200 protein-coding genes, 7 tRNA genes and 1 other RNA gene (2 of these 208 cut by a window edge) are annotated in these 230,686 nt (G+C 62.4%); 79 read left to right on the top strand and 129 right to left on the bottom strand.

Annotated elements, in window-relative coordinates:
• The 4 genes in view from hisC to gyrA are tightly spaced (at most 28 nt apart) and all read right to left on the bottom strand, a layout consistent with a single transcriptional unit that may run on beyond the window.
• Positions 1–286, bottom strand: the 5' portion of a protein-coding gene (gene hisC, locus CEW87_RS13325) for a histidinol-phosphate transaminase (protein ID WP_108973690.1). 812 nt of this gene lie to the left of the window's left edge; the window shows 286 of its 1,098 coding nt (coding positions 1–286); the start codon lies at positions 284–286; its stop codon lies beyond the left edge, outside the window.
• 17 nt (positions 287–303) lie between these two features.
• Positions 304–1,368, bottom strand: a complete 1,065-nt coding sequence (pheA, locus tag CEW87_RS13320) for a prephenate dehydratase (RefSeq protein ID WP_108973688.1) — start codon at positions 1,366–1,368, stop codon at positions 304–306.
• Positions 1,369–1,396: 28 nt separating this feature from the next.
• A complete protein-coding gene (gene serC / locus CEW87_RS13315) occupies positions 1,397–2,494 on the bottom strand; it encodes a 3-phosphoserine/phosphohydroxythreonine transaminase (protein ID WP_108973686.1) in 1,098 nt (365 codons plus the stop codon).
• Positions 2,491–5,163, bottom strand: a complete 2,673-nt coding sequence (gene gyrA, locus CEW87_RS13310; RefSeq protein WP_108973684.1) for a DNA gyrase subunit A — start codon at positions 5,161–5,163, stop codon at positions 2,491–2,493. The genes serC and gyrA overlap by 4 nt, the downstream gene beginning before the upstream one ends.
• A gap of 195 nt (positions 5,164–5,358) precedes the next feature.
• On the opposite strand from gyrA, the gene grpE reads away from it, so the two are divergent.
• The 4 genes from grpE (at position 5,359) to CEW87_RS13290 (ending at position 10,577) form a co-directional block, all read left to right on the top strand.
• Positions 5,359–5,931 carry a nucleotide exchange factor GrpE gene (gene grpE, locus CEW87_RS13305; protein ID WP_108973682.1) on the top strand — a complete coding sequence of 191 codons (573 nt, stop codon included), beginning with the start codon at positions 5,359–5,361 and terminating at the stop codon, positions 5,929–5,931.
• 108 nt (positions 5,932–6,039) lie between these two features.
• Positions 6,040–7,968, top strand: coding sequence for a molecular chaperone DnaK (gene dnaK / locus CEW87_RS13300; protein ID WP_199917017.1), 1,929 nt, complete (start codon positions 6,040–6,042; stop codon positions 7,966–7,968).
• Between the two features lie 202 nt (positions 7,969–8,170).
• A complete protein-coding gene (dnaJ, locus tag CEW87_RS13295) occupies positions 8,171–9,295 on the top strand; it encodes a molecular chaperone DnaJ (protein ID WP_108973678.1) in 1,125 nt (374 codons plus the stop codon).
• A gap of 142 nt (positions 9,296–9,437) precedes the next feature.
• Positions 9,438–10,577, top strand: a complete 1,140-nt coding sequence (locus tag CEW87_RS13290; protein WP_108973677.1) for an ABC transporter substrate-binding protein — start codon at positions 9,438–9,440, stop codon at positions 10,575–10,577.
• A 63-nt stretch (positions 10,578–10,640) separates the two neighbouring features.
• On the opposite strand, the gene cysS is transcribed toward CEW87_RS13290, so the two are convergent.
• Positions 10,641–12,023: a cysteine--tRNA ligase gene (gene cysS, locus CEW87_RS13285; protein WP_108973675.1), complete on the bottom strand. Its 1,383-nt coding sequence runs from the start codon at positions 12,021–12,023 to the stop codon at positions 10,641–10,643.
• 313 nt (positions 12,024–12,336) lie between these two features.
• Here cysS and CEW87_RS13280 point away from each other — a divergent pair, with 313 nt between their 5' ends.
• The 4 genes from CEW87_RS13280 (at position 12,337) to CEW87_RS13265 (ending at position 15,592) form a co-directional block, all read left to right on the top strand.
• Complete coding sequence (locus CEW87_RS13280) at positions 12,337–12,915, top strand: peptidylprolyl isomerase (RefSeq protein ID WP_108973673.1); 579 nt, start codon at positions 12,337–12,339, stop codon at positions 12,913–12,915.
• A gap of 17 nt (positions 12,916–12,932) precedes the next feature.
• Entirely contained in the window at positions 12,933–13,427 is a 495-nt protein-coding gene (locus tag CEW87_RS13275) for a peptidylprolyl isomerase (protein WP_108973671.1), read from the top strand.
• 46 nt (positions 13,428–13,473) lie between these two features.
• The gene (locus tag CEW87_RS13270; protein ID WP_108977205.1) at positions 13,474–14,226 is read left to right on the top strand and encodes a UDP-2,3-diacylglucosamine diphosphatase; all 753 of its coding nucleotides are present in this window, start codon (positions 13,474–13,476) and stop codon (positions 14,224–14,226) included.
• 151 nt (positions 14,227–14,377) lie between these two features.
• Positions 14,378–15,592 (top strand): MFS transporter, encoded by a 1,215-nt coding sequence (locus CEW87_RS13265; RefSeq protein WP_108973669.1) that lies wholly within the window; start codon positions 14,378–14,380, stop codon positions 15,590–15,592.
• A gap of 25 nt (positions 15,593–15,617) precedes the next feature.
• On the opposite strand, the gene mgtE is transcribed toward CEW87_RS13265, so the two are convergent.
• From mgtE to fdxA, 25 genes are all read right to left on the bottom strand, one after another.
• Entirely contained in the window at positions 15,618–17,246 is a 1,629-nt protein-coding gene (mgtE, locus tag CEW87_RS13260) for a magnesium transporter (protein WP_199917016.1), read from the bottom strand.
• Positions 17,247–17,473: 227 nt separating this feature from the next.
• Positions 17,474–18,655 carry an O-succinylhomoserine sulfhydrylase gene (locus CEW87_RS13255; RefSeq protein WP_108977201.1) on the bottom strand — a complete coding sequence of 394 codons (1,182 nt, stop codon included), beginning with the start codon at positions 18,653–18,655 and terminating at the stop codon, positions 17,474–17,476.
• Positions 18,656–18,660: 5 nt separating this feature from the next.
• Positions 18,661–20,190: an amidophosphoribosyltransferase gene (gene purF / locus CEW87_RS13250; RefSeq protein WP_108973667.1), complete on the bottom strand. Its 1,530-nt coding sequence runs from the start codon at positions 20,188–20,190 to the stop codon at positions 18,661–18,663.
• Between the two features lie 11 nt (positions 20,191–20,201).
• On the bottom strand, positions 20,202–20,693 hold the full coding sequence (locus CEW87_RS13245; RefSeq protein WP_108973666.1) for a CvpA family protein: 492 nt from the start codon (positions 20,691–20,693) through the stop codon (positions 20,202–20,204).
• A gap of 9 nt (positions 20,694–20,702) precedes the next feature.
• Positions 20,703–21,341: an SPOR domain-containing protein gene (locus CEW87_RS13240; RefSeq protein ID WP_108973664.1), complete on the bottom strand. Its 639-nt coding sequence runs from the start codon at positions 21,339–21,341 to the stop codon at positions 20,703–20,705.
• Positions 21,342–21,353: 12 nt separating this feature from the next.
• The gene (folC, locus tag CEW87_RS13235) at positions 21,354–22,679 is read right to left on the bottom strand and encodes a bifunctional tetrahydrofolate synthase/dihydrofolate synthase (RefSeq protein ID WP_234421533.1); all 1,326 of its coding nucleotides are present in this window, start codon (positions 22,677–22,679) and stop codon (positions 21,354–21,356) included.
• A complete protein-coding gene (gene accD, locus CEW87_RS13230) occupies positions 22,672–23,544 on the bottom strand; it encodes an acetyl-CoA carboxylase, carboxyltransferase subunit beta (protein ID WP_108947583.1) in 873 nt (290 codons plus the stop codon). Before accD ends, folC begins: the two co-directional genes overlap by 8 nt.
• Entirely contained in the window at positions 23,541–24,356 is an 816-nt protein-coding gene (gene trpA, locus CEW87_RS13225; protein WP_108973663.1) for a tryptophan synthase subunit alpha, read from the bottom strand. The genes accD and trpA overlap by 4 nt, the downstream gene beginning before the upstream one ends.
• Before the next feature lie 43 nt (positions 24,357–24,399).
• Positions 24,400–25,614, bottom strand: coding sequence for a tryptophan synthase subunit beta (gene trpB / locus CEW87_RS13220; protein ID WP_108973661.1), 1,215 nt, complete (start codon positions 25,612–25,614; stop codon positions 24,400–24,402).
• Positions 25,601–26,224 carry a phosphoribosylanthranilate isomerase gene (locus CEW87_RS13215; protein WP_108973659.1) on the bottom strand — a complete coding sequence of 208 codons (624 nt, stop codon included), beginning with the start codon at positions 26,222–26,224 and terminating at the stop codon, positions 25,601–25,603. The genes trpB and CEW87_RS13215 overlap by 14 nt, the downstream gene beginning before the upstream one ends.
• A complete protein-coding gene (truA, locus tag CEW87_RS13210; RefSeq protein ID WP_108977197.1) occupies positions 26,225–27,022 on the bottom strand; it encodes a tRNA pseudouridine(38-40) synthase TruA in 798 nt (265 codons plus the stop codon).
• Positions 27,016–27,609 carry a CbiQ family ECF transporter T component gene (locus tag CEW87_RS13205; RefSeq protein WP_108973657.1) on the bottom strand — a complete coding sequence of 198 codons (594 nt, stop codon included), beginning with the start codon at positions 27,607–27,609 and terminating at the stop codon, positions 27,016–27,018. The genes truA and CEW87_RS13205 overlap by 7 nt, the downstream gene beginning before the upstream one ends.
• Positions 27,610–27,667: 58 nt before the next feature.
• A complete protein-coding gene (locus CEW87_RS13200) occupies positions 27,668–30,727 on the bottom strand; it encodes a FimV/HubP family polar landmark protein (protein ID WP_108973655.1) in 3,060 nt (1,019 codons plus the stop codon).
• A 193-nt stretch (positions 30,728–30,920) separates the two neighbouring features.
• Positions 30,921–32,054 (bottom strand): aspartate-semialdehyde dehydrogenase, encoded by a 1,134-nt coding sequence (asd, locus tag CEW87_RS13195; RefSeq protein ID WP_108973653.1) that lies wholly within the window; start codon positions 32,052–32,054, stop codon positions 30,921–30,923.
• Between the two features lie 24 nt (positions 32,055–32,078).
• Positions 32,079–33,143, bottom strand: coding sequence for a 3-isopropylmalate dehydrogenase (gene leuB / locus CEW87_RS13190; protein WP_108973651.1), 1,065 nt, complete (start codon positions 33,141–33,143; stop codon positions 32,079–32,081).
• Between the two features lie 34 nt (positions 33,144–33,177).
• Positions 33,178–33,816 (bottom strand): 3-isopropylmalate dehydratase small subunit, encoded by a 639-nt coding sequence (gene leuD, locus CEW87_RS13185; RefSeq protein WP_108973649.1) that lies wholly within the window; start codon positions 33,814–33,816, stop codon positions 33,178–33,180.
• A 15-nt stretch (positions 33,817–33,831) separates the two neighbouring features.
• A complete protein-coding gene (gene leuC / locus CEW87_RS13180; RefSeq protein WP_108973647.1) occupies positions 33,832–35,241 on the bottom strand; it encodes a 3-isopropylmalate dehydratase large subunit in 1,410 nt (469 codons plus the stop codon).
• Positions 35,242–35,330: 89 nt separating this feature from the next.
• Complete coding sequence (locus tag CEW87_RS13175; protein WP_108973645.1) at positions 35,331–36,149, bottom strand: M48 family metallopeptidase; 819 nt, start codon at positions 36,147–36,149, stop codon at positions 35,331–35,333.
• Between the two features lie 12 nt (positions 36,150–36,161).
• Positions 36,162–37,322 carry an MFS transporter gene (locus tag CEW87_RS13170; RefSeq protein WP_108973643.1) on the bottom strand — a complete coding sequence of 387 codons (1,161 nt, stop codon included), beginning with the start codon at positions 37,320–37,322 and terminating at the stop codon, positions 36,162–36,164.
• A 132-nt stretch (positions 37,323–37,454) separates the two neighbouring features.
• Positions 37,455–38,591 carry a chorismate synthase gene (gene aroC, locus CEW87_RS13165; protein ID WP_108973641.1) on the bottom strand — a complete coding sequence of 379 codons (1,137 nt, stop codon included), beginning with the start codon at positions 38,589–38,591 and terminating at the stop codon, positions 37,455–37,457.
• Positions 38,592–38,666: 75 nt separating this feature from the next.
• Positions 38,667–38,981: an acetolactate synthase small subunit gene (gene ilvN, locus CEW87_RS13160; RefSeq protein ID WP_199915177.1), complete on the bottom strand. Its 315-nt coding sequence runs from the start codon at positions 38,979–38,981 to the stop codon at positions 38,667–38,669.
• Positions 38,981–40,648, bottom strand: coding sequence for an acetolactate synthase large subunit (gene ilvB / locus CEW87_RS13155; protein WP_108973639.1), 1,668 nt, complete (start codon positions 40,646–40,648; stop codon positions 38,981–38,983). Before ilvB ends, ilvN begins: the two co-directional genes overlap by 1 nt.
• Before the next feature lie 277 nt (positions 40,649–40,925).
• A complete protein-coding gene (locus tag CEW87_RS13150; protein ID WP_108977195.1) occupies positions 40,926–42,608 on the bottom strand; it encodes a long-chain-fatty-acid--CoA ligase in 1,683 nt (560 codons plus the stop codon).
• Between the two features lie 191 nt (positions 42,609–42,799).
• The gene (locus CEW87_RS13145; RefSeq protein WP_108973637.1) at positions 42,800–43,249 is read right to left on the bottom strand and encodes a CBS domain-containing protein; all 450 of its coding nucleotides are present in this window, start codon (positions 43,247–43,249) and stop codon (positions 42,800–42,802) included.
• Positions 43,250–43,354: 105 nt separating this feature from the next.
• On the bottom strand, positions 43,355–43,678 hold the full coding sequence (fdxA, locus tag CEW87_RS13140) for a ferredoxin FdxA (protein WP_108947569.1): 324 nt from the start codon (positions 43,676–43,678) through the stop codon (positions 43,355–43,357).
• 277 nt (positions 43,679–43,955) lie between these two features.
• Here fdxA and trxA point away from each other — a divergent pair, with 277 nt between their 5' ends.
• Entirely contained in the window at positions 43,956–44,282 is a 327-nt protein-coding gene (trxA, locus tag CEW87_RS13135) for a thioredoxin TrxA (RefSeq protein ID WP_108947568.1), read from the top strand.
• A gap of 166 nt (positions 44,283–44,448) precedes the next feature.
• Positions 44,449–45,711 (top strand): transcription termination factor Rho, encoded by a 1,263-nt coding sequence (gene rho / locus CEW87_RS13130; RefSeq protein ID WP_108951098.1) that lies wholly within the window; start codon positions 44,449–44,451, stop codon positions 45,709–45,711.
• A gap of 66 nt (positions 45,712–45,777) precedes the next feature.
• On the opposite strand, the gene CEW87_RS13125 is transcribed toward rho, so the two are convergent.
• The 15 genes from CEW87_RS13125 to phaC all read right to left on the bottom strand — a co-directional run bounded on the left by CEW87_RS13125 (position 45,778) and on the right by phaC (position 57,175).
• Positions 45,778–46,632 carry a 3-hydroxybutyryl-CoA dehydrogenase gene (locus CEW87_RS13125; protein WP_108973635.1) on the bottom strand — a complete coding sequence of 285 codons (855 nt, stop codon included), beginning with the start codon at positions 46,630–46,632 and terminating at the stop codon, positions 45,778–45,780.
• 222 nt (positions 46,633–46,854) lie between these two features.
• Entirely contained in the window at positions 46,855–47,868 is a 1,014-nt protein-coding gene (locus CEW87_RS13120) for an NAD(P)/FAD-dependent oxidoreductase (protein WP_108973633.1), read from the bottom strand.
• 353 nt (positions 47,869–48,221) lie between these two features.
• A tRNA-Asp gene (locus CEW87_RS13115) sits at positions 48,222–48,298 on the bottom strand.
• 67 nt (positions 48,299–48,365) lie between these two features.
• Positions 48,366–48,441: transfer RNA gene (locus CEW87_RS13110), tRNA-Glu, on the bottom strand.
• 25 nt (positions 48,442–48,466) lie between these two features.
• Positions 48,467–48,542: transfer RNA gene (locus CEW87_RS13105), tRNA-Ala, on the bottom strand.
• Positions 48,543–48,637: 95 nt separating this feature from the next.
• Positions 48,638–48,714, bottom strand: a tRNA-Asp gene (locus tag CEW87_RS13100).
• A gap of 60 nt (positions 48,715–48,774) precedes the next feature.
• Positions 48,775–48,850 (bottom strand) — tRNA-Glu (locus CEW87_RS13095).
• Positions 48,851–48,876: 26 nt separating this feature from the next.
• Positions 48,877–48,952: transfer RNA gene (locus CEW87_RS13090), tRNA-Ala, on the bottom strand.
• 118 nt (positions 48,953–49,070) lie between these two features.
• The gene (locus CEW87_RS13085) at positions 49,071–50,477 is read right to left on the bottom strand and encodes an FAD-binding oxidoreductase (RefSeq protein ID WP_108973631.1); all 1,407 of its coding nucleotides are present in this window, start codon (positions 50,475–50,477) and stop codon (positions 49,071–49,073) included.
• 11 nt (positions 50,478–50,488) lie between these two features.
• On the bottom strand, positions 50,489–51,439 hold the full coding sequence (gene rssA, locus CEW87_RS13080; RefSeq protein ID WP_234421532.1) for a patatin-like phospholipase RssA: 951 nt from the start codon (positions 51,437–51,439) through the stop codon (positions 50,489–50,491).
• A 77-nt stretch (positions 51,440–51,516) separates the two neighbouring features.
• On the bottom strand, positions 51,517–52,851 hold the full coding sequence (gene rimO / locus CEW87_RS13075) for a 30S ribosomal protein S12 methylthiotransferase RimO (RefSeq protein WP_108973627.1): 1,335 nt from the start codon (positions 52,849–52,851) through the stop codon (positions 51,517–51,519).
• A gap of 50 nt (positions 52,852–52,901) precedes the next feature.
• Entirely contained in the window at positions 52,902–53,510 is a 609-nt protein-coding gene (gene phaR / locus CEW87_RS13070) for a polyhydroxyalkanoate synthesis repressor PhaR (RefSeq protein ID WP_108973625.1), read from the bottom strand.
• 127 nt (positions 53,511–53,637) lie between these two features.
• Positions 53,638–54,378, bottom strand: a complete 741-nt coding sequence (locus tag CEW87_RS13065) for a beta-ketoacyl-ACP reductase (protein WP_108951097.1) — start codon at positions 54,376–54,378, stop codon at positions 53,638–53,640.
• Positions 54,379–54,582: 204 nt separating this feature from the next.
• Positions 54,583–55,323: an acetoacetyl-CoA reductase gene (phbB, locus tag CEW87_RS13060; protein ID WP_108973614.1), complete on the bottom strand. Its 741-nt coding sequence runs from the start codon at positions 55,321–55,323 to the stop codon at positions 54,583–54,585.
• Positions 55,324–55,432: 109 nt separating this feature from the next.
• Positions 55,433–57,175, bottom strand: a complete 1,743-nt coding sequence (gene phaC, locus CEW87_RS13055) for a class I poly(R)-hydroxyalkanoic acid synthase (protein ID WP_108973612.1) — start codon at positions 57,173–57,175, stop codon at positions 55,433–55,435.
• A 106-nt stretch (positions 57,176–57,281) separates the two neighbouring features.
• Here phaC and CEW87_RS13050 point away from each other — a divergent pair, with 106 nt between their 5' ends.
• Complete coding sequence (locus tag CEW87_RS13050; RefSeq protein WP_108947559.1) at positions 57,282–57,500, top strand: hypothetical protein; 219 nt, start codon at positions 57,282–57,284, stop codon at positions 57,498–57,500.
• A 30-nt stretch (positions 57,501–57,530) separates the two neighbouring features.
• Here the strand turns inward: CEW87_RS13050 and pgeF are convergent, their stop codons facing one another.
• Together pgeF and rluD are read right to left on the bottom strand one after the other, a co-directional pair.
• Positions 57,531–58,274, bottom strand: coding sequence for a peptidoglycan editing factor PgeF (gene pgeF, locus CEW87_RS13045; protein ID WP_108973610.1), 744 nt, complete (start codon positions 58,272–58,274; stop codon positions 57,531–57,533).
• On the bottom strand, positions 58,271–59,260 hold the full coding sequence (rluD, locus tag CEW87_RS13040) for a 23S rRNA pseudouridine(1911/1915/1917) synthase RluD (protein WP_108973608.1): 990 nt from the start codon (positions 59,258–59,260) through the stop codon (positions 58,271–58,273). Before rluD ends, pgeF begins: the two co-directional genes overlap by 4 nt.
• On the opposite strand from rluD, the gene CEW87_RS13035 reads away from it, so the two are divergent.
• Positions 59,247–60,056 carry an outer membrane protein assembly factor BamD gene (locus CEW87_RS13035; protein WP_108973606.1) on the top strand — a complete coding sequence of 270 codons (810 nt, stop codon included), beginning with the start codon at positions 59,247–59,249 and terminating at the stop codon, positions 60,054–60,056. The two genes, rluD and CEW87_RS13035, sit on opposite strands and share 14 nt — an antisense overlap.
• 149 nt (positions 60,057–60,205) lie before the next feature.
• Here CEW87_RS13035 and CEW87_RS13030 read toward each other — a convergent pair whose 3' ends face one another.
• From CEW87_RS13030 to CEW87_RS13015, 4 genes are all read right to left on the bottom strand, one after another.
• Entirely contained in the window at positions 60,206–61,363 is a 1,158-nt protein-coding gene (locus tag CEW87_RS13030) for an alpha-hydroxy acid oxidase (RefSeq protein ID WP_108973604.1), read from the bottom strand.
• A gap of 94 nt (positions 61,364–61,457) precedes the next feature.
• The gene (locus tag CEW87_RS13025; protein ID WP_108973602.1) at positions 61,458–62,378 is read right to left on the bottom strand and encodes a LysR substrate-binding domain-containing protein; all 921 of its coding nucleotides are present in this window, start codon (positions 62,376–62,378) and stop codon (positions 61,458–61,460) included.
• A gap of 135 nt (positions 62,379–62,513) precedes the next feature.
• Positions 62,514–64,691 carry a malate synthase G gene (locus tag CEW87_RS13020; RefSeq protein WP_108973600.1) on the bottom strand — a complete coding sequence of 726 codons (2,178 nt, stop codon included), beginning with the start codon at positions 64,689–64,691 and terminating at the stop codon, positions 62,514–62,516.
• Between the two features lie 144 nt (positions 64,692–64,835).
• Positions 64,836–68,438 carry an indolepyruvate ferredoxin oxidoreductase family protein gene (locus tag CEW87_RS13015; protein WP_108973598.1) on the bottom strand — a complete coding sequence of 1,201 codons (3,603 nt, stop codon included), beginning with the start codon at positions 68,436–68,438 and terminating at the stop codon, positions 64,836–64,838.
• Between the two features lie 212 nt (positions 68,439–68,650).
• Here CEW87_RS13015 and CEW87_RS13010 point away from each other — a divergent pair, with 212 nt between their 5' ends.
• A complete protein-coding gene (locus CEW87_RS13010) occupies positions 68,651–69,148 on the top strand; it encodes an Lrp/AsnC family transcriptional regulator (RefSeq protein WP_108973596.1) in 498 nt (165 codons plus the stop codon).
• A gap of 80 nt (positions 69,149–69,228) precedes the next feature.
• Here the strand turns inward: CEW87_RS13010 and CEW87_RS13005 are convergent, their stop codons facing one another.
• From CEW87_RS13005 to CEW87_RS12955, 11 genes are read right to left on the bottom strand one after another with little or no spacing between them, the layout of a single operon-like run.
• Positions 69,229–70,731, bottom strand: a complete 1,503-nt coding sequence (locus tag CEW87_RS13005; protein ID WP_108973594.1) for an aldehyde dehydrogenase family protein — start codon at positions 70,729–70,731, stop codon at positions 69,229–69,231.
• A 53-nt stretch (positions 70,732–70,784) separates the two neighbouring features.
• The gene (locus tag CEW87_RS13000) at positions 70,785–71,267 is read right to left on the bottom strand and encodes a TerB family tellurite resistance protein (RefSeq protein ID WP_108973592.1); all 483 of its coding nucleotides are present in this window, start codon (positions 71,265–71,267) and stop codon (positions 70,785–70,787) included.
• Between the two features lie 15 nt (positions 71,268–71,282).
• The gene (locus tag CEW87_RS12995; protein ID WP_108973590.1) at positions 71,283–72,239 is read right to left on the bottom strand and encodes a WD40/YVTN/BNR-like repeat-containing protein; all 957 of its coding nucleotides are present in this window, start codon (positions 72,237–72,239) and stop codon (positions 71,283–71,285) included.
• An 11-nt stretch (positions 72,240–72,250) separates the two neighbouring features.
• Entirely contained in the window at positions 72,251–74,614 is a 2,364-nt protein-coding gene (locus CEW87_RS12990) for an efflux RND transporter permease subunit (RefSeq protein ID WP_108973588.1), read from the bottom strand.
• Between the two features lie 58 nt (positions 74,615–74,672).
• On the bottom strand, positions 74,673–76,457 hold the full coding sequence (locus tag CEW87_RS12985) for a DUF1302 domain-containing protein (protein ID WP_108973586.1): 1,785 nt from the start codon (positions 76,455–76,457) through the stop codon (positions 74,673–74,675).
• Between the two features lie 27 nt (positions 76,458–76,484).
• Positions 76,485–77,864 (bottom strand): DUF1329 domain-containing protein, encoded by a 1,380-nt coding sequence (locus tag CEW87_RS12980; RefSeq protein ID WP_108973584.1) that lies wholly within the window; start codon positions 77,862–77,864, stop codon positions 76,485–76,487.
• A 49-nt stretch (positions 77,865–77,913) separates the two neighbouring features.
• On the bottom strand, positions 77,914–78,378 hold the full coding sequence (locus tag CEW87_RS12975; RefSeq protein WP_108973582.1) for a c-type cytochrome: 465 nt from the start codon (positions 78,376–78,378) through the stop codon (positions 77,914–77,916).
• Between the two features lie 8 nt (positions 78,379–78,386).
• Entirely contained in the window at positions 78,387–78,923 is a 537-nt protein-coding gene (locus CEW87_RS12970; protein WP_108973580.1) for a methylamine dehydrogenase light chain, read from the bottom strand.
• Positions 78,924–78,948: 25 nt separating this feature from the next.
• Complete coding sequence (gene mauD, locus CEW87_RS12965) at positions 78,949–79,551, bottom strand: methylamine dehydrogenase accessory protein MauD (RefSeq protein WP_108973578.1); 603 nt, start codon at positions 79,549–79,551, stop codon at positions 78,949–78,951.
• Positions 79,548–80,099 carry a MauE/DoxX family redox-associated membrane protein gene (locus tag CEW87_RS12960; RefSeq protein WP_199917014.1) on the bottom strand — a complete coding sequence of 184 codons (552 nt, stop codon included), beginning with the start codon at positions 80,097–80,099 and terminating at the stop codon, positions 79,548–79,550. Before CEW87_RS12960 ends, mauD begins: the two co-directional genes overlap by 4 nt.
• Positions 80,099–81,253, bottom strand: a complete 1,155-nt coding sequence (locus CEW87_RS12955; RefSeq protein WP_108973576.1) for an amine dehydrogenase large subunit — start codon at positions 81,251–81,253, stop codon at positions 80,099–80,101. The genes CEW87_RS12960 and CEW87_RS12955 overlap by 1 nt, the downstream gene beginning before the upstream one ends.
• 392 nt (positions 81,254–81,645) lie before the next feature.
• Between CEW87_RS12955 and CEW87_RS12950 the strand changes: the two genes are divergently transcribed.
• Together CEW87_RS12950 and CEW87_RS12945 are read left to right on the top strand one after the other, a co-directional pair.
• Positions 81,646–81,906 carry a hypothetical protein gene (locus CEW87_RS12950; RefSeq protein WP_108973574.1) on the top strand — a complete coding sequence of 87 codons (261 nt, stop codon included), beginning with the start codon at positions 81,646–81,648 and terminating at the stop codon, positions 81,904–81,906.
• Entirely contained in the window at positions 81,903–82,895 is a 993-nt protein-coding gene (locus CEW87_RS12945) for a helix-turn-helix domain-containing protein (RefSeq protein WP_108973572.1), read from the top strand. The genes CEW87_RS12950 and CEW87_RS12945 overlap by 4 nt, the downstream gene beginning before the upstream one ends.
• Positions 82,896–83,051: 156 nt before the next feature.
• Here CEW87_RS12945 and CEW87_RS12940 read toward each other — a convergent pair whose 3' ends face one another.
• Positions 83,052–83,888 carry an EAL domain-containing protein gene (locus tag CEW87_RS12940; RefSeq protein WP_234421531.1) on the bottom strand — a complete coding sequence of 279 codons (837 nt, stop codon included), beginning with the start codon at positions 83,886–83,888 and terminating at the stop codon, positions 83,052–83,054.
• Positions 83,889–84,222: 334 nt separating this feature from the next.
• On the opposite strand from CEW87_RS12940, the gene CEW87_RS12935 reads away from it, so the two are divergent.
• From CEW87_RS12935 to CEW87_RS12900, 8 genes are all read left to right on the top strand, one after another.
• Positions 84,223–84,900 carry a FadR/GntR family transcriptional regulator gene (locus CEW87_RS12935; protein WP_108973570.1) on the top strand — a complete coding sequence of 226 codons (678 nt, stop codon included), beginning with the start codon at positions 84,223–84,225 and terminating at the stop codon, positions 84,898–84,900.
• 34 nt (positions 84,901–84,934) lie between these two features.
• Positions 84,935–85,741, top strand: a complete 807-nt coding sequence (locus CEW87_RS12930) for a transporter substrate-binding domain-containing protein (RefSeq protein WP_108947548.1) — start codon at positions 84,935–84,937, stop codon at positions 85,739–85,741.
• Positions 85,742–85,816: 75 nt separating this feature from the next.
• A complete protein-coding gene (locus CEW87_RS12925; protein WP_108973568.1) occupies positions 85,817–86,485 on the top strand; it encodes an amino acid ABC transporter permease in 669 nt (222 codons plus the stop codon).
• Positions 86,485–87,138, top strand: coding sequence for an amino acid ABC transporter permease (locus CEW87_RS12920; RefSeq protein WP_108973566.1), 654 nt, complete (start codon positions 86,485–86,487; stop codon positions 87,136–87,138). Before CEW87_RS12925 ends, CEW87_RS12920 begins: the two co-directional genes overlap by 1 nt.
• Positions 87,125–87,859 (top strand): amino acid ABC transporter ATP-binding protein, encoded by a 735-nt coding sequence (locus tag CEW87_RS12915; RefSeq protein WP_108973565.1) that lies wholly within the window; start codon positions 87,125–87,127, stop codon positions 87,857–87,859. Before CEW87_RS12920 ends, CEW87_RS12915 begins: the two co-directional genes overlap by 14 nt.
• A 135-nt stretch (positions 87,860–87,994) precedes the next feature.
• Positions 87,995–88,438: an NfeD family protein gene (locus CEW87_RS12910; protein WP_108973563.1), complete on the top strand. Its 444-nt coding sequence runs from the start codon at positions 87,995–87,997 to the stop codon at positions 88,436–88,438.
• Positions 88,439–88,516: 78 nt separating this feature from the next.
• A complete protein-coding gene (locus CEW87_RS12905; RefSeq protein WP_108973561.1) occupies positions 88,517–89,380 on the top strand; it encodes an SPFH domain-containing protein in 864 nt (287 codons plus the stop codon).
• A gap of 113 nt (positions 89,381–89,493) precedes the next feature.
• Positions 89,494–89,961, top strand: a complete 468-nt coding sequence (locus CEW87_RS12900) for a TerB family tellurite resistance protein (RefSeq protein WP_108973559.1) — start codon at positions 89,494–89,496, stop codon at positions 89,959–89,961.
• 11 nt (positions 89,962–89,972) lie between these two features.
• Here the strand turns inward: CEW87_RS12900 and CEW87_RS12895 are convergent, their stop codons facing one another.
• The 5 genes from CEW87_RS12895 to CEW87_RS12875 all read right to left on the bottom strand — a co-directional run bounded on the left by CEW87_RS12895 (position 89,973) and on the right by CEW87_RS12875 (position 97,708).
• Entirely contained in the window at positions 89,973–91,997 is a 2,025-nt protein-coding gene (locus CEW87_RS12895; protein WP_108973557.1) for a methyl-accepting chemotaxis protein, read from the bottom strand.
• A gap of 126 nt (positions 91,998–92,123) precedes the next feature.
• Complete coding sequence (locus CEW87_RS22430; protein WP_159098161.1) at positions 92,124–92,777, bottom strand: CerR family C-terminal domain-containing protein; 654 nt, start codon at positions 92,775–92,777, stop codon at positions 92,124–92,126.
• Between the two features lie 16 nt (positions 92,778–92,793).
• A complete protein-coding gene (locus CEW87_RS12885) occupies positions 92,794–93,933 on the bottom strand; it encodes an ABC transporter permease (protein ID WP_108973555.1) in 1,140 nt (379 codons plus the stop codon).
• 3 nt (positions 93,934–93,936) lie between these two features.
• Positions 93,937–96,717, bottom strand: coding sequence for a ribosome-associated ATPase/putative transporter RbbA (gene rbbA / locus CEW87_RS12880; RefSeq protein WP_108973553.1), 2,781 nt, complete (start codon positions 96,715–96,717; stop codon positions 93,937–93,939).
• A 4-nt stretch (positions 96,718–96,721) separates the two neighbouring features.
• Positions 96,722–97,708 (bottom strand): HlyD family secretion protein, encoded by a 987-nt coding sequence (locus CEW87_RS12875; protein WP_108973551.1) that lies wholly within the window; start codon positions 97,706–97,708, stop codon positions 96,722–96,724.
• Positions 97,709–97,938: 230 nt separating this feature from the next.
• Between CEW87_RS12875 and xpt the strand changes: the two genes are divergently transcribed.
• Together xpt and CEW87_RS12865 are read left to right on the top strand one after the other, a co-directional pair.
• A complete protein-coding gene (xpt, locus tag CEW87_RS12870; RefSeq protein WP_108973549.1) occupies positions 97,939–98,547 on the top strand; it encodes a xanthine phosphoribosyltransferase in 609 nt (202 codons plus the stop codon).
• 121 nt (positions 98,548–98,668) lie between these two features.
• Positions 98,669–99,529 carry an HDOD domain-containing protein gene (locus tag CEW87_RS12865; protein WP_108977189.1) on the top strand — a complete coding sequence of 287 codons (861 nt, stop codon included), beginning with the start codon at positions 98,669–98,671 and terminating at the stop codon, positions 99,527–99,529.
• On the opposite strand, the gene CEW87_RS12860 is transcribed toward CEW87_RS12865, so the two are convergent.
• Positions 99,530–100,480 carry an alpha/beta hydrolase gene (locus CEW87_RS12860; RefSeq protein WP_108973548.1) on the bottom strand — a complete coding sequence of 317 codons (951 nt, stop codon included), beginning with the start codon at positions 100,478–100,480 and terminating at the stop codon, positions 99,530–99,532. It lies immediately after the preceding gene.
• A 201-nt stretch (positions 100,481–100,681) separates the two neighbouring features.
• Here CEW87_RS12860 and ppk2 point away from each other — a divergent pair, with 201 nt between their 5' ends.
• Positions 100,682–101,848 (top strand): polyphosphate kinase 2, encoded by a 1,167-nt coding sequence (gene ppk2, locus CEW87_RS12855; protein ID WP_108973546.1) that lies wholly within the window; start codon positions 100,682–100,684, stop codon positions 101,846–101,848.
• A gap of 57 nt (positions 101,849–101,905) precedes the next feature.
• On the opposite strand, the gene CEW87_RS12850 is transcribed toward ppk2, so the two are convergent.
• From CEW87_RS12850 to tpiA, 18 genes are all read right to left on the bottom strand, one after another.
• Positions 101,906–102,457, bottom strand: a complete 552-nt coding sequence (locus tag CEW87_RS12850; RefSeq protein WP_108973544.1) for an NUDIX domain-containing protein — start codon at positions 102,455–102,457, stop codon at positions 101,906–101,908.
• Positions 102,458–102,681: 224 nt separating this feature from the next.
• A complete protein-coding gene (gene nuoN / locus CEW87_RS12845; RefSeq protein WP_108973542.1) occupies positions 102,682–104,151 on the bottom strand; it encodes an NADH-quinone oxidoreductase subunit NuoN in 1,470 nt (489 codons plus the stop codon).
• Between the two features lie 37 nt (positions 104,152–104,188).
• Positions 104,189–105,670 carry an NADH-quinone oxidoreductase subunit M gene (locus CEW87_RS12840; RefSeq protein ID WP_108973540.1) on the bottom strand — a complete coding sequence of 494 codons (1,482 nt, stop codon included), beginning with the start codon at positions 105,668–105,670 and terminating at the stop codon, positions 104,189–104,191.
• Between the two features lie 75 nt (positions 105,671–105,745).
• Positions 105,746–107,767, bottom strand: coding sequence for an NADH-quinone oxidoreductase subunit L (gene nuoL, locus CEW87_RS12835; RefSeq protein ID WP_108973538.1), 2,022 nt, complete (start codon positions 107,765–107,767; stop codon positions 105,746–105,748).
• 12 nt (positions 107,768–107,779) lie between these two features.
• The gene (gene nuoK / locus CEW87_RS12830) at positions 107,780–108,085 is read right to left on the bottom strand and encodes an NADH-quinone oxidoreductase subunit NuoK (RefSeq protein WP_108947532.1); all 306 of its coding nucleotides are present in this window, start codon (positions 108,083–108,085) and stop codon (positions 107,780–107,782) included.
• A 56-nt stretch (positions 108,086–108,141) separates the two neighbouring features.
• A complete protein-coding gene (locus CEW87_RS12825) occupies positions 108,142–108,744 on the bottom strand; it encodes an NADH-quinone oxidoreductase subunit J (RefSeq protein WP_108973536.1) in 603 nt (200 codons plus the stop codon).
• A 35-nt stretch (positions 108,745–108,779) separates the two neighbouring features.
• Complete coding sequence (gene nuoI, locus CEW87_RS12820; RefSeq protein ID WP_108947530.1) at positions 108,780–109,265, bottom strand: NADH-quinone oxidoreductase subunit NuoI; 486 nt, start codon at positions 109,263–109,265, stop codon at positions 108,780–108,782.
• A 13-nt stretch (positions 109,266–109,278) separates the two neighbouring features.
• Positions 109,279–110,328 carry an NADH-quinone oxidoreductase subunit NuoH gene (nuoH, locus tag CEW87_RS12815; protein WP_108973534.1) on the bottom strand — a complete coding sequence of 350 codons (1,050 nt, stop codon included), beginning with the start codon at positions 110,326–110,328 and terminating at the stop codon, positions 109,279–109,281.
• Positions 110,328–112,661, bottom strand: a complete 2,334-nt coding sequence (gene nuoG, locus CEW87_RS12810) for an NADH-quinone oxidoreductase subunit NuoG (RefSeq protein WP_108973532.1) — start codon at positions 112,659–112,661, stop codon at positions 110,328–110,330. Before nuoG ends, nuoH begins: the two co-directional genes overlap by 1 nt.
• Positions 112,655–113,974, bottom strand: coding sequence for an NADH-quinone oxidoreductase subunit NuoF (gene nuoF, locus CEW87_RS12805; RefSeq protein WP_199915175.1), 1,320 nt, complete (start codon positions 113,972–113,974; stop codon positions 112,655–112,657). Before nuoF ends, nuoG begins: the two co-directional genes overlap by 7 nt.
• Positions 113,971–114,450: an NADH-quinone oxidoreductase subunit NuoE gene (gene nuoE / locus CEW87_RS12800; RefSeq protein WP_108951091.1), complete on the bottom strand. Its 480-nt coding sequence runs from the start codon at positions 114,448–114,450 to the stop codon at positions 113,971–113,973. Before nuoE ends, nuoF begins: the two co-directional genes overlap by 4 nt.
• A 67-nt stretch (positions 114,451–114,517) precedes the next feature.
• Positions 114,518–115,771, bottom strand: a complete 1,254-nt coding sequence (locus CEW87_RS12795; RefSeq protein ID WP_108973530.1) for an NADH-quinone oxidoreductase subunit D — start codon at positions 115,769–115,771, stop codon at positions 114,518–114,520.
• Positions 115,764–116,369: an NADH-quinone oxidoreductase subunit C gene (locus tag CEW87_RS12790; RefSeq protein ID WP_108973528.1), complete on the bottom strand. Its 606-nt coding sequence runs from the start codon at positions 116,367–116,369 to the stop codon at positions 115,764–115,766. The genes CEW87_RS12795 and CEW87_RS12790 overlap by 8 nt, the downstream gene beginning before the upstream one ends.
• Before the next feature lie 14 nt (positions 116,370–116,383).
• Complete coding sequence (locus CEW87_RS12785; RefSeq protein WP_011765130.1) at positions 116,384–116,860, bottom strand: NuoB/complex I 20 kDa subunit family protein; 477 nt, start codon at positions 116,858–116,860, stop codon at positions 116,384–116,386.
• Positions 116,861–116,863: 3 nt separating this feature from the next.
• The gene (gene ndhC / locus CEW87_RS12780) at positions 116,864–117,238 is read right to left on the bottom strand and encodes an NADH-quinone oxidoreductase subunit A (RefSeq protein ID WP_108947525.1); all 375 of its coding nucleotides are present in this window, start codon (positions 117,236–117,238) and stop codon (positions 116,864–116,866) included.
• 100 nt (positions 117,239–117,338) lie between these two features.
• Positions 117,339–117,423, bottom strand: a tRNA-Leu gene (locus CEW87_RS12775).
• Positions 117,424–117,485: 62 nt separating this feature from the next.
• A complete protein-coding gene (secG, locus tag CEW87_RS12770; RefSeq protein ID WP_108973527.1) occupies positions 117,486–117,848 on the bottom strand; it encodes a preprotein translocase subunit SecG in 363 nt (120 codons plus the stop codon).
• Between the two features lie 27 nt (positions 117,849–117,875).
• A complete protein-coding gene (gene tpiA / locus CEW87_RS12765; RefSeq protein ID WP_108973525.1) occupies positions 117,876–118,619 on the bottom strand; it encodes a triose-phosphate isomerase in 744 nt (247 codons plus the stop codon).
• Between the two features lie 389 nt (positions 118,620–119,008).
• Here tpiA and CEW87_RS12760 point away from each other — a divergent pair, with 389 nt between their 5' ends.
• A complete protein-coding gene (locus CEW87_RS12760) occupies positions 119,009–119,245 on the top strand; it encodes a DUF2789 domain-containing protein (protein WP_108973523.1) in 237 nt (78 codons plus the stop codon).
• A 154-nt stretch (positions 119,246–119,399) separates the two neighbouring features.
• Here the strand turns inward: CEW87_RS12760 and pstB are convergent, their stop codons facing one another.
• From pstB to CEW87_RS12720, 8 genes are all read right to left on the bottom strand, one after another.
• Positions 119,400–120,164, bottom strand: coding sequence for a phosphate ABC transporter ATP-binding protein PstB (pstB, locus tag CEW87_RS12755; protein ID WP_108947521.1), 765 nt, complete (start codon positions 120,162–120,164; stop codon positions 119,400–119,402).
• 28 nt (positions 120,165–120,192) lie between these two features.
• Entirely contained in the window at positions 120,193–121,035 is an 843-nt protein-coding gene (gene pstA, locus CEW87_RS12750; RefSeq protein ID WP_108973521.1) for a phosphate ABC transporter permease PstA, read from the bottom strand.
• Positions 121,036–121,045: 10 nt separating this feature from the next.
• Positions 121,046–122,008, bottom strand: coding sequence for a phosphate ABC transporter permease PstC (gene pstC / locus CEW87_RS12745; protein WP_108977187.1), 963 nt, complete (start codon positions 122,006–122,008; stop codon positions 121,046–121,048).
• A 106-nt stretch (positions 122,009–122,114) separates the two neighbouring features.
• Positions 122,115–123,158 (bottom strand): phosphate ABC transporter substrate-binding protein PstS, encoded by a 1,044-nt coding sequence (gene pstS / locus CEW87_RS12740; RefSeq protein ID WP_108973519.1) that lies wholly within the window; start codon positions 123,156–123,158, stop codon positions 122,115–122,117.
• 171 nt (positions 123,159–123,329) lie between these two features.
• Positions 123,330–124,682 (bottom strand): phosphoglucosamine mutase, encoded by a 1,353-nt coding sequence (gene glmM / locus CEW87_RS12735; protein WP_108973517.1) that lies wholly within the window; start codon positions 124,680–124,682, stop codon positions 123,330–123,332.
• A gap of 30 nt (positions 124,683–124,712) precedes the next feature.
• Positions 124,713–125,534, bottom strand: a complete 822-nt coding sequence (gene folP / locus CEW87_RS12730; protein ID WP_108973515.1) for a dihydropteroate synthase — start codon at positions 125,532–125,534, stop codon at positions 124,713–124,715.
• An 85-nt stretch (positions 125,535–125,619) separates the two neighbouring features.
• A complete protein-coding gene (gene ftsH / locus CEW87_RS12725) occupies positions 125,620–127,512 on the bottom strand; it encodes an ATP-dependent zinc metalloprotease FtsH (protein WP_108977185.1) in 1,893 nt (630 codons plus the stop codon).
• 203 nt (positions 127,513–127,715) lie between these two features.
• Positions 127,716–128,336, bottom strand: coding sequence for an RlmE family RNA methyltransferase (locus tag CEW87_RS12720; RefSeq protein ID WP_108951088.1), 621 nt, complete (start codon positions 128,334–128,336; stop codon positions 127,716–127,718).
• 39 nt (positions 128,337–128,375) lie between these two features.
• On the opposite strand from CEW87_RS12720, the gene CEW87_RS12715 reads away from it, so the two are divergent.
• Entirely contained in the window at positions 128,376–128,849 is a 474-nt protein-coding gene (locus CEW87_RS12715; RefSeq protein WP_108977183.1) for a YhbY family RNA-binding protein, read from the top strand.
• 21 nt (positions 128,850–128,870) lie between these two features.
• Here the strand turns inward: CEW87_RS12715 and CEW87_RS12710 are convergent, their stop codons facing one another.
• The 7 genes from CEW87_RS12710 to CEW87_RS12680 form a co-directional block, all read right to left on the bottom strand.
• The gene (locus tag CEW87_RS12710) at positions 128,871–129,332 is read right to left on the bottom strand and encodes a DUF4149 domain-containing protein (protein ID WP_108973513.1); all 462 of its coding nucleotides are present in this window, start codon (positions 129,330–129,332) and stop codon (positions 128,871–128,873) included.
• A 6-nt stretch (positions 129,333–129,338) separates the two neighbouring features.
• The gene (gene greA, locus CEW87_RS12705; protein ID WP_108951086.1) at positions 129,339–129,815 is read right to left on the bottom strand and encodes a transcription elongation factor GreA; all 477 of its coding nucleotides are present in this window, start codon (positions 129,813–129,815) and stop codon (positions 129,339–129,341) included.
• The gene (carB, locus tag CEW87_RS12700) at positions 129,812–133,039 is read right to left on the bottom strand and encodes a carbamoyl-phosphate synthase large subunit (RefSeq protein ID WP_108973512.1); all 3,228 of its coding nucleotides are present in this window, start codon (positions 133,037–133,039) and stop codon (positions 129,812–129,814) included. Before carB ends, greA begins: the two co-directional genes overlap by 4 nt.
• A gap of 55 nt (positions 133,040–133,094) precedes the next feature.
• Positions 133,095–134,237, bottom strand: a complete 1,143-nt coding sequence (gene carA, locus CEW87_RS12695) for a glutamine-hydrolyzing carbamoyl-phosphate synthase small subunit (protein WP_108973510.1) — start codon at positions 134,235–134,237, stop codon at positions 133,095–133,097.
• Positions 134,238–134,469: 232 nt separating this feature from the next.
• Entirely contained in the window at positions 134,470–136,959 is a 2,490-nt protein-coding gene (locus CEW87_RS12690; protein WP_108973508.1) for a response regulator, read from the bottom strand.
• Positions 136,960–136,968: 9 nt separating this feature from the next.
• Positions 136,969–137,775 carry a 4-hydroxy-tetrahydrodipicolinate reductase gene (dapB, locus tag CEW87_RS12685; RefSeq protein ID WP_108973506.1) on the bottom strand — a complete coding sequence of 269 codons (807 nt, stop codon included), beginning with the start codon at positions 137,773–137,775 and terminating at the stop codon, positions 136,969–136,971.
• A gap of 47 nt (positions 137,776–137,822) precedes the next feature.
• Entirely contained in the window at positions 137,823–138,236 is a 414-nt protein-coding gene (locus CEW87_RS12680; protein WP_108977181.1) for an outer membrane protein assembly factor BamE, read from the bottom strand.
• Between the two features lie 118 nt (positions 138,237–138,354).
• Here CEW87_RS12680 and fur point away from each other — a divergent pair, with 118 nt between their 5' ends.
• Entirely contained in the window at positions 138,355–138,786 is a 432-nt protein-coding gene (fur, locus tag CEW87_RS12675; RefSeq protein WP_108973504.1) for a ferric iron uptake transcriptional regulator, read from the top strand.
• Positions 138,787–138,848: 62 nt separating this feature from the next.
• Here the strand turns inward: fur and recN are convergent, their stop codons facing one another.
• Both recN and CEW87_RS12665 read right to left on the bottom strand, forming a co-directional pair.
• Positions 138,849–140,504, bottom strand: a complete 1,656-nt coding sequence (gene recN, locus CEW87_RS12670) for a DNA repair protein RecN (RefSeq protein WP_108973502.1) — start codon at positions 140,502–140,504, stop codon at positions 138,849–138,851.
• A 59-nt stretch (positions 140,505–140,563) separates the two neighbouring features.
• Positions 140,564–141,448: an NAD kinase gene (locus CEW87_RS12665; RefSeq protein ID WP_108973500.1), complete on the bottom strand. Its 885-nt coding sequence runs from the start codon at positions 141,446–141,448 to the stop codon at positions 140,564–140,566.
• A 111-nt stretch (positions 141,449–141,559) separates the two neighbouring features.
• Here CEW87_RS12665 and hrcA point away from each other — a divergent pair, with 111 nt between their 5' ends.
• The 3 genes from hrcA to CEW87_RS12650 are packed head-to-tail and all read left to right on the top strand — an operon-like array spanning position 141,560 to position 144,134.
• Positions 141,560–142,588, top strand: a complete 1,029-nt coding sequence (gene hrcA / locus CEW87_RS12660) for a heat-inducible transcriptional repressor HrcA (protein WP_108973498.1) — start codon at positions 141,560–141,562, stop codon at positions 142,586–142,588.
• 59 nt (positions 142,589–142,647) lie between these two features.
• Positions 142,648–143,745, top strand: a complete 1,098-nt coding sequence (gene hemH / locus CEW87_RS12655; protein WP_108973496.1) for a ferrochelatase — start codon at positions 142,648–142,650, stop codon at positions 143,743–143,745.
• Complete coding sequence (locus CEW87_RS12650; protein WP_108973494.1) at positions 143,745–144,134, top strand: phage holin family protein; 390 nt, start codon at positions 143,745–143,747, stop codon at positions 144,132–144,134. The genes hemH and CEW87_RS12650 overlap by 1 nt, the downstream gene beginning before the upstream one ends.
• Before the next feature lie 45 nt (positions 144,135–144,179).
• Here the strand turns inward: CEW87_RS12650 and CEW87_RS12645 are convergent, their stop codons facing one another.
• Positions 144,180–145,544, bottom strand: coding sequence for a serine/threonine-protein kinase (locus CEW87_RS12645; RefSeq protein WP_108973492.1), 1,365 nt, complete (start codon positions 145,542–145,544; stop codon positions 144,180–144,182).
• Between the two features lie 535 nt (positions 145,545–146,079).
• On the opposite strand from CEW87_RS12645, the gene CEW87_RS12640 reads away from it, so the two are divergent.
• The 12 genes from CEW87_RS12640 (at position 146,080) to ribD (ending at position 158,899) form a co-directional block, all read left to right on the top strand.
• Complete coding sequence (locus CEW87_RS12640) at positions 146,080–147,399, top strand: TRZ/ATZ family hydrolase (RefSeq protein WP_108973490.1); 1,320 nt, start codon at positions 146,080–146,082, stop codon at positions 147,397–147,399.
• A gap of 103 nt (positions 147,400–147,502) precedes the next feature.
• On the top strand, positions 147,503–148,210 hold the full coding sequence (locus CEW87_RS12635; RefSeq protein ID WP_108973488.1) for an OmpA family protein: 708 nt from the start codon (positions 147,503–147,505) through the stop codon (positions 148,208–148,210).
• Between the two features lie 117 nt (positions 148,211–148,327).
• A complete protein-coding gene (gene ubiG, locus CEW87_RS12630; protein ID WP_108973487.1) occupies positions 148,328–149,032 on the top strand; it encodes a bifunctional 2-polyprenyl-6-hydroxyphenol methylase/3-demethylubiquinol 3-O-methyltransferase UbiG in 705 nt (234 codons plus the stop codon).
• An 86-nt stretch (positions 149,033–149,118) separates the two neighbouring features.
• Positions 149,119–149,495: a transfer-messenger RNA gene (ssrA, locus tag CEW87_RS12625) on the top strand.
• Between the two features lie 353 nt (positions 149,496–149,848).
• Complete coding sequence (locus CEW87_RS12620; protein ID WP_108973485.1) at positions 149,849–151,543, top strand: cation:proton antiporter; 1,695 nt, start codon at positions 149,849–149,851, stop codon at positions 151,541–151,543.
• A 196-nt stretch (positions 151,544–151,739) separates the two neighbouring features.
• Complete coding sequence (locus tag CEW87_RS12615; RefSeq protein ID WP_108973483.1) at positions 151,740–152,822, top strand: TRAP transporter substrate-binding protein; 1,083 nt, start codon at positions 151,740–151,742, stop codon at positions 152,820–152,822.
• Between the two features lie 146 nt (positions 152,823–152,968).
• Complete coding sequence (locus tag CEW87_RS12610; protein WP_108973482.1) at positions 152,969–153,553, top strand: TRAP transporter small permease subunit; 585 nt, start codon at positions 152,969–152,971, stop codon at positions 153,551–153,553.
• The gene (locus CEW87_RS12605) at positions 153,550–155,232 is read left to right on the top strand and encodes a TRAP transporter large permease (RefSeq protein WP_108973480.1); all 1,683 of its coding nucleotides are present in this window, start codon (positions 153,550–153,552) and stop codon (positions 155,230–155,232) included. Before CEW87_RS12610 ends, CEW87_RS12605 begins: the two co-directional genes overlap by 4 nt.
• Before the next feature lie 10 nt (positions 155,233–155,242).
• On the top strand, positions 155,243–155,890 hold the full coding sequence (locus tag CEW87_RS12600) for a histidine phosphatase family protein (protein ID WP_108973478.1): 648 nt from the start codon (positions 155,243–155,245) through the stop codon (positions 155,888–155,890).
• Between the two features lie 101 nt (positions 155,891–155,991).
• Positions 155,992–157,242, top strand: a complete 1,251-nt coding sequence (glyA, locus tag CEW87_RS12595; protein ID WP_108973476.1) for a serine hydroxymethyltransferase — start codon at positions 155,992–155,994, stop codon at positions 157,240–157,242.
• Positions 157,243–157,314: 72 nt separating this feature from the next.
• A complete protein-coding gene (nrdR, locus tag CEW87_RS12590; RefSeq protein ID WP_108973474.1) occupies positions 157,315–157,827 on the top strand; it encodes a transcriptional regulator NrdR in 513 nt (170 codons plus the stop codon).
• Positions 157,808–158,899, top strand: a complete 1,092-nt coding sequence (ribD, locus tag CEW87_RS12585) for a bifunctional diaminohydroxyphosphoribosylaminopyrimidine deaminase/5-amino-6-(5-phosphoribosylamino)uracil reductase RibD (protein WP_108973472.1) — start codon at positions 157,808–157,810, stop codon at positions 158,897–158,899. Before nrdR ends, ribD begins: the two co-directional genes overlap by 20 nt.
• 6 nt (positions 158,900–158,905) lie before the next feature.
• Here the strand turns inward: ribD and CEW87_RS12580 are convergent, their stop codons facing one another.
• From CEW87_RS12580 to gpmA, 5 genes are all read right to left on the bottom strand, one after another.
• Positions 158,906–159,655 (bottom strand): HesA/MoeB/ThiF family protein, encoded by a 750-nt coding sequence (locus CEW87_RS12580; protein ID WP_108973470.1) that lies wholly within the window; start codon positions 159,653–159,655, stop codon positions 158,906–158,908.
• 62 nt (positions 159,656–159,717) lie between these two features.
• A complete protein-coding gene (locus CEW87_RS12575) occupies positions 159,718–160,167 on the bottom strand; it encodes a hypothetical protein (protein ID WP_108973469.1) in 450 nt (149 codons plus the stop codon).
• A gap of 23 nt (positions 160,168–160,190) precedes the next feature.
• Complete coding sequence (locus CEW87_RS12570; RefSeq protein ID WP_108973467.1) at positions 160,191–161,570, bottom strand: S41 family peptidase; 1,380 nt, start codon at positions 161,568–161,570, stop codon at positions 160,191–160,193.
• A 57-nt stretch (positions 161,571–161,627) separates the two neighbouring features.
• On the bottom strand, positions 161,628–162,983 hold the full coding sequence (locus tag CEW87_RS12565) for a murein hydrolase activator EnvC family protein (protein ID WP_332871677.1): 1,356 nt from the start codon (positions 162,981–162,983) through the stop codon (positions 161,628–161,630).
• 10 nt (positions 162,984–162,993) lie between these two features.
• Positions 162,994–163,743: a 2,3-diphosphoglycerate-dependent phosphoglycerate mutase gene (gene gpmA / locus CEW87_RS12560; protein WP_108951063.1), complete on the bottom strand. Its 750-nt coding sequence runs from the start codon at positions 163,741–163,743 to the stop codon at positions 162,994–162,996.
• A gap of 126 nt (positions 163,744–163,869) precedes the next feature.
• On the opposite strand from gpmA, the gene CEW87_RS12555 reads away from it, so the two are divergent.
• The 6 genes from CEW87_RS12555 to CEW87_RS12530 are packed head-to-tail and all read left to right on the top strand — an operon-like array spanning position 163,870 to position 166,853.
• Positions 163,870–164,205: an ArsR/SmtB family transcription factor gene (locus tag CEW87_RS12555; RefSeq protein ID WP_108951062.1), complete on the top strand. Its 336-nt coding sequence runs from the start codon at positions 163,870–163,872 to the stop codon at positions 164,203–164,205.
• A 21-nt stretch (positions 164,206–164,226) separates the two neighbouring features.
• The gene (locus tag CEW87_RS12550; protein WP_108973465.1) at positions 164,227–164,643 is read left to right on the top strand and encodes a rhodanese-like domain-containing protein; all 417 of its coding nucleotides are present in this window, start codon (positions 164,227–164,229) and stop codon (positions 164,641–164,643) included.
• Positions 164,644–164,645: 2 nt separating this feature from the next.
• A complete protein-coding gene (gene grxC, locus CEW87_RS12545) occupies positions 164,646–164,915 on the top strand; it encodes a glutaredoxin 3 (RefSeq protein WP_108973463.1) in 270 nt (89 codons plus the stop codon).
• Positions 164,916–164,948: 33 nt separating this feature from the next.
• On the top strand, positions 164,949–165,407 hold the full coding sequence (gene secB, locus CEW87_RS12540; protein WP_108951059.1) for a protein-export chaperone SecB: 459 nt from the start codon (positions 164,949–164,951) through the stop codon (positions 165,405–165,407).
• Between the two features lie 10 nt (positions 165,408–165,417).
• Positions 165,418–165,864, top strand: a complete 447-nt coding sequence (locus tag CEW87_RS12535) for an SH3 domain-containing protein (RefSeq protein WP_108973461.1) — start codon at positions 165,418–165,420, stop codon at positions 165,862–165,864.
• 5 nt (positions 165,865–165,869) lie between these two features.
• Complete coding sequence (locus CEW87_RS12530; RefSeq protein WP_199917215.1) at positions 165,870–166,853, top strand: NAD(P)H-dependent glycerol-3-phosphate dehydrogenase; 984 nt, start codon at positions 165,870–165,872, stop codon at positions 166,851–166,853.
• 45 nt (positions 166,854–166,898) lie between these two features.
• Here the strand turns inward: CEW87_RS12530 and CEW87_RS12525 are convergent, their stop codons facing one another.
• Positions 166,899–167,363 (bottom strand): tRNA (cytidine(34)-2'-O)-methyltransferase, encoded by a 465-nt coding sequence (locus tag CEW87_RS12525; protein ID WP_108973458.1) that lies wholly within the window; start codon positions 167,361–167,363, stop codon positions 166,899–166,901.
• A 35-nt stretch (positions 167,364–167,398) separates the two neighbouring features.
• Positions 167,399–168,103 (bottom strand): ComF family protein, encoded by a 705-nt coding sequence (locus CEW87_RS12520; protein ID WP_234421530.1) that lies wholly within the window; start codon positions 168,101–168,103, stop codon positions 167,399–167,401.
• A 58-nt stretch (positions 168,104–168,161) separates the two neighbouring features.
• Between CEW87_RS12520 and bioB the strand changes: the two genes are divergently transcribed.
• From bioB to CEW87_RS12505, 3 genes are read left to right on the top strand one after another with little or no spacing between them, the layout of a single operon-like run.
• Positions 168,162–169,151, top strand: a complete 990-nt coding sequence (bioB, locus tag CEW87_RS12515; RefSeq protein ID WP_108973454.1) for a biotin synthase BioB — start codon at positions 168,162–168,164, stop codon at positions 169,149–169,151.
• 7 nt (positions 169,152–169,158) lie between these two features.
• Positions 169,159–170,082 carry a methyltransferase domain-containing protein gene (locus CEW87_RS12510; protein ID WP_108973452.1) on the top strand — a complete coding sequence of 308 codons (924 nt, stop codon included), beginning with the start codon at positions 169,159–169,161 and terminating at the stop codon, positions 170,080–170,082.
• A gap of 20 nt (positions 170,083–170,102) precedes the next feature.
• Positions 170,103–170,750: a pyrimidine 5'-nucleotidase gene (locus CEW87_RS12505; RefSeq protein WP_108973450.1), complete on the top strand. Its 648-nt coding sequence runs from the start codon at positions 170,103–170,105 to the stop codon at positions 170,748–170,750.
• A gap of 18 nt (positions 170,751–170,768) precedes the next feature.
• On the opposite strand, the gene hemB is transcribed toward CEW87_RS12505, so the two are convergent.
• Both hemB and yihA read right to left on the bottom strand, forming a co-directional pair.
• Complete coding sequence (gene hemB / locus CEW87_RS12500) at positions 170,769–171,785, bottom strand: porphobilinogen synthase (RefSeq protein ID WP_199917013.1); 1,017 nt, start codon at positions 171,783–171,785, stop codon at positions 170,769–170,771.
• A 194-nt stretch (positions 171,786–171,979) separates the two neighbouring features.
• Complete coding sequence (gene yihA / locus CEW87_RS12495; RefSeq protein WP_108973448.1) at positions 171,980–172,642, bottom strand: ribosome biogenesis GTP-binding protein YihA/YsxC; 663 nt, start codon at positions 172,640–172,642, stop codon at positions 171,980–171,982.
• A gap of 120 nt (positions 172,643–172,762) precedes the next feature.
• On the opposite strand from yihA, the gene CEW87_RS12490 reads away from it, so the two are divergent.
• A complete protein-coding gene (locus CEW87_RS12490) occupies positions 172,763–173,389 on the top strand; it encodes a c-type cytochrome (protein WP_108973447.1) in 627 nt (208 codons plus the stop codon).
• A gap of 105 nt (positions 173,390–173,494) precedes the next feature.
• Here CEW87_RS12490 and CEW87_RS12485 read toward each other — a convergent pair whose 3' ends face one another.
• Positions 173,495–174,301, bottom strand: a complete 807-nt coding sequence (locus CEW87_RS12485; RefSeq protein WP_108973445.1) for a ferritin-like domain-containing protein — start codon at positions 174,299–174,301, stop codon at positions 173,495–173,497.
• A 133-nt stretch (positions 174,302–174,434) separates the two neighbouring features.
• Between CEW87_RS12485 and glp the strand changes: the two genes are divergently transcribed.
• The 3 genes from glp to phoU are packed head-to-tail and all read left to right on the top strand — an operon-like array spanning position 174,435 to position 177,139.
• Positions 174,435–175,685, top strand: coding sequence for a gephyrin-like molybdotransferase Glp (gene glp, locus CEW87_RS12480; protein WP_108973443.1), 1,251 nt, complete (start codon positions 174,435–174,437; stop codon positions 175,683–175,685).
• 29 nt (positions 175,686–175,714) lie between these two features.
• On the top strand, positions 175,715–176,377 hold the full coding sequence (gene rpiA, locus CEW87_RS12475) for a ribose-5-phosphate isomerase RpiA (protein WP_108973441.1): 663 nt from the start codon (positions 175,715–175,717) through the stop codon (positions 176,375–176,377).
• A gap of 60 nt (positions 176,378–176,437) precedes the next feature.
• On the top strand, positions 176,438–177,139 hold the full coding sequence (phoU, locus tag CEW87_RS12470) for a phosphate signaling complex protein PhoU (RefSeq protein ID WP_108973439.1): 702 nt from the start codon (positions 176,438–176,440) through the stop codon (positions 177,137–177,139).
• Positions 177,140–177,236: 97 nt separating this feature from the next.
• Here phoU and CEW87_RS12465 read toward each other — a convergent pair whose 3' ends face one another.
• From CEW87_RS12465 to CEW87_RS12445, 5 genes are all read right to left on the bottom strand, one after another.
• On the bottom strand, positions 177,237–177,509 hold the full coding sequence (locus CEW87_RS12465; protein ID WP_108951045.1) for an oxidative damage protection protein: 273 nt from the start codon (positions 177,507–177,509) through the stop codon (positions 177,237–177,239).
• 119 nt (positions 177,510–177,628) lie between these two features.
• Positions 177,629–179,026 (bottom strand): sensor domain-containing diguanylate cyclase, encoded by a 1,398-nt coding sequence (locus tag CEW87_RS12460; RefSeq protein WP_108973437.1) that lies wholly within the window; start codon positions 179,024–179,026, stop codon positions 177,629–177,631.
• A gap of 55 nt (positions 179,027–179,081) precedes the next feature.
• Positions 179,082–180,404 (bottom strand): amino-acid N-acetyltransferase, encoded by a 1,323-nt coding sequence (argA, locus tag CEW87_RS12455; RefSeq protein ID WP_108977175.1) that lies wholly within the window; start codon positions 180,402–180,404, stop codon positions 179,082–179,084.
• A 238-nt stretch (positions 180,405–180,642) separates the two neighbouring features.
• Positions 180,643–182,130, bottom strand: a complete 1,488-nt coding sequence (pap, locus tag CEW87_RS12450) for a polyphosphate:AMP phosphotransferase (protein ID WP_108973435.1) — start codon at positions 182,128–182,130, stop codon at positions 180,643–180,645.
• Between the two features lie 54 nt (positions 182,131–182,184).
• Entirely contained in the window at positions 182,185–182,907 is a 723-nt protein-coding gene (locus CEW87_RS12445) for a 16S rRNA (uracil(1498)-N(3))-methyltransferase (protein ID WP_108973433.1), read from the bottom strand.
• A gap of 129 nt (positions 182,908–183,036) precedes the next feature.
• Here CEW87_RS12445 and CEW87_RS12440 point away from each other — a divergent pair, with 129 nt between their 5' ends.
• The 7 genes from CEW87_RS12440 to CEW87_RS12410 all read left to right on the top strand — a co-directional run bounded on the left by CEW87_RS12440 (position 183,037) and on the right by CEW87_RS12410 (position 190,130).
• Complete coding sequence (locus CEW87_RS12440; RefSeq protein WP_108973431.1) at positions 183,037–183,846, top strand: inositol monophosphatase family protein; 810 nt, start codon at positions 183,037–183,039, stop codon at positions 183,844–183,846.
• Positions 183,847–183,954: 108 nt separating this feature from the next.
• Complete coding sequence (locus tag CEW87_RS12435; RefSeq protein WP_234421529.1) at positions 183,955–184,179, top strand: hypothetical protein; 225 nt, start codon at positions 183,955–183,957, stop codon at positions 184,177–184,179.
• Between the two features lie 66 nt (positions 184,180–184,245).
• Complete coding sequence (locus CEW87_RS12430; protein ID WP_108973428.1) at positions 184,246–185,121, top strand: phosphoribulokinase; 876 nt, start codon at positions 184,246–184,248, stop codon at positions 185,119–185,121.
• 161 nt (positions 185,122–185,282) lie between these two features.
• Complete coding sequence (tkt, locus tag CEW87_RS12425; RefSeq protein WP_108973426.1) at positions 185,283–187,304, top strand: transketolase; 2,022 nt, start codon at positions 185,283–185,285, stop codon at positions 187,302–187,304.
• Between the two features lie 93 nt (positions 187,305–187,397).
• Entirely contained in the window at positions 187,398–188,411 is a 1,014-nt protein-coding gene (gene gap / locus CEW87_RS12420) for a type I glyceraldehyde-3-phosphate dehydrogenase (protein ID WP_108951038.1), read from the top strand.
• A gap of 21 nt (positions 188,412–188,432) precedes the next feature.
• Complete coding sequence (locus tag CEW87_RS12415) at positions 188,433–188,885, top strand: hypothetical protein (protein ID WP_108973425.1); 453 nt, start codon at positions 188,433–188,435, stop codon at positions 188,883–188,885.
• 60 nt (positions 188,886–188,945) lie between these two features.
• Positions 188,946–190,130 (top strand): phosphoglycerate kinase, encoded by a 1,185-nt coding sequence (locus CEW87_RS12410; protein WP_108977173.1) that lies wholly within the window; start codon positions 188,946–188,948, stop codon positions 190,128–190,130.
• 240 nt (positions 190,131–190,370) lie between these two features.
• Here the strand turns inward: CEW87_RS12410 and CEW87_RS12405 are convergent, their stop codons facing one another.
• The 6 genes from CEW87_RS12405 to CEW87_RS12380 form a co-directional block, all read right to left on the bottom strand.
• A complete protein-coding gene (locus CEW87_RS12405; RefSeq protein WP_108973423.1) occupies positions 190,371–194,525 on the bottom strand; it encodes an OmpA family protein in 4,155 nt (1,384 codons plus the stop codon).
• 23 nt (positions 194,526–194,548) lie between these two features.
• Positions 194,549–202,219 carry an SdrD B-like domain-containing protein gene (locus CEW87_RS12400; RefSeq protein ID WP_159098160.1) on the bottom strand — a complete coding sequence of 2,557 codons (7,671 nt, stop codon included), beginning with the start codon at positions 202,217–202,219 and terminating at the stop codon, positions 194,549–194,551.
• Positions 202,220–202,717: 498 nt separating this feature from the next.
• On the bottom strand, positions 202,718–203,485 hold the full coding sequence (locus tag CEW87_RS12395; RefSeq protein WP_159098159.1) for a response regulator transcription factor: 768 nt from the start codon (positions 203,483–203,485) through the stop codon (positions 202,718–202,720).
• Between the two features lie 131 nt (positions 203,486–203,616).
• A complete protein-coding gene (locus tag CEW87_RS12390) occupies positions 203,617–205,617 on the bottom strand; it encodes a CHASE2 domain-containing protein (protein WP_108973417.1) in 2,001 nt (666 codons plus the stop codon).
• A gap of 7 nt (positions 205,618–205,624) precedes the next feature.
• Positions 205,625–207,244 carry a FecR domain-containing protein gene (locus CEW87_RS12385; RefSeq protein ID WP_108973415.1) on the bottom strand — a complete coding sequence of 540 codons (1,620 nt, stop codon included), beginning with the start codon at positions 207,242–207,244 and terminating at the stop codon, positions 205,625–205,627.
• A gap of 242 nt (positions 207,245–207,486) precedes the next feature.
• Positions 207,487–207,897 (bottom strand): hypothetical protein, encoded by a 411-nt coding sequence (locus CEW87_RS12380; protein ID WP_108973414.1) that lies wholly within the window; start codon positions 207,895–207,897, stop codon positions 207,487–207,489.
• Between the two features lie 148 nt (positions 207,898–208,045).
• On the opposite strand from CEW87_RS12380, the gene pyk reads away from it, so the two are divergent.
• From pyk to CEW87_RS12365, 3 genes are all read left to right on the top strand, one after another.
• The gene (pyk, locus tag CEW87_RS12375; protein WP_108973412.1) at positions 208,046–209,491 is read left to right on the top strand and encodes a pyruvate kinase; all 1,446 of its coding nucleotides are present in this window, start codon (positions 208,046–208,048) and stop codon (positions 209,489–209,491) included.
• Positions 209,492–209,637: 146 nt separating this feature from the next.
• Positions 209,638–210,702: a class II fructose-bisphosphate aldolase gene (gene fba, locus CEW87_RS12370; RefSeq protein ID WP_108973410.1), complete on the top strand. Its 1,065-nt coding sequence runs from the start codon at positions 209,638–209,640 to the stop codon at positions 210,700–210,702.
• An 85-nt stretch (positions 210,703–210,787) separates the two neighbouring features.
• Complete coding sequence (locus CEW87_RS12365) at positions 210,788–211,213, top strand: gamma-glutamylcyclotransferase family protein (RefSeq protein WP_108973408.1); 426 nt, start codon at positions 210,788–210,790, stop codon at positions 211,211–211,213.
• Positions 211,214–211,378: 165 nt separating this feature from the next.
• On the opposite strand, the gene CEW87_RS12360 is transcribed toward CEW87_RS12365, so the two are convergent.
• Entirely contained in the window at positions 211,379–212,299 is a 921-nt protein-coding gene (locus CEW87_RS12360) for a LysR family transcriptional regulator (protein ID WP_108973406.1), read from the bottom strand.
• A 92-nt stretch (positions 212,300–212,391) separates the two neighbouring features.
• Between CEW87_RS12360 and CEW87_RS12355 the strand changes: the two genes are divergently transcribed.
• The 12 genes from CEW87_RS12355 (at position 212,392) to prpF (ending at position 225,576) form a co-directional block, all read left to right on the top strand.
• Complete coding sequence (locus tag CEW87_RS12355; RefSeq protein ID WP_108973404.1) at positions 212,392–213,858, top strand: form I ribulose bisphosphate carboxylase large subunit; 1,467 nt, start codon at positions 212,392–212,394, stop codon at positions 213,856–213,858.
• Between the two features lie 44 nt (positions 213,859–213,902).
• Complete coding sequence (locus CEW87_RS12350; RefSeq protein ID WP_108973402.1) at positions 213,903–214,328, top strand: ribulose bisphosphate carboxylase small subunit; 426 nt, start codon at positions 213,903–213,905, stop codon at positions 214,326–214,328.
• A gap of 69 nt (positions 214,329–214,397) precedes the next feature.
• A complete protein-coding gene (gene cbbX, locus CEW87_RS12345) occupies positions 214,398–215,390 on the top strand; it encodes a CbbX protein (RefSeq protein WP_108977171.1) in 993 nt (330 codons plus the stop codon).
• Positions 215,391–215,412: 22 nt separating this feature from the next.
• Positions 215,413–216,501: a class 1 fructose-bisphosphatase gene (locus CEW87_RS12340; RefSeq protein ID WP_108973400.1), complete on the top strand. Its 1,089-nt coding sequence runs from the start codon at positions 215,413–215,415 to the stop codon at positions 216,499–216,501.
• Positions 216,502–216,512: 11 nt separating this feature from the next.
• Positions 216,513–217,391 carry a phosphoribulokinase gene (locus CEW87_RS12335; RefSeq protein ID WP_108973398.1) on the top strand — a complete coding sequence of 293 codons (879 nt, stop codon included), beginning with the start codon at positions 216,513–216,515 and terminating at the stop codon, positions 217,389–217,391.
• 517 nt (positions 217,392–217,908) lie between these two features.
• On the top strand, positions 217,909–219,936 hold the full coding sequence (tkt, locus tag CEW87_RS12330; RefSeq protein WP_108973396.1) for a transketolase: 2,028 nt from the start codon (positions 217,909–217,911) through the stop codon (positions 219,934–219,936).
• A 29-nt stretch (positions 219,937–219,965) separates the two neighbouring features.
• On the top strand, positions 219,966–220,976 hold the full coding sequence (gene gap / locus CEW87_RS12325; protein WP_108973394.1) for a type I glyceraldehyde-3-phosphate dehydrogenase: 1,011 nt from the start codon (positions 219,966–219,968) through the stop codon (positions 220,974–220,976).
• 31 nt (positions 220,977–221,007) lie between these two features.
• A complete protein-coding gene (gene fba, locus CEW87_RS12320; protein WP_108973392.1) occupies positions 221,008–222,060 on the top strand; it encodes a class II fructose-bisphosphate aldolase in 1,053 nt (350 codons plus the stop codon).
• Positions 222,061–222,339: 279 nt separating this feature from the next.
• Positions 222,340–222,780 carry an oxidoreductase gene (locus CEW87_RS12315; RefSeq protein WP_108973390.1) on the top strand — a complete coding sequence of 147 codons (441 nt, stop codon included), beginning with the start codon at positions 222,340–222,342 and terminating at the stop codon, positions 222,778–222,780.
• A gap of 180 nt (positions 222,781–222,960) precedes the next feature.
• Positions 222,961–223,266, top strand: coding sequence for a hypothetical protein (locus CEW87_RS12310; RefSeq protein WP_108951023.1), 306 nt, complete (start codon positions 222,961–222,963; stop codon positions 223,264–223,266).
• A 100-nt stretch (positions 223,267–223,366) separates the two neighbouring features.
• Positions 223,367–224,437, top strand: a complete 1,071-nt coding sequence (locus CEW87_RS12305) for an RNA methyltransferase (protein ID WP_108973389.1) — start codon at positions 223,367–223,369, stop codon at positions 224,435–224,437.
• Positions 224,434–225,576 carry a 2-methylaconitate cis-trans isomerase PrpF gene (gene prpF / locus CEW87_RS12300; protein ID WP_108973387.1) on the top strand — a complete coding sequence of 381 codons (1,143 nt, stop codon included), beginning with the start codon at positions 224,434–224,436 and terminating at the stop codon, positions 225,574–225,576. Before CEW87_RS12305 ends, prpF begins: the two co-directional genes overlap by 4 nt.
• Positions 225,577–225,621: 45 nt before the next feature.
• On the opposite strand, the gene CEW87_RS12295 is transcribed toward prpF, so the two are convergent.
• Positions 225,622–228,255, bottom strand: coding sequence for an EAL domain-containing protein (locus CEW87_RS12295; RefSeq protein WP_234421528.1), 2,634 nt, complete (start codon positions 228,253–228,255; stop codon positions 225,622–225,624).
• Between the two features lie 83 nt (positions 228,256–228,338).
• On the bottom strand, positions 228,339–230,686 hold the 3' portion of the coding sequence (locus tag CEW87_RS12290; RefSeq protein WP_108973383.1) for a PAS domain-containing hybrid sensor histidine kinase/response regulator. 175 nt of this gene lie beyond the right edge of the window; the window shows 2,348 of its 2,523 coding nt (coding positions 176–2,523); its start codon lies off the right edge, out of view; its stop codon occupies positions 228,339–228,341.

Below are 230,686 nucleotides of genomic sequence, written 5' to 3'. Positions count from 1 at the left end.
AGCCATTCCCGATCACCAGTTGCTCGGCACGCACGCCAAACTTGCTGCAGATCGCCGCTTTCAACGCAAAGGCATTACCGTCCGGATAGCGGGCGACCTCCGACAGCACGCCGGTGATCGCGCCGCGGGCATGCGCACTCATGCCGAGCGGGTTCTCGTTGGACGCGAGCTTGACGATGCTCCCTTCGGCGATGCCCATCTCCCGGGCCAGCTCGGAAACCGGCTTGCCGGGCAGGTAGGGCATGATTGCGCGGATGTACTCCGGCGCATTTCCAGCAACACTCATGCTTGTCTCCAGCTTGTTCAGATCGCGGCGACGGGGTAGGACCCCAGCACCTTGACGAAGGCGGCACGCTCGCCGAGTTCCTTGAGCGCGACCGCCACATCGGTGTCGGTCTGGTGGCCCTGCAGGTCGACATAGAACACGTATTCCCACAGCCCACCACGGGCGGGCCGGGACTGCAGCTTGGTCATGTCGACGCCATGACGGGCGAGCGGCTCGAGCAGCGCATACATCGCACCGGGCCGGTTCGGCGCCGAGCACACCACCGAGGTCTTGTCCTTGCCCGACGGACCGGCCTCGTGATGCGCGATCACGAGGAAACGGGTCGAATTGTTGGGATCGTCTTCGATGTTGGATGCGAGCTTGTTCAGGCCGTAAAGTTCGGCGGCGGCTTCGCCCGCAATCGCGCACGACTCAGGATCTTCCGCAGCCAGTCGCGCGGCCTCGGCATTGCTCGCCACCGGGATGCGCGGCAGATTGGCCAGATGACGATTGAGCCATTCGTGACACTGGGCGAGCGACTGCGCATGCGAATACAGCCGCTTGGCGCCACCGATACCTTCGGCACGCGACAGCAGATGCTGATGGATGCGCAGCTTGACCTCGCCGCAGACCTTGAGCGGGTTCGCGAGCAACAGATCCAGCGTGCCGCCGACAGCGCCCTCGGTGGAGTTCTCCACCGGCACCACGCCGTAGTCGGCATTGCCCTGCTCGACCGTGCGGAACACGTCGTCGATGGCGGCCATGGGCAGGAAGTTGGGAGCCGAACCGAAGTGCTTGCGGCTGGCGCTCTCGGAGAAGGTGCCGGCGGGGCCCAGATAGGCCACCTTCAGCGGCTGCTCCAGCGCCAGGCAGGCCGACATGATCTCGCGAAAAATCCGCTGAACCGCGCCACCGGGCAAGGGACCGGGGTTGATATCGGCCAGGCGGCGCAGCACCTGGGCTTCACGCTCCGGGCGATAGATGTTGCCATGCTTGATCTCGCCCACACGCTGGGCGCAGGTGGCACGCTCGGAAAGACGGGCGAGGATCTCCTCGTCGAGGCTGTCAATCCGGTTTCTCAGGTTCAGCAGTTCGTCGCTCATGCTCAGCTCTCAAAACGCCCGATCGGGCTCAGGCCCTGCGCGCGGCAAAGTCGCGCATGAAATCCACCAGCGCCTGCACTCCGGCAAGCGGCATCGCGTTGTAGATCGAGGCCCGCATGCCCCCGACCGACTTGTGTCCCTTCAGCTGAAGCAGACCTGCAGCCTTCGATTCGGCCAGGAAGGCTTCATTCAGCGCTTCGTCCTTGAGGAAGAACGGTACGTTCATCCGCGAGCGGCACGCAGGGTCGATACGGTTCTCGTAGAAGTCGCTGGCATCAAGATAGCCGTAGAGCAGTTCGGCCTTGGCGATGTTCTGCGCCTCGATTGCGGCGACCCCGCCCTGGCGCTTGAGCCACTGGAAAACCAGCCCAGCGATGTAGATGCCGTAGGTTGGCGGCGTGTTGTACATCGAGCCGTTGTCGGCAACCGTCTTGTAGTCGAAGGCCGTCGGACAGTGTGCAATCGAGCGCCCGAGCACGTCGTCGCGCACGATCACGATGGTCAGGCCGGCGGGGCCGATGTTCTTCTGCGCACCGCCAAACAGCAGGCCGTATCTGGAGATATCGACCTTGCGCGACAGAATGTGCGATGACACGTCGGCCACCACCGGTACCTCGCCGCGTCCGATCGTGGCCAGATCCGGCTCAAACGGATACTCCACGCCACCGATGGTCTCGTTGGTGCAGGTAAACACATAGGCAGGGTCGGCCGACAGCTTCCACTCTGCCATCGGCGGCACCGACCTGAAGCCGTTCGCCTCGGCGCTCGCTGCGATATTGACCTCGCAGTAGCGCCGCGCTTCCTTCTGCGACTTCTGCGACCACGAACCGGTAACGACATAGTCCGCCACCCGCTTGTCACCAAGCAGGTTCATCGGAATGATCGCGTTTTCGGCAATCGCACCGCCCTGCATGAACAGGATGCGGTAATTCGACGGCACCGCGAGCAGTTCGCGCAGATCGGCTTCGGCCGCCTCGGCGATGGACATGAACTCCTTGCCGCGGTGGCTCATCTCCATCACGCCCATGCCGGCGCCATGCCAGTCGAGCATCTCCTCGGCGGCCTGGCGCAATACCGGCTCAGGCAGTGCTGCCGGACCGGCGCTGAAATTCCACACCCGACTCATGCTTCGCTTCCTTCTTCACCTTCGCCTTCGGCCGGCGCATCTCCGCCAGCGTCTGCGACCGGGCCCTCGCCCGCTTCAACATTGCCCTCATCACCGCCTTCCGGCGCCTCGTCGAGACTGCCAACAAGCTCATCCTCATCCGACTCGGCAACCTTCTCAATACCGGCGAGGTAGGTACCTTCGTCCAGGTTGATCAGGGTCACGCCCTGGGTTGCGCGGCCAAGCTCACGGATATCCTGAACCTTGGTGCGAATCAGCACTGCACCTGTGGAGATGAGCATGACCTCGCCGGTCGGCTCGACCAGCACAGCGCCCACCAGCTTGCCGTTGCGATCGGAAGTCTGGATCGCGATCATGCCCTTGGTGCCGCGGCCATGGCGGGTGTACTCGGCGACCGGCGTGCGCTTGCCGTAACCGTTTTCGGTTGCGGTCAGAACCGACTGCGATTCGTCCTTGGCCACCAGCATTGCGATCACGCGCTGACCATCTTCCAGCGTCATGCCGCGCACACCGCGCGCTTCGCGACCCATCGGGCGCACGTCGCCCTCGGCAAAGCGCACTGCCTTGCCGGCGTCGGAGAACAGCATCACATCGCAGGCGCCATCGGTGATCTCGACGCCGATCAGGTGATCGCCATCGTCCAGGTGCACCGCAATGATGCCGGCCTTGCGCGGGTTGGCGAAGGCGGTCAGCGCGGTCTTCTTGACTGTTCCGGCAGAGGTCGCCATGAACACGAAGTGGTCGTCGTCGAAGGCCTGCACCGGCAACACGGCATTGATCTTCTCCCCTTCCATCAGCGGGAAGAGGTTTACGATCGGCTTGCCACGTGAGTTGCGCGTGCCCTCGGGCACTTCATAGACCTTCAGCCAGTAGGCACGGCCACGGCTGGAGAAGCACAGCACGGTGTCGTGGGTATTGGCCACGAACAGGTGATCGATGAAGTCCTCGTCCTTCATCGAGGTCGCCTGTTTGCCGCGGCCACCACGACGCTGGGCGCGATAATCGGCCAGCGGCTGACGCTTGAAGTAGCCGGTGTGCGACAGCGTCACCACCATGTCTTCAGGCGTGATCAGGTCTTCGATGTTGATCTCTGACGTATTCATCACCAGCTCTGAGCGACGCGGGTCGCCGAACTGGTTACGAATGCCGGTGAGCTCGGCAACGATGATTTCGGTGATACGTTCCGGGCGGGCCAGGATGTCGAGCAGGTCGGTGATGATGTCCATCACTTCGCGGTACTCATTGACGATCTTGTCCTGCTCGAGGCCGGTCAGGCGCTGCAGGCGCAGCTCAAGGATGGCCTGGGCCTGCGCTTCGGACAGGCGATAGCCCTGAGCCGACAGACCGAACTGCGGATCGAGCCCGTCGGGCCGGTAGCTGTCGGCCAGCGCGCGCGACAGCATCTCTTCGACCAGCGGCGAGCGCCAGGTGCGATCCATCAGGCCGCGCTTGGCATCGGCCGGGGACGGTGCCGCCTTGATCAAGGCGATGATCTCGTCAACGTTGGACAGCGCAACCGCCAGACCTTCGAGGATGTGACCACGATCGCGCGCCTTGCGCAGCTCGAAAATGGTGCGGCGGGTGATGACCTCGCGCCGGTGCTCAAGGAAGCACACCAGCATCTGCTTGAGGTTGAGCAGGCGCGGACGACCGTCGACCAGCGCCACCATGTTCATGCCGAAGCTGTCCTGCAGCTGAGTGTGCTTGAACAGCTTGTTCAGCACTACCTCGGGCATCTCGCCGCGCTTGAGCTCGACCACCAGGCGCATGCCCGACTTGTCGGACTCGTCGCGGATCTCGCTGATGCCCTCGATCTTCTTCTCGTTGACCAGCTCGGCCATGCGCTCCTGCAGGGTGCGCTTGTTCACCTGATAGGGCAGCTCGTCGACGATGATCGCCTGACGATCGCTCTTGCCGATCGGCTCGAAGTGGGTGCGCGCACGCATGACCACGCGGCCGCGGCCAGTGCGATAGCCTTCATGAACGCCGGAAAGACCGTAAATCAGCGCAGCGGTCGGGAAGTCAGGCGCCTTGACGATCTCGATCAGCGCATCGATATCGGTTTCGGGCTCTTCGAGCAGCTTCAGGCAGGCATCGATGATCTCGCCGAGGTTGTGCGGCGGGATGTTGGTTGCCATGCCGACCGCAATACCGCTCGATCCGTTGATCAGCAGGTTGGGGATCCGCGCCGGCATGACCAGCGGCTCTTTCTCCGAGCCGTCGTAGTTCGGCCCGAAATCGACGGTTTCCTTGTCGATGTCGGCCAGCAGTTCGTGACCGATCCGCGCCATGCGGATTTCGGTGTATCGCATCGCCGCGGCGTTGTCGCCGTCGACCGAACCGAAGTTGCCCTGGCCGTCGACCAGCATGTAGCGCAGCGAAAAGTCCTGCGCCATACGCACGATGGTGTCGTACACCGCGGTATCGCCGTGTGGATGGTATTTACCGATCACGTCACCGACGATACGGGCGGACTTCTTGTATGCACGGTTCCAGTCATTGGAGAGCTCGTGCATTGCAAACAGCACGCGCCTGTGTACCGGCTTGAGACCGTCGCGCGCATCGGGCAACGCGCGCCCCACGATCACGCTCATGGCGTAATCGAGGTAGGAGTGGCGCATCTCCTCCTCGAGGCTGATCGGGAGTGTTTCCTTGGCGAACTGTGTCATGCTCTGAGGCGGTAAAACCCGCTTGAACCAAAAGCGTGCAATTTTAGCATGCGCAAGGGCTTCACTACCTTGACGACAGAAGACGATTGCAGCAGCACGTCATCTCGCGCGCAAAAAAATCTTTGCCCTGCACTTGAAATCCCTGCACACGCCCCAAGCTGTTGGGCGATTGATGAACACAGGGAGCGATCATCCATGCAGGAACAGAAGCCTACGCCGGAAAATGCAGCGGAACTCGAACAGGCGGCCGCCGCGGACGCCACGACGGAAAACCCGACCGGCGAGCATGCAGCACCGGACGTGATGCCCAGCCTCGAACAGAGCCTGCGTGAAGCCGAACTCAAGGCCTCCGAGCACCACGACGCCTGGCTGCGCGCCAAGGCTGAAACCGAGAACGTTCGCCGCCGCGCGCAGGACGACATCGCCAAGGCCTCCAAGTTTGCAGCCGAGAAGTTCGCCACTGCGATGCTGCCGGTCAAGGACAGCCTCGAAGCCGCACTCGGCACCGAGAACCAGACCCTGGAAAAGCTGCGCGAAGGCGTCGAGCTGACGCTCAAGCAGCTGGTCTCTGCATTCGAGGGCGCCAGCCTCACCGAAGAAGACCCGGCCGGCCAGAAGTTCGACCCCAACAAGCATCAGGCCATCGGCGCACTCGAGTCGGACGCCGAGCCGAACACGGTGATCAACGTACTGCAGAAGGGTTACCTGCTGAACGACCGCGTGATCCGTCCCGCCATGGTGATGGTCTCGAAGGCAGAATCAGCGTAATTCGGCGCGCCGGTGGCTTGAAACACGGCCACCCCGCCCCATATTCGAATCAAGGCTGAGCCGGCAAGCACGGCTCTCATACAAATTCAGGAACTAAAGGACACAATCATGGGCAAGATCATCGGCATCGACCTCGGCACGACCAACAGCTGCGTCTCCGTCATGGAAGGCGGCAAGCCCAAGGTCATCGAAAACTCCGAAGGCGGCCGCACCACTCCGTCCGTCGTCGCCTACGCGGAAGACGGCGAGATTCTGTGCGGTGCGCCGGCCAAGCGCCAGGCCGTTACCAACGCCAAGAACACCCTGTTCGCCATCAAGCGCCTGATCGGCCGCCGCTTCGAAGAGAAGGAAGTGCAGAAGGACATCGCCATGATGCCCTACACGATCGCAAAGGCCGACAACGGCGACGCCTGGGTTGAAGTGCGCGGCAAGAAGATTGCCCCGCCGCAGGTTTCTGCCGAAGTGCTGCGCAAGATGAAGAAGACCGCCGAAGACTACCTCGGCGAAGAAGTCACCGAAGCGGTCATCACCGTGCCCGCCTACTTCAACGACAGCCAGCGTCAGGCCACCAAGGACGCAGGCAAGATCGCCGGTCTGGAAGTGAAGCGCATCATCAACGAGCCGACCGCAGCTGCCCTCGCCTTCGGCATGGACAAGAAGCCGGGCGACTCCAAGATCGCCGTGTATGACCTCGGCGGCGGCACCTTCGACATCTCGATCATCGAGATCGCCGACATCGACGGCGAGCACCAGTTCGAAGTGCTGGCCACCAACGGCGACACCTTCCTTGGCGGCGAAGACTTCGACCAGCGCATCATCGACTACATCGTCACCGAGTTCAAAAAGGAACAGGGCGTCGATCTCAAGAACGACGTGCTCGCTCTTCAGCGCCTGAAGGAAGCTGCCGAGAAGGCCAAGATCGAACTGTCCTCGGGCAGCCAGACCGAAGTGAACCTGCCCTACATCACGGCAGACGCCTCCGGCCCGAAGCACCTTGCAGTCAAGATCACCCGCGCCAAGTTCGAATCGCTGGTCGAAGAGCTCATCACGCGCTCGATCGAGCCCTGCCGCGTTGCGATCAAGGACGCCGGCCTCAAGGTTTCCGACATCGACGACGTCATCCTGGTGGGCGGTCAGACCCGCATGCCCAAGGTGCAGGAAAAGGTTAAGGAATTCTTCGGCAAGGAGCCGCGCAAGGACGTCAACCCGGACGAGGCCGTTGCAGTTGGCGCCTCCATCCAGGGCGGCGTGCTGCAAGGCGAAGTCAAGGACGTGTTGCTGCTCGACGTGACCCCGCTGTCGCTCGGTATCGAGACCATGGGTGGCGTGATGACCAAGCTCATCCAGAAGAACACCACGATCCCGACCAAGGCGAGCCAGGTATTCTCCACCGCCGATGACAACCAGAGCGCCGTGACCATTCACGTGCTGCAGGGCGAGCGCGAAATGGCTGCCGGCAACAAGAGCCTGGGCCAGTTCAACCTGTCCGAGATTCCGCCGGCACCGCGCGGCATGCCGCAGATCGAGGTCACCTTCGACATCGACGCCAACGGCATCCTGCACGTATCGGCCAAGGACAAGGCAACCGGCAAGGAAAACAAGATCAAGATCCAGGCCAACTCCGGTCTGTCCGACGCTGAAGTCGAGCGCATGGTCCAGGACGCTGCCTCGCACGCCGACGAAGACAAGAAGGCCCGCGAGATGGTCGACGCACGCAACCAGTGCGACACCCTGATCCACACGACCAAGAAGGCACTGGGCGAGCACGGCGACAAGGTCGGCGAAGAGGACAAGGCCAAGATCGAAGCTGCGATCAAGGAAGCCGAAGAAGCCATCCAGAGCGGTGACAAGGACAGCATCGAAGCCAAGACCCAGGCCCTTGCCATGGCCAGCCAGAAGCTCGGCGAAGCCATGTACGGTCAGCAGGGTGGCGCTGAGGCGGGCGAGCAGCCTGCGGGCTCGGCAGGCGGCAGCAACAAGGCCGACGACGCCGACGTGGTCGATGCCGAATTCACCGAAGTGAAGGACAAGAAGTAAGCGTCTCGCCCGACGGCAGACTTAACGGCCGAGCCCCCGCCGGAGCACCTGCTCCGGCTGGCTCGGCCTTTGCACGAAATAGGGACTTCTCGGACCGCAGCAATGAGCAAGCACGACGTGCATGGCAGGCCCCGGCCCCACAACGCCGGTGCACACAGCCACGCTGCCTTGCCGAGCCCCCAAAAAGCCTGAGCGAAACATCATGTCCAAACGGGATTACTACGAAGTGCTCGGCGTCAACCGTGACGCCAGCGACGATGAGATCAAGAAGGCCTACCGCAAGCTGGCCATGAAACACCACCCGGACCGCAATCCGGACAGCAAGGACGCAGAGGAAAAGTTCAAGGAGGCCAAGGAGGCCTACGAGATCCTCTCCGAACCGCAGAAGAAAGCCGCCTATGACCGCTACGGTCATGCGGGCGTCGATCAGTCGATGGGCGGTGGCGGCGGCCAGGGCTTTGAAGGCTTTGGCGATGCCTTCTCCGACATCTTCGGTGACATCTTCGGCGGCGCAGGCGGGCGCGGCGGCCGCTCCAACGTCTATCGCGGCGCCGACCTGCGCTACAACCTCGAGATCTCGCTCGAGGAAGCCGCGCGCGGCGCAGAAAAGACGATCCGCATTCCGACCGTTGAAGAATGCGGTTCCTGCCACGGCAGCGGCGCCAAGCCGGGCACCCAGCCCAAGACCTGCCCCACCTGTGGCGGCGCGGGCCAGGTACGTATCCAGCAGGGCTTCTTCTCGATCCAGCAGACCTGCCCGAAGTGTCATGGCAGCGGCCGCATCATCCCCGACCCCTGCCGCGATTGCGGTGGCGCAGGCCGGGTGAAGAAGCAGAAGACGCTCGAAGTGAAGATTCCGGCGGGCATCGACGAGGGCATGCGCCTTCGTCACGGCGGTCACGGCGAGCCGGGCGTCAATGGCGGTCCTGCCGGCGACCTCTACGTCGAAATCCACATTCGCAAGCACTCTGTGTTCGAGCGCGACCACGACGACCTGCACTGCGAGATGCCGATCAGCATCACCACCGCTGCACTGGGTGGCGAGATCGAGATTCCGACCCTGGAAGGCATGGCACGCCTGAAGATTCCGGCCGAGACCCAGAGCGGCAAGGTCTTCCGTCTGCGTGGCAAGGGGATCAAGAACGTGCGCTCGCACACCCATGGCGACCTGATGTGCCATGTGCTGGTCGAAACGCCGGTCAAGCTCACCGAGCGCCAGCGCGAACTGCTGGAGGAGTTCGAATCCATCTCCAGCGGCAACGTCGACCGACATAATCCGAAAGCCAAAGGCTGGATGGACAAGGTACGCGAGTTCTTCGGCACCTGACCGACGACTGCGGCAAGACCACCGCCGACGCACGCGCGACAGCCCATCAAGGCGTCGCGCCTGCGTCGGCGTTTTTCGTCCACAAACCGGACGCTGCGGGATATGATGAACGGGTCCGCGAAGAGACCTTGATGGAGACACTATGAAAGTAATACGTCCGCTACTGGCCGCGGTGCTCGTGGCCCTTGCGCCACTGCTTCCGGTCGCTGCTGCACACGCCCAGCAGGGCGTCGACAACGACAGCATCACGCTTGGACACTCCGGGGCCCTCACCGGGCCGCTTGCCGAGCTCAACAAGGAATACCTCTCCGGTGCGATGCTTCACTTCGACCAGCTCAATGCCCGCGGTGGCGTGAATGGTCGCAGGATCGAGCTCATCACCGAAGACGATGCCTACAATCCCGATCGCGCAGCGGCAAACGTACGCAAGCTGATCGAAAAGGATCAGGTACTGGCACTGTTCGCCTGCTTTGGCACCGGCCCCAGCCTGAAGGCCATTCCGGTTGCCACCGCTGCCAAGGTGCCCTTTTTCGCCCCCTATACAGGAGCCGATGCGGTCCGCACCCCAGGCAACCCGCTCGTCTTTCACCTGCGCGCCTCGTATTCGCAGGAAATCGAAAAGATGGTCGACCATCTCGCCAATATCGGAGTGAAATCGATCGCAGTGGTGCACCATGCCGACCCCTTCGGACAGGCCGGGCTTGACGCCGCAACTGCAGCCCTCACCCGTCGTGGCCTGCCCGCGCCGATTGTTGCGCCAATCGCATCTGACGGCAGCAACGCAGCCGAAGCCGTCAGCAAGGTCGTCGCGGGCAACACCGCTGCGGTCATTCTGGTGACCGCGGGCAACAGCTCCCCGGCCTTCATGCGGGCGCTGCTGGAGACCGACTATCGACCGATGCTTTACGGCCTGTCGGTGATCAGCAGCCGCCAGTTGATTCGGGAGCTCGGAGAGAAAGCCCGCGGCATGGTGATCGCCCAGGTCATGCCCTCGCCTTTTCGCATCGACTACCCGATGGTGCGCGAATACCGGCAGGCTGCCGACAAGGCCGGGCAAAGCTACTCATACACCGCCCTTGAGGGCTATCTTGCCGCACGCAGCTTCAGCGAGGGCCTGCGCCGTGCCGGGCGTGAGCTCAGCCGCGAACGTCTGGTCAGCGCACTGGAGAGCCTCGGCGACTGGGATGCCGGCGGTCTGCGCCTGGCCTTCTCGTCTCGCAGCAGGAGCGGCTTGAACTTCGTGGATCTCACGGTGATCGGCAAGGGCAGCTTCGGGCACTGAGCACTGCAACGGACAAAAAAGGGGCTGCACCCGTCAGGGTGCAGCCCCTTTTCTGCTTCAGGATCAGGCGCGACGCCAGGTCGTGCCCTGAGCACTGTCCTCCAGCACGATCCCGGCTTCGAGCAAGGCCGCACGAAGGCGGTCGGCTTCGGCGAAATCGCGCCCCTTCTTCGCGCTGACCCGGGCTTCGATCATGCGCTCGATCTCGGCGACGTCCAGCCCGCCCTCCGTCTGCACCCCGCCCTGCAGGAAGGCTGTTGCGTCGCGTTCGAGCAAACCGAGCACCTTGCCCAGCGCGCGCAGCTGCTGCGCAAGCTCAGGGGCTGCGCCACGATTGACCTCGTTGGCAAGCTCGAACAGCACGGCAAGCGCTTCCGCGGTGTTGAAATCGTCGTCCATCGCAGCCTGAAAACGCTGCGCCCATGGCGTGCTCCAGTCAGGCTCGGCGTCCGTGACCGGCACGGCCTTGAGCGCTGTATACAGCCGCGTCAGCGCCTGACGCGCATCGTCGAGATGGGCGTCCGAGTAGTTCAGCGGACTGCGGTAATGGGCACGCAGGATGAAAAAGCGCACGACCTCGGGGTCGTACTGCTTCAGCACCTCACGGATGGTGAAGAAATTGCCCAGGGATTTCGACATCTTTTCGTCGTCGACCCGGACAAAACCGTTGTGCATCCAGTAGTTAACGAAAGCGTGACCATGCGCACCTTCCGACTGCGCAATCTCGTTCTCGTGATGCGGAAACTGCAGATCCTGCCCGCCACCGTGAATGTCGAAATGCTCGCCGAGCAGATCGGCACTCATCGCCGAGCACTCGATATGCCAGCCCGGACGACCACTTCCCCACGGCGAGGCCCACTTCGCCTCTTCCGGCTCTTCCGCCTTGGCATGCTTCCACAGCACGAAATCGAGCGGATCGTTCTTGTCGCCGACCACATCAACACGCTCGCCGGCCCGCAGCTCGTCGATCGACTTGCCCGACAGCTTGCCGTAACCGTCGAACTTGCGCACCGCAAAGCACACGTCACGGTTGGCAGCGACATAGGCCAGCCCCTTGGCCTCGAGGCGGCCGATCAGGCTCTGCATGCCGGCTACGTAATCCATTGCCCGCGGCTCGTGGTCAGGGCGCAACACACCGAGGGCGTCCGCATCCTCATGCATCGCCGCAATGAAGCGATCGGTCAGCGCACGGATGCTTTCGCCGTTTTCCTGCGCCCGCCGGATGATCTTGTCGTCAATATCGGTGATGTTGCGCACATAGGTCACATCAAGCCCGCTCGCGCGCAACCAGCGCGTCACCATGTCGAACACCACCATCACCCGCGCGTGGCCGAGGTGACAGTAGTCGTACACCGTCATGCCGCAGACATACATGCGGACCTTGCCGGCATCGATGGGTTGAAAGTGTTCCTTCTTGCGGGTGAGCGAGTTGTAGATGGTGAGCATGCAGATAACCGAAAAGCGCTCGCGGCGACAGCCGCGAAACAGTGTGATTCGTCAGTCGCGGCAGCAAAAAAGCGGGCTCCGACCGGACCCGCTCCGTTGTGTTACCGCTGTCAGCGTCGCGACACAGGAAACTATGAGTGCTTGCCGCTTGTTGGTAGAATCCGGGGCTGGTTAGCAGCCCGGATTACCCGCCAAAAGTATAGCACGGCGCATAATTGCGAACTTTTGCCGACCCTCCATGCGCCCTGGCGCCAAGAGGGACTGCTCGCACCTCATCCGGCAACCCTGCCGTTACCCATCTCCCGGAGACCGCATGAAGAAGCAGGCTCTTGCACTGATCGCTTTCATCAGCTGCAGCATTCAGGCTTTCGCAGCCAACCCCATGGTTGAGCTCAAGACGAACCACGGCGACATCGTGATCGAACTCAATGCCGAGAAGGCACCAAAGTCGTCCGCGAACTTCGTCCAGTACGTCAAGGACGGCCACTACGACAACACCGTGTTCCACCGCGTCATCGATGGCTTCATGGTCCAGGGCGGCGGTTTCGACGCAAAGATGACGCAGAAGCCGACTCGTGCCCCGATCGAGAACGAGGCGAAGAACGGCCTCAAGAACCTGCCCGGCACACTGGCCATGGCACGCACGGCTGACCCGCATTCGGCCTCGGCACAGTTCTTCATCAACCTCGTGCCCAACACCTTTCTCGACTATCCGTCACGCGACGGCTGGGGCTATGCGGTATTCGGCAAGGTTGTCCGCGGCATGGATGTGGTCGAGAAGATCGCCAAGGTAAAAACGGGCAACGCCGGCATGCATCAGAACGTGCCGCTCGAACCGGTCACCATCGAGTCGGCACGCGTCCTCGACGCTGCAACGACCCCCAGCAAATAAGCCCACAGGAGAACAGCATGGCAGTCAAACTGCACACCAACCACGGCGTGATCACCCTCGAACTCGATGCAGAGAAGGCGCCCGTCACGGTCGAGAACTTCCTTGCGTACGTCGAAGCCGGCCACTACGACAACACCGTGTTCCACCGCGTCATCGACGGCTTCATGATCCAGGGTGGTGGTTTCGAGCCCGGCATGAAGCAGAAGGCCACGCGCGACACGATCAAGAACGAAGCCGACAACGGCCTCAAGAACAACCGCGGCACCGTTGCCATGGCCCGCACCCAGGCACCGCACTCCGCGTCTGCCCAGTTCTTCATCAACCTCTCCGACAACGACTTCCTCAACTACCGTTCGCCCGACCTTCAGGGCTGGGGTTACTGCGTGTTCGGCCAGGTCAGCGATGGCATGGATGTTGTCGACAAGATCCGTGCGGTCAAGACCGGCTCCAGCGGCTTCCACCAGGACGTGCCGAAAGAAGACGTGATCATCGAGCGCGCCGAAGTTGTCTGATTCGGGCGCAGCCATGTCCGCCGGCAGCGACGGGCGTGGCGCCGCAATGCCGGAAGCCCTTCATGCGGCGCTTCCGGCATTGTTCATTTCCGACCTGCATCTTTCCGAGGACCACCCGGAGACGGTCGCAGCCTTTCTCGGATTTATCGAAGGCCCGGCACGTGAGGCCGGCAGCCTGTTCATCCTCGGCGACCTGTTCGAATACTGGGCCGGCGACGACGATATCGACGCCCCCTTCAATCGTGACATGTGCGCCGCGCTGCGCGCGCTGTCCGATAGCGGCGTCCAGCTTTTCTACATGACGGGCAACCGCGACCTGCTGGCAGGCGACGACTTTGCCCGTATCACGGGCATGCAACTGCTGCCCGACCCGTCCCTGCTTGCATTGGGCTCGCAGCACATCCTGCTCAGCCACGGCGATGCCTTGTGCACCGACGACCTTTCCTATCAGGCCTATCGCAGCCAGGTCCGCGATCCCGCCTGGCAGACCGGGTTCCTGTCCCAGCCGCTCGCCGCCCGCAAGGCCTTCATCGAAAGCCTGCGCAAGCAGAGCGAAGCCGCGAAGCAGGACAAGGCAATGACCATCATGGACGTCAATGCCGAGGCGGTGGAAGCCATCCTGCGCCAGTACGGCCATCCTGCCCTGATTCACGGCCACACTCACCGTCCTGCACGTCACCTGCATCATGTAGATGGCCATGAATGCGTACGCTGGGTTCTGTCCGACTGGCACGACCATGCCACCTGGCTGTCGTTTGACGGCAGGCAATTCAAGACCGCCGACCAGACTCAGGCCTAAGGGCGCGCGCGCAGCGACCGTGGCGAGGCGAGGCTCGGCCATCACCGGGCACAACCGCCCTGCGCCAAACCGATTTGTTTGACATGCAGCCGTCAGGCTATTCTGACGCCTCACCTCTCACCTATTTCACCTTGCGTTAGACAGGCCCACCATGTTCCGTACCTTAAGACGGCCCGATGCCTTTGCCGTCACCCTGGCCGCAGCAGGCATTCTTGCGATCACAATGGGCATCCGCCAGTCGCAGGGACTGTTCATCAGCCCGATGAACACTTCCACAGGACTCGGCATTGCCACCATCAGCTTTGCGCTGGCCATCGGACAATTCACCTGGGGTGCGATCCAGCCCATCGCCGGTGCGGCCGCCGATCGCTACGGCCCCCGAGCCGTGCTCATCGCCGGCGTGCTTGCATTGTCGCTGGGGAGTGCTGTCACCCCCTTCATCGAGTCCAGCTTCGGCCTCACCGTTTCGCTTGGCCTGCTGTTCGCAATGGGGTCGGGTGCGGCCAGCTTCTCGGTGCTGATCGGCGCCGCCGCACAGCGCCTTCCTCTGGAGAGCCGCGGCACTGCCTCGGGCGTGATCAATGCAGGAGGGTCTTTCGGCCAGTTCGTCTTTGCGCCCGTCCTGCAGAAACTGATACAGCTCACGGGATGGATGGGTGCAATGTGGGCGATGGCCGCCATGACACTGCTTGCACTGCCTTTGATCAACAAGCTCACCGGCACGCAACAGCCGCCCGTCCAGCACCACGAAGAGGATACCGGTGCCTTGCGTGCAATTCGCAATGCATTCAAGGACCGCAGCTACATCCTGCTCCATGCAGGCTTCTTCACTTGCGGCTTCCATATCGCCTTCCTGGTCACGCACCTGCCGGGAGAGGTCGACCTGTGCGGCCTGCCGCCGTCGGTCGCAAGCTGGTCGCTCGCGATCATCGGCCTGGCGAATATCTTCGGCAGCCTGTATGCCGGATCCTGTGTATCGCGTTATCGCAGCAAATATGTTCTGGCGGGGATGTACGGCTCGCGCGTGCTGCTGATCGCGCTTTACCTGCTGCTGCCAAAGACCGAGTGGACCTTTTATGCATTTGCAGCCGGGCTCGGCTTCACCTGGCTGGCCACCGTACCGCCAACGGCCACCATTGTTGGCAAACTCTTCGGCGTGCGCTACCTGGCGACCCTGTTCGGCATGACCCTGCTCTCGCACCAGATCGGCGGCTTTCTGGGGGCATGGCTGGGCGGCCTGAGCCTGACCATGCTCGGCGACTACTCATGGATGTGGTACGCCGACATGGCCTTGGCCGCCTTCGCTGCGCTCGTGAACCTGCCGATCAAGGAAGCGCCGATCAAGCCCGCCACCGCAGCCGCCTGAACGCGATCCCGTCTGCAGACCGGGACTACAGCACGATTGAGGCGAGTCCGAGAAAGGCAAAGAAACCGATGACGTCGGTCACGGTCGTCAGAATCACCCCGCCCGCCAGCGCGGGGTCGATTCCCATGCGGTCGAGAACCATCGGTACCACCAGACCGGCGAGTGCAGCAAACAGCAGATTGATCAGAATCGCCGCGCCGATGACACCGCCGATCTGCCAGTCTCCGAACCAGGCGACGGCCAGCAATGCCACGACCACCGCCCACAGCAAACCGTTCAGCAGCGCGATGCCGATTTCCTTGCCGAGCAGTGCCCGCGCATTGCTGCCCCCGACCTGACCGAGCGCCATGCCGCGAATCACCAGCGTCAGCGTCTGGCTGCCCGCAATGCCCCCCATGCTGGCAACGATTGGCATCAGCACGGCGAGCGCAACCACGCGCTCGAGCGTGGTCTGGAACAGCCCGATCACCCAGGCGGCAAGGAAGGCGGTCACGAGGTTGATGCCGAGCCAGACCGCCCGTCGCCGGGAACTGGTGAGCACCGGGGCGAACATGTCGGCCTCTTCGTCCAGACCGGCCATGTGCATCATGGCGCGATCCGAGCTTTCGCGGATCAGATCGACCACGTCATCGACGGTAATCCGCCCGAGCAGCAAGCCGTTCTCGTCCACCACCGGGGCAGACAGCAGGTCGTGATCCTGAAACAGGCGCGCGACCTCATCGGAGGACGTGGTCACCGCGATGACCGGGAGCTCGGTCTCCATCACTTCGGCCACCTTGAACTCCGGCTTGGCCGTCACCAGCGCACTGAGCCTGAGCACGCCCTGATAGATACCCTTGCGGTCGACCACCATCAGCATGTCGGTCTGCACCGGCAGCGATTTGATCAGGCGCAGATAGCCGAGCACGGTTGCCAGACGCACATCGGGCCGCACCACGATCTGATCCGCGTTCATCAGGCCGCCCGCTGAATCCTCGGGATAGGACAGCATCGACTCGAGCTTCTCGCGGCGCCGGCCGTAGGTGGCGCGCATCAGCTGCTGCCCGTTCTCGTCGGGCAAGGCCTGAATAAGGTCGACGAGATCATCGAGATCGAGCCTTTCAGCCGCGATCACCAGATCCTCGTGATCCATTTCGAGCGCCAGCGCAGCGCAACTCTCGCCATGCAGATAGGTCAGGACCTTGCCAGCGCGATCGGCCTCGACCATCCCCCAGGCGGCGATACGCTCTTTTGGCGGGAGTGACTCCAGCAATCCGGCTGCTTTGGCCGGGTGCATGTCCCGCAGAATCTTGCCCACGCGTTTGAGCTTGCCCTGCGCCAGCGCGCCCCGAACTTCGCGGATCTGCGTTGCCGCGGACGACTCCTCGCTTTCCGCTTCCTCTTCCTGATGACTGGCATGGTCGCCCGACTCGCTGACCAGATGGCGCCCGAGTGCGGGATTGAGGTGAGCGAGAATGCGCGCCTCATGCCCAGAATCGACCTGTTGCCACACGGCAAGGCGCTGCTCCGGATCGAGCACCTCGAGCAGCCCCGCGATCTTGGCATGATGCATCTGATGCAGCATCTTTCGAACACGCTTGTACTTCCCGTGTTCGAGTGCCGCGATGATCTGTTCAATCTCGGTATGTACGCTGCCCGTTGTGTGATCCGTCATTCATGTCGCCCATGTTGTCAGGTGCCGAAGGCGCAGATCGCATACGCCCTGTCACCGTCAGTCTACGCAAATCGCCCGTGAGGCGCACCGCATTCGCAATGCAGAGCCGTCTGTATCCATTCTTCGACAGTCACCGCTGCACCGTAGCGACGGAACGATACGGCAATAAAAAAGCGCCGGTCATGCAACCAGCGCTTTTCAGGGTACGGCACGCTTGCAGCAGGAAATCAGCCTGCCAGTCCTCGAGCCAGATCGGCCTTGAGGTCGTCAATCGACTCCAGCCCCACGGCGATGCGCAACAGTCCGTCGCCAATGCCCGCTGCGGCGCGCGCTTCGGGCGAGATGCGCCCGTGTGTCGTGGTGGCAGGATGCGTAATCGTGGTCTTGGTGTCGCCAAGATTGGCGGTGATCGAAATCATCCTGGTGGAATCGACCACCTTCCATGCCGCCTCGCGCCCACCCTTGACTTCGAAGCTCAGAATGGCGCCGCCACTCTTCTGCTGCCTCATTGCCAGCTCATGCTGCGGGTGCGAGGGCAGTCCGGGGTAGAAGACGCGGGCGACGCCCGGCTGAGCCTCAAGCCAGCGTGCCAGTTCAAGCGCGCTGGCGGACTGCGCATCCATGCGGATGCGCAGTGTTTCGAGGCCCTTGAGGATGACCCAGGCATTGAACGGTGACAGCGTCGGCCCCGCAGTGCGCAAGAACTTGAACACCTCGTCGGTAATGACTTTCGGGCCCACAACAGCGCCACCGAGCACCCGTCCCTGCCCATCCAGATACTTGGTCGCCGAATGCACGACCACGTCAGCGCCGAGTTCGAGCGGACGCTGCAACACCGGGGAACAGAAGCAGTTATCGACCGCAAGAATGGCCCCTGCTTCATGCGCGATCCCGGCAACTGCTGCGATATCGACAACCTCGGTCAGCGGATTGGACGGCGTCTCGATGAAGAACAGCTTGGTGGAAGCACGCACGGCGTCGCGGTAGGCGCCAAGATCGGTCGCCGGAACGAAGGTCGTCTCGATGCCGAACTTGCTCAGGACATTGCCAAAGAGCTGCTGGGTCGATCCGAACAGCCCCAGCGACGCCACCACATGATCGCCCGACTGCAGCACCGACATTGCCAGCGACAGGATCGCGGACATGCCGGACGCCGTCGCGATGCAGGCCTCGCCGCCTTCGAGCGCGGCAAGACGCGTCTGCATCGCCGTCACCGTCGGGTTCGAGAAACGGGCATAGACGTTGCCCTCTTCCGCACCCGAAAACCGCGCAGCCGCCTGGGCTGCGTTGTCGAACACGAAGCTCGAGGTCAGGTACATCGCCTCGCTGTGCTCGTTGAACTGACTGCGGTCGATGCCGGCACGCACCGCAAGCGTGTCCAGATCGTAGTTGTCTTTGCTATCCGCCATCGATGTCATTGGTCCGGATGCGTGATGAGGTTCAGGTCCATCTGGTCGCTGTCGCTGTCCTCGCGCGAGGCCGGCTTGACCTCACAACGCTGGCTCTCGACCCCGCTGAGGTACTCGGCCGTGATGTCACCCGTCACGTAGCAGCCGTCGAAACACGACGTTTCGAAGAACTTGATCGACGGGTTCAGTGCGCGCATCGATGCCTTGAGGTCATCGAGGTCCTGATAGATCAGGCCATCGGCACCGATCTGCCGACAGATTTCGGCTTCATCGCGATCGCTGGCGATCAGCTCGCCGCGGGTCGGCATGTCGATGCCGTACACGTTCGCGTAACGAACGGGCGGCGCCGCAGAAGCCAGATAGACCTTGCTCGCACCGGCCTCGCGGGCCATGTTAACGATTTCCTTGCTGGTCGTGCCGCGCACGATCGAATCATCCACCAGCAGCACGCTCTTGCCCTTGAACTCCTGATGAATGGTGTTGAGCTTCTGACGCACCGACTTCCGCCGCGTCGCCTGCCCCGGCATGATGAAGGTGCGGCCGATGTAGCGGTTCTTGACGAAGCCTTCGCGATAGGGAAGGTTCAGCCGGTGGGCCATTTCCATTGCCGACGGCCGGCTCGAATCCGGAATCGGGATGACCACGTCGATGTGGACGTTCGGCAGCGTGCGCTTCATCTTCTCGGCGAGGAACTCGCCCATCTTGACCCGCGACTCATACACCGACACACCGTCAATGATCGAGTCCGGACGCGCGAGGTAGACGAATTCGAACATGCACGGCGCTTCGACCGTCTTCTCTGCACACTGACGGCTGCGGAAATTGCCATCGATGTCGACCAGAACAGCCTCACCGGGCGCGACGTCGCGCAGCAACTTGAAGCCGAGCACATCGAGTGCAACCGACTCGGAGGCCACCATCCACTCCGTTCCCGCGTCGACGTCGTTGCGTCCGATCACCAGCGGACGGATGCCGAACGGGTCGCGGAAGGCGAGCAGACCAAAGCCTGCAATCATCACGACGGCAGCGTAGGCACCACGACAGCGGCGGTGTACGCCTGCCACCGCGCGGAAGACCGCGTCTTCGTCGAGTTTGAGGCCGTTGGCAGCCGCCTGCAGTTCGTGCGCCAGCACGTTGAGCAACACTTCCGAGTCGGAGTTGGTGTTGATGTGACGCAGATCGGCGAGAAACATCTCGCGCTTGAGTTCTTCCGAATTCGTCAGGTTGCCGTTGTGTGCCAGCAGCAGCCCGAACGGCGAATTGACGTAGAAGGGCTGGGCTTCGGCCGCGTTGTACGCCGACCCTGCCGTGGGGTAACGCACATGGCCGATACCCCAGTTACCTTCAAGGTTACGCATGTTGCGCGTGCGGAACACGTCCCGCACCAGGCCGGAACCCTTGTGCATGTGAAAACGACCGCCCTCGGCCGTGGCAATGCCTGCCGCGTCCTGGCCCCGGTGCTGAAGCACCTGAAGACCGTCATAGAGCAACTGATTAACCGGGGAAGTCGCGACGACCCCAAGAATTCCGCACATGGAAACCCTGCCTATCTGAAACGAACTCTGTCGGCTACCGCATCCGGCAGCCACGGTTTGGCAGCAATTACTGCCGTCTCCAGCGGCGGTGAAAACATCGCATTTGCCCACCACGGCTCACGCGACACCCCCACCAGACCACCAATCAACACTACTGCGAACGTGATCGCCAGGCCGCGGGCCAGGCCGAACAGTGCGCCAAAAAAACGGTCGGTTGCCCCCAGGCCTGCGGCCTTGAGCAACTCTCTCAACAGGAAGCGCAGAAACGCCGCCAACAACAGCACGACGATGACGATCGCGGCAAAACCCGCAATCTGGCGCCATGCGGGGTCGCTGATGATGCCGCTCAGCAAGCCCGCAGCCTCGCCCGAATAACGCCAGGCTGCGAGCAGTGCTGCCAGCCACGCCACCAAGGCCATGACTTCGCTCACAAGCCCGCGCCACAGTCCAACGGCTGCCGACAGGCCGAGCACGGCCAGAAAAACGTAGTCGAAAACCGTCATTGCAACCAATCAGCGCGCCGCGAGCACCGCGTTGTGTCCCTGCGAACGCAGTTTCGCTGCAAGCTTCTCGGCATCGCTCCGCGCCGGCACCGGGCCGACACGAACGCGCGTAACCTTGCCTGCCTTCTCAGTGTAGGCGGCGAAGCCCTTCTTTTTCAGGTCGGCTGCCAGCGCCGACGCCTTGGCTTCGTCACTGAAGGCACCAATCTGAATGACGAAGGATTCGGATGAGGCCGCCGCTGCGGGAACCGCGGCACCGCTCAGCAAGGCCTTCACCCTGGCAGCTTCGTCTTCTTCGCGCGAAGGTGACGCGGCAGGTTTCGGAGGTGAGGCCGGCGCTTCTGCGGCAGGCGCAGGGGACGTTGTGGCAACGGCAGGCGGCGGTGAATTGACGGGGGGCTGTTCTATTGGTGCGGGCGCCACGTCAGGCTCGCTAGCCACCACTGGCTGGCTGGGCGCAATTGGCCGTGCCTGGCTGGCGGTCGCTTCGCGGTCGGGAATCGAGATCTGGATATCCTGGGAGGACAGCTGAGGCTCCTGGTCCATTGCCATCGGCAGCACGATCGCAGCCAGCAGCGCGAGCGCGGCAGCACCCACCAGGCGCCTGCGAGCCCGCTTCTTGATCTCGAGGTTGTCTGTGTCACTCACCGGAAAACCTCTTCAGTGCCGCTCAGCACGAATCGTTGCCAGGACATCGGCCACTGTCAGGAATGAACCAAAGACTACGATTCTATCACCCTCCTCAACACTTTTCCGCGCTGCGGAAAATGCCTCGGCAGGCGTTTTGAAACATTGAATGTCGCCCTTCGCCTCTGCCGCGCGCACACGCAGCGCAAGCTCGTCCGCAGACAGTCCACGCGGGCCCGGCAGATCGGCCAGAAACCAGTGGTCCACGCGGTCTCGCAGTCGTGCAACGACGCCTTCGACATCCTTGTCGCCGAACATGCCCAGCACTGCAGCCGTTTCTGGGTGGAAGCTCATGCCCGCAAGATTCTCGGACAGTACGCCGGCCGCCTGCGGATTGTGCGCAACGTCGAGGACGACCGTGGGCCGCCCGGCAAGCACCTGGAAGCGGCCCGGCACTTCGACCAGCATCAACCCTTCGCGAACGGCCTGCATCGACACCGGGATACGATCACGCAGGGTGTCGAGTGCGGTCATGACCGCTGCAGCGTTGAGCAGCTGATTGGCGCCGCGCAGGGACGGATAGGCCAGCCCGCCGCGCTTGGTCAGCGCACCGCTGGCCTGTGGCGCTGCATAGCGCCAGTAACCCCACTGCTGACGATCACCGCCGAACCCGAAATCGCGCCCGCTGATCCACAACTGCGTACCGATCGCTGCCGCGTGATCAAGCAGCGACTGCGGCGGCTGCGGATCGCCGAACACGGCCGGCCGTCCGGCGCGAAAGATGCCCGCCTTCTCAAAGCCGATCGCTTCACGGGTGTCACCCAGGTAATCCATGTGATCCATGGCCACCCCGGTAACGATCGCGCAGTCTGAGTCGAACACGTTGACCGCGTCCAGGCGGCCACCGAGCCCGACTTCTAGAATGACGACGTCGAGCCCTTGCGTGCGGAACACTTCCCACGCGGCCAGCGTGCCATGCTCGAAATAGGTCAGCGGGGTGTTGCCCCGCGCGTGCTCCACGGCATCGAAGGCCGCGACCAGCGCGGCATCTTCGACATCCTTGCCATCAATGCGCACCCGCTCGTTGTAGCGCAACAGGTGGGGCGAGGTGTAGCAGCCGACCCGATAGCCTTCGGCGAGCAGAATGGACTCGAGCATCGCGCATGTCGAGCCCTTGCCATTGGTACCGCCGACCGTGATCACCACGAGGCCCTCGGGGTCCGGGCCGAGCGCCGCACGCACCGCGCCCACCCGCTCGAGTCCGAGCTGGATGGTCTGGGTGTGACGTGATTCGAGCAGCGCGAGCCACTTGTCGACCGTATTCGGCATCGCGCCGCTCACTTCCTGCAGATCAGGCATGGACGGCGGGCTGTCGGCTGAGCAGCGCAAGAATTTCGGCAATGCGCTGACGCAGTTCGCGACGATCGACAATCATGTCGATCGCACCCTTCTCAAGCAGAAACTCGGAGCGCTGGAAGCCGTCCGGCAGGGTCTCGCGCACGGTCTGCTCAATGACGCGTGGGCCTGCAAAGCCAATCAGCGCACCGGGCTCGGCGATCACCACATCGCCCATGAAGGCAAAGCTCGCCGAGACGCCGCCCATGGTCGGATCGGTCAGCAGGGAGATGAAGGGCAGCTTGCGTTGCGCCAGCTGGGTAATGACGGCCGTCGTCTTCGCCATCTGCATCAGCGAGAACAGCCCTTCCTGCATGCGCGCGCCGCCGGTTGCGGTAATGCAGATGAACGGGATGCGCTGCTCGAGTGCAGCCTTTGCACCGCGCACGAAACGCTCCCCGACCACCGATCCCATCGAACCGCCGAGAAATTCGAACTCGAAGCAGGCAACGACCACAGGCACGGTAAGAATCGCACCCTGCATCACCACCATTGCGTCAGCTTCGCCGGTATCGGCCGCGGCGGTAGACAGGCGCTCGGGGTACTTGCGGGAGTCCTTGAACTTGAGCGGATCGACCGGAATCACTTCGGCACCGATCTCGTGCCGGCCTTCCGGATCAAGCAACTGGTCGAGACGCGTGCGCGCACGGACACGCTGATGGTGGCCGCACTTGGGACAGACGCTCATGTTGCTTTCGAGATCGGAGCGATAGAGCACCGCCTCACAGGCCGGGCACTTGCTCCACAGCCCTTCCGGAATCGATTTGTTTCGTGCGCCCGGATCATTGCGTTTGATCTTGGGCGGCAGCAGTTTCTGCAACCAGCTCATTGTTTGGCTCCTGCAATCTCATCCAGTGCGGCACGAATGCCGCGGATGAAGGCGGATACATTGGACACCACCGCGTCGCGGGGACTGCGTTCGATCTCTTCGATGATGCGACTGCCGATCACCACCGCATCGGCCACTTCACCAATGCGTTTTGCGCTCTCGGCATCACGGATGCCAAAACCGACACCAACAGGCATGCCCACTGCGGCGCGGATCTGCGGAATGCGCCGTGCCACCTCGTCGAAGTCGAGGTTCCCCGACCCCGTCACGCCCTTAAGCGACACGTAGTAGATATAGCCACTGCCGGCTTCGGCGACATCGCGGAAGCGCTGCTCCGACGACGTCGGTGCCAGCAGGAAGATCGGATCGAGCCCGGCGGCCTTGGACAGCGCAGCAAAGCGGGTGCATTCTTCGGGCGGATAGTCCACCACCAGCACGCCATCGACCCCGGCTTCGCTGGCGACTGCGATGAAGGTATCCTCGCCCATCGCCTCGATCGGATTGGCATAACCCATCAGCACGACCGGCGTCGTCTGATCCTCTGCGCGGAAGGCACGCACGATCGCAAGCACCTTGCGCAGGGTCATGCCTGCTGCCAGCGCACGTTCGGAAGCGCGCTGAATGGTCGGACCGTCGGCCATCGGGTCGGAGAACGGGACGCCAAGCTCGATGATGTCGGCGCCGCCGGCAACCATCGCATGCATCAGCGGAACAGTGAGTTCGCCGTCCGGGTCGCCCGCAGTGATGAAAGGAATCAACGCCTTGCGGCCCTCGGCCTGCAAACGCTGAAAGGTGGTCTGGATTTTCGACATGATTAAGTCCGGCAATGCGGACCGCAGGGCGGTCCGCAGCGGGTTAGAACTGGATTCCCGAACGCTCGGCAACCGTGTGCATGTCCTTGTCGCCACGTCCGGAAAGGTTCACGAGCAGAACCTTGTCCCTGGGCAAGGTCGCTGCGAGCTTTGCCGCATGCGCAAGGGCATGCGAGGACTCGAGCGCCGGGATGATGCCTTCGAAGCGGCACAGATCGTGGAAGGCCTGAAGCGCCTCGCTGTCCGTCACCGCGACATACTCGGCACGTGAAGAATCCTTCAGCCACGCATGTTCTGGGCCGACGCCGGGGTAGTCGAGACCGGCGGAAATCGAATGCGTCTCGGTGATCTGGCCGTCCTCATCCTGCATCAGATAGGTGCGGTTGCCGTGCAGCACGCCAGGCTTGACGTTGGCGGTCAGCGGTGCGGCGTGACGCCCGGTCTCGATCCCATCGCCTGCCGCTTCGACGCCGATCAGGCGCACGCCCTCGACACCAATGTAGGGATGGAAGATGCCCATGGCGTTGGAGCCGCCACCGACGCAGGCAATCACGTAATCAGGCTGGCGCCCGGCCGCTTCCGGCATCTGCACCAGGCATTCCTTGCCGATGACGGTCTGGAAGTCCCGCACCATCATCGGATAGGGATGCGGCCCCGCAACCGTACCAATGATGTAGAAGGTGTTGGCGATGTTGGTCACCCAGTCGCGCATGGCCTCGTTCAGCGCATCCTTGAGCGTCTTGGAGCCCGACTCGACGGGAACCACGGTCGCACCGAGGAGCTTCATGCGATAGACGTTGGCCGCCTGGCGCTTGACGTCTTCCGAGCCCATGTAGACCACGCACTCCATGCCGTAGCGCGCCGCAACCGTTGCCGTTGCCACGCCGTGCTGTCCGGCACCGGTTTCTGCGATCACGCGCGGCTTGCCCATGCGCCGGGCCACCATCGCCTGGCCGATGCAGTTGTTCACCTTGTGGGCACCGGTGTGATTGAGGTCTTCGCGCTTCAGGTAGATCTGCGCGCCGCCGAGCAGGTCCGACCAGCGCTTGGCATGGTAAATCGGGCTTGGGCGCCCGACGTAGTGCTTCAGATCGTGCTCGAACTCGGCGATGAAAGCCGGATCGGCCATACATTCGGCGTACGCCAGACGCAACTCTTCGAGCGCGGGCATGAGCGTCTCTGCGACAAAGACGCCGCCGTACGGACCGAAGTGGCCCTTCTCATCCGGAAACTGGTACTGCATGTCAGCCATCTGCATCTCGAACTCCGGCAATGAACGCAGCCATCATGGCTGCGTCCTTGATTCCCTTGGCCACTTCAACACCACTGGACACATCCACCGCCCAGGGGCGCACACGACGAACCGCCTCACGCACGTTTTCCGGATCGAGTCCGCCGGAAAGGATGAGAGGCCTGTCGAGTCCCGCGGGGATGAGGGACCAATCGAAAGTCTTGCCTCCCCCGCCATAACCCTCGACAAATGCGTCGAGCAAAATACCGCGGGCGCCGGGGTGGCAAGCTGCGAATTCTAACAGATCGACCCCCGCCCGCACTCTCGCAGCCCGGATCCATGGACGGCCATAGCGGGCACAGTCCGCCTCGGCTTCGTCGCCGTGGAACTGTAGCAGCTGCAAGGGCACGCGGCGCAGGGCCTCATCGACGAATCCGGGATCGGGATTGACGAACAGGCCGACGGCCGTGACAAAGGGCGGCAGCAAGGCCGCGAGCTCGGCCGCCTGATCGAAGCTGACATGGCGCGGGCTGGGCGGATAGAACACGAAGCCGATGGCGTCGGCACCGGCATCAACCGCCGCGCGGACATCCTGCGGCCGGGTCAGGCCGCAGATCTTGATTCGGGTACGTGACATTCAGAGGAGGGGAAGCTGAGGCTGAGAGATGATACGCCCATCCCCTGGCAGCGGCCAGTCTGGAGGGTACGCCACACCGCAAAGGTAGAGCCCGGCGGCCTCGAATGTGGGCGCAGCAATCGAACGGTCGCCACGCTCCAGCACCTCACCAAGCCATTCCGGCGGGTAGTGTCCCTTGCCAATGTAGACCAGCGCACCGACCAGGTTCCGAACCATGTGATGGAGGAAACCATTGGCCCGGAAATCGAGGGCCAGATAATCACCCGCACGCGTAACGCGCGCATCGTACATCACCCGTACTGGCGTCTTCGACTGGCAGCAGGACGCCCGGAAGGCCGAGAAATCATGCTTGCCCACCAGCAGGCTGGCGGCTTCGATCATGCGCGACTCATCCAGCGGCGGATGAAACCAGCCCACTTTCCCCGCCATCACCGCCGGCCGCGACGGCGAGTTGTAGAGAATGTAGCGGTAGGCGCGTTCGTAGGCGAGAAACCGTGCATGAAAGCGGTCGTCGACCTCGACTGCCCACTTCACCACGACCGTCCTCGGCAAATGGGTATTGACCCCGCGCACCCAGGCCGTGACCGGACGTCGCGCGGTGGTGTCGAAATGGGCGACTTGCGCAGTCGCATGCACGCCCGTATCGGTGCGCCCTGCCACCTGAAGACGCACGAACTCACCCGCAATTCGCTCGATTGCAGCTTCAAGAACATCCTGCACGGTCCGACCATGACGCTGGCTCTGCCAGCCTTCGAATGCATCGCCCGCGTACTCGATACAGAGCGCAATCCTTACCACATCCACCATCCCAACAATCCACCCACCAGAACAAGGACGACAAGGTCTGCCGACCCAAAACGCTCACGTACGAGATGGACGGGTGACACCGGCTCGTCAGTCGCCAACAGCCACTGCTTCCATTCATGACGTCCACCGCGCGCATCATCGACATAACGCAGGACCAGCAGAAGCCTCAGCGCAACCCGCTGCGCCGACAGGCCGAGCACTGCTCCCGGTCTGCACAAGGCATATAACCCGCTCACCAGCCGGTCAGGTGACAGGCGCTCGAGGAGCAAGGCCACGCAGCATACAACCACAAGCAAGCGCCCTGCATGAACCAGTGCAAGCGTCAGCCCTTCCCGCGTCGGGCTGAGCACCGGGAAAGCACTCACGAGCGCCTCCCCCGGCGTAAACCATGCAAACAGAACGAATATGGCCAGCAGCAGCACTCGTACGCGACGAATCAGCCGAACGCCGCGCATGCGGGCAAACACGATCACCAGCAACAGCGTGCCGGCCACCAGCGCTGCCAGCAGCGCACCACTCGCGAGCTGCACCGATGCAACCCCCGCGACCCACAGCAACAGGATCAGCCCCGCGTGCATGCTCAAAAGAAAACGCCGCCGCGAGGCCTGCGCCCCACGGCGGCGACATTGACGGGAATCACCCCAGTTTTTCGATCAGGGTCCGCGCCGCCGCCTGCTGCGCGGGGCCACCCTCGGTGAGCACCTCGTTGAGCAACTCGAGCGCGCCTTCCTTGTCACCCATCTCGTCGTATGCGCGGGCGAGTTCGAGCTTGGTCTCAACCTCGTGATTGATCTCACCCTCGGGCTCGACGGGAGCTGCCGGCGCCGCCGGGGCCTCATCCTCCTTCGCAGCCGCGGGTGCCGCGTCGGATCCGGCGGCAGTCTCGGGCACGCCCCCTTCATCTTCCGACGGCTCGAGGTCCAGATCGATGCTGGTCAGGTCCATGCCTGCAGGCTCTGCCGGCGCAGCGTCGCCACCAACCGGCGTCTCGAGATCAAAATCGAAGTCCAGCAAATCGGCATCGAAGCTGGTCTTCTCGAGATCCATCACGGTATCGTCGGCATCCGGATCGACATCGTCGGACTGGACCACCGTTGCGCTCATGTCGAATGCGGCCTGCTTGTCATCAGCCGATTTGCCCAGTTCAGGCAGATCGAATTCAAGCGCGGGCTCATCGGCTGCAGCGAGCGCAACATCATCGCCCACAACCGTTGCCGTATTCGATGCGGGCACCGGCGCCTCCGCTGCAGGCTCACCGCCACCGACCTCGAGCGTGAACTCGTCGCCATCCAGCTCCAGATCCATCTCCGAATCCGGCGCTGTATCGGTGTCCGGTGCGCTATCAGCGAGAACAGCATCGATCTCGGGCAGGGACGTGTCTTCCGCTTCTGCGGCAGGCTCATCCACATCGCCGCCCAGATCGAAATCGATGGCATCGACATCGATCGACAGCGGCTCGTCCTGCTCAGCCCCGGCATCGGACGTCTGCTCAGGCGCTTCGGCATCGCCACTGGCGATCTGCCCAAGGTCGCCCGGCATGGTCCACGTAGCCTTGAGCTGCGAAGGACTCGGTTCCACCGGAACCGAGGTAGTGAAGTCGAGGCTGGACAAGGTCTGACCGAGTTCGTCAGCCGCATCTTCGGTGTCGGCTTCCGCTTCCGGAAGCCTCGCCGCGCTGGCAGCACCTGCAGCCGTCGCCGTCGCCGTTGCAGCGGCAGCAGTCACAGCAGCTGCGGCAGAAACCGGAATGCCCCCCGCAGGCAGCTCGGTCGCTGGCGGCACGGTACGCTCGCCCTCTGCCGGGCCTGCACTGTATAGCGGGTTATCTGGATCGAGCTTGCGCCCCATCTGCGCAGCCTTCTCCCAATCCGGGCCTTGGCCACCGGTGCGGGAGTAAAGCTCGCTTGCCGTGGTTTCAAACTGCTTCGGACTCTGACGCTGGGCGAAAACCTCAAGCAACTTGAGATAGATCGCCGTACGGTTCGGATCCGCCTTGAGTGCATCCTCGAGAATTTCCTCGGCCTGGGCATCACGACCATAGGCCATGTAGACGTCTGCTTCAGCCACCGGATCAACACCTTCATCCGCATCGATCGATGACAGACCAGACTGACTGAAGTCGGTCTGCAGGATGCTGCTGTTGCCGGTATCGACGCTCTGACCGCCCGTCGCACCGAATACGGCGCTGCTGTCAGGCGGAAACTCGCTCATCAGCGCCGAGCTGTCCAGCGCCTCCATCGCCTGCTTGCGCTGACGGGAACGGTAGGCGGCAAAACCGAGCAGGAGCGCAAGTACGCCACCACCGGCCGCGAGCATGGCGGGATCGGCAAGCAACGACTGCATGAAGTCGGGTTCAGGTTCGGCCTCAGGGGCTGCTGCCACCGGTGCCGGCGGCACGGGAGCGGGCGCGGGTGCAGGCTCAGCTTGTGGCGGGGAAACCGGCTCGGCGGGCGGCTCGACCGCGGCGGCTTCCACCGCCGGAGCTGCCGGCGTCGCTTCTGCGGGCGCCGTCACTGCGGGTGCGGCAGGCTCCGCAGCCGCCTCAGGCGCTGCGGTCGCAGCAGCGCCAGCGACTGCAGCAGCACCTGCCGTTGCAGCACCGGGTGTTGCAGCGTCAGGCTGCAGCTGCGCCAGCGTGCCGCTCTTCAGTTCAAGCAATTTCTGCAGGTCGCGGATGCTCTGCTCAAGCTGAGCAAGGCGTGCGTTGGCCTCTTCGAGGCCCTTTTCACGTGCAACAAGTTCTTCTTCGAGCGCATGCAGGCGGGCAACCGCTGCCTTGTCCATCCCGGCTTCGCCGTCCTGGGTTTTCGAGATCTGCAGCTTGTCACCCGCAACAGCGGGTGTGCGTGCATCCTCGACCTTGGGCACGATACGGCCAGCGCTTGCCTGCTCGGCAGGAGCCGGAGCCGCCTCGCGCACGACCGCCGTACCCGCCAGGCGCTGGCGATAAGCCTCAAAGTCGGCCGCCTGGGCCACGACCTCACGGCGAGCCTCAGCAGGACTGGCTCCCAGGACCGCGTCAGCGGACGGCATCGTCATGATGGCGCCGGCGCGCAAACGGTTGATGTTGTCACCGTCAAACGCCGATGGGTTGGCACGGAACAGGGCCAGCAGCATCTGGTCGAGATTGGCACCGTCGGGGCGGTTCGCCTCCGCGATGCGGCGCAGCGTGTCGCCACGCTGCACGGTGTAGCGATCCACAGCGGCGGGCCGGGGTGCAGGCGGCGCAGCCATGGGAGCCGGACGCGGAGCGGTCGCTGGGGCCGGTGCGGCAATGCGCGCAGCCACAGGTTTGGGCGCGGCGATATCGACCGGATCGAGAAGGAAGGTGTATTCGCGCGACAAGCGGCCCGAGGCCCAGTCGAGGTCGATCAGCAGCCCGACAAAGGGCTCGTTGATCGGGCGGTCGCTGCTGAGCTTGACCACCTGGCGCTGACCGCTGCGTTCAACCGACACCCGGATACCGGACAGGAATCCCGGATAAGGAATGCCGGCCTGCCTGAAGGCATCGGGCGAAGCCACCTTTGCAGTGACAGAGCTCAACTCCTGAGGTGTCGCGCTGATCTGGATTTCGGCCCGCAAGGGCTGACCCAAGCCACTGAAAACATTGATCTGACCAAGCCCGGCAGCAAAGCCACCGAGTGGAAACGAGGCGATCGCAGCTGCGATCAGGGATGCCTTAATCGACGTTTTCATAGTTATCCTCAAACCACGCTCCCCTTCACCAAGCCGGCAAAGGGCAATACATCATGGACTTGGGCTAGCAATCTAGCATTTTTATTAAGGACCTGCACCAACTGATTATGTCTAAAGGGGAAAGCAACTTTCCACCCGAACGGGCGGCCCGGCTCGGCCTGATGCAGGCAATTCGGACCGCCACAGTTCATCCTCAGTCTTCAAGCAGAATGCGAAGCATGCGACGCAGCGGCTCGGCCGCCCCCCAGAGAAGCTGGTCACCGACCGTAAACGCGCCAAGATACTCCGGCCCCATTGCCATCTTGTGCAAACGCCCGACCGGGACGGACAAGGTGCCGGTCACCGCTGCCGGCGTGAGGTCGCGCTCGGAGAGCTCACGCTCGTTCGGCACCACCTTCACCCACTCGTTGGCCCCGGCGATGATCCCGCTGATCTCATCGAGCGGCACATCCTTCTTCAGCTTGATGGTCAGCGCCTGCGAGTGACAACGCATTGCACCGATACGCACGCACAGTCCGTCGATCGGGATGCTGCCATCGGTGCGGAATGCGGGGTTGCCGAGAATCTTGTTGCACTCGGCACCGCCCTTCCACTCCTCTTTCGACTGGCCGTGCTCGACCGGTACATCGATCCACGGAATCAGGCTGCCAGCCAGCGGCGTGTTGCGGAAATTCTTCTTCGGGAAAGCATCGGAACGAATCGTCTCCGCAACCTTGCGATCGATATCGAGGATTGCCGAGCCCGGGTCGGCGAGCAGGTCCGCCACCGATGCATGGATGGTGCCCATCTGCGCGATCAGCTCACGCATGTTCTGCGCACCCGCACCCGAGGCGGCCTGGTAGGTCATCGCGGACACCCACTCGACCAGATCGTTGCGGAACAGGCCACCGAGGCCCATCAGCATCAGCGAGACCGTGCAGTTGCCGCCAATCCAGTTGCGGCCGCCCTTGGCAAGGGCGTCCTTGATCACATGCATGTTCACCGGATCGAGGATGATCACGGCATCGTCGGCCATGCGCAGCGCGCTGGCGGCATCGATCCAGTGGCCGCTCCAGCCGGACGCACGCAGTTTCGGGAACACCTCCTTGGTGTAATCCCCGCCCTGGCAGGTAATGATGATGTCGCAGGCCTTGAGCGCATCGACGCTCATCGCGTCCTGCAGCGGCAGTGCCGCTTCCTTGCCGCCGAAAACGGGTGCCTTGCCCCCGGCCGCAGAGGTGGAAAAATACACGGGTTCGATATGGGCGAAATCACCCTCGTCCACCATGCGCTGCATCAGCACGGAACCGACCATGCCACGCCAGCCAACCAGACCTACTCGCTTCATCACATCACCTCGAATCGAAAAACCTTAAAGCGTCGCGAGAACCGCGTCACCCATCTCCCTGGTGCCGACCTTCTTCGTGCCCGGCTCGAAAATATCGCCGGTACGGAAGCCCTGCGCAAGCACTTGCTTGACGGCAGCCTCGATACGCTGAGCCTGCGCTTCAAGACCGAAGGTATAGCGCAGCATCATTGCAGCCGACAGGATCGTCGCCAGCGGATTGGCCACACCCTTGCCTGCGATGTCCGGCGCCGAACCGTGAGAGGGTTCGTACAAGCCCTTGTTGTTCGCATCCAGCGAAGCCGAGGGCAGCATGCCGATCGAGCCGGTGAGCATCGAAGCTTCGTCCGAGAGGATGTCGCCGAACATGTTGCCGGTCACCATCACGTCAAACTGCTTGGGCGCCCGCACGAGCTGCATCGCTGCATTGTCGACCAGCATGTGCGACAGCTCCACGTCCGGATAGTCCTTGGCCACTTCTTCGGCAATATCGCGCCAAAGTTGAGTGCACTCAAGCACATTCATCTTGTCGACCGAGCACAGACGCTTGCCACGCTTCTGCGCAGCCTCGAATGCCACCTTCAGAATGCGGCGGATCTCATACTCGGCGTAGATCATGGTGTTCCAGCCTACCCGCTGCTGTTCGCCATTGACCTCGCGCACCTCGATACCGCGCGGCTGACCGAAGTAGATATCGCCGGTGAGTTCGCGCACGATGAGGATGTCCAGTCCGGCCACGACTTCGGGCTTGAGCGAAGATGCGTTGGCAAGCTCCGGGTACAGGATCGCCGGACGCAGGTTGGCGAACAGGTTGAGATCCTTGCGGATACCCAGCAGGCCGCGCTCGGGGCGCTGCTCACGCGGCCGGTTGTCCCATTTCGGCCCGCCCACAGCACCCAGCAACACCGCATCCGCTTCACGGGCAAGTTTCTGGGTTGCCTCGGGGTAAGGCGTGCCAGTGGCATCGACTGCACAACCGCCAAGCAGGCCTTCTTCAAGTTCGAACTTGAGGTCGAGCGCCTTGAGCACACGCACGGCTTCCGCCATGATCTCGGGACCAATGCCGTCACCCGGCAGCACACAAATCTTCATCCGGTTTCTCCACGCAAACCTGGGCCGCAAGGGCTCAGGCGAAATAATAGGGGTGCTTGGCGCGACGCGCGTCTTCGAACGCACGAATCTTGTCGGCGTGACGCAGCGTCAGACCGATGTCGTCCCAGCCGTTGAGCATGCATTCCTTGCGGAAGGCATCGACGTCGAAGGCAATCACCTTGCCATCGGGACGGGTGACCGTCTGTGCAGCAAGGTCCACCTTGAGCTGATAGCCTTCGCTGGCCTCGCACTGACTGAACAGCTCATCGACCTCTTCTGCCGCAAGCACGATCGGCAAGACGCCGTTCTTGAAGCAGTTATTGAAGAAGATATCGGCAAAGCTGGTGCCGATAATGGCGCGAAAGCCATAGTCCTCCAGCGCCCAGGGCGCGTGCTCGCGCGAGCTGCCACAGCCGAAGTTGTCACGGGTGAGCAGTACCTGTGCCCCCTGGTAACGCGGCTGATTGAGCACGAACTCCTTGTTCAGCGGGCGCTGGCTGTTGTCCTGGCCCGGCTGACCGACATCCAGATAGCGCCACTCGTCGAACAGGTTGGGGCCGAAGCCGCTGCGCTTGATCGACTTGAGGAACTGCTTGGGAATGATCGCATCAGTATCGACGTTGGCACGATCGAGCGGCGCCACCAGCGCATCGAGAACGGTAAACGGTTTCATCTTCTGCTGATCCTTTTATTGCAACTCGCGCACATCGGCAAAATGCCCGGCCACCGCAGCAGCTGCGGCCATGGCGGGGCTCACCAGATGCGTGCGGCCACCGGCGCCCTGCCGGCCTTCGAAATTGCGGTTGGAGGTCGAGGCACAGCGCTCGCCCGGCTCCAGGCGGTCGGCGTTCATCGCCAGACACATCGAACAGCCCGGCTCGCGCCATTCGAATCCGGCCTCGATGAATACCTTGTCCAGCCCTTCGGCCTCGGCCTGGCGCTTGACCAGCCCGGACCCCGGCACCACCAGCACGCGGCGCACATTGGCCGCCTTGGTCCGCCCCTTGGCGACCGCAGCCGCCTCACGCAGGTCTTCGATGCGCGAATTGGTGCACGAACCGATGAAGACCTGATCTACGGCGATCTCGTTGATCGGCGTATTGGCCGTCAGCCCCATGTACTTGAGCGCGCGCTCGATGCCCTCGCGGCGCACCGGGTCGGTGATGCCTGCGGGATCGGGCACCCGACCGGCGATTGTGGTGACCATCTCGGGCGACGTACCCCAGGTGACCTGCGGCAGGATGTCGGCCGCGTTGAGTTCGACGACCTTGTCGAACTTCGCGCCGTCATCCGACGTCAGCGTGCGCCAGTAGGCAACCGCCGCATCCCACTGCTCACCCTTCGGTGCGAACGGCTTGTCCTTGAGATAGGCAATGGTGGTTTCATCGACGGCAACCAGGCCGGCGCGCGCACCCGCCTCGATGGCCATGTTGCACACCGTCATCCGCCCTTCCATCGACAGCGACCGAATGGCGCTGCCGCCGAACTCGATGGCATAGCCGTTGCCGCCCGCGGTGCCGATGCGACCGATGATCGCGAGCACGACATCCTTGGCCGACACGCCACGTCCCAGCTCGCCTTCGACCTTGACCAGCAGGGTTTTCGACTTCTTCTGCAGCAGGCACTGCGTCGCCATCACGTGCTCGACCTCGGAGGTACCGATGCCGTGCGCCAGACAGGCAAACGCACCATGGGTCGAGGTGTGCGAGTCGCCGCACACTACCGTCATGCCCGGCAGGGTTGCACCGTTCTCGGGGCCGATGACATGCACGATGCCCTGCTTGGCGTCGCGAAACGGAAAGTAGGCCAGCGCACCGACTTCGCGGATGTTGCTGTCGAGCGTTTCGACCTGCTGACGCGAGACCGGGTCGAGAATGCCCTGATCCCAGTGGTCGGTCGGTGTGTTGTGGTCCGCCGTGGCAACAATGGACGAGATCCGCCAAGGCTTGCGCCCGGCGAGCTTCAGGCCTTCGAAGGCCTGCGGGCTGGTGACTTCGTGCACAAGGTGGCGATCGATATAGATCAGCGCAGTGCCGTCGGCTTCCTGATGAACGACATGACTCGACCAGAGTTTTTCGTACAGCGTTTGGGCTTCCATCCAGTGTATTCCGCGGAAAGAAAAGGTTTCGATTATTTCACAGGGGCGTGCGCGTGGGTAGCAGCGCCCGCCCCGTGCTCCGTTTAGCGCTATCTGCGCCGTGCTTGCTCGTAGATCGGCATCACCCGCGCAGCGTACTCGGCCAGATCCTTCTGCCGCGAGTCATGCGAAGGGTGGGTGGACAGCCACTGCGGTGGCGCGCCCGACGACTGTGAGGCCATTTTGGTCCACAGCGTCACCGCCGCCCGCGGATCGTAGCCACCGCGCGCAGCCAGTTCGACACCGATGCGGTCGGCCTCGGTTTCGTGCAGACGCGAGTTGGGCAACTCGAAGGTCACTTTCGCCACCGACCCCATCAGGTCCTGCCCCACCTCACCAACCCCCAGCAGGGCACCAGCGACCGAGATGCCGAGGCCGGTGGCCATGCTCTTCGACACGCGCTCGCGAGCATGCTCGCGCAGCGCGTGCGCAATCTCGTGCCCCATCACCGCAGCGATCTCGTCATCACTCAGGCCGAGGCGGTCGATCAAGCCCGAATAGAAGGCGATCTTGCCCCCGGCCATGCACCATGCGTTGAGCTCATCGGACTTGAGCACGTTGATTTCCCACTTCCAGCCTGGCGCATCACGACGGAAATTTCCGGTCTGGGGAATCAGCCGCGAGGCGACCTGCCGCACGCGCTGCACCTGCCGGGCGTCACGGTTGAGCAGGTTCTTGCTCCGCGCCTCGGAAATGATCTCCTGGTATTGCTGCGACGATGCCTGCTCGATATCGCTCGCGGGGATCATCATCATCTGCCCCCGGTCCACCCCGACCGCGCCTCCGCCGGTGGTTTGCACCGTCTGGCATCCCACGCTCAGCAGCGCGGCAAGCAGCACCGGAAACAGGCTTTTCTTGAATATCAGCATTCAGCACTCCTCTCAAATCGTGCGTTCGGGGCCGTGCTCCCGCCAGCTCAACGCCAGCCACACAAGCCCCGCAAGCGCAAAAACCGACCCCAGCGTGAAGGTCCATGCAGATCCGATAGTGTCCCAGGTGTAACCGCTGATCAAGCCGCCCAGCATGCCGCCGGCACCAAAGGACACACTTCCGTAGAGCGCCTGCCCGCTCGACTGGAGACGCCCGGGAAACCACTTGTTCACCGCCGCGATCGCCGCCGCATGGTAGGCGCCGAAGGTCGCGCCGTGAAGCAGTTGCGCAAGGATCAGTACCAGCATGCTGCCCACGCCCCAGCCGATGGTTGCAAAGCGCAGCACGGCGCAGGCAAACGCCACCAGCAGGATGGTGCGCAGCGAATAGCGGCGCATCACGCGCGGCATGACCAGAAACACCCCGATCTCAGCCAGCACGCCGAGCGACCACAGCGACCCGACCACAACCTTGTCATAACCGTGATCCACCAGCAGGATCGAATAGAAGACATACAGTGCGCCGTGTGCGGCGGACATGAGAAAGCAGGCACCGAACAGCGCGAGCACTTCCGGGCGACGCAGTGTGGCACCAAAGCTGGCGGTCACGTGCGAACTCACGCTCGGCTTCGCCTCAGGCACCAGGATCCCGCACACAAGAATGCCGAGCAGGATCGACGCGGTCACCCACAGGACAACATCGATTGCGAAATGATCGAGCAGGAGCCCGAGCCCGAGTACGGCCACGATGAAACCCACACTCCCCCACACGCGGATGCTGCCGTAACGATGCCCCTGCGCGCCGAGATGAACGAAGGTCACGCTCTCGACCAGCGGCAACGCGGCGCTCCAGAAAAAGGCCATCAGCGCCATGCCGACGAAAATGCCGGAGAACGCCTGCGTCATGAAGAAGATCGAGAAGCCCGCGAGGCTCATCGCAGCCGACAGGCGGACAATCGGCAGGCGCATGCCCAGGTGCTCGGAAAGCCAGCTCCAGAGGTTTGGCGACAGCACACGCATGAGCTGCATCAGCGACATCAGGATGGCAATGTCGGTTGCAGGGTATTGCAGCGACTGAAGGTAGAGCGTGAAATACGGCGAAAATGCGCCGACGAAGGCGAAATAGAAGAAGTAGTAGAACGAAAGTCGCCAGTACGGCAGCGTCGTCCCCATCTCAGCGCCCCATGGCAAGGGGGCGGCGGCACCCGTCAGGACACCGCACCCGGATGCCGACAGACATTCGGGCGCGAATCAGCCCACCTCCGGCTCCGCAAGCCTTGCGCGGGAAAGCGCGTGACGCGCGCCTCAACGCCGCACGGGAGAGGGGACCGGCTGATGCCCTGCCGGCGCCAGTCCGGCAATGCGCGGCGTGGTGGTCACGACATCACCACACTGCGCCCGGTGCCTCAATGCGTGGTCGATCAGCACCAGCGCAAGCATGGACTCGGCAATCGGTGTGGCGCGAATGCCGACACAGGGGTCGTGTCTGCCGTGGGTATTGACCACGACAGGCTCACCTTGACGATTGATCGACGCGCGGTCGAGCCGGATGCTGGAAGTCGGCTTGATTGCCATGCTCACCAGAATGTCCTGCCCGGAGGACAGGCCACCAAGCACACCACCTGCATTGTTGGAGAGGAAGCCCTCGGGCGTCATCTCGTCACCATGCTGCGTGCCAAGCTGGGACACGGCGTCGAAACCGGCACCGATCTCGACGCCTTTCACCGCATTGATGCTCATCATCGCGTAGGCGATCTCGGCATCGAGCCGGTCGAACACCGGCTCGCCCCAGCCTACGGGCACACCAGTGGCCACCACGTTGATGCGGGCGCCGACCGAGTCGCCCGATTTGCGCAGTTCGTCCATGTACTGCTCGAGTTCGGGCACAAGGGACGCATTGGGTGCAAAGAAGGGGTTGCGATCGACCTCGTCCCAGGATTCGAAGGGAATCGAGAGCGGGCCGAGCTGGGCCATGTAGCCCCGGATCACGATACCGAACTTCTCGTCCAGCCATTTCTTTGCGATTGCGCCGGCGGCCACGCGCACGGCGGTTTCACGTGCGGATGAACGACCGCCGCCGCGGTAATCGCGGATACCGTATTTTTGCCAGTAGGGGTAATCGGCATGGCCGGGACGGAAGGTGTCGGCAATATTGCCGTAGTCCTTGCTGCGCTGATCCTGATTGCGGATCAGCAGCGCAATCGGCGTACCCGTGGTCACACCCTCGAATACACCGGACAGAATCTCCACCTCGTCCGGCTCGCGCCGCTGCGTCACATGACGGGACGTACCCGGCTTGCGACGATCGAGCTCCAGCTGTATCTCGGCCGCGCTGATCGCGAGCCCGGGAGGGCAGCCGTCGACAATGCAGCCGATGGCCGGGCCGTGAGATTCACCGAAAGACGTGACGCAGAAAAGCGTGCCGATGGAATTGCCGGACATGGGAGACTCGTAGCGTTCTGGCGGGGAGGCCGGCGAGTTTAGCACAGGCCGCCAGCCACCCCGCTCTCACCAGACTCAGAGGAAGAACTCCTCCATGCGCACGAATACCTCGTGCTCCGCGCCATGACGATTTACGGCCAGCACGTCCTCAAGCTTCTCCAGCTGGCGGATCATCTGCTCAAGGCGCTGATCCTCGAACACCAGCAACCAGATGCGACTCCGGTTGCCGTTGGGGATGGGCATGCACATGATGCCCTCCATGTTGAAAGCACGCCGGGCGAAGAGATTGCAGATGTGGCTCATCACGCCTGCATGGTTGTTCACTTCGAGCTCGAGCACGACCTTGGCAAAACCCGACTGCTGCAGCGGTTCGGCAACTTGTTCCATCATCAACCTCCGATCATCTCGGTATTGGCCGCACCCGGCGGCACCATGGGGTAAACAAATTCCTCGCGATCGATCGAGGCATGAATCAGGCACGGTCCCGGGGTCTGCAAGGCCTGTGCGAGCGAAGCGCGCGGGTTGGCCGCGAGATCGAGATCGACCGCAGGAATGCCGAAGCCCTCCGCGATCTTCATGAAGTCCGGCGCGCCGGCATAGCGCGACGCAAACGTGCGCTTGCCATAGAACAGGCTCTGCTGCTGGTACACCAGACCGAGCGCGTTGTTGTTCATCAGCACGATCTTGACGTTGAGCCCCTGCTCAGCCAGCGTCGCCAACTCCTGGATGTTCATCATGATGCTGCCATCACCGCTGAAGCACACCACGGTGCGCTCGGGCGCAGCCAGCGCGGCACCGAGCGCAACCGGCATGCCGAAGCCCATGGTGCCGAGGCCACCCGATGTAAGCCATTGCCGCGGACGGCGGAAGGGATAGGCCTGGGCCACCCACATCTGGTGCTGACCCACGTCGGTCGTGATGATGGCCTCGTCGTCGAGGGCAGCGGCGACGGCATTGATCAGCCCGTAGTGGCTGCGCGGATTCTCCAGCGCGTCGAACTGCATCGGAAAGCGCGTCTTGAGGCTATCGACATGCGACAGCCAGCGCTTGCGCAACTGCACCTTCACGCGCGGAATCAGCGCATCGAGCACCTCGGCGACATCACCATTGATGGCGACGTGGGCGTTCTTGATCTTGTCCAGCTCGGACGGGTCGACATCGATATGAACGATCTTCGCGCGCGGGCAGAATTGCGCCGCCTTGCCGATGGCACGATCGTCGAACCGCGCACCCACGCAGATCAGCAGATCCGCCTCTTCCAGCACGAAGTTGGTATAGCGCGCACCATGCATGCCCAGCATGCCGATCGAGAGCGGATGATCCATCGGCATCGCCCCGAGCGCCATCAGGGTCATCGTCGTCGGTAGCCCGGCCTGCTCGGCCAGGGTCACCGCCTGTTGCGCAGCGCCGGAATGAACCACCCCGCCACCAAGATAGAGCACCGGCTGTTCCGCTTCGTTGATCATGCGCGCGGCTTCTTCGATGAGCTCGATCGGCGCCTGGGGCGCTGCGTCACGCACCGCGACGGGCGGGAACTCGTCGAAGGTGACGAGCTGGCACTGCACATCCTTGGGCACATCCACCAGCACCGGACCGGGACGGCCCGACATCGCAATCCGGAAGGCCTCGGGAATGACCTCAAGCAACTCCTCAGCCGAGCGCACGAGGAAGTTGTGCTTGGTGATCGGCACCGTCATGCCGTAGATATCGACCTCCTGGAAGGCATCGGTACCAATCATCGACAGCGGCACCTGGCCGGTGATCGCCACCAGCGGGATCGAGTCGAGCATTGCGTCGGCGATCGCGGTCACGAGGTTGGTTGCGCCCGGACCGCTGGAGGCAAAGCACACCTCGGGCTTGCCCGACACCCGCGCCATGCCCTGAGCCATGAACCCGGCGCCCTGCTCGTGACGCGCAAGCACATGGTGAATGCCGTCACTGCCCGACAGCGCGTCGTAAAGCGGCAGGATGGCGCCGCCGGGAATGCCCGCTGCAGTGCGCACACCCTGGCGTTCAAGCAGGCGCAATATCAGCTGGGCGCCGGTCATTTGATTCATTTTGATCTCCTTCAGGTCATGTTGCGGCGTTTCTGACCGGCGGCATAAAACAAAAACCCCCGCCGGGCTTTCGCGCCGGCGGGGGTTCTGGATTCTGTACTGCCTGTCCTGATCCGCTACGACGCGCGCGTCCCTACGCCTACTACTACGCGTACTACGGATACAGAGAGGGACTGGAAACGACGGTTCATGTTTGGATCAGACAAGTTGTGGCGCAAGTGTAATCATAAACGCGGTCCGGAAACAAGCGTTTTCCAGACCGCGCGTCGGACTCAGACTACGCCTGGTCCGCCTTTTCATCCCCGTCACGCAACACGCGACGGAGGATCTTGCCGACATTGGTCTTGGGCAGCTCATCCCTGAACTCGATCATGTGCGGCACCTTGTACCCGGTCAGATTCTGCCGGCAGTGAGCAATCAGATCGGCCTTGGTCAGTGCGGGATCCTTGCGCACCACGAACACCTTCACTGCCTCGCCGCTGTGTTCGCTCGGCACACCGATGGCCGCAACCTCGAGCACGCCCGGATGGCTGGCGACGACATCCTCCACCTCATTCGGATAGACGTTGAAGCCCGACACCAGAATCATGTCCTTCTTGCGATCGACGATGCGAATGAAACCCTCTTCGTCCATCACCGCAACATCGCCGGTGCGGAAGAAACCGTCGGCAGTAAACGCACGTGCCGTATCCTCCGGCCGGTTCCAGTAACCGCGCGTCACCTGAGGCCCCCGCACGCACAGCTCGCCACGCTGGCCGATCGCCTGCTCGGTGCCGTCGTCGTCGCGAATGCTCACATCGGTTGAGGAAACCGGCAGCCCGATCGCATGATTGAATGTCGCCAGATCAAGCGGGTTGATCGTCACTGCGGGCGAAGTCTCCGTCAGCCCGTAGGCCTCGATCAGCGGCAACCCTGTCACTTCCTTCCACTTCTCGGCGACAGCCTGCTGCACGGCCATCCCGCCCCCGAGCGAAATCCGCAGCGAGGAGAAATCGAGCCGGGCAAACTCGGCGTTGTGCAGCAAGGCATTGAACAGGGTGTTCACCCCGGTAATCGCCGTAAATTGATACTTTGCCAGTTCCTTGACGAACCCGGGGATGTCCCGCGGATTCGTAATCAGCACGTTGGTCGCACCGATCTTGAAGAAGGTGAGGCAGTTCGCCGTGAGAGAGAAGATGTGATAAAGCGGAAGCGCAGTGATGATCACCTCTTCGCCCTCATGCAGGAAGGGCTTGATCCAGGCATGCGCCTGCTGGAGGTTGGCCACGATGTTGCCGTGCGTGAGCACTGCGCCCTTGGCCACCCCGGTCGTGCCACCGGTATATTGCAGGAAGGCGATATCGTCCGCACCGACCTCGACCGGCTTGAGCGCATGACGCGCGCCCTTGCGCACAGCCGCCCCGAAATCGGCACTGCCCCGCAGCGTCCAGGGCGGCACCATCTTCTTCACCCGCCTGATCACGAAATTGACGATCGACCCTTTCGGAAAGCCGAGCATCGCACCAATGCTGGTCACCAGCACATGTTTGAGCGGGAGCCGCTCTCTCACCTGCTCCAGGGTATGGGCGAAGTTTTCGAGAATGACGATCACTTCCGCACCGGCGTCGCGCAACTGATGCTCGAGCTCACGCGCCGTGTATAGCGGATTGACGTTGACCACCGTGTAACCAGCACGCAGCGCCCCGAACATTGCCACCGGGTATTGCAGCAGATTGGGCATCATGAGCGCGATACGCGTGCCACGCGGCAAGCCGAGCTCGGTCTGCAGGTACGCACCGAAATTCGCAGAAAGCCGGTCCAGTTCCTTGTAGGTGATGCGCTTGTCCATGCAGACGAAGGCCGTCCGGTCCGCGAACTTGCGAACGCCCTGCTCGAACAGATCGCCGAGCGAAGCGAATTCGTGCACATCCACCTCGGCGGGTACGCCGGACGGGTAATTCTTGAGCCAGATCTTCTCCACGTTGTCTCCTCGTATCGCTGGAAAAAGCTTGAACGCGACCAGCAGGTCGCACAAGCCCGCCCTCCCGAGGCGTCAAGGCAGCAAGCTACCCTGTCCCAACCAGAAGCGCCCCGTCTGACGCGGGTTGCGCTTCATTTACTCGACGCAGATGCGACTCCGGCAGGTCGCCTGCAATACGATCAAACGCGAAATCAGCTGTCGGCGCCTTCGCCCGGCCAGTTACGGATGTAGTTCTTGAGCATCCGGTTCTCGAAGCTCTGCTCTTCGAGCACCGCTTTTGCCACATCATGAAAGCTCACCACACCGAGCAAGGTCGTGCCATCCATTACCGGCAGGTAGCGTTGATGGTGATCAACCATCAGACGACGCAACTCGTCCATTTCCATGTTGGGTGCAGCAACCATCGGTACGGCCAGCATGGCCTGCTCGATCAGCATTTCCGCCCAGGCGGCACCGCCTTTCTGAACGGCCTGAAGCACCTCGCGGAAAGTCAGCATGCCGGCCATCTGGCCCTTGGAGAAGACCACCAGCGAGCCGACGTCCTGCTCGGTCATGATCGTCACCGCTTCGGCCAGACTCTTGTTTGGCGAAATGGTGTAAAGCACCTTCCCCTTGATCGCGAGAATCTCGCTTACCAGCATGATAGTTTTCCTCGGATATATTTTGTTTAGTTTGAGGCTGTGCGCCATCTTAGTGCATTGGGGAACTCCCTGAAAGCCGCCCCTGGACGGGCCTTCAGGGCACGGTCACCGCTTCAACTCACCGAGCTTGTCCTTCACCTTCGCCCACTCGTCCGCATCGGGGAGCGGATCCTTGCGCTCGACAATCGGTTTCCACTGGCTTGCCAGCTCCGCATTGAGCGCGATGAAGGATTCCTGGCCGGCGGGTACGTCATCCTCGGCGAAAATGGCCTCGACCGGACATTCGGCGACACAAAGCGTACAGTCAATACACTCCTCCGGATCGATGACAAGAAAATTCGGCCCTTCGCGAAAACAGTCGACGGGGCAGACATCCACGCAATCGGTATATTTGCAGCGCACACAGGCTTCGGTCACAACATAGGTCATTGCTTTGCTCTCACGGGTAACGACACCTGCCACTGGATAGGCATTCGTGCTCACAGGCGACAATATAGTCCAGCGTTTTGCTTTTTCGCCACGACAATGCACTTTTTCAGGACTTCGGACCGATAACACCTTGACGTGACCGACGTCATCGCATAACTTTCGGGAAACCTTCTTCCCGGCACCCTTCCCAGTGCCTGGCCGAACGGGTCCTCAGCGACCCTTCATCTCTCTAGTATCAAGTATTACGCAACACATCTCCCCCCTGATGCGAGGAATCATGAGCGAGCATATTCAATACGTGACCGACAGCAACTTCGAGTCCGAAGTGCTGCAGTCCCAGACGCCGGTACTCGTCGACTACTGGGCTGAATGGTGCGGTCCCTGCAAGATGATCGCGCCGATCCTGGACGAAGTCGCAAAAGACTACGCTGGCAAGCTCAAGGTCGCGAAGCTCAACATCGACGAAAACCAGGAAACGCCGGCAAAGTACGGCATCCGTGGCATTCCCACCCTGATGCTTTTCAAGGGCGGGAACATCGAGGCGACGAAAGTCGGCGCCCTTTCAAAATCTCAACTGACAGCCTTCATTGACAGCAACATCTAAGCCGGAAACCGCTCCGGCCCGTTCTCGCGGTGCGACGCGCGCCCGCCGCCGGGGCCCCCGGCACCGCGACGGTAATCCTCCCGAAAACATTCCGTCCGATGACGACCTGCTCGACGCAGAATCGTCTGGAGAGACGGGTACGCCCACCGATCCGGCCATCCCTGCCCTGCACCTGTCCGAGCTCAAAGCACTGCACGTCAGTGAATTGCTCGAGATGGCAGTCGCAAATGATGTCGAAGGCGCCAATCGCCTGCGCAAACAGGAGCTCGTCTTTGCGCTGCTGAAGAATCGTGCACGCAAGGGCCAGCCCATCAGCGGCGACGGCGCACTTGAAGTCCTTCCCGACGGGTTTGGCTTCCTGCGCTCGCCCGACACGTCCTATCTTGCGGGTACCGACGACATCTACGTGTCGCCGTCGCAGATCCGGCGTTTCAACATGCGCACCGGCGACACCATCGAGGGTGAGATTCGCACCCCGAAGGATGGCGAGCGCTATTTCGCACTGGTCAAGCTGGACAAGATCAACGGCCGCCCTCCCGAGGAGTGCAAGCACAAGATCCTGTTCGAGAACCTGACGCCCCTGCACCCGCAGGAGTGCCTGAAGCTTGAGCGCGAAATCCGTGGCGAGGAAAACGTCACCAGCCGCATCATCGACATGATCGCGCCAATCGGCAAAGGTCAGCGTGGTCTGCTCGTCGCCCCGCCAAAGAGCGGTAAAACGGTGATGCTGCAGCATATCGCCCATGCGATCACGTCCAACCACCCCGATGTCGTGGTGATCGTGCTGCTGATCGACGAACGCCCGGAAGAAGTGACCGAAATGCAGCGCTCGGTGAAGGGCGAGGTCGTGGCCTCCACCTTCGACGAACCCGCATCCCGTCACGTTCAGGTTGCCGAGATGGTGATCGAGAAGGCCAAGCGCCTGACCGAACACAAGAAGGATGTCGTCATCCTGCTCGACTCGCTGACGCGACTGGCGCGTGCGTACAACACGGTCGTACCGGCTTCGGGCAAGGTCCTGACCGGCGGCGTCGATGCCAACGCGCTGCAGAAGCCCAAGCGCTTCTTTGGCGCCGCGCGGAACATCGAGGAAGGCGGTTCGCTGACCATCATCGCCACCGCGCTGATCGACACCGGCAGCCGTATGGACGACGTGATCTACGAGGAGTTCAAGGGCACCGGCAACATGGAGCTCCACCTCGACCGCCGCATGGCAGAAAAGCGCGTGTATCCGGCCATCAACGTCAATCGCTCGGGCACCCGACGCGAAGAGCTGCTGATGAAGCCGGACATCCTCCAGAAAGCCTGGATTCTGCGCAAGCTGTTGTACGGCATGGACGACATCGACGCGATGGAGTTCCTGCTGGACAAGGTCAAGGCCACCAAGAGCAACGCCGAGTTCTTCGACGCAATGCGTTCGGGACGCTGAGAAATCAAGCGCCCCACATGAGAAAGCCACCTTCGCAGGTGGCTTTTTTTCGTCTGTGAGCAGCGATTACTTGCCGTACTCAAAGAAGCCCTTACCCGTCTTGCGACCGAGATAGCCGGCTTCCACCATCTCCACCAGCAAGGGTGCCGGACGGTACTTCGGATCCTTGAAACCTTCGAACAGCACCTGCATCACGGCCAGTTCGACATCCAGACCGATCATGTCACACAGTGCGAGCGGTCCAATCGGGTGGTTGCACCCCAGCTTCATTGCTTCGTCGATTTCCGCTGCAGTGGCCAGGCCCTCGCCCAGCGCGAAAACTGCCTCGTTGATCATCGGGCACAGCATGCGGTTAACCACGAACCCCGGGCTGTTGCGCACCTGCACCGGCGTCTTGCCGATGGCCTTCGCCACTTCATCAACCGCAGCATAGGTCTCGTCCGAGGTCTGCAGACCACGAATCAGTTCCACCAGCGCCATCATTGGCACCGGGTTGAAGAAGTGCATGCCGATCATGCGATCCGCGCGCTTGGTCGAGGCCGCGAGCTTGGTAATCGAAATCGAAGAGGTGTTGCTGGCCAGCAGCGCCTCAGGCTTGGCGACGGCATCGAGCTGCGCGAAGATCTTGAGCTTGAGATCGAGATTCTCGGTCGCTGCCTCGATGATGAGGTCGCAGTCGGACAAGGCGCTCAAATCGGTCGACACCGAGATTTTGGCCATCGCTTCGTCTTTCTGGCCGGTGCTCATCTTCTCTTTCTTGATCAGACGATCCAGGCTGCCGGAAACCGTAGCCAACCCGCGCTGCAGGGCAGCGTCGGCGATGTCGGTCATTACCACCGGATAACCTGCGACGGCGAAGGCCTGAACGATTCCGTTACCCATCGTGCCTGCGCCGACGACTCCAATCTTGCTGATGCTCATACCTGTTGTCTCCTGTTAGCGGTCACGCCCCGGTCGTTCAACTCCATACCGTTGCGTATGGAGTAAATGTAACGCAAGCAGACCAGTGACGCCAGCCCCGGATCTGAACCCGCGTACGCAGATCGACAACAGACACGGCGAACATTCAGACCCTCGCCGGTGAGCACAGCCCCTCTTTTCACCCTCTGCACGGACACCCAGCCTGCAGCGTGGCCGGCAGAATCAGGCAGCGACACACCCGCCGTCGAGAATCCGCTGCGCGAGCGCCCTGCCGCTCAGCCACGCCCCCTCGACCTTGCCACCGTTGAGCCAGTCCCCGCACACTCCGAGGCAGGCATCTTCATCCCACGCGCACACCGTGTCGCCCGCGGACTCGGTGTCGGCATAACGCCAACGGTGGGCAGTCCAGGCTAGCGGCGCCGGGCCACCCAGATCATGGAAGGCTTGCAGCATGGCTGCAGCAACGTCTTCCGCCTCAGCCTCGAAATGCGCCTCGCTCCATTGCGCATTCGCATGCAGCAACCAGGTCTCAACGCCATCACGCCCCGGCTTGCTGCTATCGCGCGCAATCCAGCGCAGCGGCCCGTCGTTGACGAAGGCACCATCAAGGGGCAGTGCGACGGGCTCCGAGAAGCGCACCATCAAAGCCCAACTGCCACGCATTACTGCCGCATCGGCCAGCGCCAGCAAGCCTGACGCAGCAGCCCCAGGCAAAGACGACTGGCGCAGGAGCGCAGCAGCCTGAGGCGCGGGCTGAGCGAGGACGACCGCATCAAAGTACTCATCAACCCATCCTCGCTCGACTGCCAAGAGACGCCAGCCCTCTGCCCCGCGTTCAAGCTTCTGAATCCTGGTGCCAGAATAAAGCTCAAGTCGATCTGCAAGAAGGCGGGCTGGCGCAGTCATCCTGGGCGTACCGACAAAGCGCTCCAGGCCCGAATCGGCATCATGCCTGGACTCATCACCCAGAACCTGCAGGCGCGGCGCCCACAGGGCAGCTACACCCGCCTGAAGCCAGCGCTCGACCTCGGCGCGAAAATCAGGATCACGGGCCGTGAAGTACTGAGCGCCATGATCACATTGCCACCCCTCGCCACGACGCGTACTCATGCGACCTCCGGGCCCACGGCTCTTGTCGAACACGACGGGTCTCAGCCCAGCCTGTGCCAGAAGACTGGCACACGACAGCCCTGCGAGGCCAGCGCCCACCACGGCAACCTGCGAACTTCTTTTCATTCGATGCACACCCCTCAATTGACACGCCGACCAGGGATTCCCATCGCAAGGGAGGACATAACCGCAGCACACTCAGCGACACAGAAGGCAAACCAATGCCACAAATGGGCGGGCCATCACACCTTGGCAGGGGAAAGTCTTTTTGTCCTGGACAAACAAGACCGAATCATAAAGGACAAGCCGGCAGAGACAAAGACAATGCGAAGGCGGCCCATGACACCCGTTCCGTACGCGAGACTCGCCGAAAACGCCAAGGCAAGGCCAACAGGCGCCGCAGACTCACCCTGTTACTGACGAGGTGGACGGCAAAAAGCAGAAAGGGAAGCCGAGGCTTCCCTTTCTGCTTGATTTGTTGGCGGAGTGGACGGGACTCGAACCCGCGACCCCCGGCGTGACAGGCCGGTATTCTAACCAACTGAACTACCACTCCGCGCTTGACTGTATCGGCAGTTATTGCTGCCGAAGCTAACTGATCGCGCTGATCAATCCGCCTTTACTGGCGTCCCCACGGGGATTCGAACCCCGGTACCTACCGTGAAAGGGTAGTGTCCTAGGCCTCTAGACGATGGGGACCTATGTACCGTAAAACAAATTCTTTTGGTGGAGGTAAGCGGGATCGAACCGCTGACCTCTTGCATGCCATGCAAGCGCTCTCCCAGCTGAGCTATACCCCCACAACAAGCCGGCGATTATAACCCCTGAATCAAGCTCACCGCAATAGTTTCGTAAAACTTTCGAAACCTGCAAAACCGAAGTCTTGCTATGTAGCTGGCGGAGTGGACGGGACTCGAACCCGCGACCCCCGGCGTGACAGGCCGGTATTCTAACCAACTGAACTACCACTCCAAAACCCTGCCCGGCATCTCTGCCGGTTTTGCATGCCCGCCTTGGCCAGCATGCCGAATCTGGCGTCCCCACGGGGATTCGAACCCCGGTACCTACCGTGAAAGGGTAGTGTCCTAGGCCTCTAGACGATGGGGACCTAAGTACTGCAATACAACTTTTCGATGGTGGAGGTAAGCGGGATCGAACCGCTGACCTCTTGCATGCCATGCAAGCGCTCTCCCAGCTGAGCTATACCCCCTTCGAAAGAGCGCGCATTATAGGCAGCGGTTTCGACCTTGTAAAGCACCTTCTGACAATTATCTGCTCGCCCACACAAAAAACCCTGAAACCACGCCTTGCCGGGCCCTCCCCTGTGCTCAGAGAAGCTTGCCGGGGTTCATCAATCCCGCGGGATCCAGCGCCGATTTGATCTTGCGCATGAGCGCCAGTTCGAGCTCACTCTTGTAGCGGCGAATTTCTTCGCGCTTGAGCTGGCCGAGCCCATGTTCGGCCGAAATCGAGCCCCCAAGCTCAGCCACGAGATCATGCACCACCCGGTTCGCCTCCTCCGTTCTGGCGATGAAGGCATCGTTCTCTTCAGCAGCGGCCTTGGACAGGTTGTAGTGCAGATTACCGTCGCCGATATGACCAAACGCGACGATGCGCACATCGGGCCAGATTGCCTGCAGGCGACTCCCCGCGGCGCTCAGGAAGTCAGGGATGCGGCTGACAGGCACAGCGATGTCGTGCTTGATGCTGACCCCTTCGATGCGCTGCGCTTCGGAGATATTCTCGCGTAAGGCCCACAGCGCCTCGGCCTGCGCCAGACTGCCTGCGATCGCAGCATCGAGCACCAGACCGCTCTCGATGGCAGCGCCGAGCTCGCGCTCGAACATGTCTTCGAGCGCAGCATCGGGCAGCGTATCCGAGAGCTCGACCAGCACCGCCCATGGTGCCGGCTCGGAGAGTGGATCACGCGCACCCTCGATGTGCTGGAGGACGAGATCCAGTGCCGGGCGCCCGACGATTTCAAATGCGGTGATGCGATCACCACAGCCCGCACGCATGCGTGCAAGCAAGGCCACGGCCGCCGCAGGATCGGGCACTGCCACCCAGGCCGTCGCACGCGCCTGCGGCGCAGGAAACAGCTTCAGCGTCGCCGCGGTGATCACCCCCAGGGTTCCCTCTGCCCCTACGAACAGATGCTTGAGGTCGTAGCCGGTATTGTCTTTGCGCAGGCTGCGCAAGCCATTCCACACCTGGCCATCGGGCAGCACTACCTCGAGTCCAAGCACGAGATCGCGCGTATTGCCATAACGCAACACCTGAACCCCGCCCGCATTGGTCGAGAGATTGCCGCCGATCTCGCAACTGCCCTCCGAGGCAAGCGAGAGCGGGAAGAAGCGCCCGGCCTCCTGCGCTGCAGCCTGAACTGCGGCGAGCTTGCACCCCGCTTCCACGCATAAGGTATTGTTGTCCGGGTCCAGCGCGCGAACGCGATTGAGCCGCGACAGACTGAGCAGCACCGAGCGACCATCGGGTAGCGGGGTCGCGCCGCCGCACAAGCCGGTATTGCCCCCCTGCGGTACAACCGGCACAGCAGCTGCATGACAGGCTGCCAGCACGGCGGCGACCTGAGCGGTGTCGGCCGGCCGCACAACCGCGCGCGCAGCCCCACGATAGCGGCCGCGCCAGTCGCTCAGATAGGGGGCAGTCTCAGCAGCGTCGACAAGCAGGTAGTCACGACCGACGATAGCAGTCAGCGTGTGCAGAAATTCATCCATCGGGAACTCCCTCAGGCGCCAGCGTCGTCCGCGCGCCCCAAAACATATCGCAGTAAGGGCCGGACACGGGTCACGGCAGCCTCGCCCTCTGCAATCGCCTCCTCGGCGCGGTGATAGTCCATCAAACCGAGTTGACCGACGCGAGGCGAGATCAGCACATCGGCAGGCTCGCCGGCCAGACGGCTGCGCGAAATTCGGACCTGCATGATGTTGATACTCGCATTGAGCACGCTGACCAGCGACGGCAGACTCTCTTCGGGCGCCGGTTCGCCGTGGCCATTGCCTGCCAGCCCGGTACCACCCAAGCCGAGCCTGGACAGCAGGCGGTCACTCCAGCTCGCTTCGGTTTCTTCTTCAGGCGCAGGCTCGGCGGAGGTATGCCGCCATGCCCGCCCGATCATGTCCGATCCAAGATCGACGGCAATGACGATATCCGCACCCATCGCACGGCATAGCGAAACCGGCACCGGGTTCACCAGCCCGCCATCCACCAGCAAGCGGCCTTCCCGCGCGACGGGCGTCATCAGGCCAGGCAGTGCGATCGAGGCACGTACGGCCTCGGACACACTGCCGCTATGCAGCCAGATCTCCCGTCCGGAGGAAAGCTCGGTGGCGACACAGGCGAAGCGCACCGGCAGATCGGTGAAATCACGGTCAGTGAAATTACGCTCGAAATACTGGATCAGCTTCTCGCCCTTGATCAGCCCACTGCGCAAACTGACATCGAGCAGGCCGATCACATCTTTCCACTTGAGCGAATCCGCCCATGCCCTGAGCTTGTCGAGCTCCCCCGCAGCGGCGGCGGCTCCGACGAAAGCGCCGATCGAACAGCCGCAGATCACCTGCGGTTCAATACCCTCTTCGGCCAGAGCTCGAAGGACACCGAGGTGCGCCCAGCCTCGCGCCGCACCACTACCCAGCGCCAGCCCGATAACGGGCTGACGTCCACTGCGAGAGACCATCGGAAACGCCGTCATGCAAGCGCGCGCCGAAGTAAGCGAAGGACGAGCGCGAAGCCTGCGGACTCAAGCATGCGGCCTCAGCCCTCGATACGCTCTGCGTAAAGGTCGTGAACGTCGCAATCGGTAATCCGCACCCGAACGAAATCGCCCGGCGCAAGATCGTCGCCGTCGGGAATGACCACCATGCCGTCGATCTCCGGCGCATCGCCCGGCGAGCGGGCAAGCGCTCCCTCTTCGTCAATGTCGTCGACCAGCACGGTCATTTCACGACCGATCTTGGCCTCGAGCCGCTGGGTGGAAATATCCTCCTGGAAATCCATCAGGCGCGCCCGGCGCTCCTCGCGCACTTCATCGGGCACGGGGTCTGCCAGTTCGTTGGCCGTGGCACCTTCCACCGGCGAATAGGCGAACGCACCGACGCGATCGAGCTGAGCCTGGTCGAGAAACTGCAGCAACTGCTCGAAGTCTTCCTCGGTCTCGCCGGGAAAGCCGGTGATGAAGGTCGAGCGGATGGTCAGGTCCGGACAGATGCTGCGCCACTTCTGTACGCGCTCGAGGACATTCTCGGCATTTGCAGGACGCTTCATTGCCTTCAGGATGCGCGGACTGGCGTGCTGGAAAGGCACGTCGAGATAGGGAAGAATCTTGCCCTCGGCCATCAGCGGAATGAGGTCATCCACGCTCGGATACGGATAGACGTAGTGCATCCGGATCCAGATGCCGAGCTCGCCGAGTGCGTTGGCCAGGTCGTACAGCTTGGTCTTGAGCGGCTTGCCGTTCCAGAAACCCGTGCGGTACTTGACGTCCACACCGTAGGCCGACGTGTCCTGAGAGATCACCAGGATCTCCTTGACGCCGGACTCGGCCAGCGTTTCGGCCTCGCGCATGATTTCGTGAATGGGACGGCTGACGAGATCACCGCGCATCGACGGGATGATGCAGAAGGTGCAGCGGTGATTGCAGCCTTCGGAAATCTTCAGGTAAGCGTAGTGCTGCGGCGTCAGGCGGATGCCCTGAGCCGGCACGAGATCGATGAACGGGTCGTGCGGCTTGGGCAGGTGCTTGTGCACGGCATGCATCACCTCTTCGGTCGCATGCGGACCGGTAACGGCAAGCACCTGCGGATGAGCAGACATGACCACCCCGTCCTTGGCGCCAAGACAGCCGGTCACGATCACCTTGCCATTCTCGGCCAGGGCTTCGCCGATGGCGTCGAGCGATTCCTCGACGGCAGCATCGATGAAGCCACAGGTATTCACCACCACCACGTCTGCGTCTTCGTAGCTACCGGAAATCTGATAGCCCTCGGCGCGCAGCCGGGTAAGGATGTGTTCGGAGTCGACTGTCGCTTTCGGGCAGCCAAGGCTGACGAAACCGACACGCGGCACGTCAGTTTTTTTGAGGGAGGTCATGCTGGGTACGGCCTGTTGGGAAAAACGCCCCCTCACGGGGGCGCAGCACCTTATTTTTCGGTGCGGGTCTTGACGTCGGGCGCGGCGTTTTCAGCCTTTTCGGCCTTTTCATCCGCCGTCGGGGGCGTATAGGTGGGGAACTGGAAGCCGGTAAACATGTTGCGCGTCTGGTTCTCGACCTGATCCTGCATCTGCTGGAACATCTTCTTCGATTGCTCGACGTAGGTGCCCATCATGCTCTGCAGCGCCGGCCCCTGAAAGTTCAGGAACTGGGCCCAGAGATCCTGGCTGATCGGGCTGTTTTCACCATAGATGCCGCGTGCCTGCTCCTGGAGCTTGCCCTGCATGTCGGTAAAGGCCTTGATGTTGTTCTCAAGGTACTTGCCCATCATGCCCTGCATTGCGTTGCCGTAGAAGCGGATCATGTGGGAGAGCAGATCGCTGGTGAACATCGGCGCACCGCCGGCCTCTTCCTCGAGGATGATCTGCAGCAGGATGCTGCGCGTCAGGTCATCACCTGTCTTGGCATCCACCACCTGAAAATCTTCATTGCCGAGCACGAGCTCCTTCACATCCGACAGGGTGATGTAGGAACTGGTCCGGGTGTCGTAAAGACGACGGTTCGGGTATTTCTTGATCAGGCGCGATTTGTCGGCCATGGTGAAGTCCTCCTCGGCGGCGGTGGATTCCGCTCTAACTTGTCTTAAGAATTATACCGCGCTGCGAAAAGAAAAACCCCGCCACAGGACGGGGTTACGCAAATCCGCAGTGTCCACGGATGCGGCATCAGCACATGTGCAGGCCACCGTTGATATTGATCGTCGCGCCAGTGATGTAACCAGCCAGCTCGGACGACAGGTAGGCACACAGCCCGCCGATCTCTTCCGGCTTGCCCAGACGCTTCATCGGCACGGTGTCGATGATGCCCTGACGGATGTCGTCGCGGATCGCCATCACCATGTCGGTGCCGATGTAACCCGGGGCAATCGCGTTGACCGTCACGCCCTTGGTTGCGAGCTCGGAGGCCAGCGCCTTGGTGAAGCCCAGCACCCCGGCCTTGGCCGTGGAGTAGTTGGCCTGACCAGCCTGACCCTTGACGCCGTTAACCGACGAGATGTTGATGATGCGGCCCCAGCCACGTTCGGCCATCTTCGGCGAGATGTGATGGGTCACGTTGAACAGGCTGTTGAGGTTGGTGTTGATCACCGCATCCCACTGACCCTTCTCCATCTTCGGGAAGAACTTGTCGCGGGTGATGCCGGCGTTGTTCACGAGGACGTCGATCGGACCCACTTCAGCCTCGATCTTTGCAACCATGGCCTTGCACGACTCATAGTCGGAGACATCGCCTTCAGCTGCCACGAAATCGAAGCCCAGCTCCTTCTGCTGCATCAGCCACTCATCTTTCTGGGGGAAAGCAGGCAGGCAGTTGGCGACAACCTTCATCCCACCATTTGCGAGGGATTGGCAAATTGCGGTACCGAGGCCGCCCATAGCGCCCGTAACGAGTGCAATTTTCTGAGACATCATCGAATCCTTCTGCATCGAGTTATCGTTTTCGGACAGCGCAGCCTGAAGCCGCCTCTGCCCACACCTGTCTTGCGGCAGCGCGTCAGCCACATAACACCAACAGTATAAACGCACTCTTGCAGAAATGCTGCGTTGCAATAGTTCAAGAAAAAACGGCCTGCCCCTCTCGGGACAGGCCGTCCATACTGCGGCAAAGACCGCTCAGAACATGTGCTGACCGCCGTTGATCGAGATATTGGCCCCCGTCACGAATGCCGCTTCCTCGGACGAAAGGTAGGCAACCAGACCGGCGATCTCTTCCGGCTTGCCCAGACGGGCCACCGGAATCTGGGGCAGAATCTTGGAGTCGAGAATCTCCTGCGGAATCGCCATCACCATCTTGGTGCCGATATAGCCCGGCGAAATGGTGTTGACCGTCACGCCGCTGCGCGCAACTTCAAGCGCCAGCGCCTTGGTGAAGCCGTGCATGCCGGCCTTGGCGGCCGAATAGTTGGTCTGGCCGAACGCGCCTTTCTGACCATTTACCGAAGACACGTTGATCACACGTCCCCACTTGCGTTCGAGCATGCCTTCCATGACCTGCTTGGTCATGTTGAACACGGAGTCGAGGTTGGTGCTGATCACCGCATCCCAGTCAGCCTTGTTCATTTTCTTGAAGGTCATGTCGCGCGTGATGCCGGCGTTGTTCACCAGAACATCGACGGGGCCCACTTCCTTGGTGACCTGCTCCACACACGCCTTGCAGGAATCGAAATCTGCAACGTCGCATGCAAAGGCCCTGAAACCGTAGCCCATCTTGTTCATCCCTGCGAGCCACTCGTCAGCCTTGGTGTTACCCGGCGAATGAGTCGTCACCACCTTGTAGCCCAGCGCAGCCAGCTTGATGCAGACCGCTTCGCCGAGACCACCCATACCCCCGGTAACCAGTGCAACTCTAGACATATTGTTCCTCCTCTCCCAATCGGATGTGCCGGGGGGGTTCAATTTGTGCTGCAAGCGGCCCCGCCCGATCCGCCAGCAACCGTTGACTCAAACTACACCGTAGTCTGTATCAGGATTTTTCTTTTACGTAACGTCCCGGTGCCGGTTCGATCGGTTCGAACTTCGTATTGCCGAGGCGGCCGCGCGCCGCAACCTGCTTGCCACTGTAGCCCTTGAGCCATTGCGCCCAATGCAGCCACCAGCTCCCCTTATGTTCTTCCGCCGCGCCGAGCCACTCTTCGGGATCCGCTGCCGGCGATGCGCTCGTCCAGTAGCTGCGACGGTTCTTGCTGGCCGGATTGATGGCGCCTGCGATGTGCCCGCTCGCACCGAGCACAAAGGTCGTATCGCCGCCAAGGAGATTGCGCCCGAGGTAGGCACTCGCCCACGGCACGATGTGATCCTCACGCGCCGCCATCAGGTAGGCGGGCACATCCACCTTGCCAAGATCGACCTTCTGCCCAAGCATCTTGAGTTTGCCCGGCACTCGCAGGTTATTCTCAAGGTACATGTTGCGCAGGTACCAGGTCAGGAACGGCCCCGGCAGGTTGGTCGAGTCCGAGTTCCAGTAGAGCAGATCGAAGGCCTGGGGCTTCTTGCCCTTGAGGTAGTTGCCGACCACGTACTGCCACACAAGGTCGTTCGCCCGCAGGAAAGAAAACACGTTCGCCAGCTCCTGCCCCTTGAGCAGGCCACCCTTACCGATCGCAGCTTCGCGCGCAGTCACGCTCGCCTCGTCCACCAGGCAGCCCAGTTCGCCCGCATCGGAGAAATCAAGCAGCGTGGTCATCAGCGTGAGGCTGGAAACCGGGTCTTCGCCACGCCCCTTCAGCACTGCAATCGCCGAGGTGAGAATCGTGCCGCCGACGCAAAATCCGAGAACGTTCGGTTTCTTCACACGGGTGATCGAACGCACGACATCGAGTGCTGCAATCGGCCCCATCTCCAGGTAGTCGTCCCAGTTGCGCTTGGACTGAGCCGCACCAGCGTTCTTCCATGACACCAGGAATACCGTGACGCCCTGCTCCACGATAAAGCGCACCAGGGAGTTTTCCGGCTGGAGATCCATGATGTAGAACTTGTTGATGCAGGGTGGCACGATCAGCAAGGGCACCTGCCCGACTTTCTCGGTGAGCGGTGCGTACTGGATCAGCTGCATGAGGTCGTTCTCGAAGACGACCGCCCCCGGTGACACAGCGAGGTTGCGCCCGACCTCGAAAGCCCCGTCATCAGTCATCGAAATCCGGCCCTTCTCGAGGTCGTCGATGAGATTGCGGATGCCCTGGGTGATGCTGTCGCCCTTGCTTTCGACCGCGGCCTTGATGAACTCGGGGTTGGTCGCCGCAAAATTGCTCGGCGCCAGCGCATCGATGTACTGCCTGGTGAGAAACTGAATGCGGGACTTTGCTCGACCGTCCGAGATCGGCATCTCGTCGGCAACCTGCTTCAGAAAGCCGGCATTGACCAGATAGGCCTGACGCACATAGTCGAAGATCGGGCTTTCCGTCCATTCCGGCGCGTTGAAACGGCGATCTCCGGGCTCGGGCTGTGCAACCTGCTCCCGGGCCTCGCCCGGCTTGCTCCCGAGCAGCGAGGACCACAGCGCGACGTGCTTGGACGCAAACTCCTCCTGCATTCGCTTGAGGGCGTCGGACTCCGGCAGTGGCAACTGCGGCGCAGCCACACCCGACGAGTCCTGCATCGCAGCATGCTGTTTGGCGACCATGTCGAAAAAAGTCGTTGCCATGGTCTGCCCCGCCAGCAACATTGCCTGCATGGCGGCAGGCGCCTGCTTGTCATTCGAGTCGGACATTAGCCCCTCCTTAGGCTTCGGCAGGCACTGCGTTGCCGCGAGAGCCCACCGTCAGATCCAGCACCAGTTTAACGACTGCAGCCGAGCACGCGGGTAGAATCCCGCCATGTACCTGATCGCAATCGCCTGGTTTTACGTCGCACTTCTCGCCGCCATTTCCGATGACACGGTAGTTGGCGGCGTGCTGACATTCGTATTTTACGGACTCGCTCCAATGGCGCTTTTCGTGTGGCTGTTCGGCACACCTGCCCGACGTCGGCGCCAACGGGAGCGCGAGGCCGCTGAGGACCTCAACGATAGAGATGATTCGAGCGCCGAGCAATAGCCAATATGCGTGATACGACGCTGCAGCGCGTCATCTGCCCCCGTCTCCAAGCCAGATCATGGATGCGAAGCGACCGGTAACGCCATCACGGCGATAGGAATAGAAGCGCTCACGATCGGTCCAGGTACATAAGCCCCCGCCATAAATCCGGGCAACACCGGCTCGCACCAGACGTCGTCGCGCAAGCATGTAGAGGTCGGCCAGCCACTTCCCGGGCTGGCCATTATTGATGAAAGCCTCTGCTGCGCCGCGATCGCGCGCCAGAAACGCTTCCCGGACCTCGTCACCGACCTCGAAGGCATCCGGCCCGATCGCCGGACCCAGCCAGGCCAGCACACAGTCGGACCGCACCGCCATGCTGGCGACGGTCGCCTCCAGCACACCCGACACCAGCCCGCGCCAGCCTGCATGTGCGGCTGCAACAACCGTACCCGCATCGTCGCAGAACAGCACCGGCAGACAGTCCGCCGTCATCACTGCGCAAACCCGTCTCTCAAGCCGCGTCAGCGCCGCATCGCCCTTCGGTTCGGGCGGCAGATTGTCGAGGTCGATGACACGCGTGCCGTGCACCTGCTCCAGCCATGTTGGCTCCGAAGGCAGCAGGCGCTTCAGCCGCGCGCGGTTCTCGGCCACCGCCTGCGCATCGTCGCCAACATGGGCGCCGAGATTAAGGCTGTCATAGGGTGCAGCACTGACGCCGCCCGCACGCGTCGTTACCAGTGCCTTCACATTCCCCGGCGCAGGCCAGTCGGGCACGATCAAGGAACGGGTCATGGTTTGAAACTCCCTCCAAGGCTGTGCAACAGCACAGAAAAATCATCAGGAAGCGGCGCGAACCATGCCATCTCATCCCCTGACGCAGGATGCACCAAGCCCAGCCGGAATGCATGCAGGGCCTGGCGCGAAAAAGCGTCGAGCAATGGATCGGCACTGCGTTTGAGGCCATAGACCGGGTCGCCGACCAACGGATGCCCGATGTGCGCCATGTGCACCCGAATCTGATGTGTGCGCCCGGTTTCTAGCCTGCACTCGACCAGCGTCGTGTGCGCCAGACGCTCACGCACGACGTAGCGGGTCAGCGCCTGACGTCCACCGCCCACAACAGCCATTCTGGTGCGCTGGGTCGGATGGCGCGCAATTGGCGCATCCACCTCTCCCGGCCCCTTCACTCCGCCATGAACCAGCGCAAGATAGTGGCGTTTCACCGTGCGCGCCTGCAACTGGCGAATCAGGTCGGTCTGCGCCTCGAGTGTTTTGGCGACCACCAGCAGACCGCTAGTGTCCTTGTCCAGCCGATGCACGATGCCCGCCCGCGGGATGCCCGCCAGCGCAGGCGCATGATGCAGCAGCGCATTGAGCAGGGTGCCGCTCCAGTTTCCGCTGCCAGGATGGACGACGAGTCCGGCCGGCTTGTCGATCACCAGCAAGGCCTCGTCTTCGAAGACGATATGCAGGGGGATGTCCTCGGCGGCTTCGGCACTCGCCTGCGGCTCGGGCGCAGCCTCGACCACCAGCCGCTCTCCCCCCCACACCTTGTGCTTTGCATCGGGCGAACCGCCATCAACGAGGATGCGTCCATCCCGCAACCACGCCTGCAGGCGGCTGCGCGAGTGCTCGGGAAACAGCCTGGCGAGGGCCTGATCGATCCTCATACCGGCAAAATCCCGAGGAATCATCACTTCGGTGCGCGAGTCGGCGGCTTCCGCTAGGCTATAATCTTTCAGTTCATTCACGCGAGTGTTATCGATGTCCAGGTTCACCTTCGGAAGTTTAGCGGGAAATGCTGCCCTGATCGGCGCCTTGCTGCTTGGCGGCTGCGGTCTGCTGCCGGAGCAGATCGACGAAACGGCAGGCTGGAGTGCACAAAAGCTGTATTCCGAAGCCAAGGCTTCAATGTCTGAGGGCGGCTACGACCAGGCCATCAAGATGTTCGAGAAGCTTGAGGCTCGTTATCCCTACGGTCGCTTTGCCCAGCAGGCGCAGATCGAGTCTGCCTACGCCTATTACAAGTCCAACGAATCGGCGCTGGCCCTTGCTGCGGCCGACCGTTTCATCAAGCTGCACCCCAACCACCCCAACGTCGATTACGTCTATTACCTGAAGGGCCTGGTCAACTTCAACGAAGATCTCGGGATCTTCGCCGGCTTCTCCAACCAGGACATGTCCGAACGTGACCCACGTGGTGCACGCGAAGCTTTCGACACCTTCAACGACCTCATTACCCGCTTCCCGGAAAGCCGCTACGCGGAAGACGCCCGTCAGCGCATGCAGTATCTGGTAAACGCGCTGGCGTCCCATGAAGTGCACGTCGCGCGCTACTACTACAACCGTGGCGCCTATATCGCTGCAGCCAACCGCGCCCAGGCCGCCATCACGACCTATCCGCGCGCACCTGCGAACGAAGAGGCACTGTTCCTGATGGTCAAGAGCTACGACGCCCTGGGCATGACCGACCTGCGCGATGACGCCAACCGCGTGATGCGCAAGAACTTTCCCAACAGCGTGTATTACTCAGGCGGCCCGGCAGATGACCGGCCGTGGTGGCAGCTCTGGTAATTACGGCTGCTCCAGATTGAAAGAGGGCGCCCCGTCGGGGCGCCCTCTTTTTTATGTCGCGTTGTGTGTCACAAACATCTGGCCCGGACTGCCAGGCCGACGACCGTTCGCGCATGCCGCACCGGTTCGACAGCGGAGCACCGGTGCCGTCACGTTCCCTGCGGATACGTCCCCGGAATCAGCACATCACGCCCGACATTGCGAATGTCGGTGTGGCCGCAGAATGCCATGGTGATGTCCATCTCGTTGGCAATGAGTTCCAGGCACTTGCTTACGCCCGCCTCGCCCATGGCACCCAACCCGTAAAGGAAGGGACGACCGATCAGCGTGCCCTTCGCGCCGAGCGCAACGGCTTTCAGTACGTCCTGCCCGCTGCGGATGCCACCGTCCATCCACACCTCGATGCGGTCACCCACGGCCTCGACGATGCCCGGCAGGGCATGAATCGACGACGGCGCACCGTCGAGCTGACGGCCGCCGTGGTTGGAGACGATCAGCGCATCCGCGCCGCTGTCGGCGGCGAGGCGCGCGTCTTCTTCGTCCATGATCCCTTTCAGGATCAGCTTGCCACCCCACTGCTTCTTGACCCACTCGACGTCGGCCCAGCTCAGCGCCGGGTCGAACTGCTCGGCGGTCCAGCTCGACAGCGAGGACATGTCGCCCACGCCCTTGGCATGACCGACGATGTTGCCGAAACTGCGACGCTTCGTGCCGAGCATGCCGAGACACCAGCGCGGCTTGGTCGCGAGGTTGATCATGTTCGCGATGGTCGGACGCGGCGGTGCTGAAAGACCGTTCTTGAGGTCCTTGTGACGCTGGCCGAGGATCTGCAGGTCAAGTGTGAGCATCAGGGCTGAGCACTTTGCCGCACGTGCGCGCTCGATGAGGCGGACGATGAAATCGCGGTCGCGCATCATGTACACCTGAAACCAGAATGGTGAAGTCGTGTGCGCAGCGATGTCCTCGATCGAGCAGATGCTCATCGTCGACAGGGTGAAGGGCACGCCGAACTTCTCTGCGGCACGCGCCGCCAGGATCTCGCCGTCGGCATGCTGCATGCCCGTCAGCCCGGTGGGGGCGATCGCCACCGGCATGGCGACGTCCTGCCCGACCATCTTCGTGCGCAGACTGCGACCTTCCATGTTGACCGCCACACGCTGGCGCAACTTGATCGGCTGAAAATCGGATTCGTTGGCGCGGTAGGTGCTCTCGGTCCATGAGCCGGAGTCGGCGTAATCGTAGAACATGCGTGGCACGCGCTTTTCGGCAAGGCGTCGCAGGTCTTCGATGCAGGTGATCACGGGCATATGAGGTCTCCGGGTGTTCTTTTTGGATTGGATGGACTGAAACTGTCAGGCCTTGATCGTCGCCCGGAAACGCTCGCGGCGGTCGGAAGGATTTTCAGCTGCGACGGGAAAGAAGTTCCGCTCCTTCCTGCGCCGCTGCGGCACACACCTCGCGCAGCCAGTCTGCAAAAACCGAAGCCGGCCCCTGCGGCGACGCGGTGGCGATGTAGTACTGGGTGCGCGCCTCGGCCTGAATCCCGAACAAGGGCTGCAGCGCGCCACTGCGCAACCATTGCCGCGCCAGCGACGGCCGGCCCGGCGCCACGCCCTGCCCGCTCGCCGCGGCCTCGAGCAGCAAGCCGAGATCGACCAGTCGCGGGCCGGTTGCAGGCTCTTCCAGAGACCAGAGCCCCGCTGCCTCGAACAGCGGCGCCCAGGGTTCGAGTGGCGTGCGCAACAGGGGCAAACCGGCGAGGTCGGCCGCGGCGCTCAGCGGTCCAAGCGTGCTCAGCAGCGACGGCGATGCCAGCGGCACGACCCTGTCCTGCATCAGCACATCGCCGCCATGGGCCGCAAGGTCGCCATGGCGCACCTCGATCTGGGCATCGTCTGCGCCCTGGTCAAGGTAGGGCACGCTGAGCACGATTTCGAGTTCGATCTGCGGATGTGCGCCGGTGAAGGACGCGAGCGCGGGCACCAGAATCTGTCGCGCAAACGTCGGCGGCGCACACACGCGCAAACGCTCGACACGCTGCGAGGCGCGCCGGTGCAAGGGCACTGCAGCGAGCAGGCCAAGCGCCGCCCGCACCTGTTCCAGATACTCCTTGCCCAGCGCACTGAGCCCGAGCACCTTGCCGCCACGGACCAGCAGGCTCGCGCCGAGCAGATCTTCGACAGTAGACACGCGTTTGCTCACCGCGCTCGCTGTCACGTTGAGCTCGTCGGCCGCGCGCTCGAAGCTGCCCAGCCGCGCCGCCGCCTCGAAGGCGCGCAATCCGTCGATGGAAGGGAAGCGAACGTCGGCAGGCAGGGTCATTTTCTGGCGAATCTGGCATTCTGGCGTGGGTTCAAGGCTATCACGCCCGGCCCGGATGGCGCCGGATCGTCCACGGCAAGGCGTAAAAAAGCCGGCCACACGGGCCGGCTTTGCCGTCTTCCGGCTCAGGGCCGCTTAGTGCGTGGCCTTGAACACCTGACGGTAGTGATGCAGCAGCGGCTCGGTGTAACCGCTTGGCTGCACGCAACCTTCAAAGATCAGGTCGCGTGCGGCACGGAATGCAACCGAGGCCGCAAAATCCGGCGCCATCGGGCGATAGGCGGGATCGCCGGCATTCTGGCCGTCCACCACCGCAGCCATCCGGCGCAGGGTTTCCTCGACTTCCGCCGGCTGCACCACGCCATGACGCAGCCAGTTGGCGATGTGCTGGCTGGAGATGCGCAGCGTCGCACGGTCTTCCATCAGGCCGACGTTGTTGATATCCGGCACCTTGGAGCAGCCCACGCCCTGCTCCACCCAGCGCACCACATAACCCAGGATGCCCTGACAGTTGTTGTCGAGTTCCTGCTGGCGCTCTTCCGCCGACCACTTTGCTTCCGCAACCACCGGTACGGTCAGCAGACCGTCCAGCAGGCTGTCGTACTCGGCATCAAGATCGATCTTTTCGAGTTCCTGCTGCACGGCCTGAACATTGACCTGGTGGTAGTGCAGCGCATGCAGCACGGCGGCGGTCGGCGACGGCACCCAGGCGGTGTTGGCACCGGCCTTCGGATGGCCGATCTTCTGTTCGAGCATCGCGGCCATCAGGTCGGGCATCGCCCACATGCCCTTACCGATCTGGGCCTTGCCGCGCAGGCCGCAGGCCAGACCGACCAGCACGTTGCTGCGCTCATACGCCTGAATCCAGGCCGAGGACTTCATGTCGCCCTTGCGCATCATCGGGCCCGCTTCCATCGCGGTGTGCATCTCGTCGCCAGTGCGGTCGAGGAAGCCGGTGTTGATGAAGGCCACGCGATGGCTGGCCGCTGCGATACAGGCCTTGAGGTTGATACTGGTGCGACGCTCCTCATCCATGATGCCCATCTTCATGGTGTAGCGCGGCAGCCCGAGCAGGTCCTCGACACGTCCGAACAACTCGTCGGCAAACGCGACTTCGAGCGGTCCGTGCATCTTGGGTTTGACGATGTACATGCTGCCGGTGCGCGAGTTGCCCTTGCGCTCACGGTCGTGCAGCGAAATCAGGGTGGTGACGACGCCATCCAGAATGCCTTCCGGAATCTCGTGGCCTTCGCCGTCGATGATGGCCGGGTTGGTCATCAGATGACCGACGTTGCGGATGAACAGCAGCGCACGGCCATGCAGACGCAGCGCGCCGCCGTCTGCAGCGGTGTATTCGCGATCGGCGTTGAGACGGCGGACGATGGTCTTGTCGCCCTTGGCCACTTCTTCGGTCAGCGTACCCTGCATCAGGCCCAGCCAGTTGCGATACACCACCACCTTGTCTTCAGCGTCGACCGCAGCGATCGAGTCTTCGCAGTCCATGATGGTCGACAGTGCAGCTTCCATCAGCAGGTCGTTGATGCCGGCCGCATCGGTCTTGCCGATCATGCCTTCGCGATCGATCTGGACTTCGATATGCATGCCGTTGTTCTTGAGCAGCACGGCCGTGGGGGCAGTGGCCTCACCGACGAAACCGACGAACTTCTCGGCTTGCTGCAGGCCGACGGTACTGCCGTTCGCGAGCCTGACCGCGAGCTTGCCATCGACGACGGCGTAAGCGGCAGCGTCGGCATGCGAAGCACCGGCCAGCGGCGCGGCCTGATCGAGCACCTGACGCGCAAAAGCGATGACCTTGGCGCCGCGAACCGGGTTGTAGCCCTTGGTGATCTCTGCGCCGTCGGTCTGGGCGATGGCATCGGTGCCGTAGAGGGCGTCGTACAGCGAACCCCAGCGTGCGTTTGCGGCATTGAGCGCATAGCGCGCGTTCATCACCGGCACCACCAGTTGCGGGCCGGCCTGCGAGGTGATCTCGCTGTCCACGTTGGCGGTATCAACGCTGACCTCAGCCGGGGGCGGCAGCAGATAGCCGATCGACGTCAGGAAGGCACGATACCCCCCCATGTCTTCGATCGGACCCGGATGTTCGCGATGCCAGTTGTCCAGTTCAGTCTGCAAACGGTCGCGCTCAGCGAGCAGCGCACGATTTTTCGGCGCAAGATCATGCACCAGCGCATCAAATCCGGCCCAGAAGGCGGCTACATCGACGCCGGTACCCGGCAGGGCTTCGGTTTCGATGAATGTCTTGAGCTTGGCAGCCACCTGCAGGCGCCCGCAGTTCACGCGTTCGGTCATGTCTCTCGTTCTCTCGTTGTCGTTGATCAACAGGCTTGCAGCAGCGCCACGGCCCTGCGCACCCGCAGCAGATCACCCCGGACACACCGGTCTGATCGCCACGCCAGCACAGAAGGATAAACGCTCGCCGCCTTCGCGGGTAGATCAAGGTGCCTTTACGACCGAAATCTCTTGCAGTGCAGCACGCCCGCGGACCGGCTCGCACAGGTGCAGAACCGTCGGACCGGCCACGAAATCGAGACCCAGCGCATGCACGAGCGTGCGCTCCTGCTGCTTGATGCGGCGCAGGTTCGCAAGCTTCACCGGGCCAAAGCCTCTGATACCGTCGGCCAGACCTGCCAGCTCGACTGCCTGTGAAATGTTCGCGCTCGTGAGGCGCGGCAGCAGCGCCCGGATGGTCCGGGCGTAGTCCGCAGCCAGTTCGCGTTCCATGCGACGCTCCTCGCTGCGCCCGAAGATATCGAACATCGTGCCACGCACGACCTTGGCCCGTGCCAGCAACCGGAGGAGCGGCATCAGACGCGGCCCGAAGGTGAGCTTGCGCGGACGCCCGCTGGGGCCGGGACGCGACAGCAGCGGCGGCGCCATGTGAAACTGCAGACTGAATTCATCCTCGAACTGCTCGTTCAGCGCTGCATCGAACTGCCCGTCGGTAAACAGCCGCGCAACTTCGTACTCATCCTTTATCGCCAGCAAGCGGGCATGGACACGCGCCACCACCGGGCTCAAGCGCAGGACGCCAAGCTCGCCCACGAGCTTGCGCTCGGCCCGTTCGACCTCGTCCACCAGCGCCCGGTACTGACTGGCATAGGCGGCACTCTGATAGGCGGTGAGCATCGCGACCCGTGCATCGACCAGTGCCGCCAGGGATTCGCCCTGCCCCTCGTCGGGCTGCACAGCGGAATCGGGCGTCGTGCCGGCAAGCGCCGCCAGCCCTTGCGGATCGCCCGCGGCGAGGCGCCCGAGGCTGAACGCGGTGAGATTGGTGGCCACCGCCACCCCGTTGAGCTCGATCGCGCGCGCCAGCGCCTCGAGCGAAACCGGCACCAGCCCCTGCTGCCAGGCGAATCCGAGCAGCAGGATGTTCGCGCCGATGGTGTCGCCGAGCATGCGCACCGACAGCGCCTGTGCATCACAGGTACTGAGCTGTGCCGCGCCTGCGGCATAGCGGATCTTTTCCAGCAGCGCCTCAACATGAAGGTCGGCCTCGGGATCGAGCACGAACTTCGCGGTCTGAATCTCGTGCAGATTGGCAACGACACGGGTGCGCCCATGCTTGATCGTCTGCAGCGCATCGTTGCTCGCGCCCACCACCAGATCGCAGGCAATCACCGCATCGGCCTGCTGGGTGTCGATCCGCACCTGATTGAGCGCGCCGGAATCGGTCGCCATGCGCACGAAGGACAGCACCTGCCCGCCCTTCTGCGCGAAGCCCATGAAGTCGAGCACAGACGCAGACTTGCCCTCCAGGTGCGCCGCCATGGTGACGAGCGCACCCACGGTCACGACGCCGGTGCCACCGACACCCGTCACCAGCAGATCGTAGGGGCCGCTCCATTCGTGCTTCGCCGGCAGCGCAAGCGCCGCCACCCGCGCCTGCAGCCTGTCCTCGTCGAAGCTGGCACCGACCGCCTTGCGCACCTTGCCACCGATCACCGACACGAAGCTGGGGCAGAAGCCCTCGACACAGGAATAGTCCTTGTTGCACGAGGACTGGTCGATCATGCGCTTGCGCCCCAGCGGCGTATCCAGCGGCACGATGGACAGGCAGTTGGACTGCTTGCCGCAATCGCCACAGCCTTCGCACACCGCTGCGTTGATGAACAGCCTGCGGTCGGGGTCGGGGTAAGCCTTCTTCTTGCGCCGGCGCCGCTTCTCAGCCGCGCAGGTCTGATCGTAGATCAGCACACTGACGCCCTTCACCTCGCGCAGTTCGCGCTGCACGGTGTCGAGTTCGCTGCGGTGATGAAAGCTCGTGCCACGCGGAAACTGGCCTTCGTGGCCCTTGAACTTCTCCGGCTCGTCGCTGACCACCACCACCCTGCGTGCGCCTTCGGCCTCGACCTGACGCGCGATGGCGTCGACCGTCACCGTGCCGTCTACCGGCTGGCCGCCCGTCATCGCCACCGCGTCGTTGTAGAGAATCTTGTAGGTGACGTTGGTCCGTGCCGCAATTGCCTGGCGGATGGCGAGAAAGCCGGAGTGAAAATAGGTGCCGTCACCCAGGTTCTGGAACACGTGCGGAGTGCGGGTAAAGCCCGAGTGCGCCACCCAGTCGACACCTTCCCCACCCATCTGAATGAGGCCGGTGGTCTCGCGGTCGGGCATCCACGAGGCCATGAAGTGGCAGCCGATGCCGGCCTGCGCATGCGAGCCCTCGGGCACACGGGTCGAGGTGTTGTGCGGACAGCCGGAGCAGAAGTACGGCACCCGGCGCACGCCGTCGGCCACATTCGACAGCAGCGTCGGCGCGGTGAAATCCTCGACATGCTCGCGGCGATCCAGCACCGGACGATGGCGCGCCAGCCAGTCGGCCAGCACCGGCATCACCCGCGACGGCCGCAACTCACCCAGCGCGGACAGCAAGGGCGCACCGCACTGCGCGGTCTTGCCAAACACTTGCGGTCGGCGCGCAGGGTCGTCGTTATAGAACAGGTTCTTGATCTGCTGCTCGACAAAAGGCCCCTTCTCCTCGACCACCAGGATTTCCTTCAGGCCAGTGGCAAAAGCACGCATGCGCCCCGGCTCGAGCGGAAAGCTCTGCCCCACCTTGTACAGGCGGATGCCATTGGCTTCCAGATCGTCCATGCCAAGCCCGAGTCGGCGCAGCGCTTCGAGCAGGTCGAGGTGCGCCTTGCCACAGGTGACGATGCCGACGTCGGCCGACGTCGCCGGACACAGCAGGCGGTCGATCGAGTTGTGGCGCGCGAAATGACGCGCAGCGTCGAGCTTGGCGGCGAGGCGCTGCTCAATCACCAGGCTTGGCAGATCGGGCCAGCGATAGTGCAGCCCGCCTTCTGGCGGCGTGTAGTCCGCTGGCGCCTCGAAGCGGGCCCGGATCGCATCCAGATCCACCGTAGAGCCGCTCTCGACCATCTCCGAGATCGCCTTCAAGCCTACCCAGCAACCGGAAAAGCGCGACAGTGCCCAGCCATACAGACCAAACTCGATCATCTCCGCCACCGAGGCCGGATTGAGCACCGGCAGGCTCCACGCCTGCAGGGTGAAGTCGCTCTGGTGCGGCATCGACGACGACACGCAGCCATGATCGTCACCGATCACCGCAAGCACGCCGCCATGCGGCGAAGCACCATAGGCATTGCCGTGGCGCAGTGCGTCGCCGGCCCGATCGACGCCCGGCCCCTTGCCGTACCAGATCGCAAACACGCCATCGACAGTGCGCTCGGCATCGCGCTCAACCTGCTGAGAACCCAGCACGGCAGTCGCGCCGAGTTCTTCATTGACGGCAGGCAGAAAGCGGATGCGGTTGGCATCGAGCAGTGGCTTCACTTTCCACAGCTGCTGGTCGTAGGCGCCGAGCGGCGACCCGCGGTAACCGCTGATGAAGCCGCCGGTGTTGAGCCCTGCAGCATGATCGAGCGCAGCCTGCATCAGCGGCAGGCGCACCAGCGCCTGGGTACCGGTCAGGAAGACCTGGCCGCGGACGGCCTCGAGATTGTCGGCGAGACGGTAATCGCGATTCACCATCGTCACCGACGTGGTCGCAGCCACGGTGAGCGTGTTCATGGGCGTGTCTCCTGTTGTGGTCCGGCACACTGCCCACAGCGCACCGGCCTGCTTTTATCAGCTTTGATTCGTATTGCCGGATTTGGCTCCCGGCGATACGAGCAACAGGGTTATCGTAGGCCCATGCGCGCCCACGGTGCGTGCATTGTTTGCACCAAAACACGGGATCGACGAAGATTTCGTGCATCAAATCCAAACAAGATGCACGAACCATGATCGATCTCGACAAATACGACCTGCAACTGCTGTCCGAACTGCAAACCGACGGCCAGGCGTCCAATGCGGTGCTCGCCGAACGCATCCATCTGTCACCCTCACAGGTCAGTCGTCGGGTGCAACGACTGGAGCAGTCCGGATTCATCGAGCGCTACGTCGCGCTACTGCGCCCGGCCGCCATCGGTCTCGGAGTGACCGCGTTCGTCAATGTTTCGCTGGAACGTCATGGCGAGGTCCACACCGATGCCTTCACCGACGCAATTCGCGACATGGAAGAAGTGCTCGAATGCTTCGCCATCAGTGGCGAGGCAGACTACCTGCTGCGGGTCATGACCCCGAGCCTGCCCGCACTGTCGGATTTCATGCTGCACCGCCTGATGCGGATCGGCGGGGTGCGCAGCGTCAAATCGAATATCGCGCTGACCGAACTCAAGCGCAGCACGAGACTGCCGCTTGATCACCTCGGCAATGCGCCGAAGGCAAAAGCCACCTGAAAACAGCACCAGGAAAAAATTGCAGCCGGCCATCGAAAACTGCGCGTCGACAGCCGGCTGCAACACCATGACCTGTTTGCTCAGAGCGCCATGATCACCGACTTGGATTCGGTGTACATGTCGAGCACGGCACGCCCCATCTCGCGCCCGATGCCGGACTGCTTGTAACCGCCGAAGGGCATCGCGTTGTCCAGGATGTTGTGACAGTTCACCCAGACCGTGCCCGCCTTGATTCTGGGGATCAGGCGATGAACGCGTGACAGGTCGTTGGACCAGATGCTGGCGGCAAGGCCGTAAGGCGTATCGTTGGCGCGACGCGCGACTTCGTCCAGGTCGTCATACGGCATCGCCACCACCACCGGGCCGAAGATCTCCTCGCGCACCACCTTCATGTCGTCGCGCGTATCGACCAGCACCGTGGGTTTGACGAAGTAGCCCTCGCCGCCACCGGCTGCGCCGCCGACGGCCGCCCGTGCGCCCTCGTCGTATCCGCTCTGGATGTAGCCGAGCACGCGCTGCTGCTGAATGGCCGAGACCAGCGGCCCGACCTGGGTCGAGGGATCGATACCCGGCCCGAGCTTCATGGCCGACGCGATGCCCGACAGCCCTTCGACCACCTCGTCAAAACGGCTCTTGTGGATGAACAGGCGCGAACCCGCTGTACACACCTGGCCCTGGTTGAAGAAGATGGCCTGCGCGGCACCTGCGGCCGCTTTCGCCGGATCGGCGTCATCGAGCACGATCACCGGGCTCTTGCCACCAAGCTCAAGCGAAACCCGGGTCATGTTGTCCAGCGCCGCCTTGCCGACCAGTTTTCCAATCTCGGTCGATCCGGTAAAGGCGACCTTCTCGATGCCCTTGTGTCCGGCCAGCGCCGCACCGGCGGTATGGCCATGACCAGTCACCACGTTGAGCACACCGGGGGGATAGCCCGCTTCGAGCGCCAGTTCCGCAAAACGCAGCGCGGTCAGCGGCGTTTCCTCGGCCGGCTTGAGCACCATGGTGCAGCCGCAGGTCAGCGCCGGGGCCACCTTCCATGCAGCCATCAGCAGGGGGAAATTCCACGGAATGATCGCACCGACCACGCCGACAGCCTCGCGCCGGGTAAAGCCGAACAGCTCACGCTCGCGCATCAGCGGCACCGAGAGATCCATGGTCGAGCCTTCGATCTTGGTCGCCCAGCCTGCCATGTAGCGCAGGAAGTCGACTGCAAGGGCCACATCCACGTGGCGCGCCATCACCACCGGCTTGCCGTTGTCGAGCGCCTCGATTTCGGCGAGCTCCTGCGCGTTGGCCTCGACCAGATCGGCAAATTTCAGCAGCAGGCGCTCACGGTCGACCGGACGCATCTTCGACCACTCGCCAGACTCGAAGGCCTGACGGGCAGCCGCCACCGCGCGGTCGATATCCGCTGCCGCACCGGCCGGCACCGCCGTAAAGGGCTGGCCGCTGGCCGGGTCAATCACCTCGAGCGTCTCACCACTCTGGGCATCGAGCCATTCGGCGCCAATCAGCATGCGCTTCGGTCGCGCCAGAAACTGGCGGGTAGCCTCACTGATGAACTGCCCTTGATATCGTTCCATTCACATGTCTCCTGGTGTTGTTTTTGATGATGTTGCGGTTAAACGGATATAACTCAGTCGTCCTCGGGCCCTGTGCGAATCAGGCCACCACGCGCCGCAGCAGTCGCACGCGCCTGCTCGATGGCCGGCAGGCCGAGATCGAGCTGACGTGCCAGTCGGTTCAGCAGGCGGCGCTCCATCCCCGCAAGCACGCCATCGGCATACGCGACCTCCCACAGCAGGGTCAGAATTTCCTGGCGTTCGGCCGGATTGAAACCCGTCCGCACGGCCTCGCCAAACTCCCAGTCGTCGAGCACCTCGGCGAAACGCTCGTCGGCGACCCTGACCAGTTGCTCCGCCGTAGCGCCACGCAGGTGGAAGTGGTCCCGCAGCAGGCGGGTAACGGCGGCATGCTCGTCTGCGCTTGCCTTGTGGTCGACGTACATGGCTTCGAGCAGCAGCGCCGCAACGGCGATGTGACGCCGCTCGAAGGGGCCGGCCTCGGTCGCCTCTGCTTCGAGATCCCCACGCAGCAGGGCAATTAATCGGTTCAACATCTGCACCTCTCCTTGTCAGTTCCCGCCGCCAACGCGCTCTACACCGAGTTGTCCGGCCACAATCAGGCCACCGTCCGCCGCGAGCGCCACCGCAGCGAGGTTCTGGCGATCGGCACGAATTTCGGTCGCGAAACGCTCGCGCCCGCGCAGCACCAGCCCACCTGAACCGACCACGATCAGGCCGCCATTGGCATCGACGACCGCAGCACTCAGCGACTGCCCGCTGTCGTGCTCGAACACCTGAAAGCTGTCGCCCCCATTGGCGCTGACCAGCACCCTGCCACTCATGCCGAGCAGCACGATTTCTCCGTTCGCACCTTCCAGCCCGTTCCACAGCGAACCCGAGACGCCGGTCGTGAGCGGATGCCAGGAGTCGCCACCGTCGGCAGAGCGAAACGCGAGCCCGAACTCGGCCGTCGCAAAGAGCACGCCGTTCCTGGTGGCAAAGATATGGTTGAGGTGCATGTCGGTATCGCGACCGCTGCCGACCACCATCGGCGACCAGTTGCGACCGCCATCGACTGTGCGCCATGCGCTGCCGTAGGCCCCGACGGCAAAGCCCTTTTCCGCAGAGACGAAATGCACCGACAACAGCACCGGCTTGTCTGCAAGCTGCTGTTGCAGGGTCCACTTGACGCCGCCATCGGTGGTGGCCAGCACCACGCCGCCATGCCCCACCGCCCAGCCGCGCTCGGCATCGACGAAATGCAGCGCAGTGAGCAGCGTGCTCACCGGCACCTCGGCCTGCTGCCAGGTCTGGCCATTGTCGGTGGAACGCACCACGGTGCCATACGCACCGGTTGCCACCAGCGCATCGCCGGCCCGTACCAGGCCGGTCAGCGCGACCTTTGCTGCCAGCCGGGCCTTCATGGCCGGCACCGGGGCTGGATCTGCGGCCTGCACGCCTGCGCCGGGCGCCGCGATCACCAGCAGCGCGCAGATCAGACGCATCAATGGAAAACACTTCTTCATCGTGAATCTCCTCAATGCGCCATCAGCGGGGCGCGCACCGGCCCCCGGCGCGGAATCAGCATGTCGATCGTGACCGCGAGCGCTGGCAGCAGCGTGATGGCCATGATCATGTTCATCATGAACATGAAGGTCAGCAGCATGCCCATGTCGGCCTGGAACTTGAGCGCGGAGAAGGACCAGGTGGCGACCCCGATCGACAGCGTCACAGCGGTGAATACGGTGGCGACGCCGATCTCGCGCAAGGCCTGCTTGAAGGCGGTGACGATGTCCTCGCCATGGGCCATGTGCATCTGCAGCCGGTTATAGATGTAGAAGGCGTAATCGACGCCGATCCCCACCGCCAGCACCATCACCGGTAAGGTCGCCACGGTCAGGCCGATGTCGAGCTCCTTCATGAACCAGTAGCCGAGGAAGGTGGCCAGGGTGAGCGGTACGCAACAGGCGATCATGGCCCGCCAATCGCGATACACCAGGAACACCAGCACCAGGATCGTCGCGTATACGTAGAGCATCATCGGCAACTCGGAATGCTCGACGATCTCGTTGGTTGCCGCCTGCACCCCGGCGTTGCCGCTGGCGAGCCTGACGGTGACGCCGTCGAAGGGCTGGGTGTCGCGGAAGTGCTTTACGGCGGCGACCACGCCTTCGATTGTCGATGCCTTGTGGTCCGAAAGGTAGAGATTCACCGGCAGCACGGTGCAGTCGGCATTGAACAGCCGCAGCCCCTCGGGCACCTGACGCACCGCTTCGCCCATCGTCAGTTCGTCCAGCGGCAACGCCGCCCACTTCGGGTTACCCTCATTCACACCCGAGGCCGCAAGTTTGGCCAGCGTCGGCAGCGACTGCGCCGAGAGCACGCCGGGCACATTGGCCAGCTGCCAGGTCAGGCGGTCCACATGGCTCATGATGTCGTGGCGGTAGCAGCCGTCAGTCGGTGTCTCCACCACCACCGTCAGCAGATCGAGGCCCAGGCTGTAGTGATCGACGACGGCTTCCACATCCTGGTTGTAGCGCGAATCGTCATGCAGCTCGGGCGCACCTGGCAGCACATGCCCAACGTGACGGCCCTGGCTCTGCCACACCGCCACGCCCATCAGCAGCGCACACACGAGGGTGCCGATGGCGGCATTGCGTGGGCTGGCAATATGCACGCCGAGCGAAGCCATCATGCGGTTGCGCAGGTGTTCGACCTTGCCCGCACGCAGCACGAAGGCATCGTCGAAGCGGAAATAGCTTGCCAGCACTGGCAGCATGATCAGGTTGGTGACGATCTTGTACGCCACCCCTACCGAGGCCGTGATCGCCAGCTCGCGGATCATCGGGATCGGCACCAGCACCAGGGTGGCGAAGCCGACGAAGGCCGTGATCAGTGCCAGCGTGCCCGGCACCAGCAAGCCGGTGAAACTGCGGCTGGCCGCGGTATAGCCGTCGGCGCCGTTGATCACCTCCTTGGCGATGTAGTTCACCTGCTGGATGCCGTGAGACACACCAATGGCGAACACCAGGAAGGGCACGAGAATGGCCAGCGGGTCGAGCCCGAAGCCCAGCAGCGTGATTGTGCCGAACTGCCACACCACGGACACCAGTGAGCACGACAAGGGCAGAAAGGTGAGCAGCCACGAGCGCGTATACCAGTAGACGGCGGCGGTGGTGAGGAGGAAGGCGAGCGCAAAGAACTCGATCACGCTGGTAGCGCCTTCGGAGATGTCGCCCATCTGCTTGGCGAATCCGATGATGCGGATACGGATATCGTCATCCGAGAAGGCAGTGCGCAACTCCTTTTCCAGACGCTGGCTGAACTCGAAATAGTCGAGGCGTTCGCCGGTCTGGGGGTCGGGGTCGGCCAGTTCGGCCACCACCATCGCCGATGACGAATCGTTGGCCACCAGACTGCCGACAAAGCCACCGATGATGGTGCGCTCGCGGATCGCGGAGATGTTCTCCGGCGTCAGCGCCTTCACCGTGACATCGCCGCCGATCACGTCTTCGGCCTTCATCCCTTCTTCGGTGATCTGTACCGCCCGGGTGTTCGGCGTCCACAGCGAACTCACCGTACGCCGATCAACCCCCTTCATGAAGAACAGGGCCTGGGTAACGTCGTACAGTCTGGTCAGCGCCTTCTCGTTCCAGATGTCGCCGCTCTTCGCCTCGACCGTGACGATGATGCGGTTGGCCCCGAACAGCACCTCACGGTACTGGTTGAAGGTCTGAATGTATTCGTGGTCCTGCGGCAGCTGCTTGTCGAAGCCGGCGCTCATGTGAAGCCGCGCGGCGAAGGTCGCCATCACCGCGGTAAACACCAGCAGCGCAAGCAGGATCGGCAAACGGAACCTGAAGCAGAAACGCTGCAGGGCCAGGACTGATTTCTCGATCATGTTGGGGAGTCCATTGGTCCGGGGCCGGACCGGATACAACCGGCCCCGGCACTGCGCATCAGAACGAGTAGGAAATGCTCGCGGAAATGAAGTCGCGATCACGCATCAGGTTGTTGGCACCGCCTCCATGGAAGTTCACCCACTGGATGGCCCCCTTCCACGCATCGCGGTAGTTCGCGAACAAGGAAAGCGTGAGCGCCTTGCGCCCCTCGACAAAGGGAATCGCGTTCGGGCTGGTGCCCGAGACGTCGTGATACCAGTCGATCTGCGGCGTCAGCGTCACCCCGCTGCCAAAGGCGTTGGGGTAGTTCAGGCCCATCTCGAACACGTAGCCCCACGACGTCTTGTCCGGCAGCGAGTAGTCAGGCAGGAAGTAAGGCGTGCGTCCGCTGCGGTCGAGGCCCGGGTAATGGGTGACGGCCGCTTCGGTGAGAATGAAGCCATCGCTGGCGCCGACGGCCTTGGCCAGACCACCCAGGGGGTCGTTGTGCGAGAAGGTGTAGAAGCCGGTCAGGTGGAACTGATACTTCTCTTCTTCCACAAAGCCCGGATGGCTGCCCACGTCGTACACGCTGTTCTTGTCGTAGCTGCCGCCGAAGATCGAGCCGAAGGGTACGGTCGGGTCGATACCGACGCTGTCGCGCGGACGGTAGGACAGCTCCGCGCCCACCGCCACGTTCAGCAGCTTGGTGTTGGCCGAGATCGCGTAGAGATCCTTGTCCTCGCCGTAGGCGACGTAATAGCCGGTCACCGCGCCACTGCGATTGCCGGTGAAACCGAGGAAGGGCAGCTTGTCGTGGTAGCGCTGATAGGTGAAGGCAAACTCGGTATCAATCTCTTCCGCGTTGTAGCGGAAGTTCACCCCGTACTGGCCGCTGTCACGCGGCTTCTCGGTGCCGACATAGGGGACTGCCGTGCCGTTGGCGAGCATCTGCGCGTCGGTCAGGCCGGAACTGTCGCCACAGGGCCCCGGAATACCGAAATCGTTACAGATCGACGTCGGCAGGTAGGCGACGCGCCGCCCCTTGCCCAGCACGTCGGCCGCAGAGAAGAAGGTACCGGAGGGGTCGAACTTGAAGCTGTTCCAGCCGAACTGGTAGTAGGCCTCCATGCCCAGCGACTCGGTGATGCCGAAGGAACCGGACAGCATCGGCGCCGGGATGAAGATCTCCTTCAACTGCGTGCCCGGAACATGGAACTTCTGCAGGTCGATCGCGTTGATCTGGTTCACACCACCGAGGATGAAGATGTCCTCTCCCCAGGAGATCACCTGGTTGCCGAGCTTGACCTTGCCGTACTGATCACCGATGGAAAAGCTCTTCGCCACCCAGGCGTCGAGCAGGGTCACGTCACCGGACGCTTCGCCAGCGACGTCGGTGCGGCGGGTATCGTCGGCCTTGAAGTCATTGAACCAGGTAAAGCGGGCCAGCGCGCTCCAGCCGCCGGGGTACTTCAGGGCGAGATCGTGCGTGCCCTTCAGCGCAGCCGAGAACACATCGCCCTTCTTGTAGTTCAGATTACCGTCATCGAAGTTGGTAAAGTTGAAGTCTGCATTGGCGTAGCCGGTACCCTTGGCCAGGCTGTAGACGTTCGACAGGTCGTTGTTGGTGCCGTTGTTGCACCCCCCGCTGTCGTTGCCCAGCGTGGAGCAGCCGGCAGACGAAGTGCGGGCGCTCACACCGAAGGACACCGTACTGTCAAAAGCGCCCGACAGGCCTTCCTCCGAGCCGAAACGAAAGGCATGACTGCTTGGTGCCCACAATGTCGCGGCCACCGCGAGCGCAAGGGTTGAGGGAGCGAGGGCGAACGCCGCCCGACGATGTGAAATCGTCTGTGTCTTCATGGAAGTCTCCTTGGGTCTGGGGTCGGGTCAGCGCTCGCCGCGGCGACGCATCTGGTCGGGGCTGAAGGTGGCCTGGTTGATACGCCCCTCCTTCGCCGCGGTCAGGTCGATGACTTCGCCTTCGGCCGTCCAGTTGTCCACCACGTAGCGTCGGGCGACGAGGTCATACATCTGGGTTTCATAGGTGATGCAGGCACCGACATCGGGTGCCGCCCACAGGCTGCCCTCCTGTACCCGCCACAGATTGCCCTTGGCGTCGTACATGTCGACCTGCAGCAGTGCCCAGGAGTCCTCATCGAAGTGGAACACGCGCTTGGCGAAGGAGTGGCGCTTGTCGGCTTTCACCGTGGCCTCGACCACCCATACGCGGTGCGGCTCGTAGCGCATGAAGTCACGATTGACGTAGTCCGGGCCGACCATATCCTTGAACTTGTTCTTCTTGTCGATCAGCTTGTAGGAGTTGTACGGAACGAACATCTCCTTCTTGCCGACGAGCTTGTAGTCGTAGCGGTCGAGCGCGCCGGTGAAGACGTTGATCTGGTCCACGAAATACAGGTTGTCGAAACCCGCAATCGGGTTGTCGTAAGCAAAGGTTGGCGAGCGGCGCACGCGACGCTGACCGGGGAAGTAGATCCAGGCGTCTTGCGGCTTGTCGAGGTAGGCATGAATCAGATAGCCCTCACCCGCACGCGATGCGGGGGACAGGACTTCGTACAGCAGCATCGATTCGACCCCTTCGACATCGGCCGGCCCGGTGACCGCAGGATCGTTGAACGGATAGAGCTCGAAGGCCCACTGCTTGTTCTCGGAGTAGCCGCCATCCTTGTCCGGCAACAGGGCCGAGATCTGCGCCCTGCGCCCCATTCCGGTATAGCGCAGCTTGTAGTTCCACATCGCCTCGGCCCCGGTCTTGGGGATGGCAAACGGGATGCCGCCGCCGAGCACCTGCTCGAGCTGCCAGCCATCGGCACCGAGTTTCGCCGCGCTCGCGTTCTTCTTTGTCTGCTGGGCGACCACATCCGGCACCGGACAACTGCGCCGGCTAGGGTAGATGTCCATGCGGTAGCCCTTGTAGGCCTTGATCAGTGCGAGCTGGCCGGGCGACAACTTGTCCGCATGCTTGTCCACGTTCGAAGCGTCGATTGAAAACAGCGGCTTGTCGTCCTTGTACGGATCAACACTGCCCGCCTTCCAGCCCGCCGGAACCTGCGTCATGCCCCCGGTCCAGGCGGGAATGCTGCCATCTGCATTCTTGCCCGCCTCGGCACCAATCGGGGTCAGCGTCTTTCCCAGACTGGCCACTTCGGCGTCGGTTGGGGCCGCATGGCTCAGGCCACTGCCCAGCAAACCTGCAATCAACAGCGCCAGAACTGCAGGGCGCATCGGATTTCTTGTCGTTTTGTCCATGTTGCTCGGTCCTTACAAGGTAGAAAGAAGAATCGATCTGCACCGGCCCCTACTCGATGCGAACCCCACGCTCTGCCAGCTTGCTGACGATGGCGCGCCGGGCGGCGCTGACGTCACTCAGCGGCTGACTGCGCAAACGGGAAACTTCGGCTTCGGTGTATGGCGCCAGATCGGCAGGCAGCGTTTCTGCGGAAAATGCCTGCAGCATCCAGTTCAACATGCGGGCGATATCGGCATTGTTTAATGCCGAGTTCGAAGTGCCGGGCACCTTCACCAGAAAGTCGCGCCCCTCCGGAATGCCGGCAAAGTGCCCGATCTGCCCGCGCATGGTCGGAACACCGCCTGACTTCGCGCCACTGCCGTCGGCCTGATGGCAACCCGCACAATTCAGGATGTACTGGTAGCGCGCCTTACCCGCTTCGGACGCGTGCGCTGCGCCTGCTGTCAGGGAAGCACCCAGCAGTGCGGCCCAAACCAGTACGCCTGTCCGACCCGCCGCAAGCAGCCTGTTCATGTCCGCCCTCAGCTCTTGACGTCTGCCAGGCCGACCACCGTGGCCATCGTGCAGTGGAACATCGTCGAGTCGTTGGCCATGCACCAGTTGATGTCGTTATGCAGGCCCATGCGGTAGCCCGGCATCTCGCGTTCGTTGGTGTTGCAGAAGCAACGCCCGCAGGAGGTCTTGCCGCAGCAATCGTTGTAGCTGATGAGGTAGTCCTTGCCGTCCTCGGGGTTATGACAGGTGCCGATCCACGACACCTTCGACGCCTCGGTACCCGGCGGGCAGCTCGACGCGGTGCCGCCGCAACAGTTGCACAGGTAGCCGTCCTGTGCGCAGTAGCGCCAGTATTCGCAGTCCTGATCGGTCGGCAACTTGCCCGCCGTCTTCTTGGACGCGGTGGCGCCTGCAGCCTGGGCCGTGCGATCGAAAGGCAGCACCGGCAGCACGAAGGCCGAACCGACAAGCAGCTTGCCGATGCCGATCAATGCGCTGCGCCGTGAGGCGCTTTGCGCAACCTTGCGCGTCTTGCGTTCGAAGAATTCATCCAGCCATTTCATTTGCGTTCTCCTTGTCTCTTCGGAATCAGGCCTTGCCCGGCTGATCGAGGTAGGCCTGTACCGAGGCCACACCCATTTCCTTGGCGGTGAAAAGGCTTTCGAGCTGCTCGCGGGAGTTGACCAGCCCCTTGGCGGCGATCCGGCCCTGCTCGTTGATCAGCACCGCATACGGGAGCTTTGCCACTCGATAGGCAATGCCGAGCTCGCGCGAGAGCGCATAGGGGAAGTCCTGCAGCCCGGCCTTGTCGTAGAAGGCGAGGTGTTCCGGCTGCTCGCCATCCGAGGTGAGCACCACCCGCATCCAGCTGCGCTCGGTCTGATTGGCCGAGCGCAGGATCGGCAGCAGCTTCTTGCACACCGGGCAGGTCGGCGACAGGAAGAACAGCAGCGTGCTCTTGTCACCGGGCAGGCCGAGCGAGATGCGATCGCGGCTATTGGTGAGGTGCGGGAGATCGAACACCGGTGCGGCCTCACCCACCTGCGGGCCGGTATCGAGCATCAGCGCGCCCATCGGTGCAACACGCTCGTAGAGCACACCAATCTGCCGCGCCAGGGCAAACAGTCCGACCAGTGCGGCAAGCACCGCAATCCACAACAGGACGTTCGAAATCATCAGGGCTTCATTCATGATCCGCTCCTCATTTGGGCGAGATGGGGTTGGTTTGCGAGCAGCTGGTTGGCTGCCGCGTAAAGGGTGAGCAGCATCAGGGTGCCGCCGGCAACGGAGAGGTAGTCGATCCACACCAGGCCGCGATCGGTGCCGAGTTGTGCGCCGACCACAAGCAGGCCCAGAAGCACCGCATTGCGCGCCACGAGCAGCCAGGACAGGCGCGTGTGGCCTTCGGCACCGCCGCAACCGCAGTCGATCTCGGTGTGACCGCGGGCAACATTGATTGCGACGCCGGCCGTTGCGCTGCCGAGCACGAGCACGCCGAGTACAAGGCCCAGCGGACGTGACGCATCGAACAGCAGCGCGACGCCGGCCATCGCTTCAAGCACCGGAAACAGACGGGCAAACAGCGGCACGAGCGATTCGGGCAGCAGCCGGTACAGCTCGACCGAAGCCTCGAACACCACCAGGTCGCGCAGCTTCTGCCACGCCCCCACGATCAGGATGACCGCCAGTGCGGCGCCACAGGCACGCGCCAGCACCGGGTCGATGGCAAGGGCGTCCATCAGTGCAGCTCCATCATGGTCGGTGTCACGCCGACGCCTTCCATGCGACCAATCAGCTTCAGCGCTGCGCTGGCATCGTAGGCGGCCATTGCGCCGGTGACGCCGTCATAGGCAAAGAGCCGGGGCTTGTCGCCTTTGCTCACCGCCAGTGCGATCGCGTTGCTGCCCGGCGCCCGCGTCACACGCTTCTGCGTCTTCAGATCGAAGCCCCAGATCTCCTTGGCCGGGTACTTGTGGCTGCCTGCCTTGGCGCCGTCATGCATGCCGACGAATACGCGCCCGCTGGCGTTGTGCTGGGCCAGCAACTGGTAGCCGCCAGGGCGCCAGCCCGCCTTGCGTTCGGCGGCCGTGAGCAGCGACCACTTGGGGTCGAAGGTGGCGACCGCAGCGCCAAGGTGTGCCGTGTAGATATCGCCGCCGTAGGACACGAAGCGATAGGTATCGCCGTCCTGCTCACCGTGGATGAAGATGGGATCGATGTCGGGATCGAAGAACTTGGCGCTGCGCTGCTGATCGACCGCCTGCCCCTTGTCGTCGAGACTTACGGTGAGCATGGTGCCGTCGCCGCAAATGGTGGAGAAGCGGTTGGAAACCGACTCGGCAGGCAGCAGGATCCAGCACCCGGGCAGATCAATCTGCGACATCACGCTGCGCGCTTTCAGATCGATGACCGTCACCGATATCGCTGGGGTGGCATTGAGCACGTACAGCCAGCGCCCATCGGCGGAGGTGCGGATGGTGCCCTTGTAATGCAGGGATTGCGCATGAATGGGCGGAATCACGATCTCGCCGGTCTTCACCAGCGTCTGCGCATCATGGATGTCCACCGTATCGGTGCGCTCGCCTGACGACAGCCGCGAGTAGTAGGTGGTCGCGACATAGACCTCGCTGCGGTCTGCCGACAACACAGCCTGCCCGGCATAGCCGGCAGCGATCACGCCGAGGTACTTCATGTTCTTGCCGTCGAGCACATGCAGACGTCCATCGACGATGTGGTTGATCGCGATATCGGACAGGTAAATGCGGTAGGGATCGGGTGGCGCAAGCTTCTCCACCGAGGGAATTTCCACGGCCAGCTCGGCGTTTGCGGATGCACCCGACAGGGCAATCAGCAATGCGGCCGCGCAGGTCTTCAGGGCGCGATATCGAACCACGACTGAGCTCCTTGCAACCCGGCACACCTGGTCTCGCGAACGGACCCTGGTGATCGCCGGCGTTTCTCGTATTGCCCGACCGGTTTTTGCAACCAGCCGGACCCGCTTCTCATCACCGTCAGATTTGATCCAGATCAAAATGACGGGGTGAGCGGATTCTGGGACGAGACAGGAACAGCCCGGTAACCGAAAACGGCAAAGCCCGATTCGGCTGAAGACGAGGGGGCGACGCCCCCAAAGTGATAGTGCAGCGCACCATCATGGCGCGCCCCGAGAAAACTTCGGGCGCGAACAGAAAGTGGTTTTCAAGCGCGAAAATTCGGTTTAGTCTTAAAACACATTGCTTTATATAACGATAAATATTCCTGATTCACGGGGAAGAGAGACTGACCATGGAGCATCCTGCACTCGCCGTCCGCGCAGACGGCGAGCTCATCGTGCGCGACCCGTCCACCCGCAGCTCACGTCGCACGGACTGGCGCCTCGGCAACAAGACCCGGCCCACCTTGACCGCCTTGCGGCAAAGCCCTTACCTCAAGGCGCCATCCAGCCTTCAGGACTGCATGCAGTTGGCCGATGCCTTGCCATTGGCATGGCACAAATGGTGCTTCGAGAGCAGATCCTTTCGCCCGAGCGGAGTACCGAACGCATGACATCCTCCGCCTCCACGGGTGCAGAAGAAGCCTTCAGTGCGCAGCGCCGCACAACGCACGATGCGGACGATCATGCGTCCTGCCTCAGGAACTGGAAACAGCAGTACGACCAGCTCACTGCAGGCGCTTTTTCAGGGCATTTCGAAGAATACTGTTTCGAGAGTCTGCAGATCTTCCGCGAGCGGACCAACCAGTCCGTGCATGAAGTTGGCCAGAGCTGGAAGGGGTCGCGCACCTTCGGCGTACCGGTGGAGATCGACGGCAATGGCTGGTACTGCGGAGAAATACTCGACATCAATTCGTTCGTGACGCTCAAAGGCGGCGAAGAGATGGATTTCCGTACGCCGAAACTGCAGGAGATTCTCGGGGTAACGGCCGATGCCAAGGCACTGAACAACTACGCGTTGCAGGTCGAGCATCGCGACCTCGAAGCCGAACTCGAGGGCAAGCGGGTTCTGCCGACTTCACCCGAGCAGGCCGCTGCGCTGCGGGATTTCCTCGGAACCGTGATTTCGAGCCTGCGCGCCACGCCCGAGATGCTCAAGCATGCAGCAATGCGCAAAGCGCTTGAGCAGGCCGTCTACGGGAGCCTGCTATCCACCATCAAGCCAGCGCTCGAGAATCGCTCCACCCCGTCATGCCGTGCCCGGCAACTCGTTGTTGAGCGCACCCGCGAATACATGCAGGCGCACATCGAGGAGCCCTTCACCATCGCCGACCTGTGCGCCGAACTCCGGGTTTCGCGCCGCACCCTGCAGTACAGTTTTCAGGACGTACTCAACCTCAACCCGGTGAGCTTCCTGCGGGCGCTGCGCCTGAATGGCGTGCGCAGAGCGCTCAAGGCGGCCCCTGCGGTGTCGACTTCGGTCGCAGACGTGGCTGCAAAATGGGGATTCTGGCACCTGTCCCACTTCGCCTCGGACTACAAGGCGATGTTTGGCGAACTACCGTCGGAAACGCTGCGAAACACGACGCTCCGGCTCGGCTGACGCAAAAATCACGGGTGCTGATGCACCATACGGATTCGCGCAACGCAGCATGAGCACCAGCCGCGTGCATGACCGACACCGCTTGGCAAGGGCCGCCACACGAAACCCGCCCAGACCTTCAGCGAGTAGCCCAAATCGGCAATCGGCAGGGGCGGATCACTTGCCGATATCCGTCCCAAGACCTGCGGATGTCAGCGCGCGCAGTCCGATTACGTCCGGAAAGGCACCGAGGAGTTCAGCCAGCACGGCCGGATCCGGCCTTGGAATCGCTTCGAAAGCAGGACGCGCATACAGATAGCCCTGGTGCAGCGTGATACCGAGATCAAGCAGGCAGCGCGCCTCTTCCAGCGTTTCCACGCCCTCGGCGATCAGGGTGCATGGCAGCTCGCGCGCAAGGGACACCATGTGGGCAACGATGATCCGGCGCACGCGATCCTTGTCGATATTGCGGATCAGGTCCATGTCGAGCTTGAGCACATCGGGCTGCAGGCGGATAAGCAGGTTGAGGCCCGCATAGCCCGCACCGAAGTCATCCACTGCCGTGCCCATGCCCATCGCGCGATACTCGTCGACGATGCGCCGCAGATGCCCATCAGCGCGCACCTCCTCAACCTCCGTAATCTCGAACTGCAGACGCTCGAGCGGAAAGCCGACCCGCGCAGCGGCCTCGACCGTCGCGCGGATGCAGGCCTTCGGCTCATACACCGCATTGGGCAGAAAGTTGATGCTCAGACGTCCGGGCATGCCGAGGCTGTGGGCAAGCTCGATTGCGCGGATGCGGCACTGTTGATCGAAGGCGTAGCGATTTTCGTCGGTCACCTTGGACAGAACCGAAAATGCCCCTTCCCCATTGACCCCTCGAACAAGCGCTTCCCAGCCCCAGACATCAGCGGCGGCAAAGTCGTAGATCGGCTGAAATGCCATCGAGAAGGAGAAGTCGAGCGCTGCGATATCACGGCAGCGATTGCACCCAGGAGCAGGGCCACTGTTCATGCTTGTCATCCGTAGGTTTGTCAGCGCCAAGAATAGCAGGATCGGATCATGGCGCTTGTGTAGTTGTCCCTGAATCAGCCGCAACGCAAACGTCTCGATCGACTTGGCCGCTTCTTCCGGTCTGACGCCACCGCTCCGGATTGCGCCCCATGGTGGTTCATCCAGGGTCACAACAGTCCCCATGTCGGGGCGGAAGCGGCTCAAAAGAAACGCCTCGTAACGGTCTCACCCGCAGAAATCAGCGCAAAAAGGGGCAGTTCGGGACCTGGCACGGCTCCTGCTAAGACTGGCCTAACTGGTCTGACCAGTCAGGCCATCACACTCAGAGACCCCGATGCCAAGCATTGCCAACCTCGCAGCCCAGGCGCTTCAGCGCCGCATCATCGACCGGGAGTTCCCTAACGGCAGCGCCCTGCCCTCGCAGCGCGAGCTTGCCGAGCAGCTGTCGATCAGCCGTGCATCGCTGCGCGAAGCGATCTCCACGCTCGAAGCGCTGGGTCTGGTGCGCACACAACCGGGAAAAGGTGTTTTCGTCACCGCCGGCAGCCGCCGCGACCCTGCGCACCCGCCGCGTGGCATCGCGAACATGACGCCTCAGGCGCTGATCGAGTTCCGTGCCGTGCTCGAACCGGCCTGGGCCAGCCTGGCCGCACGCCATATCGACGCCGAAGGGCTGGCGCAGCTCGAGGCGATACAAACCGGCATGGAACATGCACTCAAAGCCTGCGACCTGGTGATGGCCGCCGACTGGGACCTGCAGTTTCACCTGCTGCTTGCCGAGCTGTGCGGCAACCCTGGCCTGGCGAGCATTGCAAACCAGTTCAGCGAACAGATCGGCCACTCCCTGCGCCTGCCCTTTTCCGATCCTGCCGGGGTCTGGGAGCCGGCCGACGAACACCGCCGCATCATCGCTGCAATCTCGGCGGGCGATACAGCCGCGGCCGGTGCAGCAATGCGCGCACACCTTAGCGCCGCCGCACGTCGCGTCGGCATCGATTCACCCGAGTTCTGACCCTTTCCTCACATCAACCCCAAGGAGTTATCACATGAAGTCCAGCCGCCGCCCCTTCCTTCGCAGCCTGTGTGGCCTCGTTGCCGGTGTTGCCGTTGCCAGCGTGATCGGCACCACTGATGCGCAGGCCGATGTACTCGCAGGCATTCAGCAAGCCGGCACATTGCGCGTCGCCGTACCGCAGGATTTCCCGCCCTTCGGCAGCGTGGGTACGGATCTCCAGCCCCGTGGCTACGATATCGACATGGCCAAGCTGATCGGCAAGGAACTCGGCGTCAAGGTCGAGCTGATTCCGGTCACCAGCACCAACCGCATCCCCTATCTGACTACCGGCAAGGCCGATCTGGTGATCTCCAGCCTGGGCAAGAACCCCGACCGCGAGAAGGTGATCGACTTCAGCGACGCCTACGCCCCCTTCTTCAATGGCGTGTTCGGCCCGGAAGACGTCAAGCTGACCAAGGCTGAAGAGCTGGCCGGCAAGACGATCGGCGTGACCCGCGGCTCGGTGGAAGACCTCGAACTGACCAAGATTGCACCGGCCTCGCTGACGATCAAGCGCTTCGAGGATAACAACTCGACCATCTCGGCCTACCTCACCGGCCAGGTGCAGTTCATCGCCACGGGCAACGTGGTGGCCGCAGCGGTCAATGACATGACCAAGCTGCGCCGCCTCAGCGCCAAGTTCCTGATCAAGAACTCGCCGTGCTACGTCGGCGTTGCCAAGGGTGAAACCGCGCTGACGGCCAAGGTGAACGCAATCATCGCCAAGGCCAAGCAGGATGGCGCACTCAACGAGATCTCCCAGCGCTGGCTCAACGCCGCGCTGCCCAAGGATCTGTAAGCAGCCTGAGCTGCTCCGGGGCGGTGTGACAGCCGTCCCGGATGCCCTTCTGACCCGCTGCTTCCGGAACCCGCGATGGCATATCAATTCGATTTCACCCCGGTATTCGACAACGCAGACCTGCTGCTGACAGGCGCAGGCTTCACCCTCGCCCTTACGGCCGTGGGCGCCATTCTCGGCATCGGCCTCGGCGTCGTTGGCGCGGTCTGTCGCGCATGGAAACTCGCTCCGTTCGACCGACTCTTCGGCCTCTACGTCGAAGTGATCCGCAACACGCCTTTTCTGGTCCAGCTGTTCTTCATTTTCTTCGGCCTGCCCGCGCTCGGCATCAAGATGACCGAGTGGCAGGCCGCTGTGCTCGCCATGGTGATCAACCTCGGCGCCTATTCCACCGAGATCATCCGTGCCGGCATCCAGGCCACCCCCCGCGGCCAGATCGAAGCGGCAGAATCGCTGGCGATGACACGTGCTCAGACCTTCAAGCATGTGGTGTTGCGCCCGGCCCTGGCCAAGGTCTGGCCGGCGCTGACGAGCCAGGTGATCATCGTCATGCTCGGCTCGGCCGTGTGTTCGCAGATCGCCACCGAAGAGCTGACCTTCGCCGCCAACTTCATCCAGTCGCGCAGCTTCCGCGCGTTCGAAACCTACTTCGTGACCACGGCCATCTACTTCGTTATGGCCCTGCTGATCCGCCAGCTGCTGATGCAACTGGGACAACGCTTCGTCGTCGGGAGGGCACGCTGATGTTCGTCCAGTTCTCCACCTGGGACATTGTCCGCAATCTGCTCGAAGGCGGGAAATGGACCCTCGGTCTGTCCCTGATCGCCTTCATCCTCGGCGGCGGCGTCGGCCTTGTGGTCCTGTTTGCCCGCATCGCCCACAACCGACTGCTGCAATCCCTCGCCAAGGCCTATATAGAAATCTTCCAGGGCACGCCGCTGCTGATGCAGCTCTTCATCGTGTTCTTCGGGTTGTCGCTTGTGGGCGTGGATATCTCGCCCTGGTTTGCCGCCGCGACCGGACTCACGCTGTTTACCAGCGCCTATCTTGCGGAGATCTGGCGCGGTTGCGTGGAGTCCGTGCCCAAGGGGCAGTGGGAAGCCTCGACCAGCCTGGCCCTGTCCTACCCGCAGCAGATGCGTTACATCGTGCTGCCGCAGGCATTGCGCATCGCCATCGCGCCGACGGTGGGTTTCTCGGTTCAGGTCGTGAAGGGAACAGCGGTCACCTCCATCATCGGTTTTACCGAGCTGACCAAGACCGGCTCGATGCTCGCCAACGCCACCTTCCAGCCCTTCCTCGTGTTCGGTCTGGTCGCGGTGGGCTACTTCATCCTCTGTTATCCGCTCTCGCTGTACGCAAAAAGCCTGGAGAAAAAATTCCATGTCGCTCGTTAAGATCACCGGCCTGCACAAACACTTCGGCAGCAACCATGTCCTCAAGGGCATCGACCTTGAGGTTGCCCAGGGGGACGTCATCGCCCTGATCGGTCGCAGCGGTTCGGGCAAGAGTACCCTGCTGCGCACCATCAACGGGCTGGAGACCATCGACAAGGGCGAGCTGATGGTGGACGGCACCGCGCTCCACGACGGCAAGGGCGACTTGCGCGCGCTGCGGCAGAAGGTCGGCATGGTCTTCCAGCAGTTCAACCTCTTCCCGCATCTGACCGCCGGTCAGAACGTGATGCTTGCACCCACCGTGGTCAAGGGCATGGCAAAGAAGGAGGTGGAAGACATCGCGCGGGAAATGATGCTCAAGGTCGGGCTCTCAGACAAGTTCGACAGTTTCCCGGATCAGCTCTCCGGTGGTCAGCAGCAGCGCGTGGCGATTGCGCGTGCGCTGGCGATGCAGCCCAAGGTGCTGCTGTGCGACGAGATCACCTCGGCACTCGACCCGGAACTGGTCAGCGAAGTGCTTGCCGTCGTGCGCCAGCTCGCCACCGAAGGCATGACACTGATCATGGTTACCCACGAGATGCGCTTCGCCCGCGATGTGGGCAACAAGCTGATCTTCATGCACCACGGCCGCATCCACGAGAGCGGCGACCCGAAGGCCATCTTCGCCGCGCCGCAGACACCGGAGCTGGCAAACTTCGTGGGCTCGGTGCTGAGCGTCTGAGAAGCACTCGCAGAGCCCCGCCTGTCCGGGCCCGGCTCGCACAGGCGGGGGCCCGCCGTTTTCCGGCCCGCGCGGCGGTATTGCGCACGGTTGGGCGTCATGAGGTCGCGCTACAATGCGCGCACGGAGGACTTCATGACTATTGAATGGTGGCACTGGACCGTCGGCGGCATCGCCCTCGTCCTGCTTGAACTGGCCATCCCGGCCTTCTTTGTAATCTGGTTCGGCTTTGGCGCGCTGCTGGTGAGCCTGCTGATGCTCGCCGTCCCTTCCATGCCGATCACCGCCCAGATCCTGCTGTGGCTGGCGGCATCCATTGCGATGATGATCCTGTGGTTCCGGGTATTCAAACGCAACGCACACAAGACGCTGGTCGGCACGGCCGCGGGCGATGTGATCGGCGAGGCCGGACTGCTCGTCAACGCCGTCGCGCCATACCAGCGCGGCAAGGTGCGCTTCCAGCGCCCTATCCTCGGCGCAGAAGAATGGGCGTGCACGGCAGAGTCGGACATTGCGGCGGGCGAGCGCGTCAAGGTCGTCAGCATCGAGGGCAGTTTCGTCAAGGTGGCGAAGGCCTGATCGACGGCGGACGCCTCCATCGCATTGGCGAACCCGGCGCGTCCGCCTCTGAACACACAACACACGGAGAAAGCATTCATGACATCGGGTCTGGCAATCGCGCTGGCACTACTGGTTTTTGTCGTCATCACCATCGCCAAGGGCGTCCGCCTTGTGCCGCAAGGCGAAGAATGGGTCGTCGAGCGTCTGGGCAAGTACTACGGCACCCTGCGTCCCGGCCTCAACATCCTGATTCCCTACCTGGATAACGTCGCCTACAAGTTGATCACCAAGGATCTCATCCTCGACGTGCAGGAGCAGGAGGTGATTACCCGCGATAACGCGGTGATCCGTACGAACGCCATTGCCTTCGTCAAGATCACCGACCCGGTGAAGGCAGTCTATGGCGTCACTGATTTCTCCGAGGCCATCCGTAACCTGATCATGACCACGCTGCGCTCGATCGTCGGTGAAATGGAGCTCGACGAGGCGCTGTCATCGCGCGACAAGATCAAGGCGCGCCTGCGCGAGAGCATCGCCGACGAAGCGGTGGATTGGGGCCTGACGGTGAAGTCTGTCGAGATCCAGGACATCAACCCGTCCGAATCGATGCAGCGCGCCATGGAAATGCAGGCCGCGGCAGAACGCGAGCGAAAGGCTGCGGTCACGAAGGCCGAGGGCGCCAAGCAGGCAGCAATTCTCGAGGCAGAGGCCCGCCTTGAAGCAGCCAAGCGCGATGCCAGCGCTCAGGTGATGCTGGCCGAAGCGTCGGCAGAGTCCATCCGCCGCGTGAGCAACTCGATCGGCGACCAGACCACGCCAATGCTCTATCTGCTTGGCGAGAAGTACATTGCGGCCATGGAGAGCCTCAGCGAATCCAGCAATGCAAAGGTCGTCGTACTCCCTGCGGACCTGCAGGAAACCCTGCGCGGACTCGTCGGCAAGGTTGGCATGCGCAGCTGATATAAGCGCCGCAGGGCGGCTGGCGTCTGGTTCCCAATGGAAAGAACGCCAGCCTCAGGAACCTCTGCGGGCACAATGGGCTCTGCCTACCAGTACTCCAAACGGACAAGACGATGTTTCACACGCTGAAAGACCTCTTCAACGCCTTCGTGCCGGCCAGCGAGGGCGCGGTCGGCGGTCACGACGAACATACGCTGCAACTGGCCACGGCGGTGCTGCTGGTGGAAGTGATGCGCAGCGATGCCGAAGTGGGTGAGAGCGAACGCGCTGCAATTCTTGCCGCACTCGGCAAGCGCTTCGGACTGGGCAGCGACGAGCGCGCACGCCTGCTCGAACTCGCCGAAACCGCATCGAGTGAAGCGGTGGATTTTCACCGCTTTACGTCACGCATCAACAGTGGATTCGACGCCGGAGAGAAGACCCGCGTGATCGAACTGATGTGGGAGGTTGCCTATGCGGACGGCCACCTCAGCAATCACGAGAACCACTTGATGCGCAAGATTGCCGACCTGCTGTATGTTTCTCATGCCGACTACATTGGCGCCAAGCAAAGAGCGCGCGCGACAACGAACGCTTCCTGACACACTGCTGATCAGACCCTGAAGCGCACAACTTTCTGTTCGAGGTCAGTCGCCAGCGTGCGCAGGGACGATGCAGTGTCTGCGGTGTCGCTTACCGCTGCACTGTTTTCCTCGGCCCGTTGGGCAATCCGCTCCACATTGCGGGCAATCTCGGCACTGGCACTGCTTTGTTCGCGCAAGGCAAACGATATATCGCTTACTGCGCGCAACACTTCGCGGGCGCCATCATTGATCTGCGCCATCGATTGTCCCGCGCGGGTCGTCAGTTCCGCTCCGTCGCGCACCCGGGCCACACCGGCCTGCATGGAATCCACCGCGTGTTCGGTGCCCTGCCCGATCGACGATGCCATCTCCGTGATCTCTTCGGTTGCCGCGGCAGTTCGCTCGGCCAGCTTGCGCACTTCGTCGGCCACAACCGCAAAGCCGCGCCCGCTCTCGCCCGCACGTGCAGCTTCGATCGCTGCGTTGAGCGCGAGCAGATTGGTCTGATCCGCGATCTGCTTGATGACGACGACCATCGAACCGATCTGGCGCGCCTTTTCGCCCAGCTCACCGATTGCCGCCGCTGACGAATGGACGGCTTCGGCAATCCGCTCCATCTCGCTCACGGTCTGCTGCATGACCTCCCCGCCCTCGTTGGAGAGCCGGTCGGACGTCTCCGCAAGACCTTGTGCAGTTGCTGCATGACGCGAGATCTCGTCGATCCCGACCGTCATTTCCTCGATTGCCGCAGCCATTCCGGCGGCCGCTTCACTCTGCGACGAGGAACCGGCTGCGACATTCCTGGCTGCATCCGACATATCCGTGGCGGCTCGCACGAGGCGCTGCCCACCGTGCTGAATTTCGCCGATCAGATCCCCGACATCCGTTGCAATCGCATTGAATCCGTCGGCCACTTCAAGCAGCTCATCCCGCGCGGTGAAGGACACCCGCGTACGGTAATCCCCCCCCGCGAGCTGCTTCGCGCCCGAGGCGAGCTCGCGCACCGAGCGCAGAATCGAAAAATAGATCCCGCAGAAGAGATAGCCGGCGATCAGCAGCGCGACTGCTGCAACCGCTGCCTCGAAGTAGAGCTTGCTCCAGAGCCTGTCGAGGCGCTCGAGCAGCAAACGCTCCGCCTCGGGACGCAGGGATTCGCGGTAGTGCTTGAGCACAACATCTATTGCGCCGGTTCCAATGCCGAAGAACGCCGATGCCGTCACGCCAAATCCCTGATCCAGGACCTCGGTTCGCGCGGCATCGCGAAAGCGTCCGACACCGACATCGACGTCGTCGAGTGCCGCACCCAGCGCGCCCTTCAGGGAGGCGTTGTCACGTATCGCGCGGCCCAGGCGGTCGCGGAACTGGGCCTCGGTCATCGCAAGCTCGGCCAGCTGGGCCACAACATGACGTTCGTCCGCAGGCTCCAGCACGCCACGGGCAATGATCCCGGTCGCCCGTCCACGTAAACGTCCGAGACGCTCTGTGAGGTCGGGCGCGGAACGCAGCATCGGATCAATCAGGTTGTAAGTGGCGCTTTCCGGGTCGAGGGAGAGGTTGGAGGCATCGCCAATATCGCCGATCCAGGCGAGCATGGCCTCGATGGCCTGTGAATGTGCACGGAAGTTGTCAGGTGCCGGGAGTGTCAGGCCATCGGCGGTCAACGCCTGCAGTTCCTTGCGGATCGCGCGCCACCGCACCTGCAGCACATCCCACTCGGGTCTGCTGCCGAGTTCGGCATCGACGGCTGCCATGGCCTCCTGCAGCCCAAGCGCCTTCTGCGCCACTTGTGGCCTCAGGTCCTCGCTTCCACCCAGCAAGCCGGCCGACAATCCACGGTGCTGCTGGCTCAGCACAAGTACCGAGAACGCCTTGTCGAGCACACCGAGGCCGACCACTTCGCGCTCGGTAAAGGCAATATTCTGACGCAGCCCAACATAGACCTGTGACAGCAGGACCGCAGTGCCCAGCGCACAGACGAAGGCGATGATCGCGAACTTCCATGGATAACGAAATCGATCAAGCAGCCCCATCACGGGACGAAACAGTGTATCCATTGCGCGCACTCCTGCAGTCGACGCACCACGTCGCGATTTGCGCGTGGCGGCAGTGTGCCCAGAATAGCAGCCCAAAACGGGGCGCCATCTGTCGATCTGACACGTAAGTTCCGTTGATTTCGGCGCTTAAAGCCCGCGAGCGGCGGCAATCGTAAAATTGCGAACTGTGCCGAGAACGGCACCGAGATCAAGCGCGTCGGCCTTCAGGCGGCGCTGGATCAGCAGCCTCCCGGTGACGAAGCCCGACACCTGTGCGAGAAAAGCCTGTGCGAGCAAGATGGTTTCCTCCGCGTCCGACGCTGCGCCCTTGAGGTGAGCGACGAGATCGCATACCAGTTGATGAACCGGAAGCAGCATCTGATCGAAGATGATGTCGAAGGCGGCCGAAGGCGACAGTTGCTCACGCACGAAGAACGCATAGTGAAGCAGCCCCTGCTCGCTGCCTGCAACGATATCGACACAGGAAACGATGAAGTCGGCCAACAGCGCACCGACGTCCGCGCCGGGGTCCTCGAGCCCCGAACGCGCAGTGAAGACGGCCTCCCTGATCTTGCCACCATTGGCGTCGCACAGATACTGGGCCACCGCCAGGTAGACGCCCTGCTTGCCGCCGAAGTGATAAGGGATTGCAGCCTGATTCACCCCGGCGCGCGCTGCCAGCGAACGCGTGGTGACTGCGTCGTAACCCCCGCTGCCAAAGAGTTCAAGCCCGGCCGCAACCAGCCGCGCACGGGTGGCTTCGCCGGGAACCTCCGGCAATGCCCGGTCATTCGAGGTCATGATCTGTCCTCCCCATTCAGCCCTGCGTCACCGATTTGCGGAAGCGATGCTGCGCGGCCGCAAAGAACACCGCGCCAATCACGCCGATGGCAAGAAACTGTGGCCACACCGCCTCAAATCCCGCGCCACGGTAGAGCACCCCTTGAGCAAGCTTGATGAAATGCGGTGTTGGCGCGACCGTCATCACCTGCTGCACCAGCACCGGCATGCTCTCCTGCGGCGTCACCCCGCCCGACAGCAGTTGCAGCGGGATGATCACCAGGATGATCAGCAGGCCGAACTGCGGCATCGAGCGCGCCAGGGTGCCGAGAAAGATGCCGATCGAAGCGGTGGAAAACAGATAGAGCGCCGCGGCCAGCAGGAACAGTGGAACCGAACCCGCGATCGGCACTTCAAGCAGACGGTGCACGACCACGAGCAGGCCGACGCTTGCTGCCAGTAATACAACCAGCCCGTTGGCCCAGACCTTGGCCGCCATGATCTCGAATGCACTCAGGGGCATCACCAGCAGGTGCTCAAGCGTGCCGTGCTCGCGCTCACGGATGAATGCGGCTCCGACCAGAATGATGGACAGCATGGTGATGTTGTTGATGACCTCCATCATGCCGCCGAACCACATCCCGTTCAGATTGGGATTGAAGCGGACCCGCGGCAAAAGTTTCACAGGCGAGACCGCACTCACGTCCGCACCGTGACCGACAAAGTTGATCACTTCACCGGCGATGATGCTCTGGATGTAGCCCGAACCGATGAAGGACTGCGACATGATGGTGGCGTCGATGTTGAGCTGTACCACCGGCTGCCTGCCGGCCACCAGATCGCGCTGAAAGTGGGCAGGAATAACGATGGCGAACGAGTACTCGCCGCGATCGAGCCCCTCATCCATCCGGCTCGCGTCGATCAATTGCGGCACCCGGAAGTACGGCGGATAGAGCGCATCGACAATCTGCGCCGACAGCTGCGAACCATCCTCATCGACGACCGCGACCGGCGCGTTGTGCAGCTCGCGCGACATGCCGGTTGCCGCAACGTAAAGGCCAACCGTGAAGGCCCACACGATGACGATGAGCAAGATGCGATCGGCCGCAAGGCTGCGCAACTCCTTGACACCAAGGCGCCCGATGTTTGCAAGTCGACCACGACGGATTTCAGCCATGACTCAATCCTCCTGCTTGCGGAGCAAGAGCACGCACAGCCCGATCAGAACCGGCACGAACAGCACCAGCATGCCGATCGGCCCCTGCAGGCTGGCGAGCCCCAGATCCTTGGTGAAGATGCCGCGGCTGATCAGCAGAAAATAGGTTGCCGGCCACAGCTCACCCACCACCCGGCCGAAGCCGTCGAGCGAGGACACCGGATCGGTCAGGCCGGCAAACTGGATGGTCGGCAGCATGGTCAGGATCGCGGTGGCGGCGAGCGCAGCGATCTGGGTACGGGTGAAACTCGAAACCAGCAGTCCGATTCCGGTGGTCGCGGTGACATAGATCAGCGCTGCGCCGGAGAGCAGCAGCACGCTGCCCTTGACCGGCACCTGGAACACCAGCACCGCCAGCAGCACGAGGCCGAAGTAGCTGACCATCGACAGCCCGACATAGGGCAGTTGCTTGCCGAGCAGGAACTCGAGCCGGGTAACGGGGGTGACGTAAAGGTTGGTGATGGAGCCCAGCTCTTTCTCGCGCACCACCGACAAGGCGGTGAGGATGGCGGGAATGAACACCAGCAGCAACGGGATCACTGCCGGCACCATCGCATTCAGGCTCTTGAAGTCCTGGTTGTAGCGGTAGCGGGTTTCGATGCTCACCGGCAAGGACACCGGCAGGCGTCCAGTGCGGCTGGCAACAAGCTCCGCCATGGTCTGCGCGTGCAGGCCAAGCACATAGCCGCGCAAGGTCTCGCCACGGAATGGCATGGCACCATCGATCCACGCCGCCAGGCTGGGCACGTCGCCCCGACGCAGGTCACGTCCGAAGCCGGCCGGGATCTCCAGCGCGAGCGCAAGCTCCCCGCTTTGCATGCGGCGGTCGAGCTCGGCCGAATCCCGGATCGGCGGCTGTTCGATGAAATAGCGGCTGCCGCCGATGTTCTCGATCACCATCCGGCTTTCCGGGCTGTCGTCGCGGTCGAGCACGGCGAAGCGCAGGTTCTCGACGTCGAGCGTGATGCCGAAACCGAGAATCAGCATCAGCAACACCGAGCCCAGCAGCGCGAAGGTGAGACGGATCGGATCGCGGCGCAGCTCCAGCATCTCGCGGTAGGCATAGCCAAGCAGCCGTCTCAGGCTGAACGCCGCGGGCCGGGCGTCCGCTGCGGAAACCGTGGCTGCAACGGGTGGGGTCAGTACCTCGTTCGCTGTGGCAGCGACCTGCGGCGAAGGGGCCTCGGCCTTGCTGCTGTCGGGGCCGATCGCCTCCTCCAGCACTTCGATGAAGGCCGTCTCCAGCACGTCGGTTGCGTGCGCGGCCTTGAGGGCTGCCGGTGTGTCGCTGGCCAGCACCCGGCCAGCGTGCATCAGGCTGATGCGGTCGCAGCGCTCGGCTTCGTTCATGAAGTGGGTGGAGATGAAGATGGTCACTCGCTGCTCGCGCGACAGCTCGATCAGCAGCGCCCAGAATGCATCGCGTGCCACGGGATCGACCCCGGATGTGGGTTCATCCAGGATCAGGAGCCGGGGTTCGTGCACCACCGCGACGGCGAGCGACAGACGCTGACGGATGCCAAGTGGCAGATTCCCGGAAACCGAGTCGGCGTGCTCTTCCAGCCCAAAGCGCTGCAGCAGCGATTCGACCCGGGGCACAATCCGCTCACGCGGCAGATGGAAGAGATGCGCATGCAGATCGAGGTTCTGACGTACCGTCAGCTCGCCGTACAGCGAGAATGCCTGTGACATGTAGCCGACCTGACGCCGCGTTTCGAGCGAGTGTGCGTCGATGACTTTCCCGAACAGTCGGGCACTGCCTTCGCTCGGCGGCAGCAAGCCGGTGAGCATCTTCATCGTCGTGGTCTTGCCACAACCGTTGGAGCCGAGAAAGCCAAAGATCTCGCCCTCGCCGATGCGGAAGCTCACATGATCGACGGCGGTGAAGTCGCCGAAGCGCTGGGTCAGGCCTTCGGCCTCGATCACCCAGTTATCGTCATTCCCGGGTCGTGGCGGAATCGTCAACGCATGGTGCGCGCCGCGCCGGGCTTCGGGCAGCAAGGCGATGAACACCTCTTCCAGCGTGTCCTTACCGGTCATGGCGCGCAGTGCGTCAGGGCTGCCCGAGCCGAGCACCTTGCCGTCGTCCATCGCCGCCAGCCAGTCGAAGCGCGCAGCCTCTTCCATATAGGCCGTCGCCACCAGCACGCTCATGCCCGGACGACCGCTGCGGATACGGTCGATCAACTCCCAGAACTGGCGGCGTGACAAGGGATCGACGCCGGTGGTCGGCTCGTCGAGGATCAACAGGTCGGGATCGTGGATCAGCGCACAGCACAGCCCGAGCTTCTGCTTCATGCCGCCAGAAAGCTTGGCCGCAGGACGATCACGGAAGGGCGACAGGCCGGTCGCCGCAAGCAGTTCGGTGATGCGACGCTCGCGCTCCTGTGCGCCTTGGCCAAACAGGCGGCCGAAGAAGTCGACGTTCTCGAACACGGACAGGGTGGGGTAAAGATTGCGCCCCAGACCTTGCGGCATGTAGGCAATACGCGGCTGCACCCGACTGCGGAAATGGCGGTCGCCCATGTCACCGCCGAGCACCTCCACCTCACCCGTCTGGATCTTTCGCGCGCCGGCGAGCAGGGCCAGCAGTGATGACTTGCCAACGCCATCCGGCCCGATGAAGCCCGCCATGCACCCTCCGGGAACCTCGAGATCGATGTCCTCGATCGCGGCCAAGGCACGATAACGCAGCGTGACGCCACTCAGGCGGGCAACGGGAGGATGGTCGAGTGCGGCAGACATGGCATTACCTCGCGGGCAGGCTGTCTGGCCAGGGCAGCGTGGCATCGAGGCGCAACCAGCCCACTGCCGGCATCCCCGGCTTGATCACATCGGGATGGGCGGCAAGCCAGTCGGCATCGAGCTGGAGCTTGACCCTGAACATGAGCTTCTCGCGCTCATTTCGGGTTTCGACCTCGCGCGGCGTGAATTGCGCACGCTCGGCTACGAAGCTGACCCGAGCAGGCACCGCTTCCGCTCCAAGCGCATCGACCTGCAGGCGCGCCTCGGCACCCAACTGCACCTGACCTGCCGTCTCCGCAGGCACGAATACGGTCATGAAGACATCAGACGGATCGAGCACGGTCAGCACCCGCGCACCGGACGCCAGCACTTCGCCGGGTTCGGCAAGCCGGTACAGCACCCGACCGCTTACCGGCGCCACGAGCCGGGCGTCGTCCAGGTTGCTGCGGATGCGGGTCACATTGGCCTCGGCGGCAAGCACAGCAGCATCTGCAGCCTCCACCCGCAGGCGGCTCGCAGCCAGCGCAGCATCGGCCTGTTGCACCGCATTGCGGTCCTGGTCAAGCCGCTGCGGTGACAGGAACTTGCGTGCCACCAGTTCCTGCGTGCGCTTCAGTGTGGTCGCCGCGAGGGCACGTTCGCTCTGGTAGCGGAACACGGTCGCACGCGCCTCCGCAGCGGTCTGACGGGCCTGCTGAACCAGCGCCTCAGACTGCAGTAATTGCGCCTGTATATCGCGGGCGTCGATCAGGGCAAGCTCATCACCCTGTTTAACGAGATCGCCCTCCTTTGGACCGAGCGCTATCAGACGCCCCGACAGTCGGGTTGCGACATCGTAGGAGGTCGACTCGAGGCGGCCGTTGCCAGACACGAGATTGGGCTGCGACTCGGACGCCGCCATGCCCTGCCAGACAGCGACGGCACCGGCAAGCGCGATGACTAGAACGAGCACCAGCCAGGCTGACTTGTGCGAAGAAGCGTGGGAAACCATGATGCATCCCCTTGAATGGGTGGCGCGTGGTGCCGGTCGCAAAGCATTGCGTTCCGACCGGCATCTGTTGCCATTCATTTGAATGAATTATTCAAAACCTTGCATTGATGCTCATCAAACATTGCGCAGACAACGGCTTTGCCGCTGCAGGTCGGCAGGCTCCTCCCCGTGCGCTAGAATGCGCCGTCCGGCCCCGAGTCTCGGGGCATTTCCGTTCACGAGCCTGCTACATGACCAATTACACCGAACTCAACGCCCCCTATGGCCCGCTGGTATCCCGGATCGAGAGCGAAGCAACGATCATTGGTGACCAGATTCTGAAGATCGATCATTTTCTGAATCACCGTATCGAGCCCGCATTCATCATGGAGCTGGGCCGCGAGCTTGCCCGCCGTCTCTCCGCCTACCAGCCTTCGGTGATCCTGACCGCAGAAGCCAGCGGTATCGCCCCGGGACTGGTCGTGGCACAGGCCCTGAACGTCCCCCTCGTGTATGCAAAAAAATACGCACCGCAGGTCGAATCGCCTTTCATCTCCCGTGTCATCCCGTCGCCGACCAAGGGCGGCGAAACCAAGCTCGTGCTGTCCCAACGCTACATCCAGCCGGGCGCGCGTGTCGTAATCGTTGACGACTTCCTCTCCAATGGCCGTACCGCAGTTGCGCTGGTCGAGATGGCCCGCGAGGCAGGAGCGGTGGTGCTCGGCGCAGGCTTTGTGGTCGAAAAGCGTTTCAAGCTTGGACATGAGTCCATCGCCGCGCTCGAAGTACCCGTCGCCACGCTGGCCCAGGTCGAACGGCTGGAAAACGGCAAGGCCATCCTCCATCAACCGGCACGCTGAGCCCGGGGCCGACGCAGGCAGCGCAAACTGCAGCAAAGGGCGGGGGAATTTCGCCTCGATACTCCCTCGTTCCTGCCACCCGCGCTAAACTGCAGCAACCTCATGCTGGATGGAAAGCAAGATGCAAGACTTTGACGCGCAGGCACAGGCCTTCTCTGAGCAGATCGAAGCCGAGCTCGAAGACGGACGACTGAACTTTCCGACCTCGCTCGACGTGTCATTGAGAGTCAAGCGCCTCGCCGACGACCCCGACTCATCGCTCGACGCAATTGCCTCGGTGGTCAAGGCCGAGCCTGTCCTCAGTGCAAAGGCCGTCCGCATGGCCAATGCCGTCCTGCTCAATCCCTACGGCTCGCGCATCGCAGACGTCAATACCGCCGTCAAGCGCATCGGGTTGGCATCACTGCGCTGCCTCGCCTTCGCCGTCGCAGCAGAGCAACTCTCGCAAGACCATCGCTCCAAACACATGCGCCTGATCGCGAGCGGGCTGTGGATGCATTCAGTCGATGTGGCGTCGTGGTCCTATGCCCTCGCACGCCACCTGCGCACCGTGAATCCGGATACCGCCATGCTTGCTGGCATGATGGTCGATATCGGACAGTTCTTCCTGCTCGCTCGCGCTTCGGCCTACCCTGCTCTGGAAGAAAACCTCGAACGTTTCGCCGAATTCGTTTCGGTCTGGAACGAACCGGTTGGTCGTGCAATTCTCGAAGTCTTCGAGTTGCCTGAAGACGTGCTCGACGCGTTCGAGTATGAAAATCCTTATGGTGGCTCCTGGCCCCCGGAAAACCTCGCCGATCTCGTTTTCGTGGCCTCGCTTGCAGCCGAAACGCCGAACCCCTTCGACTCGGCACTTGGCATTCAGCGCCGCCCAGAGCTGTTCGACTCCTGCATCGCCGGCATCGAGAAGGACAAGCTTGACGCCCTGCTCGACGCTGCACGTGCCGGAAAGATGGAAATGCTTGCTGCCGTTTGCGGCTGATCAGGCCGGCCCGTACATACGGCTGCGCAGACTTGCCGCGGCATGCGCCACGGCGAGATTTGCCTCGGGGAAGAACTTGCCCAGGGTGATGAAGCCGTGAACCATGCCTTCGGCCCGAAACTGTTCGATTTCTCCCCCCTCTTCTGACACTCGCGCGGCAAAAGCTGCGCAGTCGTCGACCAGCGGATCGCACTCAGCAGAGATCAGCAACATTGGGGGCAGGCCCGCAAGGGAGCTTGCACGCATCGGCGAAGCACGCCAGTCCTCAGTGTTGCCGTCAGGCAAATAGCGGATGAAAAACCACTCCAGACTTTCCTTGTCCAGAAAGAACCCGTCACTGTAGCGCTGTCGCGACGGGCGTTCGCTCAGGATCTCGGTACTCGGATAGATGAGGAGCACGAATGCCGGCGTCACCCCGCCCGCATCCCGCAGGGCCAGCGCGGTGACCACCGAAAGATTTCCGCCCGCGCTGTCGCCGCCAAACGCGATTCTCGCCGGGTCGATGGCGAGCAGCTCGGCCTGATCGACAGTCCAGTCGAACGCGAGGCGTGCATCATTGACTGCAGCTGGAAAAGGGTGCTCAGGTGCCAGACGGTAATCGACCGACAACACGGCGCAACCGCTGCCATTCGCAAGCTCGCGGCAGAGCACATCATAGCTTTCGACATCGCCGACGCACCAGCCACCGCCGTGGTAATAGATCAGCAGCGGGAGCACCGTGGCGGGACTTGCCTGCAACGGGCGGTAGTATCGCGCCAGCAGTGCGCTGCCATCGGGACGCGCGATAGGAACCTCGGTTACGGATGCGACGGCCGGCGCTTCCGGACGAAAAGCGAACTGCAGCTTCTGGAATGAATGACGTGCCTGAAGGTGCGTAAGCTCATGAAAACGAGGGGCGCCGACCCGATACACCATATCGAGAAGAGACTGAGCCTGGGGCGAAAGTGGCATGGTTAATACATACCCGGCGTCACCCGCCGGGCATCATGGGATTGGTTGCAGATGGCCGAATTGTAACCACCGGCACACAAAATGACCTCTGATAATGTGCGGTACGCCGCAAGGCCGGCGCCATTGTTGCGGCCGCCCGGGGCCACAAAGTCATAGAATGAAAGTCAGAAAAGGATCAGCGCACACCATAAAGGAGACTCAATGAGTGCAAACCCGTCGAAGCCGGCCACAAAGAAATCGGGCAACCGCATCACCCCTCCTGGAAAAAGCCGCAAACCTAGACCAGTCAGTGAAGGGGACACCTCGCCGAAGCTGGACGCGCTCTCACTGGAACAGTTCGAGATCGAACAGGCTGTCGAGGGCGCGCGTGGAAGCACTGAAATGGCTGTCGGCGATATCCTTTCAAAGGCTGCAGGCGCCAGCGTGAGCGATGTGACAAAGTCGCTGGAGGCCATTCTCGCCGGTGCATCCCCCGACGATGCACAGTTGCTGCGCAAGACCCTGCTAGCCGTTGGTGGAAGTCCCGCGCCGGCATCCACCCGTCCGGATGACGAACTCGCAGTCGACTGGCGCATCGGCGCCTACCCGTACAAGAACCTCATGTCCCGACGCAATTACGAAAAACAGAAGTACCGCCTTCAGGTCGAACTGCTGAAACTTCAGGCCTGGGTCAAGGAAACCGGCCAGCGCGTCGTGATTCTTTTCGAGGGACGCGATGCGGCCGGCAAGGGTGGCACCATCAAGCGTTACATGGAACATCTCAACCCGCGCGGTGCGCGCGTGGTCGCGCTGGAAAAACCTTCGGAACTGGAACGCGGCCAGTGGTATTTCCAGCGTTACATCCAGCACCTGCCCACGGCAGGCGAAATCGTGCTGTTCGATCGCTCCTGGTACAACCGTGCAGGCGTCGAACGAGTCATGGACTTCTGCACCAACGATGAATACGGCGAGTTCATGCGTCAGGTGCCCGAATTCGAACGAAATCTGGTGCGCAGCGGAATCCACCTGATCAAGTTCTGGTTCTCGGTCAGCCGTGAAGAGCAGCGCCGCCGCTTCAAGGAACGCGAATCTCATCCGCTCAAGCAGTGGAAACTTTCACCGATCGACCTTGCCTCCCTCGACAAGTGGGACGACTACACCAAGGCCAAGGAAGCGATGTTCTTCTATACCGACACCGCAGACGCGCCGTGGACGGTCGTGAAGTCCGACTGCAAGAAACGCGCGCGCCTGAACGCAATGCGCTACGTCCTCCACAAACTGCCCTACTCCAACAAGGACCTCGACCGAATCGGCCCACTCGATCCGCTGCTGGTCGGCCGTGCCAACGTGGTGTACGAACGCGGCGAAAAGGACACGCCGATTCTCTAGCATCGTGGCGTGGCGCACGGTGGGAGCCGTGTGCCACGAGCAAGGCACCGGCTGGACTCAGCTAAGATGGGGCGCCGCGAGGAAAAGTGCCGTGACCGTCTTGCTGTCGGTAATCCGGCCGTCGAGTACCGCGGCAGTGGCTTCGGTTGGCGAGAACGCCATGATTTCGAGGAACTCACCTTCGTCCCACTGATGCCCTACATGCGTGAGCCCGGCGGCGAGGAAGACCTCGATGCGCTCGTCCGAATAGCCAATGCAGGGATACATGACGCCGAGGTGCTGCCAATTGTCGGCGACATATCCAGTCTCTTCCCTGAGCTCACGCTTCGCACAGTCGAGGATGTCCTCCCCTGCGTCAATCTTGCCTGCAGGAAGTTCGAGGAAGCTGCGATTGAGCGGATAGCGGAACTGCCGCTCGAAGATCAGCGCGCCATCGGGCATCACCGCGACGATGACGACGGCCCCTGGATGGCGGATGTATTCGCGAACCGACTCTCCGCCATCAGGCAGACGCACTCTGTCGCGCGAAACCTTCAACAGCACGCCATCGAAAACCCGCTCGGTTGAGAGCGGTGTCTCCGCAAGTGGGTCCTGATCATGCTTGTTCATGTTCTTGCCGCCTCATTTCACAGGCGCCCGTCCGCCACAGCACAGTCGGATGAGCGCACCTTCACACAGCACGCACGGCCCTTCCTGCTGCAAGCTGCTCGAGGCAGATGTTCGAACAGAAAGCACCGGTCAAAAAAACAGAAAGGGCGAACACCATTCACGGTCGTTCGCCCTTTCGAAGCTCAGTCAGCAGTTACCACCGCCCTTTCACCACCCGTCAAGCGTCAGAGCGATGCAAGCAACGCGTAGGCACAGATCGACATCAAGGCCTGCGGAGCAATCCCGAGCGCCGCAACGGCAATCCCGTTGGCCGAGAGCATGACGCGCAGTTCAGCAGGCGCATGGATCGGCGCCGTATCGAGCGGTTCGTCGAAGTACATCACCTTGACCACGCGCAGGTAGTAGAAGGCACCAATGACCGACATCACCACCGCGACCGCAGCAATCCAGAAGTAGCCTGCGGCAACCACCGCCTGCAGAACCGAAAGCTTGGCGAAGAAGCCGATGAAGAACGGAACACCGGCCATCGAGAACATGACGAACATCATGACCGCCGCAAACCACGGGCTGCGCTTGTTGAGACCCTTGAAATCGTCGATGCGCTCGGCTTCGAAACCGGCGCGCGACAGCAGGATGACCATGCCGAACGATGCCAGGCTCATGATCACGTAGGCCACCGCGTAGAACATCGCAGAGCTGTAGGCGTTCAGTGCGAAATGGCGCTCGCCTTCGACTACGCCCGACAACAGGCCGAGCAGCATGAAGCCCATGTGCGAGATGCCGGAATACGCCAGCATGCGCTTGATGTTCGTCTGCGAAATCGCAGCAAGGTTACCGAGAATGATCGATGCCACGGCAACGAACATCAGCATCGTCTGCCACTGCTCGGCGATGTCGAACAGGCCCCAGATCAGCAGGCGCACGGCCATTGCAAAGGCTGCCAGCTTGGGCGCCGTCGCAATGATCAGGGTCACGGCCGTCGTCGCGCCCTGATACACATCGGGCACCCACATGTGGAAGGGAACCACGCCGAGCTTGAACGAGATACCGGCAACCAGGAAAACCAGACCGAAGAGCAGTACCGACTTGTTCGCCGCCTGGTTGTACACCGACTGGGCAACACCGGAGAACTCAAGCGTGCCGGTCGCACCGTACACCATGGACATGCCGTAGAGCAGCAGACCCGAGGCCAGCGCACCGAGCACGAAATACTTCATGCCCGCTTCGGTCGAGCGTGCCGAGTCACGGTCGAAGGCAACCAGGGCGTACAGCGCCAGCGACATCATTTCGAGACCGATGTACATCGTCAGCATGTGGTTGGACGTCACCATGACCATCATGCCGAGGGTCATCAGAATCGCCAGCAGGTAGTACTCGGGCTTGTCGATGTTGCGGTCTGCAAGGTAGCTGCGACCGTACAGGAGCGCGATGGCCATCGAAAAGTAGATCAGCACCTTCAGAAAGTCGCCCATCAAATCGCTGATGAACATGTTGCTGAAGGTATAGCTCACCTGACCATCCATGGTGGCGATGGTGATGAACGCCGCCGCAATCAGTGTGAACTGACTCAGGAAGTAGCCGAGTGAGCGTGCAATGCTGCGCGCAAAGGTCGTGGTCAGCATGATCACGAGCGCCATCACGGCGACGAAGATCTCGGCCGCTGCGGGGTAGAAGTCGGGGACAACAAAGTTCATCTTCTGACCAGTCCGGTTAAGTGTCTCGCCTGCTCGCTCAGAGCTTGCTCACGGCAACATGCCGCAGGAGTTCATCCACCGAAGCATGCATCACTTCGGTAAAGGGGAAGGGGTAGAGGCCCATCGCCAGCACGAACAGCGCCAGGATGCCAAGGAAGGCAAACTCGCGACCGTTGATGTCATCGAGTTTGGCGACATGGTCGTTCGCGACCGGTCCGAACACGACGCGCTTGTACATCCACAAGGTGTAGGCAGCACCCACGATCAGCGTGGTGGCGGCGAGGAAGGCCACCCAGAAATTGAACTGGACCGCACCCAGCACGACCATGAATTCACCAACGAAACCGCTGGTAGCCGGCAGGCCGGCGTTGGCCATCGCAAACAGCATGAAGAACGCGGCGAACTTCGGCATGCGATGCACGACGCCACCGTAATCGGCGATCTGACGGGAGTGCATCCGGTCGTAGAGCACGCCGATACAAAGGAACATCGCGGCGGATACGAAACCGTGCGAAATCATCTGTACGAGCGCACCTTCCATCGCCAGCGGGTTGAACATGAAGAAGCCAAGGGTCACAAAACCCATGTGCGAGATCGAAGAATAGGCCACCAGTTTCTTCATGTCGGCCTGCGCCAGCGCAACGAAGCCGATATACACGACTGCGATCAGCGACAGGGTGATCACCAGTGGCGCCAGCTGCATCGCCGCATCCGGCACGATCGGCAGCGAGAAGCGCAGAAAACCGTAGGCACCGAGCTTCAGTGCAATCGCAGCCAGCACCACCGAGCCACCCGTAGGCGCCTCGACGTGGGCATCAGGCAACCACGTATGCACCGGCCACATCGGCACCTTCACGCCAAACGCCACCAGGAAGGCAAAGAAGATCAGCGTCTGCGCATCGATCCCGAGGGGCAACTGGTGCCAGTCGAGGATGTTGAAGCTGCCACCCGATTCCATGAAGAGGTAGAGCAGCGCGATCAGCATCAGCAGCGAACCGGCCAGCGTGTAAAGGAAGAACTTGATGGCGGCATAAACCCGGTTCGGGCCACCCCAGATACCGATCACCAGATACAGCGGAATCAGCGACGCTTCGAAGAAGACATAGAACAGCACGCCATCGAGCGCGGAGAAGATCCCGTTCATCAGGCCCGACATGATCAGGAAGGCTGCCATGTACTGGGCGACCTTCTGCTCGATGACCTGCCACCCCGCAACCACCACGATCACGGTGATGAAGGCATTGAGGATCACGAACAGTACCGAAATCCCGTCGACCCCGAGGTGGTAGTTGATGTTGAATCGCGGCACCCAGGGCATGAGTTCAACGAACTGCATCGCACTCGTGCCGGTGTCGAAGCCGGTGTATAGAGGGAGCGTCACGACGAGGCCGACAATCGCCACCAGCAGTGCAAGCGCACGTGCCATCGGGGCGTTGCGGTCGGAGCCGGTGGCGAGCACAAGCAGCCCGCCAATAATTGGCACCCAAACCGCCAGACTGAGGAGGGGAATGTCCGTCATCGTTGCTTTCCGTTCTGTGCGCCGCAAGCGGCGCGTTCGACCTTGTTGTTGTGTCCCTGCGAGTTGCGTTCTTGCTTAAGCACGATTGAGCCAGAATGTCAGCAGAACGAACACGCCAATGATCATGGTGAAGGCATACTGATACAGATGCCCGGTCTGGAACAGGCTGGAAATCCTCGACACCCAGCCCACCAGCTTCGCAGTGCCATTTACGACCACACCGTCGATCAGGCCCTGATCTCCACCCTTCCACAATGCCTTGCCAAGCAGGCGAGCACCGCCCGCAAAGACAATCTCGTTGAAACGGTCAAAGTAGTACTTGTTCTCGAGCAGCGTATGCAAGGGCTTGAAGGTGCGTTGAATCGCAGCAGGAATCCCGGGCTTGACCATGTAGAAGTACCAGGCCACTGCAACACCACTCATTGCCAGCCAGAACGGTGCGGTCTGCAGCCCGTGCAAGGCCATGGCGACAGGCCCATGGAAGTGCTCGGCGAGTTCGCTCAGTCCGACGTGGTTTTCACCGAAGAAGATGACGCCCTTGAACCACTCGCCGAACAGCATCGGTTCAATGGTGAAGAAACCGATCAGAACCGACGGAATTGCCAGCAGAATCAGCGGCAGCGTCACGACCAGCGGCGACTCGTGCGGTTTCTGTCCTGGTGCCAGCCCGTGATGATGATCGGACGCAGGCTCCTCGTCGTCGTGGTCACCATGGTGATCGTGATGTCCGTGGGCCTGGCCGAAGCGTTCCTTGCCGTGGAAGACCAGGAAGTACATGCGGAAGGAGTAGAAGGCCGTGACGAACACGCCCAGCAAAACGCAGAACAGCGCGTAGCCAGCACCGGGGATCGTCGACGCATGGACCGCCTCGATGATCGAATCCTTGGAATAGAAGCCGGAGAAGAACGGGAAGCCAATCAGCGCCAGCGAACCCAGCAACGACGTAAACCAGGTGATGGGCATGTATTTCCACAAGCCGCCCATGTTGCGCATGTCCTGATCGTGATGCATCCCGATGATGACCGAACCCGCTCCGAGGAACAGCAAGGCCTTGAAGAAGGCGTGCGTCATCAGATGGAACACGGCGGCAGAGTAAGCAGAAACGCCGAGCGCCACGGTCATGTAGCCGAGCTGCGACAGCGTCGAGTACGCCACCACCCGCTTGATGTCGTTCTGGATGATGCCGAGGAAGCCCATGAACAGCGCCGTCGTGGCACCGATGATGAGAACGAAGGACAGCGCGGTATCCGACAGCTCGAACAGCGGAGACATGCGCGCAACCATGAAAATACCGGCGGTCACCATGGTCGCTGCGTGGATCAGCGCAGAGATCGGCGTCGGACCTTCCATCGAGTCAGGCAGCCAGACATGCAGCGGCACCTGGGCCGACTTGCCCATCGCGCCGATGAAGAGACAGATGCAGATTGCAGTCAGCAGCGGCCACCCGGTGACGTCCATCGTCATGCCGGAAAGCACGTTTGCCTTGGCGAACACTTCCGCATAATTGAGGCTGCCGGTGTAGGCAACGATCAGGCCGATACCGAGCAGAAAGCCGAAATCACCCACGCGGTTGACCAGGAAGGCTTTCAGGTTGGCGTAGATCGCAGTCGGACGCTCGTACCAGAAGCCGATCAGCAGGTAGGACACCAGACCCACCGCCTCCCAGCCGAAGAACAGCTGAAGGAAGTTGTTCGACATCACCAGCATCAGCATGGAGAAGGTGAACAGCGAGATGTAGCTGAAGAAACGCTGGTAGCCAGGGTCTTCCGACATGTAGCCGATGGTGTAGATGTGCACCATCAGCGAGACGAAGGTCACGACCAGCATCATCATTACGGTCAGTGCGTCGATCTGGAAGCCGACTTCGAAGTCGATCCCCCCAGCCTGCATCCAGGTGTAGATCGTTCCATTGAACGTGTTGCCCGCCTGAACGTCCTGGTAAATAACCACCGACGCCGCCAGTGCGACCGCCACACCAAGAATGGTGACGATGTGCGCCCCGGCGCGGCCGATCGCCTTGCCAAAGAGACCTGCCATGATCGCGCCGAAAAGCGGCGCGAGCGGCACAAGGAGGTAAAGCTTCTGCATGTCCGTCATCGTGACGCTTCCTTAACCCTTGAGGCTGTCCAGATCATCCACGTGGATCGTGCGCAGGTTGCGGAACAGCACAACCAGGATCGCCAGACCGATTGCCGATTCGGCAGCCGCCACCGTGAGGATGAAGAAAACAAAAACCTGACCAGCGATATCGCCCATGTAGTGCGAGAACGCGATGAAGTTCAGATTGACCGCGAGCAACATCAGCTCGATGGCCATGAGCAGGACAATGAGGTTCTTCCGGTTGAGGAAGATCCCGACCACACTGATCGCGAACAGGATCGCGCCCAGGATGAGGTAATGGGAAAGCGAAAGCATCTATGACTCCCTGATCACGCCGACCGCAACCGGCGTGGTTCTTGTTCGCGCCTGAATCACTCTTTCTCGGCTTGCATCTTCACCAGTTCCACGCGTCCTTCGCGCTTCACCGAGACCTGCAGTGCCGGATCAATGTATTTGGTGTTCTTGCGCTTGCGCAGCGTGAGCGAGACCGCCGCAACCATTGCAACCAGCAGCACCAGCGAGGCCAGTTCGAACGGATAGACGTAGTCGGTGTAGAGCACACGACCCAGCTCGCGCGTATTGCTGAAACCGGCCTGGGGCTCAGGCGGAACGGGCATTGCATCGAGGCCGAAATACTGACCGCCGAGCACCATCGCCATCTCGATCACCAGTAGCACGCCGATCAGCGCACCGACCGGGAGGTAACTCCAGAACCCCTGTCTGAGGCGCTCGAGGTTGATGTCGAGCATCATCACCACAAACAGGAACAGGACCATGACCGCCCCGACGTAGACCATCACCAGCGTGATGGCGAGAAACTCGGCGTGCAGCAGCAGCCAGATGCCGCCGGCGTTGAAGAAGGCGAGTACGAGATAGAGCGCGGCGTGCACCGGGTTTCTCGCGGTAATCACTTTCAGGGCGGCGAATACGAGTATCGCCGCGAGAAAGTAGAAAACGAAGGTCTTGAATTCCATAGTTCCGTTTCACAGTGCCCGCAGGCACCCTCCCCTTATCTGTACTTCGCTTCCTGCTCGCGATCGGCCGCAATCTGAGCCTCATGCCGGTCACCCACTGCAAGCAGCATCTGCTTGGTGTAGTAGAGATCGCCACGCTTCTCACCGTGATACTCGAACACCCGTGTTTCGACGATCGCGTCAACCGGGCAGGCCTCTTCGCAGAAGCCGCAGAAAATGCATTTGGTCAGATCGATGTCGTAACGCGTGGTCCGGCGGGAGCCGTCATCGCGCTGATCGGAATCGATCGTGATCGCCATCGCCGGACAGACCGCTTCGCACAGCTTGCATGCGATACAGCGCTCTTCTCCGTTGGGATAGCGACGCAGCGCATGCAGACCTCGGAAACGCGCGCTTTGCGGCGTTTTTTCCTCGGGGAACTGAACCGTGATCTTGCGCTGGAAAAAATGCCTGCCGGTCAGGGCAAGGCCCTTGACCAGTTCCTTCAGGAACAGGCTTCCGATGTATTCGTTGGCACCCATGATCTTCAGTACCTCACTTCCAGATCGACAGCGGAGACATCATCCACACCGCCACCACGACCACCCAGACCAGGGTGACCGGAATGAAAACTTTCCAGCCCAGACGCATGATGTGGTCGTAACGGAACCGGGGAAAGGTTGCTCGTGCCCACAGAAACAGGAACAGGATGCATGCCGTCTTGAGCGCCAGCCAGGGGAAACCGTCGGGCAGGAAACCCACCGGCGACAGCCAGCCACCAAGGAACAGGATCGAGGTCAGAATCGAAACCAGGATCATGTTTGCGTATTCGGCGAGGAAGAACAGTGCAAACGCCATGCCCGAATACTCAACCATGTGACCGGCCACGACTTCGGCTTCGCCTTCAACGACGTCGAACGGAGCGCGGTTGGTCTCGGCGATACCCGAGATCACGTACACCACGAACATCGGAAACAGGGGCAGCCAGTTCCAGGACAGGAAGGACAGCCCCATGTCGTGGAAACGACCCTCGCCCTGGGAGGTCACGATATCGGTCAGGTTCAGGCTGGCTGAAATCAGCAGCACACAGATCAGCGCGAAACCCATCGACACTTCGTAGGAAACCATCTGCGCGGCAGCGCGCATCGATCCAAGGAAGGGATACTTCGAGTTCGACGCCCAGCCTGCGACGATCACCCCATAGACTTCCATCGAAGTGATGGCGAGCAGGAACAGCAGACCTGCGTTGACGTTAGCGAGCACCATTCCGTCGCTGAACGGAACCACTGACCAGGCAGCCAGCGAAGGAGCGATCGCGAGGATCGGTCCAAGAATGAACAGGCCTTTGTTCGCACCGCTCGGGACGATGATTTCCTTGAGCAGCAGCTTGATGCCGTCGGCGATCGGCTGCAGCAGACCGAAGGGACCGACGCGGTTGGGGCCGATCCGGACCTGCATGAAGCCGATGACCTTGCGCTCGGCGAGCGTCAGGTAAGCCACGCAGCCAAGCAGCGGCGCAATGATCGCGACGATCTTTAGCAGCGTCCAGACGGCGGGCCAGGTGGGGCCGAAGAGGTCGGCAACCGGTTGCAGCATCGCTTCCATCAGACTCGCTCCACGCTCAATTCACCGCACATCGGGCCCAGCGCCACGGTCGAAACGTGCGCGGCAGCAATGCGTACGCAACCGTCAGCCACCGTATCGTCTGCCACCGCAGTCAGTTCGACGCTGCCACTTCCCCTGACACGTACGGGGTCACCCGCATTCACGCTCAGACCAGCAAGGGTCGAATTGGACAAGCGCGCCACGGGTGCCGCAGCGTCTTTGGTCTTTTGCAAGGACGGCGCACGACGTACCAGGGGATCTGCGAAATAGATCGGCACATCGGCAACACGCTGCAAGCCTGCGATGGCACTCGAGCCGGCGATGTCGACGCCAGAGACCGAGTTACCAAGAGACGCGGGCGTGATCGCACCAAGCACTTCGGCGCGCACGGCTTCGGAGTCACCCTGATCGAAACCGTCGAACTGCAACAGGTTTCCGAGGACGCGCAGCACCTTCCAGCCCGGCCGCGTATCACCCAACTGCTTGGCAACTGCGTTGAAACTCTGCGCAGTGCCCTCACAGTTGACGAAAGTCCCCGACGTTTCCGAGAAGGGCGCAATCGGCAGCAGCACGTCGGCCGTCTCGCGCAGCGAGTCCGACCCGAAGGCGGACAGCGCCACCACCAACTGTGCCGATGCAAGCGCTGACGTGGCCAGTGCGCCATCAGCGAAATCGAGCGCCGGCTCAGCCCCCATTACGATGTATGCCTTGCGCGGCTCTTCGAGCATTGCGCGGGCGTTGAGTCCGGTTCCCGAAGGAACGGCCCCGGCGAGATAAGCCCCCACGCTGTTGGCCGCTTCACCGATGAAGCCGAAGACGCCATCCGACAGTCGGGCAATCTCCTGCGCAAGAACCTGAAGCTCGGCAGCACGCGGGTGCTGGACAGCCAGGTTTCCTAGCCACACGGCGACCTTGCGGCCGCTCGCAAGACTCTGCGCGATTCCGGTTTCCGCTTCCGACGCGCTTGCAGGCAACTGGGCACTGAGGCCTTCGCTGACAGCAACGCCCTTCTCGGCAGCAAGCGCGACCACGATCCCGGCAAGGCTTGCAACCATTGCATCGGGCGCGACCAGTGCGCGCTGCCGCACCGGAATGAGCCATTCTTCTGCGGTGGGTCCGACGGCACTGACGTGCAGCCCGCGCTTGGCGGCCTGACGGACACGCTGGGCCAGAAGCGGCGCGTCCTTGCGCAGGAAACTGCCGACGACCAACAGGCGGTTAAGATCCGGTACGCCCGCCACCGGCATGCCCAGCCACGGTGCAGCGCTGCGCGATGCATCGGCACGGAAATCGGTCTGACGGAGGCGGAAGTCGATGTTGTCCGAGCCAAGGCCGCGAACCAGCTTCTGCAGCAGGTGGAGTTCTTCCACCGTTGAGTGCGGGGAGGCCAGTGCGCCGACCGAGGCGGGACCGTAATCCTTGACGATTCCCTTGAGGCCGGTCGCAACGAATTCGAGCGCGGTCTGCCAGTCGGTGGCCTTCCATTCGCCACCCTGCTTGATCATGGGCTGCGTAAGGCGGTCTTCGCTGGACAGGCCTTCGTACGAGAAGCGATCCTTGTCCGACAGCCAGCACTCGTTGAGCGCTTCGTTCTCATGCGGTAGCACACGTTTGACCACTTCGTGCTTGGTTTGCACGATGAGGTTGGCGCCAAGGGCGTCATGCGGGCTCACCGACTTGCGACGCGAGAGCTCCCACGTGCGTGCAGCAAAACGGAAGGGCTTGGAGGTCAGCGCACCCACCGGACACAGGTCGATGATGTTGCCGGAGAGTTCGGAATCGACCGTCTTCTCGACAAAGGTCATGATCTCCGCGTGCTCGCCGCGGAAGGCCTGGCCCAACTCCATTTCGCCGGCAATCTCGGTCGTGAATCGTACGCAGCGCGTGCAGTTGATGCATCGCGTCATGTCGGTCGACACGAGGGAGCCGAGGTTCTTGTTGAACACGACCCGCTTTTCTTCCTGATAGCGGGACTGGCTGCCACCGTAGCCCACGGCCAGATCCTGCAATTGGCATTCACCACCCTGGTCACAGATCGGACAGTCCAGCGGATGGTTGATGAGCAGGAACTCCATCACGCCCTTCTGCGCCTTGACCGCAAGTTCGGACTGGGTCCAGACCTTCATGCCGTTGGTCACGGGCGTCGCACAGGCGGGCAAGGGCTTGGGCGCCTTTTCCACCTGCACCAGGCACATGCGGCAGTTGGCCGCAATGGAGAGTTTCTTGTGATAGCAGAAATGGGGGATGTAGGAGCCTGTCATGGACGCGGCATCCATGACGGTGCTGCCATCCGGCACCTGAACCTGCTTTCCGTCGATTTCGATCTCTAGCATGAGGGGCTCACGTAGATTTGGCTGCCGGCACGCTGCACTTCCGGCGGAACCAGACATTTCTTGTTTTCGATGTGATACGCGAATTCATCGCCGAAGTGCTTGATGAAGCTCTGCACCGGCATCGAGGCCGCATCACCGAGCGCACAGATGGTGCGTCCCATGATGTTGGTGGTCACCGAGTTCAGCAGATCAAGGTCGTCCGGACGGCCAAGACCGTTTTCGATCCGGTGCACAACCCGGTACAGCCAGCCGGTGCCTTCGCGACACGGCGTACATTGACCACAGGACTCTTCGAAGTAGAAGTAGGACAGGCGCTCGAGCGCCTTCACCATGCAGGTGGTCTCGTCCATCACGATCACCGCCCCCGAACCCAGCATCGAGCCGGCTTTGGAGATCGAGTCGTAGTCCATCGTACAGTCCATCATCACCGCGCCGGGAATGACCGGCGACGAAGAGCCGCCCGGAATCACGCCCTTCAGCTGACGCCCGCCACGCATGCCACCGGCCATCTCGAGAAGCTCGGAGAACGGCGTACCGAGATTGATCTCGTAGTTGCCCGGACGATTGACATGACCGGAAATCGAAAACAGCTTGGTGCCGCCGTTATTAGGCTTGCCAAGGTTCAGGAAGCCCTCGCCGCCCATATTCATGATGAACGGGACCGACGCAAAGGTTTCAGTGTTGTTGATGGTGGTCGGCTTGCCGTACAGACCGTAGCTTGCCGGGAACGGCGGCTTGAATCGCGGCTGCCCCTTCTTGCCTTCGATCGACTCCAGCAGCGCGGTTTCTTCGCCGCAGATGTAGGCGCCGTAACCGTGGTGGGCAAACAGTTCGAAGGAGAAGTCCGACCCGAGGATGTTCTGACCGAGAAGTCCGGCAGCACGAGCCTCGTCGAGCGCCTCTTCGAAGCGGGTGTAGATCTCGAAGATCTCACCGTGGATGTAGTTGTACCCGCGGGCACAGCCCATCGCATAGGCCGCAATGATCATGCCTTCGATGACGGTATGCGGGTTGTAGCGCAGGATGTCGCGATCCTTGAACGTTCCCGGCTCGCCTTCATCGGAGTTGCATGCAAGATACTTGTCGCCCGGGAAGGAGCGCGGCATGAAGCTCCACTTCAATCCCGTCGGAAAGCCTGCACCGCCACGCCCTCGCAGCACTGACGCCTTGAGTTCGGCAATGATGGTCTCGGGTGGCGTCTTTTCCGCAATGATCTTGCGCAACGCTGCGTATCCGCCGCGGGCCACATAATCCTGGAGCCGCCAGGTGCGGTCGCCATCGACTCCGGCGAGAATCAGTCCGTGCGCGCTCATTTGTCTTCCAGATCGGCCAGCATTTGGTCGATTTTCTCGGTCGTCATCCAGCTGCACATCTTGTGATTGTTGTGCAGCAGCACCGGGGCATCTCCACAGGCACCCATGCACTCACCCTCTTTGAGAGTGAACTTGCCGTCAGGGGTGGTTTCGTTGAAGTCGATGCCCAGCTTGCTCTTCAGGTAGTCGGCCGCATGCACACCGCCGGACAGCGCACAGGGCAGATTGGTACATACCGTGATCTTGTGGCGTCCGACCGGATTGAGGTCGTACATGTTGTAGAAGCTCGCAACCTCGTAAGCGGCAATGGCCGGCATGTCGAGATAGCTCGCGACGTACTCGATGACATCCTTGGGCAACCAGCCCTTCTCGACCTGTGCAATGCGCAGCGCAGCCATGACAGCCGACTGCTTCTGGTCTGACGGATATTTTGCGATCTCGCGATCGATCTGTTGCAGCGTTTCCTGGCTCAGCATGTCGTACTCTTTTTCCGGATAGCCTGCCGTCTGTTCGTTGGGGCGCACACCTTCAGCCTGTGAGCGCTCATCTGTCGATTTCGCCGAACACGACGTCCATCGTGCCGATGATTGCAACAACGTCGGCAATCATGTGCCCGCGGGTCAGTTCGTCCATGGCTGCGAGGTGAGCAAAGCCCGGCGCACGCAGCTTCAGGCGATAAGGCTTGTTTGCACCGTCCGACACGGCGTAGACGCCAAATTCGCCCTTCGGATGCTCTACCGCGGCATAAACCTCGCCCTTCGGGACGTGCATGCCTTCAGTGAAGAGCTTGAAGTGGTGAATCAGCTCTTCCATGTTGGCCTTCATGTTCTCGCGAGCAGGAGGCGCAACCTTGTGATTATCGGTAATCACGGGACCCGGATTCTTGCGCAGCCAGTCGATGCACTGACGAATGATCCGGTTCGACTGGCGCATCTCTTCCATGCGGCACAGGTAGCGGTCGTAACAGTCACCGTTCTTGCCCACCGGAATATCGAAGTCGACCTTGTCGTACACCTCGTAGGGCTGCTTCTTGCGCAAATCCCACGCGATGCCCGAACCACGCAGCATCGGACCGGTAAAGCCCCATCCCAGCGCCTGCTCGGGCGAAACCACGCCAATCCCGACCGTGCGCTGCTTCCAGATACGGTTATCGGTCAGCAGGGTCTCGTATTCGTCGCAATAGCGCGGAAAACGATCGGTGAAATCTTCAAGAAAATCGAGCAGCGAGCCCTGACGGTTCGCATTGAGATCCTTGATTGCCTTTGCGTTCTTGAACTTGTTTGCCTGGTACTGCGGCATACGATCGGGAAGGTCGCGATAAACACCACCCGGCCGGTAATAGGCGGCATGCATGCGCGCTCCCGACACTGCCTCGTAGGCGTCCATCAGGTCTTCGCGCTCGCGGAAGGTGTAGAGCACCATCGTCATTGCGCCGATATCCAGCGCATGCGTTCCGATGTTCAGCAGGTGATTCAGGACGCGGGTAATTTCGTCGAACATTACCCGGATGTACTGAGCACGCAGGGGCACTTCGACGCCGAGCAGCCGCTCGATTGCCATGCAGTACGCATGCTCGTTGCACATCATCGACACGTAGTCGAGACGGTCCATGTAGGGCACAGACTGCACCCAGGTGCGAGTCTCAGCCAGCTTTTCGGTGCCGCGATGCAGCAGGCCGATATGCGGATCGGCGCGCTCAACCACCTCGCCATCCAGTTCGAGCACGAGGCGCAAAACGCCGTGTGCCGAAGGATGCTGCGGGCCAAAGTTGATCGTGTAGTTGCGGATCTCAGCCATGACCAACGTCCCCGTAGCTTTCCTCACGCACGATGCGCGGTGTGTTTTCACGCGGCTCGATACTGACCGGCTGATAGACGACCCTGCCCTGCTCCGGGTCGTAGCGCATCTCGACGTAGCCGGAAATAGGGAAATCCTTGCGGAAGGGGTGACCGACAAAACCGTAGTCGGTCAGGATGCGGCGGAGGTCCGGATGACCGGCATACATGATGCCGTACAGATCGAAGGACTCACGCTCGAACCAGTTTGCACTCGGCCACAGCTCGCACAGGGAATCAAGCACCGGAAAGGCATCGTCTTCGGCAAAAACACGAAGACGCACGCGCCAGTTATGACGAATCGACATCAGGTGGGCGACAGACGCAAAACGCTTGCCTGCCCAGCCACCATTTCCATAAGCGGAATAATCAAGCCCGGACACATCGAGCAATTGCTCAAAATGCAGACTTTCATGATCACGCAACGTAATCGCCACGTGAAGATAATCGGCAGCGGACACCTCGATGGTGACCTCTCCGCGATCAAGAACCAGCGACTGCAGTTTCTCGCCAAACACTTCCTGCAGAGACTGGCTCAGACGTTCAAGCTTGGAACTCATGATCTGGAGCCTCGTCAGCGCGCAATCGTATTGGTGCGCTTGATCTTGTTCTGAAGCTGGATGATGCCGTAGAGCAGCGCCTCGGCCGTCGGAGGACAGCCCGGCACATAGACATCCACGGGAACGATGCGGTCACAGCCGCGCACGACCGAATAGGAGTAGTGATAGTAGCCACCACCATTCGCGCAGGAACCCATCGAGATCACCCAGCGCGGCTCGGCCATCTGGTCGTACACCTTGCGCAGTGCAGGCGCCATCTTGTTGCACAGCGTACCCGCAACAATCATCAGATCAGACTGCCGCGGACTGGGGCGGAAAACCACACCAAAGCGGTCCAGGTCATAGCGCGAACAACCCGCATGAATCATCTCGACCGCACAACAGGCCAAACCGAAAGTCATGGGCCACAGCGAGCCCGTGCGCGTCCAGTTGATGACCGCATCAAGCGAAGTGGTAACAAACCCTTCGCGAAAGACGCCCTCTATGCTCATGCCTTACTCCCAGTCGAGTGCGCCGTTTTTCCACTCGACGATGTAGCCGATAACCAGGATAGCCAGAAAGACCATCACCGACCCGAAGACGAACCAGGCCACCTCACCAGCAGCGATGAACTCCTGGAAGACAGTCGCCCACGGAAACAGGAAGGCGATTTCAAGGTCGAACAGAATGAAGAGAATGGCGATGAGATAGTAGCGGACGTCGAACTTCATACGGGCGTCTTCAAACGCCTCGAAGCCGCACTCATACGGGGACAGCTTTTCGCTGTCGGGACGATAGGGTGCAATGATGCGACCCAGCAGGACGGGAACAACCCCGAAACCCAGACCTACAAGGATGAACAGCAGAACGGGAAAATAGCTTTCCAACATGACTCAATGACCCCTATTGAGTTTGGCAACTTATTGCTGCCATTATTGTTTTAGCTGCCCTTCATGGAAACGCCCGCTGTTGCGGGCGCTCTCTATATTCTGGTGCCGACGGTGAGACTCGAACTCACACGACCGAAGCCACTACCCCCTCAAGATAGCGTGTCTACCAATTTCACCACGTCGGCTTACTTCGTACAGCGCGAGAATTATACGACGTTTTCCGCACTGCGCAAAGTGATACTTATACCTACTTCGGGATGGCCTGAGCCTTGGAGTCATCCACCGGAGCGGCCGGTACTGCGTCAACTGCAGCCTCGGCGGGCGCGCTCTGCACCGCACCATCCATCACACTGGAAGGCGCTGCAGGCTTGTTGCTTGCGAGATAGCTCAGACTCAGGCTGGTGATAAAAAACACCGTCGCCATCGCTGCCGTCGTACGGCTCAGAAAGTTGGCTGAACCCGAAGAACCGAACAGACTGCCTGACGATCCGCCGCCAAAAGCCGCACCCGCGTCAGCACCTTTACCGTGCTGCACAAGAACCAGACCGATCACACCAAGACCGACCAGCACATGCACCGTCAGCACCAGGGAAAAAACGACATCACTCATCACAACAGACCTTGAAAGAAACCTGCATCAGTTTTGTTTAACCACCGCCGAACGGCAAATGGCCATGAAATCTTCAGCCACCAGCGAGGCGCCGCCAATCAACCCACCATCGACATCGTTCACCGCAAACAATTCAGCGGCATTGTCAGGCTTGACACTGCCGCCATAGAGGATGCGCACACCGTCAGCATCAACGCCCTGCGCGCGCAGCCATGAACGCACACCGCCATGCACCTCACCGACCTGGTCCGCAGTTGCCGACAGCCCCGTCCCGATCGCCCACACCGGCTCATAAGCGATCACCATTCGTGCCATTGCATCGGCACCCGCAAGCTCAAGTACCGCTGCAAGCTGGCGCCCGACGACATCCATCACCTGCCCGGCCTCGCGCTCTGCGATTGTTTCGCCTACGCAAACAATCGGCACCAGACCCGCTGCCTGCGCTGCAAGGGCCTTACGCCCCACAACTGCATCGCTCTCTGCGAAAAGTGCGCGCCGTTCCGAATGTCCAACGATTGCGTAGCGGCAACCGAACTCTGCAAGCATTGCAGCGCTGACTTCACCGGTAAACGCACCCGAAGCATATTCGCTGACATCCTGCGCGCCGAGCGAGACACCCTGCAAGGCCGATGCAGCCTGCGCAAGATACGGATACGGAACACAGACAGCCATCTCGACACCGGGCAGCGCAGCGAGTGCTGAAAGCAGGCGCTCATTCGCACCGAGACTGCCATTCAGTTTCCAGTTGCCGGCAACCAGTTTCTTCGACATGCGGAAAGCCGTCCGATAAATCGGAGGATTATATGCCGCCACGGGCAATGCAGCAAAGCCGCATGTTGCAGACGAGGAAGTCGGTACTGGGGCAGATCGCGCTGACTACGCATACAGAGCGCATGCCAGCGATCGATCACTGCCCGTACAAGCCCCCCCCTGCTCGAAAGCCAGGCGGCACCTGAGACAGCGACTCAGCCATGGGAGCGGACCTTCATCCTGACGCCACTCGCACCAGCTTGCGGGCATTCGGATCGGCAAGGGGTTATGGTCCGGACTACGATTCAGATTGGACATCACGCAGCAGGTCGCCAAAATGAAGAAAGGTTCCACAATCTTTTTCGCGTAGAGTGGCCTCACGGACTCAGGCACACAACAAGGAGACGGAGATGGAAAACCCGATTCACGAATTCAAGGACTTGTTCGAACAACTGGGACTTCCGGGCGACAAGGCTTCGATCACATCCTTTATCGACAGCCACCGGCCGCTGTCTCACGACGTCAAGCTCGCCGAAGCGCCTTTCTGGAGTGATTCACAGGCAAGCTTCCTGCGCGAAGAGCTGCTGGAAGACGCCGACTGGGCGGAAATCGTGGATCGGCTCGACGTCGCACTCAGGGCTAGCTGAGCGCTGCGCCATCTCTTTCTGGCGCGACGATGGCGAAGCATCGGAGTGCTGCGACCTGAAAGGGCAAAGGCACTGAAACGCGAGGCGGCAGGAATTCCTCGACGCCCCCAAGCGGGCGAGAAAACGGAGCCATCAGGCTCCGTTTTTTGCTCATTCAGCCAAAACGGCCGGTGATGTAGTCCTCCGTTTCCTTCTTCTTCGGCTTCAGGAAGAGCTCGTCCGTCACGCCGAATTCAACCATCTCGCCCAGATACATGTAGGCGGTGTAATCGGAGATCCGTGCTGCCTGCTGCATGTTGTGGGTCACGATGACGATAGTGAACTCTTCCTTCAGTTCACCGATCAGTTCTTCGATACGCGACGTCGAGATCGGATCGAGCGCCGAAGTCGGCTCGTCCAACAGGATCACCTGGGGCTTGACCGCAATCCCGCGCGCAATGCACAGACGCTGCTGCTGCCCACCCGACAGGCTCATGCCGCTCTGGTGCAACTTGGTCTTGACCTCATCCCACAGAGCGGCTTTGCGCAGCGCCCACTCCACCCGGTCGTCCATGTCGGACACCGACAGTTTCTCGTGCAGCTTCACACCGAACGCAATGTTGTCGTAGATCGACATCGGAAACGGGGTCGGCTTCTGGAACACCATGCCGATCTTGGCGCGAAGCACGCTGACATCGATACCGGAATCGAGCAGGTTCTTGCCATCGAAGATCAGCCCGCCCTCTGCCCGCTGCTCCGGATAAAGGTCGTACATCCTGTTGATCGTGCGCAGCAATGTCGACTTTCCACACCCCGATGGGCCGATGAAGGCCGTGACTTTGTGGCGCGCCATCTTGAAGTTGATGTTCTTCAGGGCGTGGAACTTGCCGTAGTAAAAGTTGAAATCCTTGAACTCGATCTGTGCGTCGGTGATTTCCATAGTCATCTCGATAGGCCCGCAAGGAGGCTTAGTTGATCTTTTCCACCCGCAGGAACACGCGGGCAACAATGTTCAGCACCAGCACACCCAGCGTAATCAGGAATACGCCGGCCCACGCCAGATCCTGCCAGTTGGAGAACGGACTCATGGCGAACTTGTAGATCGTGACCGGGAGGTTGGCGACCGGACCGTTCATGTCCATCGACCAGAACTGGTTTGACAAGGCTGTAAACAACAGCGGTGCGGTTTCACCGGCGATTCGTGCAACTGCGAGCAACACCCCGGTCATCACACCAGCACGCGCCGCACGCAAGGTGACCTTCGAGATCACCACGCTTTTCGGCGCGCCGAGTGCAAAGGCCGCTTCGCGCAGCGTGTCCGGAATCAGTTGCAGCATGTTTTCCGTCGTGCGCACGACCACAGGCAGCACGATCAGGGCCAGCGCGATCACGCCCGACCACCCCGAAAACTTACCGGTCTGGGCCACCACGACCGCATACACGAAAAGACCGATCACGATGGACGGCGCAGACAGCAACAGGTCGTTAATGAACCGGGTTGCCTTGCCGAGCGCAGTGAAACGCCCATACTCGGCCAGGTACACGCCCGCCAGGATACCGATCGGCGTACCCAGCAGTGTTGCCAGGCCAACCATCATCAGGCTGCCCACAATTGCGTTCAGCAGACCACCGACATCATCGCCGGGAGGCGGTGTCATTTCGGTAAAGAGCGTGAGCGACAGGCCTGAGATACCGAGTTTGAACACGGTAAGCAGAATCCAGATCAGCCACACCAACCCGAACATCATCGCCATCAGCGACAGTGTGAGCGCGACGGCGTTGACCAGCTTGCGTCGTTTCAGCAGATTCATGATTTGCCTATCAACTCTTTGCGCCCTCGCCCTTGGCGAGACGGAGCAGCAACAGTTTTGAGATCACCAGCACGATCATCGTGATCACGAACAGAATCAGACCCAGTTCCATCAGCGCAGCGGTGTGCAGGCCGGGATCCGCCTCGGCGAACTCGTTTGCAAGCGCGGAAGTAATACTGTTGCCCGGATCGAACAGCGACGGCGAGTTGAGGAAGTTTGTATTACCGATGACAAAGGTGACGGCCATCGTCTCGCCCAGCGCGCGCCCGAGACCAAGCATCACACCGCCAATCACGCCGGTCTTGGTGTAAGGCAGCACAACACCCCACATTACTTCCCAGGTCGTACAACCAAGGCCGTAGGCGGACTCCTTGAGCATCGGCGGAGTCACATCAAACACATCACGCATGACTGATGCGATATACGGGATGATCATGATCGCAAGGATGATCCCTGCGGACAGCAAGCCAATGCCGATCGGCGGCCCCGAGAAGAGCGCACCGATGACAGGAACATTCCCGAGTGTTGCACCGAGAAACGGTTGCACGTACTTGGCAAAGATGGGTGCAAAAACCAGCAGACCCCACATGCCGTAAACAATGCTGGGAATGGCGGCCAGCAACTCGATGGCTGTCCCCAGCGGGCGGCGCAGCCACAGCGGGGAGAGCTCGGTCAGAAACAGGGCGATTCCGAAGCTCACCGGCACCGCAATCAGAAGTGCGATTGCGGATGTGACCAGGGTGCCGTACACCGGGATCAGCGCCCCGAACTTCTCCATCGGCGGATCCCAGTCCGTCGAGAACACGAAGCCAATGCCGAACTCGCGAATGCTTGGCCAGGATTCATAGATCAACGAAAGGATGATCCCGGCGAGCAGAATCAGGGTCAGGATGGCGAAAGAGCGCGCCGCCAGTGCAAACATGCGGTCGCCAATTTTCTTCCAGGCTGACGTTTTGAATTCTTTCGTGGACATACGGACACCCGAAAGGGCGGAGGCATCGCCGCCGCCCGCGGAAACAAGACCAAAGGCCTCCTCGGCCTTTGGTTGCTCATTGGAGCGAAGCACGTGACTGCTCCGATTACTTACCGGAATACAGGGTCTTGCCCGACGTATCCTTGATCATGCCCCAGGACGTCTTGATGAGCTTGATGGTCTCAGCCGGCAGCGGAACATAATCGAGCTCGGAAGCCATTGAGGCGCCGTTCGCGAAGGCCCACTCAAAAAACTTCAGCGCTTCAACAGCCTGAGCGGGCTTCTCTTGAGCCTTGTGCATCAGGATGAAGGTAGCACCGGTGATCGGCCACGAAGCCTTGCCCGGCTCGTTGGTCAGGATCTCATAGAACTCGGCCTTGCTCCAGTCTGCGCTCGCCGCCGCTGCCGCGAAAGCTTCTTCCGTAGGACCAACAACCGAACCGTCCTTGTTCTGCAGGAGGGTGTGAGCCAGCTTGTTCTGTTTTGCGTACGAATACTCGACGTATCCGATAGAACCCGGGAGGCGCTGAACAAAGGCCGACACACCTTCGTTACCCTTGCCACCCAGACCAACCGGCCACTGAACAGCCGAACCCTCGCCGATCTTTTCTTTCCAGTCCGACGAAACCTTGGACAGGTAGTTGGTGAAGATGAAGGTCGTACCCGAACCGTCAGCGCGGCGAACCACACCGATATCCTGCTCCGGCAGTTTGAGCTTGGGGTTCAGCGCAGCAATCGCCTTGTCGTTCCACTTGGTGATCTTGCCCTGATAGATATCGGCAAGCACCTGACCGGTCAGGGTCATGTCGCCCGGCTTGATGCCTTCGACGTTAATGACGGGCACTACGCCACCGATCACCGTCGGGAACTGCTGCAGACCACCCTTGGCCAGTTCTTCCGGCGTCAGGGGCTTGTCGGACGCACCGAAGTCGACCGTCTTGGCGTTGATCTGGCGAACACCGCCGCTGGAACCGATCGACTGGTAGTTAACCTTGTTGCCCGTTGCTTTCTGGTAGGCATCGGCCCACTTTGCATACACCGGCGCGGGGAAGGAAGCACCGGCGCCGGTGATTTCGGCAGCCTGCACGCCCATCGAGAAAAGGGCTGCAGTGCTTGCAACAACAACTAGCTTGGTCGATACGCGGATCATGACTACCTCGTGTTTGGTAACTGAGCCACTAAAGTAACAAGCGACTGTTACAAACACATTTCATGTCTTAAAAAATAAGACGTATGACACACAAACGAAAGCATCAATCCTTATAAAACAAACACCTGCAGTTCAATCCAAATATTACAGCCAGCGCATCCCACCTATCATTCAGGCGACCGCCCGCTCCACCGCCGCTGCAATCTGACGCGCGAGCCGTTCGACCATCTCGCCATCCCGGCCTTCCACCATCACCCGAAGCAAAGGCTCTGTTCCCGACGGGCGCAACAGGACACGGCCGGCATCGCCAAGCTCACGCTCCGCGGCCTCCCGCGCCGCATCGATCCCCTGGTCCGCTTTCCAGTCAAAGCCTGAAGGCAACCGCACATTGATCAGGCGTTGCGGGTAGAAAACCAGGTCTGCGCAACTCTCTGCCAGCGTCTGCCCGCGCTGCTTGAGCGCCGCCAGCACCTGCAGGGCAGACACGATGGCATCGCCCGTTGAATGACAGTCGAGGCAGATGATATGTCCGGAATTCTCCCCCCCAAGCTGCCAGCCTTTCTCGTGCAGCAACTCAAGCACATAGCGATCGCCGACCTTGGCCCGCGCGAACGGCACCCCGAGTCGGCCAACAGCGTGTTCGAAGCCGAGATTGCTCATCAGGGTGCCAACCACCCCATCAAGCCGCCCCGCCGCCCTGCGCGCCGCAGCAATCACGTAGATCAGCTTGTCGCCATCGTAGATCTCGCCCTGACGATCGACCATGATCAGGCGATCGCCATCACCGTCAAGGGCGATTCCGATGTCCGCCGCCTGGGCAAGAACGGTCTTTCGCAGGTTCTCGGGTCGGGTTGCGCCAACCCCGTCGTTGATGTTCAGGCCGTTTGGCTCGACGCCGACCGAGACCACGTCGGCACCAAGCTCATGAAACACGCTGGGGGCAATGTTGTAGGCGGCGCCATTGGCACAGTCGAGCGCAATCCGCAGCCCGCGCAGGTCGAGCTCATTTGGGAATGTGCTCTTGCAAAACTCGATGTAGCGCCCTGCCGCATCATTGATCCTGCGTGCCCGGCCGAGCCGTGCCGAATCGACACACCCCATGGGCTCATCGAGGTGAGCCTCGATCTCTGCCTCCATCGCGTCGGGAAGCTTGGTCCCGCCCGCAGAGAAAAACTTGATGCCGTTGTCGTAGAACGGATTGTGCGAGGCGGAAAGCACAACTCCGGCCTGCAACCTGAGTGCCCGCGTCAGGTAGGCGACTGCAGGCGTTGGAATGGGCCCGGCAAGCATCACGTCCACGCCCGCGGCTGCAAAACCCGCTTCCAGGGCGGCCTCGAGCATGTAACCGGAGATCCGGGTGTCCTTGCCAATCAGAATGGCGGGACGCTCGCCCGCAGGCAGGTGCTCACGTGCAACAAGGGAAACACCGGCTGCATAGCCGATACGCATCACGAACTCCGGCGTGATCGGAAACTCGCCTACACAGCCCCGCACACCGTCCGTGCCGAAATACTTGCGTCCCATGCTGACCTCACCCGTGCGGCAAAAGACGGATTATGACACCGCCAGCCACACTGTGAGCGCATCCCGCGTCGGTGCGACGTCGTGAACGCGCACAATCGCTGCACCCCGTTGCACTGCGATCAGTGCCGCAGCCACACTGGCGCTCACGCGCTGCTCAACCGGTCGCCCGGTCAGAGCACCCAGCATGGACTTGCGCGACAGACCGGCAAGCACCGGCAGCCCACCCTCTCGGAAACGCGTCATCTCACGCAGCATCGCGCAGTTGTGCTCAACTGTCTTCCCAAAACCGAAGCCGGGATCAAGCACGATACGCTCGCGCGCCACACCCGCCGCTGCGAGCACACCGACCCTCTCGTCGAGGAACGCAGCGACTTCGGATACCACATCCTGATAGACGGGATTGTTCTGCATGGTGCGTGGCTCGCCCTGCATATGCATGACACACAGCCCGGCTCGTCCGTCCGCCACCGCCTCGACTGCACCAGGCGAACGAAATCCATTCACATCATTGACCATGTCGGCACCGGCACGGATCGCCGCACGCATGACAGCCGGCTTGAGCGTATCCACGGATATCGGAACCCCAAAGCCAACTAGCGCTTCAATTGCCGGAACCAGCAAGTCGATCTCCTGCTGCTCGCTCACCGGAGCAGCGCCCGGACGAGTGGACTCCGCCCCGATATCGAGGATGTCGGCACCATCGATCAGAGCAGACTCGGCCCGCCGGATCGCCGCCGAAACATCATCATGCAGTCCGTCACCCGAGAACGAATCGGCCGTCAGGTTTACGATTGCCATGATCCGGGGAACCGAAAGATCCAGATCAAAGCGTCCACAGATCAGATTGGGCATTGAACCCCCCTCCTGCACGCCGGGCATGGCGCACAAAAAAACGGGCCGGATAACCGGCCCGTCTGTTGTTACGGTAACGACTGAATCAGGCAGCCGGCGCAGCAGCCGATGGCGCGGCTCCAGGCGTATCGTCCGAGGAACGCGGCTTGGGCGCCGGCGTCGGCTTGGGCGGACGCGGCGGACGCCCTTCCATGATGTCGTTGATCTGCTCAGCGTCGATCGTCTCCAGTTCGAGCAGGGCGGCGGTCATTCCCTCGACCTTGTCCCTGTTCTCTTCCAGCAGGCGACGCGCCAGCGCGTACTGCTGATCGACAATGCGGCGAATTTCAGCGTCGACCTTCTGCATCGTGGCTTCCGACACGTTACGGTGCGTCGTCACCTGACGTCCGAGGAAGATCTCACCCTCTTCTTCGCCGTAGACCATGGGCCCGAGCGTATCCGACATGCCCCACTGGGTAACCATGCGACGCGCGAGATCGGTTGCACGCTGGAAGTCGTTCGACGCACCCGTCGTCATCTGCTTCATGAAGATCTCTTCCGCAATCCGTCCGCCGAACAGCACGGTGATGGTTTGCAGCAGGCGCTCACGATCCTGACTGTAGCGGTCTTCGGTCGGCAACTGCATCGTCACACCAAGCGCACGACCGCGCGGGATGATCGTGACCTTGTGCACCGGATCGGTCTTGTCCAGCAAGCGGGCAACGACGGCGTGTCCGGACTCATGGTAAGCCGTGTTGCGGCGTTCCTCTTCCGGCATCACCACCGAGCGGCGCTCGGCACCCATCATGATCTTGTCCTTGGCGCGCTCGAAGTCATCCATATCGACCAGACGCTTGTTGCCACGCGCAGCGAACAGAGCAGCCTCGTTGACCAGGTTAGCCAGGTCCGCACCCGCGAAACCGGGGGTACCACGTGCCAGCACCTGCGGTTCGACGTCGGGTGCAATAGGCACCTTGCGCATGTGAACCTTGAGAATCTGTTCGCGACCACGAATATCGGGCAGGGAAACCACGACCTGACGGTCGAAACGACCCGGGCGCAGCAGCGCAGGATCGAGCACGTCGGGACGGTTGGTTGCCGCAACGACGATCACACCGGCTTGGCCTTCGAAGCCGTCCATCTCAACCAGCAACTGGTTCAGGGTCTGCTCGCGCTCGTCGTTACCACCACCCATGCCTGCGCCACGCTGGCGACCAACCGCATCGATTTCGTCGATGAAGATGATGCACGGCGCGTGCTTCTTCGCCTGTTCGAACATGTCACGGACGCGGGCAGCACCCACACCGACAAACATCTCTACGAAGTCCGAGCCGGAGATCGAGAAGAACGGCACCTTGGCCTCGCCGGCAATTGCCTTTGCCAGCAAGGTCTTGCCGGTACCCGGCGAACCGACCATCAGCACACCCTTGGGGATACGGCCACCGAGCTTCTGGAACTTGGACGGATCACGCAGGAACTCGACCAGCTCGAACACTTCTTCCTTGGCCTCGTCGCAACCGGCAACATCGGCAAAGGTAATCGAGTTGGCTGACTCGTCCAGCATGCGCGCCTTGCTCTTGCCGAACGAAAAGGCTCCGCCCTTTCCGCCACCCTGCATCTGCCGCATGAAGAAGATCCACACGCCGATCAGAAGCAACATCGGGAACCAGGATACGAAGATGCTCGACAGGAAGGACTGCTCTTCCTCGGGCTTGGATGCGGTCACTGCCACGCCGTAGCGCATCAGATCGGAAACCATCCAGATATCCTGAACGCCGGGAGTGTACACCGTGATCGACCGGCCTTCCTGGGTCGTCGCGCGCAGCATGCGACCGTCCACGGTTGCCTTGGCGATGCGCCCGGACTTCGCCTCCTCCATGAACTGGGAATACTCCATGGTGTTGGGCGCGGCCTGCCGCGTATTGAACTGGTTGAACACAGTCATCAGCACAACACCGATAACCATCCAGATCGCGAGATTCTTGAAGAGATTGTTCAACGTCTTACCCCGAAAGCCCATCATGGGCGTGCACACTAAGGACTCATTCTAGTGGCGAACGTTCCCGCCAGCAAACCAATGAGCGGCATTGATACCCGCTATCGTCGCCCCCTGACCGCCGGGTGCCGGGTATGGCATCCTCAACGGCCGGAATGCGGCGTTTCCACAACACCCAATCATGCGTAACAGCGCCGAATCAAAAATCAGGACCGCAGCTTGCTCCCCAGCAGATAGACCTCGGCACTCCGGTCTCTGGATGCCTTCGGTTTGCGAACCTGGACAGAGGCAAACTGTCGCTCCATTTCCTTGCGGAACTCCATGAAGCCTTCGCCCTGAAACACCTTCACCAGAAAATGCCCATGGGTGTTGAGGTGATTGACCGCAAATTCGAGCGCCAATTCGCACAACATGATCGAACGAGCCTGGTCGACCGTCGCCACCCCTGAAAGGTTCGGCGCCATGTCGGACAGAACGATATCTACATGGGCACCATCCAGGCGTTTTTCAAGCTCGGCCAGCACGCTGTCCTCGGTGAAATCGCCTTGCAGGAAGTCCACGCCATGAATGTGCTCGATTGGCAGAATGTCGAGCGCGAACACGCGGCCGGTCGGCCCGCAGCGCTGCACCGCGATCTGACTCCAGGAGCCCGGGGCCACCCCGAGGTCGACCACCACGTTGCCGCGCTTGAGCAGGCGGTCACGGTCGTCGATCTCCATCAGCTTGTACGCTGCGCGTGCGCGGTAGCCTTCGGCGTTTGCGCGCAACACATAAGGGTCGTTGAGGTGCTCGTGCAGCCACGCTTTGCTGGTCTTGTTTCGCTTCATCAGAGTAAAATCCGGGGCCTACAGAGGTAATAAATGTCAATGATCGAGCTTACACCTGCACAGCGTCGCGACTTTCGCGCCCGTGCGCACCACCTGAGTCCTGTCGTCACCGTCGCCGGTAACGGCCTGACCCCCACTGTCGTCGCCGAGATCGACCGTTCGCTCCAGGCCCATGAACTGATCAAGGTTCGTGTGCAGGGTGCTGAACGAGAGCAGCGTGACGTGCTGATGGGCGAATTGTGCGCCAGTCTTGGTGCTGCCGCCGTCCAGCACATCGGAAACATTCTGATCGTCTGGCGCCCGCGCCGGGAAGAAGAAAAGAAGGCTGCACAGCCCGCTGCCGCGAAGCGTGCCGGCGGTGCTGCCACGGCCAAGTCGGCTGCGGCCTTTGCCGCTGCCGCACGCCGCGCAGCGCTGGCCAAAGCCTCGGCCGAAAAGCGTCGCACTGCATCACGGACCTCGCCGGCCCGTGGGCGCAATGCAGGCACGCCCGGCTCCGGCCGCGGCCGCTGAACCGCTACGCGACCCTGCGCATCAGCGCAGGGTGCGCCGCAACCCGAGCACCAGCGCGATTCCCAGCAGGCTCTGCAACAGGTAGAGCACGCTGGAAACGCCGTGCCAGGTCGAAAACCGATCGCGCATCACGCTATTCATGACTTCTCGCGGCCAGGCGCTCGCCTTGAGTTCAGCCATCAACGGCTGAATGCCATACTGCCCCGCGATCGTGCACAACAGCAACACGAGCACCAGCCAGAACAAGCCGTTACGGAAAGCCTGCCAGCCCAGACGCATGGCCAGGAACATCAGCAGATAAGCCGCCGATCCAATGCCAATCCAGGCCACCAAGGTGAACAGGCGCCCTGCGACATTCCCCGCCAAGCTGCGATCCGACAGCATCGAGAACAGCGTCGGCGCAACCATGTAACCGATCACCCACATTGCGCCGATCCACAGAGTGACCAGAAGCACAGCGAGATGATCGGCGACGCGGCTCATTGATCTTCAGATGTAGCTGACTTCAATGATTTCAAGCTCACGGACACCGCCCGGGGCCTGGACCTCCGCGACATCGCCTGCGTACTTGCCGATCAGGGCGCGAGCGATCGGCGAACTGACCGAAATCTTGTTCAGCTTGATGTCGGCTTCGTCCTCACCCACGATCTGGTAGCTGATCGTCTTGCCGGAGTCCATGTCCTCAAGGGTCACGGTAGCGCCAAAAACGCAGCGCCCGTCAGCATCGAGCAGCTTGGGGTCGATAACCTGAGCATTCGACAGCTTGCCCTCGACCTCCATGATGCGCCCCTCGACAAACCCTTGCCGTTCCTTGGCTGCGTCGTACTCTGCGTTCTCAGACAGGTCGCCGTGCGAACGCGCCTCTGCGATCGCAGCGATGACATTGGGTCGCTCCACCGTCTTCAGACGGTGGAGCTCGGCGCGGAGCGCTTCTGCCCCCGCAATGGTCAGTGGTGTCTTGTTCATTTGCTCTGGTTCAGTTCCGCATGCAGTTCCTGCACTGCGTAGACTTCGAGGCCGGCCAGATGGCGCAGTCCCATGCAGGCAGCACGCGCGCCCTCGATGGTGGTAAACACGCTCGCCTTGGCAGCCAGCGCGCTGGTGCGAATGGAGCGCGAGTCGGTAATCGCCTGACGCTTTTCCTCAACCGTGTTGATCACAAGCACGACTTCCTCGTTCTTGATCATGTCGACGATATGCGGACGCCCCTCATTCACCTTGTTGACCAGGGCCACCGGAATGCCCGCAGCTTCGAGCACGCCGCCAGTACCCCGGGTCGCGACGAGCGAGAAGCCCAGTTCGTGCAACTCGCGGGCAACCTCGACCGCGGCGCCACGATCGGTCGGCTTAACGCTGATGAAGGCAGTACCCGCCGTCGGCAGACGCACGCCAGCACCGAGTTGACTCTTGATGAAAGCTTCGGCAAAGCTGCGCCCGACACCCATCACCTCGCCGGTCGACTTCATCTCTGGCCCGAGAATCGTATCCACGCCTGGGAACTTGACGAAGGGGAACACCGCCTCCTTCACCGAGTAATAGGGCGGCACGATCTCGCCGGTCACGCCCTGGCTAGCCAGGCTCTGTCCCGCCATGCAGCGTGCAGCAATCTTGGCCAGCGGCAGCGAGCAGGCCTTCGATACGAAGGGCACGGTACGCGACGCGCGCGGGTTGACTTCGAGCACATAGACGACGGCGTTGTCACCCTCGCCCTGAATCGCGAACTGCACGTTCATCAGACCGACGACGTTCAGCGCGCGGGCCATGGCCTCGGTCTGACGACGAAGCTCGTCCTGCAGCTTTGCCGACAGCGTGTAAGGCGGCAGCGAACAAGCCGAGTCGCCCGAATGCACGCCGGCCTGCTCGATGTGCTCCATGATGCCGCCGATGATCACCTGATGACCGTCGGACAGCGCATCGACGTCGACTTCGGTCGCGTCGTTGAGGAAGCGGTCGAGCAGCACCGGCGATTCGTTCGACACCTTGACCGCTTCACGCATGTAGCGCTCGAGGTCCTTCTGTTCGTGCACGATTTCCATTGCACGGCCGCCCAGCACATAGGACGGACGCACCACGAGCGGGTAGCCGATTTCAGCTGCCAGACGTACCGCAGCTTCAGGCGTACGCGCAGTGCGGTTAGGCGGCTGCTTTAGACCGAGGTCGACCAGCAGCTTCTGGAAGCGCTCGCGGTCTTCCGCAGCATCGATCATGTCCGGGCTGGTGCCGATGATCGGCACACCGTTGGCTTCGAGCGCACGCGCCCTCTTCAGCGGCGTCTGGCCACCGAACTGGACGATCACGCCCACCGGCTTTTCGATATGCACGATCTCGAGGATGTCCTCGAGCGTGATCGGCTCGAAATACAGACGGTCGGAGGTGTCGTAGTCGGTCGATACGGTTTCCGGGTTGCAGTTGACCATGATGGTCTCATACCCGTCTTCGCGCAGCGCCAGCGCAGCATGCACGCAGCAGTAGTCGAACTCGATACCCTGGCCGATGCGGTTCGGACCGCCGCCAAGCACCATGATCTTTTTCTTGTCGGTCGGCTGTGCCTCGCACTCATCCTCGTACGTGGAGTACATGTAGGCGGTCGACGTGGCGAATTCAGCAGCGCAGGTATCCACGCGCTTGTAGACCGGACGCACACCGAGGGTGTGACGGTGCAGGCGCACCGCGGTTTCGTCGGTAGCAAGCAGCTTGGCAACGCGACGGTCGGAGAAGCCCTTGCGCTTAAGATCGCGCATCTCGACTGCCTGAATGGCCTTGAGCGAACGCCCTACCAGCGCCTTCTCGGTCAGTACGAGGTCTTCGATCTGAGCCAGGAACCACGGGTCGATCTTGGTCAGGTTGAACACCTGCTCCTGCGTCATCCCTTCGCGGAAGGCCTGACCGACGTACCAGATACGCTCGGGGCCAGGGCTGGCGAGCTCACGTTCGAGATCCTCGCTATCGGCCTCAACCTCATCGAGGCCGTATACGCCGACTTCAAGCCCGCGCAGCGCCTTCTGGAAGGATTCCTGGAAGGTGCGGCCCATGGCCATCACCTCACCCACCGACTTCATCTGCGTGGTCAGGCGGTCATTGGCCTGCGGGAACTTCTCGAAGGCGAAGCGCGGAATCTTGGTGACGACGTAATCGATCGACGGCTCGAAGGCCGCAGGCGTCGCGCCGCCGGTGATGTCGTTGCGCAGTTCGTCCAGCGTGAAGCCAACCGCAAGCTTGGCTGCCACCTTGGCAATCGGAAAACCGGTTGCCTTCGAGGCGAGCGCGGACGAGCGCGACACCCGCGGGTTCATCTCGATCACGATCATGCGGCCGTCGACCGGGTTGATCGCGAACTGCACGTTCGAGCCACCGGTATCCACGCCGATTTCGCGCAGCACGGCGATCGAGGCGTTACGCAGGATCTGGTATTCCTTGTCGGTCAGCGTCTGCGCCGGCGCGACCGTGATCGAGTCGCCGGTATGAACGCCCATCGGATCAAGGTTTTCGATGGAGCATACGATGATGCAGTTGTCGGCGCGGTCGCGCACGACTTCCATCTCGTATTCCTTCCATCCCAGCAGCGACTCTTCGATCAGCAGTTCGTTGGTCGGGCTGGCCTCGAGACCGCGCTTGCAGATCTCGTGGAACTCTTCCATGTTGTAGGCGATACCACCGCCCGTACCACCGAGCGTGAAGCTGGGACGGATGATGGCAGGGAAGCCGATCCCGCCCTGCACCTGGAGCGCCTCTTCCATGCTGTGAGCGATGCCGGAACGCGCCGAGCCAAGACCGATCTTGGTCATCGCGTCCTTGAACTTGAGGCGGTCTTCGGCCTTGTCGATGGCCTCTTCGGCCGCACCGATGAGCTCGACGCCGTACTTCTCGAGCACGCCATGGCGGGCGAGGTCGAGCGCGCAGTTCAGTGCGGTCTGCCCACCCATTGTCGGCAGCAGCGCGTCGGGACGCTCTTTTTCGATGATGCGCTCAACGACCTGCCAGGTCACGGGCTCGATATAGGTCACATCGGCCGTGCCAGGGTCGGTCATGATCGTGGCCGGGTTGGAGTTCACCAGCACGACCTTGTAGCCTTCCTCGCGCAGGGCCTTGCAGGCCTGGGCGCCGGAATAGTCGAATTCACACGCCTGCCCGATGATGATCGGACCAGCACCGATGATCAGGATGGTCTGGATGTCTGTACGTTTGGGCATTGCGTTGCCTCTGAAATTCTTGGGCGGCGGGCGGCGCCCGCCGGGGAGTGCTGTATTACTTGCCGGCTTCGATCAACTTGATGAAGCGGTCGAAGAGGTAGCCGACATCGTGCGGACCCGGGCTCGCTTCGGGGTGCCCCTGGAAGGAGAACGCCGGCACATCAGTGCGTGCAATACCCTGATTGGAACCGTCGAACAGCGAAACGTGCGTTACCCGCAGCGTTTCGGGCATGTTTTCCGGGTCAATCGCGAAGCCATGGTTCTGACTGGTGATCAGCACCTGACCGGTATCGACGTCCTTGACCGGATGGTTCGCGCCATGATGCCCGAACTTCATCTTCATGGTCTTCGCACCCGATGCCAGCGCGAGCAACTGATGCCCCAGACAGATGCCGAAGGTCGGCACGCCTGCGGCCAGGATCTCGCGAATGGCTTCGATGGCGTAGTCACAGGGCTCCGGGTCACCCGGGCCGTTGGACAGGAACACGCCGTCAGGCTTGAGCGCCAGCACGTCTTTCGCCGGCGTCTGCGCGGGCACTACGGTCAGGCGGCAGCCACGCGAGGCGAGCATGCGCAGGATGTTGCGCTTGACGCCAAAATCGTAGGCCACGACGTGGAAACGTGCATCGGCCTGCGACACATAGCCGCTGCCCAGCGCCCACTCGCCTTCGGTCCATTCGATTGTTTCCGCAGCGCTGACAACCTTTGCCAGATCCATGCCGGCGAGACCGGGAAATCCATTCGCCTGAGCGATGGCCGCTTCCGGGTTCAAGGTCTCGCCGGGTGCAGCGGTGACGATGCAGCCTGCCTGCGCACCCTTCTCGCGAAGCACACGGGTCAGCTTGCGGGTATCGAGCCCGGCAATCGCCACCACATTGGCATCGGCAAGATAGGCGTCGAGACGCTGGCTCATGCGGAAGTTGGAGGGAAGAATGGGAAGATCACGAATCACAAGGCCGGCGGCATGCACTCGACCAGACTCGACGTCCTCGAGGTTGACACCGGTATTGCCAATGTGAGGGTAGGTCAGCGTCACGATCTGGCGGCAGTAACTCGGATCAGTCAGAATTTCCTGATAACCCGACATCGAGGTATTGAACACTACCTCGCCGACCGTACTGCCAACCGCACCGATACCCTTGCCGTAGAAAACCGTTCCGTCGGCAAGCGCAAGAAGGGCGGGCGGGAAAGCAGTCACGAAAAACTCCTGGATTCAGCCGAAAAGACCGGAGCAAGCCCGATTCGGGCCACTCCATATGCGAAAAAACGGGACGAGCCTATTGGCCAATCCCGCCATCAAATCGGCGGAATTCTAACGTTTTTCGAGCGTTGAAGCAACGCACTCCGGCCATCGGCCCGTCTGCCACCCCTCCCGAACAGCACCGGCAAGGCGATCGTCATGCGAAATAATGTCAGACCACTTTACGCAGCTAAGACCGAAGTGAGGGGCGCAAAGCACTGGCGAGCGCGTTCATCTCGCGCAACAGGGTCTCAAGCAGCGCGCCTGATGCCGCGGGATCGGCATTGCGTGCAGCCGACTCGACCGCCTTCGAAGCCTCGGTTGCACGCTGCGCACCGAACAGGCCGACCGAGCCCTTGATCGAATGCGCCAGCTCGCCGAGCCGCACGAGATCCCCCCGGGCGCCGGCGCCGCGCAACTCCGACAGCGTACCGCCAAGATCGCGAAAGAACACAACGAGAAGCTGCTGCACGATTTCTTCGTCGCCATCGAACAATGCGCGCGCCTCGCCGAGGTCGGCAATTCCGCTTCCGACGCCACCCTCGGGCTCGAGCAGACTCTTGTCGCCGTCTACGCCGGCATCGGACACCGGTTCGCACATCCGGCCAATCGCAGCAACGAGGTCGGCCGGTCTGATCGGCTTGCTCACGTAATCGTCCATGCCCGCTTCGAGACAACGCTCGCGGTCGCCCGCCATGGCATGGGCAGTCATGGCGACGATCGGAATGGGGCGCCAGTCGCCCTGGATCGCCCAGCTTCTCCGCGCCTCGCGCGCACGTATTGCCTGGGTCGCCTCCAGCCCGCCCATCACGGGCATCTGCAAGTCCATCAGGATCAGGTCGAAACGTCCGCCGTCGAATGCTTCGACAGCCTCTTCGCCGTTGTTTGCAACCGTCACCAAGTGCCCGATTTTCTCCAGCATCCGGGTGGCAACCGTCTGGTTCACCGGATTGTCCTCCACCAGCAGGATCTCCAGCTTGCGCTGCGGCGCATCCATTTCGCACAGTATCTCGGTCAGCGACTTCTCGGGATCGAAGGCACCGATCATCTCGTCGCCGGCCTGATCCCCGCAATGCGCTACCTGCAGCGCCTCGATCAGATCGTCCCGGGAGAAAGGCTTGGAGATACGGGACTTGAGCCCGAGCTGGTGGCAGCGAGCGAGGTCGTTACGCTGGGAATGACTGGACAGCATCATCACGATCCGGTCCAGCCAGGGCGCTGCCTCGTGAAAACGGCGGGCGAGATCGAACCCACCCGGATCGGGCATGGCCGCGTCCATCAGGACAAATGCAAACGGATCGTTGCGCTCATGTGCGGCGGCAAGCGCCTCGAGCGCAGCCTCGCCCGACTGGACGCGACGCGAAGCCAGGCCACAGGCCCTGAGCATGGCGCAGATCGACCGTCCGAACCCCTCGTTGACTGCCGCCACAAGGATACGGCCGCCACGCAAGGGGCCCAGCACTGGCGGCTTCGCATCGGCCACCACGTCGAGGCGGACATTGAACGAGAAACAGCTGCCGACCCCGGGTTCGCTGCTGACCTGAATCGCTCCGTCCATGAGGTCCACCAGATGGCGACAGATCGCCAGCCCCAGACCAGTGCCGCCGTATTTACGCGTCGTCGAACTGTCTGCCTGCGAAAACGCACCGAACACGGCTTCCTGCTTGTCAGGCGCAATCCCGATTCCGGTGTCGCGCACGGAGAAGGCGAGACTGAGCTTGCTGCCCTCTCTCGCCCCTATGGCGACGCGAACCTCAACCTCGCCCTGGTCGGTAAACTTGATGGCATTGCCGATCAGGTTGGTCAGCACCTGTCGCAAACGCACCGGATCGCCCCGCAGCACCGCAGGCACCTCAGGATCGATGACCGAATACAGCTCAACCCCTTTCTGGTGCGAGCGCAATGCGAGAACACGGATCGTCTCGGAAATCACCGATGCAATCGAGAAGTCGATGCTCTCGAGCGTCATCCGCCCTGCTTCGATGCGGGAGAAATCGAGAATGTCGTTGATGATCGTCAGCAGCGCCTCCGCCGACGACTTGACTGTCAGCAGGTACTCGCGCTGCTCCGGAGCCAGCGCAGAATCGAGCAACAGCTCGGTCATGCCGAGAATGCCGTTCATCGGCGTGCGGATCTCGTGACTCATGTTGGCGAGAAAATCGCCTTTCGCACGACTGGCCGCCTCGGCCTGCTCCTTTGCCTGCAACAACTCCATTTCCCGGGTCCGCTCGCGCGTCACATCGGTGTAAATCCCGATCACCCGCTGCCAGCGCCCATCGGCCAGGCGGTCACGCACCTGCCCGCGCGCACTGAGCCAACGCGACTGACCGTCCGCCGCACGAATCCTGAACTGAACCTCGAAGAGGGGAAGCTCCCCGCGCAGATGAGCAAGCAGGCACTCGTTCATCCGCTCCCGGTCTTCTTCGTGGACGAGTGGCAGCCAGTTGTCAAAAGGCGCCTCCTCGGTGCCTTCCTCGTACCCAAGCCAGCTACGCCAACGTGAATCGACCACCAGGGACTGGGTCGACGTATCCCACTCCCAGAGCCCGGTATGCGCACCGAGCTTGACCAGCTCCAGACGGTCGTTGGCCCGATTGAGCTCGATCTGCACTGCGTCGAGCTCCGCGCGCAACTGCTCGACAGTGACAGTCTCGCCAGACACCGCCGGGCGCTCGCTCATGAAGCGGGCTCAGCGCAGGCCGAGCACATCCTGCATGTCGAACAGACCACTGCTGCGGCCGGCGAGGAAGCGCGCTGCACGCATCGACCCGAGCGCATACGGCATGCGGCTGCCCGACTTGTGCGTGATCTCGATGCGCTCTCCGATACCGGCAAACAGCACGGTGTGGTCGCCGACCACGTCGCCACCGCGAATTGTCGAGAACCCGATGGTTTCGGCCTTGCGCTCACCGGTCACGCCTTCGCGGCCGTAAATGGCGCAGTCCTCAAGATCACGGTCGAGCGCTTTCGCCACGACCTCGCCCATACGCAAGGCGGTGCCCGAGGGGGCATCGACCTTGAAGCGATGGTGCGCTTCGATGACCTCGACGTCATAGCCCTCGTTAAGGATCTGCGCCGCCACCTCGAGCAGACGGAAGACGGCGTTCACCCCCACCGCCATGTTGGGTGCAAAAACGACAGGCACCGACTGCGCTGCCGCAGCGATTGCGGCCTTGCCGGCGGCATCGAAACCGGTGGTGCCGATCACCATCGCCTTGCCAAGACCTTGCGCAATCGCCAGATGCTCGAGCGTACCCTCAGGCCGGGTGAAATCGATCACGCAGTCTGCTGCTGCAATGGCGGCCGACGCATCGTCACCGATTGCAACGCCACTGACGATGCCGAGCATCTCCCCTGCGTCCCTTCCGATAAAAGGCGTGCCGGGGCGATCGAATGCCGCTGCCAGCACGATGTCCTCGTCCTTGTGGGCAGCCTCGATCAACATGCGGCCCATGCGGCCGGACGCGCCGGCAATCGCAACGCGGATAGGCGTCATCTTCAAAATCCTGTCAGTCATCTGGCCCGTCAGCGGGCATTCAAAAATCAGTCCTTGGGTGCGGCAGGCACTTCGACGACCCGGGTGCGGGTGGCCTGCTGCGAGTCGACCGCCGACTTGGCGTCACCGCCAGTCACATCACCGTCGATATGGTCGAGGCGGTCATCAGCAAAGAATACGGAAATCACCCGCTGCTCGACCTCGCCCAGCCCGGGACGAAAGCGATAGACGTAGTCCCAGCGGTCGGTGCGAAAAACATCGGTGACGAGCGGAGACCCGAGCACGAAACGCACCTGATCGCGTGTCATGCCGCGCTTGAGCTGCGCGACCATTGACTGGTCGACGTAATTGCCCTGGCGGATATCGATGCGATAAGGCGTGATGCGGTCGGTGATGGAATCGAACGAGCAGCCCGCAAGCAGGCTGGCGGCGGCAAGCGCCGAAATAAGCGATAAACGCATGGACAGGGTCACTTTAACGCGCACGGAACTGCGCATGGTTCTCAGTAAAGGTCAAAAAATATAACATAGCGACGCAACACAACGTTGTCTTGCTCCTCAGCCACACCGACAGGCGACCATGTCCGAGAACTCGCAGAACCTAAAAAACATCGGTCTCAAGGCCACCTACCCGCGCCTCAAGATCCTCGACCTGTTCCAGACCACGGAACAACGCCACCTTACCGCGGAAGACGTTTACCGACTGCTGATGAACGAAGGCATGGATATCGGGCTGGCAACAGTCTATCGCGTACTGACGCAGTTCGAGCAGGCCGGCCTGCTTGAACGGCATTACTTCGAATCCGGCAAAGCCGTCTTCGAGCTTAACAAGGGCGGACACCACGACCATCTCGTCTGCCTGCAATGCGGGAAGGTCGAAGAATTCTTCGACCCGGAAATCGAGCGCCGCCAGAACGTCGTAGCCGAGGAGCGCGGCTTTGCGGTGAAGGAACATGCGCTCTATCTCTATGCCGACTGTCTGCGCAAGGACTGCCCGAACCGCAACGACTGACCGGCCCAACCCCCACCACCAACCGCCCGCACGCCGCGCTCAAGTCGCAGCCCGGCGTGCCCTCACGCCTGCCCCAGCATCTCGGCTGCATGCCTTCGTGTCGTCTCGGTGATGCTTACGCCGCCAAGCATGCGGGCAATCTCCTCGACCCGCTGCCCGGCGTCGAGCGCCGTCACCGCACTCAATGTCTCGCCACCCCGCTCGGCCTTGGCGATCTGCCACTGCCAGTCGGCACAGGCGGCTACCTGCGGCAAATGGGTGACGCACAGAACCTGCCGGTCGCGTCCGAGACGATGGAGCAGCTTGCCTACGATCTCGGCCACACGCCCGCCGATCCCGACATCGACCTCGTCGAAAATGAGGGTCGGCGTCGCCGAGTCGCGGCTGGTCATGACCTGAATCGCCAGCCCGATGCGCGAGAGCTCGCCCCCGGACGCAACCTTGGCCAGGCCGCGCAGGCTCTGCCCCTGATTGGCAGCCACCAGGAATTCGACACTCTCGGCGCCATGAAGCGTGGGCTCACATGGCGCCAGCGACACTTCAAAGCGCCCTCCTTCCATCGCCAGTGACTGCATCGCCTCGGTGATTTCTGCCGAGAGCTTGACTGCCGCAGGCGCCCGCGCCGCCGACAGGCGACTCGCAGCCTCGTCGTAGGCCACGCGCGCCGCCGCTTCGGCGGCCTCGAGACGGGCCGGATCCGCGCTTGCCTCGAGCTCGGTGAGGCGAAGACACCAGCTTGCCTCCAGCTCGGGGAGTGCTTCGGGCGCGACGCGGTACTTGCGCGCGACATCCATCACCGCGGTGATCCTGCGTTCGATCTCGCCCAGACGCTGAGGGTCGAGATCGAGCCGCTCACGATAACGGCGTAGCGCATGCAGCGCCTCGTCCGCCTGAATCGCAGCCGAGGCGAGCAAGTCGCGGACTTCATTCAGCGAGGCGTCGATGGCACTCATCTCGTCGAGCCTGGCATCCAGCCGGCCAAGCACGACGGACACCGCGTAATCGCCCTCGCCCAGCGCTTCAAGAGTTTCGTCCGCACCTTCCATCAGCCCCGCCGCGTGGGCGAGTCGGCCATGCTCGGCGTTGAGTTCGACCCATTCTTCGGCGTTGAAGGCAAGGTCCTTCAGCTCCTTGAGCTGCCAGGTGAGGAGTTCGCGCTCGCGGGCGGAGGCGGCGGAATCGAGCTCTGCATTGCGTCGCAGCTCGCTGATGCGCTGCCATTCGCGCCAGCAGGTGGCGACAGCGGCACCAAGTGGCGCGGCACCGGCATGCGTGTCCAGCAGTTGCCGCTGGGCGTCTGCGCGCAACAGGGCATGATGAGCATGCTGCCCGTGGATATCCGCGAGCCAGTCCCCGGCCGTCCGCAACTGTGCCAGCGTCACCGGAACACCGTTGATCCAGGCCTTGCCGCGTCCATTCGCGTCGACCACCCGGCGCAGGATCACCGCATCATCGTCGGGCGGCAGCTCCTGCTCATCAAGCCAGTCGGCAAGCCCCCCACCGGACGGCAGACCGAACTCGGCAACGATATCCGCCTTGGCCTGGCCCACGCGCACCACGCCGCTGTCGGCGCGACTGCCGAGCGCAAGCCCGAGTGCATCGAGCAGGATGGATTTGCCCGCACCGGTCTCGCCGGTCAGGGCGCCAAAGCCCGCACCGAACTCGAGTTCGAGACGATCGACAATGACGAAATCACGAATAGTCAGGCGGCGCAGCATGGTCTCGCGTTCAGGTTGGTCGAACTGTCCCGCGCAGGACAGCTCATCAGTCGGACGGGTCAGTTGTGCCGCGGCGCCGCACTCCAGTGCAGCTTCTCGCGCAGCATCGCAAAATAGCTGTAGCTCTTCGGATGCAGCAGGCGCACGGCAAGCGGCGAGCGGGTCAGGCGAACGCGGTCGCCCGCACGCGCATCAAAGCGCGCCTGACCATCGAAGTGCACCCGCGCGTCATGCGGTGGCAGCAACTCGATTTCGATGCAGCACGAATCCGGCAAGGTGACCGGACGTGCCGTCAGCGCATGCGGACACAAAGGCACGAGCGCAATGCCGCCCACGCTCGGATGCAGGATAGGGCCGTTGGCCGACAAGGCATAGGCCGTCGAGCCGGTGGGTGTCGATATGATCATGCCGTCGGAGCGCTGGGTATAGACAAACTCGCCGTCGATCGACAGATCGAACTCGATCATGCGCCCCAGGTCGCCCTTGTTCACCACGACATCGTTGAGCGCCAGGGTATGAAACACGCGCTGGCCGCCGCGCAACACCTCGGCATCGAGCATGAAGCGGGATTCTTCGCGGAAGCTGCCATCAAGGATTTCGCCCAGCCTCAGCAAGGCATCCTTGCGGGCAATATCGGTCAGAAAGCCCAGCCGCCCGAGGTTGACGCCGACAAGCGGCACCGAACGCTCGGCGAGACGGCGAGCCGTCGTGAGCATGGTACCGTCCCCGCCAACGACCACTGCAAGATCGCACTTCGCCGCAATCTCTTCATAGGCGGCAACCGGGAAACCTTCGGCCTGACCGATGGAACTCGCAGTGCCCTGCTCGATCCACACCTCAAGACCCCGTTCGCGCAGATAGCGAGCGATCAGCAGCACCGACTCCGCCACATCCGGGCTCTGGTACTTTCCGATCAGGGCAACATTGGTAAAGCGCATAGTCATGGCTGCGGATTAAACCACATTCGGATTCCGTCATGCGCGACCTTGCGGTCGATTGCCGCTTGGCAGCAAGGCACGCAGTTCCATAGAATCGGGCTATATTCCAGGCCAATCATGAAACCGCTCGATACCCGCTCCCAGATCCTGCTCAAAACGCTGATCGAACGCTACATCGCCGAGGGCCAGCCCGTCGGCTCGCGAGCGCTTTCGCGTTTTTCCGGACTTGAACTCTCACCCGCCACCGTGCGCAACGTGATGAGCGACCTTGAGGAAATGGGCTTCATCTCCAGCCCGCACACCTCGGCGGGGAGAATCCCCACCTCGCTCGGCTACCGTTTCTTCGTAGATGCGCTGCTCACGGTGCAGCCGATGGAAAGCAATCGGGTTCAGGCACTGAAGGGTCAGTTCCAGCCGGATCAGCCCGGGCGCCTGATCAGCTCAGCATCGCACATGCTGTCCAACCTGACCCAGTTCGCCGGAGTCGTCGTGACGCCACGCAAGGATGCGGTCCGCATCCGGCAGATCGAGTTCATCAGCCTGTCGGAAAACCGCATTCTGCTGATCATCGTCACCACCGCAGGCGACGTGCAGAACCGCATCCTCATCACCCGGCGCAGCTACAACGCTTCGGAACTCGGCGCAGCGGCGAGCTACCTGAACGAACATTTTGCCGGCCTCGCATTCGAGGACATTCGCAAGCGCATCCGCGAAGAGCTCCAGCAGTTGCGCAGCGACATGAGCGAACTGATGACGGCCACTGTCGAAGCCGGTTCCGAAGCCGCCGAGGAGTCCGCGCTCAATTACGTCATTTCGGGCGAGACCAACCTGCTCGATGTCGAAGACCTCTCGTCCAACATGTCGCGCCTGCGCGAGCTATTCAAACTCTTCGAGCAGCGCACCGGCCTCATGCAGTTGCTGGACCTGTCCAACCGCGCGCAGGGCGTGCAGATCTTCATCGGCGACGAATCCGGCCTGGCCCAGCTCGACGGCTGCAGCGTGATCACGGCCCCCTACGAAGTCGATGGCCAACTGGTCGGTTCGGTCGGCGTGATCGGACCGACACGCATGGCCTACGACAGAGTGATCCCGATCGTGGACATCACCGCCCGCCTGCTGTCGAACGCGCTCTCGTCCAATTCCTGACCCTTCGCTGCGGACCTTCGCGGCGGAAGCTTGCTGCCTCACCTGACTGAAGGAAGATCATGGCCCGCTACTGGCCCGAGCCCGACTACAAACACGGCACCCCCGCACGCACAGGCGTGCTGCTGGTCAATCTCGGCACGCCCGAAGCGCCGACCGCGCAAGCCCTGCGTCCCTACCTGAAGCAGTTCCTGTCCGACCCCCGCGTGGTGGAAATCCCGCGTGCGCTGTGGTGGATCATCCTCAACGGCATCATCCTCAACACGCGCCCGGCCAAGTCGGCGGTCAAGTATGCCAGCGTGTGGATGGACGCCGGCTCGCCACTCAAGGTCCATACCGAACGCCAGGCCAAGCTGCTCGACGGCTACCTGAACGCGGCCACGGGAGGCGACGTCGAGGTGGCGTGGGCAATGCGCTACGGCGCCCCGTCAATTCCGGACGCGCTGCAGGCCCTGCGCGCGCGCAATTGCACCCGCATTCTCGTCGTACCGCTGTATCCGCAGTTTGCCGGCAGCACCACCGCCAGTGTAATGGACGAGGTCGCCCGCTGCATGCTGCATTGGCGCAACCTGCCCGAAATCCGCTATGTGCGCAGCTTCCAGGACGATCCGGGCTACATCGCCGCCATCGCCCAGAGCGTGCGCGAAAACTGGGTCAAGCACGGTGAGCCCGATCGGCTGCTGATGAGTTTTCACGGCGTTCCCCGGCGCACGCTCGACCTCGGCGATCCGTATCACTGCGAATGTCACAAGACCGCGCGCCTGGTGGCCGAATCTCTCGACTTCCCGGCGGAGCGGATTCTGGTCACCTTCCAGTCGCGATTCGGCAAGGCCGAGTGGCTCAAGCCCTACACGCAGCCGACGCTCGAGAAGCTCGCGCGCGAAGGGGTCAAGCGGGTGGACGTCATCTGCCCCGGCTTCGTTTCCGACTGCCTGGAAACGCTCGAGGAAATCGCCATCGAGTGCAAGGAGGCCTTTCTCACGCACGGCGGCAGCACCTTCCACTACATCCCCTGCCTCAATGAGCGCCACGACTGGATTACGGCACTCACCGACCTCACCCGCTGCCATCTTGGCAACTGGCTCGACACCACCACGGACACGCCGGATTCACTTGCCGCCGCGCGCCAGCATGCGCTTGACCTGGGAGCAAAACAGTAATGACGCCAGGTCTGCGCCTGCTGCTGCGCTGGGCCCTGAACGCCGTGGCCCTGCTGATCATCCCCGAGATCGTCTCGGGGATCGCGGTCGAGAGCTACGTCTCGGCGCTGGCTGCGGCCCTGCTGCTCGGGCTGATCAATGCCCTGATCCGCCCCATTCTGATCCTGATCACCCTGCCCATCACCCTGCTCACGCTGGGTCTGTTCACGCTGGTGATCAACGCACTCCTGTTCTGGGGCGTCTCGGGGCTGGTCGGCGGCCTGCAGGTGAGCGACTTTGGAAACGCCTTCTGGGGTGCGCTGCTCTACAGCGTGCTGACCTGGCTCGTCAATCTTGCGGTTGGCGACCCCGAACGCAAGGTGCGCGTCGTCATCAATCGCCAGCGCTGAGATCACTCGTTGGTGCTGCAGGCACTCACGCACGGCGGGGAAAGATCAGTCCTCGACCAGCTGGAGATCAAGCCCGCCGGTGGCGGTGTAATCACCACGGATAGCAGGCTCGCCTTGCTGCGCCGCGACCCGGGCGATATCCGCGAGGCGCCTGACCACAACCGTCGACACCTGGCGCCTGAACAGCTCCTGCACCTCATCTGTCGCCAGTGCCAGCGCGGGCGGATTGATTTCGAGATAGGTCGACGGCTCAAGCGAGACGGACGTCATCATGTGGCGATGCTCGAGATGATCCAGCCATGCCTGCTCACCGAAAACCTCGCCCGGCCCGAGCGTCAGCACCCGTCGTCCGTCGATCGACACCTCGACCTGGCCCGACAGCACGATGGCGAAACGCTGATCTGCATCGCCCTCCCGCATCAGGGTCACATGCTCATCGACCTTGCGCCATGAACAGATGCGCAAGACCTCCCACAGCTCGATATCGTCAAACTCGGTAAAGAAGGCCAGCTTGCGCAGCATCGTAAACCGGCTCGTATCGGGCGGCACACACTTGTCGTCTACGATCTTGTAGCGAACAGCGGCGAGATCCTTGGCAAACTCTGCCCCGTTCTTGTAGCGGGAATAGAGGTCCTTCTCGAGCGCCTTGCGAATGACCGCATCCATTTGCTCCGGAATCTCGGGATTGAGCTGCGAAACCGAGGGCTGGTCGGCATTGATGATCTTGTAGATCAGCTGTGCCGGGTTCGCTGCGCGGAACGGCAAGCGGCCTGTGAGCAGATGGAACAGCACCACGCCGAGCGAATACAGATCGGTCTTCTGGTTGAGCGGATAGCTCTTGATCTGCTCCGGACTCATGTAGGCCGGCGAGCCGACCCCCATGATGAAGGTCGAGTCGGTCTCGATCTTCTTGCTGATGTTCAGCGCCAGTCCGAAGTCGGTGATCTTCACATTGTCGTTGTCGTCGACCAGGATATTGGCGGGCTTGATGTCACGATGGACGATCCCCTGCCGATAGGCATGATCGAGCGCCATGCAGCACTTGAAGATGATGCCGATCACGCGGTGGATGGGGAGCAGCTTCTCGAAACTGCAATAGCGCTCCAGGGTGTAGCCGGGGAAATACTCCATCACGACATAGGCCTGGTCGGCCTCGACCACCGCCTCGAAGATGCGGATGATATTGGGGTGATCCAGCCGCTTGGATACCGCCCCCTCGGCCTTCAGCAGCTTGAGCATACGACGGTTCCACTTCGCCACGTCGCGAGCTTTATCATCGAACTTGACGTGCTTGAGCGCGATTTGCTCGGGGTAATGCGGGTTCTCGGCAAGGTAGACAATAGCCGTCGCACCGCGACCCAGCTCGCGCAAGATTCGGTACTTCCCGATTCTTTCGGGCATTGTTCCCATGGCATCCGTGCGGCGCTCAGGGCGCCCCGTACATGTCTGTTTCGATATGTTGATTGTGTCACGATACCCGGCTGCAGAGAATCACCCTTGCGCACACACAATCGCTTGGCGTGGGCACAAGTGGATATTGTTTGAGACTTTCCGGGTGTGATTAAATCGTCCGGCGGAATGATGCACCCGCCATCAAGTAACATCTGCCTTGTGGCCAGACGAGGATTCGTGAAGGCGTTCAACACACAGGCGCGTCCCCGCCTGACCGAAAACGCACTTTACGGAGGGCTTCGAGTGAAGATCGTCGGCAACGATCTTGCAGGCAAAACATCACCGCGAGCAGAATTGAAACCATGTGTTGCAGCAGGATGCACACAGCAGCCCGCACAAGGCGCCACAACGACGTCCGATACGCCAGCCACACCGAACTTCACGAGCCCCGCCGTTACCTTGCCTTCCAGATCAGCACGGCTGCCGGGCTGTCCGCCTGCGTCGCACACCCGAACCCCGTAAACTGCGGGCCTTGCCTTACCGGAGTATCACTTTGAGCGAACCCGTCGACCAACTCATCCACGCACGCTGGGTGATCCCGGTATCACCGGCAGACACCGTCTTCGAGCACTACAGCGTGGCTATCCGTGCAGGCGCCATCGTCGATGTGCTACCGCAATCCGAAGCACGGTCGCGCTACCGCCCGGCCGAGGAAGTCGAACTGGGCGAACACGCCCTGATTCCCGGCCTGGTCAATCTCCACGCCCACGCCGCCATGAACCTGATGCGTGGAATGGGCGATGACCTGCCCCTGATGCGCTGGCTGCAGGAAACGATCTGGCCAGCCGAAAGCAAGCATGTCTCGCCCGGCTTCGTGCACGACGGCACGCTGCTGGCCGCAAGAGAGATGCTGCGCGGGGGCATCACCACCTGCAACGACATGTACTTCTACCCTGAAGCGGCGGCGAAGGCTTTCGACGAAGCCGGCATGCGGGCAGTGGTCGGCATCATCATGCTCGACTTTCCGACCCCCTACGCGAGCGACCCAGACGACTACCTGCGCAAGGGACTGCGTACCAGAGATCAATGGCGCGACGCCCCCCTGCTCGGGTTTTCGGTTGCACCGCACGCTCCCTACACGGTTTCCGACACGAGCTTCGAACGCGTCGCCAGCCTTGCCGCCGAACTCGATCTGCCGGTCCACATCCACGTACACGAAACCGCAACCGAGATCAGCGACGGGATGGCGGCCCACGGCGTGCGCCCATTGGCCCGCCTCGAGCGACTTGGCCTGCTGGGCCCCAACCTGATTGCGGTTCATGCGGTGCACCTCGACGACACCGACCTCGCCCGCCTCGCGCATCACGGCTGCAGCGTGGCCCACTGCCCCACCTCGAACATGAAACTCGGCAGCGGCATCGCGCCGTTATCGAGCCTCGTGAAACGCGGCATCAACGTCGGACTCGGCTCCGACGGCGCAGCCAGCAACAACCGCCTCGACATTTTTCAGGAGATGCGTCACGCGGCACTGCTCGCCAAGGCGGTCAATTGCGACGCCAGCGTCATCCCCGCGCACCTCGCACTGCACATGGCCACACTTGGTGGCGCCCGCGCACTCGGCATGGAAAGCGAGATCGGATCCATCACCCCGGGCAAGCGCGCAGACCTCTGCGCAGTCTCGCTCTCGGGCCCGCTGATGCAACCTTGCTTTGACCCGGTTTCACACCTCGTTTATGTTTGTGGACGCGATCAGGTATCGCATGTATGGGTCGATGGAACGCTTCGTGTGAAAGACGGCACGACACTGTTGCGAATTAGCGACAAAGAATTGCTCGAAATCACAACGGTATGGCAAACTAAACTCGTTAATTGAACAAAATAACGATTCAGTTCAATCCAACGCAAGACGGCAAAGCGACCGTTTTCGCTCAGTTGCAGCGGCTCGAATAGTCTCTCGCCCTTCTCAAGAGGAAACCATGATCAAACAAACCAAGAATCAGATGCTCATGCTGGCCGCCATCGCTTCGATCGGCCTGTCCGCAACCAGCGCTTTCGCAGCGGATGTCGTTGTCGATGGCAAGGGCGAAACCCCCTACGTGATCGACGGCCGCAATGTCGTTGCCCGCAGTGGTTACGACCTGTGCTGGCGTACCGGCTACTGGACCCCGGCCGCTGCCAGCACCGCAATGGCTGGCGAGTTCCCCGCCGGTTGTGCATGTGATAGCGACATCGTGCCGAAAGACAAGTGCGTGAAGATGGCTGCCGCTCCGATGGCCAAGCCCGCTGCACCGATGCCGAAGCCGACCGCTGAGAAGATCAAGCTGTCCGCTGACGCGCTGTTCGACTTCGACAAGGCTGTTCTGAAGAGCGACGGCATGTCCAAGCTCGACGAACTGGCTTCCAAGTCGAAGGACGTCAAGCTGGAAGTGATCCTGGCTGTCGGTCACACCGACCGCCTTGGCTCCGACACCTACAACCAGAAGCTGTCCGAGCGTCGCGCTGCCGCCGTCAAGACCTACCTGGTTTCGAAGGGCGTTGAAGCCAACCGTGTATACACCGAAGGCAAGGGCGAGAAGCAGCCCGTGACCGGCGACAAGTGCAACACCGTGAAGAACCGCAAGGCTCTGATCGAGTGCCTGCAGCCGGATCGTCGCGTTGAAGTCGAAGTGATCGGCTCCAAGTAATTCGACAGTTGCTGTCCAAAAAGCCCTGCCTCGGCGGGGCTTTTTCTTTTTATGGACACAACGAACGCTTTTCGGCAACGTCGGTCTCTACTGCCGTGCACGTTTAAGGCCCTCACCATGACCACGCTCAACGCAGATCCAGCAGAACTGCAAAAATTCAGCGACCTCGCCCACCGATGGTGGGACCCCGCATCCGAATTCAAACCCTTGCATGAAATCAATCCGCTTCGCCTGAGCTGGATTGACGACATTGCCAGCCTTTCAGGCAAGGACGTCCTTGACGTTGGCTGCGGTGGCGGCATCCTGTCCGAAGGGATGGCTTCTATTGGCGCCACGGTGACCGGCATCGACCTCTCCGAGAAGGCACTTGGCGTTGCCCGCCTTCATCTGTTCGAGAGCGGCCAGAAAGTCGATTACAGACTGGTCAGCGCCGAAGCGTTCGCCGACGAAAACCCGGCACGGTTCGACGTGGTGACCTGCATGGAAATGCTGGAGCATGTTCCCGATCCGGCAAGCACGATTGCGGCCTGTGCAAAGCTGGTCAAACCCGGTGGTCACGTTTTTTTCTCCACCCTCAACCGCAACCTGAAGGCCTACACATTCGCCATTATCGGTGCGGAGTATCTGCTCAAGCTTTTGCCGCGCGGCACACACGAGTACGCAAAGTTCATCAAGCCCTCCGAGCTGAGCCGCTACAGCCGGAATGCCGGACTCAACCCGCAAACACTGATGGGCATGAGTTACAACCCCCTGACCAAGGTCTATTCGCTGGGACGGGACACGGATGTGAATTACCTGCTCCACACCCGGCGCGAGAGCTGATCACGCTGGTAAAGCAGGCCCGTGCTACACTGGACACTTGAAATTCCACCAAGACGCCCCATCTTGGTATTGCTTCACCGATTTCTGGGGCCGACCTGGCTTCGACGTGGGTCGCGAAGCAGCGCAGTGCATACCGAGGACCAGTCACCTCGTAAATCCATCTGGGAAACTATAAACGCCAACGACGAGCGTTTCGCTCTAGCCGCTTAATCCCGGTTAGCGCTGCACCGACAGGTCTCTGGGTCGGGTGGTAAGGTGAAAGCCGAGCCGCTGCAGTGTCATTTACAGAGAATCGCGAGTTGCGCCGGGTTACTTGGTTCGACAGCTAAAGGTAAGGTAACTCGCCTCTGACCGGCCTGCCGACCGGCTAAGTCAGGGGTTAAATCCAAATAGGGCGGATAAGTATGTAGATCTGTCTGTAGAGGACTTGCGGACGGGGGTTCGATTCCCCCCGGCTCCACCAAAATTGAAGCCCCGACTGGTATCAGTCGGGGCTTTTTCTTTTCCGCGTGCATCGCCCCCCTCTTGCGGAGAACTCACGTGCGCAGATGGATACATGCTGCCCCTTTTCCGCACGCAATCCGGGCGGGATCTCATTGACGGGGGCGACCCTGCGTGGCACAAAGATGGCAGTGCGTGCCGTTGCGACCATCTCGGATGGCCGCGGCGCGCCGGACTCAACGCATCATGGACGGCAGGCGTGATCACGGTTGCCATCGCGCAGTCCGCTGGCATCGAAAAGGAGACCCGTCTCAACGCCAGCGACAAGGCTCTCAACACTCAGAATTCAACACTAGCGAATGGCGGGACTGAGGCATGTATACCGTTTTCTCGGAATTCGCACTGCTTCTGATGATGTCCGCCGCGGCAGGCGCGTTTGCGCTCTGGCTGCGCCAGCCGGTGCTCATCGCCTACATCGTCATCGGCATCGTCGTCGGCCCCGCCGTCCTTGGGCTTGTCACCGCACACGACCAGATCGACCTGCTGGCGCAGATCGGCGTCGCCATGCTGCTCTTCGTCGTCGGCCTGAAGCTCGACCTTAAGCATATCCGCCATATCGGCCCGGTTGCGCTCGCCACCGGCCTCGGGCAACTCGCCTTCACCATCGTGATTGGCTTCATCATCGTCCTGATGATGGGCAAGGGCTGGATCGAAGCGCTGTATATCGCTGTCGCGCTGACCTTCTCCAGCACCATCATCATCGTCAAGCTTCTGTCCGACAAGCACGAGATCGACTCCCTGCACGGACGCATCGCAGTCGGATTCCTGATTGTGCAGGACCTCGCCGTCGTGATCGCGATGATGGTGATGAGTGCCCTGCGTGGCGACGCCGGCGAAGGCTCACTGCTAGCCTTGGCCGGTTCGCTCGGCTTGCGGATCGGCGCTGCGGTCGCGGGCCTGTATCTGCTGATGCGCTACGTCTTGCCCAGGGTCGTAGACCGCATGGCGCAATCGCAGGAGCTGCTGCTGATCTTTGCCGTTGCGTGGGGCACGGGGCTTGCGGCACTCGGCGAATGGGCTGGCTTCTCCAAGGAAGCGGGCGCCTTCCTCGCCGGCTTCTCGCTCGCCTCGACGCACTACCGCGATGCCATCAACGCACGACTGACCGGCATCCGCGACTTCCTGCTGCTGTTCTTCTTCATCGACCTTGGCTCGAAGCTCGATTTCTCCACCCTCGGCAGCGAACTCTCGCCAGCTCTTGTACTGTCCCTGTTCGTGCTGGTCGGCAACCCCCTGATCGTCATGGCCATCATGGGCTACATGGGCTACCGGAAGCGTACCGGCTTCCTGTGCGGGCTGACCGTTGCGCAGATCAGTGAGTTCTCGATCATCTTCGTTGCCATGGGCATCTCGCTCGGGCATCTCGACAACAGTGCGCTTGGATTGACCACACTCGTTGGCCTGATCACCATTGCCCTGTCGACTTACGCAATTCTCTACTCCCACCCGCTCTACGAGAAGCTTGCGCCCTGGCTCGAAGTATTCGAACGCAAGCGTCCCTTCCGTGAACTCGCTGTCGCGACGGAGCGGCACGATCTCGAGATCGCCGACGTGATCGTGATCGGCCTTGGGCGCTACGGCAGCCGGCTGGCACTCTGCCTGACGGAGGTCGAACTCAAGGTGCTCGGCGTCGAATACGACCCCGAGGTAGTGCGCAAACTCCGGCGAAAAGGCCTGCCGGTGCGATACGGCGACTGCACCACCAGCGAGTTCATTGAAAGCCTGCCCATCAGGGACACTCGCTGGATTGTCAGCACACTACCCGACATGACCTCAAACCACGATCTGCTGAACGGCCTGCGGGCCCACCATTTCACCGGCGGAGTGGCCATCGTTGCACGTGACGACTTCGACGACGGTGCGCTGAAAGACTTCGGCGCGACGACGATCCTCTATCCGATGCGTAACGCCGTCGACTATGCAGTTGACGCGTTGACGGCCCTCATCCACCCGAATGACAGGGCCACACCGGAAGTCGAGAGCACAGCCTCGAGGTCGCAGACTGATTGACCTGCCACACAAGGCTTCGCCAATCGAGCAAGGAAGCGCCGCCGACACTGCAAGTTTTCACTAAAACAATGACTTCAGCAGCATAAATACTACGAAAGTGGCACTCCGGTTAGGGTTTTCCGCGGTTTTCCGGCGCGCGCCAATCCATATAATCAGCGCAGCAATTGCTAAAACAGAAAGATACAAAGGAGATAACGTGGAACGTCGTAAATTCCTGAAGGGTGCAGGTCTCGCTGGCGTACTTGCGGCTGGCACCGCACCGGCGATCGTAAACGCACAACAACAGATCCGCTGGCGTCTTGCGTCAAGCTTCCCGAAGTCGCTCGATACGATTTACGGCGCCGCTGAGACGTTCTCCAAGAACGTTGCGGAAGCAACGGGTGGAAAGTTCCAGATCTCGATTCACGCCGCCGGCGAGCTCGTCCCGGCCTTCGGTGTGGTCGACGCAATTCAGCAGGGCGCCATCGATGCCGCCCACACTGCTCCGTATTATTTCTTCGGCAAGAACGAAGCGTTTGCGTTCGACTGCGCGATTCCGTTCGGCATGAACTCGCGCCAGCAGACGGCGTGGATGTACGAAGGCAACGGCATGAAGCTGTTGCGTGAGTTCTACGCGCAGTTCAGCGTCGTCAACTTCCCGATGGGCAACACCGGTGCGCAGATGGGTGGCTGGTATCGCAAGCCCATCAAGTCGCCCGCCGACCTCAATGGCCTCAAGATGCGGATCGGCGGCTTCGGCGGTCGCGTGCTCGCCAAGATGGGCGGCCTGTCACAGAACATCCCTGCTGGCGAAATCTACCAGTCACTCGAGAAAGGCACCATCGATGCAACCGAGTGGATCGGACCGTATGACGACCTGAAGCTCGGCTTTCACAAGGTTGCTCCCTACTACTACTACCCGGGCTGGTGGGAGGGTGGCGCTCAGCTGTCCCTGTACATCAACGACAAGCAGTGGGGCGCACTGTCGAACGAGTACAAGGCCATTGTTCGCCAGGCTGCGTCCGATGCTCACGTTGTCATGCAGGCCCGCTACGATGCGCGCAACCCGAACGCCCTGAAGCAGCTGATTGCGGAAGGCGCAAAACTCGACCGCTTCCCGAAGTCGGTCATGGACGCTGGGTTCAAGGCCCGCAACGAGGTATACAAGGAACTGAACGACACCAACCCGGACTGGAAGAAGATTTACGGCGACTACGCGAAATTCCTCGCCGATTCCTACCAGTGGGCGCCGATCGCCGATGGTAGCTACGACCAGTACATGTCGGCACAGAAACTGTAACAGCTGTTCACGCACGGCCGGAGCCTGCCGGACGTGCAAACGTGCTGGCAGGACATCGCCAGCACAATCTTTCCAGCCGCCCTTCTGAGCAGAGCACAGGAGTACACCGGCTCAATCAGCACCTTCGGGGCAAAGCCGACTTTCTCATGGGTATCCTTCTAAAACTCTCCGGCCTGATAGACGGCCTGGCCCGACTGGTCGGGAAATCCATCATCTGGCTGATCCTCGCTGCAGCCGTCATCAGCGCCCTGAATGCCATTGCACGCAAGGCCTTCAACGTTGGTTCGAACTCGTTTCTCGAAATTCAGTGGTATCTGTTCGCAGCCGTTTTCATGTTCGGCGCCGGATACACCTTCCTGCAGAACGCACACGTGCGCATCGACGCGGTTGCCAACAACTTCTCCAAGCGCACCCGCACATTCATCGACATTGGCGGCATCCTGATTTTCCTGCTGCCGCTGTGCTACTTCATGATCGATTTTTCCTGGCCCATCGTTGAGGCCGCCTACACCTCGGGTGAGATGTCCTCGAACTCCGGCGGCCTGATTCGCTGGCCGGTGTACATCATGGTACCGATCGGTTTCGGGCTGCTTGCGCTGCAGGCAGTCTCCGAGCTCATCAAGCGGTTTGGCTACCTCGCGGGCAAGGCCCCGGATCCGACCCTGCATGGCGGACATGGTGACGCCCCGACGGAACAACACGAAACCGACGCAGCAAAGGCCACGCAATGATCGAGTTCTTTTCCGCCAATGCCGCGCCAGTGATGTTCGGCGCGGTCATTTTCTTCCTGCTGTCGGGTTTCCCGGTCGCATTTGCGCTTGCAGCCTGCGGCCTGTTCTTCGGCTTTGTCGGCATTGAAGCGGGCTTGCTGCCCTCGTCACTGTTTCAGGCGCTTCCGCTGCGTGTGTTCGGCATCATGCAGAACGACACGCTGCTGGCAATTCCCTTCTTTACCCTGATGGGGTTGATCCTCGAACGAAGTGGCATGGCCGAGGACCTGCTCGACACTGTCGGGCAGGTGTTCGGCCCGGTACGCGGCGGCCTCGCGCTGGCCGTGATCTTCGTTGGTGCCCTGCTTGCAGCCACCACGGGCGTGGTGGCTGCTTCGGTCATCTCGATGGGCCTGATCTCCTTGCCGATCATGCTGCGCTACGGTTACAGCCGTGAAATCGCCTGCGGCGCGATCACCGCCTCCGGCACCCTGGCCCAGGCAATTCCGCCCTCTCTCGTGCTCATCGTGATGGCCGACCAGCTCGGACGCAGCGTCGGCGACATGTACAAGGGCGCCTTCCTGCCAGCCTTCCTGCTTGTTGCGCTTTACGCGATTTTCATTATCGGCCTTGCAATCTTCAAGCCGAAACTGGTGCCGGCCCTGCCGCCTGAAGCGCTGACTCACCGTGAACCCGACGGCACGTCCGGCCTGCGCTCGCTACTCGTCTTTGCGGTTGTCACCACGGCCATTTCGACCGTGTTCGGCATGAACTACGCCAACATCCTGAGCGCCATGAACGGCACCGAAGCAAAGCCTGCGCTCGACGAGATCATCGTCATGGCAATGTCCGTCGGCACCATTTTCGCGCTGGTCGCTGCAAGCGTCAGCCGTGCGCTGAAGCTCGGGCTGCTGTCGCGCATCTGCCAGCGTGTCGTGTTCGTCCTGATTCCGCCGCTTGCACTGATCTTCCTGGTGCTTGGTACGATCTTCCTCGGTGTTGCAACACCCACGGAAGGTGGCGCAATGGGTGCGGTCGGCGCCATCCTGCTCGCCGCCGTGCGCAAGCGCCTGGACCTGAAGACGCTCACGCAGGCACTCGAGTCCACGACCCGTCTGTCGTGCTTCGTGCTCTTCATCCTGATTGGCTCGACGATTTTCAGCTTCACGTTTACGGCAGTCGATGGCCAGCACTGGGTGGAGCACCTGTTTGACAAGCTGCCGGGCGGGCAGATCGGCTTCCTGATCTTTGTGAACGTGGTCATCTTCGCCCTGGGCTTCTTCCTCGACTTCTTCGAGATCGCCTTCATCCTGCTTCCGCTTCTCGCACCGGTTGCCGACAAGCTTGGCATCGACCTGATCTGGTTTGGCGTGATGATCGCGATCAACATGCAGACGTCGTTCCTGACGCCACCGTTCGGTTTCGCACTGTTCTATCTGCGCAGCGTCGCACCGGTCAGCGCCTTCCTCGACCGGGTGACGGGCAAGCGGATCGAACCGGTCAAGACCACCCAGATCTATCGTGGTTCGGTGCCGTTTGTTCTGATCCAGATCTTCGTTCTGGCCTTGATCATCATCTTCCCGGAACTTGTTACCGGAAGCCTGGATGCCGAAGTTAAGGTGGATCTGGACACCATCGAGATCGAAGCACCGACATCAGGCGGCGGCTGGGGGGCGCCGGCGGAATCTGGCGGATGGTAAGATCGGGCGGATGGCAAATCCACTTACCCGACTCTGCATTGTCCGTCACGGAGAAACCACCTGGAACGCCGAAAGGCGTCTCCAGGGGCATCTCGACATTGAACTGAACGAAAACGGCATCGCCCAGGCACACGCCACGGGCCGTGCCCTTTCGGACCAGCGCTTCGCGGCCGCCTACAGCAGCGACTTGCAGCGCGCCCGACGCACTGCGGCGTGCATCTGGCCCGGCCCCGAAGACCGTATCAACACCCACCCGGGACTGCGCGAACGCCACTACGGACATTTCCAGGGCCTGACTTACGAGCAAGCCCAAACCCGTTTCCCGGCTGACTACGCCCGCTTCCTGAGCCGCGACGCCCGCTTTGCCTTCGAGGATGGAGGCGAAAGCCTGACCGCCTTCGCTGCGCGCATTGCCGCAGCCCTGCTCGAAATCGTCGAGCGCCACCCCGGCGAACAGATTCTGATCGTGACGCATGGCGGCGTGCTCGACATCATTCACCGCCTGAGCACGGGAAAGTCGCTCGACTCGCCGCGCGATTTCACCATCCCGAATGCCGCGCTGAACTGGATCACCCACCACGACGGCCGCTGGCAACTGGTCAGCTGGGGCGACCAGTCCCACCTTGGCAGCGCACTCGACGAGCTCTCCAACGCCTGAGTCTGTGCGAAACAAACATGTTGCGGCGCACGCGGCTCGACATACGCCCTCGCCTCGCGTGTTAATATCCGCCTTTATCACAACCCTGCCGAGTCCGTTCCATGTTTTCTTCCCAAGATACCCTCGCCAAGGTCGATCCCGAGCTGTGGGCCGCCGTGCAGGCGGAAAACCGCCGCCAGGAAGACCACATCGAATTGATTGCCTCCGAGAACTACGTCTCATACCCGGTCATGGAAGCCCAGGGCTCCCAGCTGACCAACAAGTATGCTGAAGGTTATCCGGGCAAGCGTTACTACGGCGGTTGCGAGCACGTGGACGTGGCAGAGCAACTCGCCATCGAACGTGTAAAGAAACTCTTTGGTGCCGAAGCCGCCAACGTGCAGCCCAACTCGGGCTCGCAGGCAAACCAGGCCGTGCTGCTGGCCTTTGCCAAGCCGGGCGACACCATCATGGGCATGAGCCTGTCCGAAGGCGGCCACCTCACCCACGGCATGCCGCTGAACATGTCGGGCAAGTGGTTCAACGTCGTGGCCTACGGCCTGAACGAAAAAGAAGAAATCGACTACGACAAGATGGAAGCGCTGGCACGCGAGCACAAGCCGCGCATCCTCATCGCCGGCGCCTCAGCCTACTCGCTGCGCATCGATTTTGAGCGCTTCGCCAAGGTTGCAAAAGAAATCGGCGCGATCTTCTGGGTCGACATGGCGCACTACGCCGGCCTGATCGCCGCGGGTTACTACCCGAACCCGGTGCCCCACGCCGACGTCGTCACCTCGACCACGCACAAGACGCTGCGCGGCCCGCGCGGCGGCATCATCCTGATGAAGGCCGAGCACGAGAAGGCAATCAACTCCGCCATTTTCCCCGGTCTGCAAGGCGGCCCGCTGATGCACGTTATCGCTGGCAAGGCAGTCGCCTTCAAGGAAGCCGCATCGCCCAAGTTCCGGAATTACCAGGAACAGGTGATTGCCAATGCCCGCGTGATGGCGCGCGTGCTCGGGGAAGAGCGCGGACTGCGCATTGTCTCCGGCCGCACCGAGAGCCATGTCTTCCTGGTCGACCTGCGCTCGATGAAGATCACCGGAAAGGCCGCCGAAGCTGTACTCGGCAGTGCTCACATCACGGTCAACAAGAACTCGATCCCGAATGACCCGGAGAAGCCCTTCGTGACCTCCGGCATCCGTATCGGCTCGCCGGCGATGACCACCCGTGGCTTCACCGAGATCGAAGCCGAGCAGATCGCCCACCTGATCGCAGACGTACTCGCAGCGCCGGAAGACGCCGCGGTGATCGAAGGCGTGCGCAGCAAGGTGTCGGCGCTGTGTGCGAAGTTCCCGGTCTACGGCAAGTAAGCAACTGATGCGCGTGCGGCCCGGGGGATGCTTCCATACGGGCCGCCGTAGCAAAGTGCCAGCGCTCAAGCAATGAAATGCCCCTTCTGCGGCGACCCTAATACGCAGGTCACAGACACGCGTGAGAACGACGACGGCGACGTCGTGCGCCGCCGTAGACGCTGCATGCACTGCGACAAGCGCTTTACGACCTATGAGCGCATCGACCTCAAGATGCCGCACATCGTCAAACGCAACGGCAGTCGCACCGATTTCGATCACGCGAAACTCTCTGGCAGCATGAAGCTCTCGCTGCGCAAGCGTCCGGTCACCACAGAGGCGCTCGAAGCCGCAGTTGATCGAATCGAGGCAAGACTGCTGTCGATGGGCGAGAACGAGGTAGCGAGCGAAAAGATCGGTGAACTCGTGATGAAGGAGCTCAAGAAGCTCGACAAGGTCGCCTATATCCGCTTCGCGTCCGTATATCGCAACTTTGCCGACGTGGATGAATTTTCCGAAGTGATTCGCGAAGTACAGCCGCGTTCCAAGCGCGCGCGGGGCAGTGCAACGCCTGCGGACCCCGAGAATGACCTTTTCGGCAACTGACCATGCCGCGATGGCCCGGGCCATCGCCCTGGCCGCCAATGGCCTTGAAAGCACGACGCCAAACCCGCGCGTCGGCTGCGTCATCGTTCGCGATGGCGTAACCGTAGGCGAAGGCTGGCACCGCCGTGCAGGCGAACCGCACGCCGAGGCCATCGCCTTGCAGCAGGCCGGCGATGCGGCGCGCGGCGCCATCGCCTACGTCACCCTTGAACCCTGCTCCCACTTTGGTCGCACGCCCCCATGTGCCGACGCACTGATCGCTGCGGGCGTCTCCCGCGTGGTCGCTGCAATGGAAGACCCGAACCCGCTGGTTGGCGGTCGCGGCCTGGAACGGCTGCGGGCCAGCGGCATACAGACCGCTCACGGCCTGCTCGAAACCGAAGCCCGGGAACTCAACATCGGCTTCATCTCGCGCATGACCCGCGGCCGCCCGTGGTTGCGCCTCAAGGCAGCCAGCAGCCTCGACGGCAAGACCGCACTCAACAATGGCGTCAGCCAGTGGATCACCGGTGCCGCAGCCCGCGCCGACGGTCACCGCTGGCGCGCTCGGGCGTGCGCGATCCTGACCGGAATCGGCACGGTCAAGGCAGATGATCCCCAGCTGACCGTGCGAGCCGTGCCCTGCGAACGCCAGCCCTTGCGGGTGCTGATCGACGCCCGGCTCGACGTCTCGCCCGCAGCACGCATCCTGCAGGGCGATCCGATCGTGATTGCCACTGCCAGCGAAGACCGCGACAAGCACGCCTGCCTGGCCGACGCCGGACACCGCCTGCTGGTGCTGCCGAACGCGGGTGGAAAGGTTGATTTGCCCGCACTGATGACCGCGCTCGGCCAACTCGGCCTGAACGAAGTCCACGCAGAGGCCGGCCTGAAACTCAACGGCTCGCTGTTACGCGAAGGCTGCGTCGATGAACTCCTGCTCTATCTGGCGCCGATTCTGGTTGGCGACGCGGCGCAGGGCCTGTTCAATCTCGCTGCGCTGACCCGGCTGGATGAGGCGGTAAGCCTCGATATCCGCGACCTCCGCCAGATTGGCGACGACCTGAGATTGATCGCTCGCCCCCGCAACTGAGCGCGGCTAGGGCGTCCCGCACACCGCACAACCGGGGTCCCGCCCAAGCGACACGCTGCGCCACTCCATTCCGAGCCCGTCCAGCAGCAACAGACGGCCATCGAGCGAAGTTCCACAGCCTGCGATCAGCTTGAGCGCCTCGGCCGCCTGCGTGGAGCCGATAATGCCCACCAGCGGCGCAAACACGCCCATCACGGCACAGCGGACCTCTTCGAGCGATTCGCCTTCCGGGAACAGGCAGTGATAGCAGGCACTCTCGGCATTGCGCAGATCGAACACCGACACCTGGCCGTCAAAGCGGATTGCCGCCCCGGACACCAGGGGCTTGCGATGCTTGACGCAGGCCCGATTAACCGCATGGCGCGTTGCGAAGTTATCGCAACAGTCGAGAACGACATCGGCCGCGGCAACTTGTGCGTCGAGCGCATCGCCCTCCAGGCGGACCGGCAGGATCTCTACCTGTGCGAGGGGGTTGAGCCGGTGCAGCGCATCGCGTCCGGACTCGACCTTGAGCCGCCCCACGCCTTCTGCGCTATGCAGGATCTGGCGCTGCAGGTTGGTCAGATCCACTGTATCCCCATCCGCGAGCACCAGTGTGCCGACACCGGCTGCAGCAAGATACATGGCCGCAGGCGACCCCAGGCCGCCCGCTCCGATCACGAGAACACGCGCGGCCAGAATGGCCTCCTGACCTTCGACACCGATTTCAGGCAACAGGATGTGCCGGCTGTAGCGCAGTAGCTGATCGTCATTCATGGCTGAGCACACAAGAAAAAGGGCCGCACATGGCAGCCCGCACGATGGATCGGAAAATGCCCCTACTTGTATTCGCGCAAGTCGGGGGGCGTTTCGTCGTGATCACCATGTGCATGGTGATCCCAGGCCTGGATGTAGACCTCGTTGGACTTCTTCAGCAGACGCTCGGGTGACACCAGATTGTGGCGCTGGGTTTCCTCACAGAAATAGACCAGCGCACGTACGAGTTTCGAGTACAGCGTGTTGTCCAGCGCGAAGCCGGCGTCACGCAATGCTTCTTCAAGCGATTCGAGGCTGTAGTCGAGCACTGAATAACGCACAACCAGTGCGTATTCGCCAACCCCCGCCTCGACCTCCAGCCCCTTCAGCATGCTCAGCGCCCGGAGTGCCTGCTCTACCTGGCCTGGCGGCATTTTCTTGAAGCGCAGCTCACGGTGCTTCTCCATCCCCGAACCGGCAACGGGATGGTCGTGACGCCTGCCGGCAAGCTTGTAGGCGGTTTCACGTCGCATCACAACCCTCCCTGTCTCATGGATTATTTTTTATTCTGGACGATCTGGAGGCCCTTGAGAAGATTGATCGCCTGCCCAAGCTGATAGTCGTCCTTGCCGGCCTGCTCGAAACGCGCCGCCTGAGCAGCCTCGTCCTCGGCAGCGCCCTGCGCATCCTGAGCCTCTCGTGCCTTGCGCTCGGCCTCCGGATCACGATCGTTGCCAAGATGGCCATCGAGATCCGCTTCGCGAATCCGCTTGGCCGAGCCGTTGGTGGATTCCTCGACCACGATATCGGGCTCGATACCCTTGGCCTGGATGGATCGGCCACTCGGCGTGTAATAGCGCGCCGTGGTGAGCTTGATCGCCGTCGTGTTGTTGAGGGGAAGAATGGTCTGCACGGACCCCTTGCCGAAGCTCTGGGTTCCCATGATCACTGCACGCTTGTGGTCCTGCAGCGCACCGGCAACGATCTCCGACGCCGAGGCCGAGCCACCGTTGACCAGCACCACCATGGGCACATCGCGCGCCCACTTCGGCAGCGCGCGCAGGAAGTCGTCCCGCGAGCCGCGAAGGTAGTCGTCGCTCGATGCACGGAACTCACGCTTGGCGTCCTCTGTACGTCCATCGGTCGATACCACCAGGGTATTGACTGGCAGGAAGGCCGCCGCCACACCGACCGCACCGTGCAGCAGGCCGCCCGGATCGTTGCGCAGATCGAGCACCAGCCCCTTGAGTTCGCCATCCTTGGCCAGCTTCTGCAGGTGGGTCACGACCGAGCTTGCGGTGTTCTCCTGGAATTGCGCGACGCGCAGGTAACCGTAGCCCGGCTCGACGACCTTCGACTTGACGCTCTGAACCTTGATCACTTCGCGCGTGAGCGTGACGATAACCGGCCTGACCTCGCCCTTGCGCATGATGGTCAGCGTGATGTCGGTCTTGGGCTTGCCGCGCATGCGCTTGACCGCATCGTTGAGGCTCATGCCCTTCACCGGGGTATCGTCGAGCTTGACGATCAGGTCGCCCGCCTTCACGCCTGCGCGGAAGGCCGGCGTATCCTCGATCGGCGACACCACCTTGACGAAGCCGTCTTCCATGCCGACCTCGATACCCAGGCCACCAAACTCGCCCTGAGTACCCACCTGCAGATCCTTGAACGCCTCTGCATCGAGGTAGGCCGAATGCGGATCGAGCCCGCTCAGCATTCCGCTGATCGCATGCGTGACCAGTTTCTTGTCATCGACCGGCTCGACATAGCCCTGCTTGATGGCATTGAAGACATCGGCGAACGCACGCAGCTCCTCGACGGGAAGCGGCGCCAGCGCGGTCTTATCGGCATTGGCGGAGAAGTTCAGGCTGATCATCACACCGGCGACGACGCCGGTCATTACGAGCCCGAATTGTTTCAACTTGCTGCTGGGCATGAGCACTCCATCGGGGAATATGCCAGCGCGGCCCCTCGGCCGCGCCTGAATCTGAATCTAGTTAAGCCGCACCCACTGCAGGGGGTCGAGTGCCCGTCCCTGGTGACGGACTTCGAAGTATAAACCCGATTCCGGGCCGCCTCCGCTCACCCCCACACTGGCAATCGCATCGCCGCCAGCCACGTTGTCACCGACGACTTTGAGCAATGCATCGTTGTTGCCATACACGGAAAGATAGTCTCCACCGTGGTCAAGAATCAGCAGATTGCCGTAGCCACGCAACCAGTCGGAAAACACCACCTCGCCGGCCGCAACTGCGCGCACTTCAGCACCACTGGATGCCCGGATGAAAACCCCCTTCCAGGTCGTTCCACCCTCAGCCCTTTGAGCACCGAAGCGTCCGATGAGTTCGCCACGAACAGGAAAACGCAGTTGTCCGCGCAACTGCCCGAAACTGACGCCGGTCGGGGTCGGCCCCGCTGACTTGCGCACCTCGCCGACGACCGGCTCGGAATGGCGTGAAGAGGACGTTGTCGGGCGCGACGGACGCCGCTCGGATGAGGATGAAGATGCGGCCTGTTGTTGCTGCTCCGCCGCGGCCGCAGCGGCAGCCGCCCTGCGGGCCTCGGCCGCGCGCGCTGCGGCCTGACGCGCTGCCGCTTCGCGGGCCCGTTGCGCCAGGGTTTCGATCAGGCGCGACAGCCGCTGCTCGTCTGCCTTGAGCGCACTGACCTCCTTGCGCTGCGACGTAAGCTGGCTTGCAATCTCGGCGAGCGCTTCACTGCGCTTGGCATGCACCGCCTTGAGCGAAGCCTGTTGTGCACGCTGCTCGGCTTCGAGCTGTGTCAGGCGGTCGCGACGGGACGCGATCTCGACAGCACGCTCAGCCTTGTTTCTCAGGTCACTGCGCAAGCCATCGATCAGTTCGAGGCGCGCCCGCCCAAGATACTCGAGGTAATGCGCATCGCGCGCCAGCTGATTGGGGTCGCGCGCGGACAGCAGCGGCGCGACCCCATCGGCCGCACCGAACATGTAGTGCCGCCGCAGCCACTCTGCAAGCTCACCCTGACGCGCACCGATACGGTCTTCAACCTCGCGCTGCTCGGCCTCGAGCAGCGCGAGCTTCTTTTCGGAGGAAGTGCGCTCCGCTGCAAGCCGACGGACATCTCGCTCCGCCTTCGACACGGCCCGCTCGGCTTCGGCCAGTGCTGTGGCCGCGCCCGAGCGGGTGGCCTCGGTCTGAGCCATGTCTTTCTGCAGATCGCGGATCCGCTGCTTGAGGTCATCCAGATCGGAACGCTTCTCCTTGATCTCGACCGTCGCCTGCGCAAGCGCGCTCCCGGGCAGGAGCATGCCTGCCAGCATCAGCACCAGAACACCCCGCAGGGCGGCACGACCACAAGCGTTTGTCACGAGAGAAGTTTCAGACCTTTGCCTTGCCCTGACCTGCAACCGCAGCCTGAGCAGCGCGGATGGTGTCCTCGTCGGCAAGGTAGTAGCTCTTGACCGGCTTCAGATTGACGTCGAGCTCGTACACCAGCGGCTGCGCCGTCGGGATGTTGAGGCCAACGATGTCAGCATCGGAGATGTTGTCGAGATACTTGATCAGGGCGCGCAGGCTGTTACCGTGCGCAGCGACCAGGATGCGGCGTCCGGCGAGAATCTGCGGCACGATCACGGTTTCCCAGTACGGCACCACGCGGGCCACGGTGTCCTGCAGACACTCGGTGCGCGGAAAGCGCGCACGCGGCAGCGACGCATAACGGGGGTCATCGTAATTCAGGCGCGCATCGCCCTCTTCCAGCGGTGCCGGCGGCGTATCGTAGGAACGGCGCCATACCAGCACCTGCTCGTCGCCGTACTGGGCTGCTGTCTCAGCCTTGTTCAGCCCCTGCAGTGCGCCATAGTGGCGCTCGTTCAGCCGCCATGAATGCTCGACCGGCAGCCACAGCGAATCGAGCTCTTCGAGCACGATGTTGAGCGTCTTGTTCGCGCGCTTGAGCACGGAGGTGAATGCGAGATCGAAAGCGTATCCCTCATCCTTCAGCAGCTGGCCCGCAACGCGTGCTTCTCCCACCCCTTGCTCGGTGAGATCGACATCGGTCCACCCGGTAAAGCGGTTTTCCTTGTTCCAGGTTGATTCACCATGTCGAAGCAGAACGATTTTGTACATAGAAAGTCGGTGTCCGGTAAGGGTTGAAAACTGCAATACAGATACACTGCTGGCGCGACACAGAGATGGCGCGCTAGACAACAACGCGTTATTTTATACTATTGGTTTTGCCCATCCGGCCCTCAAGTGATTAATCAAGACATCTTCGAGCTGATCGACAAGCATGAACACATCGAAACGGCTGCGCGAGCGCTGAAAGCGATCGCACATCCGTTGCGGCTCAAGATTCTGTGCATCCTCGGCAGCGAAGAGGTGTGCGTGCAGGATATTGTCGAAGCCGTGGGCACTTCCCAGAGCAACATTTCGCAGCACCTCGCCATCCTGCGTGACAAGGGCGTCCTGCAAACCCGCAAGGACGCCAATCGCGTCTATTACCGCGTGGGCGACCAGCGCACACTGCAGTTGATCGTGCTCATGCGCGAAGTCTTCTGCGGTGTCGCCCCCACGCAATCCAACAAGTAACAACTCCGGAGCAACGATTTCGTGGAATTCCTGCAACAAAATCTGGCCTGGGCCGCACTTGCAGCCGTCTCGGGCGGCTGGCTACTGTTCGACTTCGTTCGCAACCAGGGCAACAAGACCCTGGTCAGCCCGACCGAAGCCACGATGCTGATCAACCGCGAAGACGCCATCGTCGTGGACGTTCGCGATCAGGGCGAGTACGGCAAGGGTCACATCCCCAATGCACGTCACCTCCCCATGGCGGAATTCGCCCGTCGCGCCACCGAACTCGACAAGTTCAAGAACCGCCCGATCATCCTGTGCTGCGCCACTGGCGCACGTTCGGGCTCGGCCCTGGCGACGCTGAAGAAAGCCGGCTTCGAAAAACTGTACAACCTGCGCGGCGGCCTCATCGAATGGGAAAAGGCCGGGCAGCCCGTGAGCAAGAAGAGGAAGTGAGCATGCAGCCCGAAGTCCGCATCTATACAAGCAGCTATTGCCCCTTCTGCGCCCGCGCCGAACAGTTGCTGCTCGCACGCGGCGTGACCGACATGATCAGGTTCAACGTCGATGGCGACCCTGCCAAACGTGCCGAGATGATGGAGATCACCGGGCGACGCACGGTTCCGCAAATCTTCATTGGCGACTACCATGTCGGCGGCTGTGACGATCTCTACGCGCTGGATCAGGCGGGATCGCTGGTATCCATGCTCGACGGCAGCACAAGCTGACCCATTAAATTCCAACCGAATCAGGCAACTTACATGACCGAAAACGCGCAACCCGTCTTCTCCATCGAAAAAGTCTACGTCAAGGACCTCTCCCTCGAGGTGCCCAACGCACCGCAGATCTTCCTTGAGCGCGACACGCCCCAGATCAACGTTCAACTTCGCACCGATGGCAATGCAGTCGATGAAGGCCTGTACGAAGTCGTTCTGACCGTGACCGTTGCTGCAAAGATCGGTGAAGACCGTTCGGTATTCCTGGTCGAGGTTGCTCAGGCCGGCGTATTCCAGATCCGCAATATCCCGGAAGGCGATCTCGAGCCCGTCATGATGATCGGCTGCCCGAACATCCTCTTCCCGTACGCCCGCGAAGCCGTCTCCGACGCTGTCACCCGTGCAGGCTTCCAGCCCGTGCTGCTGGCACCGGTCAACTTCGAAGCACTGTACCAGTCCCGTCAGCAGCAACAGGCTCCGGCTGGCGAAGTGCCGGTTCAGTAAGTCGTCGCAAATGCGCTCCCGCCCCCTCAAACTCGCGCTCGCCCTTGCCCTGACGCTGGCGAGCACCGCCAGCCTCGCCATCGAGTTCCGTTCGGTCGCAGCACCGTCGATTCTGTACGACACGCCGTCGGACAAGGGCAGGAAACTCGCGATCATTCTCGCCGGTACACCGGTCGAAATGGTCGTGTCGCTCGACAAGTGGGTCAAGGTGCGCGATCCGGCGGGCGGTCTGTCGTGGATAGATCGCCGCGCGCTTGCCGACAAACGGACCGTCATCGTGAATGTGGCGCAGACTTCCGTTCGTCAGCAAGCCAATGACACAGCCCCCGCGGCCTTCATCACCGTCAAGGATGCAGTCCTTGAACTCACCGAAGCCCCTGTGGCCGGCTGGATCAAGGTGCGCCATGCGGACGGCGCCAGCGGATACCTCCGTGTAAACGAAGTCTGGGGGCTTTGAATCAGATGCAAATTTCGGTATTCGGCGCCGGTGCCTGGGGAACGGCACTCGCGCAAGCCTTTGCAGATACCCATCAGGTCACCCTGTGGGCCCGCGACGCTGCCCATATCGAAGCCCTGCGCGCGGACCGCGAAAACCGCCGCTATCTGCCCGGACTTCCGCTTCATCCGGAATTGCAGCTGACGAGCGATTTCGACGCGGCGGCACGCAGTGCGGACCTGCACCTGGTCGTCACCCCGTTGTCAGGCCTGCGCAGCACCACGCGCGCCCTGCACCGCCTCAAGCCCGACACGCCGCTGATCTGGGCATGTAAGGGGCTGGAAGCGGGCAGCGCCAGGCTCCCGCACGAAATCGTATTCGAAGAGCTCGGGGCCGATGCACCCTGCGGCGTGCTGACCGGCCCGAGCTTCGCCGCCGAGGTTGCACGCGGACTGCCTGCAGCAGTGACCATCGCCTCTGCCGACCCGGAATTCGCCAGCCACTGGGTAAACAGCCTTCACCAACCCCTGCTGCGCCTTTACGCCAACACCGACGTCATTGGCTGCGAGATCGGCGGCGCCATCAAGAACGTGATGGCCATTGCGTCCGGTGTATCCGACGGCATGGGTTTCGGCCTGAATGCACGAGCAGCCCTGATTACCCGCGGTCTCGCGGAGATCGCACGCCTCGCCGAAGCGCTTGGTGGCAAACCGGAAACCCTGATGGGGCTGGCCGGCATGGGCGACCTCATTCTCACATGTACCGGCGACCTCTCACGCAATCGCCGGGTTGGCCTTGCGCTGGCCGAAGGCAAGACGCTGGATGACATTCTGCGCGATCTGGGCCACGTCGCAGAAGGCGTGTCCACCGCGCGCGAAGTGACGGCCATGGCAGAACGCGTCGGCGTTGACATGCCGATCTGCTCGGCCGTAAATGCCCTCCTGCACGAGGGCCATGTGGCGCGCGAAGTGGTCGAACAACTCCTCGCCCGCGATCCAAAGCACGAATAAGCCCGGCAACGGCGGGCACCTGGTGCGCACCGTGCGCTGCAGCGCTCAGACTGCGCCCTCGAAGCCGAGCTGGCGCCACCCTTCGTAGACCACCACCGCCACCGCGTTCGACAGGTTGATGCTCCGGTTTGCCGGACGCATCGGAATTCGCAGGCGCTGCCCGGCCGGCACGGAATGCAGCACCTGCTCGGGCAGGCCGCGACTTTCCGGCCCGAACACAACCACATCTCCCGGCGCATACCCGATGTGATCGTGTCGCACCGTTCCGCGTGTGCTCAGCGCAAAGATCCGCCGCCCGGCAAAGGTCGCCATGCATGAATCCCAGTCCGGATGAACCGTGACATGCGCGAGATCGTGGTAATCCAGCCCCGCACGCGCAAGCTGCTTGTCGCTCAGATCGAAGCCCAGCGGCTCGACCAGATGCAGCCGGGCGCCCGTGTTTGCGGTGAGGCGGATGATATTGCCCGTATTCGGAGGGATCTCGGGCTCGAACAGGACGATGTCGAACATTGCTCAGTCAGAAGTGGCAAAGCGCGCACTCTAGCTCAGAGCGGTGCCGGTGTGCGGGCGACCACCAGATTTTCGACCCGCGCCGCGCCACAGGCCTTGAGGCACCTCGCGACCTCATCCAGCGATGCGCCGGTGGTCATGACGTCATCGACCACCACCACGGCCTTCCCGTCGAGGCGCAGGGAGCACTCGAAGGCCCCCCGCATGTTGGCGACCCTTTCGGCACGGCCGAGACTCGCCTGAGCCGGCGTGTTGCGCACTCGCGCCAGACCGGCGAAGGCCATCGGCAACCCTGTGGCGCCAGCCAGCGGGCGTGCGATCTCTACCGCCTGATTGAAGCCGCGTTCGGCAAGCCGCATGGGATGCAGTGGCATCGGCACGATCAGATCAACCTCCCGGGGCAGCCCGAGTGCGTCGGCAAAGTAGCCCGCCAGCGCAAGCTTGTGCCGGTACTTCAGCGCCTGCACCAGCACATCGAGGGGAAACACATAGTCGAAGGCCACACGCGTGGCGTCGAACGCGGGAGGCGTGCGCAGGCAATGACCGCACACCTCGCCCTCCGTCGTCGGCAGCGCACACACCGGACACGACGCCGCGCGATGAAACGGCAGCCCCGCATGGCACTCGGGGCACACGGGCTGCCCGTCCGAACGCGCACCGCACAGGTAACAATCCTGCGGCATCACCACATCAAGTACATGGTTGAGAAGTTGCTGCAGACTTCGATGGGTATTTGACAAGTTTTCGCGCCGTGAACGAAGATGCCGGGTTACCGGATTACAGCGTGGACCAAGAGGCATGACAAGTACATCGACCATCCAGTTCGCCCGCAAGCCTGCTCCAGCCCTGCCCTCTGACGAGAGATGGAGCGTTGCCGACGTGCAGGCGCTGTTCGACATGCCGTTCATGGACCTTATGTACCGTGCGCAACAGGTCCACCGCGAACACTTTACCGCGGGACAGGTTCAGCGTTCCACCCTGCTGTCGATCAAGACCGGCGGTTGCTCCGAAGACTGTGGATACTGTTCGCAGTCCGCCCGCTACGACACCGGCCTCGAACGCGAACGCCTGATGCCGGTCGAGGAAGTCCTCGAACATGCCCGCGCGGCGAAAGCCAAGGGCTCCTCGCGTTTCTGCATGGGTGCAGCCTGGCGCGGCCCCAAGGACAAGGATCTTGTCCCGGTGCTGGAAATGGTGCGCGAGGTGAAAAAGCTCGGACTCGAAACCTGCGTCACCCTGGGCATGCTCGGCGAAGGCCAGGCAGCGCAACTCGCGGAGGCCGGGCTCGACTACTACAACCACAACGTGGACACCGCACCCGAGTTCTACGCCGAGGTCATCACCACCCACACGCTTCAGGACCGGCTCGACACCCTGGACAAGGTACGCGGCGCGGGCATCAATGTCTGCTCGGGCGGCATCATCGGCCTCGGAGAGACACAGACCGGTCGCGCAGGACTGATTGCCCAGCTGGCAAACATGAATCCGCCGCCGGAGTCGGTCCCCATCAACAATCTCGTGCAGATTCCGGGCACCCCGCTGGCCGATGGCAGCAAGCTCGACCCCTTCGAGTTCGTCCGCACTGTCGCCGCCGCACGCATTACCATGCCCACCAGCTTCGTGCGCCTGTCCGCTGGCCGCCAGGAAATGAACGACGAGCTTCAGGCCCTGTGCTTCATGGCTGGAGCCAACTCGATCTTCTACGGCGAACGCCTGCTGACCACCGACAACCCCGGCGCCGATCACGACGAACAGCTCTTCGTTCGCCTCGGTCTGCAGGCGATCTGAAGCACCAGTGGCGCAGGATCAGGACTTCCAGCTCGACCGTCGACTGCTCAGGCAGCGCTTCGACCGCGCGGCTGCACGCTATGACAGCGCCGACGTTCTCGCACGCGAGATCGCCCGACGCATGGACGAGCGCCTCGACTACATCCGGATCTCGCCCAAGCGCATCGTCGACCTTGGCTGCGGCACCGGCAGCGACCTGCTGAAACTGGCTGCGCGATTCCCCGAAGCCGCGCTCATCGGGCTCGACTTCTCGCTCCCGATGCTCGAGCAATGCCGCCGCCGCACCACGCCGCAAAGCGGCACGGCGCGGCGCCTGCTGGGGCGCCTGATCGGCTCTTCACCGCATGGCACGCCGGTGGTCGCGGCAGACGCGAACGCCCTTCCACTGCCGCGTGCGAGCGTCTCACTGGCGTGGTCCAACCTGATGCTGCCGGGGCTGCACGACCCCCTGCCTGCGCTGCAGGAAGCGCACCGGGTTCTTGAAGTGGGTGGCCTGCTGATGTTCTCCAGTCTCGGCCCCGACACGCTGCGCGAGCTGCGCGAAGCGCTGCCCGATCAGGCCGGCGAAAGGGTGCACCGCTTCATCGACATGCATGACATCGGTGACGTGCTGGTCAAGGCCGGTTTTTCGGACCCGGTCATGGACATGGAGATGCTGACCCTGACCTACAACGATGTCGACGGCCTGCTCAGCGATCTGCGCGCCAGCGGCGGAAACAACGCTGCCAGCTCACGCCCGCGAGGCCTCAGCGGCCGCGACGGCTGGGCGGCTGCACGGGCGCACTACGAAAAACTCCGTACCGAAGGTCGCCTGCCGGCCACCTTCGAGGTCATCCAGGGGCACGCATGGAAAGCCCCTGCAAAAACCACCGAGGACGGCAGGGCTGTGATCCAGTTCCGTCCGCGGCAGACCGACAGTTCGTCGAGCTGATCACCAAGGACGATGCTCCGATGACCTCCGCCCCAGTCTGGCTGTTCGACCTCGACAACACGCTGCACAACGCCAGCCCGCACATCTTCCCGCACATCAACCGCAGCATGACGGCCTATCTCGAGCGCCACCTCGCGCTGAGTGCGGACGAGGCCAACGCACTGCGAACCCGTTACTGGCATCAGTACGGTGCAACGCTGCTCGGGCTCATGCGCCATCACGCGACCGACCCCCACCACTTCTTGAGCGAGACCCACAGCTTCGATCGCCTGCACGAAATGATGGTGTTCGACCGCGCCCTGAAAGGCATGCTGAAGAAACTGCCGGGGCGGAAAATCGTGTTCTCGAACGCCCCGCGCAGATATGCCGAGAACGTGCTCGGCATCATGGGCATCCGCAACATATTCGACGACGTGGTCGCCATCGAATCACTGAACATGCAGCCCAAGCCGGGCATGGCTGCGTACCGGCAGATCATCCGCCGTTACCGCCTCGACCCCCGTCGCTGCATCATGGTCGAAGACACCGCGGCCAATCTGCGTACCGCGCGCCAGCTGGGCATGCGCACCGTCCTCGTGGGTGGCGGCAGCCGTCACCCCGCCTATGTTGACGTGAAGATCCGTTCCATCCTCAAACTGAGACGTGCTGCGGGCAGCCTGCTCGGCTGAACCCGCAGACAGAGGCGATCAGTCGCCGGCGCGCAGCCAGCGTGCAGCATCGAGCGCGAAGTAGGTCAGGATGCCGTCGGCACCCGCGCGCTTGAAGGCCACCAGCGCCTCCATTGCACACGCCTTCTCATCCAGCCAGCCGTTGGCCGCAGCGGCCTTGAGCATGGCGTATTCGCCACTCACCTGATACACGTAGGTCGGCACCTGCAGTTCGGTCTTCACCCGACGCACGATGTCGAGATAAGGCATGCCTGGCTTGACCATGTACATGTCGGCACCCTCGGCGATATCGAGGGCAACCTCGCGGATGGCCTCATCGCTGTTCGCGGGATCCATCTGGTACGTGTACTTGTTGCCCTTGCCGAGGTTGCCGGCCGAGCCCACTGCGTCCCGGAAAGGACCGTAGAAACTGGATGCGTACTTCGCCGAATAGGCAAGGATACGGGTGTAGATGCGCTGATCTTCGTCGAGCTTTGCCCGAATGCGCGCCACCCGGCCATCCATCATGTCGGATGGTGCAACGACGTCGGCCCCGGCCTGGGCATGGCACAGCGCCTGTTTGGCGAGCGCTTCGAGCGTCTCGTCGTTGAGGACATAGCCCCGCGGATCCGCGGGATCGATCAGCCCGTCCTGGCCGTGACTGGTGTAGGGGTCGAGCGCGACGTCGGTGATCACGCCGAGATCCGGGAAGTTCGCCTTCAGCGCCTGCACTACCCGCGGCACCAGGCCGTCAGGGTTCCAGGCTTCTTCGGCGCCCTCGCTCTTCTTGTCGGCGCCAACCACCGGGAACAGTGCCAGCGCCGGCACGCCCAGGTTCTGTGCCTCTTCGGCCAGTCGCAGCAGACCGTCGAGCGACACCCGCGACACGCCGGGCATGGACGATACCGGCTCGACCGTGGCTTCGCCCTCGAGGACAAATACGGGATAAATGAGGTCGTTCGCCGTCAGCACATTCTCGCGCATCAGCCGGCGCGAGAAGTCGTCACGGCGCATACGCCGCATGCGGGTGGATGGAAAGTTCGGATTGGCTTGCATATCGAGTCCGTCAGAAGTCATGAAAAAGCGATCGACGCAATCGATCGGACTAAACACATACGGTAACGTTTTCGGCGGGGAACTTCACGCATTGGGGGCTATCTCACACCGCAGATGGTGATGAACCATCTCCCGCTTCACCTCCCTGAGCGGGGCCTCGACCCTATCGAGGCTTTTCACCCCCGGCCTCCCCCTTAGCCGGGGGTTTTTGTTTTTGTACCCGCGACATCGCCTGCAGGCTCGGCAGCATCCGGCGCCAGTTCGTTCATCCCCAGCCAGCCGGTAACGATGCGCTCGCACTCCTCGACGCCGGTTTTCTTCAGGCTGGAGAACAGCTGTGCGGTAACTTGCGGGCCATAGGCAGCGAGGTCCTTGCGCACCGCGAGCAGGGTCGCATTGGCCGGGCCACGCGAAAGCTTGTCGCTCTTGGTCAGCAGCACATGGATTGGCCTGCCTGACGGCGCGAACCAGCCGATCATCTGGCGGTCGAGCTCAGTCATCGGACGGCGCGAATCCATCATCAGCACCAGTCCGATCAGGTTCTCGCGCTCCTTCAGATACGTCTCGATCAACCCGCCCCATTCGCGGCGGATCTTCTCGGGTACTGCGGCATAGCCATAGCCCGGCAGGTCGACCAGACAGGCGCCGCAATTGAGACGGAAAAAGTTAAGCAGCTGCGTCCGCCCGGGCGTCTTGGAGACGTAAGCCAGACGAACATGACCCGCGAGCGTGTTGATCGCACTCGATTTTCCAGCGTTGGAGCGGCCGGCAAAAGCGATCTCCGATCCGTTGGGCGGGGGAAGCCCCGAGGGCTTGGCGATCGAAATTTCGAATTGTGCGTTGCGGAAGATGGGCATCGAAGAAGGGCTCAAAGGCCGTTGGGCTGGGTAAAAACCCTCTTCGCGTCGCGCAACGAGGGTTTCGTGATATAGAATACCGCGTTTTAGGGCATTCACTCACGGCTTTCCGAGGACATCATGATCAAGCGTTCCCTGCTGCTCTCGCTGCTGCTGGTCGCAGGCAGCCTCCAAGCTCAGGATCAGGCACCCGACCTGGCCAAGGCAAAACAGACCGCAGAAACGATCTGTGCAGGCTGTCACATGGCGGACGGCAACAGCCAGCTTCCGGCAAACCCGAAGCTCGCTGGCCAGCACTCCGAGTACCTGTTCAAGCAACTGCAAGGATTCAAGAGCTGGGACGGCAAGCCGCCTGCGCGTGAAAACGCAGTGATGGGCGCCATGGTCGCCGGTCTCGAAGTGGCCGACATGAAGGCACTGGCGGAGTACTTCTCTTCGCAGACACTCAAGCCCGAAGCCGCCAAGAACCTTGACACCCTCAATGCCGGTCAGCAGATCTGGCGCGCAGGCATCGCCTCCAAGGGCGTTCCCGCCTGTGCAGCCTGTCACGGCCCTGCCGGTGCCGGCATGCCTGCCCAGTACCCTGCGCTCGCGGGTCAGTTCGCCGACTACACCGAAGCCCAGCTGAAGGCCTTCCGTGAAGGCGTCCGTGTCAACGACCCCAACTCGATGATGCGCACGATCGCACTGAAGATGACGGACAAGGAAATGAAGGCCGTGGCCGACTACGCTGCCGGCCTGCGCTAAGCGCAGCTCGCATCAAGAGAAAGGGTGGCTTGGCCACCCTTTTTTGTATCTGCCCTTTCATCCCGCCCACCTGCCCGCACCCCGTGCCCGCAGGTATTTCCGCATTCAGTGCCGACCTCGCGCCAGGCGATCCAGTTCAGAGGCGCTGAAACCAGCCGCCAATCTCGCCTCCCGGTGCAAGGGCGGTTGCGGCCACGGAGCATCGAAGCGGGCGATCAGATCAAGATAGCAGGCCTCGGCATCCAGCCCCCTGTCCTCACAGCACTTGCGGAACCAGCAGTCGCCAATCGCCACATGCCCCACTTCGTCACGCAGGATGATGTCGAGCACCGCAACACTCTCCCGGTCACCGATACTGCGCAACTTGTCCGCAATCGGCGGGGTGGCATCGAGCCCGCGCGCTTCGAGCACCCGGGGCACCAGAGCCATGCGGGACAGCACATCGTCCGCGGTGCGACAGGCCATCTCCCACAGCCCGTTGTGCGCGGGAAAATCCCCGTAGCGATGTCCCAGGGCGGTCAGCCGTGCCTGCACCAGGCCGAAGTGATAGGCCTCCTCTGCCGCCACCTTCACCCAATCATCGTGGAAGCTGCGCGGCATGCTGCGAAAACGATGCACGCAATCGAGCGCGAGATTGATGGCATTGAATTCAATGTGCGCAATCGCGTGCAACATCGCCGCATGCCCTTCGCGCGTGCCCACCCGGCGGCTCGAGAGCAGGTGCGGCGGAACAAGCTGCGGACGTTGCGGGCGCCCGGGCACCAACACTGCGTGCGGGTCGTCCGCACCCGGCACAAGGTCAAGGGCGCCAGCGCACCAATCCGAACGCAATTGCATCGTGGCCACACACTTGGCGTCGGGATCGTCGAGCATCATGGCCGCCAGGGCGGCTTCGTGAAGATTCTGGGTCATGCTGCAAATTTTAACGGCAGACATGCGCGACAGGTTGGCAAGCCAACATTGCGTAATACGCCAGTTGTGTCTGCATTGTGGTAAAAATGGACGTCCGCGACATCATTCGTCACCGCACTTCCGGATCCAGCAGATGACTCAGCCACCCACCCCCGAAACGACGCCCCGCAACTTCCTGGGCGCCGACGAAGCAAGAGCAACCATCCTCGACGCGGTCAGCACAATCGTTGGCTGGGAGCGTGTTGCCGTGCGCGCAGCGCTTGGGCGTGTGCTCGCCCTCGATGTCATTGCCCCGTGCAACGTCCCCGCGCACGACAACTCCGCCATGGACGGCTATGCGGTGCGGGCGACCGACCTTGCAGCCGCCGGTGATACAGCCCTGACCGTGGTTGGCACGGCCTACGCCGGGCGTCCCTTTTCAGGCATCGTCGGCGCCGGCCAGGCGATCAGGATCATGACCGGCGCGGCCATTCCCGAAGGCGCCGACACCATCGTAGTGCAGGAAGTCACGCGCCGCGAAGACAACCAGGTATTCATTCCGGCAGGCCAGCGTCGCGGACAGAACCTGCGCCGTGCCGGCGAAGATCTCGCCCTGGGCAGTGCAGCCCTGAGCGCCGGGAGGCGCTGCGGACCGGCCGAGCTTGGTCTGATTGCATCGCTGGGCATCGCCGAGATCACCGTCTGCCGCCGATTGCGGGTCGCGTTCTTTTCCACCGGGGACGAGATCGCATCCATCGGCCGTCCGCTGGCACCGGGCGAAGTGTACGACAGCAATCGCTACACCCTGTTCGGCGCCCTCACCCGCCTCGGTTGCGATCTGATCGACATGGGCGTGATCGCGGACAATCCCGCCGCGCTCGAGGCCGCATTCAGCGAAGCCTCACAGGCCGCCGACGTCATCATCACCAGTGGCGGCGTATCGGTTGGCGAAGCGGACTTCATCCGTAACATGATGACGCGAATGGGCGAGGTTTCATTCTGGAAACTCGCCATCAAGCCCGGTCGTCCGATGGCCTTCGGGCGCATCGGCAATGCGATGCTGTTCGGCCTGCCGGGCAATCCGGTTGCAGTGCTTGTCACCTTCTATCAGTTCGTGCAGGACGCCCTGCTCAAGCTGATGGGGGTCAATCCGCTGCCGCCGGCCGGCCTGTTCGAAGCAATCTGCACCGACGCCATCCGCAAGCAACCCGGACGCTGCGAGTACATCCGCGGACGACTGTCGCGCTCGAATGCCCAGATCAGCGTCGCACAGGCAGGCGCTCAAGGCTCAGGCATCCTGCGCTCGATGTCCGAAGCAGACTGCTTCATCGTGCTGCCCGAAGACTGTGCGGGCGTAACGCCCGGTGACCGGGTGCGGGTCCAGCCCTTCGACGGCCTCGTCTGACACACACAAACCCAACATACGGATTTTTCATGAATCAGGACGCACTCAAGAAAGCCGCTGCCCTCGCAGCGCTCAAGGAAGTCGAGGATGGCAGCATCGTCGGCGTCGGCACCGGCTCTACGGTCAACCACTTCATCGACGGACTCGCCGGCATGCGCGACCGCATCCGTGGCGCCATCTCCAGTTCGGAAGCAAGCTCGAAGCGCCTCGCCGCCCACGGCATCAAGCTTTTCAGCCTCGATGAAATCGAAGAGATCCCGGTCTATGTCGATGGCGCAGATGAAATCGACGGCCAGTTCTGCATGATCAAGGGTGGCGGTGGCGCACTGACGCGCGAAAAGATCGTCGCCGCTGTGGCCCGTCGCTTCGTGTGCATTTGCGACGCGAGCAAGAAGGTCGCGACGCTCGGCAAGTTCCCGCTGCCGGTCGAGGTGATCCCGATGGCTGCAGCCCAGGTATCGCGCGAACTCGTCCGCCTTGGCGGCTCACCGCGTCTGCGCGAAGGCTTCGTCACCGACAACGGCAACCTGATCCTCGACGTGCACGGACTGTCGATCGCGGATCCGGTGGCCATGGAAACCACCCTTAATCAGATCGTCGGCGTCGTCACCAATGGACTGTTCGCCCGCCGTGGCGCCGACGTGCTTTTGCTTGCAGGTGCCGACGGCGTAGAGCGTCAGCTTCGTGACTGAAACAAAACTTTCATTTTGACCTGCTAGCCTGTCGCCTTCCTGGATTAAGCCATGCCTAAAATGACCGAACACACCCACAAGCAGTTCGACACCGAACTGGAAAAGATCCGTACCGGCGTACTGCAGATGGGCGGCCTGGTCGAAACCCAGGTCGCGAATGCGCTCGAGGGCCTGAAAACCGGAAATACCGCGCTGCTCGAACGCGTCATCGAGGGCGACCACCGGATCAACCTGCTCGAAGTCGAGATCGACGAGGAGTGCAACCAGATCATCGCCAAGCGCCAGCCGGCAGCGGTTGACCTGCGTCTGGTGATGACCGTGATCAAGGCCATCGCCGATCTCGAACGCATCGGCGACGAGGCCAAGAAGATCGCCAAGGCTGGAAAGCGCCTGCACTCCGGCGATCATACGTTCTCGATGCGCATCGACCTGAGTCACGCCACCGGTCTGGTGCTCGACATGCTGCGCAGCGCGCTCGACAGCTTTGCCCGTGCCGATATTACGAACTGGACGGCGATCACCAAGCAGGATGAGGACGTGGATGCCAACTTCAAGGGCACCATGCGTCAGCTGATCACCTTCATGATGGAGGATCCACGCACGATCTCCAGCAGTCTCGAAGTGCTCTTCATCGCCAAGGCCATCGAGCGCATCGGCGATCATGCCAAGAACGTCGCCGAATACGTCGTGTTCCTCGTTCAGGGGCGTGATGTACGCTATGCCAAGTCCGTGGCAGCCGAAGCAGGCAACTCGAAGACCTGATTCCGGCCTTCAGCTCGCAAAAAAAGGGATGGTCACTGACCATCCCTTTTTCATTTCGGCACCAGCCGGCCACGACGCCGGCCGGAAGAATCCTGGCTCAGGCTGCCGGCGGTACGTATCCACCGATCTGGTCTGCACCACCTTCAAAGAAGTGCTTCTCCATCTGCTCGGCGAGATACTTGCGCGCGCGCGCGTCCATCAGATTGAGGCGGTTCTCGTTGATCAGCATGGTCTGGTACTTGACCCACTGCTGCCAGGCTTCCTTGGAAACGCTGGCGTAAATACGCTTGCCCAGTTCGCCCGGAACCGGCGGCAGGTCAAGACCTTCAGCCTCCCGACCCAGCTTCACGCAATTGACCATACGGGCCATTATTCATTCCTCTTTGCAATTGGGGTTAGTCGAACACTCAGGTGTCCATTCTATCAGCCTGCCGGACACGGGCAATTGCACTGAGCACAGCGCATGAGTGAAGCCGGCAAGGTCCGTGCTCACTGCCCGGCCAGACGCCAGCAATTGCGCCCGGCGTCCTTGGAGCGGTACATGGCCCGGTCGGCCGCAGCCATCAGGGTCTCGACATCCTTTCCGTGTTCCGGATAACAGGCTGCTCCAATGCTGGCGGTAACACCTGCCTCGTGCCCGGCGAAATTGAAACGCAAGGACGCAACGCCTTCGAGCAGCCGGCTTGCAAGCTCCGACAGCGCCTCCGTGTCAGCGTCGGGCACCAGCACGGCAAACTCGTCGCCGCCAAGACGGAAGAACATCTCGTTACGCCTCACGATACGGCGCAGCCCATCGGCCAGCCCGACGAGCACCTCGTCGCCTGCAGGATGTCCGTACTGATCGTTGATCGGCTTGAATCCGTCGAGATCGAAGGACAGCAAGCCGACACCGGTCCCCCGGCGCTCCGCATCTGCCAGCAGGCGATCGAGTTCTTCATGGAAGCGTCGCCGGTTGAACAGATTGGTCAGCGGGTCACGCTCCGCGAGCGCCACCAGCTGTTCCGCCACCTGGCGCCGCTCGGTGACGTCCTCGTAAATCCACACGCGCCCGATACCACGACCATCGAGCCCGCCTTCAACGACCGCAGAGATGTCGGTGACGACGCGGCCATCCTTGAACTTGAACTCATGCGACTCGCTCACTTGTGGCGAGCGAACGACGGTCGCGATATGCGCGAAATACGCGGACGGATCCACCAGCAAGGGCGCAATCGTGCTTTGCAGCACCACATCCCTCACCCCAATCAGATTCTCGTCCGGCGGGTAGCCCCACAGCTTGAGCATCGCGCTGTTGAAATAGAGCACCCGGTGGTCCCGATCAATGAACAGGATTCCGAGCCGGATTACGTTGAGCAGGGCTGAAAGACGATGCCGCTCATCGTTGCTGCGCGTGAGATAGTGTTCGCGCAAGGCCTGTGCCCGTCGCAGTTCGGCCACGGTTTCGAGCAGCGTGTACTCGGTTTCCTTGCGCGCCTGAATGTCTTCTGCCGACAGCCGGACACCCTCGATGCCTCCCTGCTCGTCGCGCAGGGCGCGCCAGTGGCAAGCCGCCCAGTTGAACCTGCCGTCGTCGCGCTGCAGGCGAAGCTCAAAATCGCGCGCCTCGCCCGTCGCCAGCACTTCACTCATGACCCGGCGGCAATAGGCCAAATCGGAAGTGTGCACCAGCAATGCCAGCGCATCGTCGGCACCAAGGTAGCGCGCGGGCAGACGCGCAGTGAGCCGTTCGACCGAAGGACTGATCCAGAGCAGCCTGCCTTCGGCGCTGAACATCGCCTCGACACCATGAATGCCCTTTGCCACACTGCGCAACAAGGCCAGCTCGGCGGCATCGTCCGCCTTACGGGAGGGGGCCGAACGGCGCCAGATGGACGGAATCTTCAGCATTCGCCGCCAGCCCCCGGTGGCGATATCGTGCGCGAGAGCATGGCGGCAGCGCGGTTCATAGCGCTTTTACAAACACCTTGGAGCGGCGCTGCAGGTTGTACAGATCGCGCTTGCGCTGAGGCAGCGTCTCGGGTCCGATTTCACTGAAACCGCGCTCGCGGAACCAGTGTGCGGTGCGCGTGGTGAGAACGAACAGGCGCTCCAGGCGCTGCATCCTCGCCCGACGCTCGATACGCTTCAGCAATTGATCCCCAAGCCCCGCTCGACGGTACTCGGGCACGACGGCGAGGCAGGCAAGCTCGGCCGCGTTGTCTTCGGTAAACGGGTACAGCGCTGCACACCCGACGAGCATGCCGTCATGTTCGACCACCGTGAAGCGTTCGACCTCCTGCTCGAGCAACTCCCTGCCCCGCCGCACCAGGGTACCGTCGGCTTCCATCGGCGAAATCAGCGAAACCAGCGCCGCGACATCATCGATACCCGCCTCGCGCAGACGAAACAGTGCATCACGCGACACCACCGTACCTACGCCTGCGTGAGTGAAGAACTCGAGCAGCAGGCCGCCGTCCTCATCACGGTCGATCAGGTGACTGCGCGCAACCCCCTTGCGGACCGCGCGGATCGCGCATGGCAGGTACAGATGCAGATCCTCGGTCAGCCCCTCGCCCGCGTCGAAATGACGCTGTGCCTCATCGGCCGTGACGGACTCGATCAGTTCGCCGTCGCTGTCGAGCAGGCCCGGCGCATCGCAAAGGTAGATCAGCTTCTCGGCCTTCACCGCGATCGCAACGGCTTCTGCCACCTCTTCCATGCACAGATTGAAGATCTCGCCGGCGGGAGACACCCCCAGCGGCGTGATCAGCACAACGTTCTGCTGATCAAGGTCGGCATTGATTTCGTCGGCAATGATCTTTCGCACCGCGCCGGTGAACTGGTAATCGACACCATCGACCACCCCGACCGGTCGCGCCGTGATGAAGTTGCCGCCGGTCACGCGCATGTAGCTGCCAGCCATCGGCGTATTGGGCAAGCCCTGGGAAAGCAGGGCCTCGACCTCGAAGCGGGTCACCGCCATGGCCGACTTGACGCATTCGAGCGCCGCCGGGTCGGTTACCCTGAGACCATTGTGAAACCGGGACTCGAGCCCCCGGCGCTCGATCTCCGCATCGATCTGCGGCCTAGCCCCGTGCACCAGCACCAGCCGGATACCCAGCGCGGCAAGCAGGTTGCAATCGTAGGCAAGCTTTTGCGCGAGCTCGCCACCAGCCACCTCGCCACCAAAGCCGACGACGAAGGTCTTGCCACGAAAGGCATGAATATAGGGGGCTGCACCGCGCACCCAGGCCACGAACTGGGCCGTCGAGTCGAAACCCGTCACCGCCGGCTTGTTTGCACCGGTATCGGCAGTGGTTTCAGGGGAAGAATCATCGCTCAAGAATTCACCGCTTGGTTTAAGCAGACGGCTGCCGCCGTTGGCGTGCGCCGCCCCACGTTGTTGTCATGCTTCAATTCTAACGGACACAACTGCAGTTTGATGTTGCATTGCAAAAAACGTGTAAGCCTGCTTTGTAAAAGACATCTTCATTGCCCCTGCAGACGCTGGCTCAGGCAGGCACTCACTTTGCCATTGCAGCCTCAAGCGCTTCGCACACCGTGCGCAGAATCTTGATCCGGGCAAAGAGCTTATTGTCCGCTTCGACCAGCGTCCACGGTGCGATCTCCGTGCTGGTACGGTCTGCCATGTCACATACTGCACGTGCGTAATCGTCCCAGCGCTCGCGATTGCGCCAGTCCTCCTCGGTGATCTTGAAGCGCTTGTGCGGCTCAGCTTCACGTGCCTTGAACCGCACCAGCTGTTCATCCTTGCTGATCGCAAGCCAGAACTTCACGACGACCGTACCGGCCTGAACGAGCTGATCCTCGAAATCGTTGATCTCGCCATACGCCCGCATCCAGTCCGCCTCGGAGCAGAAGCCTTCGACGCGCTCGACCAGCACCCGGCCATACCAGGAGCGGTCGAAGATCACGACCTTGCCCCGGCCCGGCAGGTGGCGCCAGAAGCGCCACAGGTATGGCTGGGCACGCTCCTCCTCGCCTGGCGCAGCAATCGGGATGATGCGGTACTGACGCACGTCGAGCGCGGCCGTGATGCGCCGGATCGCGCCCCCCTTGCCCGCGGCGTCGCCCCCCTCGAAGACCAGCACCAGCCCGTGCTTGCGGAAGGCGGGATCGCGGGTCAGCAGCGCCAGCCGACCCTGGTAACGTTCCAGCAGGTCCTCGTACTCCTTCTTGCTCATGTCCTGCTTGAGTTGCAGGCTGTTGAGCAGATTGAGCGAATCGATCGCAGGCGGCAGGGGCGCCGCAGTCTTGCGCGGCATCCAGTGCCGCTGTGCGGTGTCGAGGCGCTTGCGCAAGCCGTCGAGCAGCACACGACCAACAAACAGCGCGCGAAAGCGTGCATCGCTGCCATCGACGATCGTCCACGGGCACTCACCGGTGCTGGTCAGACGCAGCGCGCGTCCGGCGACGTCCCGGTAGCGCTCATAGCGTTCAAAGTAATGCCAGTCCCGATCGGTGACGCGCCAGCGCGTCTTCGGATCCTTTTCGAGTTCCTTCAGACGCTTCTTCTGACCATCCTTGGAGAGGTGAAACCAGAGTTTGATCAGCAACACGCCCTCGTGGGCCAGCATCTCCTCGAAGCGACGAATCTCGTCGATCTGCTGGTCAAAGTCGGCTTTCTTGCTGCTACGCTCCACCCGCTCGCGGATCGGGTCGGTGTACCAGTTGTTGAACAGAACGCCGATCTTGCCTTTCGGCGGCAGTGCACGCCAGAACGGCCACATGAAGGGTCGGACCGACGCCTCCTCGGTCGGCGCATCGAAAGCCCAGGCCTCGATATGACGCGGGTCCATCCATTCATTGAGGAGGTTGACGGTCTCCCCCTTGCCCGCACCATCAATACCATTGATCAGAACCACCACCGCGAACTGCTTCGAATCGAGCAACTCGAACTGCGCGTCGAGCAAGGCCGCACGCAATACCGGTACAGCCTCGTCGTAGGTTTCCTTGTCGGCGCTGTGACCCAACTCGGCGGATTCAAACATCAGGCGTCCTCTCGTGATTGCATCAGCGCGTGGGGCGAAGGCTGGCTTCGGGCTTCAGAGATCGCCCCAGCGCGCCTGCATGGCCGCGATGGCGGCCAGTCCCGCAGTTTCAGTACGTAGTATCCGCGGTCCGAGGCCAAGCGCAATGGCGCCAGCTGCACGGCATGCATTCAATTCCACATCACTCCATCCGCCCTCGGGGCCGATCATCAGATGCAGTGCCGCCTCGGGCCGTGGCAATTCGGCCAGCGGCCGTTCGCCACCGGGGGCAAGCACCAGTCTGTGCGCACCTGTGCTCGCTTCAAGATAGGCGGAAAGCGGTTGTATGGGTGCGACCTCGGGAACGACATTGCGACCGCATTGCTCGCAGGCGGAAATCGCCACCTGCTGCCAGTGGGCCTGGCGTTTTTGCGCCCGCTCCCCTGAGAGCCGCAACACCGAGCGCTCTGCCTGCACCGGAATGACCCGGGCCGCGCCAAGCTCGACCGCCTTCTGCACGATCCAGTCCATCTTGTCCCCGCTCGCAAGGGCCTGCACCAGAATCAGTTCGAGCGGAGACTCCCGATTGTTCTCATGCCGCTCACCGAGCAAGACAAAACCCTGTTTTCCCCGCACCACAAGGCGGGCATCAACCTCGATACCGGAGCCGTCGAACAGCACCAAAGGCTCGCCGTCCGCCAGGCGCAATACGCGCAAGGCATGGTGAGAAACGGCATCGGGCAGGGGGACCTCGCCGTCCGGCGGGAGGACACCATCAAAATGAAAGCGTGAAATCATCGTAAGATTATAGGCATGCACCTTCCCTCGCGGCACCTCGCCATCGACATCCTCCCTGCGTGCAGGGCGTGCCGGATGCTGGCGACACCGCGATATTCGTAGCCCACACACCCCGACGGAGTGCCTGAGATGCCTACCGCAGCACAACGCCTGGCCCGAGCCCGAGCCCTCGAATCCCTCGTTCGGGAGATCGCGCGTGACGAGATCCTGCCCCGCTACCTGAAGTCCTCACGCAACAGCAAGGCGGACGGCAGCTTCTTCACCGAGGCAGACGTCGCATCCCAGCAGCGCTTCACCGAAGCCCTGCCCAAACTGTTGCCCGGACCGGTACTCGGCGAGGAGATGAGCGCCGAAGAACAAGCCCGGCTGTGGAGCCAGGGTCGTCGTGGCATGTGGTGCATCGACCCGATTGACGGCACGACGAATTTCGCCAACGGAATTCCCTTCTTTGCAGTTTCAATCGCCTATCTCGTCGACTACGAACCCCGGTTTGGTGTGGTCTACAACCCGATCACGGACGAGAGCTTCTATGCGGCGAAAGGGGCCGGAGCCTTTCTCAACGGCACCGAACTACCCTTGCGCAAGGGCTCGAAACTTCTCGGAGAAGCCGTCGCGGGCGTTGACTTCAAGCGCATCAGCCACCACCTCGCAGACGAACTTGCGGTACGTCCGCCGTACTATTCGCAACGGAATTTCGGCTCAAGCGCGCTGGAGTGGTGTTTCGTGGCGGCCGGGCGTCTCGACGTCTATCTGCATGGCGGCCAAATGCTCTGGGACTATGCAGCCGGCCAGTTGATTCTCGCGGAATCGGGCGGACAGGCAATGGCGCTGGATGGCGGCACCCTGATGGCCGGCCCAGCGGTCAAGCGCGGCGTCATTGCAGCCACCAGCCCCTCACTGTTCGACGAATGGCGTGCCTGGCTGCAGTCGCACTCCTGAGCCTGCCATGGATCGTCGCAACATACTGCACCGCACCATCTCGCGCTATGATTTGGGCAAACAGTCATGCCGAGCAGTAAAATGAACTCACCCGCAGCAGCCCATTCCATGCAAGAAGAAACTGCCGAACAACGCCGATATCACCGCGTACGGGAGATCTTCGACGAAGCGAGCGTGCTGATCGCGCCTTTTTTTGCGCGGGAGAGCCGCTGGGCAAACAGTACGCTCGACCACCTTGCCTATCGCGTTGTCCGCGATCGCTACCCCGAGCTTTCTGCCGCAGAAGTCCATGTACTGGTGGTGGCATGTGCACGCCTGTATGCAGATACCTGAGTCGCTAGCCGAACGCCCGACCCTGCCCCTGCCCCCCATTTCCGTCCATCGCTTCCGGATCAGATCATGTCCCTGAAACATCCCATCATCGCGGTGACCGGCTCCTCGGGTGCAGGCACGACGACGGTCAAACACACTTTCGAGGCGATCTTTCATCGCGAAAACGTCAATGCAGCGATCGTCGAGGGCGACAGTTTTCATCGCTTCACCCGCGCAGAAATGAAAGCCCGGATCGAGGAGGCCGAGCGTGCGGGAGAGCGCGGCGTCAGCCACTTCGGCCCCGAGGCCAATCTCCTGGAAGACCTGGAAAACCTGTTCCGTGCCTATGGCGAATCCGCCACCGGCCGCCGCCGCTACTACATCCACAACGAAGCCCAGTCCATGCGCTGGAACCTCCCCATGGGGAGCTTCACGGACTGGGAAGACCTCCCGGTCGGCACCGACTGCCTGTTCTATGAAGGACTTCACGGCGCCGTTGTTTCCGAACCAGTGGACGTTTCGCGTCACGTCGACTTGCTGATCGGCGTCGTGCCCACGATCAACCTCGAATGGATACAGAAAATCCACCGCGACACGCGGGTGCGCGGCTACTCCCCGGAGGCGGTGCAGGACACAATCCTGCGGCGGATGCACGATTACGTGCACTACATCGTGCCGCAGTTCTCACGCAGCCACATCAATTTCCAGCGCGTGCCGGTGGTCGACACATCGAACCCTTTCATCGCGCGCGATGTACCCACACAGGATGAATCCATGGTGGTCATCCGCTTCAAGGATCCGCGCGGCGTCGACTTTCCCTACCTGCTGCGAATGATCCACGATGCCTTCATGAGCAGGGCCAACACCATCGTGATCCCGGGCGGCAAGCTTGACCTCGCCATGCAGCTGATCCTGACGCCGCTCATCTGGAAGCTCATGGAAAGACGCCGGCAGTGGGTCTGAGCCCTTCGCCAGCGCGCCTGCCCGATCGGCCATTCATGCCGATGTGCTTTGAATGAGCAGGCCGGCCACTGTTGCAAAAGGGCTCGCCACTACCAAACACCCCCTCTTTTCGGCGATAATTCGCGTTTTTTCCAGCCGCCCCTCCCGGCTTTGAGGAAACCATGTCGCAGTCCAGAAACGTCAAGCCCCCGGTTTTCAACCCCATCACAGGCGCAATCCGCGCACTGGCAATGGATGCAGTACAGAAGGCCAACTCCGGCCATCCGGGCGCTCCGATGGGTATGGCTGAAATTGCCGAAGTCCTCTGGCGCCATCACCTCAAGCACAACCCGGCCAATCCGCAGTGGGCAGACCGTGACCGCTTCGTGCTCAGCAACGGCCACGGCTCGATGCTGATCTACGCCCTGCTCCACCTCACCGGCTACGATCTGCCGATCGAGGAGCTCAAGCGTTTCCGCCAGTTGCACAGCAAGACACCGGGCCATCCGGAATACGGCTACACCCCCGGCGTTGAAACCACCACTGGCCCGCTGGGCCAGGGCATCACCAACGCAGTGGGCATGGCGCTGGCCGAAAAGGTTCTCGCGGCCGAATTCAACCGCCCCGGTCACGACATCGTCGATCACCACACCTATACCTTCCTCGGCGATGGCTGCCTGATGGAAGGCATCAGCCACGAAGCCTGCTCGCTGGCCGGCACCTGGGGCCTGGGCAAGCTGATTGCCTTCTACGACGACAACAACATCTCGATCGACGGCCATGTGGACGGCTGGTTCACCGACGATACGCCGAAGCGCTTCGAAGCCTACGGCTGGCAGGTGATCCGCGATGTGCAAGGCCACGATCCTGTCGAGATCGACGCTGCAATCAAGGCCGCTCAGGCGAACACGACGCAGCCGACCCTCATCTGCTGCAAGACCGTGATCGGCGCCGGCTCGCCCAACAAGCAGGGCAGCCACGACGTACACGGAGCCCCGCTGGGCGCTGCAGAGATCGAAGCTGCGCGCGCGCTGATCGGCTGGAACCATGCTCCGTTTGAAGTGCCGGCCGACGTCTACGCAGCCTGGGACGCCCGTTCGGCGGGTGCTGCCGCAGAATCCAGCTGGAACGACAAGCTTGCTGCCTACGCCGCAGCCTTCCCCGAGCAGGCCGCCGAGTTCCGCCGTCGTGTCATCGACAAGGAACTGCCGGCCGACTGGTCCTCGCACGTCGAAGCCGTGATCGCAAAGATCACCGACAAGGCCGAGACCATCGCCACCCGCAAGGCGAGCCAGAACAGCATCGAAGCGTTTGCGCCCAAGCTGCCCGAACTGATCGGCGGCTCGGCCGACCTTGCCGGCTCCAACCTCACGCTGTGGTCCGGCGCCAAAGGCGTCAGCCGTGAAACCGGTGGCAACTACGTGTACTACGGTGTGCGCGAATTCGGCATGGCTGCGATCGCCAACGGCCTCAGCCTGCACGGCGGTTTGATTCCCTACACCGCCACCTTCCTGATGTTCAGCGAGTACGCCCGCAATGCACTGCGCATGGCAGCGCTGATGAAGCTGCGTCAGGTGTTCGTATTCACCCACGATTCGATCGGCCTCGGCGAAGACGGCCCGACCCACCAGCCGGTGGAACAGACCGCCACCCTGCGCCTGATCCCGAACATGGATGTATGGCGTCCTTGCGACACCACCGAATCCGCTGTCGCCTGGGCTTGCGCGATCGAGCGCAAGACCGGCCCCTCGTCGCTGTGCTTCTCGCGCCAGAACCTGCCCTTCCAGGCCCGCTCCGGCGAACAGATCGCCGAGATCCGTCGCGGTGGCTACATCCTGTCAGAAGCCGCAGGCGGCAAGGCGCAGGCAGTCATCATCGCCACCGGCTCCGAAGTCGCGCTTGCCATCGCAGCGCAAAAGGCGCTGCTGGACGACGGCATCACGGTTCGTGTGGTGTCGATGCCTTCGACCAATGTGTTCGACCGTCAGGATGTCGCCTACAAGGCTTCGGTGCTGCCGGCAGGCCTGCCGCGTGTTGCGGTGGAAGCGGGCGTCACCGACGGCTGGCGCAAGTATGTTGGCCTCGAAGGTGACGTCATCGGTATCGACAGCTTCGGCGAATCAGCACCGGCCGGCGAGCTTTTCAAGCATTTCGGCATCACCACCGAACACGTGATTCAGTCCGTAAAACAACGCATCAGCTAAGCAAGCCGTCGCTCCCGGACCGGCGCGAGAGGTGCCGGCGCCGGGGGCGTCGGTACTCGATTTTTCAGCCATTCAAGTCAGGGAGATTATTCGATGACCATCAAGATCGCCATCAACGGCTACGGCCGCATCGGCCGCTGCACCGTCCGCGCCCTCTACGAACTCGGTCTGCGCGACCAGTTCGAAATCGTCGCCATCAACGCCTCGGGCGACCTGGCCACCAACGCTCACCTGACCAAGTACGACACCACCCATGGTCGCTTCGCCTTCCCGGTTGAAACCGAAGGCGAGAACATGATCATCATCAACGGTGACCGTATCCCCTTCTTCTCCACCAAGAACCCGCTCGACATCAACTGGGGCGATCTCGGCGTGGATGTGCTGCTCGAGTGCACCGGTGCCTACACCACCAAGGCCAAGGCCGAAGTTCACCTCAAGCAGGGCGCAAAGAAGATCCTGATCTCCGCTCCGGGCGGTGACGACGTCGATGCCACCATCGTCTATGGGGTCAACCACGACGTGCTCACCAGCGCCATGACCGTGGTCTCCAACGCATCTTGCACCACCAACTGCCTGGCACCTGTTGCCAAGGTCCTGCAGGACAACATCGGCATCGAGCAAGGCCTGATGACCACCATCCACGCCTACACCAACGACCAGGTGCTGGTGGATGTGCGTCACAAGGACCTGCGCCGCGCCCGCGCCGCCGCACAGAACATCATCCCGACCAAGACCGGTGCAGCGAAGGCCGTCGGCCTGGTACTGCCGGCGCTCAAGGGCAAGTTCGATGGCTTCGCTCTGCGCGTACCGACCATGAACGTATCGCTGGTCGACCTCACCTTTACCGCGAGCCGCCCGACCTCGAAGGAAGAGATCAATCAGCTCATGACCGAAGCCTCCAAGGGCGCGCTCAAGGGTGTGCTCGCCGTCAATGAGGCACCACTGGTGTCGATGGACTTCAACCACGATCCGCACTCGTCCACCTTCGATGCCACCCAGACGCGCGTCATGGACGGCACGCTGGTCAAGGTGCTGGCCTGGTACGACAACGAATGGGGCTATTCCTGCCGCATGCTCGACGCCGCGAAAGCCGTCGCCCAAGCCTGATCTTACGGGGAATCCACAGCAATGAACCGTTCCCTCGTCGTACTCCTCTCGGCGACAGCGCTGCTCGCTGGCGGCTGCGTATCCAACCCGCTGAAGCCGGCCGAACAGGCTGCCGACAAGCCTGCTGCTGCAAGCACAACCGCAGACGGCAAGGACTACCGCACCGTCAAGTCGCGCGATGGCAGCTTCGATGGCGAAATCTGGGGCAAGCCAGCCAAGAACAGCAAGTTCACGTCGCTGCAGATCGGCATGTCGCAGAGCGAAGTCGAAGACAAGATCGGCCGCAGCTCCGACATGAAGAGCTATGTCACCGGCAAGGCCTGGATTCCGTTCTACTTCGGCACTGACGGGCATCGCTTTGAGACCTACTACAAGGGTCAGGGCAGCCTGATCTATACCGGCGGCGGCATCGGCGGCGGACGTGGCGTGCTGATCGGCATCAACCACGACGCAACCGAAGACGGTTACCAGTAATCATCCAGCAGGGCCGGGTCAGCGCCCGGCCCTGCTTACTCCGGAAGTCACAACATGCCCCTGCAAGTAAAGAAACTCGCCGAGCTCGATGTGCGCGGCAAGAAGGTCTTCATTCGCGCCGACCTCAACGTTCCCCAGGACGACGCCGGCAACATTACCGAAGACACCCGTATCCGCGCCTCCATCCCGTCCATCCAGTACTGCCTGGACAATGGCGCAGCGGTGATGATCACCTCCCACCTCGGTCGCCCCACCGAGGGCACGGTCGGCCACGACGACACCCTGGCACCGGTTGCCGTTCGACTTGGGCAACTGCTCAACAAGCCGGTGAAGCTGATTGCCGACTGGGTTGATGGCGGCTTTGTGGTCGAACCCGGCCAGGTCGTTCTGCTCGAAAACTGCCGCTGCAACAAGGGCGAAAAGAAGGACAACGAAGAGCTGGCGAAGAAGATGGCCGCGTTGTGCGACATCTACGTCAACGACGCTTTTGGTACGGCCCACCGTGCCGAGGCCACCACCCACGGCATCGCCCGCTTTGCCCCCGTGGCTTGCGCCGGCATGCTGATGGGCGCGGAGATCGACGCCCTGTCCAAGGCCCTGCATGCGCCTGCTCGCCCCCTGGTGGCGATCGTTGGCGGTGCCAAGGTGTCAACCAAGCTGACCATCCTCAAGACCCTCGCGGAAAAAGTAGATCAGCTGATCGTTGGCGGCGGCATTGCCAACACCTTCCTGCTCGCCGCAGGCAAGCGCATCGGTGAGTCCCTTGCCGAGCCGGAAATGGTCCGCGAAGCCCATCAGGTCATGGACATCATGAAGGCCCGTGGCGCCGAAGTGCCGCTGCCGGTTGATGTGGTCGTGGCGGACGAGGTCTCTGCGCTGGCGCGCGCCAACCGCATCCCGGTCGACGAAGTCGGCCCGCAGGACCGCATCCTCGACTTCGGCCCCAAGAGCTCGGCAAAACTCGCCGACATCATCGCTCACGCCGGCACCATCGTCTGGAACGGCCCGGTGGGCGTCTTCGAGCACGCCCAGTTCGCAGGCGGCACAAAGATGATGGCCTCCGCCATCGCACACTCCGAAGCCTTTTCGATTGCAGGCGGCGGCGACACCCTGGCGGCCATTGCCAAGTTCCATATCGCAGACGACGTCGGCTACATCTCCACCGGCGGCGGCGCCTTCCTCGAGTTCCTCGAAGGCAAGACGCTCCCCGCGATTGCCGCACTTGAGGCACGCTACAACGACTGAGTCGTTGCAGGTAGTCGCGCACAAGGAAAGGGCCGCAATGCGGCCCTTTTCCGTTTCATGGCACAAAAACGGTCGCCCGTCGTGCTCACCTCGCTTCGGTCATGCCATCGCCAGCTCGCGCCGGGCGCCTGCAATCGGCGCGCCCCAGAACGGACGAGGCTGCGCCAGCCCCCTTCCGCTGCCATAAAAGGCGACAGCAACGCTGCGTGCAGCGGGAAGTCCTGATCCCGCTGCACGCACTCAGAACGTCGCCAGTACGTTCAGGAACCATCCCCTGCTGTTGTAGGAAAGGTCCGTGAGATCGTCCGAGTAGTCAGTGAAGTTGTAGCCCACACCCATCTTCACATGCTGTCCCACATGGCGGTAGACCGCGAGCAAGGCACCTGCCTTCGCGTCCTCTGCCTCGGTGGCCGTCAGCTTGCGCCATTCAACCACGGCATCCCATTCGCGCACGAAATGCCAGTCGGCCCGCAACACAACGAGATCGGCACGACTGGAGAACCACTCGCTGTCAGGGTTGGTGAATTTCAGTTCGCCAATCCGCAGGCCGTACTTGGCACCAAGCGACAGCCACGGCAATGCGTCCCAGATCGTATCGACCGAGAACACCTGACTTCGCTGCGCGTAGTCCGCCGCCTGTCCGCTGGCTGACAACTGGCCGGACGAAGGCACGTTGTGATAGTTCGTGTACTTGATCAGGGTGTTCCAACGATCGTTGTTCACCGGCCGGTAGGCTGCGCCCAGAACGAACTCGTGGAAATCACCGTCCCAGAAGCTGCCACCACTATTGCTGCTGCGCGAAAGGTTGAGCTTGCTGATCAGACGCCACGACGGATCGGCCTGATAGCCGAGCGAGTTGCGCGTAAGCCAGGTACGTCCGGTCCCGGAATCAGACTCATCGCGGCGGTATTCGAGACTACCCGCATAGCGCGTCTTGTCACGTTTGTAGCCGACCGAGAGACCTACCGCATTGCGCTTGAAGTCGCCGCCGAGCGGGTCACTGATACGCCCGACCTCGGCCTTTGCGCCAAAGGTCCAGTGATCGAACGGCGCCAGGTCGACACCGAAGGCATGGGTCAGGCCTTCGGGGCCGGCGCCGTGCGTAAGCCGGTTCTCACCGAATACGCGCGCTGTTTCGCTGACGCGATAATCGGCACCGCTCACCCAGGTACCGTGACGTCCGCGCCACGCGTATTCAGGATCCTCAGTTTCGATCACGTAGTTGAGATAGGCATTGCTGCGGTCGCTGATACGGTACTCGCCGCCGAGCAGCCCGCCCGGGCCACCGTTTCCGCCAGAGGCTTCGGCCTTCATCCGCAGTCGGTCGGTGACCTGCATGCTGCCACCCGCCCCCACGCGATTGTTGTCGTCACGTTCGCCAGAGCGTTCGGCCGTTCCCTGCACGTAGCCATAGACAGTCCAGTCGTCGGCGCCCCCCTCTTCGCGCTGCGGGAGGTAGTCGACACGACCGATGACATCGGTCCGGCGCCCCTCCTGTGCCAGCGTCGGGCTGGCAATCAGACCCGGAGCAGTATTGCGCCGCTCGTCCTGGCGCACGCCCGCAGACAACGCCCACTCATCGGCCAGCTGATGCCGCCAGCCGGCCTCGATATTGTTGCGATCCTGAATGTCCCCGTCACGCACATCGGCCTTCAGGGTTACGCGGTCACGTTCGGTCACATCGACCTCGGCACGCGCACCACTCTGAGTCACAGCCTCGCCGGCAATCGAGATCTGGCCCGGAGAGGTGAAGCCTGCTTCACGATCCTGCCAGTATGCCGATACGGTACCGCGCGTCGCGTCGGTCACTTCTGCCAGATCGACCGTCGCTTCGATGCGCTTTGCGTTCGCGTCGGTACTGCTGGTTGTGCTCTGTGCGAAGCCATAGCCGCCATCGACCGACGAGACCAGCGAATCGGCTGCGCCGGTGGAACGCGCAAACTCGGCACGTACCGTGGTTCCTGGTGCGACGCGAACGAGGATATCGGCCCCCTTCAAGGTCTGACGCGTATCGTCCTCGCCCTGACGGAAGGCGGTCAGGCCGAGTCGCAGGTAGTCGTTCGCCCAGTAGCTGGCCCGCACGCCGGCCGCAAGGCTGTCGACCTTTTCCATCCCAGGCACATACTCGTAACTCACCACCAGGTGCAAGGGGTTGCCCGAGATCGCCGACGTATAGACGATGCCGGCACCGCTGGCGGTAGAGGGCAGCGGCGAGCTCAGGATGACCCGCCCTTGCAGATAGTTGACGTCGTAGTCGAGGCCCGCAGTGAGCATCCTGCGCTCTACGACGAGACCGGAATCCCGATCGCGCACTTCGACCCACACCCGCTCGGAGCCCTGGGTAATGTCCTGATGGCGAAGGTAGTAGAGCGAACCGCCCGTACCACGAAACTCTTCGCGCGCAGGCAAGGTACCCGGATCAGCGGCAAACGCTTCGGCAACAGTGCGACGTTCGCCGAACGAGGTTGAGTCGTCCGAAACATAACGCCCTTTTGCACCATACAGACCGCGCGAATACTGAACGAGCTCGCTGCCGGTCCAGCCAGTATGGAAATTGCCCCACATCACGTGCGAGTCACCCCTTTCGAGGCGGACGTAGAACTTGCCTTGCGTCGGCGCATCGTCCACCGTGGTGCTGTCGTCGCCGTAGACCGGATAGTAGGCGTCCGGATCGATGTTGCGCAGCAGATAGCGCGGGTCCTTGGACGAGAAGTTGCTGAACAGGTCTTCCAGCGGCTGTTCGCGGGTATCCGCTGCCGCAGTCAGCAACCATTCCCCCTTGATCTTGCCCTTCAGGTAGAAGGCACCGCGCCCGTCGACGTAGGTTTCGTTGCGGTAATGGTCGGTATCGCCCGTCACCAGTTCTGCACGCTCCCGCTTGTTGACCGCGTTGCGTCCGACGGTCAGGTCGGCGATGGCGATGTAGAACCAGTCACTGTCGGGAATCGACACATTGCGGCGGAAAGTCGCCAGGCGACCATCGGGCTGTGCCACGCTGACATCGATCGAATGCGGGCCTGCCGGAAGAATCTGGCGGAGCACGAAACGCCCGTTTTCATCCACTGGCGCGGGGAGCCCCAAGGCCTGAACCGTCTGACCCGGCGCAAGGTTGCGGCCGCTGACCGTCACCGTGCCACCCTGTACCGGGATATTGCGCAGCGACAGCGCGTTTTCACCCCAGCCCGTGAGGATCTCACGCGCAATAGGCTCGCGGTCGGCAAGCGGCCGCGCGCGGGCACTCACGGACAGCGTCTTCAGCGCGGTCTCGTCGAACCTGCCTTCGCTGTCGTACACCCGCAGCACATACTGGTAGTCGCCTCCGCGAAGATCGGTGGCGGGGAAACGCGCGCCACTGGCGTCCGCCTCCACCGGCACCGACCACTGCGTGGGCTGGCTCCAGCCCAACGGCAGGACCACATGCGGGGTTGATGTGGGTGCTGCGCCAGCACGGAAGATCCGCACTTCCGCCTTGCCGATCCATGCCAGGTAGTTCGCATACCCCCTGAAATGAATGGTTTCACCCCGGACTGCAGTATCTTCCTCGACCCAGACGTTGAGCGCCGGGCGCGCCGCAAGATCGTCATACTTGACCTGGATGTCGGCTTTCTCCAGCGCCACATCCACGCAGCGCTGCCGGTCGGCTTCGTTCACGCCCCCCTTGTCGCCGCCAAGCGCCACCGGTTCGCCATCGACCGTTACCCGGAAAGGGAGATCGGCGTCGCCCACGGCCGCACAGGCCTGCGTGTCAGCCGGGGGGACGGCTGCAGCCACCGGCAAGGCATACCAGGCAGAAATCTCGACGCGCCGGTTCCGTGCCATCCCCTCCGCGGAACTGTTGTCGGCCAGCGGCTTCCCGGGGCCATAGCCGGCGATGCTGATCTGCCCCGGCTCAAGCTCAAGCCGTTCCCGCAGATATTGCGCTACCGCGAGCGCCCGCGCTTCAGACAAGCCCTGATTGTCGCCGTAGCGCCCTTGGGCTCGGGCCGAGAGCTGCTGACTGTCGGTATGCCCGCCAATCGCAAAGCGCAAGCTGGCCTTGCCCCGCAATTCGTCGACCAGCGTATCGAGCGCTGCCTTGGCCTCGGCGGTGAGTTCGGCATTGCCCGAGGCAAAACGCGCACGCCCGCCTTCATCGCTCAAGGCCCGGATCGTCTGCGGTGCCTGCTGTGGCACAGCTGCCTCACGCATCGCCTGACGTGCCTCGTGCGTGACGCCCGACGGCAACGGCCAGTCGTTCGCCGACTGACGTTCGCCCGGCGCAGGCACGCCCTGCCACTCGATTCGCGCATTGTCGATGCGCTTGCCATCGTCGTCCCCATCGGCCGCCCACGCTGCACATGGGTACAAGCTAGCCAGCGCAGTCAGCGTGGCGACGAAAGTGAGTTTCCGTTTCATGTTCGAACCAGTCCTGCGCGCGCTCATTGCTGTGCTCCCTGCGAGCGCACACTCGCGCCAATGATTTCCGTTTCCACCATCAAAGGCGGTCTATCGCTTTCCCCGTCCTTGTCGTCCGTTTCTTCGGCCTGTTGGTAGAAGTCCTTCAGCTGCGCACCCATCGCTGCCAGACGTTGCTCAGCCAGGTCCGCCTCGGCTGCGTCGCCGAGGCGATATGCGAGGCGGGCCACAGCCGGCTGCAGCGCCAGTTGCGGTACGAGCGCGCGAAGCTGCCCGACCCACTCAGGGGCAAGCGAATCGTTCGCGGTGAAGGCTCGCGCATCGACTTCGATGCGGAACACCTTGTGCACCGTCGCGCCGAAGTTGAGCTTGACCATCTTGCCGCGCGTGGTCCGCACGTCGCGCGGATTCTCGGTGGTCAGGCGATAGCCTGATGGCAAGGTGCGTTCGTCGAGCTTCATGACGAAGTTGCTGCCGCGATCCTGCTGCGGGATGTCAGCACAAGTGACGTGGAAGCGTCCTTCGGCGTCGGCCGTCACCAGCAGACCGCGCGCCGTCACTACACGGACGTTGGGAATGCCGGGCTCTCCGTCGTCCTGATAGCCGTTGGCGTTCTTGTCGTCGAAGACCTTGCCGATGATGTCCGAGCAATCGAAGACCGGATCGGGAATGACCCGCACCACAGCCGAGCCGATGTTCGATACGCGCTCACTGACGATGTTGTTCAGCGCCCAGGCGAGGTTGGTGTACTCGCCCTCGCCCACGCCCGCACCGATCACCAGCACAAGACGGTAGGTCTTGGTCTCGCCGGCAGCAAAGCTCTGTGCAGCCCAGTTCAGCGCACGTCCGTTCGCAACCGGCTCTGCAGCCACAAACGCACTGCTGCCGCCATGACGCACGCTGGCGCTGCCACTGCGGTACTTGAAGCCTGGCGGCACCTGATCCACCACATCGATATTGCCCAGCGCTGCGCTCAGGGTATTGGTCGCAGTAATGGTGTAAGGCACCAGTCCGCCCTTGCTCACGCTGACCAGCGGCGTGGTCTTGGTGATGCGGATTGCACCACCGAGAATCGGATCGAGCGGAATATGGTTGTTCAGCACATTGGCCGACGTACCCGGCGTCAGAACGAACCCGAGGTAGTACTGCGTCGTTGTCGCGGTCGCACTGATCGAGGCTTCACAGGCCACGGGGTCATGCGGTGCAGTGCCTGCAGCAGGTGCAGTGTTGGACACCACAACCAGTGCGGGCGCCGGAGCAGCACCAACCGACGGCACATTGGTACACGCCGGGATCAGGGTCGATGTCCCGGGCACATAGCCGGGCGGGACCGTCACCGACAAGCTGTAGTTGCCGGCAGGTGCGCCAGCAAGCAACAGGAACTGATAGATCCCGTCAGCACCCGTCGTCTGGGTGGCGGAACCGCCAAGCACGTGCAGCGCCGGGTCGAAGCCCCCCGGGCCGCTCAGCGTCACGACGGCGCCCTGCACCGGCTGACGCGTTACGGCGTCATACACCACGCCCTGCGGGTCGAGCGGAAGGCTCTGTTCGACGGTGTTCGTCCCCGAAGCGAGCGTGAGTCCGCTCAAGGTTCCATCAACGTTGCTCGCACCACCCGGGTTGGCACTCGCATCCCACGTACCGTTGCTATAAGAAAGGCCCCGCTCGTTCGGAACCGGCCGGCCAAAAGTGACGCCGGTCGTCGGTTCGCGGAAACGGATCTGATAGTCCGGCCCCGGAGCGAGTCCGGTGAAGCTGTAGCTCCCGTCGGCGGCAGTGGTCGTCGTCCCAACCTGCACACCACTGAGCAGCAACTCGACAATCCAGCCCTCGGCCAGCGGCTCGCCACTGTCGAGGACGCGGTCGTGATTGAGATCCCGCCATACCTTGCCCGCCACGGACGCAGCATCCGCAATCGGGGTCGGATCGGAAGCAGTGTTGTTGCCCTCGAAACCGGCGGGCTCTCCGCCGCCGGAAATAACCGCCTGGTTGGTCAGGATCTGTCCGGCAAGGCCGGACGCCACCGCAACACGCAGCACGATGGAGTCGCCGACCGAAGCGGCGGCAATCACGTTGCTACTGGTGCAGGTCACGATCTGGCCGGCAGCCGAGCAGGACCATGCCCCCGTGGTCGGCAGCGCCACTGGCGTGATGCCGGCCGGCAAGGTATCGACGACCGTAATCAGACCACTCGTGGCGACACTGCCGACGTTGCTCGGAACCAGGGTGTAATACCCCGTGGTGCCACCCGCGGCGAATGTTGCCGGCGTGTGCGTCTTGCTGATCGCCAGATCTGGTGCAGCACCCGGCATTTCCGGGAACAGGTTGCCGCCGGACACCATTGTCGTGCCCGTCATCGCGATGCCGGAAATACGGCTGCTGACCCCGCCTGTCGGGTTGTTGGACGCAGACCCGCCCGCACTGCCCACGACCGGCGTGACATTGGTCGTGCTGGGTGGCTGCGCAGGCTGATCAATCGTGTAGGTTCCCTCTGGCAGGCCCGAGAACTCGAAGCTGCCGTCGGCAAGGCTTGTGGTTGTGCGTGTCACGGGGTTGCCGCTGGCATCGGTACCGGACAGGTTGATGACCTGAGCGCCAATGCCGTAGTCGCTTCCATCGACGGCGCCATTTCCGGCGTAATCGAGGAAGACCTGCCCGCGAATGCTGCGGCCGTTGGGTAGCTCGGCAAAATTGTTTGCCGCAGAAACCGTGGCTGGCGGCAGAACAATGCCCGCGATCTGGCTGGGTACCGTGGTGGGTGCAGTTGCACTACCTGCACTGCCGCCATTGCCGACCGCCCCCGGTACGGTCTGACCGTTCGCCGTGTCGGCCGGTTGGGCAAGCTGGGTCACGGTATACGAGCCGGGCGCCAGACCACTGAAGGTGTAGTTGCCACTGGCATCTGTCGTCGTATCGACGGTCACCGCGTTGCCGTTGTTGTCGGTCCCGGTCAGACGGATCGTCTGAGCGGAAATCCCCGCATCAGCGCCGTTCTGCACCCCATTGTTGTTCTGGTCGAGGAATACCGAACCCGAGATGGTGGAGGTCGGCACTTCGGCGAAGTTGTTGTTGGGCGAACTGGCGACGGAACCACCACTCTCGTTGAGGATGATGTTCGCAATCGCGCTGGTCGCCGTCGTCACCGGTGTTGCAGTGCCGGGCGAGCCTCCGCCGCCACCGGACACGGTGCCTGCAGTTGTAATGCCGTTCAGCGTGCCAGTCGGCTGTACCGGCTGGGTGACGGTATAGGTGCCGGCATTGAGCCCGGTGAAGGCGTAGTTGCCGAGCGCATCGCTTGTCGTCGTGCGTGAGATCACCGCGCCGCCAACGGTTTCGACCCCGCTCAGGGTGACCGTAACACCAGCCAGACCCGTGTCGCTGCCGTCGAACAGACCGTTCGGCGTCACGTTCTTGTCGAGGAACACACGACCGGAAACATAGCCCAGCGGACTGATCTCGAGCGTCGCCGCTGCGGGATCGCGGTTGTCACCCAGATTGGTGGACAGGGCACTCGCAGGAATATAGTTGTTGTAGCTGCCTTCAATCGTGCCAGTGACATTTACGCTGATCTGGCAACCACCTGCGGGAATCTGGGCACCCGAGGCGAGGCTGACCTGACCGCTTCCCGCCGTTGCGGTCACGGTTCCGGTACAGGTGGAGCTGAGTCCGTTCGGCGATGCGATCACCAGACTGCCCGGCGCGGTCGGCAGAACATCCTGGAACACCTTGCTCAGCGTGAGCGTGCTTGCGTTCTCGTTGCCGAGGAAGATGCTCAGGGTCGACGTCCCGCCCGAGGGCATCGAAGCCGGGCTGAACTGCTTGGTCACGACGGGCGGCACCGACACGATGACCTGCGCGCTCGCCGGATCCTCGTTGCGCACGCCTTCGTCGGTACTCAGTGCATTCGCAGGAATCGTGTTCGTATATACGCCGGACACGTTGCTGACTGCATCGACCTGCACCTGACAAGTGCCCGTCGCCGGAATGGTTGCCCCCGCAAGCGAGACGCTCGTTGCCGAACTCACCGCATTGACGGTGCCACCGCAAGTCGTGCTTGCGTTGGGCGTCAGCGCAACCGTGAGTCCCGACGGCAGGTTGTCGGTCAGCGTGGCGCCGTGGAGCGCGACCGCGTTCGGATTGCTCAGCGTAATCGTGAGGCGGGTGTTTTCACCCGGACGCACGGTGCTTGGACTGAACGCCTTGGCGATGGACACTTTCGTCCGCGCCTCGAGCGTTGCACTCGCACCCGGCGGCGGGTTGCTTACGCTTGTGCCGCCGGAGCTTGCCGTCACCTCACCGGCATTGATCACGTTGGTGTAGCTGCCTTCGGCGCTGACCACCACATCAATCTCGGCCACGCAGGTGGTACTGACACCGCCACTGGCGGCGCCCAGCGTGCCGCCCGACACCACAACCTGGCTTGCAGTCGGCGTCGTGATACTGCCGCCGGCACAGGTAATGACCGGATTTGCGCCCGCCGGCACCGTCATGTTCGTCGGCAGGTCATCGGTTACGCTGATATTGGCCAGCGGAAGCGTCAGCGGGTTGATGAAGCGCAAGGTCAGACGGGCGCGCTGACCCGGCGCGACGGTTGAGGGAGAGAAACTCTTTTCCACCCCGATACGACCCAGCGCCGCAAGGCTGGCCGTTGATCCATCGGCGTTGGCAACGCCCTCCGCGGTGCTCACCGCGCCAACGGGTATGAAGTTCTGCACCGTACCCGTGGTCAGCGTGGTGACATTCGCCGAAACCGTGCACGTGGCACCCGTCCCGCCGGCAAGCGAGGCACCCGACAATCCAATGGAGGTTCCGTTGGAAGTGGCGCTGATCACACCACCCGGGCAGGTCGTCGTGGCATTCGGGTTGGCTGAGAGGCGCAGTCCCGTCAGCGTGCCCGAGGACAATCCGGTGTCAGTAAAATGGTTCGTGAACGAAAGCCCGGACAGGTCGAGCCCGCCGTTGTTGAGCAGGGTAATCGTGAGACGACTGGATTCACCCGGCGAATCGATCGTGTTCGGCGAAATTGTCTGGGTGACAACGACACTGCCCGAAGCCGACTGCAGGGTCGCCGACAGCGCGGCAGTGTTGCGCACGCCGCCATCAGCCGTGATGCCGCCAATCGGAATGGTGTTCACCCAGGGCCCGCTGCCACTTGAATCGACCATGAACACCAGATCGCACTCGCTCGACGGTGGCAGGGTTGCACCCGACAACTGCACGACACCCGCACCAGGCGTTGCGGTAATGGTCAGTGGCCCGTCACAGGTCGAATAGGCATTTGCTGGATTGCTGACGGTCAGACCCGAGGGCAGGTTGTCGGAAAGGCTGACGTTGTACAACGTGCCGGTGGTTTCAGTGTTGCGCAGCCGAATCGACACGCGGGACTGACCACCGGACTGCACCGTCACAGGCAGGAAACTCTTCGCCGCCGACAGGGCAGAACGGAAAGTGATGCTGGCGGACGCAGCCTGACCATAGGTCGCAGGCTGAAGCGTACCGTCGGGCAATTGCTGGGTGGCGGCGAGCGTGCTGGCGGGAATGGTGTTCGTGTAGTTGCCGGCAGCACCGGTCACGTTAACCTTTACGACACAGCTTCCGGACGTGCCTGTGCCGCCGCTTGCACGGGCCGGGATGGTCGCACCGGAGAGCGAGACCTGATCCTGGTTCGGCGTTGCCGTGACGCTCCCGCCGACGCAGGTCGTCGACGCAATTGCCGAACTGTCGACCAGCATTCCGGCTGGCAGGTTGTCGGTGACCTGCACGCTGGTCAGCGGGTTCTGGGTGTTGTTGGTCAGCGTGATCGTCAGTTCCGACACGCCTCCCTCGGGCAGACTGGTGACCGAGAAGCTCTTGGCTACGGTAGCCGTATGGTTAACCGTGAGCGTGACGTTATTCGACGCCGAAGGGTTGCAGATCGGGCCTGCGCCATTGTTTTCGCATACCGTACCTGCGGCGATGCTGTTTACCCGGCTCTGCCCCTGCGCCGTACCGTAGGCAACCTGGGCGGTAAAGCTCACAGTACAAAGCGAAGGGCTCCCCCCGCTACCGGCAGCCAGATCAAGCGTAAATGCGGGCACAGAGGTATTCGAATAGTCATTGGCAAGCGACCCCGAGCACCCGGCACCGCTCATTGTGGGCGACACCGTTGGAACAACGGTCACGCCGCTCGGCAAGGTATCGATGAAGCGGACGCCAGTCAGCGCGCTACCGGAATAATTTCTCAAGGCGACGCTGTATACGACGATGCCGCCGGCGGCCGGATTGCTCGGCGACTGCGACTTGGCGACCTCGATCTGCCCATGCACCGTGACCGACGCACTGGCCGGACGGCTTGTCACTGAACGAGAGTTGCCCACATCGCCAGCAGCAATGGTGTTGTTGAACACCTTGGACACCGAGGCGATGTCCAGCGTCGCGGTAAATGGAACGGTGACCGTACATGAGGACGAAGCCGGAATCGATGCACCGGACAACTGGATACCAGAACTGCCGGCCACAGCGGTGAGCGTGCCGCCGCTACACGTGGTCGTTGCACCCGACGCAATCGTCAGCGTGCCGCCGGAACCGCCTGCAGGCGTGCCGATCGGGTCATCGGTGAAGCCGACCCCGTTCAGCGCCACGCTGCCATCGTTATACAAGGTGATGACCAGACTCCCGTCCTGACCGGAACGCATCGATGCAGGCGAGAAACTCTTTCCTACGCGCAGCGGCGAGACAATGGTGAGGCTGTCAGATGAACCGGAAACGGCAAGTCCGCGCGCATTGGAGACATCGCTGCCGTTCATGGTCAGCGTCACGCTATTGCTTCCATTTACGCCTGCATCCGTGCCAATCACATCCACCAGCACATCGCAGCGCCCACTCCGCCCGGCGGTTCCACCGGTCATCGTCAGCGCACCGGTTGCGCCCGCTGCCGGTGAAAACACCCCGTCATTTACCGCATCCGTGCCGGTGCATGTCACCGAAGCGTTCGGCGTCGCAGCAACAGCGACACCGGCAGGCAGCGTGAATGACGTTGAATTCAGTGGAACCGCAGCCACGCTGTTTGGGTTGTTGACGCGAATGCGCAGGGTTGAAACCTGATCGAACTGCACCACCGAGTCAGGGCTGAACAATACCGAGGTTGTCAATGAAGACAGCGGCAACACGGTGAAACTCTGCTGCGCAGGAGAAGTGTTGGCGACAGCATTGCCATCGTTCCCCGTCACCGCACCGACTCCAACCGTGTTCACCCGCTCGCCAACTGTTGTCGCATTCACTTCGAACACAACTGAGCAGGTGCCACTGACTGAAGCGCTGGGCGCGACCGGGATGACACCACCCGTCAGACTGATCTGCTGGCTGCCGGGCACCGCAGTCAGCGTGCCGCCGCAGCTGTCAGACACTGCGCGCACGACGTAAATGCCCGCGGCCGCCATGTTGTCGGTGAAGCTGACGCCAGTGACCGCCGAGCCCGAATTGTCGTTCGATAGCGTGAGCGTGAAAGCAGTCGTATCTCCCGGATAGGGCGTGCCCGTATAGCCCGAAGTGATGTTCTTCGAGACCGTGATCGCGGCTTGCGCAGTCGGCAGGGAGAGCAATGCGCAGGACAGCGCAAGCAGCAGACGCCTGCTGCGATTCGAACGCAGAAAAGGCTTGCTGAAAGCTCGGAGAAGACCGCTTTCAGCAAGCACACTCACAGGACTATTGAACATAGAGACTCGCATGAATTTTCATCGAAACAGACCGCTGCCTGAGCACAGCCACCAGACGCCGGAAGCGGCTATGCCACTCGGCGTTACAGGACATACCATTTTCATTTTGCGGGTGAGTGTATCTGACTTGTTACGATTTAACGCGCACGGATCCTCACATTCAACGCAGGTGGCGCATTCGCCACCGAGCAGCAAGGGAACCGTAACGTCTCACGCCGGCCTTGCTGTGCAGGCACACACCTCGTTCGCGATGACTTGAGTGCTCGTCCGCTGGCGGTGAGTCAGTACGCCCTCAGGCCACAGGAGGCCACGCGTTGCGCGTGACCGCGGTGCCTGGTGCAGGCCCCGGCAGCCGGGTCTGCGTATTCCATGCAGACATATTCCGAAGGGAGGTCAGGACAAGGCAAATGACGAGACAATTCAACTGGCATGAGGACCCAGTCGGAAGCGTCCTTTTATATCCCGTTCGGATCAGAATGATGAATGGACACCGCCCCGTCAGCGCACGCAAGTCAGGCTGAAGCCCAGCCCTCTGACCGCCCGTAAAGGCAGCGCGACTCCCGTCTCGTGAAGAACCTTCTTGCGCAGACGGCTCACCAGCATGTCGAGTCTATGGCTCAGGTAGTAATCAGGACGGTGGCCCATCGCCTCCACAAGTACCTCCCGGCGCACCACCTCATTGAGATGCCTGAACAGGCAAGTCAGGAACAGCCGCTCCGAGCCCGACAGTGAAACACCAAGGTCATTCGGCGCAATCAGGACCCAGCCGTCAATCGACATTGACCACGTGGCGGAGGTCTGCGTGATGGATGGCATCCCGGCCCCCGCCTCTTCCCCGGCTTCAGGGCGCCGGGTAGCAATGCGTCGATGAACACTCAATACGGTTGCCGCCAGTTCGCGCAAATCGACAGGTTTGATGAGATAGGCATCGGCGCCATCCATGAGTCCTTTCAGGCGGGACTCGACGGATGTCATCGAAGTTAGCAGCACGACGCCACAACTGGAGACTTCCTTCAACGACGCCGTGATCGAGAATCCATCCTCGCCGGGCAAACCGATGTCCAGAATGACGACGTCGCAAGGCGTGTGGAGCAGACCCCGATAGAGCTCCCGCGAGCCGGGGAAGCCGCGTACGGAGAAGCCGGACGCCTGCAGCCCCAATACAACCTCATCGCGCAGGTCTTCGTCATCATCCACGACGCAGACGCGAAGTCCGACCCCAGTGCCCGGCTCAAGCCGCTCGATGATGTCTCCTGTGTCAGGCATTGGATGTCTACTCTCTGAATTCATGAGTCAAATTGTGCCAAATATTAGCGTTTAACCACATTCAATAAGTGGATTTAAGAAAGTATGGTGTGATCTGCGGCACAGCCTCCACGCAATCCAGCCCTTCAGGCTCACTCCCGCACGTCAGCCACGCCCATATCCCGCCACGGCAGGCTGACGCTGAATGTGGTCCCAGCCCCGGGAGCACTTTCAACCGCGATCTCACCGTCATGCAGGGTAACGATCTGCCTCACCAGGGCGAGTCCCAGCCCAGCCCCCGGCTGCCGGGTTCCTTGAGCCCTGTAGTAGGGCTCGAAAATCCGCGCCTGGTCACCCACTGCAATGCCGCAACCGCAGTCCCTCACCCGGACGCGCACCCGCTCACGATCCAGCGCAACGTCGACATGAATGGGCGTGTCGTCGGGCGAATACTTGATCGCATTACCCACAAGATTCGTGAATGCAACGCCCAGCATCTCGCGATCACCACGCACGCTTACGGCGGCCACGTCACCATGATCGACTTCGATCAGCGACCGCTCTGCCGCACGTACCACATCCGCGATGAGGTCGAGCAGGTCGAAAGCCTGCTCGCCAACCGACAAACCGCGTTGGCGGAGTCGGTCCTGAGTCAGGTTATCGTCGATCATGGCCAACAGACGGCGACTGGCACGCCTGATCTTCTGGTGCCGGGCAACGACGTTGGGTGGCAGACTGCCGACCCGCTCGAGGTTCTGCAGCGTAAAGTCAATGGTCGCAAGCGGCGATTTCAGCTCGTGCGAGACCAATGCAACGGTCTCCTGCTGCTGCACAAGCTGCGCCCGCGCCGCCTCCGCCTGAGACAGCGCCGCAGTCGATACCGCTTGCGCACGGGCGCGCTGGGCAAGGACGCTGGCAAGCACACCTCCCCCCAAGGCCAGTGCAAGCGGCACCCCAAGCCCGCTCGCCTGCTGCCATGCGAGCAGGATGAGATGCAGCCCCAGAATGATCGTGATGACCAATACAAGCACGAGCAGAATCGACACCGGACGCAGCCCGGACCGTCTGACGCCCCCCGCCCCCGGCATCATCAATGCAGGCACCATCCCAAGCAGCACCAGCGCCAGATCCAGGGCTGGCCTCGGGGGTGAAAGATAGATCCCTTTCGACAGCGACGCGTACGCAATCGCAAGCACATGAACACCATTCATGACGCCGCGAGGGGTGTTCACCCGATCGGCAAAAAGCGCCGTGGAGCCGATAAAAACCGCCTTGTCGCGGAACAGCGTTGGATCCAGTTCATGACCGGGCAACCCGAGCGCCGCCTTGACCAGCGTTGCAAGCGGCAGAGTCAGAACCGAGTGTGTATTCGCTGGATAGATCAGGCCGATCGCTCCGTCCGCATCAACATCCCAAGTGGCATGACCGACGCGCAATCTACCTTCCTCCAGCGCGAGCGCCGGCGCCTGTTCGCCCGGATATAGCGCTGCCAGCACTGCAGAGGGAAGGTACTGCCCGCGCGTCCGGTGCAGCAGGGGGATGCGTCGAAGTACGCCATCCGCATCATGATCGAGCGAAATCAGCCCAATCTTTGGCAGCGACTTGGCGCCATCAAGCAGGGGGGACGGCAGCGCTACGGACACCCAGTCGGTCGCAGGCAGGTTTTGGGCGCGACCGGCATCTGCAGGCTGCCATGCGAGCGCCGCCAGAACGTCCACGTCACTCTTGCCGGCGACCGGCCGGCGCAAGGCGCTGGCGGCGAGCACCGCATTCCGGTTTCTCGCAAGCGCGGCGCGGAACTCGGCATCGCCCGGCCTCGCGTCCAGAAAAAGGACATCGAAGAACACCGTCCTTGCCTGCATCTCACCCAGAAAGTCGAGCAGCACCGCATAGATGTCACGGCGGTAAGGCCAGGTACCGAGGTAGGGCCGCAGTTCCGCGAGCGAATCCTCGTCAATCTCCACGACCAGGACATCGTCGAACTGTTGCGTCCGGGCAAGCAGCTGCTGGCTGCCATCCTGCAACCAGGCTTCGACCCGCGGATAAAGCGCACTCAGGGGAATGAGCCACGCCAGCAGTGCAAGCAGGCAGATTAGCCCCAGGGTCGGGGCAAACCGCCTCAAGCCCTGCCTGTCGAGGGCAGCCCCGCTCACAGGCGTCTCACAGCGCCAGAATCAATGGCACGAACAGTAGCGGCCAGGCAGGCAATGACGACGGCACCTCAATCTGCTGGGGCGCGCTGTACGGGCCGACAACACCATCGGAATCAATCGTCTGCACGCGCACGAAGACGCTTCTGCCGAGAAATTCACGCTCAAGCCTGAAGATTGGCGCGGACAGCTGCTCATTAACGAGCACAGAGCTGAAACCCGCGTCGGGCGAGAGCTGCAGCCGGAATGTCTGCCCGGGCTCGCCCGCCGGCCAGCGCAACTGCAGGGCGTCGTCCTCGAGCGCAGGCTCTTCCAGCGCCGGACTGGACGGCGGCGGCACATGGCTGAAGCGATGCGCCAGGCTGAAAGGCCCTTGCCTGCCGTCATCGGCAATACTGGCCAGGCGCCAGTAGTACTCCCCTTCATGCACCTGAACCGGATACTCGACATCGCTCAGTTCAGACTCATCGACCAGTAGCGGATCAAATTTCGGACTGTCCGCGAGCTGCAACCTGAAACCGGAGACCCCTTGAGGGCGCGCCCAACGCAGCATCACTGACTGAGCTCGTATCGCTCGCCCCTCGGCTGGAGCCAGTGCGAGCGGCGCCTCCGGGCGAGCAGCAAGAACAAAGACATGCTCGGCGTTCCGCCCCTCGAGCCCATCGTCGGCCACCGCGTGCACCCGCAGCCGATACCTGCCATCAGGCAGATCTGGCCACTTTGCCGATGGTTCGGTGAAGGTGTCGTCGAGCAGCAGGATATCGTCGCTGGCCTCGGAAAACACCTGCGCACGCCAACGGGTGATTCCCTCTCCTGCCGCCCAGGAGAAACGCAAGGGCAGATGCTCGACCCGGTCGGGCAATCCGGCAAGCCTTGGTGGCGGAGCCAGGGCTCTCGCGGATGACGGCCCGCCGTCCGCGCGGGACACGGTACCGTAGCCCGCATCGAGCCCAACGACTGCGCCTCCCCGCGCGCCCGCGGCAAGCACGCGGCCGCTCAGAACCTCGGCATGTGCAGGGCCGTTGGGGGCTACACCGAAACGGAACTCCGTACCCCGTACGCCGAGGTTCAAGGCTTGCGACTCAATGCGGTATCGCGCGGCAGGTGACTGTTGCCGACTGACACGGCTATCGAGCTTGCCTTCGTGCAAGCGGATCGCCGTGTCCGCCATGCCGGTATTGCCGTACTGTTTCATGCGCGCCAGCGTGATCCGGCTATTCGCTGCAATCAACAGGCGGGAACCATCGAAGAAGCGCAGGCTTGCATTGCTGTCTGCCCCGGTCCTGAGTTCCTCACCGACGCTCAGTCGATCGCCCGCGCGCAAGGGCTGCTCCGCCCCGGCAAGCACACGGACGACGTCGCCTCTGACGTGGATTGCGGTCGCCATTGCAGCCCCCTGACGCAGCCAGTCGACAGGAATCCGCAATTTTTCGCCCGGCGTCAGACGACGGGGATCCTTTACCTCGTTGAGTACCTGTAGCCGCGCCCAGTCACCGGGATGTTTAAGGTAGTGATGCGCAATTTCGCTCAGGGTGTCGCCGGGGCGAACTGCATAGCTCCAGTCTGCGGCGAAGAGCGAGGGGGCGAACAGCGACAACAGGAGTTGAGCGCACAGGGCGGCAGACTTCAACGGGCGGTCCTCACGGCACGGTCAGGGCCGGCAACCGCAATTCAGGCGGAACGGCCTCTGCCATGGCAGCATCGGCGGTGTTATTGGAAAGACCCCGGTTATACCGCACCCTGCACGATCAAGCCACGTGGTTCCGCCAGATTGTTAGGCTTCGTGAGCGGGCAGGCCCCTGCGCGCCGGATCGACCCGCCCCCACCCGGTCGTCGAACAAGGCCCACCGCTCCGGCGTGCTCACATCGTGATCAATGCCCGCCGCCGAACAGCAAACGGTCAGACTGCCTGCGGCCATTCTGCGCCCGCCGCTCCTGCTTGCGCTCGCCCTGCTCGTACGCGCCATGCAGGTAGACGTCGCGTCGTTGGGTTGCACGCCTGTCGTCGAAATGGACATACACACAGGCGCAGGCCTCCTGGGTACAGGATGGCAGGGGTATCGGCGGCGCTTCGGTCGACAGGTAACGCTTGCCCTTCAGTGCGCGTGAGGATGCACATCCCTTGCCGGATGCCCGCACCTCCACAGCGTGAAAGGAGCGTCTGTGCGGCTGCTCACGTATGACTTCCTGATCGGGTTCGTCTCCCTCCGCCTTCTTCCTGATGATCACAAACGCCAGCAGTCCCACCGCTACCAAGGCCATCAGCATTGCTGCATTTTCCATAAAGCGTCTCCTTGCAGTTCTCTTTTCAGCATAGAACACGATATGCACATCGTCGCCCCCGCCTTTGCATTCAACAGTCCGATAGAATCATGAGCTAGCCGCGCCAGGGCGAACATCAACGGCGCGGAACACAAGACAAGGAGACCGCATGCCACGCCATACAAAGATCGTAGCCACACTGGGCCCTGCCTCGACCGACCCCCAAGTGCTCGAACGCATGGTCCATGCGGGCGTGGATGTGGTACGGATGAACTTTTCCCATGGCAAGGCGGAGGATCACATTGCCCGCGCCAGCGCCATCCGCGAGGCATCGGCGCGCACCGGCCGGCCGGTGGGCATCCTTGCCGACCTGCAAGGGCCCAAGATCCGGGTGGGAAAGTTCGAAAATGGCCGGGTCACGCTCACGGGCGACGCGTCCTTCATTCTCGATGCACGCTGCGAGACCGGCAATGCCGAGCGTGTCGGGCTGGACTACAAGGATCTGCCCAAGGACGTGAAGCCGGGCGACGTCCTGCTGCTCGACGACGGCCGACTCAAGCTGGTGGTCGAGCGCGTGATCGGCCATGAAATCCACACCCGCGTGCGCGTGGGCGGAGAGTTGTCGAACAACAAGGGCATCAATCGCCAGGGCGGCGGACTGACGGCGCCGGCGCTCACCGCCAAGGACATGGACGACATCAAGACCGCGGCGCAAATCGGCGTCGACTTCGTGGCGGTGTCTTTCCCCAAGAGTGCAGCTGACATGTACATGGCGCGTCAGCTCCTGCGCGCGGCAGGCAGCGAATCGCTGCTAATCGCCAAGATCGAACGTACCGAGGCGGTCGCCAACCTGAGTGAGATTCTCGATGCATCGGACGGCATCATGGTGGCCCGCGGCGACCTTGCGGTTGAAGTGGGCGACGCCGCCGTGCCGGCGCTGCAGAAAAAGATGATCCGCGCCGCGCGCGACCGCAACAAGCTCACCATCACTGCCACGCAGATGATGGAGTCGATGATCGGCAGCCCGGTGCCAACCCGCGCCGAGGTCTCGGACGTCGCCAATGCGGTGCTCGATGGCACCGATGCGGTGATGCTGTCGGCCGAAACAGCCTCCGGCAACTTCCCGGTCGAAGTGGTCGAGGCGATGAGCCGGGTATGCCTCGAAGCGGAAAAATCGGCTGAAATCGGGCTCGACCGCGAGGTGCTGGACCGGGTATTCACCCGCATCGACCAATCGATTGCAATGGCGGCGATCTGGACTGCCTACCATCTGAAGGTGAAGGCCATCGCCTCGCTGACCCAGACCGGGTCGACCGCGCTGTGGATGAGCCGGCCGATCTGTGGCGTGCCGATTTACGCCCTCACCCCGGAGATCAGCGCGCGCAACCAGATGACGCTGTATCGCGAGGTGTATCCGCTGCTGATGAGCCAGCTCCATGTCGACCGCGACGTATTGCTGTGGGAAGCTGAGCAGATTCTGCTCGACCAGGGGGTCGTCGAATACGGCGACCTGATCGTGCTCACGATCGGCGAACCCATCGGCACCACCGGTGGCACCAACACCCTGAAGATCGTGCGCGTCGGCGATCATCACCCGCCAAACAGCGACGAATGAGCCGCGCGTGTGGTGAAATTACCGCGTCGATTGTCTCAATCCGTGTGAGCCGGTTCCGGCTGGAGCCGCTCACGGGATAAAATGCCGCTTTATTCAACCTGACCATTGACCGGCCACCCAGCGCCGGCGACCCCCGGAGATTTCTGATGCCTCTCGTGTCCATGCGCCAGCTGCTCGACCACGCCGCCGAACACACCTATGGTCTGCCTGCCTTCAACGTCAATAACCTTGAACAGGTTCAGGCCATCATGGAAGCGGCTGCCGAGTCTGACAGCCCGGTGATCATGCAGGCCTCCGCCGGTGCCCGTAAGTATGCCGGCGAAGCCTTCCTGCGCCACCTTATCGAAGCTGCAGTCGAAACCTATCCGAACATTCCTGTCGTGATGCACCAGGATCACGGCCAGAGCCCCGCCATCTGCATGGGCGCGATCCGCTCCGGCTTTTCCAGCGTGATGATGGACGGTTCGCTGCTCGAAGACGGCAAGACCCCCTCCTCCTACGAATACAACGTCGCCGTTACCCGCGAGGTCGTGAAGTTTTCGCACGCGATCGGCGTCAGCGTCGAAGGCGAACTGGGCTGCCTCGGCTCGCTCGAGACCGGCCAGGCCGGTGAGGAAGACGGCATCGGCGCCGAAGGCACGCTCGACCACAGCCAGATGCTGACCGACCCCGACCAGGCTGCCGACTTCGTCAAGCAGACCGACTGCGACGCGCTCGCCATCGCCATCGGCACCAGCCACGGCGCCTACAAGTTCACCCGCAAGCCCACCGGCGACATCCTCGCCATCGAGCGCATCAAGGCCATCCACGCCCGCCTGCCCAACACCCACCTGGTGATGCATGGTTCGTCGTCCGTGCCGCAGGAGCTGCTCGAGATCATTCGCCAGTACGGCGGCGACATGAAGGAAACCTACGGCGTGCCGGTCGAGGAAATCGTGCAGGGCATCAAGCACGGCGTGCGCAAGATCAACATCGACACCGACATCCGCCTGGCAATGACGGGCGCGGTGCGCAAGTTCCTGTTCGAGAACCCGTCCAAGTTCGACCCGCGCGAGTTCAACAAGCCCGCTCGCGAAGCCGCCAAGCTGGTGTGCAAGGCACGTTTCGAAGCCTTCGGTTGCGCTGGCATGGCCTCAAAGATCAAGCCGCTGTCGCTGGAGAAGATCGCTGCGCGCTACAAGGCCGGCGAACTGACGCAAGTCGTACGCTGATCGCCTTCTGGCGACGAAGCTGCACAAGAGCGCGCCACTGGCGCGCTTTTTTTCGCCTCGGACACAACACAACGGACCTGCCCCGATGACCGGACACAATCGACACTGCTTTACCTACGGCTCGCTGATGATCCCGCACATCATGTTCGAGGTGTGCGGAATGAAGCCGGCGGCGGTCCCCGCCGTACTCGAGGACCATCGCCGGCACCCGGTGCGCGGTGAGGATTACCCGGGCATGGTCGCCACCCCCGGCCATGCGGTCAGCGGCGTGCTCTACCTCGACCTTCCCCCGGCGGCGCTGGCGCGCCTGGACGCCTTCGAGGGCGAGCAGTACCAGCGCAGCGCAGTGACCGTCGTGGACGCAGCGGGAAGACAACTGGCTGCCGAGGCCTACGTGTTTCGGCCCGAATACGCGGATCTGCTGCTGCCGGGCGACTGGGACGTCGCCGCGTTCGAGCGCGAGGGACGGCAGCGCTTCGAGCTCAAGTTCGTCGGCAAGCGGGGCGACTGAGCGCGGCGACCGCGCCGCCGGTTTCCTTCTGCCCGGACCACTTCTCCGCGCCAAGGCACACCACCCGGTTGCGGCCGTACGCCCTGCCCCTGAACCCGCGATGTCGGCCCTGCCCGCGCGCTCCGGTTCTCATCCGGGCAGGCTGAAGACCCGGCCAGCAGCGAGTCACCCGGTGATCGCGCGCATCATCGACGCCCCATCCGACTGCAGGAAGTCGAGCAGCGCCTCCAGCGCGGGTGTCAGCGGACGTTCGGCATGGACCAGCACGTTCCACTCGCGGATCACCGGCGTGTCGACCACATCGAGCCGGACCAGGCGACCGCTCTCGACCTCCATTGCAAAGGTGTGGTGGGACAGGAAGGCGATGCCCATGCCCGCCATCACGGCCTGCTTCAGGGTCTCGTTGCTACCGAGTTCGTCTGCGGCAAGTGGCTTGACGCCGTGCGCGCGCAGAAAACGCTCGAGGTTGCTGCGCGTGCCCGACCCGCGTTCGCGCAGCAACAGTCGCTCACCGGCGAGTGCGGCAGGCGGGATATTGCGCCGCGCCGCCAGTGGGTGGTCCGGGCGGGCAACGAAGGACAGACGATGTGGCGAAAACGGAATCCGGCGCAAGGCCATGCCCCCCGGCGGCTGACCCATGATCGCGAGGTCGGCACGCTGCTCCTGAAGCAGTGCATGCACGCGGTCGCGGTTCTCCACCGTCAGGCGGAACTTGATGTCCGGGTAGCGGCGTCCGAACTCCGCCAGCAGGTGGGGCACGAAATACTCTGCGGTGGTGATGGCCACGACCTCCAGGGTTCCCGAGGCCACGCCTCGCATCGACTTGAGTTCCACTTCGGCCAGCTCCAGTGCAAGCAGCGCTTCACGCGCCCTGCGCACCAGCACCTCCCCGGCGGGGGTGAGGCGGATTTCCCGCCGACCGTCCACCAGCACCTGACCGACCACCGTCTCGAGCTCCTTGATCTGCATCGACACCGCAGGCTGCGTGAGGTGCAGCAGGCGGGCTGCCTGCGTGAAGCTGGAGGTATCGGCCACGGCGACGATTGCACGGAGCTGCTTCAAGGTCAGGCGATGCGCGAGTCTCATCAGAAAACCTTATCTCAAAACCCTAACATTCATCATTGGAGCTTATCTCAACAAAACCGTAATGTCTGCTCACCAGACCAGAGGAGACAGACATGGGCGCACCCGATACTCCGCAGCAGATTCTCGACCCCAAGAAGCGCTACCAGGCCGGCGTGCTCAAGTACGCCCAGATGGGCTACTGGGATCCGGACTACGAGCCCAGGGACACCGATGTGCTTGCGGTCTTCCGCATCACGCCGCAAGACGGCGTGGATCCGGTCGAAGCGGCAGCGGCCGTCGCCGGCGAATCTTCGACCGCAACCTGGACCGTGGTGTGGACCGACCGTCTCACCGCAAGCGACAAGTACCGTGCCAAGGCCTATCGCATCGACCCGGTTCCGGGCCAGGAAGGCCAGTACTTCTGCTGGGTGGCCTACGACCTCGACCTCTTTGAGGAAGGCTCGATCGCCAACCTCACCGCCTCGATCATCGGCAACGTGTTCAGCTTCAAGCCGCTCAAGGCTGCACGCCTCGAAGACATGCGCCTGCCGGTTGCCTATGTGAAGACCTTCCGTGGCCCGCCCACCGGGATCGTGGTCGAGCGCGAGCGCCTGGAGAAGTACGGCCGGCCGCTGCTGGGCGCAACGATGAAGCCCAAGCTCGGGCTCTCAGGCAAGAACTATGGCCGCGTCGTGTACGAAGCGCTGCGTGGCGGCCTGGACTTCACCAAGGACGACGAGAACATCAACTCGCAGCCCTTCATGCACTGGCGCGACCGCTTCCTGTACTGCATGGAAGGCGTCAATCAGGCGGCGGCACAGACAGGCGAGATCAAGGGTCACTACCTCAACATCACCGCCGGGACCATGGAGGAGATGTACAAGCGTGCGGAATTCGCCCGCGACCTCGGTTCCTGCGTGGTGATGGTCGACCTCATCATCGGATGGACCGCCATCCAGTCGATCAGCAACTGGTGCCGCGACAACGACATGATCCTGCATATGCACCGCGCAGGCCACGGCACCTACACGCGTCAGAAGAATCACGGTGTGAGCTTTCGTGTGATCGCCAAGTGGCTGCGCCTGGCCGGCGTCGACCACCTTCATGCGGGCACTGCGGTGGGCAAGCTCGAGGGTGACCCCATGACGGTTCAGGGCTTCTACAACGTGTGCCGCGACACCGTGACGAGACAGGACCTGCCGCGCGGCCTGTTCTTCGATCAGGACTGGGCCAGCATCAAGAAGGTGATGCCGGTGGCTTCGGGTGGCATCCATGCCGGGCAAATGCATCAACTGCTCGATCTGTTCGGCGACGAAGTCGTGCTGCAGTTCGGCGGCGGCACCATCGGCCATCCGATGGGCATCCAGGCCGGCGCCCAGGCCAACCGCGTAGCGCTGGAAACCATGGTGCTGGCGCGCAACGAAGGACGCGACATCGTGAACGAAGGCCCGCAGATCCTCGCCGACGCTGCCAAGTGGTGTCAGCCCCTGCGCGCCGCCCTCGATACTTGGGGCGATATCACCTTCAATTACACCAGCACCGACACATCGGACTTCGTGCCCACCGCCAGCGTGGCCTGATCGCGCAGCACGAAACCATCAGAACAGAACGAGGAGACACCACCATGCGCATCACTCAGGGCTGCTTTTCATTCCTGCCCGATCTGAGCGACAGCCAGATCGGGGCCCAGATTCACTATTGCCTGAACCAGGGCTGGGCGGTCGCACTCGAATATACGGACGATCCGCATCCGCGCAACACCTACTGGTTGATGTGGGGCCTGCCGATGTTCGACCTGGCCGACCCGGCCGGCGTCATGCAGGAGTTGCAGGCCTGCAGGCAGGCCAATCCCGGACACTACATCCGGGTGAACGCATTCGATTCGACCAAGGGCTGGGAGACAGTGCGCATGTCCTTCATCGTCCAGCGCCCCCCGAGCGAACCCGGCTTCCGTCTGGTACGCCAGGAGACCGGAGGACGAAACCTGCGCTACACGCTCGAAAGCTACGCCGTGGGCGCAGGTACAGAGGGCGCCCGATACGCCGGCTGAAGCCGGCCGAACGCAGGGCGGAACAACGCATTCCGCCCGCACACCGAATGCTGCATGGAGGAGACCGACATGAGCGCCAGTGACCTGCAAGGCCTGACGGGCGAAACACCGCCCACATCCGATGCAAGCATCGACCTCGCCGCCGAATACGCCGACGCCGGCATTGGCGACGTCCTCGAACGGCTGGACCACGATCTGGTCGGTCTCGCGCCGGTCAAGCGCCGGGTGCGCGAAATCGCCGCACTGCTGCTGGTCGACCGGGTGCGCCAGCGCCTCGGGCTCACGACCGCAGCGCCTTCGCTGCACATGAGCTTTACCGGCAACCCGGGGACCGGCAAGACCACGGTCGCCATGCGCATGGCCGAGATCCTCCAGCGACTCGGCTATTGTCGGCGCGGCCACGTCGTCGCCGTCACCCGCGACGATCTCGTCGGCCAGTACATCGGCCACACCGCCCCCAAAACCAAGGAAGTCCTCAAACGCGCCATGGGCGGGGTGCTGTTCATCGACGAAGCCTATTACCTGTACCGTCCAGAGAACGAAAAGGACTACGGGCAGGAGGCCATCGAGATCCTGCTGCAGGTGATGGAGAACCAGCGCGACGATCTGGTGGTGATCCTCGCCGGCTACGCCGACCGCATGGAGCGCTTCTTCGAGTCGAACCCGGGCATGAAGTCACGCATCGCCCACCATGTGGACTTCCCGGACTACGCCAGCAGCGAACTCGGCGAGATCGCCGAACGCATGCTCGCGCAGTGGAACTATCGCTTCGAACCCGCCGCGCGCCTCGCCTTCGACGAGTACATCGCCCTGCGCCGCACCCGCCCCCACTTCGCCAACGCGCGCAGCATCCGCAATGCACTCGACCGCATGCGCCTGCGCCAGGCCCTGCGTCTGTTCGAGACTGGATCCACGGTTGATGCCAGCGCGCTGTGCACGCTGAGCGAGGCCGACGTACGCGCCAGTCGCCAGTTTGCCAGGCCGGCAACGACCACCGAACCGACGTTCGATACCGAACTCGACTTCGACCCCGAGCGCGGTACCGACCGCAGCGACTACTGAACCCGCACACAGAGGCCGCCCCATGTTCAACATCGAGCGCAGCACCCTGACCGAGTACCTGATCGACCAACGCCGTCACCACCCCGAAGCCACAGGGGAACTCAACGCCCTGATCCTGCAGGTCGCCCAGGCCTGCAAGGCCATCTCGCGCGCCGTTGCCCACGGCGCACTCGCCGACATGCTCGGCGACCATGGCAGCGCCAATGTGCAGGGCGAGCAGCAGAAAAAGCTCGACGTGCTGGCCGACGGCATCTTCCTGCGCGCCACCCACTGGGGGGGCGGTCTCGCCGGCATGGTGTCGGAGGAAAACGAAGCCCCCATCCCCTTGCCCGCAGGTCACGCCCGCGGCAAATACCTGCTGGTGTTCGACCCCCTGGACGGCTCGAGCAATATCGACGTCAATGTCTCGGTCGGCAGCATTTTCTCCATCCTGCGCGCCCCCACGCCCGGCGAGGACGCGGTCGCCAACGACTTCCTGCAACCCGGCACACGCCAGGTTGCCGCCGGCTATGCGATCTACGGCCCCTCCACAATGCTGGTGCTGAGTGTCGGAACCGGCGTGGCAGGCTTCACCTTCAACCCGATTCTCGGCGACTTCTTCCTCACCCATCCGGACATCCGGGTGCCGGACAGTACCCGCGAGTTCGCCATCAACGCATCCAACTCGCGCTTCTGGGAGCCGCCGGTGCGACGCTATGTAGACGAATGTCTCGCGGGTCACAGCGGACCGCGCGGCGCCGACTTCAACATGCGCTGGATCGCGTCGCTGGTGGCCGAAACCCACCGCATCCTGATGCGTGGCGGCGTGTTCCTTTATCCGCGCGACAACAAGGCCCCCAGCCGCCCGGGCCGCCTGCGCCTGCTCTACGAGTGCAATCCGATCGGTTTCATTGTCGAACAGGCAGGCGGACGCGCCTCGACAGCAAGCGGTCCGGTGCTCGAGGTCAAACCCGAGGCCCTGCATCAGCGCATCGGCTTCGTGTTCGGATCACGCGAAGAGGTCGAACGCGTCGAGACCTACCACGCCGACCCGACCGCTGGCCTCGAACGCCCGCTGCCGCTGTTCAACACCCGTTCGCTGTTCAGCGACAACCACGCCTTCTCACAGTAAGGAGGACGACCATGTCCGAACGCCACCCCATCGTTGCCATCACCGGCTCGTCCGGCGCCGGCACCAGCACGGTCCAGCGCACCTTCGAGGAAATCTTCCGGCGCGAGAGCGTGACTGCTGCAGTGATCGAGGGCGACAGCTTCCATGCCTTCGACCGCAAGACCATGCGCGAGAAACTGGCCGCTGCCGAAGCTGGCGGCGAGTTGTCCCGTTTCAGCCACTTCGGCGCCGAGGCCAACCTCTTTTCAGAACTGGAGAAACTGTTCCGGACCTATGCCGAATCGGGCAGTGGCCGCCGCCGCAAGTACCTTCACAACCTTGAGGAGGCGGCCGCCTACAACCAGGAACCCGGCACCTTCACCGAGTGGGAAGAGATCCCGACCGGCACCGACCTGCTGTTCTACGAGGGCCTGCACGGTGCGGTGCAGATGGAAGGCGCCGACATCGCCCGCTTCCCCGACCTGCTGATCGGCGTGGTGCCGGTGGTCAACCTGGAATGGATCCAGAAGCTGCACCGCGACAAGAACATGCGCGGCTATTCGACCGAGGCGGTGACCGACACCATCCTGCGTCGCATGCACGACTACGTGCACTACGTGGTGCCGCAGTTCTCCCGCACCCATGTGAACTTCCAGCGCGTACCGATGGTGGACACCTCCAACCCCTTCATCGCCCGCACCATTCCTACCGCCGACGAGTCCATGGTGGTGATCCGCTTCGCCAACCCCAAGGGCATCGACTTTCCCTACCTGCAGAACATGATCGACGGCAGCTTCATGAGTCGGGCCAACACCATCGTCGTGCCCGGCGGCAAGATGGAACTGGCGATGCAGCTGATCTTCACCCCGTTCATCTGGCGCCTGATGGAACGGCGGAGGAAACTGCTGTGACGACCTCCACCCAACTCAACACCAGCACAGGCGCCGCGTGGGCTGTACGAGGTGTTTGTGCAGCGATCGAGGACTGTACGCGCCCATTCCGCAGAACGCGGAACAAACACCTCGTGCAGCCGGCAGTTGCGTCAGCCAGGGAAACATCAGGCGTCCGATGGTTTGCGAGCGACCGTGCCTGCGCTTCGTGGCGCACGGGGCATTCACTCCGTCAGCCTGCGGAACTCGCTCGCTGCGCTCACTCAGACAGTCCTCGGCCGCTCCGTGAATGCCCCGCACACCACGGAGCACGTGCCAGTTCTGAAAAAAATGAGTTGCTGCCACGCCTGACGGACTGCATGAAGCCACCCGCGCCAAGCTGAGTGTGCGGGGTGTTTGTGGCGCTGCCGAGGACTGTCTGAGCCCGAAGGGCGAGTTCCGCAGGCTGCAGAACAAACACCCCGTGCGCTCAGCGCTTCGTGGCACGCACGCATCACACGACGCGCCCAACAAATTCAACATCCCGGAGCCAACTCCAATGAACATGCGCCTGTCACAATCCGCGCAGGACACCCTGTGCGCCAACGCCCTGCGTTTCCTCGCCATCGACGCCGTCGAGGCCGCCCAGTCCGGCCACCCCGGCATGCCCATGGGCATGCCGGAAATCGCCGTCGCACTGTGGACCCGCCACCTCAAACACAACCCCGCCGACCCCACCTGGCCCGACCGCGACCGCTTCATTCTCAGCAACGGCCACGGCTCCATGCTGCACTACGCCCTGCTCCACCTCAGCGGCTACGACCTCCCGCTCGACGAACTCAAACGCTTCCGCCAACTGCACAGCAAAACCCCGGGCCACCCCGAATACGGACTCACCCCCGGCATCGAAACCACCACCGGCCCCCTCGGCCAAGGCCTCGCCAACGCCGTCGGCATGGCGCTCGCCGAAAAACTCCTCGCCGCCGAATTCAACAGACCCGACCACACCATCGTCGATCACCACACGTGGGTCTTTCTCGGCGACGGCTGCCTGATGGAAGGCATCAGTCACGAAGCCGCCAGTTTTGCCGGCGTGCAACGCCTGTCCAGACTGATCGCCTTCTGGGACGACAACCGCATCTCCATCGACGGAGATGTTGCAGGCTGGTTCGCCGACGACACCCCGGCACGCTTTCGCGCCTGCGGCTGGAACGTCATCGAGAACGTCGACGGTCATGATGTCGATGCGGTCGATGATGCCATCCGTAACGCACGCACCAACGCCGCAGCCGACACCGGCCCGACCCTGATCTGCTGCCGCACCACCATCGGTCGCGGCAGCCCGGCACGCGCCGGTACCGCCAGTGTTCATGGCGCGCCGCTGGGCAAGGACGAGATCGCCGCCACCCGAGCCGCCCTCGGCTGGGATCATGCCCCGTTCGACATCCCCGAAGAAATCCGCAACAGTTTCGATGCCCGCACAACGGGCACCGCCCGCCAGAGCGCGTGGCAGGCACAGTTCGATGCCTACGCTCAGGAATGGCCCGAACTCGCCGCAGAATTCACCCGCCGCATCACCAAGCGCCTGCCCGTCGGGTTCCGCGTCCTCGCCGATGCCATCCTGCGCGGCGTGCATAACGAAGCCGCCACACTTGCCAGCCGCAAGGCCAGCCAGCACGCCATCGGCCGCCTCGCCCGCGCCCTGCCCGAACTGCTCGGCGGGTCTGCCGACCTCACCCACTCCAACCTCACCGACTGGCCCGGCTGCGGCGCAGTGCGCGCCGACCAGGCGGGGCGCCACATCAACTGGGGCGTGCGCGAGTTCGGCATGGCCGCCGCCCTCAATGGCATCGCACTGCACGGCGGCCATCTGCCCTTCGGTGCCACCTTCCTCGTATTTTCCGACTACGCCCGCAACGCCATGCGCATGAGCGCGCTGATGCGCCAGCGCGTCGTCTACGTGATGACCCACGACTCCATCGGCCTCGGCGAAGACGGCCCCACGCACCAACCGGTCGAGCACCTGCCCAGCCTGCGGCAGATCCCCAATCTCGACGTCTGGCGCCCTTGCGACGCAGTCGAGACGCAGGCCGCGTGGAACGCCGCCGTGATGCGCGCGGACGGCCCCAGCGTAATCGCCTGCTCGCGCCAGAACCTGCAGCATCAAGCGCGCGACGCCGAACGCCTCGGTGACATCGCACGCGGCGGCTATGTGCTGGCCGAAGCCGACGGCGGCCAGCCTGCGATGGTCCTGATTGCCACCGGCTCAGAGATCTCGCTGGCCATGGAAGCGCGGTCCCTGCTGCAAGCCGAAGGCATCGCCACCCGCGTCGTCTCCATGCCGTGCACCGCAGCCTTCGACCGCCAGCACGAAGCATGGCGCGATGCCGTGCTGCCAACCGACGTTCCGCGCGTGGCGATCGAGGCTGCACAGCCCGACGGCTGGTGGAAATACCTTGCCGGCGCACCGCGCGCCGCTGTCATCGGCATCGACCGCTTTGGAGAATCGGCCCCGGCGGGCGAGCTGGCGACTCTGTTCGGCATGACGCCCGAACGCATCGTGGACACAGCCCGCCGACTGCGCTGACACAGGATCACACCACTCGAGGAGACAGCATGACCACCAGAGTCGCCATCAACGGTTTCGGACGCATCGGCCGCAACGTGCTGCGCGCGCACTACGAAAGCGGCAAACGCCACGACATCGAGATCGTCGCCATCAACGACCTCGGCAGCCCCGAAACCAACGCCCATCTCACACGCTACGACAGCATCCACGGCCCGTTTCCGCATCCGGTCGAGGTCGGCGACGGCACGATGACAGTTGCCGGCGACCGCATCCAGGTCTTGGCCGAACGCGACCCGGCGCGACTGCCGTGGCAGCAACTGGGGATCGACGTCGTACTCGAATGCACCGGACTCTTCACCTCGCGCGAAAGAGCCGGCGCACACCTCGACGCCGGTGCCGGCAAGGTGCTGATCTCGGCACCCGGTGGCGACGATGTGGACGCCACCATCGTCTATGGCGTCAACGACCAGACACTGCGCCGCAATCACCGCGTGGTCTCTAACGCCAGCTGCACCACCAACTGCCTCGCGCCGCTCGCCTTCGCCCTCCACCGCCCGCTTGGCATCGTGCGCGGCCACATGCTCACGGTGCATTCCTACACCAACGACCAGGTGCTGATCGACGTCCATCACGCCGACCTGCGCCGGGCGCGCTCGGCCACGCAGTCGCTGATACCCACCAGAACAGGCGCCGCAGCTGCGGTCGGCCTGGTACTGCCCGAGCTCGCAGGACGGCTCGACGGCTACGCGATGCGCGTCCCCACCCCGAACGTCTCCTTCACCCACTTCACCTTCATGGCTTCACGCACCACCAGTGCCGGCGAGGTCAATGACCTCGTGCGCGAAGCGGCCCACGGCGCCTTGCGCGGCATCCTCGGTATCAACGATCTGCCGCTGGTGTCCTGCGACTTCAACCACAACCCGCACTCCAGCCTGTTCGACGCCACCCTGACCAAGGTCGATGGCGAGCTCGTCACCGTCACCGCCTGGTACGACAACGAGTGGGGTTTCTCCAACCGCATGCTCGACACCGCCTGCGCCATGACGAGCGCCGACTGAACACTTTTCGCCACCACCGAGGAGACACCCGATGGCCATGATTTCACTGCGTCAGTTGCTCGACCACGCCGCCGATCACGGATACGGCATCCCCGCCTTCAACATCAACAACATGGAACAGATCCAGGCGATCATGCAGGCCGCCGCCGCGACCGACAGCCCGGTCATCCTGCAGGCATCGGCCGGTGCGCGCAGCTACGCCGGAGAGGCCTTCATCAAGAAGATGGTCGAGGCGGCCGTCGAACAATGGCCGGAAATCCCGATCTGCCTGCACCAGGACCACGGCGCCAGCCCCGCCATCTGCCAACAGTCGATTCGCGCCGGCTTCACCAGCGTGATGATGGACGGCTCGCTGCGCGAGGACATGAAGACACCCGCAAGCTACGACTACAACGTCGAGGTCACCCGTCGCGTGGTGGACATGGCACACGCCGTCGGGGTGTCGGTTGAGGGCGAGCTCGGTTGCCTCGGATCGCTCGAAACCGGCCAGGCCGGCGAAGAGGATGGCGTCGGCGCGGAAGGCACGCTGGCGCACGAACAGATGCTCACCGACCCGGCCGAAGCCGCCGCATTCGTCGACGCCACCGGCGTCGATGCACTCGCCGTGGCCATCGGCACCAGCCACGGCGCGTGGAAATTCACCCGACCGCCCACCGGTGACATCCTCGCCATCGATCGCATTGCTGCCATTCACCGCAGCATTCCCGACACCCACCTGGTCATGCACGGTTCGAGCAGCGTGCCCCAGGAATGGCTCGCCATCATCCGCGAACATGGTGGCGACATCGGCGAAACCTGGGGCGTGCCGGTGGACGCCATCGTCGAAGGCATCCGCCACGGGGTGCGCAAGATCAACATCGACACCGACCTGCGCCTGGCCATGAGCGGTGCGATGCGCAGACTTGTCGACACGGAGCGCAAGGAATTCGATCCGCGCAAGTTCTTCAAGGCCGCGAAAGAAGCCGCCGCAGGCATCTGCCAGGAGCGCTTCGAGGCCTTCGGCTGCGCCGGCCACGGCAGCCGCATCAAACCGCTGCCTCTGGACGCGATTGCCCGGCGCTACGCGCTCAAGCGCGCGGCCTGAGCCATCCCGCATTCCATCCGATTCCCTGCCCGTCCCGGGTTTGAGTGCCCGCCATCCTCACGATGGCGGGCATTTTTTTCCATCTCTCCCGAACCCATTGCCGTCGGTGGTGGTGGCCGCGTCGGCCTGCGGTCCGGATCGTTCGCGCCCTTCACCTTATGATCGGGCTTCGCATCGGCAATATTCCGTTTTGCTTTTTCCGGGTACGCTTGTGCCTGAAGAACAGGGTCGAACGACAACCCGCACTCAGTGCAGGAAGCCAGCCCCGGGAGAGCACGAATGACAGACGAGCAGAACCCACCACTCGACATCGGCATCGACGGCAGCCTGTATGCCGGTCTGCAGGAACTGGCAGCGAACGCCTTTCCAAAGCGCTGCGCAATGTGCGGCCGGACCTATGCCAACGTCGACGACTACGTCGGCCAGACCGGGCGCGTGGGTAGCGGACGCAGCGGACTCAAGCAAACCCTGGATGACGACGGCGCGGTCATCGTCGAACTGTTTCGCAACTGCGTTTGCGGATCAACACTGATGGACTGCTTCAACAATCGCCGTGACCGCAGTGCGGCCGGACTGAAGCAGCGCGACCGCTTCGGTCAGTTGATCGAATCGCTGGTGGAACGCGGGCTTGATCACCACACGGCACGCACCGAACTCCTCAAGGTCATGCGCGGAGAACACAGCACCATCCTCAGGCCCGTGCCGCGCAAGACCGGCTGAAGCCGTCAAGCCGCCCAGGCGCGGGAGACGAAGCGTGTGAAGACCGCGTCATATGAATGGCAAGCAGCACGACTGTAACCCGGCCCATTCAAACTTCGTAAAAAAGCGTTGACTTCACGAACGATTGGGGTAGAGTTACATACATATTGTGCACTGCAACATAACCACCGGAGAAACACCATGGCTACGAAACCCGAATTCCAGAACCCGATTGAAGCTGTTCAAGCCCTTATGGCCGTTCAGGCTCAAACCATTGGCAAGTCCATCGAACTGCAGAAGAAGGCCAGCGAAGAGCTGATGGCTTTCTTCCAGGCCGAAGCCCAGAAGGCTACCAAGCTGAAGACGCCGGAAGAGCTGGTTCGCTTCAACGTCGATGCCAACACCGCACTGTTCAAGCTCCTGCAGTCGCAGGGCGAAGCCTTCACCGCACTGGCCACCGAAGTTGGTCAGGCTGCCATGGCCAAGTTCCAGAACATCGCCAAGTAAGTTCCGCTTCAGCGGCACTGCTTGACCAAAGCCCCGATGGCCTGCCATCGGGGCTTTTTCTTGTCCGCAGCATCGACGCGGGTGCTAGGATTCGGACCCCATGCGTATCGAACAGATCTCCCGCCGCCTGCACGATCTCGGCGCCAAAACCTGCCATGAGCAAAGGGTGCTGCGAGGCTGGATTCAGCGCCGGCCGCTCGACGCCGGTCGTCGTCCCGCCGAGCACTTCCTGCCGCAGTCCATCCGCAACGCCCTGCCCGAACTCATGGCCGAGCTCGATGGCCTCGCACGGCTGAACGCAGCGCACCCTGGCGACGACGGCTCCTCGCGGCTGCTCGTAGACCTGGCCGACGGGCAGACCGTCGAGAGCGTGCTGCTGCCGCGTGACGGTCTGTGTGTCTCCAGCCAGCTCGGCTGTGCAGTCGGCTGTGTGTTCTGCATGACGGGCAAGGACGGTTTGCTGCGCCAGCTCGGCAGTGCAGAAATCGTTGCCCAGGTCGCCCTCGCCCGCAGCATGCGCCGGGTGACCAAGGTCGTGTTCATGGGCATGGGCGAACCGGCACACAACATCGACAACGTGATCGAAGCCATCGAGTTCCTCGGTACCATCGGCGGCATCGGGCACAAGAACCTGGTGTTCTCCACGGTGGGCGATCCACGTGTATTTGAGCGCCTCCCGCAGATGACGGTGAAACCGGCGCTGGCCCTGTCGCTGCACTCGAGCCTGCCCGCGCTGCGCGAGAAGCTCCTGCCGCGCGCGCCCCGCATCGCCCCTGCCGAACTGGTCGAACTCGGCGAACGCTATGCCCGCGCCACCGGTTATCCAATCCAGTATCAATGGACGCTGATCGAAGGCGTCAACGACAGCGAGGAGGAGATGGAGGGCATCGTCCGCCTCCTCACCGGCAAGTACGCGATCATGAACCTGATTCCGTACAACGCCGTACCCGAACTCGACTTCCGCCGCCCCTCATGGGAGCGCGCGGCCGAGCTGGGCCGCTGGCTGCATCGTCGAGGCGTGCTGACCAAACTGCGCCACTCGGCCGGCCAGGACGTCGATGCAGGCTGCGGTCAGCTGCGCGCCCGCTCCATCAGAATCGAGCGCCGCCGGCCAGCCCACGCTCAGAGCCCGAACGACGCAACAGCCGCCCCGGTGGCACCCGCAGCATGACCCGTCAGCGCCGCATCCCTGCCGCATGGATGCGCGGCGGCACCAGCAAGGGCCTGTTCATGCTGGCAAGGGATCTACCTGCCGACGACGCGACCCGCGACGCCCTGCTCGCCCGCCTGCTTGGCAGTCCCGACCCCTATGGCAAGCAGATCGACGGTCTCGGCGGTGCCACTTCAAGCACCAGCAAGGTCGTCATCCTGGCGCCCTCGGGCCGGACCGACTGCGATGTGGACTACCTGTTCGGCCAGGTGCCGGTGTCAGGCGAACGCATCGACTGGTCCGGCAACTGCGGCAACCTGACCGCGGCCGTTGGTCCGTTTGCCATCAGCCGGGGCCTGCTGCAGACGCCGGCCGACGGCATGGCAAGGGTGCGCATCTGGCAGGCAAACATCGGCAAACGCATCCTCGCGCAGGTGCCGATGCAGGCTGGCGAGGTGCAGGAGGCGGGCGACTTCATGCTCGACGGCGTCGCCTTTCCCGCCGCAGAAATCCGGCTCGAATTCCTCGACCCCGCAGGCAGCGGCGCGGCCGAACTGTTCCCGACGGGGCGGATGCGCGACAGCCTTCAAACGGCGGAAGAGACCGTCGACGCCACCCTGATCAGCGCCGGCAACCCGATGATCCTGATCGACGCGGCCACGCTCGGCCTCGATTGCAGTGCCCCGCAAACGGTACTCAATACCCAGCCCGAGCTACTGGCGCGCTGCGAGCGCATCCGCGTTGCAGGTGCCCTCGCCATGGGTCTGGCAGCGAACGCGGCCGAAGCGAAGGCGCGCGCTCACACGCCCAAGCTCGCCGTACTCGACGGTCCGAAAGCCTTTCGCGCTGCCAATGGGCGCGAGTTCGCTGCCGACGACACCGACCTCACCTGCCGGGTACTGTCGATGGGCGTCTTTCACCACGCCATTCCCGGCACTGCAGCCATTGCCATCGCTGCGGCTGCGGCCATCCCGGGTACGCTGGCGTCACACCATGTCTGCAACCAGGGTACTTCACCGCTCAGACTCGCCCAGCCTTCCGGTTGCACCCGGGTCGGCGTAGACGCGCACCAGACCGAGGCCGGCTGGACGCTGGGCAAGGCCGTGATGAGCCGCAGCGCACGCATGCTGATGGACGGATTCGCCTGCCTGCCAGGCTGAGGCACCCGGTGAGCGGCCAATCTCCCGGCCACCGCAGCCCCTGACTCAGCTTGCGACCGCGGGCGCGCTGTGGACGAGCAGCATGATCTGCGCTGCCGGCGCCGGCCGGCCAAACAGATAGCCCTGATAGGCATCGCAACCTGAATGCGCAAGAAAGCTGCGCTGGGCTTCGGACTCGACGCCTTCTGCAATCACGCTCAGCCCCATCGTGTGCGCGAGCGCGATGATGGTGCGCGCAATTGCTGCGTCGTTCGGGTCCACCAGCACGTCGCGCACGAAGGACATGTCGATCTTGAGCTCGGTCAGCGGCAGGCGCTTCAGATAGGACAGGGAAGAGTAGCCGGTGCCGAAATCGTCAAGCGAAAACCCCACCCCAAGCGCACGCAACTCGTGCATGCGGGCGATGACCGTTTCGACATCCTCCAGCAGCAGGCTCTCGGTCAGCTCAAGCCTGAGCAAGCGGCTTGCCGCCCCGGTGAACTCGAGCGCTGACTTGACCTCGTCGACAAAGTCGGGATGCCGGAACTGGCGTGCGCTGACATTGACCGACATGGTCATGGCTGCCAGGCGCGGCACGTCGGCCCACTCAGCAAGCTGTCGGCAAGCAGCAAGGAGCACCCAGCGCCCGATGTCGAGGATCAGCCCGGTGTCTTCCGCAACCGGAATGAAGCTGAGCGGCGACACCATGTTGCGCTGCGGATGATTCCATCGCAGCAGGGCCTCGACGCCAATCAGACCACCGGCCGAACTCACCTGTGGCTGATAGTGCAGTTCGAACTGCTCCTGAGTCAGGGCACGGCGCAGGTCAGCCTCGAGTGCCGCACGCTCGCTGAGCTGTGCCTGCATTGCCGGCCCGTAGAAGCAGAGCCGGTTGCGCCCGTCGGCCTTCGCCTGGTACATCGCCAGATCGGCCTGCTTGAAAAGCTCGTCGATATTGACCTCGTGCCCCTCGAACAGGGTCGCACCAATGCTGGCAGTACTGCAGGTCTCATGCCCCCCGAGCTGATAGGGCTTGTTGAGCGCTTCGAGCAGCTTGGCGCCAACACCCCGCGTGTGCGCCATGGCTTCATCGGCGTCGGCGCTCAGCCCCTCAAGCACGAGCACGAACTCGTCCCCACCCAACCGGGCCGCAGTATCACCCTCGCGTATCGTCGCGGCGAGGCGCACGCCCATCTCCTTGAGCAGCAGATCGCCGAGATCGTGCCCCAGCGTGTCGTTGAGGGTCTTGAAGTTATCCAGATCGATGAACAGCAAGGCCCCTTTGCGATGATTGCGGGCGCAACTGGTCAGCGCCCGCTGCAGGCGGTCGCTCAGCAGCCGGCGGTTGGGCAGGCCGGTGAGCGGATCATAAAAAGCGAGCGTATTGATGCGGTCCTCGGCGTCCCGCAGCTCCCTCACCTGCGTGTTCAGGCGCTCGGCGTGATCGCGCAGCGCCAGCTGGTTTCGGTGCAGCAGTTCGCGCATGCTCTCCTGCGCCTGTGCCAGTTGGGCAATCTCTGCAATCCGGCTCTGCACCGGCCCCGGCGGGGTGAAATCGAGCGCGCCGATGCGCTTGCTCGACGCGGCAAGTGTCTCGAGCGGACGGGCGATGATGCGCGCCTGCACCTGGGCGACAGTGCCCGCAGCAGCCAGCAGCAGCAGCAGGCCGCCCGCAAGCCCAAAGCCGATTGCAGTCCAGGCGGGCGCAAAGTCGGCTTCAGGCGCAAGCACCAGCACCCAGAAGGTCTGCCTCCCTAGGCGATAGGCCCGCGCGCTGAAGAGCCAGCGCGCCCCATTCGAGACGAAGTGCGCCACACCGACCGGCTGTCCTCTGGCGCTTCGCCACACTGGAAGCAGATCGCTGACCGCATCGACGCCAAGGGTGCCGACCGGCAAGAGTACGTTACCCAGCCACTCATCGACGCCAACACCATCGGGTCGCCTGGGCAGTCCGAGCACGCGTTCGTCCTCGGTCATGATCAGCGCCAGCCCCTGCCGACCAACCCCTGCATCCAGCGTCGCAGCCGACAGATCGCGCAAGGTGAGATCGAAGCCGATCACCAGGTCCCGCCCGTCTGCCAGCATGGTGTGCCGGGACGCGGTAATTCCGGGGTCACCGGTGGTGAAGAAGGTGTACGGTCGCGTCCAATGCACGGTTCCGGGCGCCGCCTCCGTGAGCGCCCCGGTAAACCACGGGCGCTTGCGGGCATCGTAGTCCATGGCCTCCCGGCGCTCCTGTGCCTTGACACCCGGCACAAGGTCGACGAAAAGCTGCATCTGGCCCCAGCGCGGGATATCGGTCAGACGGTTGCGCCACTGCCCCTCGCCACGCTGCAGCAGCATCCAGCCCTGGCCCGTCGACGTACCGGCCACCACCGAGGTGATATAGGGCGACGCGGTGAGAACCGGCATGAAGTACTCGTTGAAACGCGCCGGATTGTCCACGTCGGGCAGGTTGGCACCGATCCATGCGAGGCTGATGGCAAGCTGGCGCTCTTCGGGCTCGAAGGTCTGGCGCAGCCGTGCCTCGACCCGCTCTGCGGCAAGATTGAAATCACTTTCGGCAACCCGTTCGAGGACCGGCAACATGCCAAGCGCAACAAAGCCGATCGTGACAACCAGCGAACTGCCGAAGGCGAGCAGCAAGGCCCGCAGCAGCAGTGTTCGACGCAGTGAGATGGCTGAGCGAGAAGAACCCAAGGCGGGCATGTCTCCGGCAAGGTGGTCGGGTCAGCGCGCGTGTCCGGCCATACATCGTAACGGCTCGAACGGGTTTCCGAAACTCAGTCGCGCCCGGGCGTCCGACTCTGCGCCAGCAGGGCCAGTGCCTCCGGATACCTGAAGCAGGCTACATTGTGCTCGAATTCTGCAAAAACAGAACCGAGTGCCGTTGCGAAGACGCTACGCTCGTCCTCGAGCAGGCGGTTGGCGCGCATGTTTGCGTTCGCCAGATACAGCTTCATTTGCGCGACTGCAGCTTCGAACACCTCGGGCGCGCACTCAGCAGAAGAGGGGTCCGCAGGCACCGGCGCCTGCGCGGCGTCTGTTGCCGCCACCGCACGCGACGGCAACCAGCGCAGCAGTGTCGAATACAGGTCCTGCGGATCCACTGGTTTGGCCACGAAGTCGTCCATGCCCGCCGCAAAGCAGGCACGACGGTCCTCCTCGAAAACGTTGGCCGTCAGGGCGACGACCGGGGTGTGACGGTTGCGCGTCTGCGCCCGCAAGGCCCGCGTGGCGTCCAGTCCGTCCATCTCGGGCATCCTCATGTCCATCAGGATCAGATCGAAGTCGCATGTGCGACAGCGCTCGAGCACGGCCCGCCCGGTGGAGACCGATTCGACGGCCAGGCCGACTGCATTCAGCAGATCCAGTGCCACTTCGCGATTGACCGGATTGTCTTCAGCCAGCAGTACACGAGCGCCTGCATGTTGCTCGCGAAGGACGCGTTCGGACTCGCCGGCGGACACGGACGGGGGGTTGGCCACCGCGCCGCGTCCCCGCCTGAGCACGGCAGTGAACCAGAAGGTGCTGCCCTGCCCCGGCTCACTCTCGGCGCCCGCCTCTCCCCCCATCAGGGTCGCTAGCCGGCGGGTGATCGCCAGGCCAAGACCGGTTCCCCCAAAACGCCGGGTGGTAGACGCGTCCGCCTGTTCGAAGGCATCGAACAGGCGGGGAATCTTTTCAGCCGCCACACCCATGCCGGTGTCCCTGACCTCAAACCTTACGAGCAACTCATCACCCCGGTCTTCTGCAACGGATGCGCTCAGCGACACCGAACCGTGCTCGGTAAACTTGATCGCATTCACTGCGTAATTGAGCAGGGCCTGACGCAAGCGGGTGGCGTCGCCGCACAGCCGTCCCGGCACATCGCGGGTGTCAAACTCAACGGTCAGCCCCTTTGCTTTCGCCTGCTCGGCGATCAGGGACTGCACATGCTCGAAGACTGCGCCCAAGGCAAACTCGCTGTTCTCCAGCCGGAGCCGGCCCGCCTCGACCTTGGACAGGTCGAGAATATCGTTGATCACGGACAGAAGGTGACGCGCTGCACTGCCCACCCGGTCCAGGCGTTCGATCTGGCGCTGCGCAGGATGATCCCGGCGCAGGAGGTGGGTGAGGCCGATGATGGCATTCATCGGGGTCCGGATCTCATGGCTCATATTGGCCAGGAAAGCGCTCTTGGCCTCGCTGGCCGCGTTCGCACGTTCGGTGGCATCCCTCAGCTCGGCCGTCCTGCTCGCTACCAGCTCTTCGAGATGCTTGCGGTGCTGCTCCAGTTCGGCCTCGATAAGCTTCTTCTCGGTGATGTCCTCCTGCAGCGACATGTAGTTCGAGATGCTGCCGTCTTCGCGGTGGATCGGCACCACCCGAGCGAACACGGCATAGCTGCTGCCGTCCTTGCGCTGATTGATGAACTCGCCGCTCCACGCCTCACCACGCGACAGGGCTGACCACAGTTCCTTGAAGCTTGACGCGGGCGTCAGGGTCTCGCCGAACATGCTCGCAGGCTGACCGAGCACCTCGGCAGCCAGATAGCCGCTATGCCCCGTGAAGGCTTCGTTGACGTATTCGATCCGACCCTCGAGATCGGTCACGATGACACTCTCGGGGCTTTGCTCAACGACCTGCGACAGCTTTCGCAGTTCGGACTCGACGGCCTTGAGCGCGGAGATGTCACGCGAAATTCCGTACATACCGGTGACCTCGCCACTCGCTCCGCGCAACACCCCCTTCGTGGCAAGATACGTGACTTCGCGGTCGGCCAAGCTCACCGTTTCCTCAAAGCTCATGGTCTCCCCGGCTGCCATGACCTGCTGGTCGTTGGCCATCACCATCTGCGCGTAAGCAGGCGGAAAGAGCACGCGGTCGTCATGCCCCAGAACTTCCTCCGCGTCCTTGCCGACAAAGCCGGCCGCCGCCTTGTTGAACAACAGGTAGCGGCCGCTGAGGTCCTTGGCAAAAATCGCATCGCTCGAACTCTCGGCAATCGCGCTCAGGAGTCGTGCAGCCTGCAGACGGCTGCGCTGTTCCTCATGCCTGCGCCGACTCGCCTCGGTGAGCCGCAGCAGCATGTCGCGCACCACGCCATAGAGCAGCAGTGAGGTGATGAACACGAAGAACCAGCCCTTGA

This window comes from Parazoarcus communis (assembly GCF_003111665.1).
Lineage (GTDB): Bacteria > Pseudomonadota > Gammaproteobacteria > Burkholderiales > Rhodocyclaceae > Parazoarcus > Parazoarcus communis_B.
This window is presented reverse-complemented; position numbering and strand designations above follow the sequence as displayed.

What these genes read in the sequence shown, in the direction of transcription:
- pheA (WP_108973688.1), bottom strand. Translation starts at nt 1,368, where the DNA reads ATGAGCGACGAACTGCTGAACCTGAGAAACCGGATTGACAGCCTCGAC.
- serC (WP_108973686.1), bottom strand. Translation starts at nt 2,494, where the DNA reads ATGAGTCGGGTGTGGAATTTCAGCGCCGGTCCGGCAGCACTGCCTGAG.
- gyrA (WP_108973684.1), bottom strand. Translation starts at nt 5,163, where the DNA reads ATGACACAGTTCGCCAAGGAAACACTCCCGATCAGCCTCGAGGAGGAG.
- grpE (WP_108973682.1), top strand. Translation starts at nt 5,359, where the DNA reads ATGCAGGAACAGAAGCCTACGCCGGAAAATGCAGCGGAACTCGAACAG.
- dnaK (WP_199917017.1), top strand. Translation starts at nt 6,040, where the DNA reads ATGGGCAAGATCATCGGCATCGACCTCGGCACGACCAACAGCTGCGTC.
- dnaJ (WP_108973678.1), top strand. Translation starts at nt 8,171, where the DNA reads ATGTCCAAACGGGATTACTACGAAGTGCTCGGCGTCAACCGTGACGCC.
- CEW87_RS13290 (WP_108973677.1), top strand. Translation starts at nt 9,438, where the DNA reads ATGAAAGTAATACGTCCGCTACTGGCCGCGGTGCTCGTGGCCCTTGCG.
- cysS (WP_108973675.1), bottom strand. Translation starts at nt 12,023, where the DNA reads ATGCTCACCATCTACAACTCGCTCACCCGCAAGAAGGAACACTTTCAA.
- CEW87_RS13280 (WP_108973673.1), top strand. Translation starts at nt 12,337, where the DNA reads ATGAAGAAGCAGGCTCTTGCACTGATCGCTTTCATCAGCTGCAGCATT.
- CEW87_RS13275 (WP_108973671.1), top strand. Translation starts at nt 12,933, where the DNA reads ATGGCAGTCAAACTGCACACCAACCACGGCGTGATCACCCTCGAACTC.
- CEW87_RS13270 (WP_108977205.1), top strand. Translation starts at nt 13,474, where the DNA reads ATGCCGGAAGCCCTTCATGCGGCGCTTCCGGCATTGTTCATTTCCGAC.
- CEW87_RS13265 (WP_108973669.1), top strand. Translation starts at nt 14,378, where the DNA reads ATGTTCCGTACCTTAAGACGGCCCGATGCCTTTGCCGTCACCCTGGCC.
- mgtE (WP_199917016.1), bottom strand. Translation starts at nt 17,246, where the DNA reads ATGACGGATCACACAACGGGCAGCGTACATACCGAGATTGAACAGATC.
- CEW87_RS13255 (WP_108977201.1), bottom strand. Translation starts at nt 18,655, where the DNA reads ATGGCGGATAGCAAAGACAACTACGATCTGGACACGCTTGCGGTGCGT.
- purF (WP_108973667.1), bottom strand. Translation starts at nt 20,190, where the DNA reads ATGTGCGGAATTCTTGGGGTCGTCGCGACTTCCCCGGTTAATCAGTTG.
- CEW87_RS13245 (WP_108973666.1), bottom strand. Translation starts at nt 20,693, where the DNA reads ATGACGGTTTTCGACTACGTTTTTCTGGCCGTGCTCGGCCTGTCGGCA.
- folC (WP_234421533.1), bottom strand. Translation starts at nt 22,679, where the DNA reads ATGCCTGATCTGCAGGAAGTGAGCGGCGCGATGCCGAATACGGTCGAC.
- accD (WP_108947583.1), bottom strand. Translation starts at nt 23,544, where the DNA reads ATGAGCTGGTTGCAGAAACTGCTGCCGCCCAAGATCAAACGCAATGAT.
- trpA (WP_108973663.1), bottom strand. Translation starts at nt 24,356, where the DNA reads ATGTCGAAAATCCAGACCACCTTTCAGCGTTTGCAGGCCGAGGGCCGC.
- trpB (WP_108973661.1), bottom strand. Translation starts at nt 25,614, where the DNA reads ATGCAGATGGCTGACATGCAGTACCAGTTTCCGGATGAGAAGGGCCAC.
- CEW87_RS13215 (WP_108973659.1), bottom strand. Translation starts at nt 26,224, where the DNA reads ATGTCACGTACCCGAATCAAGATCTGCGGCCTGACCCGGCCGCAGGAT.
- CEW87_RS13205 (WP_108973657.1), bottom strand. Translation starts at nt 27,609, where the DNA reads ATGCACGCGGGGCTGATCCTGTTGCTGTGGGTCGCGGGGGTTGCATCG.
- CEW87_RS13200 (WP_108973655.1), bottom strand. Translation starts at nt 30,727, where the DNA reads ATGAAAACGTCGATTAAGGCATCCCTGATCGCAGCTGCGATCGCCTCG.
- asd (WP_108973653.1), bottom strand. Translation starts at nt 32,054, where the DNA reads ATGAAGCGAGTAGGTCTGGTTGGCTGGCGTGGCATGGTCGGTTCCGTG.
- leuB (WP_108973651.1), bottom strand. Translation starts at nt 33,143, where the DNA reads ATGAAGATTTGTGTGCTGCCGGGTGACGGCATTGGTCCCGAGATCATG.
- leuD (WP_108973649.1), bottom strand. Translation starts at nt 33,816, where the DNA reads ATGAAACCGTTTACCGTTCTCGATGCGCTGGTGGCGCCGCTCGATCGT.
- leuC (WP_108973647.1), bottom strand. Translation starts at nt 35,241, where the DNA reads ATGGAAGCCCAAACGCTGTACGAAAAACTCTGGTCGAGTCATGTCGTT.
- CEW87_RS13175 (WP_108973645.1), bottom strand. Translation starts at nt 36,149, where the DNA reads ATGCTGATATTCAAGAAAAGCCTGTTTCCGGTGCTGCTTGCCGCGCTG.
- CEW87_RS13170 (WP_108973643.1), bottom strand. Translation starts at nt 37,322, where the DNA reads ATGGGGACGACGCTGCCGTACTGGCGACTTTCGTTCTACTACTTCTTC.
- aroC (WP_108973641.1), bottom strand. Translation starts at nt 38,591, where the DNA reads ATGTCCGGCAATTCCATCGGCACGCTTTTCTGCGTCACGTCTTTCGGT.
- ilvN (WP_199915177.1), bottom strand. Translation starts at nt 38,981, where the DNA reads ATGATGGAACAAGTTGCCGAACCGCTGCAGCAGTCGGGTTTTGCCAAG.
- ilvB (WP_108973639.1), bottom strand. Translation starts at nt 40,648, where the DNA reads ATGAATCAAATGACCGGCGCCCAGCTGATATTGCGCCTGCTTGAACGC.
- CEW87_RS13145 (WP_108973637.1), bottom strand. Translation starts at nt 43,249, where the DNA reads ATGCTGGTAAGCGAGATTCTCGCGATCAAGGGGAAGGTGCTTTACACC.
- fdxA (WP_108947569.1), bottom strand. Translation starts at nt 43,678, where the DNA reads ATGACCTATGTTGTGACCGAAGCCTGTGTGCGCTGCAAATATACCGAT.
- trxA (WP_108947568.1), top strand. Translation starts at nt 43,956, where the DNA reads ATGAGCGAGCATATTCAATACGTGACCGACAGCAACTTCGAGTCCGAA.
- CEW87_RS13125 (WP_108973635.1), bottom strand. Translation starts at nt 46,632, where the DNA reads ATGAGCATCAGCAAGATTGGAGTCGTCGGCGCAGGCACGATGGGTAAC.
- CEW87_RS13120 (WP_108973633.1), bottom strand. Translation starts at nt 47,868, where the DNA reads ATGAAAAGAAGTTCGCAGGTTGCCGTGGTGGGCGCTGGCCTCGCAGGG.
- CEW87_RS13085 (WP_108973631.1), bottom strand. Translation starts at nt 50,477, where the DNA reads ATGGATGAATTTCTGCACACGCTGACTGCTATCGTCGGTCGTGACTAC.
- rssA (WP_234421532.1), bottom strand. Translation starts at nt 51,439, where the DNA reads ATGGTCTCTCGCAGTGGACGTCAGCCCGTTATCGGGCTGGCGCTGGGT.
- rimO (WP_108973627.1), bottom strand. Translation starts at nt 52,851, where the DNA reads ATGACCTCCCTCAAAAAAACTGACGTGCCGCGTGTCGGTTTCGTCAGC.
- phaR (WP_108973625.1), bottom strand. Translation starts at nt 53,510, where the DNA reads ATGGCCGACAAATCGCGCCTGATCAAGAAATACCCGAACCGTCGTCTT.
- CEW87_RS13065 (WP_108951097.1), bottom strand. Translation starts at nt 54,378, where the DNA reads ATGTCTCAGAAAATTGCACTCGTTACGGGCGCTATGGGCGGCCTCGGT.
- phbB (WP_108973614.1), bottom strand. Translation starts at nt 55,323, where the DNA reads ATGTCTAGAGTTGCACTGGTTACCGGGGGTATGGGTGGTCTCGGCGAA.
- phaC (WP_108973612.1), bottom strand. Translation starts at nt 57,175, where the DNA reads ATGTCCGACTCGAATGACAAGCAGGCGCCTGCCGCCATGCAGGCAATG.
- CEW87_RS13050 (WP_108947559.1), top strand. Translation starts at nt 57,282, where the DNA reads ATGTACCTGATCGCAATCGCCTGGTTTTACGTCGCACTTCTCGCCGCC.
- pgeF (WP_108973610.1), bottom strand. Translation starts at nt 58,274, where the DNA reads ATGACCCGTTCCTTGATCGTGCCCGACTGGCCTGCGCCGGGGAATGTG.
- CEW87_RS13035 (WP_108973606.1), top strand. Translation starts at nt 59,247, where the DNA reads ATGTCCAGGTTCACCTTCGGAAGTTTAGCGGGAAATGCTGCCCTGATC.
- CEW87_RS13030 (WP_108973604.1), bottom strand. Translation starts at nt 61,363, where the DNA reads ATGCCCGTGATCACCTGCATCGAAGACCTGCGACGCCTTGCCGAAAAG.
- CEW87_RS13025 (WP_108973602.1), bottom strand. Translation starts at nt 62,378, where the DNA reads ATGACCCTGCCTGCCGACGTTCGCTTCCCTTCCATCGACGGATTGCGC.
- CEW87_RS13020 (WP_108973600.1), bottom strand. Translation starts at nt 64,691, where the DNA reads ATGACCGAACGCGTGAACTGCGGGCGCCTGCAGGTGGCTGCCAAGCTC.
- CEW87_RS13015 (WP_108973598.1), bottom strand. Translation starts at nt 68,438, where the DNA reads ATGAACACGCTCACCGTGGCTGCGACCACGTCGGTGACGATGGTGAAT.
- CEW87_RS13010 (WP_108973596.1), top strand. Translation starts at nt 68,651, where the DNA reads ATGATCGATCTCGACAAATACGACCTGCAACTGCTGTCCGAACTGCAA.
- CEW87_RS13005 (WP_108973594.1), bottom strand. Translation starts at nt 70,731, where the DNA reads ATGGAACGATATCAAGGGCAGTTCATCAGTGAGGCTACCCGCCAGTTT.
- CEW87_RS13000 (WP_108973592.1), bottom strand. Translation starts at nt 71,267, where the DNA reads ATGTTGAACCGATTAATTGCCCTGCTGCGTGGGGATCTCGAAGCAGAG.
- CEW87_RS12995 (WP_108973590.1), bottom strand. Translation starts at nt 72,239, where the DNA reads ATGAAGAAGTGTTTTCCATTGATGCGTCTGATCTGCGCGCTGCTGGTG.
- CEW87_RS12990 (WP_108973588.1), bottom strand. Translation starts at nt 74,614, where the DNA reads ATGATCGAGAAATCAGTCCTGGCCCTGCAGCGTTTCTGCTTCAGGTTC.
- CEW87_RS12985 (WP_108973586.1), bottom strand. Translation starts at nt 76,457, where the DNA reads ATGAAGACACAGACGATTTCACATCGTCGGGCGGCGTTCGCCCTCGCT.
- CEW87_RS12980 (WP_108973584.1), bottom strand. Translation starts at nt 77,864, where the DNA reads ATGGACAAAACGACAAGAAATCCGATGCGCCCTGCAGTTCTGGCGCTG.
- CEW87_RS12975 (WP_108973582.1), bottom strand. Translation starts at nt 78,378, where the DNA reads ATGAACAGGCTGCTTGCGGCGGGTCGGACAGGCGTACTGGTTTGGGCC.
- CEW87_RS12970 (WP_108973580.1), bottom strand. Translation starts at nt 78,923, where the DNA reads ATGAAATGGCTGGATGAATTCTTCGAACGCAAGACGCGCAAGGTTGCG.
- mauD (WP_108973578.1), bottom strand. Translation starts at nt 79,551, where the DNA reads ATGAATGAAGCCCTGATGATTTCGAACGTCCTGTTGTGGATTGCGGTG.
- CEW87_RS12960 (WP_199917014.1), bottom strand. Translation starts at nt 80,099, where the DNA reads ATGGACGCCCTTGCCATCGACCCGGTGCTGGCGCGTGCCTGTGGCGCC.
- CEW87_RS12950 (WP_108973574.1), top strand. Translation starts at nt 81,646, where the DNA reads ATGGAGCATCCTGCACTCGCCGTCCGCGCAGACGGCGAGCTCATCGTG.
- CEW87_RS12945 (WP_108973572.1), top strand. Translation starts at nt 81,903, where the DNA reads ATGACATCCTCCGCCTCCACGGGTGCAGAAGAAGCCTTCAGTGCGCAG.
- CEW87_RS12940 (WP_234421531.1), bottom strand. Translation starts at nt 83,888, where the DNA reads ATGAACAGTGGCCCTGCTCCTGGGTGCAATCGCTGCCGTGATATCGCA.
- CEW87_RS12935 (WP_108973570.1), top strand. Translation starts at nt 84,223, where the DNA reads ATGCCAAGCATTGCCAACCTCGCAGCCCAGGCGCTTCAGCGCCGCATC.
- CEW87_RS12930 (WP_108947548.1), top strand. Translation starts at nt 84,935, where the DNA reads ATGAAGTCCAGCCGCCGCCCCTTCCTTCGCAGCCTGTGTGGCCTCGTT.
- CEW87_RS12925 (WP_108973568.1), top strand. Translation starts at nt 85,817, where the DNA reads ATGGCATATCAATTCGATTTCACCCCGGTATTCGACAACGCAGACCTG.
- CEW87_RS12920 (WP_108973566.1), top strand. Translation starts at nt 86,485, where the DNA reads ATGTTCGTCCAGTTCTCCACCTGGGACATTGTCCGCAATCTGCTCGAA.
- CEW87_RS12915 (WP_108973565.1), top strand. Translation starts at nt 87,125, where the DNA reads ATGTCGCTCGTTAAGATCACCGGCCTGCACAAACACTTCGGCAGCAAC.
- CEW87_RS12910 (WP_108973563.1), top strand. Translation starts at nt 87,995, where the DNA reads ATGACTATTGAATGGTGGCACTGGACCGTCGGCGGCATCGCCCTCGTC.
- CEW87_RS12905 (WP_108973561.1), top strand. Translation starts at nt 88,517, where the DNA reads ATGACATCGGGTCTGGCAATCGCGCTGGCACTACTGGTTTTTGTCGTC.
- CEW87_RS12900 (WP_108973559.1), top strand. Translation starts at nt 89,494, where the DNA reads ATGTTTCACACGCTGAAAGACCTCTTCAACGCCTTCGTGCCGGCCAGC.
- CEW87_RS12895 (WP_108973557.1), bottom strand. Translation starts at nt 91,997, where the DNA reads ATGGATACACTGTTTCGTCCCGTGATGGGGCTGCTTGATCGATTTCGT.
- CEW87_RS22430 (WP_159098161.1), bottom strand. Translation starts at nt 92,777, where the DNA reads ATGACCTCGAATGACCGGGCATTGCCGGAGGTTCCCGGCGAAGCCACC.
- CEW87_RS12885 (WP_108973555.1), bottom strand. Translation starts at nt 93,933, where the DNA reads ATGGCTGAAATCCGTCGTGGTCGACTTGCAAACATCGGGCGCCTTGGT.
- rbbA (WP_108973553.1), bottom strand. Translation starts at nt 96,717, where the DNA reads ATGTCTGCCGCACTCGACCATCCTCCCGTTGCCCGCCTGAGTGGCGTC.
- CEW87_RS12875 (WP_108973551.1), bottom strand. Translation starts at nt 97,708, where the DNA reads ATGGTTTCCCACGCTTCTTCGCACAAGTCAGCCTGGCTGGTGCTCGTT.
- xpt (WP_108973549.1), top strand. Translation starts at nt 97,939, where the DNA reads ATGACCAATTACACCGAACTCAACGCCCCCTATGGCCCGCTGGTATCC.
- CEW87_RS12865 (WP_108977189.1), top strand. Translation starts at nt 98,669, where the DNA reads ATGCAAGACTTTGACGCGCAGGCACAGGCCTTCTCTGAGCAGATCGAA.
- CEW87_RS12860 (WP_108973548.1), bottom strand. Translation starts at nt 100,480, where the DNA reads ATGCCACTTTCGCCCCAGGCTCAGTCTCTTCTCGATATGGTGTATCGG.
- ppk2 (WP_108973546.1), top strand. Translation starts at nt 100,682, where the DNA reads ATGAGTGCAAACCCGTCGAAGCCGGCCACAAAGAAATCGGGCAACCGC.
- CEW87_RS12850 (WP_108973544.1), bottom strand. Translation starts at nt 102,457, where the DNA reads ATGAACAAGCATGATCAGGACCCACTTGCGGAGACACCGCTCTCAACC.
- nuoN (WP_108973542.1), bottom strand. Translation starts at nt 104,151, where the DNA reads ATGAACTTTGTTGTCCCCGACTTCTACCCCGCAGCGGCCGAGATCTTC.
- CEW87_RS12840 (WP_108973540.1), bottom strand. Translation starts at nt 105,670, where the DNA reads ATGACGGACATTCCCCTCCTCAGTCTGGCGGTTTGGGTGCCAATTATT.
- nuoL (WP_108973538.1), bottom strand. Translation starts at nt 107,767, where the DNA reads ATGACGGACATGCAGAAGCTTTACCTCCTTGTGCCGCTCGCGCCGCTT.
- nuoK (WP_108947532.1), bottom strand. Translation starts at nt 108,085, where the DNA reads ATGCTTTCGCTTTCCCATTACCTCATCCTGGGCGCGATCCTGTTCGCG.
- CEW87_RS12825 (WP_108973536.1), bottom strand. Translation starts at nt 108,744, where the DNA reads ATGGAATTCAAGACCTTCGTTTTCTACTTTCTCGCGGCGATACTCGTA.
- nuoI (WP_108947530.1), bottom strand. Translation starts at nt 109,265, where the DNA reads ATGGGTGCCAACGAATACATCGGAAGCCTGTTCCTGAAGGAACTGGTC.
- nuoH (WP_108973534.1), bottom strand. Translation starts at nt 110,328, where the DNA reads ATGGAAGCGATGCTGCAACCGGTTGCCGACCTCTTCGGCCCCACCTGG.
- nuoG (WP_108973532.1), bottom strand. Translation starts at nt 112,661, where the DNA reads ATGCTAGAGATCGAAATCGACGGAAAGCAGGTTCAGGTGCCGGATGGC.
- nuoF (WP_199915175.1), bottom strand. Translation starts at nt 113,974, where the DNA reads ATGAGCGCGCACGGACTGATTCTCGCCGGAGTCGATGGCGACCGCACC.
- nuoE (WP_108951091.1), bottom strand. Translation starts at nt 114,450, where the DNA reads ATGCTGAGCCAGGAAACGCTGCAACAGATCGATCGCGAGATCGCAAAA.
- CEW87_RS12795 (WP_108973530.1), bottom strand. Translation starts at nt 115,771, where the DNA reads ATGGCTGAGATCCGCAACTACACGATCAACTTTGGCCCGCAGCATCCT.
- CEW87_RS12790 (WP_108973528.1), bottom strand. Translation starts at nt 116,369, where the DNA reads ATGAGTTCCAAGCTTGAACGTCTGAGCCAGTCTCTGCAGGAAGTGTTT.
- CEW87_RS12785 (WP_011765130.1), bottom strand. Translation starts at nt 116,860, where the DNA reads ATGAGCATAGAGGGCGTCTTTCGCGAAGGGTTTGTTACCACTTCGCTT.
- ndhC (WP_108947525.1), bottom strand. Translation starts at nt 117,238, where the DNA reads ATGTTGGAAAGCTATTTTCCCGTTCTGCTGTTCATCCTTGTAGGTCTG.
- secG (WP_108973527.1), bottom strand. Translation starts at nt 117,848, where the DNA reads ATGAGTGATGTCGTTTTTTCCCTGGTGCTGACGGTGCATGTGCTGGTC.
- tpiA (WP_108973525.1), bottom strand. Translation starts at nt 118,619, where the DNA reads ATGTCGAAGAAACTGGTTGCCGGCAACTGGAAACTGAATGGCAGTCTC.
- CEW87_RS12760 (WP_108973523.1), top strand. Translation starts at nt 119,009, where the DNA reads ATGGAAAACCCGATTCACGAATTCAAGGACTTGTTCGAACAACTGGGA.
- pstB (WP_108947521.1), bottom strand. Translation starts at nt 120,164, where the DNA reads ATGGAAATCACCGACGCACAGATCGAGTTCAAGGATTTCAACTTTTAC.
- pstA (WP_108973521.1), bottom strand. Translation starts at nt 121,035, where the DNA reads ATGAATCTGCTGAAACGACGCAAGCTGGTCAACGCCGTCGCGCTCACA.
- pstC (WP_108977187.1), bottom strand. Translation starts at nt 122,008, where the DNA reads ATGTCCACGAAAGAATTCAAAACGTCAGCCTGGAAGAAAATTGGCGAC.
- pstS (WP_108973519.1), bottom strand. Translation starts at nt 123,158, where the DNA reads ATGATCCGCGTATCGACCAAGCTAGTTGTTGTTGCAAGCACTGCAGCC.
- glmM (WP_108973517.1), bottom strand. Translation starts at nt 124,682, where the DNA reads ATGGGACGCAAGTATTTCGGCACGGACGGTGTGCGGGGCTGTGTAGGC.
- folP (WP_108973515.1), bottom strand. Translation starts at nt 125,534, where the DNA reads ATGCCCAATCTGATCTGTGGACGCTTTGATCTGGATCTTTCGGTTCCC.
- CEW87_RS12720 (WP_108951088.1), bottom strand. Translation starts at nt 128,336, where the DNA reads ATGAAGCGAAACAAGACCAGCAAAGCGTGGCTGCACGAGCACCTCAAC.
- CEW87_RS12715 (WP_108977183.1), top strand. Translation starts at nt 128,376, where the DNA reads ATGATCGAGCTTACACCTGCACAGCGTCGCGACTTTCGCGCCCGTGCG.
- CEW87_RS12710 (WP_108973513.1), bottom strand. Translation starts at nt 129,332, where the DNA reads ATGAGCCGCGTCGCCGATCATCTCGCTGTGCTTCTGGTCACTCTGTGG.
- greA (WP_108951086.1), bottom strand. Translation starts at nt 129,815, where the DNA reads ATGAACAAGACACCACTGACCATTGCGGGGGCAGAAGCGCTCCGCGCC.
- carB (WP_108973512.1), bottom strand. Translation starts at nt 133,039, where the DNA reads ATGCCCAAACGTACAGACATCCAGACCATCCTGATCATCGGTGCTGGT.
- CEW87_RS12690 (WP_108973508.1), bottom strand. Translation starts at nt 136,959, where the DNA reads ATGAGCGAGCGCCCGGCGGTGTCTGGCGAGACTGTCACTGTCGAGCAG.
- dapB (WP_108973506.1), bottom strand. Translation starts at nt 137,775, where the DNA reads ATGACGCCTATCCGCGTTGCGATTGCCGGCGCGTCCGGCCGCATGGGC.
- CEW87_RS12680 (WP_108977181.1), bottom strand. Translation starts at nt 138,236, where the DNA reads ATGCGTTTATCGCTTATTTCGGCGCTTGCCGCCGCCAGCCTGCTTGCG.
- fur (WP_108973504.1), top strand. Translation starts at nt 138,355, where the DNA reads ATGTCCGAGAACTCGCAGAACCTAAAAAACATCGGTCTCAAGGCCACC.
- recN (WP_108973502.1), bottom strand. Translation starts at nt 140,504, where the DNA reads ATGCTGCGCCGCCTGACTATTCGTGATTTCGTCATTGTCGATCGTCTC.
- CEW87_RS12665 (WP_108973500.1), bottom strand. Translation starts at nt 141,448, where the DNA reads ATGACTATGCGCTTTACCAATGTTGCCCTGATCGGAAAGTACCAGAGC.
- hrcA (WP_108973498.1), top strand. Translation starts at nt 141,560, where the DNA reads ATGAAACCGCTCGATACCCGCTCCCAGATCCTGCTCAAAACGCTGATC.
- hemH (WP_108973496.1), top strand. Translation starts at nt 142,648, where the DNA reads ATGGCCCGCTACTGGCCCGAGCCCGACTACAAACACGGCACCCCCGCA.
- CEW87_RS12650 (WP_108973494.1), top strand. Translation starts at nt 143,745, where the DNA reads ATGACGCCAGGTCTGCGCCTGCTGCTGCGCTGGGCCCTGAACGCCGTG.
- CEW87_RS12645 (WP_108973492.1), bottom strand. Translation starts at nt 145,544, where the DNA reads ATGGGAACAATGCCCGAAAGAATCGGGAAGTACCGAATCTTGCGCGAG.
- CEW87_RS12635 (WP_108973488.1), top strand. Translation starts at nt 147,503, where the DNA reads ATGATCAAACAAACCAAGAATCAGATGCTCATGCTGGCCGCCATCGCT.
- ubiG (WP_108973487.1), top strand. Translation starts at nt 148,328, where the DNA reads ATGACCACGCTCAACGCAGATCCAGCAGAACTGCAAAAATTCAGCGAC.
- CEW87_RS12620 (WP_108973485.1), top strand. Translation starts at nt 149,849, where the DNA reads ATGTATACCGTTTTCTCGGAATTCGCACTGCTTCTGATGATGTCCGCC.
- CEW87_RS12610 (WP_108973482.1), top strand. Translation starts at nt 152,969, where the DNA reads ATGGGTATCCTTCTAAAACTCTCCGGCCTGATAGACGGCCTGGCCCGA.
- CEW87_RS12605 (WP_108973480.1), top strand. Translation starts at nt 153,550, where the DNA reads ATGATCGAGTTCTTTTCCGCCAATGCCGCGCCAGTGATGTTCGGCGCG.
- CEW87_RS12600 (WP_108973478.1), top strand. Translation starts at nt 155,243, where the DNA reads ATGGCAAATCCACTTACCCGACTCTGCATTGTCCGTCACGGAGAAACC.
- glyA (WP_108973476.1), top strand. Translation starts at nt 155,992, where the DNA reads ATGTTTTCTTCCCAAGATACCCTCGCCAAGGTCGATCCCGAGCTGTGG.
- nrdR (WP_108973474.1), top strand. Translation starts at nt 157,315, where the DNA reads ATGAAATGCCCCTTCTGCGGCGACCCTAATACGCAGGTCACAGACACG.
- ribD (WP_108973472.1), top strand. Translation starts at nt 157,808, where the DNA reads ATGACCTTTTCGGCAACTGACCATGCCGCGATGGCCCGGGCCATCGCC.
- CEW87_RS12580 (WP_108973470.1), bottom strand. Translation starts at nt 159,655, where the DNA reads ATGAATGACGATCAGCTACTGCGCTACAGCCGGCACATCCTGTTGCCT.
- CEW87_RS12575 (WP_108973469.1), bottom strand. Translation starts at nt 160,167, where the DNA reads ATGCGACGTGAAACCGCCTACAAGCTTGCCGGCAGGCGTCACGACCAT.
- CEW87_RS12570 (WP_108973467.1), bottom strand. Translation starts at nt 161,570, where the DNA reads ATGCCCAGCAGCAAGTTGAAACAATTCGGGCTCGTAATGACCGGCGTC.
- gpmA (WP_108951063.1), bottom strand. Translation starts at nt 163,743, where the DNA reads ATGTACAAAATCGTTCTGCTTCGACATGGTGAATCAACCTGGAACAAG.
- grxC (WP_108973463.1), top strand. Translation starts at nt 164,646, where the DNA reads ATGCAGCCCGAAGTCCGCATCTATACAAGCAGCTATTGCCCCTTCTGC.
- secB (WP_108951059.1), top strand. Translation starts at nt 164,949, where the DNA reads ATGACCGAAAACGCGCAACCCGTCTTCTCCATCGAAAAAGTCTACGTC.
- CEW87_RS12535 (WP_108973461.1), top strand. Translation starts at nt 165,418, where the DNA reads ATGCGCTCCCGCCCCCTCAAACTCGCGCTCGCCCTTGCCCTGACGCTG.
- CEW87_RS12530 (WP_199917215.1), top strand. Translation starts at nt 165,870, where the DNA reads ATGCAAATTTCGGTATTCGGCGCCGGTGCCTGGGGAACGGCACTCGCG.
- CEW87_RS12525 (WP_108973458.1), bottom strand. Translation starts at nt 167,363, where the DNA reads ATGTTCGACATCGTCCTGTTCGAGCCCGAGATCCCTCCGAATACGGGC.
- bioB (WP_108973454.1), top strand. Translation starts at nt 168,162, where the DNA reads ATGACAAGTACATCGACCATCCAGTTCGCCCGCAAGCCTGCTCCAGCC.
- CEW87_RS12505 (WP_108973450.1), top strand. Translation starts at nt 170,103, where the DNA reads ATGACCTCCGCCCCAGTCTGGCTGTTCGACCTCGACAACACGCTGCAC.
- hemB (WP_199917013.1), bottom strand. Translation starts at nt 171,785, where the DNA reads ATGCAAGCCAATCCGAACTTTCCATCCACCCGCATGCGGCGTATGCGC.
- yihA (WP_108973448.1), bottom strand. Translation starts at nt 172,642, where the DNA reads ATGCCCATCTTCCGCAACGCACAATTCGAAATTTCGATCGCCAAGCCC.
- CEW87_RS12490 (WP_108973447.1), top strand. Translation starts at nt 172,763, where the DNA reads ATGATCAAGCGTTCCCTGCTGCTCTCGCTGCTGCTGGTCGCAGGCAGC.
- CEW87_RS12485 (WP_108973445.1), bottom strand. Translation starts at nt 174,301, where the DNA reads ATGACCCAGAATCTTCACGAAGCCGCCCTGGCGGCCATGATGCTCGAC.
- glp (WP_108973443.1), top strand. Translation starts at nt 174,435, where the DNA reads ATGACTCAGCCACCCACCCCCGAAACGACGCCCCGCAACTTCCTGGGC.
- rpiA (WP_108973441.1), top strand. Translation starts at nt 175,715, where the DNA reads ATGAATCAGGACGCACTCAAGAAAGCCGCTGCCCTCGCAGCGCTCAAG.
- phoU (WP_108973439.1), top strand. Translation starts at nt 176,438, where the DNA reads ATGACCGAACACACCCACAAGCAGTTCGACACCGAACTGGAAAAGATC.
- CEW87_RS12465 (WP_108951045.1), bottom strand. Translation starts at nt 177,509, where the DNA reads ATGGCCCGTATGGTCAATTGCGTGAAGCTGGGTCGGGAGGCTGAAGGT.
- CEW87_RS12460 (WP_108973437.1), bottom strand. Translation starts at nt 179,026, where the DNA reads ATGCTGAAGATTCCGTCCATCTGGCGCCGTTCGGCCCCCTCCCGTAAG.
- pap (WP_108973435.1), bottom strand. Translation starts at nt 182,130, where the DNA reads ATGTTTGAATCCGCCGAGTTGGGTCACAGCGCCGACAAGGAAACCTAC.
- CEW87_RS12445 (WP_108973433.1), bottom strand. Translation starts at nt 182,907, where the DNA reads ATGATTTCACGCTTTCATTTTGATGGTGTCCTCCCGCCGGACGGCGAG.
- CEW87_RS12440 (WP_108973431.1), top strand. Translation starts at nt 183,037, where the DNA reads ATGCCTACCGCAGCACAACGCCTGGCCCGAGCCCGAGCCCTCGAATCC.
- CEW87_RS12435 (WP_234421529.1), top strand. Translation starts at nt 183,955, where the DNA reads ATGCAAGAAGAAACTGCCGAACAACGCCGATATCACCGCGTACGGGAG.
- CEW87_RS12430 (WP_108973428.1), top strand. Translation starts at nt 184,246, where the DNA reads ATGTCCCTGAAACATCCCATCATCGCGGTGACCGGCTCCTCGGGTGCA.
- tkt (WP_108973426.1), top strand. Translation starts at nt 185,283, where the DNA reads ATGTCGCAGTCCAGAAACGTCAAGCCCCCGGTTTTCAACCCCATCACA.
- gap (WP_108951038.1), top strand. Translation starts at nt 187,398, where the DNA reads ATGACCATCAAGATCGCCATCAACGGCTACGGCCGCATCGGCCGCTGC.
- CEW87_RS12415 (WP_108973425.1), top strand. Translation starts at nt 188,433, where the DNA reads ATGAACCGTTCCCTCGTCGTACTCCTCTCGGCGACAGCGCTGCTCGCT.
- CEW87_RS12405 (WP_108973423.1), bottom strand. Translation starts at nt 194,525, where the DNA reads ATGAAACGGAAACTCACTTTCGTCGCCACGCTGACTGCGCTGGCTAGC.
- CEW87_RS12400 (WP_159098160.1), bottom strand. Translation starts at nt 202,219, where the DNA reads ATGTTCAATAGTCCTGTGAGTGTGCTTGCTGAAAGCGGTCTTCTCCGA.
- CEW87_RS12395 (WP_159098159.1), bottom strand. Translation starts at nt 203,485, where the DNA reads ATGCCTGACACAGGAGACATCATCGAGCGGCTTGAGCCGGGCACTGGG.
- CEW87_RS12380 (WP_108973414.1), bottom strand. Translation starts at nt 207,897, where the DNA reads ATGGAAAATGCAGCAATGCTGATGGCCTTGGTAGCGGTGGGACTGCTG.
- pyk (WP_108973412.1), top strand. Translation starts at nt 208,046, where the DNA reads ATGCCACGCCATACAAAGATCGTAGCCACACTGGGCCCTGCCTCGACC.
- fba (WP_108973410.1), top strand. Translation starts at nt 209,638, where the DNA reads ATGCCTCTCGTGTCCATGCGCCAGCTGCTCGACCACGCCGCCGAACAC.
- CEW87_RS12365 (WP_108973408.1), top strand. Translation starts at nt 210,788, where the DNA reads ATGACCGGACACAATCGACACTGCTTTACCTACGGCTCGCTGATGATC.
- CEW87_RS12360 (WP_108973406.1), bottom strand. Translation starts at nt 212,299, where the DNA reads ATGAGACTCGCGCATCGCCTGACCTTGAAGCAGCTCCGTGCAATCGTC.
- CEW87_RS12355 (WP_108973404.1), top strand. Translation starts at nt 212,392, where the DNA reads ATGGGCGCACCCGATACTCCGCAGCAGATTCTCGACCCCAAGAAGCGC.
- CEW87_RS12350 (WP_108973402.1), top strand. Translation starts at nt 213,903, where the DNA reads ATGCGCATCACTCAGGGCTGCTTTTCATTCCTGCCCGATCTGAGCGAC.
- cbbX (WP_108977171.1), top strand. Translation starts at nt 214,398, where the DNA reads ATGAGCGCCAGTGACCTGCAAGGCCTGACGGGCGAAACACCGCCCACA.
- CEW87_RS12340 (WP_108973400.1), top strand. Translation starts at nt 215,413, where the DNA reads ATGTTCAACATCGAGCGCAGCACCCTGACCGAGTACCTGATCGACCAA.
- CEW87_RS12335 (WP_108973398.1), top strand. Translation starts at nt 216,513, where the DNA reads ATGTCCGAACGCCACCCCATCGTTGCCATCACCGGCTCGTCCGGCGCC.
- tkt (WP_108973396.1), top strand. Translation starts at nt 217,909, where the DNA reads ATGAACATGCGCCTGTCACAATCCGCGCAGGACACCCTGTGCGCCAAC.
- gap (WP_108973394.1), top strand. Translation starts at nt 219,966, where the DNA reads ATGACCACCAGAGTCGCCATCAACGGTTTCGGACGCATCGGCCGCAAC.
- fba (WP_108973392.1), top strand. Translation starts at nt 221,008, where the DNA reads ATGGCCATGATTTCACTGCGTCAGTTGCTCGACCACGCCGCCGATCAC.
- CEW87_RS12315 (WP_108973390.1), top strand. Translation starts at nt 222,340, where the DNA reads ATGACAGACGAGCAGAACCCACCACTCGACATCGGCATCGACGGCAGC.
- CEW87_RS12310 (WP_108951023.1), top strand. Translation starts at nt 222,961, where the DNA reads ATGGCTACGAAACCCGAATTCCAGAACCCGATTGAAGCTGTTCAAGCC.
- CEW87_RS12305 (WP_108973389.1), top strand. Translation starts at nt 223,367, where the DNA reads ATGCGTATCGAACAGATCTCCCGCCGCCTGCACGATCTCGGCGCCAAA.
- prpF (WP_108973387.1), top strand. Translation starts at nt 224,434, where the DNA reads ATGACCCGTCAGCGCCGCATCCCTGCCGCATGGATGCGCGGCGGCACC.